This is a genomic window from Janibacter sp. UYMM211 (genome assembly GCF_040547045.1).
Taxonomy (GTDB): Bacteria; Actinomycetota; Actinomycetes; order Actinomycetales; family Dermatophilaceae; genus Marihabitans; species Marihabitans melonis.
Genome location: NZ_JBEPOY010000001.1, coordinates 850,177 through 1,075,114, shown reverse-complemented (window position 1 = coordinate 1,075,114; position 224,938 = coordinate 850,177). Strand labels below are relative to the sequence as shown.

General features: G+C 72.5%; 219 protein-coding genes, 6 tRNA genes and 1 riboswitch (2 of these 226 running past the window's edge). Of the genes, 153 read left to right on the top strand and 72 right to left on the bottom strand.

From position 1 onward, the window contains the following. From ABIB53_RS04970 to ABIB53_RS04950, 5 genes are all read right to left on the bottom strand, one after another. Window positions 1-34, bottom strand: the beginning of a protein-coding gene (locus ABIB53_RS04970; RefSeq protein WP_068269721.1) for a WXG100 family type VII secretion target. Its footprint begins 263 nt before the window's first position; 34 of the gene's 297 nt are visible here — the first part of the coding sequence; its start codon is at window positions 32-34; the stop codon falls past the left edge of the window. Between the two features lie 47 nt (window positions 35-81). After that, window positions 82-2,121 carry a DUF2339 domain-containing protein gene (locus ABIB53_RS04965; protein WP_354587337.1) on the bottom strand — a complete coding sequence of 680 codons (2,040 nt, stop codon included), beginning with the start codon at window positions 2,119-2,121 and terminating at the stop codon, window positions 82-84. Between the two features lie 255 nt (window positions 2,122-2,376). Continuing rightward, the gene (locus ABIB53_RS04960; RefSeq protein ID WP_354587336.1) at window positions 2,377-3,672 is read right to left on the bottom strand and encodes a S1C family serine protease; all 1,296 of its coding nucleotides are present in this window, start codon (window positions 3,670-3,672) and stop codon (window positions 2,377-2,379) included. Between the two features lie 245 nt (window positions 3,673-3,917). Beyond that, window positions 3,918-5,438, bottom strand: coding sequence for a sensor histidine kinase (locus ABIB53_RS04955; protein WP_354587334.1), 1,521 nt, complete (start codon window positions 5,436-5,438; stop codon window positions 3,918-3,920). Then, on the bottom strand, window positions 5,438-6,163 hold the full coding sequence (locus tag ABIB53_RS04950; RefSeq protein WP_123093719.1) for a response regulator transcription factor: 726 nt from the start codon (window positions 6,161-6,163) through the stop codon (window positions 5,438-5,440). Before ABIB53_RS04950 ends, ABIB53_RS04955 begins: the two co-directional genes overlap by 1 nt. A 133-nt stretch (window positions 6,164-6,296) precedes the next feature. Here ABIB53_RS04950 and ABIB53_RS04945 point away from each other — a divergent pair, with 133 nt between their 5' ends. Then, window positions 6,297-6,461 carry a hypothetical protein gene (locus ABIB53_RS04945; RefSeq protein WP_157089943.1) on the top strand — a complete coding sequence of 55 codons (165 nt, stop codon included), beginning with the start codon at window positions 6,297-6,299 and terminating at the stop codon, window positions 6,459-6,461. 66 nt (window positions 6,462-6,527) lie between these two features. On the opposite strand, the gene ABIB53_RS04940 is transcribed toward ABIB53_RS04945, so the two are convergent. The 4 genes from ABIB53_RS04940 to ABIB53_RS04925 all read right to left on the bottom strand — a co-directional run bounded on the left by ABIB53_RS04940 (window position 6,528) and on the right by ABIB53_RS04925 (window position 9,584). Next, entirely contained in the window at window positions 6,528-6,749 is a 222-nt protein-coding gene (locus ABIB53_RS04940) for a hypothetical protein (RefSeq protein ID WP_068269701.1), read from the bottom strand. Between the two features lie 48 nt (window positions 6,750-6,797). Beyond that, window positions 6,798-8,441, bottom strand: a complete 1,644-nt coding sequence (locus tag ABIB53_RS04935; protein ID WP_354587332.1) for a DNA repair helicase XPB — start codon at window positions 8,439-8,441, stop codon at window positions 6,798-6,800. Window positions 8,442-8,494: 53 nt separating this feature from the next. Then, complete coding sequence (locus ABIB53_RS04930) at window positions 8,495-8,983, bottom strand: hypothetical protein (protein WP_201467742.1); 489 nt, start codon at window positions 8,981-8,983, stop codon at window positions 8,495-8,497. A gap of 103 nt (window positions 8,984-9,086) precedes the next feature. Further along, the gene (locus ABIB53_RS04925; RefSeq protein ID WP_354587331.1) at window positions 9,087-9,584 is read right to left on the bottom strand and encodes an O-acetyl-ADP-ribose deacetylase; all 498 of its coding nucleotides are present in this window, start codon (window positions 9,582-9,584) and stop codon (window positions 9,087-9,089) included. Between the two features lie 33 nt (window positions 9,585-9,617). Between ABIB53_RS04925 and ABIB53_RS04920 the strand changes: the two genes are divergently transcribed. After that, window positions 9,618-10,556 (top strand): hydroxymethylglutaryl-CoA lyase, encoded by a 939-nt coding sequence (locus tag ABIB53_RS04920; protein WP_354587330.1) that lies wholly within the window; start codon window positions 9,618-9,620, stop codon window positions 10,554-10,556. A gap of 88 nt (window positions 10,557-10,644) precedes the next feature. Here ABIB53_RS04920 and ABIB53_RS04915 read toward each other — a convergent pair whose 3' ends face one another. Further along, window positions 10,645-12,867, bottom strand: coding sequence for a helicase-associated domain-containing protein (locus ABIB53_RS04915; RefSeq protein WP_354587329.1), 2,223 nt, complete (start codon window positions 12,865-12,867; stop codon window positions 10,645-10,647). A 109-nt stretch (window positions 12,868-12,976) separates the two neighbouring features. Between ABIB53_RS04915 and ABIB53_RS04910 the strand changes: the two genes are divergently transcribed. Next, window positions 12,977-13,885, top strand: coding sequence for an aldose 1-epimerase family protein (locus ABIB53_RS04910; protein WP_354587328.1), 909 nt, complete (start codon window positions 12,977-12,979; stop codon window positions 13,883-13,885). A 3-nt stretch (window positions 13,886-13,888) separates the two neighbouring features. On the opposite strand, the gene ABIB53_RS04905 is transcribed toward ABIB53_RS04910, so the two are convergent. Continuing rightward, the gene (locus tag ABIB53_RS04905) at window positions 13,889-15,223 is read right to left on the bottom strand and encodes an MFS transporter (protein WP_191564551.1); all 1,335 of its coding nucleotides are present in this window, start codon (window positions 15,221-15,223) and stop codon (window positions 13,889-13,891) included. Between the two features lie 206 nt (window positions 15,224-15,429). On the opposite strand from ABIB53_RS04905, the gene ABIB53_RS04900 reads away from it, so the two are divergent. Both ABIB53_RS04900 and ABIB53_RS04895 read left to right on the top strand, forming a co-directional pair. Further along, on the top strand, window positions 15,430-15,825 hold the full coding sequence (locus ABIB53_RS04900) for a cold-shock protein (RefSeq protein WP_354587327.1): 396 nt from the start codon (window positions 15,430-15,432) through the stop codon (window positions 15,823-15,825). Beyond that, a complete protein-coding gene (locus tag ABIB53_RS04895; RefSeq protein WP_201467737.1) occupies window positions 15,825-16,577 on the top strand; it encodes a DUF3027 domain-containing protein in 753 nt (250 codons plus the stop codon). The genes ABIB53_RS04900 and ABIB53_RS04895 overlap by 1 nt, the downstream gene beginning before the upstream one ends. A 16-nt stretch (window positions 16,578-16,593) precedes the next feature. On the opposite strand, the gene ABIB53_RS04890 is transcribed toward ABIB53_RS04895, so the two are convergent. Beyond that, the gene (locus ABIB53_RS04890; RefSeq protein WP_224766991.1) at window positions 16,594-16,887 is read right to left on the bottom strand and encodes a DUF2530 domain-containing protein; all 294 of its coding nucleotides are present in this window, start codon (window positions 16,885-16,887) and stop codon (window positions 16,594-16,596) included. Window positions 16,888-16,918: 31 nt separating this feature from the next. On the opposite strand from ABIB53_RS04890, the gene ABIB53_RS04885 reads away from it, so the two are divergent. The 3 genes from ABIB53_RS04885 to ABIB53_RS04875 all read left to right on the top strand — a co-directional run bounded on the left by ABIB53_RS04885 (window position 16,919) and on the right by ABIB53_RS04875 (window position 20,283). Further along, window positions 16,919-18,403, top strand: coding sequence for an NCS2 family permease (locus ABIB53_RS04885; RefSeq protein ID WP_123093711.1), 1,485 nt, complete (start codon window positions 16,919-16,921; stop codon window positions 18,401-18,403). Window positions 18,404-18,623: 220 nt separating this feature from the next. Next, window positions 18,624-18,995: a MarR family winged helix-turn-helix transcriptional regulator gene (locus ABIB53_RS04880; protein ID WP_083968156.1), complete on the top strand. Its 372-nt coding sequence runs from the start codon at window positions 18,624-18,626 to the stop codon at window positions 18,993-18,995. 4 nt (window positions 18,996-18,999) lie between these two features. Further along, complete coding sequence (locus ABIB53_RS04875; protein ID WP_251718292.1) at window positions 19,000-20,283, top strand: MFS transporter; 1,284 nt, start codon at window positions 19,000-19,002, stop codon at window positions 20,281-20,283. A 166-nt stretch (window positions 20,284-20,449) separates the two neighbouring features. Here ABIB53_RS04875 and ABIB53_RS04870 read toward each other — a convergent pair whose 3' ends face one another. From ABIB53_RS04870 to ABIB53_RS04855, 4 genes are all read right to left on the bottom strand, one after another. Beyond that, on the bottom strand, window positions 20,450-22,015 hold the full coding sequence (locus ABIB53_RS04870) for a glycosyltransferase family 39 protein (protein ID WP_354587325.1): 1,566 nt from the start codon (window positions 22,013-22,015) through the stop codon (window positions 20,450-20,452). A 4-nt stretch (window positions 22,016-22,019) separates the two neighbouring features. Continuing rightward, complete coding sequence (gene serC / locus ABIB53_RS04865) at window positions 22,020-23,144, bottom strand: phosphoserine transaminase (protein WP_354587324.1); 1,125 nt, start codon at window positions 23,142-23,144, stop codon at window positions 22,020-22,022. Beyond that, entirely contained in the window at window positions 23,141-24,064 is a 924-nt protein-coding gene (locus ABIB53_RS04860; RefSeq protein WP_354587323.1) for an LppX_LprAFG lipoprotein, read from the bottom strand. The genes serC and ABIB53_RS04860 overlap by 4 nt, the downstream gene beginning before the upstream one ends. A gap of 84 nt (window positions 24,065-24,148) precedes the next feature. Continuing rightward, window positions 24,149-26,152, bottom strand: a complete 2,004-nt coding sequence (locus ABIB53_RS04855) for an acyltransferase family protein (protein WP_354587322.1) — start codon at window positions 26,150-26,152, stop codon at window positions 24,149-24,151. Window positions 26,153-26,198: 46 nt separating this feature from the next. Here ABIB53_RS04855 and ABIB53_RS04850 point away from each other — a divergent pair, with 46 nt between their 5' ends. Next, window positions 26,199-28,190 (top strand): acyltransferase family protein, encoded by a 1,992-nt coding sequence (locus ABIB53_RS04850; RefSeq protein WP_354587320.1) that lies wholly within the window; start codon window positions 26,199-26,201, stop codon window positions 28,188-28,190. Between the two features lie 16 nt (window positions 28,191-28,206). On the opposite strand, the gene ABIB53_RS04845 is transcribed toward ABIB53_RS04850, so the two are convergent. Beyond that, complete coding sequence (locus ABIB53_RS04845; protein WP_354587319.1) at window positions 28,207-29,490, bottom strand: hydroxyacid-oxoacid transhydrogenase; 1,284 nt, start codon at window positions 29,488-29,490, stop codon at window positions 28,207-28,209. Beyond that, window positions 29,487-30,266, bottom strand: coding sequence for a hypothetical protein (locus tag ABIB53_RS04840; protein WP_354587318.1), 780 nt, complete (start codon window positions 30,264-30,266; stop codon window positions 29,487-29,489). The genes ABIB53_RS04845 and ABIB53_RS04840 overlap by 4 nt, the downstream gene beginning before the upstream one ends. A 64-nt stretch (window positions 30,267-30,330) precedes the next feature. Here ABIB53_RS04840 and ABIB53_RS04835 point away from each other — a divergent pair, with 64 nt between their 5' ends. From ABIB53_RS04835 to ABIB53_RS04820, 4 genes are all read left to right on the top strand, one after another. Then, entirely contained in the window at window positions 30,331-31,575 is a 1,245-nt protein-coding gene (locus ABIB53_RS04835; protein ID WP_354587317.1) for an MFS transporter, read from the top strand. After that, window positions 31,572-32,294, top strand: a complete 723-nt coding sequence (locus ABIB53_RS04830) for an iron-dependent transcriptional repressor DtxR (protein ID WP_123093701.1) — start codon at window positions 31,572-31,574, stop codon at window positions 32,292-32,294. The genes ABIB53_RS04835 and ABIB53_RS04830 overlap by 4 nt, the downstream gene beginning before the upstream one ends. Window positions 32,295-32,403: 109 nt before the next feature. Beyond that, window positions 32,404-32,568: riboswitch (cyclic di-AMP (ydaO/yuaA leader) on the top strand. Between the two features lie 8 nt (window positions 32,569-32,576). After that, a complete protein-coding gene (locus tag ABIB53_RS04825) occupies window positions 32,577-33,482 on the top strand; it encodes a C40 family peptidase (RefSeq protein ID WP_328796789.1) in 906 nt (301 codons plus the stop codon). 90 nt (window positions 33,483-33,572) lie between these two features. Next, window positions 33,573-35,018, top strand: a complete 1,446-nt coding sequence (locus ABIB53_RS04820) for a glycoside hydrolase family 15 protein (protein ID WP_354587316.1) — start codon at window positions 33,573-33,575, stop codon at window positions 35,016-35,018. Between the two features lie 19 nt (window positions 35,019-35,037). On the opposite strand, the gene ABIB53_RS04815 is transcribed toward ABIB53_RS04820, so the two are convergent. Beyond that, window positions 35,038-36,459 carry an HNH endonuclease signature motif containing protein gene (locus tag ABIB53_RS04815; protein WP_354587315.1) on the bottom strand — a complete coding sequence of 474 codons (1,422 nt, stop codon included), beginning with the start codon at window positions 36,457-36,459 and terminating at the stop codon, window positions 35,038-35,040. 95 nt (window positions 36,460-36,554) lie between these two features. Here ABIB53_RS04815 and ABIB53_RS04810 point away from each other — a divergent pair, with 95 nt between their 5' ends. Both ABIB53_RS04810 and ABIB53_RS04805 read left to right on the top strand, forming a co-directional pair. Further along, window positions 36,555-37,841, top strand: a complete 1,287-nt coding sequence (locus ABIB53_RS04810; RefSeq protein ID WP_354587314.1) for an alpha-hydroxy-acid oxidizing protein — start codon at window positions 36,555-36,557, stop codon at window positions 37,839-37,841. Next, the gene (locus tag ABIB53_RS04805; RefSeq protein ID WP_354587313.1) at window positions 37,838-38,347 is read left to right on the top strand and encodes a hypothetical protein; all 510 of its coding nucleotides are present in this window, start codon (window positions 37,838-37,840) and stop codon (window positions 38,345-38,347) included. The genes ABIB53_RS04810 and ABIB53_RS04805 overlap by 4 nt, the downstream gene beginning before the upstream one ends. 9 nt (window positions 38,348-38,356) lie before the next feature. Here ABIB53_RS04805 and ABIB53_RS04800 read toward each other — a convergent pair whose 3' ends face one another. The 4 genes from ABIB53_RS04800 to ABIB53_RS04780 form a co-directional block, all read right to left on the bottom strand. Then, entirely contained in the window at window positions 38,357-38,539 is a 183-nt protein-coding gene (locus ABIB53_RS04800) for a hypothetical protein (RefSeq protein ID WP_354587312.1), read from the bottom strand. Between the two features lie 142 nt (window positions 38,540-38,681). Next, complete coding sequence (locus ABIB53_RS16245) at window positions 38,682-39,206, bottom strand: hypothetical protein (protein WP_502914624.1); 525 nt, start codon at window positions 39,204-39,206, stop codon at window positions 38,682-38,684. 350 nt (window positions 39,207-39,556) lie between these two features. Next, window positions 39,557-40,108 (bottom strand): hypothetical protein, encoded by a 552-nt coding sequence (locus ABIB53_RS04785; RefSeq protein ID WP_354587309.1) that lies wholly within the window; start codon window positions 40,106-40,108, stop codon window positions 39,557-39,559. Window positions 40,109-40,376: 268 nt separating this feature from the next. Then, complete coding sequence (locus tag ABIB53_RS04780) at window positions 40,377-42,317, bottom strand: hypothetical protein (protein WP_354587308.1); 1,941 nt, start codon at window positions 42,315-42,317, stop codon at window positions 40,377-40,379. 182 nt (window positions 42,318-42,499) lie between these two features. Here ABIB53_RS04780 and ABIB53_RS04775 point away from each other — a divergent pair, with 182 nt between their 5' ends. Next, window positions 42,500-42,925, top strand: a complete 426-nt coding sequence (locus ABIB53_RS04775; RefSeq protein WP_354587306.1) for a hypothetical protein — start codon at window positions 42,500-42,502, stop codon at window positions 42,923-42,925. Then, window positions 42,903-43,493, top strand: a complete 591-nt coding sequence (locus ABIB53_RS04770; protein WP_354587305.1) for a DUF1349 domain-containing protein — start codon at window positions 42,903-42,905, stop codon at window positions 43,491-43,493. The genes ABIB53_RS04775 and ABIB53_RS04770 overlap by 23 nt, the downstream gene beginning before the upstream one ends. Window positions 43,494-44,316: 823 nt before the next feature. Here ABIB53_RS04770 and ABIB53_RS04765 read toward each other — a convergent pair. Beyond that, window positions 44,317-44,499: a hypothetical protein gene (locus ABIB53_RS04765; protein ID WP_354587304.1), complete on the bottom strand. Its 183-nt coding sequence runs from the start codon at window positions 44,497-44,499 to the stop codon at window positions 44,317-44,319. A gap of 85 nt (window positions 44,500-44,584) precedes the next feature. Between ABIB53_RS04765 and ABIB53_RS04760 the strand changes: the two genes are divergently transcribed. Continuing rightward, window positions 44,585-44,656: transfer RNA gene (locus ABIB53_RS04760), tRNA-Arg, on the top strand. A 260-nt stretch (window positions 44,657-44,916) separates the two neighbouring features. On the opposite strand, the gene ABIB53_RS04755 is transcribed toward ABIB53_RS04760, so the two are convergent. Next, window positions 44,917-45,180 (bottom strand): GlsB/YeaQ/YmgE family stress response membrane protein, encoded by a 264-nt coding sequence (locus ABIB53_RS04755; protein WP_068276707.1) that lies wholly within the window; start codon window positions 45,178-45,180, stop codon window positions 44,917-44,919. Window positions 45,181-45,691: 511 nt separating this feature from the next. On the opposite strand from ABIB53_RS04755, the gene ABIB53_RS04750 reads away from it, so the two are divergent. Together ABIB53_RS04750 and ABIB53_RS04745 are read left to right on the top strand one after the other, a co-directional pair. Then, window positions 45,692-46,240: a hypothetical protein gene (locus tag ABIB53_RS04750; protein WP_354587303.1), complete on the top strand. Its 549-nt coding sequence runs from the start codon at window positions 45,692-45,694 to the stop codon at window positions 46,238-46,240. A 15-nt stretch (window positions 46,241-46,255) separates the two neighbouring features. Further along, on the top strand, window positions 46,256-46,450 hold the full coding sequence (locus ABIB53_RS04745; protein WP_354587302.1) for a hypothetical protein: 195 nt from the start codon (window positions 46,256-46,258) through the stop codon (window positions 46,448-46,450). Here the strand turns inward: ABIB53_RS04745 and ABIB53_RS04740 are convergent. Beyond that, on the bottom strand, window positions 46,428-47,021 hold the full coding sequence (locus ABIB53_RS04740; RefSeq protein WP_354587301.1) for a 2'-5' RNA ligase family protein: 594 nt from the start codon (window positions 47,019-47,021) through the stop codon (window positions 46,428-46,430). The two genes, ABIB53_RS04745 and ABIB53_RS04740, sit on opposite strands and share 23 nt — an antisense overlap. Before the next feature lie 114 nt (window positions 47,022-47,135). Further along, on the bottom strand, window positions 47,136-49,406 hold the full coding sequence (gene katG / locus ABIB53_RS04735) for a catalase/peroxidase HPI (protein ID WP_354587300.1): 2,271 nt from the start codon (window positions 49,404-49,406) through the stop codon (window positions 47,136-47,138). A gap of 235 nt (window positions 49,407-49,641) precedes the next feature. On the opposite strand from katG, the gene ABIB53_RS04730 reads away from it, so the two are divergent. From ABIB53_RS04730 to ABIB53_RS04715, 4 genes are all read left to right on the top strand, one after another. Then, window positions 49,642-49,914, top strand: a complete 273-nt coding sequence (locus ABIB53_RS04730) for a hemerythrin domain-containing protein (protein WP_354587299.1) — start codon at window positions 49,642-49,644, stop codon at window positions 49,912-49,914. Between the two features lie 172 nt (window positions 49,915-50,086). Beyond that, window positions 50,087-50,296, top strand: coding sequence for a hypothetical protein (locus ABIB53_RS04725; protein WP_354587298.1), 210 nt, complete (start codon window positions 50,087-50,089; stop codon window positions 50,294-50,296). A 24-nt stretch (window positions 50,297-50,320) separates the two neighbouring features. Next, entirely contained in the window at window positions 50,321-53,926 is a 3,606-nt protein-coding gene (locus ABIB53_RS04720; RefSeq protein WP_354587297.1) for a PDDEXK-like endonuclease domain-containing protein, read from the top strand. Next, window positions 53,923-54,123 (top strand): hypothetical protein, encoded by a 201-nt coding sequence (locus tag ABIB53_RS04715; protein WP_191680467.1) that lies wholly within the window; start codon window positions 53,923-53,925, stop codon window positions 54,121-54,123. Before ABIB53_RS04720 ends, ABIB53_RS04715 begins: the two co-directional genes overlap by 4 nt. Before the next feature lie 79 nt (window positions 54,124-54,202). On the opposite strand, the gene ABIB53_RS04710 is transcribed toward ABIB53_RS04715, so the two are convergent. The 4 genes from ABIB53_RS04710 to ABIB53_RS04695 all read right to left on the bottom strand — a co-directional run bounded on the left by ABIB53_RS04710 (window position 54,203) and on the right by ABIB53_RS04695 (window position 57,455). Beyond that, window positions 54,203-54,571, bottom strand: a complete 369-nt coding sequence (locus ABIB53_RS04710) for an MscL family protein (RefSeq protein WP_354587296.1) — start codon at window positions 54,569-54,571, stop codon at window positions 54,203-54,205. A gap of 121 nt (window positions 54,572-54,692) precedes the next feature. Then, complete coding sequence (locus ABIB53_RS04705) at window positions 54,693-55,328, bottom strand: SAF domain-containing protein (protein WP_354587295.1); 636 nt, start codon at window positions 55,326-55,328, stop codon at window positions 54,693-54,695. Between the two features lie 40 nt (window positions 55,329-55,368). Further along, on the bottom strand, window positions 55,369-55,719 hold the full coding sequence (locus ABIB53_RS04700) for an FmdB family zinc ribbon protein (protein WP_354587293.1): 351 nt from the start codon (window positions 55,717-55,719) through the stop codon (window positions 55,369-55,371). Between the two features lie 209 nt (window positions 55,720-55,928). Further along, on the bottom strand, window positions 55,929-57,455 hold the full coding sequence (locus ABIB53_RS04695; RefSeq protein ID WP_354587291.1) for a potassium/proton antiporter: 1,527 nt from the start codon (window positions 57,453-57,455) through the stop codon (window positions 55,929-55,931). A 38-nt stretch (window positions 57,456-57,493) separates the two neighbouring features. On the opposite strand from ABIB53_RS04695, the gene ABIB53_RS04690 reads away from it, so the two are divergent. After that, on the top strand, window positions 57,494-60,154 hold the full coding sequence (locus tag ABIB53_RS04690; RefSeq protein WP_354587290.1) for a penicillin acylase family protein: 2,661 nt from the start codon (window positions 57,494-57,496) through the stop codon (window positions 60,152-60,154). On the opposite strand, the gene ABIB53_RS04685 is transcribed toward ABIB53_RS04690, so the two are convergent. Then, window positions 60,129-60,737: a 5-formyltetrahydrofolate cyclo-ligase gene (locus ABIB53_RS04685; RefSeq protein WP_354587289.1), complete on the bottom strand. Its 609-nt coding sequence runs from the start codon at window positions 60,735-60,737 to the stop codon at window positions 60,129-60,131. The genes ABIB53_RS04690 and ABIB53_RS04685 overlap by 26 nt on opposite strands. Window positions 60,738-60,761: 24 nt before the next feature. Between ABIB53_RS04685 and ABIB53_RS04680 the strand changes: the two genes are divergently transcribed. The 3 genes from ABIB53_RS04680 (at window position 60,762) to ABIB53_RS04670 (ending at window position 64,020) form a co-directional block, all read left to right on the top strand. Further along, complete coding sequence (locus ABIB53_RS04680; protein WP_201467701.1) at window positions 60,762-62,156, top strand: UTP--glucose-1-phosphate uridylyltransferase; 1,395 nt, start codon at window positions 60,762-60,764, stop codon at window positions 62,154-62,156. Continuing rightward, window positions 62,153-62,812 (top strand): GNAT family N-acetyltransferase, encoded by a 660-nt coding sequence (locus ABIB53_RS04675; protein WP_354587287.1) that lies wholly within the window; start codon window positions 62,153-62,155, stop codon window positions 62,810-62,812. The genes ABIB53_RS04680 and ABIB53_RS04675 overlap by 4 nt, the downstream gene beginning before the upstream one ends. A 290-nt stretch (window positions 62,813-63,102) precedes the next feature. Next, window positions 63,103-64,020 carry a SepX/GlpR family protein gene (locus ABIB53_RS04670; protein WP_354587286.1) on the top strand — a complete coding sequence of 306 codons (918 nt, stop codon included), beginning with the start codon at window positions 63,103-63,105 and terminating at the stop codon, window positions 64,018-64,020. Between the two features lie 102 nt (window positions 64,021-64,122). On the opposite strand, the gene ABIB53_RS04665 is transcribed toward ABIB53_RS04670, so the two are convergent. Next, window positions 64,123-65,445 carry an AI-2E family transporter gene (locus tag ABIB53_RS04665; RefSeq protein WP_354587285.1) on the bottom strand — a complete coding sequence of 441 codons (1,323 nt, stop codon included), beginning with the start codon at window positions 65,443-65,445 and terminating at the stop codon, window positions 64,123-64,125. Window positions 65,446-65,544: 99 nt separating this feature from the next. Between ABIB53_RS04665 and ABIB53_RS04660 the strand changes: the two genes are divergently transcribed. Beyond that, window positions 65,545-65,620 (top strand) — tRNA-Ala (locus tag ABIB53_RS04660). A gap of 72 nt (window positions 65,621-65,692) precedes the next feature. Here the strand turns inward: ABIB53_RS04660 and ABIB53_RS04655 are convergent. Then, window positions 65,693-66,253, bottom strand: coding sequence for a helix-turn-helix domain-containing protein (locus ABIB53_RS04655; protein WP_354587284.1), 561 nt, complete (start codon window positions 66,251-66,253; stop codon window positions 65,693-65,695). A 68-nt stretch (window positions 66,254-66,321) separates the two neighbouring features. Between ABIB53_RS04655 and ABIB53_RS04650 the strand changes: the two genes are divergently transcribed. Next, window positions 66,322-67,899, top strand: coding sequence for an FAD-dependent oxidoreductase (locus ABIB53_RS04650; RefSeq protein ID WP_354587283.1), 1,578 nt, complete (start codon window positions 66,322-66,324; stop codon window positions 67,897-67,899). Window positions 67,900-67,904: 5 nt separating this feature from the next. Here the strand turns inward: ABIB53_RS04650 and ABIB53_RS04645 are convergent, their stop codons facing one another. From ABIB53_RS04645 to ABIB53_RS04620, 6 genes are all read right to left on the bottom strand, one after another. Then, window positions 67,905-68,390 (bottom strand): cupin domain-containing protein, encoded by a 486-nt coding sequence (locus tag ABIB53_RS04645; RefSeq protein ID WP_354587282.1) that lies wholly within the window; start codon window positions 68,388-68,390, stop codon window positions 67,905-67,907. Between the two features lie 154 nt (window positions 68,391-68,544). Then, a complete protein-coding gene (locus tag ABIB53_RS04640) occupies window positions 68,545-69,585 on the bottom strand; it encodes an NAD(P)-dependent alcohol dehydrogenase (protein ID WP_354587281.1) in 1,041 nt (346 codons plus the stop codon). 47 nt (window positions 69,586-69,632) lie between these two features. Further along, window positions 69,633-70,088, bottom strand: a complete 456-nt coding sequence (locus tag ABIB53_RS04635; protein ID WP_354587280.1) for a MerR family transcriptional regulator — start codon at window positions 70,086-70,088, stop codon at window positions 69,633-69,635. A 92-nt stretch (window positions 70,089-70,180) separates the two neighbouring features. Further along, window positions 70,181-70,570 carry a DUF1304 domain-containing protein gene (locus ABIB53_RS04630; RefSeq protein WP_191563904.1) on the bottom strand — a complete coding sequence of 130 codons (390 nt, stop codon included), beginning with the start codon at window positions 70,568-70,570 and terminating at the stop codon, window positions 70,181-70,183. A 104-nt stretch (window positions 70,571-70,674) separates the two neighbouring features. Beyond that, window positions 70,675-74,256: a TM0106 family RecB-like putative nuclease gene (locus tag ABIB53_RS04625; protein WP_354587279.1), complete on the bottom strand. Its 3,582-nt coding sequence runs from the start codon at window positions 74,254-74,256 to the stop codon at window positions 70,675-70,677. A gap of 30 nt (window positions 74,257-74,286) precedes the next feature. Next, entirely contained in the window at window positions 74,287-75,921 is a 1,635-nt protein-coding gene (locus tag ABIB53_RS04620; RefSeq protein WP_354587278.1) for a dolichyl-phosphate-mannose--protein mannosyltransferase, read from the bottom strand. 28 nt (window positions 75,922-75,949) lie between these two features. Between ABIB53_RS04620 and rsmI the strand changes: the two genes are divergently transcribed. Next, complete coding sequence (rsmI, locus tag ABIB53_RS04615) at window positions 75,950-76,774, top strand: 16S rRNA (cytidine(1402)-2'-O)-methyltransferase (RefSeq protein ID WP_354587277.1); 825 nt, start codon at window positions 75,950-75,952, stop codon at window positions 76,772-76,774. Here rsmI and ABIB53_RS04610 read toward each other — a convergent pair. Beyond that, window positions 76,750-77,217 (bottom strand): VOC family protein, encoded by a 468-nt coding sequence (locus tag ABIB53_RS04610; protein WP_354587276.1) that lies wholly within the window; start codon window positions 77,215-77,217, stop codon window positions 76,750-76,752. The genes rsmI and ABIB53_RS04610 overlap by 25 nt on opposite strands. Window positions 77,218-77,415: 198 nt before the next feature. Here ABIB53_RS04610 and ABIB53_RS04605 point away from each other — a divergent pair, with 198 nt between their 5' ends. Genes ABIB53_RS04605 through ABIB53_RS04580 form a run of 6 tightly spaced genes read left to right on the top strand, consistent with a single transcriptional unit; the run spans window position 77,416 to window position 82,551 of the window. After that, complete coding sequence (locus ABIB53_RS04605; protein WP_354587275.1) at window positions 77,416-78,225, top strand: histidine phosphatase family protein; 810 nt, start codon at window positions 77,416-77,418, stop codon at window positions 78,223-78,225. Then, window positions 78,222-78,833 (top strand): TlpA family protein disulfide reductase, encoded by a 612-nt coding sequence (locus tag ABIB53_RS04600; RefSeq protein ID WP_354587273.1) that lies wholly within the window; start codon window positions 78,222-78,224, stop codon window positions 78,831-78,833. The genes ABIB53_RS04605 and ABIB53_RS04600 overlap by 4 nt, the downstream gene beginning before the upstream one ends. A gap of 7 nt (window positions 78,834-78,840) precedes the next feature. Further along, window positions 78,841-79,581: a cytochrome c biogenesis CcdA family protein gene (locus ABIB53_RS04595; protein ID WP_068276782.1), complete on the top strand. Its 741-nt coding sequence runs from the start codon at window positions 78,841-78,843 to the stop codon at window positions 79,579-79,581. Next, on the top strand, window positions 79,578-81,218 hold the full coding sequence (gene resB / locus ABIB53_RS04590; RefSeq protein ID WP_354587272.1) for a cytochrome c biogenesis protein ResB: 1,641 nt from the start codon (window positions 79,578-79,580) through the stop codon (window positions 81,216-81,218). The genes ABIB53_RS04595 and resB overlap by 4 nt, the downstream gene beginning before the upstream one ends. Continuing rightward, on the top strand, window positions 81,215-82,252 hold the full coding sequence (gene ccsB / locus ABIB53_RS04585; RefSeq protein ID WP_354587271.1) for a c-type cytochrome biogenesis protein CcsB: 1,038 nt from the start codon (window positions 81,215-81,217) through the stop codon (window positions 82,250-82,252). The genes resB and ccsB overlap by 4 nt, the downstream gene beginning before the upstream one ends. Next, complete coding sequence (locus ABIB53_RS04580) at window positions 82,252-82,551, top strand: DUF4229 domain-containing protein (protein ID WP_191563896.1); 300 nt, start codon at window positions 82,252-82,254, stop codon at window positions 82,549-82,551. Before ccsB ends, ABIB53_RS04580 begins: the two co-directional genes overlap by 1 nt. 355 nt (window positions 82,552-82,906) lie before the next feature. On the opposite strand, the gene ABIB53_RS04575 is transcribed toward ABIB53_RS04580, so the two are convergent. The 3 genes from ABIB53_RS04575 to menE are packed head-to-tail and all read right to left on the bottom strand — an operon-like array spanning window position 82,907 to window position 86,265. Further along, entirely contained in the window at window positions 82,907-84,154 is a 1,248-nt protein-coding gene (locus ABIB53_RS04575; protein ID WP_354587270.1) for a PQQ-dependent sugar dehydrogenase, read from the bottom strand. A gap of 18 nt (window positions 84,155-84,172) precedes the next feature. Then, window positions 84,173-85,042, bottom strand: a complete 870-nt coding sequence (locus tag ABIB53_RS04570) for a 1,4-dihydroxy-2-naphthoate polyprenyltransferase (RefSeq protein WP_123092314.1) — start codon at window positions 85,040-85,042, stop codon at window positions 84,173-84,175. 38 nt (window positions 85,043-85,080) lie between these two features. Beyond that, a complete protein-coding gene (gene menE / locus ABIB53_RS04565) occupies window positions 85,081-86,265 on the bottom strand; it encodes an o-succinylbenzoate--CoA ligase (protein WP_354587268.1) in 1,185 nt (394 codons plus the stop codon). 115 nt (window positions 86,266-86,380) lie between these two features. Between menE and ABIB53_RS04560 the strand changes: the two genes are divergently transcribed. Continuing rightward, complete coding sequence (locus ABIB53_RS04560) at window positions 86,381-86,821, top strand: DoxX family protein (RefSeq protein WP_354587267.1); 441 nt, start codon at window positions 86,381-86,383, stop codon at window positions 86,819-86,821. 65 nt (window positions 86,822-86,886) lie between these two features. Here the strand turns inward: ABIB53_RS04560 and ABIB53_RS04555 are convergent, their stop codons facing one another. The 3 genes from ABIB53_RS04555 to ABIB53_RS04545 form a co-directional block, all read right to left on the bottom strand. Further along, window positions 86,887-88,299 (bottom strand): GntP family permease, encoded by a 1,413-nt coding sequence (locus tag ABIB53_RS04555; protein ID WP_123092312.1) that lies wholly within the window; start codon window positions 88,297-88,299, stop codon window positions 86,887-86,889. 67 nt (window positions 88,300-88,366) lie between these two features. Then, on the bottom strand, window positions 88,367-88,948 hold the full coding sequence (locus ABIB53_RS04550; RefSeq protein WP_354587266.1) for a TMEM165/GDT1 family protein: 582 nt from the start codon (window positions 88,946-88,948) through the stop codon (window positions 88,367-88,369). A 285-nt stretch (window positions 88,949-89,233) separates the two neighbouring features. After that, a complete protein-coding gene (locus ABIB53_RS04545; protein WP_068276810.1) occupies window positions 89,234-90,181 on the bottom strand; it encodes a 1,4-dihydroxy-2-naphthoyl-CoA synthase in 948 nt (315 codons plus the stop codon). A gap of 143 nt (window positions 90,182-90,324) precedes the next feature. On the opposite strand from ABIB53_RS04545, the gene ABIB53_RS04540 reads away from it, so the two are divergent. Then, window positions 90,325-91,290, top strand: coding sequence for a hypothetical protein (locus ABIB53_RS04540; protein ID WP_354587265.1), 966 nt, complete (start codon window positions 90,325-90,327; stop codon window positions 91,288-91,290). Here the strand turns inward: ABIB53_RS04540 and ABIB53_RS04535 are convergent. Next, the gene (locus ABIB53_RS04535; RefSeq protein WP_354587264.1) at window positions 91,233-92,648 is read right to left on the bottom strand and encodes an MFS transporter; all 1,416 of its coding nucleotides are present in this window, start codon (window positions 92,646-92,648) and stop codon (window positions 91,233-91,235) included. The two genes, ABIB53_RS04540 and ABIB53_RS04535, sit on opposite strands and share 58 nt — an antisense overlap. A gap of 33 nt (window positions 92,649-92,681) precedes the next feature. On the opposite strand from ABIB53_RS04535, the gene ABIB53_RS04530 reads away from it, so the two are divergent. The 10 genes from ABIB53_RS04530 (at window position 92,682) to ABIB53_RS04485 (ending at window position 102,556) form a co-directional block, all read left to right on the top strand. Next, window positions 92,682-93,023, top strand: coding sequence for a DUF2200 domain-containing protein (locus ABIB53_RS04530; protein ID WP_354587263.1), 342 nt, complete (start codon window positions 92,682-92,684; stop codon window positions 93,021-93,023). A gap of 29 nt (window positions 93,024-93,052) precedes the next feature. Next, window positions 93,053-93,460 carry a VOC family protein gene (locus ABIB53_RS04525; protein WP_354587262.1) on the top strand — a complete coding sequence of 136 codons (408 nt, stop codon included), beginning with the start codon at window positions 93,053-93,055 and terminating at the stop codon, window positions 93,458-93,460. Beyond that, entirely contained in the window at window positions 93,457-94,446 is a 990-nt protein-coding gene (locus ABIB53_RS04520; protein ID WP_354587261.1) for an o-succinylbenzoate synthase, read from the top strand. Before ABIB53_RS04525 ends, ABIB53_RS04520 begins: the two co-directional genes overlap by 4 nt. 95 nt (window positions 94,447-94,541) lie before the next feature. Continuing rightward, the gene (locus ABIB53_RS04515; protein ID WP_123092306.1) at window positions 94,542-94,883 is read left to right on the top strand and encodes a hypothetical protein; all 342 of its coding nucleotides are present in this window, start codon (window positions 94,542-94,544) and stop codon (window positions 94,881-94,883) included. Further along, window positions 94,880-96,424, top strand: coding sequence for a hypothetical protein (locus ABIB53_RS04510; RefSeq protein ID WP_354587260.1), 1,545 nt, complete (start codon window positions 94,880-94,882; stop codon window positions 96,422-96,424). The genes ABIB53_RS04515 and ABIB53_RS04510 overlap by 4 nt, the downstream gene beginning before the upstream one ends. Window positions 96,425-96,480: 56 nt before the next feature. Beyond that, the gene (locus tag ABIB53_RS04505; protein ID WP_354587258.1) at window positions 96,481-97,326 is read left to right on the top strand and encodes a DNA-formamidopyrimidine glycosylase family protein; all 846 of its coding nucleotides are present in this window, start codon (window positions 96,481-96,483) and stop codon (window positions 97,324-97,326) included. A gap of 25 nt (window positions 97,327-97,351) precedes the next feature. Then, a complete protein-coding gene (gene menD / locus ABIB53_RS04500) occupies window positions 97,352-99,082 on the top strand; it encodes a 2-succinyl-5-enolpyruvyl-6-hydroxy-3-cyclohexene-1-carboxylic-acid synthase (RefSeq protein WP_354587257.1) in 1,731 nt (576 codons plus the stop codon). A 210-nt stretch (window positions 99,083-99,292) separates the two neighbouring features. Further along, window positions 99,293-100,624 carry an ABC transporter substrate-binding protein gene (locus ABIB53_RS04495; RefSeq protein WP_068276832.1) on the top strand — a complete coding sequence of 444 codons (1,332 nt, stop codon included), beginning with the start codon at window positions 99,293-99,295 and terminating at the stop codon, window positions 100,622-100,624. 88 nt (window positions 100,625-100,712) lie between these two features. Beyond that, window positions 100,713-101,633, top strand: a complete 921-nt coding sequence (locus tag ABIB53_RS04490) for a carbohydrate ABC transporter permease (RefSeq protein ID WP_354587256.1) — start codon at window positions 100,713-100,715, stop codon at window positions 101,631-101,633. Then, window positions 101,633-102,556: a carbohydrate ABC transporter permease gene (locus tag ABIB53_RS04485; protein WP_083968986.1), complete on the top strand. Its 924-nt coding sequence runs from the start codon at window positions 101,633-101,635 to the stop codon at window positions 102,554-102,556. The genes ABIB53_RS04490 and ABIB53_RS04485 overlap by 1 nt, the downstream gene beginning before the upstream one ends. 352 nt (window positions 102,557-102,908) lie before the next feature. Here ABIB53_RS04485 and ABIB53_RS04480 read toward each other — a convergent pair whose 3' ends face one another. Further along, window positions 102,909-104,168 (bottom strand): GNAT family N-acetyltransferase, encoded by a 1,260-nt coding sequence (locus tag ABIB53_RS04480; RefSeq protein WP_354587255.1) that lies wholly within the window; start codon window positions 104,166-104,168, stop codon window positions 102,909-102,911. Between the two features lie 47 nt (window positions 104,169-104,215). Further along, entirely contained in the window at window positions 104,216-105,541 is a 1,326-nt protein-coding gene (locus tag ABIB53_RS04475) for an isochorismate synthase (protein WP_354587254.1), read from the bottom strand. A 97-nt stretch (window positions 105,542-105,638) separates the two neighbouring features. On the opposite strand from ABIB53_RS04475, the gene ABIB53_RS04470 reads away from it, so the two are divergent. The 17 genes from ABIB53_RS04470 (at window position 105,639) to ABIB53_RS04390 (ending at window position 124,969) form a co-directional block, all read left to right on the top strand. Further along, window positions 105,639-106,334 carry a demethylmenaquinone methyltransferase gene (locus ABIB53_RS04470; protein ID WP_354587253.1) on the top strand — a complete coding sequence of 232 codons (696 nt, stop codon included), beginning with the start codon at window positions 105,639-105,641 and terminating at the stop codon, window positions 106,332-106,334. Window positions 106,335-106,445: 111 nt separating this feature from the next. Beyond that, window positions 106,446-107,771 (top strand): geranylgeranyl reductase family protein, encoded by a 1,326-nt coding sequence (locus ABIB53_RS04465; protein ID WP_201467674.1) that lies wholly within the window; start codon window positions 106,446-106,448, stop codon window positions 107,769-107,771. Window positions 107,772-107,846: 75 nt separating this feature from the next. Further along, window positions 107,847-108,206, top strand: coding sequence for an NADH-quinone oxidoreductase subunit A (locus tag ABIB53_RS04460; protein ID WP_068276849.1), 360 nt, complete (start codon window positions 107,847-107,849; stop codon window positions 108,204-108,206). Between the two features lie 19 nt (window positions 108,207-108,225). Next, complete coding sequence (locus tag ABIB53_RS04455; protein ID WP_123092298.1) at window positions 108,226-108,813, top strand: NuoB/complex I 20 kDa subunit family protein; 588 nt, start codon at window positions 108,226-108,228, stop codon at window positions 108,811-108,813. Further along, window positions 108,810-109,694 carry an NADH-quinone oxidoreductase subunit C gene (locus ABIB53_RS04450; RefSeq protein WP_354587252.1) on the top strand — a complete coding sequence of 295 codons (885 nt, stop codon included), beginning with the start codon at window positions 108,810-108,812 and terminating at the stop codon, window positions 109,692-109,694. Before ABIB53_RS04455 ends, ABIB53_RS04450 begins: the two co-directional genes overlap by 4 nt. Continuing rightward, a complete protein-coding gene (locus ABIB53_RS04445; RefSeq protein ID WP_201467672.1) occupies window positions 109,694-111,034 on the top strand; it encodes an NADH-quinone oxidoreductase subunit D in 1,341 nt (446 codons plus the stop codon). The genes ABIB53_RS04450 and ABIB53_RS04445 overlap by 1 nt, the downstream gene beginning before the upstream one ends. After that, entirely contained in the window at window positions 111,034-111,927 is an 894-nt protein-coding gene (gene nuoE / locus ABIB53_RS04440; protein WP_068276858.1) for an NADH-quinone oxidoreductase subunit NuoE, read from the top strand. The genes ABIB53_RS04445 and nuoE overlap by 1 nt, the downstream gene beginning before the upstream one ends. Window positions 111,928-111,930: 3 nt before the next feature. Next, window positions 111,931-113,256, top strand: coding sequence for an NADH-quinone oxidoreductase subunit NuoF (gene nuoF, locus ABIB53_RS04435; RefSeq protein WP_354587251.1), 1,326 nt, complete (start codon window positions 111,931-111,933; stop codon window positions 113,254-113,256). Next, complete coding sequence (locus tag ABIB53_RS04430) at window positions 113,253-115,727, top strand: NADH-quinone oxidoreductase subunit G (RefSeq protein ID WP_354587250.1); 2,475 nt, start codon at window positions 113,253-113,255, stop codon at window positions 115,725-115,727. The genes nuoF and ABIB53_RS04430 overlap by 4 nt, the downstream gene beginning before the upstream one ends. Continuing rightward, window positions 115,724-117,130: an NADH-quinone oxidoreductase subunit NuoH gene (gene nuoH, locus ABIB53_RS04425; RefSeq protein ID WP_354587249.1), complete on the top strand. Its 1,407-nt coding sequence runs from the start codon at window positions 115,724-115,726 to the stop codon at window positions 117,128-117,130. The genes ABIB53_RS04430 and nuoH (ABIB53_RS04425) overlap by 4 nt, the downstream gene beginning before the upstream one ends. Next, entirely contained in the window at window positions 117,123-117,731 is a 609-nt protein-coding gene (nuoI, locus tag ABIB53_RS04420) for an NADH-quinone oxidoreductase subunit NuoI (RefSeq protein ID WP_068276870.1), read from the top strand. The genes nuoH (ABIB53_RS04425) and nuoI overlap by 8 nt, the downstream gene beginning before the upstream one ends. Continuing rightward, window positions 117,728-118,501, top strand: coding sequence for an NADH-quinone oxidoreductase subunit J (locus ABIB53_RS04415; RefSeq protein ID WP_229300036.1), 774 nt, complete (start codon window positions 117,728-117,730; stop codon window positions 118,499-118,501). The genes nuoI and ABIB53_RS04415 overlap by 4 nt, the downstream gene beginning before the upstream one ends. Continuing rightward, window positions 118,498-118,797 (top strand): NADH-quinone oxidoreductase subunit NuoK, encoded by a 300-nt coding sequence (gene nuoK, locus ABIB53_RS04410; protein ID WP_068276877.1) that lies wholly within the window; start codon window positions 118,498-118,500, stop codon window positions 118,795-118,797. The genes ABIB53_RS04415 and nuoK (ABIB53_RS04410) overlap by 4 nt, the downstream gene beginning before the upstream one ends. A 106-nt stretch (window positions 118,798-118,903) precedes the next feature. Then, a complete protein-coding gene (gene nuoL / locus ABIB53_RS04405; RefSeq protein WP_502914626.1) occupies window positions 118,904-120,748 on the top strand; it encodes an NADH-quinone oxidoreductase subunit L in 1,845 nt (614 codons plus the stop codon). Then, the gene (locus tag ABIB53_RS04400) at window positions 120,748-122,379 is read left to right on the top strand and encodes an NADH-quinone oxidoreductase subunit M (protein ID WP_354587247.1); all 1,632 of its coding nucleotides are present in this window, start codon (window positions 120,748-120,750) and stop codon (window positions 122,377-122,379) included. Before nuoL ends, ABIB53_RS04400 begins: the two co-directional genes overlap by 1 nt. Then, window positions 122,379-123,959 carry an NADH-quinone oxidoreductase subunit NuoN gene (gene nuoN, locus ABIB53_RS04395; protein WP_354587246.1) on the top strand — a complete coding sequence of 527 codons (1,581 nt, stop codon included), beginning with the start codon at window positions 122,379-122,381 and terminating at the stop codon, window positions 123,957-123,959. Before ABIB53_RS04400 ends, nuoN begins: the two co-directional genes overlap by 1 nt. 5 nt (window positions 123,960-123,964) lie before the next feature. Further along, window positions 123,965-124,969, top strand: coding sequence for a polyprenyl synthetase family protein (locus ABIB53_RS04390; protein WP_123092388.1), 1,005 nt, complete (start codon window positions 123,965-123,967; stop codon window positions 124,967-124,969). Here the strand turns inward: ABIB53_RS04390 and rarD are convergent. From rarD to ABIB53_RS04370, 4 genes are all read right to left on the bottom strand, one after another. Continuing rightward, window positions 124,953-125,882 (bottom strand): EamA family transporter RarD, encoded by a 930-nt coding sequence (gene rarD, locus ABIB53_RS04385; RefSeq protein ID WP_068276890.1) that lies wholly within the window; start codon window positions 125,880-125,882, stop codon window positions 124,953-124,955. The genes ABIB53_RS04390 and rarD overlap by 17 nt on opposite strands. A gap of 77 nt (window positions 125,883-125,959) precedes the next feature. Further along, window positions 125,960-128,035 (bottom strand): PhoX family protein, encoded by a 2,076-nt coding sequence (locus ABIB53_RS04380; RefSeq protein WP_354587245.1) that lies wholly within the window; start codon window positions 128,033-128,035, stop codon window positions 125,960-125,962. Window positions 128,036-128,197: 162 nt separating this feature from the next. Then, on the bottom strand, window positions 128,198-129,349 hold the full coding sequence (locus ABIB53_RS04375; protein ID WP_354587244.1) for a 2-oxoacid:ferredoxin oxidoreductase subunit beta: 1,152 nt from the start codon (window positions 129,347-129,349) through the stop codon (window positions 128,198-128,200). Window positions 129,350-129,351: 2 nt separating this feature from the next. Then, window positions 129,352-131,220 carry a 2-oxoacid:acceptor oxidoreductase subunit alpha gene (locus ABIB53_RS04370; protein WP_354587243.1) on the bottom strand — a complete coding sequence of 623 codons (1,869 nt, stop codon included), beginning with the start codon at window positions 131,218-131,220 and terminating at the stop codon, window positions 129,352-129,354. A gap of 209 nt (window positions 131,221-131,429) precedes the next feature. On the opposite strand from ABIB53_RS04370, the gene ABIB53_RS04365 reads away from it, so the two are divergent. After that, window positions 131,430-132,248, top strand: a complete 819-nt coding sequence (locus tag ABIB53_RS04365; protein WP_354587242.1) for a crotonase/enoyl-CoA hydratase family protein — start codon at window positions 131,430-131,432, stop codon at window positions 132,246-132,248. A 65-nt stretch (window positions 132,249-132,313) separates the two neighbouring features. Here the strand turns inward: ABIB53_RS04365 and ABIB53_RS04360 are convergent, their stop codons facing one another. The 3 genes from ABIB53_RS04360 to ABIB53_RS04350 form a co-directional block, all read right to left on the bottom strand. Next, entirely contained in the window at window positions 132,314-133,954 is a 1,641-nt protein-coding gene (locus tag ABIB53_RS04360) for an HNH endonuclease signature motif containing protein (protein ID WP_354587241.1), read from the bottom strand. A 740-nt stretch (window positions 133,955-134,694) separates the two neighbouring features. Continuing rightward, entirely contained in the window at window positions 134,695-135,168 is a 474-nt protein-coding gene (locus ABIB53_RS04355) for a hypothetical protein (protein WP_354587239.1), read from the bottom strand. A 26-nt stretch (window positions 135,169-135,194) separates the two neighbouring features. Continuing rightward, window positions 135,195-135,749 carry a DUF4870 domain-containing protein gene (locus tag ABIB53_RS04350; protein WP_354587238.1) on the bottom strand — a complete coding sequence of 185 codons (555 nt, stop codon included), beginning with the start codon at window positions 135,747-135,749 and terminating at the stop codon, window positions 135,195-135,197. A 183-nt stretch (window positions 135,750-135,932) separates the two neighbouring features. Here ABIB53_RS04350 and ABIB53_RS04345 point away from each other — a divergent pair, with 183 nt between their 5' ends. Genes ABIB53_RS04345 through ABIB53_RS04300 form a run of 10 tightly spaced genes read left to right on the top strand, consistent with a single transcriptional unit; the run spans window position 135,933 to window position 144,512 of the window. Next, a complete protein-coding gene (locus ABIB53_RS04345) occupies window positions 135,933-136,289 on the top strand; it encodes an NADH-quinone oxidoreductase subunit A (RefSeq protein ID WP_068276916.1) in 357 nt (118 codons plus the stop codon). Then, window positions 136,289-136,906, top strand: a complete 618-nt coding sequence (locus ABIB53_RS04340; RefSeq protein WP_354587237.1) for an NADH-quinone oxidoreductase subunit B — start codon at window positions 136,289-136,291, stop codon at window positions 136,904-136,906. The genes ABIB53_RS04345 and ABIB53_RS04340 overlap by 1 nt, the downstream gene beginning before the upstream one ends. Further along, a complete protein-coding gene (locus tag ABIB53_RS04335) occupies window positions 136,899-137,429 on the top strand; it encodes an NADH-quinone oxidoreductase subunit C (RefSeq protein WP_354587236.1) in 531 nt (176 codons plus the stop codon). The genes ABIB53_RS04340 and ABIB53_RS04335 overlap by 8 nt, the downstream gene beginning before the upstream one ends. Next, complete coding sequence (gene nuoH / locus ABIB53_RS04330; RefSeq protein ID WP_123092284.1) at window positions 137,422-138,387, top strand: NADH-quinone oxidoreductase subunit NuoH; 966 nt, start codon at window positions 137,422-137,424, stop codon at window positions 138,385-138,387. Before ABIB53_RS04335 ends, nuoH (ABIB53_RS04330) begins: the two co-directional genes overlap by 8 nt. Beyond that, window positions 138,384-138,923 (top strand): 4Fe-4S binding protein, encoded by a 540-nt coding sequence (locus ABIB53_RS04325; RefSeq protein WP_123092283.1) that lies wholly within the window; start codon window positions 138,384-138,386, stop codon window positions 138,921-138,923. Before nuoH (ABIB53_RS04330) ends, ABIB53_RS04325 begins: the two co-directional genes overlap by 4 nt. Continuing rightward, complete coding sequence (locus tag ABIB53_RS04320) at window positions 138,916-139,431, top strand: NADH-quinone oxidoreductase subunit J (RefSeq protein WP_354587235.1); 516 nt, start codon at window positions 138,916-138,918, stop codon at window positions 139,429-139,431. Before ABIB53_RS04325 ends, ABIB53_RS04320 begins: the two co-directional genes overlap by 8 nt. Then, the gene (gene nuoK, locus ABIB53_RS04315; RefSeq protein WP_191562905.1) at window positions 139,428-139,736 is read left to right on the top strand and encodes an NADH-quinone oxidoreductase subunit NuoK; all 309 of its coding nucleotides are present in this window, start codon (window positions 139,428-139,430) and stop codon (window positions 139,734-139,736) included. Before ABIB53_RS04320 ends, nuoK (ABIB53_RS04315) begins: the two co-directional genes overlap by 4 nt. After that, entirely contained in the window at window positions 139,733-141,490 is a 1,758-nt protein-coding gene (locus tag ABIB53_RS04310) for an NADH-quinone oxidoreductase subunit 5 family protein (protein ID WP_354587234.1), read from the top strand. The genes nuoK (ABIB53_RS04315) and ABIB53_RS04310 overlap by 4 nt, the downstream gene beginning before the upstream one ends. Further along, window positions 141,487-143,001 carry a complex I subunit 4 family protein gene (locus ABIB53_RS04305; protein WP_354587233.1) on the top strand — a complete coding sequence of 505 codons (1,515 nt, stop codon included), beginning with the start codon at window positions 141,487-141,489 and terminating at the stop codon, window positions 142,999-143,001. Before ABIB53_RS04310 ends, ABIB53_RS04305 begins: the two co-directional genes overlap by 4 nt. Further along, the gene (locus ABIB53_RS04300) at window positions 142,998-144,512 is read left to right on the top strand and encodes a proton-conducting transporter transmembrane domain-containing protein (protein ID WP_354587231.1); all 1,515 of its coding nucleotides are present in this window, start codon (window positions 142,998-143,000) and stop codon (window positions 144,510-144,512) included. Before ABIB53_RS04305 ends, ABIB53_RS04300 begins: the two co-directional genes overlap by 4 nt. A 68-nt stretch (window positions 144,513-144,580) precedes the next feature. On the opposite strand, the gene ABIB53_RS04295 is transcribed toward ABIB53_RS04300, so the two are convergent. Next, on the bottom strand, window positions 144,581-146,104 hold the full coding sequence (locus ABIB53_RS04295; RefSeq protein ID WP_123092278.1) for a M28 family metallopeptidase: 1,524 nt from the start codon (window positions 146,102-146,104) through the stop codon (window positions 144,581-144,583). A 166-nt stretch (window positions 146,105-146,270) separates the two neighbouring features. Here ABIB53_RS04295 and htpX point away from each other — a divergent pair, with 166 nt between their 5' ends. Genes htpX through pepN form a run of 3 tightly spaced genes read left to right on the top strand, consistent with a single transcriptional unit; the run spans window position 146,271 to window position 150,259 of the window. Beyond that, window positions 146,271-147,137 (top strand): zinc metalloprotease HtpX, encoded by an 867-nt coding sequence (gene htpX, locus ABIB53_RS04290; RefSeq protein WP_068276942.1) that lies wholly within the window; start codon window positions 146,271-146,273, stop codon window positions 147,135-147,137. Next, window positions 147,137-147,766: a class I SAM-dependent DNA methyltransferase gene (locus ABIB53_RS04285; protein WP_354587230.1), complete on the top strand. Its 630-nt coding sequence runs from the start codon at window positions 147,137-147,139 to the stop codon at window positions 147,764-147,766. The genes htpX and ABIB53_RS04285 overlap by 1 nt, the downstream gene beginning before the upstream one ends. A gap of 27 nt (window positions 147,767-147,793) precedes the next feature. Beyond that, window positions 147,794-150,259, top strand: a complete 2,466-nt coding sequence (gene pepN / locus ABIB53_RS04280; RefSeq protein ID WP_354587229.1) for an aminopeptidase N — start codon at window positions 147,794-147,796, stop codon at window positions 150,257-150,259. Window positions 150,260-150,265: 6 nt separating this feature from the next. Here the strand turns inward: pepN and ABIB53_RS04275 are convergent, their stop codons facing one another. Beyond that, window positions 150,266-151,255: an NADPH:quinone oxidoreductase family protein gene (locus ABIB53_RS04275; protein ID WP_354587228.1), complete on the bottom strand. Its 990-nt coding sequence runs from the start codon at window positions 151,253-151,255 to the stop codon at window positions 150,266-150,268. Between the two features lie 99 nt (window positions 151,256-151,354). On the opposite strand from ABIB53_RS04275, the gene ABIB53_RS04270 reads away from it, so the two are divergent. The 3 genes from ABIB53_RS04270 to ABIB53_RS04260 are packed head-to-tail and all read left to right on the top strand — an operon-like array spanning window position 151,355 to window position 152,939. Beyond that, window positions 151,355-151,894 (top strand): methylated-DNA--[protein]-cysteine S-methyltransferase, encoded by a 540-nt coding sequence (locus ABIB53_RS04270; RefSeq protein WP_354587227.1) that lies wholly within the window; start codon window positions 151,355-151,357, stop codon window positions 151,892-151,894. 2 nt (window positions 151,895-151,896) lie between these two features. Further along, on the top strand, window positions 151,897-152,361 hold the full coding sequence (locus ABIB53_RS04265; RefSeq protein WP_123092274.1) for an RNA polymerase sigma factor: 465 nt from the start codon (window positions 151,897-151,899) through the stop codon (window positions 152,359-152,361). Beyond that, a complete protein-coding gene (locus ABIB53_RS04260; RefSeq protein ID WP_201467649.1) occupies window positions 152,358-152,939 on the top strand; it encodes a methylated-DNA--[protein]-cysteine S-methyltransferase in 582 nt (193 codons plus the stop codon). The genes ABIB53_RS04265 and ABIB53_RS04260 overlap by 4 nt, the downstream gene beginning before the upstream one ends. 3 nt (window positions 152,940-152,942) lie before the next feature. On the opposite strand, the gene ABIB53_RS04255 is transcribed toward ABIB53_RS04260, so the two are convergent. Continuing rightward, entirely contained in the window at window positions 152,943-153,758 is an 816-nt protein-coding gene (locus tag ABIB53_RS04255; RefSeq protein WP_354587226.1) for an enoyl-CoA hydratase-related protein, read from the bottom strand. Further along, window positions 153,755-155,143, bottom strand: coding sequence for an MFS transporter (locus tag ABIB53_RS04250; protein ID WP_354587225.1), 1,389 nt, complete (start codon window positions 155,141-155,143; stop codon window positions 153,755-153,757). Before ABIB53_RS04250 ends, ABIB53_RS04255 begins: the two co-directional genes overlap by 4 nt. Before the next feature lie 72 nt (window positions 155,144-155,215). On the opposite strand from ABIB53_RS04250, the gene ABIB53_RS04245 reads away from it, so the two are divergent. The 4 genes from ABIB53_RS04245 to ABIB53_RS04230 are packed head-to-tail and all read left to right on the top strand — an operon-like array spanning window position 155,216 to window position 158,912. Next, the gene (locus ABIB53_RS04245; RefSeq protein ID WP_354587224.1) at window positions 155,216-155,890 is read left to right on the top strand and encodes an HAD family hydrolase; all 675 of its coding nucleotides are present in this window, start codon (window positions 155,216-155,218) and stop codon (window positions 155,888-155,890) included. Between the two features lie 56 nt (window positions 155,891-155,946). Continuing rightward, on the top strand, window positions 155,947-157,170 hold the full coding sequence (locus tag ABIB53_RS04240; protein WP_068276973.1) for an acyl-CoA dehydrogenase family protein: 1,224 nt from the start codon (window positions 155,947-155,949) through the stop codon (window positions 157,168-157,170). Between the two features lie 22 nt (window positions 157,171-157,192). Beyond that, window positions 157,193-158,224: a phosphotransferase family protein gene (locus ABIB53_RS04235; RefSeq protein ID WP_251718390.1), complete on the top strand. Its 1,032-nt coding sequence runs from the start codon at window positions 157,193-157,195 to the stop codon at window positions 158,222-158,224. Window positions 158,225-158,234: 10 nt separating this feature from the next. Continuing rightward, a complete protein-coding gene (locus ABIB53_RS04230) occupies window positions 158,235-158,912 on the top strand; it encodes a TetR/AcrR family transcriptional regulator (protein WP_354587223.1) in 678 nt (225 codons plus the stop codon). A 153-nt stretch (window positions 158,913-159,065) separates the two neighbouring features. Here the strand turns inward: ABIB53_RS04230 and ABIB53_RS04225 are convergent, their stop codons facing one another. After that, window positions 159,066-159,848, bottom strand: coding sequence for an SDR family oxidoreductase (locus tag ABIB53_RS04225; protein WP_354587222.1), 783 nt, complete (start codon window positions 159,846-159,848; stop codon window positions 159,066-159,068). A 161-nt stretch (window positions 159,849-160,009) separates the two neighbouring features. Here ABIB53_RS04225 and ABIB53_RS04220 point away from each other — a divergent pair, with 161 nt between their 5' ends. From ABIB53_RS04220 to ABIB53_RS04210, 3 genes are read left to right on the top strand one after another with little or no spacing between them, the layout of a single operon-like run. Continuing rightward, on the top strand, window positions 160,010-161,011 hold the full coding sequence (locus ABIB53_RS04220) for an NADP-dependent oxidoreductase (RefSeq protein ID WP_068276979.1): 1,002 nt from the start codon (window positions 160,010-160,012) through the stop codon (window positions 161,009-161,011). Window positions 161,012-161,048: 37 nt separating this feature from the next. Next, a complete protein-coding gene (locus ABIB53_RS04215) occupies window positions 161,049-161,999 on the top strand; it encodes an NADPH:quinone oxidoreductase family protein (protein ID WP_354587221.1) in 951 nt (316 codons plus the stop codon). Continuing rightward, complete coding sequence (locus ABIB53_RS04210) at window positions 161,996-162,502, top strand: thioesterase family protein (RefSeq protein WP_354587220.1); 507 nt, start codon at window positions 161,996-161,998, stop codon at window positions 162,500-162,502. Before ABIB53_RS04215 ends, ABIB53_RS04210 begins: the two co-directional genes overlap by 4 nt. On the opposite strand, the gene ABIB53_RS04205 is transcribed toward ABIB53_RS04210, so the two are convergent. Further along, complete coding sequence (locus ABIB53_RS04205) at window positions 162,492-162,962, bottom strand: MaoC family dehydratase (RefSeq protein ID WP_068276990.1); 471 nt, start codon at window positions 162,960-162,962, stop codon at window positions 162,492-162,494. The two genes, ABIB53_RS04210 and ABIB53_RS04205, sit on opposite strands and share 11 nt — an antisense overlap. Window positions 162,963-163,076: 114 nt before the next feature. On the opposite strand from ABIB53_RS04205, the gene fabG reads away from it, so the two are divergent. From fabG to ABIB53_RS04150, 11 genes are all read left to right on the top strand, one after another. Beyond that, complete coding sequence (fabG, locus tag ABIB53_RS04200) at window positions 163,077-163,838, top strand: 3-oxoacyl-ACP reductase FabG (protein WP_354587219.1); 762 nt, start codon at window positions 163,077-163,079, stop codon at window positions 163,836-163,838. A gap of 14 nt (window positions 163,839-163,852) precedes the next feature. Then, window positions 163,853-164,671, top strand: coding sequence for an SDR family oxidoreductase (locus tag ABIB53_RS04195; RefSeq protein ID WP_354587218.1), 819 nt, complete (start codon window positions 163,853-163,855; stop codon window positions 164,669-164,671). Then, window positions 164,668-166,200, top strand: coding sequence for an AMP-binding protein (locus tag ABIB53_RS04190; RefSeq protein ID WP_354587217.1), 1,533 nt, complete (start codon window positions 164,668-164,670; stop codon window positions 166,198-166,200). The genes ABIB53_RS04195 and ABIB53_RS04190 overlap by 4 nt, the downstream gene beginning before the upstream one ends. Window positions 166,201-166,219: 19 nt before the next feature. After that, on the top strand, window positions 166,220-167,437 hold the full coding sequence (locus ABIB53_RS04185; protein ID WP_068276997.1) for an acyl-CoA dehydrogenase family protein: 1,218 nt from the start codon (window positions 166,220-166,222) through the stop codon (window positions 167,435-167,437). Then, window positions 167,430-168,599 (top strand): acyl-CoA dehydrogenase family protein, encoded by a 1,170-nt coding sequence (locus ABIB53_RS04180; RefSeq protein ID WP_354587216.1) that lies wholly within the window; start codon window positions 167,430-167,432, stop codon window positions 168,597-168,599. The genes ABIB53_RS04185 and ABIB53_RS04180 overlap by 8 nt, the downstream gene beginning before the upstream one ends. Continuing rightward, window positions 168,596-169,678 (top strand): acyl-CoA dehydrogenase family protein, encoded by a 1,083-nt coding sequence (locus tag ABIB53_RS04175; protein WP_354587215.1) that lies wholly within the window; start codon window positions 168,596-168,598, stop codon window positions 169,676-169,678. Before ABIB53_RS04180 ends, ABIB53_RS04175 begins: the two co-directional genes overlap by 4 nt. Window positions 169,679-169,723: 45 nt before the next feature. Continuing rightward, window positions 169,724-170,920, top strand: a complete 1,197-nt coding sequence (locus ABIB53_RS04170) for an acetyl-CoA C-acyltransferase (protein ID WP_191562924.1) — start codon at window positions 169,724-169,726, stop codon at window positions 170,918-170,920. Window positions 170,921-170,949: 29 nt separating this feature from the next. Then, window positions 170,950-174,141 (top strand): carboxyl transferase domain-containing protein, encoded by a 3,192-nt coding sequence (locus ABIB53_RS04165; RefSeq protein WP_354587214.1) that lies wholly within the window; start codon window positions 170,950-170,952, stop codon window positions 174,139-174,141. Between the two features lie 14 nt (window positions 174,142-174,155). Beyond that, a complete protein-coding gene (locus ABIB53_RS04160; protein WP_354587213.1) occupies window positions 174,156-175,826 on the top strand; it encodes an AMP-binding protein in 1,671 nt (556 codons plus the stop codon). 127 nt (window positions 175,827-175,953) lie between these two features. After that, entirely contained in the window at window positions 175,954-177,300 is a 1,347-nt protein-coding gene (locus ABIB53_RS04155) for an MFS transporter (RefSeq protein ID WP_354587212.1), read from the top strand. A 117-nt stretch (window positions 177,301-177,417) separates the two neighbouring features. Next, window positions 177,418-178,245, top strand: a complete 828-nt coding sequence (locus tag ABIB53_RS04150) for a hypothetical protein (RefSeq protein ID WP_354587210.1) — start codon at window positions 177,418-177,420, stop codon at window positions 178,243-178,245. Here the strand turns inward: ABIB53_RS04150 and ABIB53_RS04145 are convergent. Both ABIB53_RS04145 and gntA read right to left on the bottom strand, forming a co-directional pair. Beyond that, window positions 178,242-178,913, bottom strand: a complete 672-nt coding sequence (locus ABIB53_RS04145; protein ID WP_201467636.1) for a DUF1989 domain-containing protein — start codon at window positions 178,911-178,913, stop codon at window positions 178,242-178,244. The two genes, ABIB53_RS04150 and ABIB53_RS04145, sit on opposite strands and share 4 nt — an antisense overlap. Beyond that, window positions 178,913-179,638 (bottom strand): guanitoxin biosynthesis heme-dependent pre-guanitoxin N-hydroxylase GntA, encoded by a 726-nt coding sequence (gene gntA, locus ABIB53_RS04140; protein WP_191680336.1) that lies wholly within the window; start codon window positions 179,636-179,638, stop codon window positions 178,913-178,915. Before gntA ends, ABIB53_RS04145 begins: the two co-directional genes overlap by 1 nt. Window positions 179,639-179,737: 99 nt before the next feature. Between gntA and ABIB53_RS04135 the strand changes: the two genes are divergently transcribed. Next, window positions 179,738-180,403 carry a hypothetical protein gene (locus tag ABIB53_RS04135; protein WP_354587209.1) on the top strand — a complete coding sequence of 222 codons (666 nt, stop codon included), beginning with the start codon at window positions 179,738-179,740 and terminating at the stop codon, window positions 180,401-180,403. Here the strand turns inward: ABIB53_RS04135 and ABIB53_RS04130 are convergent. After that, a complete protein-coding gene (locus ABIB53_RS04130) occupies window positions 180,394-180,888 on the bottom strand; it encodes a YajQ family cyclic di-GMP-binding protein (protein WP_068277021.1) in 495 nt (164 codons plus the stop codon). The genes ABIB53_RS04135 and ABIB53_RS04130 overlap by 10 nt on opposite strands. Window positions 180,889-180,977: 89 nt before the next feature. Between ABIB53_RS04130 and ABIB53_RS04125 the strand changes: the two genes are divergently transcribed. The 10 genes from ABIB53_RS04125 to ABIB53_RS04080 all read left to right on the top strand — a co-directional run bounded on the left by ABIB53_RS04125 (window position 180,978) and on the right by ABIB53_RS04080 (window position 185,219). Beyond that, window positions 180,978-181,058, top strand: a tRNA-Tyr gene (locus ABIB53_RS04125). Window positions 181,059-181,139: 81 nt separating this feature from the next. Then, a complete protein-coding gene (locus ABIB53_RS04120) occupies window positions 181,140-181,571 on the top strand; it encodes a hypothetical protein (protein WP_354587208.1) in 432 nt (143 codons plus the stop codon). Further along, complete coding sequence (locus tag ABIB53_RS04115) at window positions 181,568-182,176, top strand: DNA-3-methyladenine glycosylase I (protein ID WP_308222096.1); 609 nt, start codon at window positions 181,568-181,570, stop codon at window positions 182,174-182,176. The genes ABIB53_RS04120 and ABIB53_RS04115 overlap by 4 nt, the downstream gene beginning before the upstream one ends. Next, window positions 182,169-182,585 carry an acyl-CoA thioesterase gene (locus ABIB53_RS04110; RefSeq protein WP_354587207.1) on the top strand — a complete coding sequence of 139 codons (417 nt, stop codon included), beginning with the start codon at window positions 182,169-182,171 and terminating at the stop codon, window positions 182,583-182,585. Before ABIB53_RS04115 ends, ABIB53_RS04110 begins: the two co-directional genes overlap by 8 nt. Window positions 182,586-182,680: 95 nt before the next feature. Beyond that, a tRNA-Thr gene (locus ABIB53_RS04105) sits at window positions 182,681-182,753 on the top strand. 43 nt (window positions 182,754-182,796) lie between these two features. Continuing rightward, a tRNA-Met gene (locus ABIB53_RS04100) sits at window positions 182,797-182,870 on the top strand. Window positions 182,871-183,012: 142 nt separating this feature from the next. Then, a complete protein-coding gene (gene rpmG, locus ABIB53_RS04095) occupies window positions 183,013-183,183 on the top strand; it encodes a 50S ribosomal protein L33 (protein ID WP_068277029.1) in 171 nt (56 codons plus the stop codon). Window positions 183,184-183,271: 88 nt separating this feature from the next. Beyond that, entirely contained in the window at window positions 183,272-183,724 is a 453-nt protein-coding gene (locus ABIB53_RS04090; RefSeq protein WP_123092249.1) for an FAS1-like dehydratase domain-containing protein, read from the top strand. Beyond that, window positions 183,721-184,146 carry a MaoC family dehydratase gene (locus ABIB53_RS04085; protein WP_068277035.1) on the top strand — a complete coding sequence of 142 codons (426 nt, stop codon included), beginning with the start codon at window positions 183,721-183,723 and terminating at the stop codon, window positions 184,144-184,146. Before ABIB53_RS04090 ends, ABIB53_RS04085 begins: the two co-directional genes overlap by 4 nt. Continuing rightward, window positions 184,146-185,219, top strand: a complete 1,074-nt coding sequence (locus tag ABIB53_RS04080; protein ID WP_354587206.1) for a UDP-N-acetylmuramate dehydrogenase — start codon at window positions 184,146-184,148, stop codon at window positions 185,217-185,219. Before ABIB53_RS04085 ends, ABIB53_RS04080 begins: the two co-directional genes overlap by 1 nt. A 72-nt stretch (window positions 185,220-185,291) precedes the next feature. Here ABIB53_RS04080 and ABIB53_RS04075 read toward each other — a convergent pair whose 3' ends face one another. The 5 genes from ABIB53_RS04075 to ABIB53_RS04055 all read right to left on the bottom strand — a co-directional run bounded on the left by ABIB53_RS04075 (window position 185,292) and on the right by ABIB53_RS04055 (window position 191,813). Beyond that, window positions 185,292-186,791 (bottom strand): S8 family peptidase, encoded by a 1,500-nt coding sequence (locus ABIB53_RS04075; protein WP_354587204.1) that lies wholly within the window; start codon window positions 186,789-186,791, stop codon window positions 185,292-185,294. Window positions 186,792-186,911: 120 nt separating this feature from the next. Continuing rightward, window positions 186,912-188,114: an amino acid deaminase/aldolase gene (locus ABIB53_RS04070; RefSeq protein WP_354587203.1), complete on the bottom strand. Its 1,203-nt coding sequence runs from the start codon at window positions 188,112-188,114 to the stop codon at window positions 186,912-186,914. Further along, entirely contained in the window at window positions 188,111-189,409 is a 1,299-nt protein-coding gene (locus ABIB53_RS04065; protein WP_354587202.1) for a D-arabinono-1,4-lactone oxidase, read from the bottom strand. Before ABIB53_RS04065 ends, ABIB53_RS04070 begins: the two co-directional genes overlap by 4 nt. After that, the gene (locus ABIB53_RS04060; protein WP_354587201.1) at window positions 189,406-190,467 is read right to left on the bottom strand and encodes an adenosine deaminase; all 1,062 of its coding nucleotides are present in this window, start codon (window positions 190,465-190,467) and stop codon (window positions 189,406-189,408) included. Before ABIB53_RS04060 ends, ABIB53_RS04065 begins: the two co-directional genes overlap by 4 nt. A gap of 5 nt (window positions 190,468-190,472) precedes the next feature. Beyond that, window positions 190,473-191,813 (bottom strand): aspartate aminotransferase type Ic, encoded by a 1,341-nt coding sequence (locus ABIB53_RS04055; RefSeq protein WP_354587200.1) that lies wholly within the window; start codon window positions 191,811-191,813, stop codon window positions 190,473-190,475. Between the two features lie 207 nt (window positions 191,814-192,020). Between ABIB53_RS04055 and ABIB53_RS04050 the strand changes: the two genes are divergently transcribed. The 7 genes from ABIB53_RS04050 to rplL all read left to right on the top strand — a co-directional run bounded on the left by ABIB53_RS04050 (window position 192,021) and on the right by rplL (window position 196,290). Further along, a tRNA-Trp gene (locus ABIB53_RS04050) sits at window positions 192,021-192,093 on the top strand. A 57-nt stretch (window positions 192,094-192,150) separates the two neighbouring features. Further along, a complete protein-coding gene (secE, locus tag ABIB53_RS04045; protein ID WP_068277056.1) occupies window positions 192,151-192,411 on the top strand; it encodes a preprotein translocase subunit SecE in 261 nt (86 codons plus the stop codon). A 76-nt stretch (window positions 192,412-192,487) separates the two neighbouring features. Beyond that, window positions 192,488-193,390, top strand: coding sequence for a transcription termination/antitermination protein NusG (nusG, locus tag ABIB53_RS04040; RefSeq protein ID WP_354587199.1), 903 nt, complete (start codon window positions 192,488-192,490; stop codon window positions 193,388-193,390). 92 nt (window positions 193,391-193,482) lie between these two features. Beyond that, window positions 193,483-193,920 carry a 50S ribosomal protein L11 gene (gene rplK / locus ABIB53_RS04035; RefSeq protein WP_123092242.1) on the top strand — a complete coding sequence of 146 codons (438 nt, stop codon included), beginning with the start codon at window positions 193,483-193,485 and terminating at the stop codon, window positions 193,918-193,920. 199 nt (window positions 193,921-194,119) lie between these two features. Then, window positions 194,120-194,860, top strand: coding sequence for a 50S ribosomal protein L1 (gene rplA / locus ABIB53_RS04030; protein ID WP_068277064.1), 741 nt, complete (start codon window positions 194,120-194,122; stop codon window positions 194,858-194,860). Window positions 194,861-195,195: 335 nt separating this feature from the next. Further along, entirely contained in the window at window positions 195,196-195,819 is a 624-nt protein-coding gene (rplJ, locus tag ABIB53_RS04025) for a 50S ribosomal protein L10 (RefSeq protein WP_068277066.1), read from the top strand. Between the two features lie 84 nt (window positions 195,820-195,903). Further along, window positions 195,904-196,290 carry a 50S ribosomal protein L7/L12 gene (gene rplL, locus ABIB53_RS04020; RefSeq protein ID WP_068277068.1) on the top strand — a complete coding sequence of 129 codons (387 nt, stop codon included), beginning with the start codon at window positions 195,904-195,906 and terminating at the stop codon, window positions 196,288-196,290. 125 nt (window positions 196,291-196,415) lie between these two features. Here the strand turns inward: rplL and ABIB53_RS04015 are convergent, their stop codons facing one another. Then, window positions 196,416-197,648: a phospholipase D-like domain-containing protein gene (locus ABIB53_RS04015; protein ID WP_123092241.1), complete on the bottom strand. Its 1,233-nt coding sequence runs from the start codon at window positions 197,646-197,648 to the stop codon at window positions 196,416-196,418. Window positions 197,649-197,977: 329 nt separating this feature from the next. On the opposite strand from ABIB53_RS04015, the gene rpoB reads away from it, so the two are divergent. The 34 genes from rpoB to map form a co-directional block, all read left to right on the top strand. Beyond that, entirely contained in the window at window positions 197,978-201,460 is a 3,483-nt protein-coding gene (gene rpoB, locus ABIB53_RS04010) for a DNA-directed RNA polymerase subunit beta (RefSeq protein ID WP_123092240.1), read from the top strand. Window positions 201,461-201,587: 127 nt separating this feature from the next. Then, window positions 201,588-205,487, top strand: a complete 3,900-nt coding sequence (locus ABIB53_RS04005) for a DNA-directed RNA polymerase subunit beta' (RefSeq protein ID WP_123092239.1) — start codon at window positions 201,588-201,590, stop codon at window positions 205,485-205,487. A 196-nt stretch (window positions 205,488-205,683) separates the two neighbouring features. Then, entirely contained in the window at window positions 205,684-205,959 is a 276-nt protein-coding gene (locus tag ABIB53_RS04000; protein WP_068277078.1) for an HU family DNA-binding protein, read from the top strand. A gap of 126 nt (window positions 205,960-206,085) precedes the next feature. Then, entirely contained in the window at window positions 206,086-206,379 is a 294-nt protein-coding gene (locus tag ABIB53_RS03995; protein ID WP_354587197.1) for a hypothetical protein, read from the top strand. Further along, on the top strand, window positions 206,376-206,924 hold the full coding sequence (locus ABIB53_RS03990) for a GNAT family N-acetyltransferase (protein ID WP_354587196.1): 549 nt from the start codon (window positions 206,376-206,378) through the stop codon (window positions 206,922-206,924). The genes ABIB53_RS03995 and ABIB53_RS03990 overlap by 4 nt, the downstream gene beginning before the upstream one ends. A 324-nt stretch (window positions 206,925-207,248) precedes the next feature. Next, entirely contained in the window at window positions 207,249-207,623 is a 375-nt protein-coding gene (rpsL, locus tag ABIB53_RS03985) for a 30S ribosomal protein S12 (protein WP_068277083.1), read from the top strand. Beyond that, window positions 207,623-208,093, top strand: coding sequence for a 30S ribosomal protein S7 (rpsG, locus tag ABIB53_RS03980; RefSeq protein WP_123092238.1), 471 nt, complete (start codon window positions 207,623-207,625; stop codon window positions 208,091-208,093). The genes rpsL and rpsG overlap by 1 nt, the downstream gene beginning before the upstream one ends. A gap of 101 nt (window positions 208,094-208,194) precedes the next feature. After that, a complete protein-coding gene (gene fusA / locus ABIB53_RS03975) occupies window positions 208,195-210,309 on the top strand; it encodes an elongation factor G (RefSeq protein WP_251720641.1) in 2,115 nt (704 codons plus the stop codon). A gap of 110 nt (window positions 210,310-210,419) precedes the next feature. After that, window positions 210,420-211,613, top strand: coding sequence for an elongation factor Tu (gene tuf / locus ABIB53_RS03970; protein ID WP_123092236.1), 1,194 nt, complete (start codon window positions 210,420-210,422; stop codon window positions 211,611-211,613). A 128-nt stretch (window positions 211,614-211,741) separates the two neighbouring features. Then, window positions 211,742-212,845 carry a YihY/virulence factor BrkB family protein gene (locus ABIB53_RS03965; protein ID WP_354587193.1) on the top strand — a complete coding sequence of 368 codons (1,104 nt, stop codon included), beginning with the start codon at window positions 211,742-211,744 and terminating at the stop codon, window positions 212,843-212,845. Window positions 212,846-213,215: 370 nt separating this feature from the next. Then, a complete protein-coding gene (gene rpsJ / locus ABIB53_RS03960; protein ID WP_012867945.1) occupies window positions 213,216-213,524 on the top strand; it encodes a 30S ribosomal protein S10 in 309 nt (102 codons plus the stop codon). A gap of 16 nt (window positions 213,525-213,540) precedes the next feature. Next, window positions 213,541-214,197 (top strand): 50S ribosomal protein L3, encoded by a 657-nt coding sequence (gene rplC, locus ABIB53_RS03955; protein WP_191562938.1) that lies wholly within the window; start codon window positions 213,541-213,543, stop codon window positions 214,195-214,197. Window position 214,198: 1 nt separating this feature from the next. Beyond that, window positions 214,199-214,849, top strand: a complete 651-nt coding sequence (gene rplD, locus ABIB53_RS03950) for a 50S ribosomal protein L4, sunset domain variant (RefSeq protein WP_068277100.1) — start codon at window positions 214,199-214,201, stop codon at window positions 214,847-214,849. Then, window positions 214,846-215,145: a 50S ribosomal protein L23 gene (rplW, locus tag ABIB53_RS03945; RefSeq protein ID WP_068277101.1), complete on the top strand. Its 300-nt coding sequence runs from the start codon at window positions 214,846-214,848 to the stop codon at window positions 215,143-215,145. Before rplD ends, rplW begins: the two co-directional genes overlap by 4 nt. Before the next feature lie 18 nt (window positions 215,146-215,163). Next, window positions 215,164-216,000: a 50S ribosomal protein L2 gene (gene rplB, locus ABIB53_RS03940; RefSeq protein WP_068277103.1), complete on the top strand. Its 837-nt coding sequence runs from the start codon at window positions 215,164-215,166 to the stop codon at window positions 215,998-216,000. 15 nt (window positions 216,001-216,015) lie between these two features. Then, a complete protein-coding gene (gene rpsS, locus ABIB53_RS03935) occupies window positions 216,016-216,297 on the top strand; it encodes a 30S ribosomal protein S19 (protein WP_068277107.1) in 282 nt (93 codons plus the stop codon). After that, the gene (rplV, locus tag ABIB53_RS03930) at window positions 216,297-216,704 is read left to right on the top strand and encodes a 50S ribosomal protein L22 (RefSeq protein WP_123092234.1); all 408 of its coding nucleotides are present in this window, start codon (window positions 216,297-216,299) and stop codon (window positions 216,702-216,704) included. The genes rpsS and rplV overlap by 1 nt, the downstream gene beginning before the upstream one ends. Further along, window positions 216,704-217,522, top strand: a complete 819-nt coding sequence (gene rpsC, locus ABIB53_RS03925) for a 30S ribosomal protein S3 (RefSeq protein ID WP_068277115.1) — start codon at window positions 216,704-216,706, stop codon at window positions 217,520-217,522. The genes rplV and rpsC overlap by 1 nt, the downstream gene beginning before the upstream one ends. Then, complete coding sequence (gene rplP, locus ABIB53_RS03920; RefSeq protein ID WP_068277117.1) at window positions 217,522-217,941, top strand: 50S ribosomal protein L16; 420 nt, start codon at window positions 217,522-217,524, stop codon at window positions 217,939-217,941. Before rpsC ends, rplP begins: the two co-directional genes overlap by 1 nt. Next, entirely contained in the window at window positions 217,941-218,198 is a 258-nt protein-coding gene (gene rpmC / locus ABIB53_RS03915) for a 50S ribosomal protein L29 (protein ID WP_068277123.1), read from the top strand. Before rplP ends, rpmC begins: the two co-directional genes overlap by 1 nt. After that, window positions 218,195-218,482, top strand: a complete 288-nt coding sequence (rpsQ, locus tag ABIB53_RS03910; protein ID WP_068277124.1) for a 30S ribosomal protein S17 — start codon at window positions 218,195-218,197, stop codon at window positions 218,480-218,482. The genes rpmC and rpsQ overlap by 4 nt, the downstream gene beginning before the upstream one ends. Then, entirely contained in the window at window positions 218,479-218,847 is a 369-nt protein-coding gene (gene rplN, locus ABIB53_RS03905; RefSeq protein WP_068277134.1) for a 50S ribosomal protein L14, read from the top strand. Before rpsQ ends, rplN begins: the two co-directional genes overlap by 4 nt. Before the next feature lie 3 nt (window positions 218,848-218,850). Continuing rightward, a complete protein-coding gene (gene rplX, locus ABIB53_RS03900) occupies window positions 218,851-219,189 on the top strand; it encodes a 50S ribosomal protein L24 (RefSeq protein ID WP_068277138.1) in 339 nt (112 codons plus the stop codon). A gap of 1 nt (window position 219,190) precedes the next feature. Next, window positions 219,191-219,769 (top strand): 50S ribosomal protein L5, encoded by a 579-nt coding sequence (gene rplE / locus ABIB53_RS03895; RefSeq protein WP_201467617.1) that lies wholly within the window; start codon window positions 219,191-219,193, stop codon window positions 219,767-219,769. A 1-nt stretch (window position 219,770) separates the two neighbouring features. Further along, complete coding sequence (locus ABIB53_RS03890; RefSeq protein WP_068277143.1) at window positions 219,771-219,956, top strand: type Z 30S ribosomal protein S14; 186 nt, start codon at window positions 219,771-219,773, stop codon at window positions 219,954-219,956. A gap of 145 nt (window positions 219,957-220,101) precedes the next feature. Then, the gene (gene rpsH / locus ABIB53_RS03885) at window positions 220,102-220,500 is read left to right on the top strand and encodes a 30S ribosomal protein S8 (RefSeq protein WP_068277152.1); all 399 of its coding nucleotides are present in this window, start codon (window positions 220,102-220,104) and stop codon (window positions 220,498-220,500) included. Window positions 220,501-220,511: 11 nt separating this feature from the next. Beyond that, complete coding sequence (gene rplF / locus ABIB53_RS03880; protein ID WP_068277153.1) at window positions 220,512-221,048, top strand: 50S ribosomal protein L6; 537 nt, start codon at window positions 220,512-220,514, stop codon at window positions 221,046-221,048. Window positions 221,049-221,051: 3 nt separating this feature from the next. Beyond that, complete coding sequence (gene rplR, locus ABIB53_RS03875; protein WP_068277158.1) at window positions 221,052-221,426, top strand: 50S ribosomal protein L18; 375 nt, start codon at window positions 221,052-221,054, stop codon at window positions 221,424-221,426. Between the two features lie 37 nt (window positions 221,427-221,463). Next, window positions 221,464-222,129: a 30S ribosomal protein S5 gene (rpsE, locus tag ABIB53_RS03870; protein ID WP_068277159.1), complete on the top strand. Its 666-nt coding sequence runs from the start codon at window positions 221,464-221,466 to the stop codon at window positions 222,127-222,129. Beyond that, on the top strand, window positions 222,129-222,311 hold the full coding sequence (gene rpmD / locus ABIB53_RS03865; protein WP_123092232.1) for a 50S ribosomal protein L30: 183 nt from the start codon (window positions 222,129-222,131) through the stop codon (window positions 222,309-222,311). The genes rpsE and rpmD overlap by 1 nt, the downstream gene beginning before the upstream one ends. A gap of 2 nt (window positions 222,312-222,313) precedes the next feature. Beyond that, the gene (gene rplO / locus ABIB53_RS03860; protein ID WP_354587190.1) at window positions 222,314-222,796 is read left to right on the top strand and encodes a 50S ribosomal protein L15; all 483 of its coding nucleotides are present in this window, start codon (window positions 222,314-222,316) and stop codon (window positions 222,794-222,796) included. A 204-nt stretch (window positions 222,797-223,000) separates the two neighbouring features. Beyond that, a complete protein-coding gene (gene secY, locus ABIB53_RS03855) occupies window positions 223,001-224,326 on the top strand; it encodes a preprotein translocase subunit SecY (protein ID WP_123092231.1) in 1,326 nt (441 codons plus the stop codon). 1 nt (window position 224,327) lies between these two features. Continuing rightward, window positions 224,328-224,891: an adenylate kinase gene (locus tag ABIB53_RS03850; protein ID WP_201467616.1), complete on the top strand. Its 564-nt coding sequence runs from the start codon at window positions 224,328-224,330 to the stop codon at window positions 224,889-224,891. 14 nt (window positions 224,892-224,905) lie between these two features. Beyond that, window positions 224,906-224,938 carry the beginning of a type I methionyl aminopeptidase gene (gene map / locus ABIB53_RS03845; RefSeq protein WP_354587188.1) on the top strand. It continues 816 nt past the right edge of the window, so the window shows 33 of its 849 coding nt (coding positions 1-33); it begins with the start codon at window positions 224,906-224,908; the stop codon falls past the right edge of the window.

Below are 224,938 nucleotides of genomic sequence, written 5' to 3'. Positions count from 1 at the left end.
GGGTCGCGGTGCTCACGGCGAAGGTGCTGCTCATGGTGGCTCTCCTGTCGGTGTGCTGCGGGGCCGGTGCGACCCCTGCCCTCAGACGGTAGGAGCCGGCGGCCCCTGCGCCGCGGGGTTCTCCACAGCCCCCCGGGCGCGACGCGCCCGCTCCAGCGCGCTGGCATAGCCGGCACCCATCGCGAGCAGCAGCACCCCGGCGACGATGAAGCTCAGCACGCGCGGCAGGCCGTCGAGCGCGGAGAGGTCGAAGAAGAGGAGCTTGACGACGGCCGTCGCCGCGAGACCGAGACCGGCGAGCACAGAGACGCCGGCGTCCTCGCTGCGGCCGAGGCCGCGCACGAGCAGACCGGCCGCCAGGGCCATCCACACGACGGTCGCCAGGGCGTGCCCGACGAGGAAGCCCGAGGCGGCGGGGTCGTCGCCGAGACCCGCGGCCCGGCCGAGGACGGATCCGCCGAGCACGAGGGGCAGAGGCAGGGCGAGCGCCGCGGCGCACACGGCGACCCGGGAGGCCTCCGGCGAGCCGGGCACGAGGGCGCGCAGGGCCAGGGCGACGAGGGCGAGGAGCACGACGACGCAGACCGCCTCGAGGACGTGCACCGCGTCGACCCGGTCGGCCTGGCTGCGAGAGACGAGCGCCGGCAGGTGCCGGGTCGCGGGGAGCAGGGCGAGCAGGGCGACGGGGAGGGCGACGACGCCGACCGAGGTCGAGCGCAGCCCGGCGGCGGCCGCCACCCAGCCGACGGCGACGACGAGCAGCGCGAGCGGCACGAAGGACTCGCCCGGTCCCCGGGTGGCCAGGAGGAGCAGCGCGAGCGCGGCGACGACGAGGCTCAGCTCGCGCAGCCGGGAGAGGGCCGGCACACCGGCGACGGGGCCGACCCATGCGGCGACGAGGTGGGCCGCGGCGAGCACGAGGAGCACGACGACGGCGACGGGCCGGTCCTCGGTGCCCCCGGCGAGCAGGGCGGGGAGCGCGGCGACGAGCGCGAGGGCGGCCAGCGGGGCGGGCAGGCCCGCTCGGGTGCCGAGACCGCGCACGAGCGGGGCGAGGGTCGTCGCGAGGACGAAGAGCGCGAGGACGAGCGCCATGAGCGTGCCCTCGTGGCCGTCGTCCTGGGCGGCGACGGCGACGACCGCGTAGAGGGTCGTGGGGACGACGCGCGCCACCTCGAGGGCCGGCCAGCTGCGGCCCACCTGCGCCGGGTAGCTGGCGATCGTCAGGGTGAGCAGGAAGGCGCCGACGAGGAGCACCTCGGAGCCGCCGACGACCGGGGCGAGCACCGCGACCCCGACGACGACGAGCACGGCGAGCAGCTGGCTGCGCCAGGCCCGGGCGATGACGAGGCCGCCCGCGGCGAGCAGACCGGCGACGACGAGGCCGAGGGCGGCGGGCACCCAGTCGTAGATCCGCGTGACGGCGAGGACGTCGAGGTAGGCGGCGGCGACACCGGTCGCCGCGAGCCCGAGCGCGCCGACCGGGCTCTCCTGACGACGGCGCACGACCGCCGCGGATCCGAGGAGAGCCGCCGAGAGGACCGCGCCGGACAGGACGCGGGCGAGCGGGCCGAAGATCCCGGCCTGGATCGCGATCGCGAGCAGGAAGGCGACGCCGATGAGCGTGATGCCCGCGCCGACGACGGCGAGCAGCCGGGCCACGACGCCGTCGCGCTGCCACCAGGGCTCGAGGGGCGCCGGGGCGAAGGGGGAGGCCGGCGGCGCGGGCGGGGCGGTGACCGGGCCGCGAGGGGGCGCGGCGGGCGCGGCTGTTGCGGGCGCGGCTGCGGCGGGCGCCGGCGCGGCCCCTGCGACGGGGGCCCCCACCCGGACGGGCTCGGGGGCCTGCGGCGGCGCGGGGACCGCGCCGGCGGGCGTGGTGCGCGGGGCGGGGGCAGGGCCTGCGGGAGCCGTGGTGACGACCGGTCCGCTCGACGGGACCGGGGCGGCGACGGGGGGCGGGGCGCTCACCCCTTCGGCCCCGGCGTCGCGCTCGAGGGCGACGCGCACGCGGGCGAGGTGGTTGCCGACGCGGTACAGCTGGCTCATCGCCTCGGCGAACTCGTCCTCGAGCGTGCTCAGCTCGTCACGGTAGCCGGAGGTGCGGGGCGGGATGCTCATGCCCCCAGCGTGCCGCCACAACACGCCGGGGGCATGAGTCTGGCTACTCACAGCCTCGACCAGACGCCACACCTGGTCGAGGGGGTAGCACCCCTCGTCAGGAAGCCCGGGGCCGGCTGGCCCGTCGGGGAGGAGACGGTGGGATCCGTTGCCGGCACCCGTGCTTCCTGACTCCTAGTGGACACCCGTGGCCTTGGACGACCCTGCTCTCCACCTGGGAAAAGGCTGATCTTCTCGGGCCACGGGGTCCGGGTCTCAGCCCTCGGTGCGCTCGCCGAGGGTCACGTCGACCTGCGTGCTCTTGCCGTCGCGGATGACGGTCAGCTTCACCGTCGAGCCGACCGCCTCCTCGCGCACGTGGGCGACGAGAGATTCGGCGGAGGTCACCGGCGTGTCGCCGACCGCGACGACGAGGTCGCCGACCTCCAAGCCGGCCTTCGCGGCGCCGGAGCCCTGCGAGACCTGCTCGATCCTCGCGCCCGAGCGGGTCGCCGACCCGCTCTTCGCGGTGCCGTCGCTCGGGGTGACGCCGAGGAAGGCGTGCTGGGCGGAGCCGTCCGTGATGAGCTGGTCGGCGATCACCCGGGCCTGGTCTACGGGGATGGCGAAGCCGATGCCGATCGAGCCGGACTGGCCCCCCGAGCTGCTGCCCGTGCTCGCGATCGAGGAGTTGATCCCGACGAGGCGGCCCGACGCGTCGACGAGAGCGCCGCCGCTGTTGCCGGGGTTGATCGCGGCCGAGGTCTGCACGGCATTGGTGACGACGGTCTCGCCCTGGCTCTGGCCCTGGGCGAAGGGGTCCTGGCTCGAGGAGTCGCTCGTCGAGACCGGGCGGTCGAGGGCGCTGACGACACCTGTGGTGACCGTGCCGGACAGGCCGAGCGGGTTGCCGATCGCCATGACCGGGTCGCCGACGGCGAGGGAGTCGCTCGCCCCGAAGGTGATGGGGGTCAGCTCCTTCGGCGGGTCGGTGATGGTGAGCACGGCGAGGTCGGTCGAGGGGTCGGTGCCGGCGATCGTCGCGGCGTAGGTGTTGCCGTCCGAGAGGGTGACGGTGATCTGCGAGCCCGCGCCCTCACCGGCACCGGTCGCGACGTGGTTGTTCGTGAGGACGTGCCCCTTGTCGTCCATGACGACGCCGGAGCCCTGGCCCTCGCCCTGCGCGCTCTTGACGGTGATCGACACGACGCTCGGGCCGACGGCCGAGGCGACGGACTGCCAGTCGGGGGCGGACTTCTGCGCGTCGGTCACCGGGACGACGCTGCTCTGCGGCAGCTGCGAGGAGGCCGAGGTCGTCGTGCCCGGGTCACCGTCGGCCAGGGTCGTCGCGGCGAAGGTGCCGCCGCTGGCCAGGGCCGCGGCGAGCACGGCCACCGCGGAGAGCTCGCCCACGCGGCGCAGCCCGCCGCGTCGGCGCGGCTGCTGGGGCGGGAGGGTGCCGACGGACGCCGGCGGGGGAGGCGGGTAGCCAGCGCCGCTCTGGGGGGTCTGGTGGGCGCCGAAGGGCTGCGTCTCATCAGGACGGGGGAGGGGGGAGGTGTCGTCGTGCATGGTGCTGCTCCTTCGGGTCGTGCGGTCCGCGTCGCGGATGCCTACGACTCCTATGAGACTCCTGCGAGTCGTGACGGCCCTGGTGATGGGCTGTGAGGACTCTGTGCCTCGCGAGCCGGGCGGGCGGGCTACAAGACCCTGCCAGCAGCCCTTCGTCGTACCAGGAGCCTCTCGAGAGGGTCCTGGTACGACGAAAGGCAGCCAGCAGGGTTTCGTAGCTGGTCGCGAGGTGGGCGAAGGGGGAGTCAGGCGGCCAGCGGGAGGGTGACGCGGAAGGTCGCGCCGCCACCGGGGGTCGGGCCGACCGAGACCTCCCCGTGGTGCTGCTCGACGAGCGCGGCGACGATCGCCAGGCCGAGGCCGGATCCCCCCTTCGCCCGCGACCGCGCCTTGTCCGCCCGGAAGAAGCGCTCGAAGACCCGTGCTGCGGTCTCGTCGTCCATGCCGACGCCGTGGTCGCGGACCTCGACGACCGCCCGGCCGTCCACGGTGCCGACGGCGACCTCGATGGGCACCCCGGAGCCGGCGTGCATGAGGGCGTTGGAGAGCAGGTTGCCGACGACCTGGCGCAGCCCGGCGTCGTCGCCGCGCACGACGACGGGGGAGAGCTCGCCGGTCAGCCCGACGAGGTGGATCGAGCGCTCGGGGTCGCGGGCGCGGGCGTCGTGCGCGGCCTCGGCGCACAGGACGAGCAGGTCGACCTCCGTGTGCTCGAGGGGGCGCTCGTCGTCGAGCCGGGCGAGGGTCAGCAGGTCGTCGACGAGCACGCTCATCCGCGAGGCCTCGCCCTCGATCCGCTGCATCGACGTGTCGAGCGCGACCTCGTCGGCGATGGCGCCCTGGCGGTAGAGCTCGGCGTACCCGCGGACCGTGGCCAGGGGCGTGCGCAGCTCGTGCGATGCGTCGGCGACGAACTGGCGCATGCGCGTCTCGGAGGCCTCCTGGGCGGAGAAGGAGCCCTCGATGCGACCGAGCATGACGTTGAGCGAGTCCGAGAGCGAGGCGACCTCGTCGTGGCTCGTGCGGACGGGGACGCGGCGGCTGAGGTCGCCGGCGGCGATGGCCGCGGCGACGTCCTCGATCTTGCGCAGCGGTCGCAGGGCGCGCTGGGTGGCGAACCAGCCGAGCACGCCGGAGATGATCGACACGACGACGCCGATGACGAAGGTGAGGGAGAGCAGCCGGGCGACGGTGTGCTGCTGCCCGCGAAGGGGGATCCCCACGGCGTAGGTCGTGCCCTGCGTGTCCACGGTGCCGGCGATGAAGCGCCACTCCGTCGTGCCGTCCGTCGAGGGGACGGTGAAGGGCCGGCCGGTGACGACCCGCGAGTCGTCGGGGGCGAGGTAGGGCAGCGCGGGCTGGCTCTGCTCCGCCGTCGGGTTGATGGCCTGGCGGCGGTCCTCGTCGACGGGCATGTACGCGAAGGCGTAGGCGTTGGGCAGCGTCCGGTCGTCGTCGCTGTAGTAGATGAGCTGCCGGGCCACGGGGTCCTTGACCGAGCGCAGCTGCTGGTCGGTGCTCGCGAGGAGGTCGCGGCGCATGAGGTAGGAGGTCGCGAAGCTCGACAGCGTGAGGGCTGCCATGAGGAGCACGAGGAGGATGACGACGAGCCGGTAGGTGAGCGGGATCGACTCGAGCCCGCGCACCACCCGCTCGCGGGTGCGCTCGCGGCGCGGGCCGACCGAGGCGGGTCTGCGCGGCGTGGGCTCCTCGTCTCCCGACGACGGGGTGAGGGTGTCCCCCTTCGCCGTGTGACGCAGGATCATCAGGCCTCCGGCGGCATCCGCAGGAGGTAGCCGAAGCCGCGCTTGGTGTGGATGAGCGGGGGCAGGCCCTCGGTGTCGATCTTGCGCCGCAGGTAGGAGATGTAGGACTCGACGATGCCCATCTCGCCGCGGAAGTCGTAGTCCCACACGTGGTCGAGGATCTGGGCCTTCGACAGCACGCGGTTGGGGTTGAGCATGAGGTAGCGCAGCAGCTTGAACTCCGTCGGGGAGACGTCGACGACCTTGCCCGCCCGGCGCACCTCGTGCGCGTCCTCGTCGAGCTCGAGGTCGGCGAAGCGCAGGACCGACTCGGCGTCGCCCTCCTCGAGCGTGCGGCGCAGGATGACGCGGATGCGCGCGACGACCTCCTCGAGGCTGAAGGGCTTCGTCACGTAGTCGTCGCCGCCGACGGTCAGGCCCTTGAGCTTGTCGTCGAGGCTGTCGCGCGCGGTGAGGAAGAGGACGGGCACGTGCTGACCGCGGCCGCGCAGCCGGTTGGTCACCTCGAAGCCGTCGAAGTCGGGGAGCATGACGTCGAGGACGACGAGATCGGGCTGCATCGTCGCGGCGAGGTCGAGAGCCGTGCGGCCGTCACCGGCCACCTCGACCTCGAAGCCGTTGAACTTCAGCGAGGTCGCGAGGAGCTCGCGGATGTTCGGCTCGTCCTCGACGACGAGCAGTCGCGCCTCGACCGGCGCCTGGCTTGACGTGGGGCTCGGGACCATGCTCCCAGTGTGGGCGCGGATCCTGGGAGAGGCCTGTGCGCCGGGTGGGTGATCTGCGGGTGCGCCCGGCGCCAGACCTGCGAGGATGGGGTGACTCGCCCGGCCCAGGGGGGCCGGCAGGACGGAGCCAGTCATGTTGTGGATCGCCGGCGGCATCGCCGCAGTCATCGCCGTGATCGCGGTCGCGTACGACCGCACGCACAAGGGGGCGTCGATGCAGTCCGACCCCTCGAACGTCGCCAAGGACGCCGGCACCTCGCTGCGCTACCACAACAACAGCGGCGGCACCTCGCTCTGACGCAGACCTCGACGGCGAAGGGCGAAGGGGGATCCCCCCTTCGCCCTCTCGCGTCACCTGGCCTCGTCAGCGGGGTGCGTCGCCCTCGTCGGGGACGTAGTCGGGGTTGGGGTGCTCGTCGGTCTCGTCGACGGTGGCACCCATGCCGCCGCCCTTGTTGACGTCCGGGGTCTCGGGGACGTTGTCGGCACCGCCGACGGAGGTCTCGGCGTTGAGGGCGCTCGAGCCGGCCTCGGAGACGGTGCCGCCCTCCTGGTCGTCGGGGCGGGAGTCGTCGTGTGTGCTCATGTCCTCAACGTAGTCGCAGATCAGGCGTCTGCGGCCGGGCCGAGAGGGTCAGCGCTCGAGCAGGTCCTCGGCGTCGATGATCCGGTAGGCGTAGCCCTGCTCGGCGAGGAAGCGCTGGCGGTGGGCGGCCATCTCGGCGTCGACGGTGTCCCGGGCGACGACGGTGTAGAAGTGCGCGGTGCGGCCGTCCTCCTTCGGGCGCAGGACGCGACCCAGCCGCTGGGCCTCCTCCTGGCGTGAGCCGAAGGTGCCGCTGATCTGGATCGCGACGGTCGCCTCGGGCAGGTCGACGGAGAAGTTGGCCACCTTGCTCACGACGAGCAGGCGGGTGCGCCCCTCGCGGAAGTCGGCGAAGAGCTGCTGGCGCTCCTTGACCGGGGTCTGGCCCGTGATGAGGTCGCAGCCCAGGCGCTCGACGACCTCGTCGAGCTGGTCGAGGTACTGGCCGATGACGAGGGTCGGCTCGTCGGCGTGCTTCGCGACGAGCGCCTCGACGACGTCGAGCTTCGCCGGGGTCGTCGAGGCCATCCGGTAGCGGTCCTCGGGCTCCGAGGTCGCGTAGGCCATCCGCATCGACTCCGACATCGACACCCGCACCTCGACGCAGTCGGCGGGAGCGATGTAGCCCTGCGACTCGATGTCCTTCCACGGCGCGTCGAAGCGCTTGGGGCCGATGAGGCTGAAGACGTCGCCCTCGCGGCCGTCCTCGCGCACGAGGGTCGCCGTGAGACCGAGCCGGCGCCGGGCCTGCAGGTCGGCGGTCATCCGGAAGATGGGGGCGGGCAGCAGGTGCACCTCGTCGTAGACGACGAGGCCCCAGTCGCGGGCGTCGAGCAGCTCGAGGTGGGGGTAGATGCCCTTCCGCTTGAGGGTGAGCACCTGGTAGGTCGCGATGGTCACCGGGCGGATCTCCTTGCGCGCCCCGGAGTACTCGCCGATCTCGTCCTCGGTGAGCGAGGTCCGGGCGATGAGCTCGTCCTTCCACTGCCGGGCCGAGACGGTGTTCGTCACGAGGATGAGGGTCGTCGCGCTCGCCTTGGCCATCGACGCGGCGCCGACGAGCGTCTTGCCCGCCCCGCACGGCAGGACGACGACGCCGGACCCGCCGTCCCAGAAGCCGTCGACCGCCTGCTCCTGGTAGGGCCGCAGCGTCCAGCCGTCCTGCGCGAGCGAGATGGGGTGCGCCTCGCCGTCGACGTACCCGGCCTCGTCCTCGGCCGGCCAGCCGACCTTGAGCAGCTCCTGCTTGAGCGTCCCGCGCTCGGAGGGGTGGACGAGGACGGTGTCCTCGTCGACGCGGTCGCCGAGGAGCGGCTTGATCTTCTTGTGGCGCAGGACCTCGGTGAGCACGGCGCGGTCGGTCGTCACGAGGACGAGCTGGCCCTCGTCGTCCTTGCGCAGGGTGAGCCGCCCGTAGCGGTCCATCGTCTCGGCGATGTCGACGAGCAGGCCCTGGGGCACCGGGTAGCGCGAGTGGGTGACGAGCGCGTGGACGACCTGCTCGGCGTCGTGCCCGGCCGCCCGCGCGTTCCACAGCCCGAGCGGGGTGACCCGGTAGGTGTGGATGTGCTCGGGGCTGCGCTCCAGCTCGGCGAAGGGGGCGATGGCGCGTCGCGCCTGCGCCGCCGCCGGGTGGTCGACCTCGAGCAGGAGGGTCTTGTCGGACTGGACGATGAGCGCGCCGTCAGGCATCGAGCCCCGTTCGGGAGGGTGCGGGTGTGGGGGTGAGGTCCGGCGGTGCCGGCTCAGTAGGTGTCGTAGTCGTAGCCGCTGCTGCTGTCCTGGCTGATCGCCCAGGCGAAGAAGGAGGCCACGGCGATGATCGCGAGGACGGACAGGACGGCGAAGACGATCCAGCCGATCTTCGTCAGCCTCGAGGCGGACGCCGGGTCGGAGGACTGCTTGACCAGACCCATGATGCCGAGGATCAGCGGGGCGATGCCGACGAGCGTGCAGTAGCACGACAGCGTGAGCAGCGCCGACAGGATCGTCAGCACGAGGGCCGAGACGTTGAGGTCGCTGCTGCCCCCGGCGGGCGGCGGGCCGTAGGGGTTCGGGGAGTAGGGGGTCTGGCCGTACTGGGGCTGCTGGCCGTACTGGGGCTGCTGGCCGTAGCCGGGCTGGCTCGCGCCGTACGGGCTCGGCTGCTGGCCCTGCGGGCCACCCGAGCTCTGGCCCCCGGGCTGCTGCGGGTCCTGGCCGGGCTGCTGCTGCGGGTAGGGGTCCATGCTCACGTGCGAGTCCTCGTCTGGCGTCGTCGGGAGGCGCGTCCCCCCGCTGGGTCGCCAGGGTACGCGGGCACGGCCTGCCCCACGACGGGGAGCGGTCCCCGGCCGCTCAGCGCAGGTGCAGCTGGACGAGCGCGAGCGTCGCGTCGTCGAAGGCGACGAGCGTCACCTCGTCGACGTCGGCGGTCGAGGCCGAGATGGTCTCGACCGCGCAGGCGACGGCGTCCCCCTTCGGCCACCCGTAGATCCCCGCGCTCACGAGCGGGAAGGCGAGCGTCCGCGCGCCGATCTCCTCGGCGACCTCGAGGCTGCGGCGGTAGCAGGACGCGAGGAGGTCGCGGTCGCGCTCGCCCGCCGAGTAGTTCGGCCCGACGGTGTGGATGACCCAGCGGGCGGGCATCTCGCCCGCGGTGGTCCAGCCCGCGTCGCCGGTCGCGAGCCCGTTCGGGAAGCGCTCGACGCAGTCGCGCAGGACTGCCGGCCCTCCCGCGCGGTGGATCGCGCCGTCGACGCCCCCGCCGCCGCGCATCGCGCGGTTCGCGGCGTTGACGACGGCGTCGACGCGGGCCTGGGTGATGTCGCCGCGGACGGCGTGCGGTGTCGGCATGCCCCCATGCTGCACCGGTGGGAGGATGACCGGGTGAGTGCGACGCTGCCCCAGGTGGTCCCCGGAGCCGACCTGCCCGACGCGGTGACGATCTACGAGGTCGGGCCGCGTGACGGGCTGCAGAACGAGTCGACGGTCGTGCCGACCGCGGTCAAGGCCGACTTCGTGCGGCGGCTCGTCGCCGCGGGGCTCGGCACGGTCGAGACGACCTCCTTCGTCAGTCCCCGGTGGGTGCCCCAGCTCGCCGATGCCGAGGACCTGCTCACCGAGCTCGGCGACGAGGGCCTCGGCCACTGCTGGCCGGTCCTCGTGCCCAACGAGCGCGGGCTCGACCGCGCGATGGAGCACGGGGTCGGCGCGATCGCGATCTTCGGCAGCGCGACGGAGACCTTCGCCCAGCGCAACCTCGGGCGCTCGCTCGCCGAGTCGGTGCAGATGTTCGCCCCCGTGGTGCGCCGCGCGCTCGACAGCGACCTGTGGGTGCGGGCGTACGTGTCGATGTGCTTCGGCGACCCGTGGGAGGGCCCGGTGCCGGTCACGCAGGTGGCCGACGCGTGCGAGTCCCTCATGGAGCTCGGCGCCCACCAGCTCTCGCTCGGAGACACCATCGGCACCGGCACCACCGGGCACGTCGAGGCGCTGCTCCTCGAGCTCGAGCGGCGCGGCATCGGTGCCGACGTCATCGGCGTGCACTTCCACGACACCTACGGGCAGGCGCTGGCCAACACCCTCACCGCCCTGCGGGCCGGTGTGCGGGTCGTCGACGCCTCCACCGGCGGGCTCGGCGGTTGTCCGTACGCGAGGTCGGCGACGGGCAACCTCGCGACCGAGGACCTCGTGTGGGCCCTCGACGGGCTGGGCATCCGCACCGGGGTCGACCTCGGCGCGCTCGTCGAGACGAGCGTGTGGATGGCCGAGCAGCTGGGTCGTCCGGCGCCCTCGCGGGTCGTCAAGGCGCTCTCCGGGGGCTGAGCGACGGGTCCGTCGGCGGCGCCAGGGGCGGTCAGGTGTGACCGCGGGGCGGTCAGGTGTGGCCGGGGGCGGCCGGTCTGCGGCCGCGTCAGCCGGCGACGGCGACGCCGGTGATCCGGTGGATCGAGTACGTCCGCTGCTCGTCCTTGACACTCCCGCGCACGCGTCCCCCTTCGACCGCCTCGGGCAGCAGGAGCACACGGCGCACGTCGCCGATCGCGTCGGCGACGCCGAGCCACACGTGCACCCGGTCGGCCGCCGCCTCGCGCAGCACACCGGCGACCCCCGCGGGGTCCATCGGGGGCAGCGGGGGCCCGGTCGGGCTGACGAGCGCGCGGGCCTGGGCGGCCTGCTCGCTGCGGCGCATCGCGGCGACGAGCGCCGGCGGGTCGGCCGCCACCGTCACCGGCGGCGGCACCTCACGGGGCGGGCTGACGCGGCGCACCGCGCCCGCCGCCGTGACGACCCCGCCCGAGCTCTCGCGCACGGGTGACGCACCGACCTCGCGCAGGCTCTCGAGCAGGACCGGGGCGGAGGCTGGGGAGACGAGCACCGTCGGGGCGAGCCGGCGCAGCTGGAGGTGCGAGAGGTCGCGCAGGGCGAGCAGGCGGTCGAGGTGCGCCTCGTCGTCGCTGCGCAGGTAGGAGCCGACGCTGCCGGCGCGCAGCTGCCCGTGCCGGCGGGCGACGTCGCGCACGAGGTACTCCAGCCCCTGCGGGAGGGGTGTGCGGCTGATCGCCGCGAGCTCGGCGAGGAGCTGCTCGCCGTCGAGACCGGCGTCGAGGGCCTGGCGCACCGAGGCATCGCTGAAGCGGTAGATCGAGGCGCCGCCGCGCGACTCGAGCGTGGCGCTGCGGCGCAGGGTGGTCGCGAGGGAGGGGCTCGGCGGACCGGGCACGACGGCGGTGAGGTCGGCCTGGACGAGCGCGTGGTCGACCGGCTCGGGCAGGTCGCCCTGGAGGATCTCGACCGCCTGGGGCGAGGCCCCCCGCACGACGGCGGTCGCCGCGGTGCCGATGCGGCCCTGGACGGTGACGCCCAGGCGCTCGGCCTCGGTGAGGACCGAGCCGACGACGCCCTCGGCGTCCTGGGGCATGCGGCGGGGACGGCGCTCGCGCAGCGCCGTCGTGACCTCGGCGGCGGGCACGCCCTGCGCGAGCACGTCGAGGACGTCGGCCCGCAGACCGCGGATCGGGGGCCAGACCATGTCGTCGGACAGGGCCCGCGGTGCGCTCTCGCCGATCTGCAGGGTGGTGCGCAGCGAGGTGGTCCACGGCACGACGAGGTCGACCCAGCGCTGGGCGGTGCTCGCCTCGCGCCAGGTCTCGACGAGGGTCGTGAGGCGCCAGGTCGGCTCGGCCCCCTCGTCGTCGGCGAGGAGCCGGGCGCCCAGGGCGAGGTCGAGCAGGAAGCGCAGGTCGTCGGGGTCGAGCTGGGTCTGGCGGGCCAGCGAGCGCAGGTCGACGACGGCCATGCCGCCGGACCGCAGCACGCGGGGCCGGGCCGACTCGAGGTGCTCGAGGACCTCGTCGAGGAGCGCGACGAGGTCGAGGACGACGGCCGCCGTCTGGGTGTCGACATCGGGGGAGGGGCCGCTCTCGGCCGGGGCCGTGAGGTCGGGGCGACGGCGGGTCGTCCCGCCGCGCAGGTGCAGGGCGACCTCGCGAGGGAGGGTGACGCGCAGTCGGGCGGTGTCGTCGGCGTCCTCGCGCACCGCCGCGAGGCCGTGCTCGCCGAGCCACCGCGCTGCCGTCGCCGCCTGGCTGTCGCTGCTCACCGTCGCGACGGGCCCGCCGTCGACGAGCCGGTCGAGGACGGTCCGCGCCGCGGGTGGGGCCTCCTCGCGCAACCGGTCGACGTCGTCGGGGTCGACGACGGGCAGGCGCAGGTCGGCGGCCCGGGGCCCGAGACCGGCGGGGGCGGGGCCGAGCACGTCGAGGACGGTGCGGGTGGGGGCCAGCCCGTCGGGCGCGCGCCACAGCAGGGCGGCGTCGCGCAGGGCGAGGACCGGCTCGGCCAGACCGGGCCCGTCGAGACCGGTGAGCTCGGCCAGTCCCTCGGGCACGGGCTCGGCCACCCCGTCGAGGGCTGCGCGCGGCGAGCCGTCGAGCAGCGCGGCGGCCTCGAGGACGGCGAGGTGGGTGGCGTCGAGGTGGTCGACGGCGCGGGTGGTGCTCGCGACGGTGGCGGCGCGGGCGGCGAGCGCGGTGAGGTCGGCGGGGGCGGGCCGGGTGAGGTCCGGGCGTCGCCGGAGGAGCTCAGCCAGCTCCTCCTCGGAGCGGGAGCGGATGTCCTCGGCCAGCGAACGCACCAGTGCACGCTACTCCGGGACCCAGCAGCACCTTGACGCACGAGCAGCACGACGAGATGCGGCTCGCGCTGCGAGGTGCTGCCTGCAGCACCTCGTCTAGGTTCGGGGGATGGCGCACCCGAGCGGAGAGCAGTGGCAGATCGAGCACGGCGACCTCGTCGCTGTGGTCACCGAGGTCGGCGGCGGGCTGCGGTCGTTGCGCCTGGGCGATCTCGACGTCGTCGCCGGCTACGAGGCCGACGAGATGGCCTCGTCGGGCCGCGGCCAGGTCCTCGTGCCGTGGCCGAACAGGCTGCGCGACGGGCGCTACGAGATGGACGGCACGACCCACGAGCTGCCGATCACCGAGCCGGAGACCGGCAACGCCAGCCACGGCCTCGCCCGCTGGGAGGGCTGGCGGCTGCGCGAGCGGCACGACGACGCCGTCGTCGTCAGCCACACGATCCACCCGCGGCCGGGCTGGCCCTTCCACGTCGAGGTCGTCGTCGCCTGGGTGCTCGACGGCTCGGGCCTGACGTGCACGACGCAGGCGACGAACGTCGGTGACGCCGTCGCCCCGTGGGGCTACGGCGCGCACCCCTACCTCGCGCTCGCCGGCACGCCCGCGGCGCAGGCCCGCGTGCGTGTGCCCGCCGCCCAGGTCCTCCTCGTCGACGACCGGATGCTCCCGGCCGACCTCGTCGAGGTGGGCGGGACCCCCTTCGACCTGCGTGACGGCGAGCCGCTCGGCGAGCGCGACGTCGACAACGCCTACACCGACCTCGAGCGGGGCGATGACCGCTGCTGGCAGGTCGAGATGGCCACGGACCGGCTCGTCAGCCGGGTGTGGGGCGGGCCGGGCCTGGACTGGGTGCAGGTCTTCACCGGCAAGGCGCGCGACGAAGGGGGAGCCCCCGGGGTCGCCGTCGAGCCGCTGTCGTGCCCGGCGGACGCCTACAACACCGGGACCGGCCTCGTGCGTCTCGAGCCCGGGCAGACGTGGACCGCCCAGTGGGGTCTCGAGGCGCAGCGGGTCTGAGGCTCAGCCGGCGCGCTGCGTGCGCGGCGAGGTCGAGGGGCTCGCGGCGGGCAGGCCGTTGACCTCGGGGCTGACGATGCGCTCGATGCGCAGCAGCATCCATGCGCTGACGACGAGGCCGAGGAGCATGCAGCCGATGAAGACGGCGGCCAGGCCACGCCCGAGCAGGACGCCCGCGAGGACCGGTCCGACGATCGCGCCGAGCATGAAGGCCGTCGAGCTCGCGGCGTTCATCCGGCCGCGCAGGTGGTCGGGGGCCGAGTCGTTGACCATCGCCGGGATCGAGGGCTGGAGCATCGTCTCGCCGAGACCGAAGACCGCGCCGTAGGCGACGACGAGCATCGCGGCGGCGAGGGTGCCCGGCAGCAGGCCGGACAGCCCGAGCAGGCCCCACGAGACGGCCCAGATCGCGAGGAGGGTCATCATGACGCGGGTGCGGCGGTGGCCCTCGATGCGGTGGAGGACGACGAACTGCAGCAGGACTATGACGGCGGTGTTGGCGGCGAAGAGCAGGCCGACCGCCTCGGTGCTCACCTGCGAGACGGTCCGGGCGAAGGCGGGGATGCCGGCCTCCATCTGCCCGTAGCCGACGGTGCTCGTCAGCGCGGTGACCGCGAGGATCCAGCCGAAGCCGGGGCGGCGCAGCACGGCGGCGTAGGACCGCGGCTCGGAGGCGTCCGTGTGCGCGGCCCGGCCGTGGACGTGGCGCAGCGGGCCGAGCAGCCACATGACGGGGATGAGGACGAGCACCGCGTCGAGGAGGAAGAGGGCCTCGAAGGTGATCGGCCGGTCGACGTCGACGACCGCACCGGCGAGGACCCCGCCGAGGCCGATGCCGAGGTTGAGCAGGGCGAAGTTCACGCCGAAGTAGCGCTGGCGCATCCGGCCCGCGACGATCGCGGAGATGAGGGAGTTCGACGCCGACCAGCCGGTGCCGTGCGCGAGCCCGAGGAAGAGGCAGGCGACGAGCGCGATCGGCAGGGTCGAGGAGAAGGCGAGCGCCACGGTCCCGATCGAGGCGAGCACACTGCCGCTCATGACGACGAGCCGGGCGCCGACCCGGTCGACGAAGGTGCCGGCGATCGGGCCGTAGATGGCGGCGATGACGGCCATGAGACCCATGAGGGTGCCGGACAGCTCGAGGCTGAAGCCGCGGACCTCGTGGAGGTAGATGACGGTGAAGGGCAGGGTCATGCCGCGCCCGAGGTGCTGCAGCGCGACCGTCGAGAGCAGGTAGCGGCCCTCGCGCGGGAGGGCGGCCCAGAAGCCGCGCACCCCGGGGCCGATCTCGTCGGCCGGGACGTCCACCGGGAGGGCGGAGGGCCGATGGGCAGTCACGAGGTGACACTGTGCCCCATCCGCGCACGGCCTGCATCTGGAGGCGCACCGGAGCACCGCCTCGACCAGGTCGGACGCCGGTGGGGCACGGCGAGGTGGGCGCGGGCGTTAGCCTTGAGGGTGGCCCACGGGCCGCACAGACATCGACGGCGACGCGACGCCCACGCGAGCGCGGCCGTGCACACGACAAGACCAAGGGGTTCACCGTGCCGACTGGCAAGGTCAAGTGGTACGACCAGGAGAAGGGCTTCGGCTTCATCTCCGGCGACGACGGCGAGGACGTCTTCCTCCACGCGAACGCTCTCCCGCAGGGCGTGAGCACGCTCGGCGGCGGGACGCGCGTCGAGTTCGGCATCGTCGAGGGGCGCCGCGGCGCCCAGGCGCTCTCCGTCACCGTCCTCGAGCCCGCTCCGAGCGTCGCGGCCAACCGCCGCGAGCGCGACCGCAAGCCGGCCGAGGACATGGAGGTCATCATCGAGGACCTCATCAAGCTGCTCGACGGGGTCGGTGCCGGCCTGCGCCGGGGCCGCTACCCCGAGAAGGGCCAGGGCAGGAAGATCGCCCAGGTCATGCGCCGCGTCGCCGACGACCTCGACGTCTGATGGCGGCGACCAGGACCCGGGCGGTCAAGAGCGACGCCGTCCTCGCGGCCGCGGTGGAGACCGCGCGCGAGGCCGTCGTCGCCGTCGCCGACCCCGGCACCGTCGGCGAGCACGAGTCCTTCGCGATGGACGAGGACCGGCTCGGCACCCACTACTTCACGTGCACCGCGCCGGGCTACCACGGCTGGCGCTGGGCGGTCTCGCTCGCCCGCGTGCCCCGCGCGAAGGTCGCGACGGTGTGCGAGACCCACCTCGTGCCCGGCGCCGAGGCGCTCCTGTCGCCGCAGTGGCTCCCGTGGGCCGAGCGGCTCCAGCCCGGTGACGTCGGCCCCGGTGACGTCACCCCGAAGATCGACGACGACCCCAACCTCGTCGCGGGCTTCGAGGCGACCGGTGACGAGGACGTCGACGAGGTCGGCTTCTTCGAGCTCGGCCTCGGTCGCCCCCGCGTCCTGTCGGGCGAGGGGCGCGAGGCCGCGGCCCAGCGCTGGTACGACGGCGAGCACGGCCCGACCGCCGCGGTCGCCGTCAAGGCGAGCGAGCACTGCTCGTCGTGCGGCTACTTCGTGCCGATGGCCGGCGCGCTGCGCCCCGTCTTCGGGGTGTGCGCCAACGAGTGGTCGCCGAGCGACGGCTCGGTCGTCAGCCTCGACCACGGGTGCGGTGCGCACTCCGAGGTCGACATGGACGCCCCGGAGCCCGAGCGCGTGTCCGCACCGGTGCTCGACGAGGAGACGCTCGAAGAGCTCTGAGCCGGTGGGCGCCCGGTCAGCGCTCGCCGACGCGTCGCACGGCGTCCGGCACGCGGATCGGCGCGTCCGCGTCGGCGGCGTTGCCGCGCCCGCGGCGCAGGTAGACCCACCCGAGCGCGCCGACGGCGAGGCCGCTGACGCAGGCCCACGGCCACCAGTCGCGATCTCCCGTGCGCAGGGGCGGCACGGCGAGGACGACGACGAGGGCGACGGCCCACAGGATCATGCCCGCGGCGGCGACCCGGTCGGCCCGCACGCGCACGAGGTCGGGGGCGTCGGTGCCCTGCTCGCCCTTCGACCCGCTCGTCACGGGGTCAGCGTAGGCGCACTACTCTGCGCGCATGTCCTCCACCCCTGACACGGCGCGCCTGGGCGCCCTCGACGGCTTCTTCCGCATCACCGAGCGCGGCTCGACCCTCGGCCGCGAGATCCGCGGTGGCCTGGCCACCTTCTTCACGATGGCCTACATCGTCGTCCTCAACCCGCTCATCATCGGGACCCAGGCCGACTCGACCGGTGGCTTCCTCGGTGGGGGAGACGTCGAGCAGGCCAAGCTCCTCGTCGCCGCCGGCACCGCCCTCGTCGCGGGCCTGCTGACCATCCTCATGGGCGTCGTCGCGAACTTCCCGCTCGCGCTCGCCGCCGGTCTCGGCCTCAACGCCTTCGTCGCCTTCGGCATCGCCAAGCTGCCGGGCATGACGTGGGCCGACGCGATGGGCCTCGTCGTCCTCGAGGGCATCATCATCTTGCTCCTCGTCCTCACCGGCTTCCGCCGGGCCGTGCTCCTCGCGGTGCCCGCCCAGCTGAAGACGGCGATCTCCGTCGGCATCGGCCTCTTCATCACCGTCGTCGGCCTCGTCGACGCGGGCTTCGTGCGCAAGGCGGCCGGCGGCCCCCTCGGCGAGCTCGGCGTCGGCGGCTTCCTCGCCGGCTGGCCGCTGCTCGTCTTCGTCATCGGCCTGCTGACGATCATCGGCCTGTACTCGCGCGGGGTGAACGGCGCGATCCTCTACGGCATCTTCGGCACGACCGTGCTCGCGCTCGTCGTCGAGGCCGTCGCCGACGTCGGCCCGCGCATCGTCGGTCCGGACGGTGTGGTGCAGAACCCCACCGGCTGGGGGCTCAACGTGCCCGCCCTGCCCGACACGCTCGTCTCCGTGCCCGACCTCGGGCTCATCGGCGACTTCAACCTCCTCGGCTCCTTCGACAAGATCGGCGTCGTCGCGGCCTTCCTGCTGATCTTCACGCTCATGCTCGCGGACTTCTTCGACACCATGGGCACGATGGTCGCCGTCGGCGCGGAGGGCGGTCTGCTCGACGAGGACGGCAACCCGCCGCACAGCCAGCGCATCCTCGTCGTCGACTCGATCGGCGCGATCGCCGGTGGCGCCGCGAGCGTCTCCTCGAACACCTCGTACATCGAGTCCGCCACGGGCGTCGGCGAAGGGGCCCGCACGGGTCTGTCGGCGGTCGTCACCGGCGTGCTCTTCCTGCTCGCGACCTTCCTCAGCCCGCTCGTCGCGGTCGTGCCCTACGAGGCGGCCACCCCGGCGCTCGTGCTCGTCGGCTTCCTCATGATGCAGCAGGTCGGCCAGATCAGCTGGGACGACCTCGAGATCGCGATCCCGTCCTTCCTCACGATCGTCCTCATGCCCTTCACCTACTCGATCACGGCGGGCATCGGGGCCGGCTTCGTCACCTACGTCTTCCTCAAGCTCGTCCGGGGCAAGGCGAGCCAGGTGCACCCGCTCATGTGGCTCGTCTCGGTGCTCTTCGTCCTCTACTTCGGCATCGACCCGATCAAGAGCCTCCTCGGCGTCCAGTAGCCGGTGAGCGAGGGGCGACTCCCCTCCACCCTTGAGTGAGCGCGAATCGCCGCTACGTCGCCGACGTAGCGGCGATTCGCGCTCACCCATCGGTGCGCCCCCGTCAGGAATGCTTAGCACAGGTAATGAGTTATGCTAAGTACCTGACGAAGGGAGCCCCGTGCCGACGAAGGAAGCAGCCGCCACCCGGCGGCTCTCGGAGGACCTTCGACTGGCCTGCATGAGGATCAGCCGACGCGTCCGCTTCGAGAGCGACCACGAGGTCGCACCCCACCAGTTCTCCGTCCTGTCCCGCATCGAGGACGGACCGCTCACCCCCCGAGCGCTCGCCGACATCGAGAAGGTGTCGGCCCCGAGCATGACCCGTACCGTCGGCTGCCTCGTCGAGGACGGCCTCGCCGAGCGGGCCGCGCACCCCGACGACGGCCGGCAGGTGCTCGTGACGATCACCGCCCAGGGCCGCGAGGTCCTGCGCGCGACCCGCGCCCGCCGTGACGCCTGGATGGTCGCCCGCGTCGCCGAGCTCAGCGCGCAGGAGCGCGCGACCCTCGCCGACGCCGCGAAGATCCTCGCCGAGATCGCGGCGAGGTGAGCCGGTGAGCCCCACCTTCGCCTCTCTGTCGATCCGCAACTACCGCATCTGGGCCGCCGGCGCCCTCGTGTCGAACGTCGGCACGTGGATGGGCCGCGTCGCCCAGGACTGGGTCGTGCTCACCGAGCTCACCGACCACTCCGCGACGGCCCTCGGCGTCGTCACCGGCCTGCAGTTCGCCCCGATGCTCCTCCTCGCGCCGTGGACCGGTGCGGTCACCGACCGCGTGCCGAAGCGCGCCCTCATCCTCGTCGCGCAGGCCACGCTCGGCCTCAGCGCGCTCATCGGTGGTCTGCTCGTCGTGAGCGGCACCGCGCAGCTGTGGCACTTCTACCTGCTCGCGCTGCTCACCGGGGTCGCGACCGCCTTCGACAACCCGGCGCGGCAGACCTTCGTCGGCGAGATGGTGCCCGCCGAGCGCCTCGCCAACGCCGTCGCGCTCAACAGCGCCTCCTTCAACCTCGGCCGGCTCGTCGGCCCCGGTGTCGCCGGTCTGACGATCGCCGCGATCGGCTCGGGCCCGACGATGCTCGCCAACGCGGTGACCTTCGCCGCCGTCATCGCCTCGCTGCTGCTCATGCGCCCCTCCGAGCTCACCCCCGCCCCGCGCTCGGCCCGCCGCGGGTCGGTCGTCGAGGGCCTGCGCTACGTGCGCAGCCGCCCCGACATCAAGCTCGTCATGGTGCTGATCTTCGTGCTCGGGACCTTCGGGATGAACTTCCAGCTGACGATCGCGCTCATGGCCACGCAGGTCTTCGACAAGGGCTCGCAGGAGTACGGCCTGCTCGGCTCGGTCATGGCGGTGGGCTCGTTGTCGGCCGCGCTGCTCGCCGCCCGCCGGGGTGAGCCCCGCCTGCGGGTGCTGCTCCTCGCGCTCGTCGGCTTCACCGTCGCCTCCGGCGCCGCCGCGGTGGCCCCGAGCTATCTCACCTTCGCCATCGCGCTCGCGGCCTGCGGGCTGAGCGCGCTCACGGCGATGACGACGGCCAACGCGATGGTGCAGATGCGCACCGAGCCCTCGATGCGCGGCCGCGTCATGGCGCTGTACATGGCGATCTTCTTCGGCGGCACCCCGCTCGGCGCGCCGCTCGTCGGCTGGATCGGCGACGTCCTCGGCCCGCGGTGGACGATCGGCATCGGCGCCGCCGCGGTCGGTCTCACCCTCGTCGCGGTGTCGGCCTGGCTCATCAGGCGAGAGGATGTCACCGTGAGCTACGAGTCGCAGCGGCGTCCCCACGTGCGCGTGACCGTCCGTCCGACCCAGATCATGCCGGAGGCAGCCAAGTGAGCCCCAAGGTCCGCCGCACGACGACGATCGTCGTCCTGCTCGCCCTCGTCCTCGCCGTCGCGGCGGGCGCCCTGCTCTGACGTGTGCGGCCCCTCCCCGTCCGCACGGGCGACGGGAGAGCCGGCCGCGCCGGCGACGGGAGCCAGCAGCGCAGGCGAAGGGGGAGTCAGCCGCCCTGGCGGGGCAGCGCCTCGCAGCCCTCTGGCAGGCCCCCGGACGGGTCGGCCTGCACCGAGTCGTCGCGGACGTACACGACGACCGCGCCGAGCGGCTGCCGGTCATACTGCGCCGAGCGGCAGCGCTCCCACAGCGCGAGGTCGAGCCCCTTGCGCTGCGCCCACTGCAGGTCGACGACGAGCACGGCGGGGTTGGCGTCGGCGGGCAACCGGGTGGACAGCTCCTGGGCGGGCAGACCGAGCCGCACCGCCCGCATCTGCGCCCACACCGTCACCGGGGTCTGCTCCGGCACCGAGCGCTCGACGAGCAGCGCGGCCGCCCGGTAGTCGTCGACCTCGAGCGTGAGCACCCCGCGCACGTGCTGGGCGGCGACGCCGGCGACCGGCACGGTGAGGGCGAGCGCGAGGGCCGAGGCGACCCGCGGCGCCCACGACGCGCGCCGGGGAGCGGTCGCGCCCGGCGCCGGGACCCAGGCCGCGGTCCCGAGGACGAGCAGGGTCGGCCACCACACGTACTGGTAGTGCGGCAGCTGCAGCGGTGACACGGCGAGGGCGAGGGCGCTCGCCGCGAGCGCGACGACGACCGGGGCGCTGCGCCGCCGGTGACGTACGGCGCCGGCGATCGCGAGCGCCCACAGCGCCGTCGTCGCGACCGGCCCGAGGTGCTGCGCCTGGTACCACCACCCCGACCACCACGGCGGGAAGAGCTGGTCTCGCCCGGCGACCGGGTGGGCGTGGCCCTGGGCGGCGTGCTCGGCCTGGAAGGTCACCGAGGTGCGCACGGCCTCGAGCGCGTCGCCGCCGAGCGGCAGGTAGCACGCGGCCCAGGTGGTGAGCGCGCCCACGGCCGCGACGGCGAGCGCGGTCACGGTCCGCCGCACCGGTCTCGTCGCGAGCCGGTCGAGGCGCCGGCGGGCGCGGGGGTCGAGCCGGCTGAGCTCGGCCGGGTCGCGCCGGTCGCGGACGCCGAGGAGCAGCACCGGCAGCAGCCCGGCGACGGCGAGCGCGCCCGTGAGCTTCGTCGCGACGGCGAGCCCGACGGCGGCGCCGCCGAGGAGGAACCACCACGACGACCAGCCCACGCGGGCGCGCAGCCAGGCCCAGGTCGCGAGCGTGACGAAGAGGGCGAGCGGCGCCTCGAGGGTCGCCATCCGTGCCGGCTCGAAGGGGAGCAGCCACCACAGCAGGGCCGCCCCGACGCCGGTGAGGACACCCCCCTTCGTCCGGCCGGTGACCTCCCACACGAGGCCCGCGACGACGAAGCCGGTGAGCCAGGCGCACGTCGCCGCCGGCAGCCGGCCGGGGATCGTCCCGTCGCCGAGCACCCCAATGGACAGCGCCATGAGCTCCTTGGCGAGCGGCGGGTGCTGCGCGTTGGCGAGCCAGTCGCCGGCGAGGTGGTCCAGCGCGGCGTCGCGGTAGTAGATCTCGTCGCCGCGGGTCGAGGCGACCCCGAGGCGCCACGTGGCCATGACGACCCCGGCGAGGCTCGCGAGGAGCAGCAGGAGGTGTCGCGGCCGGACGCCCCCGTGACCGCCCGCGTGCGGCAGGCTCACCGACTCAGCGGTCGAGCAGGTGGTCCAGGCACGCGACGAGCGCCGCGACGTCGTCGGGCTCGACGGCGGGGAAGGTCGCGACCCGCAGCTGGTTGCGCCCGAGCTTGCGGTACGGGTCGACGTCGACGACGCCGTGCTCGCGCAGGGTCGTCGCGATCGCGGCCGCGTCGACGTGCTCGGCGAGGTCGAGGGTCGTCACGACCTGCGAGCGGTGCGCCGGGTCGGTGACGAAGGGGGTGACCTCCTCGCGCCGGTGGGCCCACGCGTGGAGCAGCCCGGAGGACTCGCGGGTGCGGGCGTCGGCCCAGGCGAGCCCGCCCTGCTCGAGCAGCCAGCGCAGCTGGGCGTCGAGCATGACGAGGGTGGCGATCGCCGGGGTGTTGTACGTCTGGTCCTTGCGCGACTGCTCGACCGCCGTGACGAGGTCGAGGCTCGGCGGCACCCAGCGGCCCGATGCGCGGACCTGCTCGGCGCGCTCGAGGGCGGCCGGGCTGAGCACCGCGAGCCACAGGCCGCCGTCGGAGGCGAAGCACTTCTGCGGCGCGAAGTAGTAGACGTCGCTCTGCGCGAGGTCGACGGCGACGCCGCCCGCGGCCGAGGTCGCGTCGACGACGACGAGCGCGCCGTCGGTGCCCTCCGGCCGCTCGACGGGGGCCATCGCGCCGGTCGAGGTCTCGTTGTGCGGCCAGGCGTAGACGTCGATGCCGTCCTGCGCGACCGGCCGGGCGATCGACCCGGGCTCGGCGGAGACGACGCTCGGCTCGCCGACGAAGGGGGCGGAGCGCGTCACCTCGGCGAACTTCGAGGAGAACTCGCCGAAGACGCAGTGCTGGGCGCGCTCGTGGACGAGGCCGAAGGCGGCGACCTCCCAGAAGGCGGTGGACCCGCCGTTGCCGAGGACGACCTCGTAGCCGTCGGGGGCGCCGAGGAGCTCGGCGACGCCGGCCCGCACGGAGCCGACGAGCTCGCGGACCGGGGCCTGACGGTGCGAGGTGCCGAGCAGGGCCGGGCCGGGGCCGCCGGTGGCCCCGGCGGCGGCGAGCGCGTCGACCTGGGCCTGGCGGACCTTGCTCGGGCCGGAGCCGAAGCGGCCGTCACGGGGCAGGAGGTGGGCGGGGATGGTCGTCACTGCTGCACGATCTCCGAGGCGTCGGGGGTCTGGATGTCCACGGGCTCGCCCCAGCGGTCTGCCCGCAGGGTCACCGTGGTGCCGTCGAGGTCGACGACGAGCTTGCGGATGAGGTCGTCCTCGTCGAGCCACACGTCGTAGAGGAGCTGGTCGGAGGTCGTCGGCAGCGGGTCGCCGCCCACGGCGTCGCGGGCGCGCTCGGTGTCGACCACCGTCGTGTACCGGGTCGTCTCCTCGCCGTCGACGTCCTCGCTGCCCTGCTCGCCGACGCTCGTCACCCCGCCGAGGAAGCCGTCGAGCTGGCGCTGCAGCGAGAGCAGCTGGATCTGGTCGAGGGTGGCGCGCACCGTCGAGTCGGCGCTTTCGGGGTCGATCTCGACCCAGCGCGGCGGCTGGGCGAGGAAGTAGCGGTCGTCGACGGCGCGGTAGTCGAAGGTCAGGGTGTCGGCGCTCACCGTCATCTCGAGCGCGTCGGCGTCGAGGTCCTGGGCGCCGGTCGCCTCGACGGTCGTGCCTCCGAGCTCGACCTCGGCCTGCACCTCGGCGCTCGGGCTGTCGCGCAGCCCGCGCCGCACCCGCTCGACGAAGTCGTCGCGGTCGACGCTCTCGCCGGTGCTCGAGGGGGAGGGGAAGGTCGAGGTGCCGGTCCCGCCGCGCGAGGTGGGGGTCGCCCCCTTCGAGCTCGCGCGGCTCGAGGGGCTGCTCGTGCCGGACGAGCTGCCGCTCGACGAGCTGCTGCCCGACCCGGTGCTCGTCTCCCAGGGCACGGGGTCGGTCGGGGTCGAGCTGTCGCCCGCGGTGGGGGCGGGGTCGGTCGGCAGGGCGCAGCCCCCGAGCAGGCCGAGGACCGCCGCCCCGGCGAAGGCCGGGAGGGCGCGCCGGGCGGCGCGCCGGTGCCGGTGCGCGTGCTCGCGGGTCATCTCGCCTCCATCGGTGGTCGGCCCCACTGTGCCCGAGCGGGCGGGGGCGGGTCGATCTCGTCCCACATCATGCCCGGGGCTCGCTCAGCGCCCGCCGGCCGCCTCGACGACGGCCGGGGCGAGCCAGGACCACACGGCGCGCGCACCCTCGGGGGTGAAGTGCACGCCCTCCTCGTACAGCAGCGCCCCGCCGACGACCCGCTGGTGGCGCCCGCCGGGGCACAGCTGGGCGTCGAGGTCGAGCACGGTGACCCGCGGGTCGTCATCGCCCTGCCGCGCCGCCCAGTCGTCGATGACGCCGTTGACCCATGTCGGGTCGAGCACGAGCTCGCCGTCGGTGATGCCGAGCTGCGCGCGGATCTGCTCGAGCTGCTGACGCGGCTGGCTCGAGCCGTCGAGGACCCGGCAGGGGACGTTGAGGATGTCGAGCTGCGCAGCCCCGGAGCGCTCCGTCTGCTCTCGCATCGCGTCGAGATCGGCCTCGACGAGCCCGCGCAGCTGCTCCGAGCGCGGGGGCACGACCTCGCCGTCGACGACGGTCGGCAGGACGAAGCGCAGCCCGGCGGGTGCGAGGACGACGTCGGCGCCCTTCTCGCGGACCTCGCGCGGCCACAGCTGGCGCCACGACGCGCAGACCGGCGACTCGGGCACCTGCCGGTCGAGCACCTGCATCGTCACCGGGGTCGCGCTGCACCCGCCGTACTCGGCGTAGCGCAGCACCTCGAGCCCGCGGTAGCGACCGGGGTCCCACCCCGAGAGCAGGCTCGCCGGCACCGAGTCGCCGACGACGGCGACGCGCAACGGCTCGGCCGGCTCTCGCCAGGTGAGGGCGGCGTCGATCGGGCGGCCGTCCCACGGCTGGTCCTCCAGGGCCGGGGTGCGGGCGGCCATGACGAGGGCGACGGCGGCGACCGCCGCGACGGCTCCGGTCGTCACGGCGGTCGCGGAGAGCCCGCGACGGCGCAGGACCCGGCGCAGCCCGCCGGTGAGCACCGGCATCTCGACGAGGCGGTACGAGGCGACGGCGAGCACCCAGCTGAGGGCGAAGGCGGTGACGCCCGAGACGACCGGGTGGAGGTCGAGGCGCTGCCACCACAGCCCGATCGGCCAGTGGAAGAGGTAGAGCCCGTAGGACACCTGCCCGAGGTGGACGAGGGGCGGCACGGAGATGACCCGGTTGAGCAGCATCGGGCGGGGGTCGAGCGCCGAGACGCCCATGAGGGCCGCGGCGACGGCGAAGACGAGCATCCCGCCGCCGGCGAAGACCCCGATCGAGGTCTCGTCGAGCACGAAGAAGGCGGCGAGCGAGACGGCCGTGCCGATCCACCCGATGGCGTGCGAGACGGCCAGCGGCAGCTCGGGCCGTCGACCCCGCCGGTCCGGCGCGAAGTAGAAGGCGGCCGCGATGCCGATGACGAAGGCCTGCGCCCGCACGTCGGTGCCGTAGTAGAGCCGCGCGGCGTTGACGTCGGTGCCGACGAGGTGGTGGCTCCACCCGGCGAGGGCGACGGCGAGCGCCACCATGAGCCCAACCCGCTGGGCCCGGGTGCGCAGCACCCGCAGCGCGAGGAGGACGACGAAGGGGGCGAGGAGGTAGAACTGCTCCTCCACCCCGAGGGTCCACGCGTGGCGAAGGGGGGAGGGCTCGGCGAAGAGGTCGAAGTACTGGTCGTCGCGGGCCACGAGCCGCCAGTTGATCCACAGCGTCGCCGTCGCGGCCGCGTCGCCGGCGGTCTGGCGCCGGTCGCCCCAGCCGGTCGCCGTCGTCACCGCGAGCACGCCGACGACGAGCAGGAGCATCGCCGGCAGGACCCGTCGGGCCCGGCGGGCGTAGAAGCGCAGCACGTCGATGTCGCCGTAGCGCTGATGCTCGCGCAGGAGGATCCCGGCGATGAGGAAGCCGGAGAAGACGAAGAAGTGGTTGATGCCGATCCAGCCGCCGCCGAGCTGGCGCACGCCGAGGTGGTAGGCGACGACGAGGAGGACGAAGAGCCCGCGGTAGCCGTCGACGGGCGCGCTGTACGCCGAGCCGTGACGGTGCCGGTCGGTGCTCACCGCCGCCCTGATGACCCCCATCGCCCGCGACATGGAGGACAGACTAAGCAGCGCCTGACCCGCGGGTAGCATCGCTGCGATGTCCGGCCCGAGGAGCCCGCGGCGGTACCGGTCCGCCTACGGCCACACCCCAGCCCTCGACGGGTTCCGAGGGCTCTTCATGGCCCTCTTCCTCGTCGGGCACTTCGGGCTGCCGCACGCCGACGGGCTGTGGCTGGCGATCAACACCTTCTTCGTCCTCTCGGGCTTCTTCATCACCCGTCTGCTCGTCGAGGAGCGGGCGGTCACCGGCCGGGTCGACGCGTGGCGCTTCTACCAGCGCCGGGCCCGCCGGCTCCTGCCCGGGCTGCTCCTCGTCGTCTCCGCGATCACCGTGTGGGCCCTGGCCCTCGCGCCCGCCGGGCAGGCCCGGCGCATCGGCGGCGACGTCCTGGCCACCCTCGGCTTCGCGATGAACTGGCGTCTCGTCGTCCAGGGCGACCAGTACTTCGGCGACCAGGCCAACCCCTCACCCCTTCGCCACGCGTGGACGCTGGCGATCGAGGAGCAGTACTACCTGCTCATCCCCCTCGTGCTCCTGCTCCTCATGACCGTCCTGCGCTCGCGCAAGCGGCTCGGCATCGCCTTCGCCGTGCTCTCGCTGGTCGCGAGCGTGCACCTCGTGGTCGTCGCGTCGAGCGGCGCGAGCTTCCCCCGCCTGTACTACAGCACCGACACGCGGGTCTCGGCCCTGCTCATGGGCTCGGCGCTCGGCGCGTTCTTCTCCGCCGGGCGCGACGGGGTCGTGCCCCGCGTCCCGCGCCGCTGGGTCTCGCCGCTCGCGTGGGTCGGCGTGCTGAGCCTCGTCGCCGCCTTCTTCTCCATCGGGCCCTACTCGTCGTGGGTGTGGGAGCGCGGCGGGATGCTCCTGGCCAACCTCGGCACGGTGGCGATCATCATCGGGATCGCCGACCCGGCGCGGCCGCGGGCGATCGCCGCGGTCTTCGAGTGGCGGCCCGTGCGCGAGGTCGGCCGGCTGACCTACTCGCTGTACCTGTGGCACTGGCCGGTGCACGTCGCCCTGCTCGCATCGCCCATCGGCGACCAGGTGCTGCTCAGCGCGGTCGTCGGCCTGAGCCTGACCGCCCTGCTCGCCCACCTCAGCGACCGCTACGTCGAGGCGCCGGTGCTGCGCGGAGGCGTGCGTGCGCTGCTGCCGCGCACCCGTCGGCCGGTGCTGCTCACCGTCGCGGCCGTCGCGGTGCCCGCGCTCGTCGTCGGCGCGACCCTCATGCGCGCCCCGACCCAGGAGGCGCTCGCCGCGGAGCCGACGACGATGGACGCCGCGCCGCAGGTCGTGCAGGGCCAGCCCGAGTACGTGCCCGGCTCGCCGACCCGGATCGGCATGGTCGGCGACTCCGTGCCGTGGTACCTCGTCGAGCGCTTCCCCGAGCGGCTCTTCCCCGACGCGCAGCCGGTCAACCTCGCCCACGAGGGCTGCGACCTGCTCGACGCGCCGCTCGTCAACGCCTTCGAGACCAAGGCGACGACGCCGCAGTGCCAGGAGGCGAAGGACTCGTGGCCCCGGCGGGCGAAGGAGGCCGGCGTCGAGGCGGTCGCGGTGTGGGGGAGCACGCTGCTCTCGCTACCCCACGAGCAGCCCGACGGCACCGTCGTGCGTCTCGGCGACCCGGGGCACACCCAGATGGTCTTCAGCCAGCTCGACCGGATGCACGAGCGGGCGGGCGAGGCCGGCATCCGGGACTTCTACGTCGTCACCGTCACCTGCCGCAGCTTCCCCAAGGGGCCGGGCAACGACGAGTTCGACGCGATCCGCGAGGCCACGCCGGAGTACCTCGACGAGTACTCGGACCCGGTGCGCACCAACGCGCTGCTGCGCGACTGGGTCGAGGCGCACCCCGACACCCGCCTGCTCGACCTGCACGGGGCCGTGTGCGCCGACGGGTACACCGAGGAGGTGCAGGGCCTGCCCCTCTACGACGACGCGGTGCACTTCTCGCCCGAGGCCTCGCCGATGATCTGGCGCTGGCTGCTGGGTCAGGTCAGCCAGGCCTGGCGGACCCGGGGCTGACCCCCTTCGCCCGTCGTCACCACAGGTGGAGCGACGCCGTGAAGACCCCGCGCAGGTGCTCGCCGGTGACCTCGAGCGGCGCGGTGGCGAGCAGGCGCTGCTGCTGCAGGGCGCCCTCGACGAGCCCGTCGAGATCTGCCTCGCCGTACCCGACCTCGGCCAGCCCGGAGGGCATGCCGATGTCACGCATGAGCGCGGTGAGCACCGCGGGCAGCAGGGCAGAGGGCTCGTCGGCGGTGACCTCGCCGGTCGGGTCGAGCCAGTCGGCCGCGGCGAGATGGCGCTGCGGGTCGGCGTCGAAGGTCAGCGCGAAGGCCGCCGGCGCCGTGAGCGCGACCGCCATGCCGTGGGGGACCATCGCCTCGCCGACGTCGTACCCCGCGGGCCGGAAGTCCGAGCCGATGTCGTGGACCCGACCGGCGACCGGGTAGGCGTCGGCGTGCGGCACGTGGACCCCCGCGTTGCCGAAGCCCAGCCCGGCGAAGGTCGCCGCGAGCGCCATCTGGCCCCGGGCCTCGCGGTCCGAGCCGTCGGCGACCGCCCGGCGGAAGGACCCGGCGAGCAGCCGCAGCGAGCGCTCCGACCACATGTCGGCGATCGGGTTGGCGCCGCAGTACGGCACCCGCTCGTGGGCCTGCTTCGCCGCGAAGCCCGTGTACGGCCGCGCCGTCCAGCTCTCGAGGGCGTGGCACAGGATGTCCATGCCGGCCGCCGCGGTGACACCGGCGGGCTGGCTCAGGGTGAGGTCGGGGTCGACGACGGCGAGCACGGGGCGCAGCCGGGCGTGGCTGATGCCGGTCTTCACCTGGGCCTGGAGCACGTCGAGCACGCAGATCGTCGTCGACTCGCTGCCGGTGCCGGTCGTCGTCGGTACGGCGACGACCGGCAGGACGGGCCGGCTCGGTGCCTGCCCGCCGCCGACCGGGCGGTTGACGTAGTCCATGAGCTCGCCGGGGTTGGTGAGCATGAGCGAGACCGCCTTCGCGGTGTCGATGCTCGACCCTCCGCCGACGGCGACGACCGCGTCGACGGTGCCCTCGGCGCGGGCCCGCTCGACCGCGGCGAGGAGCGAGGCGTCGGTCGGCTCGACCCGGGCGCTGTCGTGGACGACCGCCTCGACCCCCGCGGCCCGCAGCGACTGCGCCGCCCGCTCGGGGTGACCGGTGGCGAGCACGCCGGCGTCGGTGACGACGAGCGCCCGGGCCGCGCCGAGACCCGCGACGTCGTGCCCGAGCTCGTCGAGCGCACCGGGGCCGTACTTGAGGGCGGGCGCGGCGTAGGTGAAGACGGTCTCGCTCATCGCGCGTCTCCCGCTGCCGGGGCCGTGCCGGGGATCCGTCGCCGCCCGACGTCGACCCAGGTCGCCGCCGCGCTCGCGAGCACGCGGTCGCCGTCGAGCAGGGCCGTGCCGCAGTGGCGGCGGCGCCCCTCGCGCCCCTCGCCCCACGACATGACGACGAGCTCGCGGCCGACCGGCACGGGCGAGCGCACCTCGGCGACGAAGGTCCCCAGCAGGAGCGCGTCGACCCCGAAGCCGACGGCGAAGGCTCCCGGGCAGTCCAGCGCGGCGAAGACGGTCGGCAGCTCGGCGTCGGGCAGGGTCACCGGCGCCGCGTGCACCCCCTCGCGCCCGGCCACCGCCCCGGCGTAGACGTGCAGCCCGGCGCTCGCGTCCGGCCCGCACACGTAGCACCCGGGGTAGGGGTGCCCGGTGAGGTCGTAGCCGTCGGCCGCGGCGCGGGCCTGCTCGAGCGAGACGGGGTCGGGGACGTGGAGCGACGGGGAGGGCGCCGGCCGGGCGACGCCGAGGACCGTGTGGGCGTCGAGGAGCCGCACCGCGACGTCGCGCTCACCAGCCCGTCCCTCGACCTCCCAGCGCAGCGGCTCGCCGACGGGCGTGGGCGCGACGAGGCGCACCTCGACGGCGGGCAGCTCCCCCGACCCCGGTGCGAGGGCCTCGAGACGGTCGGCGAGCAGGCCGCACACCCACCCCCCGTTGCCGCACCCGGGCGGACCCTGGTGGTCGGCGTCGACGACGGTGGGCGACGGGGGAGCCTGGGCGGACGACGGCGTCATGGTCACCGACCCTAGCGACGGACGACGCCGGTCCGTCGACCCCCGACCTGAGACGATGCCGGTGATGACCTCGACCCCCTTCGCCTGGCGCCGGATCGCGCTGCCGGCCTACGGCCCGACCCTCGCCACCGGGGCGGCCACGGGTGCCCTGCTCCCGGTCGCGGCGCTGCGGGCCCACGACGACCTCGGGGCCTCGCTCGCGACCGCCGGGCTCGTCGTGGCGCTCATCGGGGTCGGCCAGCTCTTCGGCGCCCTGCCCGGCGGCGCGCTCGTCGCCCGGCTCGGCGAGCGGCGCGCCCTCGTCCTCGCCGGAGTCGTCGACGTCGTCGCCATCGCGGTCGCGGGCTTCGCGCCGACGCTGTGGCTCATGGCGGTCGGGATGTTCGTCACCGGGCTGGCGAGCAGCGTCTTCTTCCTCGCCCGCCAGGGCTTCATGATCGACGTCCTGCCGCCGGACCGGCTCGCCCGGGGGATGTCGCTCCTCGGCGGCTCGCTGCGTGTCGGCATGCTCCTCGGCCCGGCGGTCGGCGGCGCGGTCGTCGCCGCGACGGGGCTGCAGGGCGCCTTCGGCGTGGCCGTCGCCTTCGCCGCGCTGTCGCTGGCGATCGTCGTGTCGACCCCCGACATCACCGGCTCGCACGAGCGCGCGATGGCCGCCCGCGAGCAGGCGGAGGGCACGCCGACGATGCTTCGGGTGCTGCGCGAGCACTCCCGCGTCCTGCTCACCCTCGGCCTCGGCGTGCTCGTCATCAGCGGGCTGCGCCAGGCGCGGCTGGTCATCCTGCCGTTGTGGGCGACGCAGATCGGGCTCGACGGCGCCCAGAGCTCGGCGGTCTTCGCCGTCGCCGGGGTCGTCGAGCTCTTCCTCGTCTACCCCGCCGGATGGGCGATGGACCGCTTCGGCCGCGCCGCGATCGCCGGCCCGATGAGCTTCTTGCTCGGCGCGACGATGATCGCGCTGCCGCTCGCCACCGACCTCGTCGGGCTCGTCGTCGTCGCGTGCGGCATGGCCGCGGCCAACGGTCTGGGCGCCGGCATCGTCATGACGATCGGCGCCGACAACGCCCCGGCTCTCGGCCGCGCGCAGTTCCTCGGCGGGTGGCGCTTCTGCGGCGAGATCGGCAACGCCGGCGGTGCGCTCGCCGTCGCCGCGCTCACCGGCCTCTTCTCGCTCACCGCCGCCGCCCTCACGCTCGGCCTCGCCGGTCTCGTCGGCTCCGGCTGGGTGACGTACTGGGTGCTCCGAGCGGACCGGCGCCGGCTGCGCGATAGGTCCAGAGCCGATGAGCGGGCACAATCGGTCTCGTGAAGGACCTGGTCGACACCACCGAGATGTACCTCCGCACGATCTTCGAGCTCGAGGAGGAGGGCATCCCTCCGATGCGCGCCCGGATCGCCGAGCGTCTGGGCCACTCCGGCCCGACGGTCTCGCAGACCGTCGCGCGGATGGAGCGCGACGACCTCGTGCACGTCGGGACCGACCGCCGCCTGGTCCTCACCGACCACGGCCGCGTCCTCGCGACCCGGGTCATGCGCAAGCACCGCCTCGCCGAGCTGCTGCTCACCGAGGTCGTCGGCCTCGAGTGGGAGTTCGTCCACGAGGAGGCCTGCCGCTGGGAGCACGTCATGTCCGACCGGGTCGAGCGCAAGATCGTCGGCCTCCTCGGCGAGCACCGCGAGTCGCCCTACGGCAACCCGATCCCCGGGCTCGACGAGCTCCTCGGCGAGACCGAGGTCGACGAGTTCCGCGAGGGTCTGAGCAGCCTCACCGAGGTCGTCGACGGGTCGATGGCCGGCCCCTTCGTCGTGCGCCGTCTCGGCGAGCCGGTCCAGGTCGACGAGGCCGCGCTGCCGCTGCTCACGCTGGCCAAGGTCCGCCCCGGCGCCCGGGTCGTCGTGCGCGACGACGAGGACGACCGTGTCGTCGTCGTCCTCGAGGGCGCCCAGGAGAGCGAAGGGGTGTCGCTGCCCCGCGACGTCGCGAGCCACGTCTTCGTCCAGCCGGCGGAGCCGCTGACCATCTCGTGACACTGCCGTGACCCGAACGTGACTTTCGCTCACGTCGTGTGTACGGTGCTGGAGTCCGTCCACCCCCTGAGGACGGACCGTCGACACGGACCGCCGAGTCCTGCCCCCGTGCCGACGTCCGGCTCCACCACCGGGCAGGAGCGGGGGACCCACCATCGGGGCGAGCGTGCTCGCTCCTCGGGGTGAAGTCCTCCAGGTCGTCGCTCGCGCGGCGTCCTGCTGGGCCGGGTGTCCTCCACCCGAACCCGACAGCTCACCTCGTAGGCATCGAGAGGCACCACTGTGACCGAGCGCAGCCACGGGCGTCACCGCGCCGCCGGACGGTACAACCCCGTCACCGAGCTGACCACCATCGTCTCCGACGCGACGACCCCCCTCGTCAAGGGCGCGGCCGTCGTCGCCGCGTCCGGCGGGCTCATCGCCGCCGTCGCCGTCCCGGCCTCGGCCGCTGACGCCCCCGTCGACCAGGGCCGTCAGGAGGTCGCCGCCGCCGACGTCAGCACCGTCGCGGCCGTGCCCGCCGTCGCCGCCCCGCAGACGACGACCCCCAGCGCCGGTCAGCAGACCTTCGGCGCCCTGACGGTCGGCGCCGTCGAGAAGCCCCAGGGCCCGCCGCCGTGGATGGTCCGCCTCGTGCAGGAGCGTCGCGCCGAGATCGCCGCGGAGCAGCAGGCCGCCCGCGAGCAGGCCGAGCGCGAGCGCGAGCAGGCAGCCGCCGCCGAGCAGGAGCGCCAGGAGGACGAGAGCGCCAGCCGCTCGCAGGAGCGCACCCCCGCCCCGACGCAGACGCCGACGCAGACCCCGACCGAGTCGGCCCCGACGCAGCAGACCGAGACCACGCAGGCCCCGGCCGCGTCGGGCGACGTCATCTCGATCGCCAAGCAGTACATCGGCGTCCCCTACGTCTACGGCGGCACCACCCCGTCCGGCTTCGACTGCTCGGGCTTCACCCAGTACGTCTTCGCCAAGGCCGGCAAGTCGCTGCCGCGCACGACGACCGAGCAGCAGGCCGCCACCACCCCGGTGAGCAACCCGCAGCCCGGTGACCTCGTCTTCTTCGGCTCTCCGGCGTACCACATGGGCATCTACGTCGGCGACGGCATGATGATCGACGCCCCGCGCACCGGGTCCTCGATCTCGGTCCGCCCGATCTTCGACGGGGTCTCCGGCTACGGCCGGGTGAGCTGACACCCCTTCGCTCGACGCCAGCGCGCTCGACACGCTCGAAGGCCCTCGCCACCGGCGGGGGCCTTCGGCGTGTCCTGGCACCATGGGCCGGTGCCCAGCCGTCGCAGCCTCCTCGCCGGGGGCGGCGGTCTGCTCGCGCTCGGTCTGACCGCCGCGGGCAACGACCACCGCGACGGTCAGCGACGCGCGCGCGAGCTGTCCTTCGGCGCGACCGTGGCCACGACGGGGGAGCAGCCGTGGCGTGCGTCGCGGCGCAACGTCTCGGTCGGCGAGCTCGGCCTGCTCGTCCGGGGCCGACGCACGATCGACGGCCCACTCGCCGCCGAGGCGGTCGACGCCCAGGACGCGCTGCTCGCCGGGGTCCCGCTCGACCTCGACGGCCCGCACGGCGGGCTGCTCACCCAGGCCGCACTCGACCTGTGGGTGCTCTCGTGGGGGCTGCCGGTCGCCGTTGCCGGCTGGGAGGGCCGCTGGCGATACGCCTGGCCCCGCGACACCGCTCACGTCGCGGTCGCGCTCCAGGCGCTCGGCGACGCCCCAGCGGCCGTCCGCCAGATGCACGCCCTCTCTCGGCTGGTCGTCGGCGACCACGTCGAGGCCCGGTACCTCCCCGACGGCGGCACCCCCGACGGCCGCCACCCGCAGTCCGACGGCATGGGCTGGGTCCTGTGGTCGGCCGGCCGCACCGTGGACGACTGGCTCGGGTCCTCGGCCCGCGACGACGTCGCCGCGCTCGTGCGCCGGTGCGCCCGGCTCGCCCTGGGCCAGGTCCGCGCGTCCGGCCTGCCCCGGCCGAGCCCGGACTACTGGGAGGTCGACGCCCCCCGTCTCACGCTGGGCACGGCCGCCCCGATCCTCGTCGGTCTCGAGCACGCCGAGCTCGTCCTCGCCCGTCTCGGCGGAGAGGGCGACCTCGAGCTCGCCGACCGGTGCGGTCAGGTCGCCGGGCGTCTCGAGACGGCGATGATCGAGGTCTTCGGGGCCGCCGGCTGGCCGCGGCAGCGGGGCCGCCTCTCGCGCGATGCGTCGATCGCCTTCATGCTCCCGCCCTACCGGGCCGCGGGCCGGGCCGAGGAGAGCCTGCGCTCGGCGCTCGAGTCGGCCAGCCGGCGCATGGCCCGCAGCAACGGCGGCTACGCCCCGGGCGAGGACTGGCGCGGCGACGGCGTCGCCTGGACCCCGGAGGTCGCCCTGCTCGCCGGCGCCTGGGCGAGCTCCGCGGACTCGCACGACCAGGCCCGCGACGCGCTCGGCTGGCTCGCCGTGCACCGGACCCGTGGCGGCTCCCTGCCCGAGAAGGTCCTCCACGACGGCGCCTCCGCCGGACCCGCACCCCTCGCCTGGACCGCGGCCGTCTCCGTGCTCGCGGTCGAGACCCTCGCCGCCACCACCCCCCAGGGCCAGCCCGGTGCCGCGCCGGCCCCGAGCTCGCCGCCCGCCCAGCCCGGTTCCGCGCCCGTCCCGGGCTCCCCGGCCTCGTCCCCCGCCCAGCCGGCACCTCCCGCCCAGCAGGTACCCCCCTTCGGCCCCGCCTGATCCCTGCCGCGCCATCGCTCTACGTCCGTCGGTAGAAGCGGATCGAGACGGATCTGTCCTGTCTGCGGGTGGTGGTGTGCTGCCAGTCGGGTCCGTGGAGCATGCGGTGGTGTCGTCCGCACAGGGGTGCTGCGTCGTCGAGGTCGGTGCTCCCACCCTGTGCCCAGGGGTCGAGGTGGTGGATCTCGCACCAGGCGAAGGGTCGGTCGCACCCGTCGGCGGCGCATTGGTCGTAGCGGGTGGTGAGGGCGAGGCGTTGTGCTTCGGTGTGGAGCCGGCGTTGGCGGCCGAGGTCGAGGGGCTGGGAGGCGCCGTCGAGGACGGCGGGGATGATGCCGGCGGCGCACGCCATGCGGCGGGTGGTGCCGGCGTCGAGGTGGTCGCCGGCGTCGGTGCGTCCGGCTCGGGTGAGCTGGCCGCGCAGGTCCTCGAGCCGGGTGGTGACCAGCAGGGTGGCGGCGATCTTGGTGGAGAGGTGGTCGGTGGGGATGCGGTGGAGGAGGTCGGCCAGGGCGAGTCCGCGGCGGTGCTGCCAGTCGAGCTGGTCGACCCGCGTGTCGCCGGTGAGGGCGGCGAGGTCGCTGGGTGCGGTGCCGACGGCGCCGCCGGTGGTGGTGGTGCGACGGGGTGCGGTCATGGCGTCGATGACCTTCTTGAGGATGATGCCGCTGGCCCAGGGGACGGTGAAGTGGCCGGTCATGGTGCCGTCGGAGTTGTCCTTGATCCAGAAGGCTGCGGCCTCGACCGCGCGGGCTTCTTCGTCGGCGAGCACGGACTCCTCGTGGGCGTCGACGACGTCCTCGTCGGGCTCGACGGTCTCGAGGACGCGTCTGGCGTGCCGTCTCAGCACCGCCGGGGCGTGGCTGGTGGCGAGGCTCAGCAGCTCCGTCTCGCACTGCCGCCGTGCGTCGGTGCCGAGCCCCTCGGGCAGCTCGGCCATCGCGCCGGTGATGACGCGGGCGTGCTCGGCGCTGATCCTCCCGTCGTCCAGAGCGGCCGCGGTCTGTGCGAGGTCTGGCTCGGGCGGGGGAGCGACGAGGCTCAGCACCCCGTCGCCCGCGGCGGCGGCGGTCGGGTCGTCCGCGCTGGGAGCCGTCGGCGCGCTGAGGGCGGCGGCCAGGCGGACGTCGCGCGAGGCGGGCCGCCTGTCGCCGTTCGTCGTCTGCGCGAGCCACGCCCCGGTGTCGGTGTGCCCGGTGCGCTCGGCCACGCGCACGGAGTCCGCCCGGGCGACGAGGCGCAGCCGCGCGGAGTCGACGCGCCGCGCCAGCCGCTCGACCTCGGCCACATCTGCTCGCAGCGTCCGACCCGCCGTGCGCTCGTCACGAGCGATCGCCTCGAGCAGCCGGTCCACCCCGGCGTGGACCTCGTCGAGAAGCGCCGGCACACCCCCTTCGCCCGGGTGGGACCCGGGATCTGGGAGCTGCGGCATCGTCGCCATGACTCCACGATATCGAACAGGTGTTCGAACAGGCCAGACCCTGTCGACGAACGGTCGACGGCCCTAGCCTGGGCGCACCCGACCCAGGAGGACCGATGAGCCCGAGCCCCGGACCCGGCCGTGAGCGGCAGAGCAAGATCTACCGTGACGGGGTGGTGGGCGACCGGCCGGCGGTGCCGACCCACGCGGCCGGGCTCGAGGAGGCGGCCGAGTCGGCGATGAGCCGCCGCGCCTGGGCCTACGTCGCCGGTGGCGCGGGCGAAGGGCGCACGATGCGCAACAACCGCGAGGCCTTCGACCGGTGGGCGATCGTCCCCCGGATGCTCGCCGGTGCGGCCGACCGCGACCTCTCCCGCACCGTCCTCGGGACGCGGCTGCCCGCCCCCTTCGCCCTCGCGCCCGTGGGTGCCGGTCAGCTCGTCCACCGCGACGCCGACCTCGTCACCGCGCGCGCGGCGGCCGCGACCGGGGTGCCCTACGTCTTCACCAACCAGGGCGGGACGCCGCTGGAGGAGACCGCTGCGGCGATGGGCGCGACCCCGCACTGGATGCAGCTGTACTGGAGCACCGACGAGGGGCTCGTCGACAGCATCATCGGCCGCGCGGAGGCAGCCGGCGCGAAGGCGCTCGTCGTCACGCTCGACACGACCGTGCTCGGGTGGCGACCGCAGGACCTCGACCTCGGCTCCCTCCCCTTCGCCCGAGGTCAGGGGCTCGGGCAGTACACGAGCGACGAGCACTTCATGGGTCTCGTCGACGAGCGGGTGGCCGTTGCGGCGAAGGGGGAGCCCGCCGAGCGCCCGAAGGTCACCCCGTCGGCGATCCGGTCGTTGCTGTCGATCACACGGCACCACCCGGGACGCCTCCGCGACAACCTGCGCTCACCGCGGCCGCGGGCGGCGGTCGAGACCTTCCTCGAGACGTACTCGAACCCGCGGCTGTCCTGGGACCACATCGCCACCCTGCGGGACCGGACCACGCTGCCGGTCGTGCTCAAGGGCATCCTGCACCCCGACGACGCGCGCCGCGCCCTCGGCCTCGGCGTCGACGGCATCGTCGTCTCCAACCACGGCGGGCGGCAGGTGGACAGCTCCGTCGCGTCGCTGGACGCCCTCGTGCGGGTGCGCGACGCCGTCGGGCCGGACGCGACGGTGCTCATGGACAGCGGGATCCGCACGGGCGCGGACGTCTTCGTCGCGCTCGCCCTCGGCGCCGATGCCGTGCTGCTCGGACGGCCGTACATGTACGGGATGGCGATCGCGGGTCAGCGCGGTGTCGAAGAGGTCATCGCCAACGTCGTCGCCGAGCTCGACCTGACGATGGCGCTCGCGGGGGTGGCGGACCTGGCGTCGATCACGCGAGACGTGCTGGTGGAGCGGTGAGGAGACTCATCGCGACCGCGGTGGTGGTCACGTGCTCGGGTGCCGCCGCGGCGTGCGGCGGGCCACCGGCGCTCGACGTCGGGCAGGGCGGCGAGTCCACGCTGTGCACGAGCGCCTCGCGCCCCGGCGACTGGACGGTCGCGAGCCACACGGCCGACGCGAGCACCGACCTCGAGATCGAGGAGCTCGAGCTGGTGGGCGCCGACGGGGTGCGGCTCGAGGAGTCGTCGCTGTCGACGCTGGACGGGCCGACGACGATCCCCGGGACCTCGCCGGGGTGGCCCGGTGAGCTCGTCGACGTGGACGGCCCGATCTGGCGGGACCGCCGGCAGGCGGAGGGGGAGACGATGGCGAAGGGGGAGAGCCGGGTCCTCGTCCTCCGCGTGGCCGTCGAGGAGGTCCCGGCGACGCTCGAGGGCATCCGCGTGCACTACCGGTCCGGGTGGCGCGGTCGCGCCGCGGACACGTCCATGAGGATCGAGTGGCGGGAGACCTGCGGGCCGTGAGGCGGCGTCTCACCTCTCGCGCTGGGTCCAGCGGAACCAGGAGAAGAGGGTGATCGCCCCGACGAGGAGCATGAGGGGTGCGATGACGATCATCGCGATGTCGGCGGCGTTCCCCTCGAGGGTGAGCCGAGCCGTCCAGTAGACGGCGATGATGACGAACATCGCGATGGACCACTTGCGGTAGGTCGGCATGGGCGCAGTCTGCCGGGTGCGCTGTGGGCTTCAGTCATGGGTGCGTCCACGACGCGGCCCCACGGGCCGCTCCGGGACGTCGAAGGGGGCAGTCGGACGACCCAGGGACCGCGGCGTCGATCGTGCTGGGCGCCCCGATGCGTCAGCGAGGCTTGGCCACGAGGAGGGACACGCAGGCCGCCGCGACGACGAGCAGCGGCAGCACCGAGATCCACAGTCCGAAGGTCATGAGCACACACAAGCCGGTCGGCTCAGAGACCGGCAACACGTTGTCCAGTCTTCGGGGTCGGTTCAACCTCGAGACGTGGGCGCGGCGCGACGCTGCGACGCGCCAGGGCGCAAGACCTGCTGCGCGCAGATCTGGCGTCAGGGCGCAAGACCTGCTGCGCGCAGATCTGGCGTCAGGGCGCAAGACCTGCTGCGCGCAGATCTGGGCGATCGCCAACGCCGTCAGTCGTCGTTCGGACTTACGCATGACGCCCACCGAGCCCGGCACTCCCGCTATCTGGCCGGTCACGCATCCTGCGTTCACCGTGCTCACCGGGGCCGGATCGGCGACCACGGTGTCCCCGCAGGGGAAGCCGCCTCCGAACGTGGTCGACATCTCGAGCCTGCCGTGGACGCACTTCACCAGGTCATGCTGCAGGTCGACGGCGGCACCCGCCATCCGCTGCCCACCTTCACCATCGGCTGGCACGTCGAACGCGACGGTCGCACGTACATGCCGCTGGCGATCCAGGTGCACCAGGCAGCCGCGGACGGGTCCACACCGCGCGACTCGTCGAGGACATCCGGGGAGCGCATGGCAGCGCCGGAATGGGCAGGAGAGGAGTCACCCCGTAGCCCTGACTGGATCCACCGGCCTTCGCGGGCGTGGGGGAGGAGGCTTCCCCGACCTGGTAGACGATTGATCATCGGCGTCATCGTAGAGATGCCTAGGATCATCGACGATCCTTCGGTGCAGCGCTCTGCCTGTCTGGGCACCGGTAGCCGAGTCGAGGGCGCGAGACCCGTCACTCACCCCACTCTGCTCGAGCAGGTCCCTGACAGGAACAGCGCACGGGTCCAGTTGATCAGCTCCATCACATCCGGCTCACTGATCCCCGCGACGCCCGGGACCCAGATCCAACGATGATGCCTGTTGCCGAGCACTCCGTAGCGAGGTGACAGCAGGGTGCGCAGCTCGTGCGGGAGGCGCTGGTTGACGGTCGTCATCCCAGACGGGGCCAGCGGCATGAGCGCTCGACGCTCGTAGGCGTTATTGCTCGAGGAGCGCACCATCGTGTAACGCGCTGGTTCGAAGTCCGACCAGGGGATCGGGCCGACGCCACGCAGTGTGAGCCCTCGGGCCTCGAGTCGAACAGGAAGCCCCTCGGCCTGCTTGTATCGCGCTTGTCTGCGCTTGGCCGAGACAAGACACAGGAAGACGACCGTGAGCAGCCCGAGGACGGTGATGAGGCCGATCAGGGTCGCGATCGTCAGGCGGACACCAGTCATGAATGCCGCCGCGGCGAACACGACGCCCCCGCATGCCAGCAGGGCCACAAGGATCATGAGGATCACGATCAAGACGCCCAGCACCTTGGTACGGAGCGCAGGCGCCCCGGGAAGTTGCACGTGGCCCGCCACCTGTATCGCGTGGGCCGCCTGGGCGACTGGGTGTCGCTGTTCGTGACCTGTCACGGTCTACTTCCTGCCGCGACTCCCGCCCTTGGCGGAAGGTCGCACGAGCACGACAACCCCTGATATCGAGGGCTGTCCACCACATCGAGATGGTCGGGGGGCCGCGTCAGACCTCCAGCGTCTTTGTCTTTCATCGGGCTGCGGGGTGGGTGCTCTAGCCCGATGAGCCGTGGCTGGTGACTTCCCCGACGGGGGTGATGCGTTGTCCGGTCTCGGAGTAGTGCGCGGTGCCGAGGTCGGAGTGCCATGCCACGACCCCTTGGGGGTTGTTCGAGATGGCTTGCATGATCTCGCGGTCGTTCTGAGCGGTGAGGACCTGCCCGGTGGCAGTGCCTGAGGACAGCGGGCTGATGACGTCGCCGGCGCGATCGGGGTTGGCCTCGATGTAGGCCAGGACCTGCTCACCGGTGACCGTCCCGCCCGCGTCGGGGAAATCGGGGAACTCGTCGGGGTAGGCGGTGATCCTGGCCGCAGCGGTGTCGGCGGCCTGGGAACGCATCGACTGCAGGTCGGCGTGGTCGTAGCTGATGACGACGTTCTGCTCGCCGGTCACCGTGGTGGGCTGCCCGGCATAGGCGTCGTTGAAGGTCGTGGCCACGCTCGGGTCGACGCTGTCGACGCGCACCTGGTAGGTCGAACCGGCCTCGTCGTAGTTGCCAGCGGCGTCGTACTGAGCGCTACCGCTGACGACCGAGCCGTTGTTGGCATCGCCCGACCAGTCCACGGTGGTGGTGCCGTCGGCGTGGGTGCGTTGCACGGCCGACATGCTGCGCTCGTCGCTGACCCCGGCCTCGAGGGCTCCGACCTCGATGGCGAGGTCGTTCGAGCGAGAGATGTCGAGGACCTGCACCTGCGCGACATCACTGACCCCGGAGGTGCTCGGCTCAGGCATCCGCCCCCCGAAGACCATGTCGTAGTAGGCCTGCTGTGCGGCCGGGTCGGACATGTCGAAGGTGACCTCGACACCCTCACCGGTCGACATCGAGGACGATGCCCCTGCCGAGACCGGGCCGTACCCCAGACGTGTCATCGCCTCGCGGTACTGCTCATCGGAGATGGTGACGATGACGGTGTCGCCCTCTCCGCGCACGATCTCCACCCCGTTCCCCACCCCGGTGGTCCCTCCGAGCTCGAGCTCGAGCCCTCGGAACGCGCTCTCCAGCCCCCAGGAGCCGTACGCCCGGGCGTCGAGGCTGATCGAGGCCCCTTCGGGCAACGCTGTCGGGTCCAGCGGGCTGTACTGCGTGGGGTCGAAGGACCCGTCGCTGGGTCCGGTGACCGAGTAGGAGCCCTCCGTGCCCACAGCAGTGCCGCCGCCGGCACCGGTGCCCTTGAGCTTCTTCTCGATCTCGACGGAAGCCTCGGTCGTCGTCGTCACCGTCGTGGTGCGCACGCTGCGGCCCTGCGCGTCGACCCCCTCGTCGGACACCGCGACCGTCGAGCCCTGAGTCACCGTGACCGGGCCGGCCTTCTTCTCCCCTGTCGTCGTCGCCGACACCGCCGGCCCATCACCGCCCTGACCGTTGGTCGCCCCGTCCTCGATGACGTGATCTCGCCCGGCTCCTCCACCGTCGTGGCTGTACGTCATGGCCTGCATGAGTGGGCCGGTCCCGCTCCTCGTCGGGCCACCGTCTCGGCGGTCGCTCAAGGGGCGGCCGCCTTGTGCGGCGAGCCTTCCGGAGGCAGAGCGCCCGGCGAACGCGGCACCACCGCCGGGCACCATCGACTCAGTGCTGCCACGCCGGCTGCTGCCCTCCCCAGAGGCCGCGCGCTGCTGTTGCGCCTGAGCGTCAAGCCGTCCAGCGAATCTGGTCAACCCATCCCCGGCGTCGGCGACCGTCGGGCGGAGATGGTCGGCCCGATGCAGCAGCACTTCGCTGTCCGGGCCTGCCCACGCCTCGCGCAGCACCGCGGCAGCGCTGGCCAGCTCGTCCCCGACAGCCGTGGTGCGTTGACCCTGCAGACGCAGTCCCTCGGCGATCGACTCCAGCTGCTGTGCATCAGCTCCATGGCTAACCCCAGACACGCGTGCAAGCCCTCCCTCGGTTACGTGCAATGCAGCACCATGCTGCCAGGTGTCCCGGAGGAGTGACATGGGCAGAGCTCCCCCGGTCGAGCTACATGATCTGACCATCGCCGTGAGCGGGTAAGCCCCACGGCCCGGTCGCAGCCGCTGCACGGATAGGTGCATCTGATCTGTGGCGCCGAGATGTGCCGCTGGAAGGATGTGCGCTGTGCCCAAGCCCTGCCCCACGGAGTTCCACGACGACGTGGTCCGTGTCGTCGCGAGATCGTGAGCCCGGCCAGCACCGCAGGCAGGTCGCCGCCGACTTCGGCATCAGCGAGTCGTGCCTGACGAACTGGCTGGCCAAGGCCGATGTCGAGGACGGTGTCAGGCCCGGGACCACCAGTGAGGACGACGCCGACCTGCGTGAGGCCGAGCGGCGGATCAGGTTGCCGGAGCAGGAGAACGAGGTCTTGCGCCGCGCCGCGGCGTATATCTCCCAGGGCGAACCTGCCGGAAGAATGATGTTCCTCCGCGAGCGGGAGGTGCCCCCACCGCTCGTCCGCGAGCTGGCCGCACCCCTCTCGCAGCTGCGCGAGAACAGAGCTGATTGCCGTGATGCGGGGCAGTACGCCGCAAGATGCTTGTCATCCCGATCGACTGGAAAGAGGCGAGATGCGAGAACTGGCTTGGTCTGAAGGGGTGTGGACGACGCCCCCTGCCCATGTGGTCCGTGGTGAAGATGGGTTGTTCGTGACTGCCTCGCAAGGCAGCGACGCATGGCGGGTGACCTCCTATGGCTTCGTGCACGACTCCGAGCATGCTCTTCTCGTCCCATTCCCGATCGATACAGCGGTCGAGGTCACCTTCCGGCTCGATTTCACCGAGCAGTTCGACCAAGCCGGCGTGTTCGTGAGAGTCGATGACGAGCACTGGACGAAAGCGGGGATCGAACGCAGTGACGGCGTTGACGGCCTCGGCGCCGTCGTCACCCGCGGAACATCAGACTGGTCCCTAGCTCCCGTCCCTGGCTGGAGCGGGCAACTCGTCACCATGCGAGTCAGTCGCACCGGCGACGCTCTGACGGTTCGTGCGCGCACCGAGATCTCGCCGTGGCAGCTCGTACGAGTCGCCCCCCTGGACCCTGCGGCGACAGCGGCTGCCGGCCCCTTCTGCTGTGCTCCGACACGGGCCGGTTTGACTGTGCACTTCACATCGTGGAGCGTCGGTGCCGCCGACTCTTCGCTGCACCAGGCCAGCCCATGATCCGTAGATACGGATCTCGTCGGGCACGTTGGTGAACATGCCCGCGTCGACCACTGCCCACCGGTGAGAACGACGAGATGTAGATGACCCTCGCCGAGGGCTACGAGACCGGCTCGGTCGCCCTCGGGATCCGAGAAGGCCGGACCTCAACTGCCGCGCCCTCAGCATCCACTGACGTCGCTTCTGTCTACCCCGACGGGCATGGCCACCGTCGCCGCGCGCGTGAAAAAAGGGGTCGGGAGTGGCGCCCGTGCTCGTCCTCGGCGGCTCCGCCAGGCCCACCATCAAGCCCCCCCAACCGCTGGGGGTCGAGGAGGCCAGCAGCGGCGCGCCTTCGTGCCGGGGGGGGGCCGACGGTTCAGCGACCTTCCTCGGCGGCGTCCCCGGGGAGCCCGTGGTAGCGAAGATTAGAACTGCCGAGTACGGCAGAGACAAGCCACCGCGCTCCCACGCCTGGATGATCGGCACCCAGGCGATCTCGGGGTCGCCGTGCTCGTCGAGGACGGCCCGGGCGGTGCCTCTACCGCCGGCCCCCTGCTGGAGGAGTACCTGCGCCAGGTCCAGCAGTGACCACCCCACCCGCCTTCGCTCCTCGGCTGGTCGAGGGGGTGGGGGTGCGACGAGTGGTGCTTGCTGCGATGATGCGGATCGACGCAGCCATCGGTGCGATCGCGCACACCGCCGCCCACCCATTGCGGTAATCGAAGAATCGCGCCGAGGCGTCAGTGACGGGGTGTGACCCCGAGGCCGAGGAGAGAGCAGAGCTCGAACAACCCGTCAGCGGGCGACACCCCATGCCGTGGGCGCCCGATCGCCGGGCGTCTCAGCGTTGGCGAGGACCCTCGCGGCGCCACGCGACGAAGGCGACCACCGCGCACACCAGCGTGAGGATGCCCAGAGCGACGCCGAAGATCGTCTCAGCGTCCCCGTCGAGCGTGGCCATGACGACCCAGCGCAGCACCGTGAAGGTGATGGCGACGAGCAACCACTTCTCGTGAGTCCGCATGGCGGCAGTCTGCCTCCTCCGGCGGTGGCGCCGGACCAGTCGCGGTGCACGTACCCTGGTCCGGTGCCGCTCCCGGGAGCGGCCGGCCCTCGTAGCTCAGGGGAAGAGCACTTCTCTCCTAAAGAAGGTGTCGCAAGTTCGAATCTTGCCGGGGGCACCGCCATTTACCGGGGATCTTCAGCCTCGCTGACCTCTTGAGACCGGCTTCGTGGCCGGGTTTTGGCCGTGTCATCCGCCATGAGTGCCCCGCCCAGCCCGCCGAGAGCCCTTCGACGCCGCGGACGCCGCCAGCAGCACCCGAGGCGTCGAGCGGCGTACTGAGGACGCTGTGACGCACGTCGCCCCCCGCACTCGCTCCACGCAGAACGAGAGGCGGGGGGCCAGGACCCTCGCGAGGACGGTCCGAGGGCGCTCACATCAGCGTCGGCCTGTGACCGCCTTGACGACGAAGAGCAGGATCACAGCGCCGAGGAGCGCGGTGAGGAAGCTGAAGATGATCCCAGCGCCTTCCACGTCGACGCCGATGAGGCTGAGCAGGAAGCCGCCGAGCAGACCGCCGACGATGCCGACGACGATGTTCAGCGGGATGCCCATCTGGGCGTCGGTGCCCATGAACTTGCTTGCGATCCAGCCAGCGAGGCCGCCGATCACGATCCAACCGATGAAGCCGAGTCCGAGCACAACAATCACACCTTTCACATCAGAAACACACACAACACTTGCGGGCCGACGATAGGCGGTGTAAGGGGTCTCCGAGGCTCTTGGGCCGGGGTCAATCTGCACGCGCCCCTGAGTTGGGGTCCTTTCCGCTGCCGGGGAGGGCTCCCCCTGGCTGGTCCGGATGCGTGATGGCAGCATCGGGCGTCAACCAGGTGACGCAGGGCATCGACGTCGTCGGCAGGGATCCGGCTGACTACCGCGGCGCTGCTTCTGTCCCGCACTGATCTCACAGGAAGGCGCCGTGATGGATCGAGGGTGGTCACGTCGCCGGACGGCGATCGCTGCATGCCTCGTGGTGGTCATGGCGCTCGGTGCGGCGGCCCTCGTCACGAACCGTCCGGGTTCGCGCGACCTGGTTGTGGCATATGTCGACGCGATCGCCAGAGGTGACGTGGCTACGGCCAACGAGCTCGCACCCGACGGGGTGCGAGGCGCCCTCCCCTCGGCGACCTCGACCCGGGGTGCGTCGCCGATGCAGGTGGTCTCCGTCGACGACGACGGGGTGGGCGTCGTGACCGACGAAGGGGGTGCAGGTCCCGACCTCCTCTCGTACGGCGTGCGTTACGCCGTCGATGACCGGACCTACCGCCGGGAGGTGCAGGTGACCAGGGACGGGGGGTGGGTGTCGGGGGAGTGGCGAATCCGCGGCTCGCTCGCCCAGCGCGCCGACGTGGCTCTCGACTCGGCGATCGACCACGTCGACATGAGACTCGGTGGCCTCACGACGAAGGTGACCCAGGAGGCCCCTCCCGTCGTGCTGTACCCGGGCGCCTACGAGGTGCGTCTGGGCGGCGGACGGATGATGACCTTCGGCACCCGCGAGGTGGTCGTCGCCGACGAGCCGGTCGACCTCGACGTCTACGCCACGAACGACGCGCTCGGCCCTGCCGCGATGACGGCGGCCCGTGACGCGGCCAAGGACGCTCTGACGAGCTGTCTGTCGGGCGGCGGCACGGTCGTCGCCTGCGACGGCGGCGCGATCTCTCAGAGCGGTGACGAGCTCGGGTCGTCGCCGACGTAGGAGCTGTCGGGCGCGGTGGTTGCCACGCCCGACCCGACGATCGACCTCCGGTACGAGGTCACGGCGACCGTCGTCGCCCGAGGTAGCGAGGGATCCGGCGCTGTCGCCGAGGAGCGCTTCACCTGGGACGGGGACGTGTACCTGAGCGACATCACCTCCGACGACGCCACGACGACGGCGCGATGGTTCAGCTCGACGTCACGGCGCTGAGCGCCGGAGCCCCGAGTTCCCACTCGGCCACGGTGCGGCAGCCGTGGTTGGCATACCGCTGCAGCGAGATCCGCTCGGCCCGGCATCGGGCCGGCAGGCTCGCACCGAGCGCGGCCCGGGTGGAGTCGACGGTGACGCCGACGGCGAGCTGGTCGACGGTGAGGTGCGGGACGGGCTCGTAGCGCCCGCCGTACGGCAGGCACCGCGGGAAGGCCGAGACCAGCTCGGCAGTCAGCGCGGCGAAGGGGGCCGCCGGGTCAGGCCTGAGGTAGACCGTGCCGTCCGGGAAGACCCCCAGCTCCTCGAGCACGAACTCGAACGACGACGTCCGCGACGCGATCTGCCCGACGGCCTCGATGTCAGCCCTCGTCGGCGTGACGACCCACGGCGCGAGCAGGGTGATGTGGGCGTGGACGAAGGTGGCGTCGGTGGACACGAAGGAGTCGTCGTACTGACGGGTCCGCTCGACGACGAAGTCCTCGAGCTGCGGCACCGGCACGACGAGCACGTGATGCCCGCGGGCCGCTCCAGGCGCCCCACCGCCCGGCCTCTGACCGTCGTCACCGCGCATGCCGCGACAGTAGGCGACGCGGCCCCTGGAGCAGCTCGAGACCTCCGTCGCCCCACCACGACAGACGAAGGCCCGGCCGTCACGAGACGACCGGGCCCTCACCTGCTCACGACGTCACACGAGGTCGAAGCGGTCCGCCTCCATGACCTTCGTCCACGCCGCGACGAAGTCCTGCGCGAGCTTCCCCTTCGCGTCCTCGCTCGCGTACACCTCCGAGAGGGCACGCAGCTGCGAGTTCGACCCGAAGACGAGGTCGACGCCGGTGGCCGTCCACTTCTTCTCGCCGCTCGCGGCGTCGCGGATCTCGTAGACCCCGTCGCCGGTCTTCACCCACTCGGCGCCGGGGGCCAGCAGGTTCGCGAAGAAGTCGCTGCTCAGCACGCCCGGCCGGTCGGTGAGCACGCCGTGCTCGGACCCGCCGTGGTTGGCGCCGAGGACGCGCAGACCGCCGACGAGCGCGGTCATCTCCGGCGCGCCGAGGCCGAGCATGTACGCCCGCTCGACGAGCAGCTTCTCCGCCGGCACCGGCAGGCCCTCGCGCAGGTAGTTGCGGAAGCCGTCGGCCCGGGGCTCGAGCACCGCGAAGGAGTCGACGTCGGTCTGCTCCTGCGTCGCATCGGTGCGACCGGGGTGGAAGGGGACCTCGACGGGCTGGCCGCCGTCGGCCGCCGCCTTCTCCACCGCGGCCGAGCCGGCGAGCACGATCAGGTCGGCGAGGGAGACCTGGGCTCCCCCCTTCGCGTTGAAGTCGCCGCGGATCGACTCGAGACGCTCGAGGACGCCGGAGAGCTGCTCGGGCTGGTTGACCTCCCAGCTGCGCTGCGGCTCGAGACGGATGCGGGCGCCGTTCGCCCCGCCGCGCTTGTCGGTGGTGCGGAAGCTCGCGGCCGCGGCCCACGCCGTCGAGACGAGCTCGGCGACGGACAGCCCGGAGTCGAGCACGGCCTTCTTCAGCTCCGCGACGTCCGCGTCGCCGACGAGCTCGCCCTCGACCGCGGGCACCGGGTCCTGCCACGGCTGCGCCTCCGGGACCCACGGGCCGAGGTAGCGCTCGACGGGACCCATGTCGCGGTGGAGCAGCTTGTACCAGGCCTTGGCGAAGGCGAGGCGGAACTCCTCGGGGTTCTCGAGGAAGCGCCGCGAGATGGCCTCGTACGTCGGGTCGACGCGCAGCGCGAGGTCGGAGGTGAGCATCGTCGGGCGGTGCTTCTTGTCAGGGTCGAAGGCGTCCGGGATGATCTCGTCGTCGGTCTTGGCGACCCACTGATTCGCGCCTGCGGGCGACTTCGTCAGCTCCCACTCGTAGCCGAAGAGGATCTCGAAGTACCGGTTGCTCCACTGCGTCGGCACGTCGGTCCACGTGACCTCGAGGCCCGAGGTGATCGCGTCACCAGCCTTGCCCGACCCGTACGAGCTCTTCCAGCCCAGGCCCTGCTGCTCGGTGGGCGCACCCTCCGGCTCCGGGCCGACGTGGTCGCCGTCGCCGGCGCCGTGGGTCTTGCCGAAGGTGTGACCGCCGGCGATGAGGGCGACGGTCTCCTCGTCGTTCATCGCCATCCGCGCGAAGGTCTCGCGGATGTCGCGGGCCGAGGCGGCCGGGTCGGGGTTGCCGTTGGGACCCTCGGGGTTGACGTAGATCAGGCCCATCTGGACCGCGCCGAGCGACTCCTCGAGGGTGCGCTCACCGCTGTACCGCTCGTCGCCGAGCCACGTGTCCTCAGGACCCCAGAAGACCTCCTCGGGCTCCCACACGTCCTCGCGCCCGAAGGCGAAGCCGAAGGTCTCGAAGCCCATGTCCTCGAGCGCGACGTTGCCGGCGAGGACGATGAGGTCGGCCCACGAGATCTGCTGGCCGTACTTCTGCTTGACCGGCCACAGCAGGCGGCGGGCCTTGTCGAGGTTGGCGTTGTCCGGCCAGGAGTTGAGCGGGGCGAAGCGCTGCCCGCCGTCACCGGCGCCGCCGCGGCCGTCGTAGATGCGGTAGGTGCCGGCGGAGTGCCAGCTCATCCGGATGAAGAGACCGCCGTAGTGACCGAAGTCAGCCGGCCACCAGTCCTGCGAGCTGTGGAGCACCTCGACGACATCGGCCTTGAGCGCCTCGACGTCGAGCCCGGCGAAGGCCTCGGCGTAGTCGAAGTCGGCGCCGAGCGGGTTGCCCTTCGGCGAGTGCGCGTGGAGCACCGACAGGTCGAGCGCGTCGGGCCACCAGTCCTGGATCGTGCGGGGGCGTCCGCCGGTCTTGGGCTCCGGCGAGTCGATGACGGGGTTCTCGCTCTCGGACCCCTGCGCGGTCGCGGAGTCGTGCATGACCGGGCAACCTGCCTCGGCCTTGCGGTCCACTCCCTGCGGGCTCTGGGCGACGTCGTTGTCCTGGTTGTCGGTCATGCGTCGATCATGGGGGCTTATCTGGAATCGGTCAAGACTGGCTTTCGGTCGTGGTGCCGTGCTAGGCGGGGCGGTGGCGGACGTCGCGAAGGGGGTGCAGGAGAGGGGGCGAAGGGGGTGTCGGGGCTGGGCCGGGCGGCCGGCTCGGTCCCCCTTCGCCCGGTTTGCCCGAACTGCCCACGCGATGTCGGTCCCCGGGTCTAGCGTGACGACCGGAACTCGGGGGAGGGACACGATGGGATCAGCTGACGCACGTGCGGGGGAGCAGGGAGCGGGCATGATGCTCGCGCTGCACGCGGCATTCCGGCGCGACCTGGGGCATCTCGCCCGGGCGGCCGAGGGGCTCACGAGACGGCCCGAGCGCCGGGCCGCGGTGGTGCGGGGGTGGGTCGCCTTCCGCGACGAGCTGCACCACCACCACACGGTCGAGGACACCTCGTTGTGGCCGGCGGTGCGCCGGCGCACGAGCGCCTGCGCCGACGCCGAGGTGCTCGAGGCGATGGAGTGAGCACGGCATCGTCGACCCGCTCGTCGAGGTCGTCGACGCCAGTCTCAGCGCGCCGGCGGGGGCCGGCCCGCTCGACGGCAGCGATCTCGCCGCGGCCGTCGACGAGCTGCACCAGCAGCTGAGCCACCACCTGCGGCACGAGGAGCAGGACGCCCTGCCGCTCGCGCTGCGGGTGCTCACCGCGCAGGACTGGCACGCCAACAGCGCCACCGCGCGCAAGACGAAGGGGCTGAGGACGATCCCCGCCTTCCTGCCCTGGCTCACGGACGGCAGGACCGCCGAGGAGAGCGCGTCGACCCTCGCGCTCTTCCCTGGGCCGCTGCTCGCGCTCAACGGCCGTTTCTTCGAGCCGCGCTACCGGCGCCAGGACCGCTGGCTGTGACCGCCACGCGTTAGCCTCTGGGGCGTGACCGCGACGCCCCCTGCACCGCCCCCGACACCGGGCCCGATGCGGCAGTGGCGCGAGGAGCTCATGGACCTCGGCGGGCCGAACACGCTCGTCTGGCCGCGCCGCGACACCTCCGAGGTCGTCACGCTCACGCGCGCCCACCCGGGCGGCGTCGCCATGCTGCTCGCCGGTCGCACGGTGCGGCTCGGCGACCTCGTCCGCGAGACCGAGTCACGTCTGGCGGCGCAGCGCGCAGCCGCCCGTCTGCGGGCCCGCGCCGACGTCATGGCCGAGGAGCACGGGCTGAGCACCTGCTTCCTCGCGATGGGGACCGCGACCTGGCACACCAAGGACGAGGCCCGCCGTCCAGCCGCCCCCGTGATCCTGCGCCGCGTCGACCTCGAGCCGACCGAGCTCGACGGCGACATGCGGCTGCACTTCGTCGCCGATGTCGAGCTCAACCCCGCGCTCGTCGCGGCGCTGCGCACCCGGATCGGCAACCCCGGCGCCCTCACCCGCACCCTCGACCGAGGACGCGACACCGGGCGTGGGGGCTTCAACCCCGAGCCGGTCTACGCCGCGCTCTCGGCGCTGTGCGCCCAGGTGCCGGGCTTCGAGATCACGCCGTCGCTCAGCCTCGGCGCCTACCCCTACGGCAAGGCGGAGGCGATCTCCGACCTCGCCGCCGTCGAGGAGGCCGTCACCGCGCACCCGGTCGTCACCCGGCTCGTCGGCGACGCGCCCGCAGAGCAGCCCACCCCGCCCGACCCGCGCGAGAGCCGCCGCGCGCCCGAAGGGGTCGACCGCAGCGTCTTCGACCTGCCGGAGGACCAGCAGGGCGCGCTCGACCGGGTCGCCGCGGGTGAGGACCTCTTCGTCGAGGCGCCCCCCGGTGTCGACGCCGCCCGCTTCGTCGCCGCGCTCGTCGCGCAGTGCGCGGGCGACCAGCGTCGCGTCCTCGTCGTCTGCGAGAAGACCGGCGCCCTGAGCGCGGTCCGCGAGCGCCTCGACGACGTCGGCCTGGCCGATCTCGCCCTGCACATCACCGACCCGACCGCGCCGGTCGACCCGCACGTCATCACGCAGCGGTGGCCCGAGCCGGACCCGCAGCGCGAAGGGGACGCCCGCGCCAGCCGTCGTGACGCCGCGCTCGCCGCCTCCGTCCTCGACGGGCACGCGCAGGCCGTGCACCTCGCCCGTGAGCCGTGGGGCGTGAGCATCGCCGACGCCCACGACCACGTCGTCGCGCTCTCCGCCGCGAAGTCGCCCCCGCGCTCGCGCGCGCGCCTGCCCCGCGCGGTGCTCGCCCGGCTCGACCTCGACGCCATGGAGGGCGCGGCCGAGACCGTCGAGCGGGTCGCCGCGGCCTTCGGCTGGGAGCGCCGCAGCGCGGCCTCGCCGTGGTGGCGGGGCCGGGTGGCGGGCGACGACGACGTGCGGCGCGTCGAGGACACGATCACCACCCTGCTCGAGCACGACCTCGCGGCGCTCGAGACGACGATGGCCGAGGTCTTCCGCGACATCACCGAGCCGGTCGCCCAGTCGCCGGGCGACCACGGGCGCTTCCTCTCCGCCGTCGAGCGGATCCGCGACACCCTCGACGTCTTCCGGCCCGAGCTCTTCGACGCGCCCATCGACCCGCTCATCGACGCGACCGGCGGGGCGCCCGGGCTCGGGATGCTCGAGCGGCGCCGTCTCGTGCGCCAGGCCCGCGCCCACCTTCGCCCTGGGCGTCCGCCCGAGGACCTGCATGCTGCGCTCCTCGCCGCGCAGGAGCAGCGCCAGGCCTGGGCCGCCCTCGTCGGCGGCGGCGGCCGGCCCCGCATCCCCGCGACCATCGACGACGCGCACCGCGCCTACGAGCGGGTGCACTCCGCTCTGGAGTCGGTCGAGGCCGCCGCGCCCCCGGCGGACGGGCACCTCGTCGACCTGCCGACCGACGAGCTGCGCTCGCGGCTGTCGGCCCTGCGGCGCGACCACGCCGGCGCGGTCGCCGCGTCGGGGACCCGGGCCGACCTCGACGCCCTCGACGACCTGGGTCTCGGTGAGGTCGTCGACGACCTCGCCACCCGCCGCGTGCCCCGCCCCGCTGTAGGCGACGAGCTGCGCTACGTGTGGTGGATGTCGGTGCTCGCGGAGATCGGCCAGGTCGACAAGCGGTACGGGGCGGTGGCCGGCTCCGACCTCGACGCCGCGCTCTCCGACTTCGTCGTCGCGGACGCCGCGACCGTGCGGGCGAACGCCTACGACCTGGCCGCCGAGCAGCGCCGCCGCTACCGCGAGACCGCCCGCGGGCACCGGCGCATGGCCCATGCCGTCGCCCACGCCGCGGCCGGACGCGGCCCGGGCGCCCCGCGCTGGTACGACGCGGTGAGCACGTGGGGCGACCTGCTGCGCGCGGCAGCACCCTGCTGGATGACGAGCCCGCTCGCCGTCGGCCTGCTCCTGCCCCCCGAGGAGCGCTTCGACGTCGTCGTCGTCGACGACGCGAGCCGGACCACCCTCGCCCGCACCGCCTCTGCGCTCGCCCGGGGCGGCCAGGTGGTCGTCGTCGGCGACACGACCCAGCAGCGACCGGGCACCTGGACGACCGACCCCGCCGTCGTGCCGCCGGCGCCGACCGCGCCCGGTCTGGCCGACGTCGCCGAGGACCGGCTGCCGGTGGTCCACCTTCGCACGAGCGGTGACCCACGGCCCTGGCTCCCGTCGGCCCGCGAGCGGGGCGTCGTCCACACCCCGTCGCCCACCGGCGACCCCACCCCGCGGCTGCGCCGCGTGGACTCCGACACCGCTGGTGCCGAGGTCGAGCTCGTCGCCGCCCTCGTCGCCGAGGCGCTCGCCGACCCGTCGAGCTCGCTCGGCGTCGTCACCTTCGACGAGGCGCACGCGGCCGCGATCCGATCCGCCGTCGCCGACCAGCTCCGCGCCCGTCCGGAGCTCGCCGCCGCGGCGGCCGCGCTGCCCGCCCCCTTCGTCGTCAAGCCGGTGCTGCGCTGGCAGCGCGAGCAGCGCGACCGCGTCGTCGTGAGCGTCGGACCGGTCTCCGCGCCGGGCTCCGGTGCGCCGTCGACCGGTGCGACCGCGGCGCTCATGGCCCCCGGGGGCGACCGTCTCGTCGCGACCGCGCTCACCCGTGGCCGCCACCAGGTCGACTGGGTCACCGGTCTGCGGGCCGCCGGTCTCGCGGGTGCGCCGACGACCTCCGGCGTCGAGGCGCTGCGCCACGTGCTCGTCGAGCTCGAGGACGACCCCACGCCGGTCGCGGGCACCCCGCGGGTGGAGCCCGGTCCGCTCGTCGTCGGCTTCGTCGAGCGGCTGCGCTCGGCCGGGCTCGAGGTCGAGCTCGGTGTCGGGCAGGCCGGTCACCGTGTCGACATCGCCGTGGGCGACCCCGACTACCCGGGCTACCAGCTCGCGGTGAGCATCGACGGCCCCGAGTACGCGACCCGGGCCGGAGCCCGGCAGCGCGACCGGATCCTGCCCAGCGAGCTCACGGCGCTGGGGTGGCGGCACGTGCGGCTGTGGGCGACCGACATCTTCGCCGACCCGGCCCGCCAGGAGGCGAAGGTCCTGCGCGCCCTGCACCAGGCCTGCCTCGAGATCGACCGGGAGCGCGGGCGATGAGCGAGCAGCCGACCCCGCGTCCTCGGCGCAACCGTCGCGCGACCCACCCCGGCACCTCGGAGGCGGCCCGGGCCGCCAGCGAGCAGGCTGACGAGCGCCCGCGTCGCCGTCCGGCGGCGACCTCCGGTGACGAGCCGACGGCCGGTGACGAGCGGGAGCGCTGGCTGCTCGAGCAGCGCCCGCCGCACTGGGGCTGACCCGGGCACGACGACGGGGTGAGGGCCGGCCGGCCCTCACCCCGTCGTCGTCGCGGCTGTGGCGGCCGCGGTGGTGCGATCAGATCTTGCCGCGACCGGCGCGCAGCTCGTCGCGGATCTCGCGGAGGAGCTCGATGTCCTCAGCGGTCGTCTCCGCCTCCTGGGCCACGAAGCGCTCGCGCATCCGCTGGTAGGGCTGGATGACGACGAAGTAGACGATCGCAGCGATCATGACGAAGGCGATGACGGCGTTGATGAAGGGGCCGACGGGGACCCCGCCGATGGTGATGTCACCGACGGTGGGCGGTCCGCCGAAGATCTTGCTGATGGTGGCCAGCAGCAGCTTGGTGAACTCGGTGACCACGAGCGCGAACGCACTGGCGATGATCAGACCGGTGGCGATCTCGACGAGATTGCCCCGCATGAGGAAGTCCTTGAAACCCTTCATGACGAGCCGTCCTTCACAGGGGTAGGGGTGACGGTGCGGGAGCGCACCTTCGGACCAAGGATGGAAGTTCCCCGGCCCCACCTGCAACATCAGCACCCCCTCGGCGTGGCGCGCTCCCAGATCACCCCCCTCGGGTCGTGAGGACGAAGCCCGTCGCGGCGTCTGCGCCGAGCGCGTCGACGACGTCACCGGCGGCGGCGACGGGGAGCGACACGACGGCGGTGGGCTCGGGGACGGCGGCGAGGTCGTCCGTCGTCGACGGGATGGCGACCACGGTGGCACCGGTCGCCACGGGCTCGCGGCGGCCGGGCCGGTAGACGTCCACCCGGTCACCGACGGTCAGCGATCGCGCCGCACCGAGGAGGGGGAGGGTGACGAGCCGGCGGCCGCGTCCTGCGGACGCGGGGTCCCGGCCGAGGATCCGGGCGGGGGTGATGACCTCGCCGGGGCCGATGGCGACGGTGGCCATCCGGCCCACGGCCTCGTCGGGTCTGGTCAGCGCACCGTCGGGGGCTGCGGACCGCGGCAGGTCGACGACGGCCACGGCCTCGGCGAGCACCTCGGTGCCGGGCGGGACGTGGGCGCTCGCGACGAGGACGGCGCGGGTGGGCTCGGGTGCCTGCTGACCGAGAGCCAGCGTGAGCGCTAGGCAGAGGGCGGCGGCCGCGACGAGGCGACGCGCGACCCGTCGTCGCCACGCGGGGCGGCGGCCCGGTCCGAAGAGCGAGGGCAGCTGGGTCGCGAGGAGGTCGGCCATGCCGGTGACGCTAGGCAGCGTCGCCGGTGCCGCCCAGGCGTCAGGCCGAGGGTGTGGAGGAGGTGCTCGTGCTCGAGGTGCTTGTGGACGACGCGCTCGAGGAGGAGGTCGACGACGTGCTCGACGAGTCCGAGCTGCTGCTCGTGGACTCGCTGCTCGTGCTGCTCGACGTCGCGCTGGAGGAGCTCGACGACCCCGAGCTCGAGCCGTTGGCCGCGCGGGAGTCGTTGCGGTAGAAGCCGCCGCCCTTGAAGACGACGCCGACCGAGCCGAACTTCTTGCGCAGGGTGCCACCGCACTCGGGGCACTGCGTCAGGGCGTCGTCGCTGAAGGACTGGACCGCGTCGAAGGCGTGGCCGCAGTCGGCGCACGCGTAGGCATAGGTAGGCACGAGTCCCAAGTATAAGAAGTGCGAAGGGGTGCCCCTTACCACGTCCACCACGGCCCCCCCTCGCCGAAGCCCGCTCGTGGTCCGCGAGACCCGGTCGTCGCCGGCCCGCGAGGAGCGGGCCTCACGGACGACGAGCGGTGCTCGGCGTGCTGGGGGTGCGGGGGCGGGGTGGGGCGGGCGGGGTGCGGGGGCTGGATGGGAGGAGCGGGTCAGGGGGAGGGGCGGTGCCAGCCGGCGAGGCGGCCGTCGCGGCTCACGGCGCGCAGGCGGCGCTCGACGTCGCGGCGCAGGCCTCGGCCGCACACGACGAGCAGCTGGTCGCCGGCGCGCACGAGGGTCTGCGACCCGGGCACGAAGGACTCGCCGTCGCGGACGACGAGGGAGACGTTCGCCCCCTTCGGCAGCCGCAGCTCGAAGACCCGGACGCCGTGCATCCGCGAGCCCTCGCCGACGCTCACCTCGACGAGGTCGGCGCCCAGCCTCTCCAGCGGCTCGGACTCGACCATGACGTCCGTCGCGAGCGCCACCTCGGTCACCCCCAGCCGGCGGGCCACCCACGGCAGGGTCGGTGCCTGGATGAGCGTGAAGAGCACGACGAGCACGAAGACGAGGTCGAAGACCCAGTCGACACCGCGCGCCCCGATCGTCACCGGCACGGTGGCGAGCACGACGGGGACGGCCCCGCGAAGCCCGGCCCACGACAAGAAGGCCTGGTCGCGCCAGGGGACGCCGAAGGGGGTGAGCGACACGATCACCGACAGCGGGCGGGCGACGAGGAGCAGTGCGAAGCCCAGGAGCAGCGCCGCGGGCACCTGCTCGAGCAGCGTGCTCGGCGAGGCGAGCAAGCCGAGCATGACGAAGAGCCCGATCTGCGCGAGCCAGCCCACCGACTCGGCGAAGCCGAGCATCGCCGCCCGGTGCGGCATCGTCATGTTGCCCATGACGAGCGAGGCGAGGTAGCAGGCGATGAAGCCAGAGGTGTGCGCGCTCACGGCGACCGAGTACGCGAGCACCGACACGGCGATGACCCCGATGGAGAAGAGCCCCGACGTCACCGAGGCGGTCCGCCGCACGAGCTGCCCGCCGAGGTAGCCGACGACGATCCCGACGATCCCGCCGCCGACGAGCTCGAGCGTCGCGGTGAGCCCGAGCAGCCACCACGGCTCGGCGTGCGCCGGGTCGGCGGCGCGCGCCGACAGCGCGACGACGAGGATGACGACCGGCGCGTCGTTGAAGCCCGACTCGGCCTCGAGCATCCCCGACAGCCGCCGGGGCAGCGGGACGCGCCGCAGCACGGAGAAGACGGCGGCGGCGTCGGTCGAGCTGACGACCGCCGCGATGAGCATCGCGATGTGCCAGTCGAGCCCGAGCAGCCAGTGCGCGCAGACGGCGGTGACGAGCACCGACACGACGACCCCGACCGTCGACAGCGCGGCCGCCGGGGCGACGGATCTGCGGATCGCCGACCACCTCGTCGTCAGCCCGCCCTCGGTGAGGATGAGCACGAGCGCGGCGTAGCCGAGCACCTGCCCGACCGCGTCGGACTCGAAGTCGATGCCGATGACCCCTTCGCCGAGGACGAGCCCGATGGCGAGGTAGATGAGCAGGGTCGGCAGTCCCGACCGGGCGGTGGCCCGCACGGCGGCGATGCACACGACGAGGACGCCGGAGGCGACGAGGAGCACACGTGCGAGGTCCTGAGGGTCCCAGCCCGTCCCACCTGCGCTCGCCAGCACCGCTCACCTCCGCCTCGTCCGGTCGTTAGTCTCGCAGGGTGCCATCGCTCGCCTCCCTCCGGCGCGGCCTGCTCATCGCAGCGGCCGTCGTCCTCGTCGTCGTCCTCGCGCTCTCCGTCCTCGCCTGGATGCAGGTGAGCCGGACCCAGCCGAAGACCTCCGGCACCCTGCAGATCAGCGGGCTCAGCGCGCCGGTCACCGTGGTCCGCGACGACCGCGGCGTGCCCGACATCTACGCCGACACGCTCGGCGACCTCATGCGGGCGCAGGGCTACGTCCATGCGCAGGACCGCTTCTTCGAGATGGACCTGCGTCGGCACATCACCGCCGGTCGCCTCGCCGAGATGGTCGGCGAGCCCGGCGTCGAGACCGACCGGGTCATCCGCACGATGGGCTGGCGCCGCGTCGCCGAGGCCGAGCTGCCGATGCTCGAGCCGAGCACCCGCCAGGCGCTGCAGGAGTACGCCGAGGGCGTCAACGCGTGGATCTCCGACCAGGGCGAGCCGGGCGACATGGCGCTCGAGTACACCGTGCTCGGCCAGCAGAACCCCGACTACCGCGTCGAGCAGTGGTCGGCCGTCGACTCCCTCGCGTGGCTCAAGGCGATGGCCTGGGACCTGCGCGGCAACTACGACGAGGAGCTCACCCGGGCCCGCCTGTCCGGCGTCGTCTCCGAGTCGATGCTCGCTGACCTCTTCCCGCCCTACGACTCCGAGAGCCACCAGCCGATCCTCTCGCCCGACGAGTGGCCGGCGACGAGCCGCAGCGGCGGCGCGACCTCCGCCGGCGGCGCCCAGAGCGTCGCCCCCGCGGCCACCCCTTCGTCCGGTCCGTCGTCCACCCCCTCGCCGAAGGGGGAGCCCGCCGGCTCCTCGACGCCGGAGCCCGAGCTCTCCGACGACGAGACCCGTCGGGTCCTCGCGTCGACCCAGCAGGCCGTCGACACCGTGCCCCAGCTGCTCGGCCAGGGCGAGGGGATCGGCTCGAACTCCTGGGTCGTCAGCGGCGAGCGCTCCTCGACGGGCAAGCCGCTGCTCGCCAACGACCCGCACCTCGGCATCTCGATGCCGGGCATCTGGTACCAGGTCGGGCTGCACTGCCGCGAGGTCACCGCCCAGTGCCCGCTCGAGGTGAGCGGTTACTCCTTCGCCGGTCTGCCCGGTGTCGTCATCGGGCACAACGCCGACATCGCGTGGGGCTTCACCAACCTCGGACCCGATGTCACCGACTTCTACCTCGAGCTCGTCGACGACGACTCCGGCCGCTACACCCGCGACGGCAAGCAGGTCCCGCTCACCACGCGCCGCGAGGTCATCAAGGTCGCCGGCGGCGACGACGTCGAGCTCACCGTGCGCTCGACGACGCACGGCCCGATCATGTCCGACGTCCTGCCCGGCGTCGCCGAGGCCGGCGAGCGGGGCGACGACGGGGGCGGCACGGGCGACCAGGCCGTCTCGCTCGCGTGGACCGCGCTCACCCCGAGCACGACGGCCGACGCGATCTTCGCGCTCAACACGGCGAAGGACTGGGACGAGTTCCGCGAGGCGGCCCGTGACTTCTCCGTGCCGAGCCAAAACCTCGTCTACGCGGACACCGAGGGCAACATCGGCTACCAGGCGCCCGGCGCGATCCCGATCCGCCGCGACCGCGGCACGGGCATCACCCCCGGCGAGCTGCCGGCGCCCGGGTGGGACAGCCGCTACGACTGGCAGGGCTTCGTCGACTTCGAGGACCTGCCGTGGGTGCTCAACCCCGACGACGGCGTCGTCGTCACGGCCAACCAGATGGTCACCGAGCGCCGCACGCCCTACCTCACCTCTGACTGGGACTACGGCTACCGGGCCCAGCGCATCCTCGACCTGCTGACGAGCGAGGAGGAGGTGACGCCCGAGAAGATGCTGCGCATCCAGGACGACAGCCGCAACGAGTTCGCCCCGACGCTCGTGCCGCACCTCATGCGGATCACGCTCGACGACCCCTTCGTCACCGAGGCCCGCGACCTGCTCGCCGAGTGGGACTACACCCAGCCGGCGGGGCCGGGCGAGGACAGCGCGGCGGCCGCGTACTTCAACGCCGTGTGGTCCAACGTCGTGCGCCTCACCTTCAACGACGACCTGCCGACCGACCTGCAGGCCAGCGGCGGCTCGACCCAGATGCAGTCCGTGACGGCCCTGCTCGACACGCCGCGCTCGGGCTGGTGGGACAACAAGCTCACCCCGGGCCTCGTCGAGGGGCGTGACGAGATCCTGCGCCAGGCGATGGTCGACGCGCGCCTCGAGCTGACGAAGCGGCTCGGCAAGGAGCCGGTCGACTGGCAGTGGGGCCAGCTGCACACCGCCGACTTCGAGCACCAGGTGCTCGGCGGCGAGGGCGTGCCCGGGCCGGTCCGCGCGCTCTTCAACCGCGGCGGCTACGAGGTCGCCGGCGGCAGCTCGATCGTCAACGCGACGTCGTGGGACGCGTCGAAGGGGTACGAGGTCACCGCCGCGCCGTCGATGCGGATGGTCGTCGACCTCGGTGACCTCGACGCGTCGCGCTGGGTCAACCAGACCGGGCAGAGCGGTCGCCCCTTCAGCGACCACTACACCGACCAGGCCGAGGCGTGGGCGCGCGGCGAGACCTACCCGTGGGGCTTCAGCGAGTCGGCCGTCCAGGACGCGAAGGACGACGAGCTCACCCTCGAGCCGAAGAAGGAGTGACCCCCTCGGCGGTGAGTACCGCGCTCACCGGCCGGTCGTGGGGCTCGGCGGGCAGGGGCTCGTCGGTGCGCTCACCAGGGTGGAGGAGCAGGACGACCGGGGCCTGCGGCGAGAGCCGGGCGAGCGCCCGGTCGTAGCTGCCCCCGCCCTGGCCGAGCCGGGTGCCGAAGGGGTCGGCCGCCAGCCCCGGGACGAGGGCGAGGTCGGCGTGCGACGGTGCGACCAGGCCGAGCGGGGTGCGCTCGGGGTCGGTGACGTCGCACCAGTCGAGGTCGAGGTCGGGCAGCGTGAGGGGCACGAGCACCCGCCAGCCCGCGGCGACGAGCGCGCGGTTGAGCTCACCGGTGGGCGGCTCGTGAGGCAGGGACTCGTACGACAGGGCGAGGGGTCCCCCTTCGCCGTCGGCACTCTGCTGGGAGGCGATGTCCTCGGCCAGGTCGAGGACGTGGCGGGCGAGCGCCGAGGCGTCCTCGGCGAGGTCCCGGGCGGCGACGACGGCCCGGCGGCGGGCGCGCAGAGCGGCCCTCAGCTCGCGCTTCGCGGCAACCGTGGACGGGCTCTGCCCGGGACCCTCCTGCGTCACCTGCCTCATCGTAGGGTGGGCGCCATGACCCCTGAGGCGCTGGAGCTGTCGCTGGAGAAGATGCGTGACCAGGGGGTCGACCGGCGGGCGATCGCGGTCTTCGAGGCGTACTGGCACCAGCTCGCCGAGGGCGCGCAGGGCGTCATCCCCGAGGACACGATCGAGCCGATGGGCGACCTGCCCGAGCTCGCCGACCTCGACGTCAGCGACGACGAGCGACGCGAGGCGCTGCAGCGCGTGGCCGTCGTCAAGCTCAACGGCGGGCTCGGCACGAGCATGGGCATGTCCGGGCCCAAGACCGCGCTCGTGGCGCTCGAGGGCCTGACCTTCCTCGACATCATCGCCCGGCAGATCATCGCCCTCGGCGAGCGCTACGGGGTGCGCCCGCCGCTGCTGCTCATGAACTCCTTCCGCACCCACGAGCAGTCCCTCGAGCTGCTCGAGCAGTACCCGCAGCTGCGCGAGCAGCCGCTGCCCCTCGACTTCATCCAGAGCCGCGAGCCGAAGCTGCGCGCCGACGACCTCGCCCCGGTGGAGTGGCCGGCCGACCCCTCCCTCGAGTGGTGCCCGCCCGGCCACGGCGACGTCTACGTCGCGCTCGCCGCGTCGGGGATCCTCGCCCAGATGCAGGAGCAGGGGATCAAGTACGTCTTCCTCTCCAACGCCGACAACCTCGGCGCGAGCTGCGACCCCGACATCGCCGCGTGGCTGCTGCGCGAGGACGTCCCCTACGCCGCCGAGGTGACGACCCGCACGGCGAACGACCGCAAGGGCGGCCACCTCGCGATCCGCAAGGAGGACGGGCGGCTCATCCTGCGCGACACCGCGATGGTCGCCGACGGCGAGGACCACTACTTCCAGGACAACCGTCGCCACCAGTGGTTCCACACGAACAACCTCTGGGTGAGCGTCGACGCGCTCGCCGAGCGGATGGAGGCCAGCGACGGCGTCCTCGGCCTGCCGATCGTCATCAACCGCAAGACCGTCGACCCCACCGACAAGACCTCGACGAAGGTCATCCAGGTCGAGTCGGCGATGGGCACGGCGATCGAGCGCTTCGAGGGCAGCCAGGCGATCCGCGTGCCGCGCAGCCGATTCCGGCCTGTCAAGACGACGAACGAGCTGCTCCTGCTGCGCAGCGACCTCTTCGAGCTCGACGACGACATGCTCGTGCGCGGTCTCAGCGACCAGCCCGACCCGGCGATCGACCTCGACGACCACTACAAGTACATCGCCGACTTCGACCGGCTGCTGCCGCACGGCTCGCCCTCGCTCGCGGGCTGCTCCTCCTTCGCCGTGCACGGCGAGGTGACCTTCGGGTCCGACGTCACCTGCGAGGGCGACGTCGAGGTCGTCGCCGACGGCGCGGCCGAGGTGCCCGACGGCACCCACCTGCAGGGTCGGCACGAGCTGACGTGACGCGGCTGGTCAGCCGGCTGCGCCGCCGCCCCGCCGAGCCGGTGCGCTGGCCGGTGCGGCTCGCCGCGCAGACCGCCGCGGGCGAGCGGGTGCTGCTGCGCCCCCTTCGCCCCGGTGACGAGGGCGAGTTCCTCGGCGCCCGCGCGGCCAACGCGACGTGGCTCGGCCCGTGGGACGCGACCTCGCCGCTGCCCTCGCCCCCGCGCGTCGCCTTCCGCGAGTACCTCGGCCGGCTCGAGGCGGACGCGCGACGGGGGACCGCCCTGCCCTTCGTGCTCGAGGTGGACCGTCAGATCGTCGGCCAGCTCAACGTCAGCTCGATCGTCCTGGGCTCTTTCCGCTCCTGCACGATGGGCTACTGGGTCATCCACGACGTCGCCGGGCGCGGGCTCATGCCGGCCGCGGTCGCGCTCGCCGGTGACCACGTGCTGCGCGACGTCGGCCTGCACCGCGTCGAGATCAACATCCGCCCGGAGAACTCCGCCTCGCTCGCCGTCGTGCGCAAGCTCGGGCTGCGCGACGAGGGCCTGCGCCGGCGCTACCTGCACATCGACGGCGACTGGCGCGACCACCGCAGCTTCGCCATCACGTCCGAGGAGCTCGAGCCCGCCGGCCTCCTCGGCCGCGTCGGCGCCCGCCGCGTCCCCGCCCGCTGAGGCGCTTGCTGGTTGAGGTGCAAGCGCCCGCGAGCCTCGAAACCGCCCCTCGCTGGTGGTCTCGAGGCTCCTTCGTCGCACCTCGACCAGCAAAGGCTCCATCGCTGGTCGAGGTGGTCTCGAGGCTCCTTCGTCGCACCTCGACCAGCCATGAAGTCCTTCGGTGGTTGAGGTGCGAGCGCCAGCGAGCCTCGAAACCACACACGCACCACGATTCACAGCAGGCAACATCCGCGACACACCGGATGGCCTGACCGACGAGCGCCCTTGCCCTCCATAGTGTTCGGATCGTGCAGTCGAGCAGCCTCATCTTCGTGGTCGTCGTCGCGATCTGGGCTGCGTATCTCGTGCAGTACTGGGTGCGCCGCCGTGATCACCTCGCGACCGTCCGTTCCGTCGACCGGTTCTCCGCCGCCATGCGTGTCCTCGACTCGCACCGGCTGAGCCAGACCGAGGAGCCCGCGCGCTCCTACGCGGTCTCGCCCGCCCGCGCGGCGCGACCCGAGGTCGTCGTCAAGCGCACCGTCACCGTCCCGGAGGCCCCCGTGCCCGAGCCCGAGCTCGAGGACGAGGGGTCAGGCCGTCTCGCGGTCGTCTCCGCCGTCGTCGACGCCCCCCGTCAGGTCCGCGGTCTGGCCTTCCTCGGGCACCTCGTCCTGCTGCCGATCGCCTTCCTCTTCTCCGCCTTCGGCTCGCTGCCGTGGCTCGTCACCGGTCTGCTGCTCGTCGGCCTGCTCGGCTCCTTCGGGTGGCTGCGCCAGGACGTCAAGGCCGCCGAGGCGCGTCGCCGCGAGGAGCACCTCGCCCGTCGCCGCTCCCGTGAGGCCGCCGCCCCCGTGCGTCGCCCGGCCCCCCGCCGCGCTCCCGTGCACGCCGAGACCACGACCGAGGTCGTCGTCGACGAGCCCGAGCGGGCCGTCGCCGAGGCCGCCGTGCCGCAGACCGTCGCGACGGACGCCCCCTTCGACGTCTCCGCGCCGGTCGAGGCCGCTCCCGCCGAGCCCGCCGATGTCGAGGCGCCCGCAGCGGTCGTCGACGACCGCGAGGGCACGTGGGAGCCGGTGCCGGTCCCGCGCCCGACCTACACGATGAAGGCCCGTGCGGGCGCCCGTCCGGTCGTCGAGGACGCCCCGGCCGAGGACACCCCGCAGGTCCTCGACGCGATCGACGACGACGTCGTCGCCCCGCAGCGAGCCGTCGGCAGCTGACCCCCCGCCGTCACGCACGAGTGGCCGCTACGCACCTCGCGTAGCGGCCACTCGTCTGTCTCCACCCTTCGTCCCCACCTGCGGGGGCGAAGGGGGCATCCCTCACGTGTCGTAGGGGCCGCGATCACCGGGCTCGATGCGGGCCATCTCCTCGCTCTCGTCGACGTCCTCCTCGACCTCCGCCTGCTCCGCGGGCGTGATGAGGTCCTCCGGCTCGTCGACGCCAGGCGGCTCCGGGTCGAGCAGGTGGTGCCCGACGGCGTTGAGCACCGCGATGAGCGGCACGGCGACGAGCGCGCCGAAGATGCCGCCGACGACGACACCGGCGGCGATGCCGAGGATGACGGCGAGCGGGTGCACGCGGACCGCGCGGCCGAGGAGCAGCGGCTGGAGCAGGTGCGCCTCGACCTGCTGCACGACGACGACCACGCCGAGCATGATGAGCGCGACGACGGGGCCCTTCGCGACGAGCGCGAGGACGACGGCGATGAAGCCGGAGAGCAGCGCCCCGATGACGGGGATGAAGGCGCCGAGGAAGACGAGCAGCCCGATGCCGGAGGCGAAGGGGACGCCGAGCACCAGCGCGCCGAGGCCGATGCCGAGCGCGTCGACGGCCGCGACGAGGATCGTCGCCCGGGTGAAGGCCTGCAGCTGGCCCCATGCGATGCGGCCGCCGGAGATGGCCTTCGCGCGCACGGTGCGGGGGAAGAGGCGCACGACCCAGCCCCAGATCTGCGGGCCGTCGTAGAGGAAGAAGAAGAGGGCGAACATCGTGATCGCCGCGCCGGCCAGCAGGTGCCCGACGGTGAGGCCGGCCTGCGCGGCCCGCGTCCCGATCTCGCTCTGACCGAGGCTCTCGCGGGCCCGGTCGAGGTAACCGGTGAGCTCGTTGTTGCTGAGGTTGAAGGTCGTGAGGACCCACGTGCGGATCTGGTCGACACCCTGGCCGACCTGCCCGACGAGGTCCGGCAGCTGGGCGGCGAACTGGTTGACGACGAAGCTGAAGAGCCCGACGATCACGGCCAGCGTGCCGAGGACGGTGATGATCGCGGCGAGCCCGCGCGGCATGAAGGAGGCGAGCCGGCGGAAGAGCGGCTCGAGCAGCGCCGCGAGGAGGATCGCGACGATGATCGGGTAGGTCACCTCGGAGAGGAAGCCGACGAGGTAGATCAGCGCGGCGATGCCGGCGGCGATGAGCAGCAGACGCCACGTCCACTCGCTCGCGGCACGCACGAGCGGAGGCACGTGGCTGCGGTCGGCCTCGGCCGTCGCGTCTGCGGGGACCTCGACGACGAGCGGTCGCGGGGGAGGTCCGGCCTGGCGCTCACGGGCCGTGACGACGGCCTCGGTGATGCGGTCGCGCAGCGAGCGGGTGGCGTCGGTCTCGTCCGTCTGGGCGGGATCCGGCTCGTGGTCCGTGGGCATGGACGTCCTTGCCGAAGGGGGAGGCGCGAGCGCCCTGACCGACGGAGCCTAGCCGTTTGGACCGGGCCCGGACGCTGGGTTATCGTTGCCGCTGCACCTGGGGCTGTGGCGCAGTTGGTAGCGCGTCTCGTTCGCAATGAGAAGGTCAGGGGTTCGAATCCCCTCAGCTCCACCAGCGTGAGACCCCGGCCGGGATCGGCCGGGGTCTTCGTCGTCTCCGGGGCGCTGACTTGGCGGACGGGCAGCCCTACGACCGGACGTGCATCCGCTCGCCCTGGGGTCCGAAGATCGCGAGCACCTCGGCGGGCGCAGGCCCGGGGTTGCCGATCCAGTGCGGGGTGCGGGTGTCGAACTCCACCACCTCGCCCGGCTCGAGCATCAGGTCTCGCGTGCCGAGCAGCAGGCGGATCCGGCCGTTGAGGACGTAGAGCCACTCGTAGCCCTCGTGGGTCTGCAGCGTCGGGGCCGGGTCGGTCTCGACGGGCATGACCATCTTGAAGGACTGCAGCCCGCCCGGCCGCCGGGTCAGCGAGATGAAGGTCCGGCCGTGCCGGACGACCGGCTTGGAGCGGATGCGCGGGTCGCCGGTCTCGGGGGCGTCGACGAGCTCGTCGAGGGCGACCCGGTGGGCGCGGGCCAGGGGCAGCAGCAGCTCGAGGGTGGGCTTGCGCTGACCTGACTCCAGCCTCGACAGCGTGCTCACCGAGACGCCGGTCTCCTCGGCGAGATCGGTGAGGGTCGCCTCGCGCTCGAGGCGCAGCTGGCGCAGGCGGGGGCCGACCCCGCGGAGCACGTCGTCGTCGGTCATGCGGACTAGTTTGCCAGGACGGCAAGAATGTTTGTCAAAAGTGCGAGAGGGGTCGCACCATCGTCGACATGGACGAGAACCCCACCCCCCAGACCTACGACGTCGTCGTCATCGGCGGCGGTGCCGCCGGCCTCAGCGGCGCGATGGCGCTCGGCCGCTCGAAGCGCTCGGTCCTCGTGATCGACGCCGGCGAGCCCCGCAACGCCCCCGCCGCCCACGCCCACAACTACCTCGGACGCGAGGGGGTCTCCCCCTTCGAGCTGCTCGAGATCGGCCGTGCCGAGGTCGCCCAGTACGGGGTCGAGATCCTCTCCGACCGCGTCGTCGCCGTCTCCGGCGAGGTCGACGCCTTCCTCGTGACGACCGCGGGCGGCCGTCGGGTCATGGCCCGCCGTGTCCTCGTCACCGGCGGCGTCGTCGACGAGCTGCCCGACGTGCCCGGGCTCGCGCAGCGCTGGGGCGTCGACGTCCTGCACTGCCCGTACTGCCACGGCTGGGAGGTCCGCGACCGGCGGATCGCCGTGCTCGCGACCTCGCCCATGGCCGGCCACCAGGCACTGCTCTTCCGCCAGCTGAGCGACGACGTGGTCGTCGTCGTGCACGACGGCGTCGAGATCCCCGACGAGGAGCTCGAGCGCGTCGGCGCGATCGGGGTGCGGGTCCTCCACGGCACCCCTCAGGAGATCGTCTCCGAGGGTGACCGCCTCGTCGGCCTTCGCCTCGCCGACGGCACGCTCCTCGAGTGCGACGCGGTCGTCGTCGCCAGCAGGCCCCACGTGCGCACCGACTACCTGCGCCCTCTCGGCATCGAGGCGACCCCCTTCGAGATGCACGGGACCGAGCTCGGCTCGGTCATCGCCGTCGAGCCCACCGGCGCGACGAGCGTCCCCGGCGTCTTCGCCGCGGGCAACGCCACCGACATCGCGATGATCCTCGTCGCCTCCGCCGCCCACGGCGTCCGCGTCGGAGCCTGGATCAACGCCGAGCTCGCCACGGCGGACGCGACCCGGGCCGCGGCGCAGCGCCGGGAGGGCTTCTTCGAGCGGGATGCGTGGGAGGAGCGCTACTCGGGCGACCGCGTGTGGAGCGGCCGGGTCAACGCCCAGCTCGCCGCGGAGGCGCCGTCGCTCGCGCCCGGTCGCGCGCTCGAGATCGGCTGCGGCGAAGGGGGAGATGCCATCTGGCTCGCCGAGCAGGGCTGGCAGGTGACGGCCGTCGACTTCGCCGACGCCGCGCTCGCCCGCACCTCTGAGCACGCCGCCCAGGTCGGGGTCGGCGACCGCGTCGAGACCCGTCGCGTCGACGTGCGCACCTTCGAGCCGGACGGCGAGACGTGGGACCTCGTCACCTCGCACTTCTTCCACCTGCCCGACGGCGGCATGCCCGATGTCGTCCGTCGGCTGGCCTCGGCCGTCGCCCCCGGCGGCACCCTGCTCGTCGTCGGCCACCACCCCGGCGACCTCAGCACCGGTCTGCGCCACGGGCACGCGACCTTCATGTTCACCGCCGAGGAGCTGGCGCCCGCGCTGCCCGAGGGCTTCGAGGTCGAGGTGTGCGCGGCGCGACCGCGCACCCAGGCGCACCCCGAGACCGGCGAGGAGATCGCCGTGACCGACGCGGTGCTGCGCGCCCGCCGGGTGGGCTGACCCGCTCAGACCCAGAAGGTGTCGTGCCGGTCCATGAAGTCGGCGCGCTCCTGATCGCTCATCGGCTCGCCCCGCGCGAGGGTCTCGAAGTAGTCCTCGCGCGGGCCGCCGGGCGCGAACATGAGGAGCATCGAGGCCGGCCCCACCCCACGGAAGCCGTGGATGCCCCCTTCGGGCACGTAGAGGAAGTCACCCGGCCGGGCGGTCACCCATGCCCGCCCGTCGTAGAGGCGCACCTCGCCCGAGAGCACGTAGAACTGCTCGGAGATCGAGCGGTGGAAGTGCGGGTCGGGCCCGGACTCCTTCTCGCCGAAGGTCCACCGGTAGAGCCCGAAGCGGTGATCTGTCTGGTCGCCGGTGGCGAGGTACTCGCACGTCCCGCCGTTGCCGTAGCTGATCTCCGGCGGGGTGCTCGAGCGTCGCAGCCACGCGCTCGCCTCGCCCTCGGCTGCCTCGTAGGTGGGCGGCGGGTAGGGGCGCGGGAGCGACATCGGCTCGACCTCTCTGTCGGGATGTCGATGTCTACCGCTGACGTCACGCCTGCACAAGGGGAGCCGGTGGCGGTGGGGAGGGACACCCCTTCGTCCCCGACGCAGACCAGCGCCCCGCCCGACAGGTGTCGGACGGGGCGCTCGGGGGCCTGGGTCAGGCGAGGGTCTTCGCGTCGATGACGAAGCGGTAGCGCACGTCCGAGGCGAGGACGCGCTCGTAGGCCTCGTTGACCTTCGCGGCCTCGATGACCTCGATCTCGGAGCCGATGTTGTGCTCGGCGCAGAAGTCGAGCATCTCCTGGGTCAGGGCGATGCCGCCGATCATCGAGCCGGCGAAGGAGCGACGGCCGCCGATGAGCGAGAAGACGTTGACCTCGAGAGGCTCCGGCGGGGCGCCGACGTTGACCATCGTGCCGTCGACGGCGAGCAGGCCGAGGTAGGAGTCGATGGCGATCTTCGCGCTCACCGTGTTGATGATGAGGTCGAAGCGGCCGGCGAGGTCCTCGAAGGCCGTCTTGTCGGAGGTCGCGTAGTACTCGTCGGCGCCGAGACGCAGGCCGTCCTCCTGCTTCTTCAGCGACTGCGAGAGCACGGTGACGTGCGCGCCGAGGGCGTGCGCGATCTTCACGGCCATGTGGCCGAGACCGCCGAGGCCGACGACGGCGACCTTCGAGCCGGGGCCGACGCCCCACTTGCGCAGCGGCGCGTAGGTGGTGATGCCGGCGCACAGCAGCGGGGTAGCGGCGGCGGGGTCGAGGCCCTCGGGCACGCGCAGGACGAAGTCGGCGTCGACGACGACGTGGGTGGAGTAGCCACCCTGGGTGATCGTGCCGTCGCGGTCGGTCGCCCCGTACGTGGCGACGTTGCCCTCGACGCAGTACTGCTCGTCGCCGTTGGTGCAGTTCTCGCAGCGGCCGCAGGAGTTGACCATGCAGCCGACGCCGACACGGTCGCCGACTGCGTGGGTGCTCACGTCGGAGCCGACCTCGCGGACGATGCCGACGATCTCGTGGCCCGGCACGAGCGGGAAGGCCTGCGGGCCCCAGTCACCGTTGACCGTGTGGATGTCGGAGTGGCAGATGCCGGCGTACTCGATGTCGATGAGCACGTCGTTCGCGCCGACCTCACGGCGCTCGACGGTCGTGGGGACGAGCGGCTCGCCGGCGGCGGGCGCGGCGTAGGCGTTGACCTGCATGGGTGTGTCCTCGGTTCTCGGGGTGGGGATGGGGGTGACGAAGGGGGTCAGGACCGGCCGACGGTCTTGAGGTCGTCGGCGAGAGCCCTGGCCCGGGTCGAGAGCTCTGCGGCCCGGGCGTCGTCGCCCGCCTGGACCGCACGCCAGTAGTCGACCTTGAGGGCGACGTAGCGCTGGCGAATGGCGATGGCCTCCGCCTCGCGGACGAGACGCTGCTGCTGCTCGGCGAGCAGCTCGGCCTGCTCCGCGGCTGCGGAGGGGCCGAGGCGCCCGTTGGCGACGTAGGTCTTCATGTCCGCGACGGACAGACCCGTCGCCGCGAGGCAGGCGACCCAGGTGAGCTGGTCGAGGTCGGCGTCGTCGTAGACCCGATGACCGCTGCTCTCGCCGCGGCGCACGGGGTCGATGACGCCGATGGACTCGTAGTACCGCAAGGTGCTGGCGGGCAGACCGGTGAGGGCCGCCGCCTCCTTGATCGTGTACTCGCGCTCGGTCGTGCTCACGAATGACGACGCTAAGAACTTCGAGTACTTGAAGTCAAAGCGCTCGACGGGGCTGTCCAGGGTCGCTCAGAGGGCGTCCTCCGGGCTACGGGTCAGGCGAGCTGGGCGACGACGATCGCCAGGATCGCGAGGAAGGGCGGCAGGAGCTGCTTGAGAGCGGCGGAGGTCTTCGAGCGGTCCGAGAGCATGAGCACCAGACCGGCGGCGACCATCGAGCCGGTGCCGACGAGCACGAGGGTCAGGCCGACGGCGCGCTGGTCGGCGACGACGAGCACGATGCCCAGAGCGATCTCGATGGCGAGGAAGAGGTTGTAGAAGCCCTGGTTGTAGGCCAGCGGCTTGGTGATCTCGGCGACCTGCGGGCTCTCGATGCCGAAGGTGCGTCGCGCTGCCTCACCGGTCCACTGCAGGGACTCGAGGACGAAGATGTAGACGTGGATGAGGGCGGCGACCGCCGCGAGCACGAGTCCGATGGCGAGCACGGGGCATCCCTTCGTCGACGGCCCGGCCGGCCCGGGTCCGCTCGAAGCGTCCCACGACCGTCGGCGGACCGCTCCCGGACGCGCGGGCGGCCGGAGCCCTGCGCTCAGACGGCGAGCGCTCGGCGGCTGCCGGCCTGCACGAGACCCATGAAGGCACCGAGCGAGCGGAGCTCGCCGGGGGTGCGCGGCGCGGCGTCGATCAGGCGCGGCGACAGCACGACGTACGCGGCGTGCTGCCCGCGCGAGATCGCGACGTTGAGGCGGTGCCGGTCGAGCACGAAGCGCAGGCCGCGGCTCACGTCGTGCGCTGACGACGCCGCCATCGACAGCACCGCGACCGGGGCCTCCTGGCCTTGGAACTTGTCGACCGTCCCGACCTCGACCTCGGCCATGCCGGCCGTCTCGAGGGCGCCGCGCAGGGTGCGCACCTGGTGGTTGTAGGGCGTGACGACGATGACGTCGCGCGCGGTGAGCGCACGGGTGCCGTGCTCGTCGGTCCAGGCCCGCCCGGCGAGGGAGCGGACGAGGTCGACGACCGCCGCGGCCTCCTCGGGCGAGCTCGTGCGGCGCGCGAGGTGGTCGACCTCGACGACGTGGAGACCGGGCTCCACGCCCTCGAGCGAGCGGGCCGTCGTCACCGCCTCGTGGGAGCCGAGCTGGTCGTCGTAGGCGAGCCGCGAGACGTGCTCGGTGAGCTCGGGATGCATCCGCCAGGTCGTCGCGAGGAAGTACCCGTGCTCAGCGGGGATCGTCGCGCGGTCGCCGAGGAGCCAGCCCAGGGCGGAGCGGTCGACCGGCTCGGGGTGCGAGCCCTGGCTGACCTGACCGAGCTGCTGCGGGTCGCCGAGGAGCAGCAGCCGCGCACCGGCTGCCGAGCACGCGATGGTCGGCGCGAGCGCGAACTGCCCGGCCTCGTCGACGACGACGAGGTCGAGCTGGCCGCGCTCGACGCGCTTGATGTTCGTGAGGTCCCACGTCGTCCCGCCGATGACGTAGCCCCGCCCGGCGGCTGCGTGAGCGGCGGCGAAGGCCGCGTGCCCGTCCTTGGGCAGCGCGGTGTGGCTCGGCTCCTCGCCCTGGGCGGCCCTGCCCCCCTGCGCAGCCTTGCCCACCTGGTCGCGGGGCACCCCCGCGGCGACGACGCAGCCGAGCAGGTGCTCGACCGCGGCATGGCTCTGGGCGACGACCCCGACGCGCCATCCGTGCTCGAGCACGAGGTCGCGCACGACGCGGCTGCCGACGTAGGTCTTGCCGGTGCCGGGAGGCCCCTGGACGGCGAGGTAGGAGTCGTCCATCGCGAGCAGGGCGTCGCGGATGTCGGTGATCGGGGTGCCGCCGGCGGGCAGGGCCGAGCCGGCGCGCAGACGCGGCGGGCGCCGCAGCAGCAGGTCGAGGGCCGAGCGCCCGAGGGTCGGCGTCGTCGTGTCGTCACCCGCGCCCGTCCCGACGCCGCCGGCGGCGAGCACGCCCTGGCCCACCTCGGCGATCGCCGCGGCGATGGTGGCCGTGCCGGGAGGCGCGGACGGGCCGAGACCGATCGGCAGGTCGTCGTAGGGGTCGGCGTCCTTGGGCAGGACCTCGACGAGGACGAGCTCGAGGAGCACCTCGCCGGTCTCGGGGTCGACCCGCTCGTCCTGGGCGAGCACCGTCATGTCGCGACACCCGTGCGGCAGGTCCTCCCTGGCGAGGCACTCGGGACGGTCCGGCCCGTAGACGGCGAGGACCTTGCTGCCGACCCCGGCGCGCATGCCGCTGCCCTCGCCGAGCACGCGGACCGTGCGCCGCGGGTTGCCGCTCGTGCCCTGGGCCCAGCCGGTGACCGTCTCGGCCTCGCGGACGACGACGACGTCGGTCCCACGTGCCCACTGCTCCGGCGGGGACTCGAGCCGGTCGAAGTGGCCCCACCAGTAGGGCTTGTCCTCGCGGCGGTGGTACTGGACGGCGGCCGAGAGCATGGCGACGGCCTGCTGCTGCGGCGTGCGCTGCTCGGGCGGGGTGTCGCCGGCGAGCTCGCGGAGCGCGACCTCGAGCGGGTTGACGGGCTGGACCGCGGTGTCCGGGTCGGGCTTCGCACGCCCGGGCTGGGGCTCGACGCGGTGCTCCCGCGCCTGCCGGAGCAGCCAGTCGCGCAGCCGCAGGGTCGAGAGGCAGTCGTACTCGTTGTACTGGCGGATGTCCTCGAGCCGGCTCGCGGCGAGCGCGGTGTCGCCGTCGCGCACGGCCTGGGTGTAGCGGTGGTACTCGACGATCGAGTCCGCACCCCCGGTCACGCCCTCGCGGTCGCGGTCCTCGCCGCGCTCCATGTAGAGCGGCTCGAGACGCTTGATCGAGTAGGACGAGGAGCCGACCCGCACCGCGGCCCGCACGACCGGGTAGAGGTCGACGAGCACCCCGTCGGCGAGCAGACCGTCGACGACCTCCTGGCCGACGGCGTGCCGGGCGGACAGACGCAGCAGGGCTGCCCGCTCGTAGTCGGCGTAGTGGTAGACGTGGAGCTCCGGCCAGGTCCGGCGACGCTCCTGCAGCCAGTCGAGGAAGTCGAGCAGCGCCTGGCGCTCGCTGACGCGGTCGTGGGCCCAGAAGCCGCGGTAGCGCTCGACCCCGTCCTCGACCCACAGGCACCCGAAGAGGTACTCGAGCCCCCAGTCGCCCGACCCGGGGACGTGCCACATCGGGTCGCCCTCGAAGTCGAAGAAGACATCGCCGGCGCTCTCCGGGCGCAGGGCGGCCAGGCCCTGCGGGTGGTGCACCGCGAAGGGGAGGTCGCCCCCTTCGGCCGCCGCCCGCTGCAGCCGCGCCTGCTCGCGCAGGGCGTCGAGACGGTCGGGTCGCATGCCCGGCACGACGGTGCCCACGGGCAGGTCGGCGAGGTCGGCGACGGTGCGCACGCCGGCCGCGAGGAGCTGGCCGTGCTGCTCGACGTGGACCCCGGCGACGAGGAGCACGTCGTCGCGGGCCTCGAGCTCGGCGGTGCAGTGCTCGCAGCGCAGGCAGGCCTCCCACCGCTCGTCGCCCCACCGCACCGGGCCGTCGTCGCGCAGGTGGGCGCCGACGACGTCCGCGAGTCGCTCGCGCCGTGCACGGACGACGGGGAGCAGGTCGGCGAGCCGGGTGTCGCTCACCTCGTCGTCGCCGAGGACGAGCCGGACGAAGGGGGTCAGCCGCACCCCGTCGAGCGCGGCGACGGCCGCGCCGAGGACCTCGGCGTAGGCGCCGGTCTGGAGCAGGGCGGTGACGGACTCGCTGCGGGCGAGCTTCGCGTCGACGACGACCCAGGACCCGTCGTCCTCACGGACGAGGAAGTCGGCGAAGCCGAGGAAGTCGCCGTCGTAGACGCAGGCCTGGTGGATGACGCGCACGGCGGGGTCGGCCATGAGCTGGAGGGTCTGCTGCATCCCGGCGGCGTAGCCGGCGGGGGTGCGCTCGGGGGCGGTCGCACCCCGCACCGCGCCGGGGTGGGCCCGGCTCAGCGCGGCGAGGTGGCGCTGCTCGTGGGCGGTGCCGAGCTCGGCCGCTCGCTCGATGATCGGGTCGACCTCGTGGGAGACCTCGGGGGAGCGGCCGGCGCGCACGTCGAGCTCGGCGAGCAGGGCGTGCTCGCAGGCCGTCGCGGCGCGCAGGTCCGAGGCCGAGAGCACGACGTGCGGGGCGTCGGTGCCGGTGGCGTCACGGTCGATGAGGAGCATGCCGCCAGGCTACGAGCGAGGTCTGACACCTCAGACCCAGCTGGGGAACCACATCCGCCACTGCCAGTGCTCGTAGGGGATGACCTGGGCGGTCCACACCGGCCAGTAGAAGGCGAAGTTCGCGAGCACCAGCAGGGCGTAGGCGCCGACGAGGGCGTACCCGACCTGCCGGCGCCGCTCGCTCGCCCCGGCGGGCGGCACGAGCATCGCGAGCAGGTAGACGACCGCGAGCACGACGAAGGGCTCGAAGGAGATCGTGTAGAAGGTGAAGATCGTGCGGTGCTGGATGAAGAACCACGGCAGCCAGCCCCCGACGAAGCCCGCGAGGATCGCGCCGGCCCGCCAGTCCCTGCGCATCGCCCAGGCGACGACGAGCACGAGGAGCGCGGCGGTCGCGACCCACCAGATCGAGATGGAGCCGAGTGAGGTGATCGCCTTCGAGCACTTCTCGACCTCGCAGCCGATGTCTCCCGCCCCCTTCGACTCGTAGAAGAAGGAGGTGGGGCGCGACTGCACCATCCACGACCACGGGTTGCTCTCGTACGTGTGCGGCGAGGTGAGGCCGTTGTGGAAGGTGAGGATCTCGTGGTGGTAGTGCAGGAGGGAGCGCAGCGACTCCGGCAGCCAGGTCACGCCCTGGCCGGGGTTGTCGGCCGCCCAGTGCCGCCCGTAGCTGACGTCGCTGCGGAACCACCCGACGAAGCTCGCGAGGTAGGTCGCGAGGACGACGAGCGTCATCGAGACGCCGGCGAGCACGCCGTCCTTGAGCACCCCGCCGGCCATCCAGTGCCGCACGCCGACGGTGCGGCGGGCGCCGATGTCCCAGAAGAGCGTCATGAGGCCGAAGGCGGCGAAGACGTACAGGCCCGACCACTTCGTGCCGGTCGCCAGGCCGAGCATGACCGCCGCGACGAGGCGCCACGGGCGCCACCACAGCATCGGGCCGAGCCGCCACCGGGTGCCCGGTGGGGCGGAGGCGACGACGCGCGCGAGTCTCTCGCGGTACCAGTCACGGTCGAGCAGCAGCGCCCCGAAGGCCGCGAGCACGAAGAACATGAGGACGATGTCGAGCAGCGCGGTGCGGCTGTGGACGAAGTGGTGCCCCTCGAAGGCGGTGAGGAAGGCCGCCGCCGTCCCGAGGAAGCTGCTTGCGAAGAGGCGCCGCGCGATCCGTCCGATCATGACGATCGAGATGGTGCCGAGCAGGGCGACTGAGAAGCGCCAGCCCCACGAGCTCGTCGACCCGAAGATCCACTCGCCGAAGGCGATGACCCACTTGCCCACCGGCGGGTGGACGACCATGTCGCCCTCGGTCGAGCGGAAGACGTCGAGCGTGCCGGCAGTGAAGAGCGGGTCGACGACGTCGCCCTCGCCCTTCCAGCGCATCTCGGTGCCGTACTGCAGCATCGAGACGCCCTGCTTGACGTAGTACGTCTCGTCGAAGACGAGCTGGTGGGGACGGTCGAGCCGCCAGAAGCGCAGGATGCCGCCGAGGACGGCGAAGGTCAGCGGCCCCCACCAGCCGAGCAGCCGCTCGCGGCGCGAGTCCCAGGTGGGCAGCCGGCCGAGCAGCCGGGTGCGCAGGTCCTGCAGGCGGGCCGCGTCAGGCCCGGGTCGACCCGCGGAGGAGGCGCGTCGACCCGCGACAGAGCCGACGCGATCCATGGGCCGCATCGTAGGCGAGACTGCTGCTATGCCCCTGATCCTCGCTGCGACCCCGATCGGCGACCCGCGCGACGCCGCGCCCCGTCTCGCCGAGGAGCTCGCGGGTGCCGATGTCGTCGCCGCGGAGGACACCCGCCGGCTGCGCCGTCTGTGCGCCGCCCTCGACGTCACCCCGCGCGGCCGGGTCGTCAGCTATCACGAGCACAACGAGGCGTCGCGGACCCAGGACCTGCTCGACGCGGTGGCGAAGGGGGAGCGCGTCGTCCTCGTCACGGACGCGGGCATGCCCTCGGTCTCCGACCCCGGATATCGAGTCGTCGCGGCGTGCGCCGCCGCCGACCTGCCGGTCACCTGCGTCCCCGGGCCGAGCGCGGTCCTCATGGCGCTCGCCGTGTCGGGGCTGCCGGTCGACCGCTTCTGCTTCGAGGGCTTCCTCCCGCGCAAGGAGGGCGAGCGGCGCCGCACGCTCTCCGAGCTGCAGACCGAACGCCGCACGATGGTCTTCTTCGAGGCGCCCCACCGGCTCGCCGCGACCCTGACGACGATGGCCGAGGTGCTCGGGGCGGACCGCCCGGCCGCCGTCTGCCGCGAGCTGACGAAGACCTACGAGGAGGTGCGACGGGGTGGCCTCGCCGACCTCGCGCAGTGGGCGGTCGATGGCGCCCGCGGCGAGATCACCGTCGTCGTCCAGGGCGTCGACCCCGCGGCGGTGGCGGCGACGATCGAGGACGGCGCAGCCCGGGTCGCCGAGCTCGTCGCCCAGGGGGTGCGCCGCAAGGAGGCCGCCGCCCAGGTCGCCTCCGAGACCGGTCTGAGCAAGAAGGCCCTCTACGACTCGACCCTCGGCGCCTGAGGCGGGTCCCCCTTCGTGAGGTCCTGGGCGAGCATGACGATGATGCCGCTCGGGCCGCGGAGGTAGGTGAGCCGGAAGGCGTCCTCGTAGGTCGCGACACCGCGCAGCGGGTGGCACCCGTGCCGGGCCGCGACCGCCAGGGACTCGTCGATGTCGTCGACGGTGAATGCGACGCGGTGCATGCCGATCTCGTGCGGCTGCGTCGGCCCGGTCTCGACCGGCTCGGGATAGATGTGCTCGAAGAGCTCGAGCCGCCCGTGGCCGTCGGGCGTCTGGAGCATCGCGATCCGGGCGTGGTTGCCGTCGAGGCCAACCGCGGTGTCGGCCCACTCGCCGCTCACCTCGTCGCGCCCGAGCAGGATCAGACCGAGGTCGGTGAAGAAGGCGATCGCCTCCTCGAGGTCCCGGACGGCGATCCCGACGTTCTCCAGCGCGATGGGCATGTGACCCACGCTACTGAGCCTGGCGTGCCCCGAAGGGGTCGAAGGTTCGGTGCTCAGCAAGACTTTCGTCGGGTTCGCCCGAGTTCCTTACTCCTGCAAAGGCGGGGTTTATCGGGTGACCCGAGAAACCTGGGGCGGGTGAGACGTCGGACCCGGGGGCTCACCGAGCACCCAGGTGCGCCTGCGACAATCCAGGTCATGACCACGCCGCAGGACCCCCGGCCGGCCGGGGGCGCCCCCTTCGACGACCCGGAGGCGACCCCGGAGTCCGGGACCGACGTCCCCGTCCTGCGCGAGAGCGAGCAGGCCGCCGAGCAGGCCGCCGCCGAGGCGGCCGCCGGTGTCGCCGCCGCGCACCGCACCGGCACCGGTGGCACCGAGCGCACCGTCGTCCACCTCCTGCGCCACGGCGAGGTCTTCAACCCGCAGAAGATCCTCTACGGACGCCTGCCGGACTTCCACCTCTCCGAGCTCGGCCACGAGATGGCCCGCGTCGTCGCCGACCACCTCGCGGACGCCGACATCGGCCTCGTCGTGCACTCCCCGCTCGTGCGCACCGCGGAGACCGCCGCGCCGACCCTCGAGCGCCACGGCCTCACGGCGGTCGTCGACCCCCGGGTCATCGAGGCCGGCAACAAGTTCGAGGGACGCCGCTTCCGCAAGCGTCTGCTCCTCGACCCGCGCCGCTGGTGGTGGATGCGCGACCCCACGAAGCCGACCTGGGGCGAGTCCTACAAGGCGATCGCGAAGCGGATGACCGAGGCCATCGAGGACGCGCGTGACCACGCCCGCGGCCGCGAGGTGCTCGTCGTCAGCCACCAGCTGCCGATCTGGACCATCCGCAGCGCGATGCGCGGCGAACGCCTGTGGCACGACCCGCGACGCCGCGAGTGCAACCTCGCCTCGCTGACGACCCTCACCTACGTCGGTGACGAGCTGGAGTCCGTCGAGTACTCCGAGCCCGCCGCCCACCTCTACGTCCACGCCGAGAAGCTGCCCGGAGCATGATGTCCCGCACGACCCGCCGCCTCACCGCGGCCCTGGCCGCCGGCGCCCTCGCCGTGGGCCTGGGCGCCTGCTCCGACGCCGACTCGGTGGCCGAGCAGGCCAAGGCCAACCCCGACGCGGGCTACATCGCCGGCGACGGCTCGATCGTCGTGCGCGCCGAGGACCAGCGCAAGGAGCCCGTCGAGCTCGAGGGCGACACCCTCGACGGCAAGCCCTTCGCCATGGCCGACCACCGCGGCAAGGTCGTCGTCGTCAACCTCTGGGCGAGCTGGTGCGGGCCGTGCGAGCGCGAGGCACCGCACCTCGTCGCCGTCGCCGAGCGCTACAAGAAGGCGAACAAGCCCGTCCAGATGGTCGGCATCGACTACCGCGAGCCCTCCGTCGAGACGGGCCGGGCTCAGGCCGAGGTCTGGGGCTTCACCTGGCCGTCGGTCTTCGACAAGAGCGGCCGCTCCTCCATCGACATGCAGGGAGTGCTGTCGACCCAGCCCTCGACCGCAGTCCTCGACCGCGAGGGCCGCGTCGCGGCCGTGGTCCAGGGGGTCGTCACCGAGTCGACCCTCATCGGTCTCGTCGACGACGTCCTCGCCGAGGGCGCGAAGGGGTGACCCCGGCATGAATCCGTCCGGCGCCGTCGAGAGCGGCGCGCTCCCGCTCGCCGCGCTCGTCGCGGCGCTCGCCGGGCTCGTCTCCTTCGCCAGCCCGTGCGTGCTCCCGCTCGTGCCCGGCTACCTCGGCTACGTCACGGGCCTGTCCGACGTCTCCCTCGAGCGGCGCTCCACCCGCCGGATGATGCTCGGCGCGGTCCTCTTCGTCGCCGGCTTCACCGTCGTCTTCGTGCTCACCGCGATGTTCGTCGCGACCGCGGGTCGCGCGCTCGTCGAGAACCGCGAGCTGCTCACCCGCATCGGCGGGGTGGTCGTCATCGTCATGGCGCTCGTCTTCCTCGGCGCGGGCAGCCAGCGCACCGTGCGCCTGCCGATCAAGCCGGCCACGGGCCTGGCCGGCGCCCCGCTCCTCGGCGCGATCTTCGGTCTCGGGTGGGCGCCCTGCGTCGGGCCGACCCTGGCCGCCGTGCTCACCCTCTCGCTGACCGGCGACGCGGGCACCAGCCGCGCCGTCGTCCTCGCCATCGCCTACTGCGTCGGGCTCGGGCTCCCCTTCGTCCTCGTCGCCGGCGCCTACGAGCGCTGGGGCTCGGTCTCCGCGTGGCTGCGACCGCGGCTGCGCGCCATCCAGGTCGTCGGCGGGCTGCTGCTGCTCGCCGTCGGTGTCCTGCTCGTCACCGGCTGGTGGACGACGATCACCGTGTGGCTCCAGTCCCGGTGGATCAGTGGCTTCGAGGTGATCCTGTGACGACGACCGACCCCACGACCCGCGGCGCGAAGAAGACGCCCGGGCAGCCCGTCACCCAGCCCCGGCTGGGACCGGTCGGCTGGGCCCGATGGGCCTGGCGGCAGCTGACGAGCATGAAGACCGCGCTCTTCCTGCTCCTCTTGCTCGCCATCGGCGCCGTGCCCGGCTCGATGTTCCCGCAGCGCTCGCTCGACCCGTCGCAGACCGCGGCGTGGATCCAGCGCCACCCCGATGCAGGGCCGGTCCTCGACCGCTTCTACGCCTTCGACGTGTACTCCTCGCCGTGGTTCTCGGCGATCTACCTGCTCCTCTTCACCTCGCTCGTCGGCTGCATCGTGCCGCGCACGCTCACCCTCGCCCGGCAGCTGCGCGGCCGCCCGCCGCGCACCCCGCGGCGGCTCGAGCGGCTCGACGCCCACGACGCGCTCGTCGTGCGCGACGAGGACGTGCCCGCCGCGCTCGACGCGGCCGCGAGCGCCCTTCGCCGCCGTCGCTACCGCGTGGCCCGGCACGACGACCAGACGATCTCGGCGGAGTCCGGGTACGTCAAGGAGATCGGCAACCTCGCCTTCCACGGCTCCCTGCTCACCCTCATCGTCGGGCTGGCGATCGGTCACCTCTACGGCTGGCGCGCCGACATCGTCGTGCCCGAGGGCGAGTCCTTCGTCAGCACGGTGACCCGCTACGACACCTGGGCCCCGGGCCCGCTCGTCGACGAGTCCTCGCTCACCCCCTTCGAGCTCACCGTCGACACGATGTCGGCGCGCTTCGAGGAGGACCACCAGAGCCAGATCGGCATGCCGCGCGCCTTCTCGGCCGAGGTGACCTACGCCGACCGGCTCGGCGGGGCGACGAAGAAGGACACCGTCCAGGTCAACCACCCGCTCGAGCTCGACGAGTCGACGGTCTTCCTCCTCGGCAACGGCTACGCGCCCGTCGTCACGGTCAAGGACGACGCCGGCAGGGTCATCTACCGGGGCGCGACGCCCTTCCTCGCGCAGGACGGCAGCTATCGCTCGACCGGTGCGATCAAGGTCGGCGCGGCCCAGCCTGAGCAGCTCGGCTTCGTCGGGCTCTTCCTGCCGACCGCGGTCGTCGACGACACGAACGGCCCGATCTCGATCTTCCCCGACCTGCGCAACCCGGCGCTCGCGATGAGCCTCTACGAGGGCGAGCTCTTCCCGCAGGGCGGGGCGCAGTCGGTCTTCAGCATCGACACCGAGGCGATGACGCCGGTCGCGCCCGACGACGACAGCGAGGACATCGCGCGGCTGTGGCTGCAGCCCGGCGAGACCGCCCAGCTGCCCGGCGACCGCGGCTCGATCACCTTCGACCGGGTGGACCGCTTCGCGGGCTTCGCCGTGCGGCACGACCCCGGCAAGGGGCTCGTGCTCGGCAGCTCGGTCGTCGCGCTGCTCGGTCTCATCACCTCGCTCACGCTGCGGCGCCGCCGCGTCTTCGCGCGGGTCGTGCCCGCCGGTGACGGGCGCAGCGTGCTCCATCTCGGCGCGATGACGAAGGGGGACGACGACCGGCTGGCCCGGGTCGTCTCCGACCTGGCCGACCAGCTCGGCAGCAGCTTCGACGACGAGGGTGACCGCACCCCGGCGTCGGTGGGAGAATCGAGGACGTCATGACGAACGAAGTGCTGGCCACCTACGCCAACTACGCGCTGTACTCGGCCGTCGGGGTGCTGTCCCTGGCGATGATCGCGTACGCCGTCTACCTCGCCGGGGCGGTCCCCGCCTCCGAGCGCGAGGCCGAGGTCCTCGACGCCGACGAGCAGGCCGCCGCCGAGCGGGCGCGTGCGCGCGCCGAGCGCGTCGCCGCGGTCTCCGGCGGGTCGGTCGCGACGAGCCCGGTGACCGGGCCCGTGGGTGCGGGCGAAGGGACCACGGTCGACGACCCCGCGGCTCCCGTGGGCGACCCGGAGCGGGCCCGCAAGGGTGCCGGCATCGGCGGCACCCTGTCCTACCTCGGCACCGCCCTGCTCCTCGTCTCGCTCGTGCTGCGCGGCATGTCCGTCGACCGGGCGCCGCTGGGCAACCTCTTCGAGTTCTCCGTCGCCGGCGCCTTCTTCGCGATGCTCGTCTACTGCATCGGCCCGCTGCGTCGGGGTATGCACTGGCTGGGGCTCTTCGTCCTCGCCCCGGTGACGCTGCTGCTGTGGCTCGCCGGCACGATCTGGTACACCGAGGCCGCCGAGCTCGTCCCGAGCCTCGACTCGTACTGGCTCGTCATCCACGTCTCCATCGCGACCCTCGCGACCGGCCTGTCCATCGTCGGCGCCGTGCTCGCCGCGCTCTACCTCGTGCGCGACAAGGCCGGCCCCGGCTCCTTCTGGACCAAGCTGCCGGCCGCCGCGCGGCTCGAGCGCCTGTCCTACGGCATGCACGTCGTCGCCTTCCCGATGTGGACCTTCACCCTCATCGCCGGCGCGATCTGGGCCCGCCAGGCGTGGAGCTCGTACTGGAACTGGGACCCCAAGGAGGTGTGGACCTTCGTCATCTGGATCGTCTACGCCGCCTACCTGCACGCCCGGGTGACGAAGGGGTCGAACCGCCGCACCGCCGCGTGGATCGCGCTCGCCGGCTTCGCCTGCATCGTCATCAACTACACGATCGTCAACTTCTACTTCATCGGTCAGCACAGCTACGCGGGCACCAGCTGATGGTCCGCTACACCCTGCTGCGCGCGCTCGTCTTCCTCGCCTGCCTGGCCGCCCTGTGGCTGGCCGGGCTGCGCGACCGCTCCGAGCAGCCCTGGCTCGTCGTCGGCGCCGCCCTGCTGTCGATGGTCGTGAGCTTCTTCGTCCTGCGCCCCTTCCGCGAGGACGCGGTGCGCTCCATCGAGGCCCGTCGGGCCGCGAAGGAGACGGGCGAAGGGGAGCCCCGCCCCACCCGCTCCCGCCGCCGACCCGCGGTGAGCGACGAGGACGCCGAGGACGCCGACAGCGACACCTTCCGCTGATCCCCCTTCGGACGAGCTTCTGCATGCAGCAGCTCGTCGCGCTTACCGCAGTACGTGCTGCTGCTGACGCGTCCAGGTGCTGCTGAGTCCCGCGCCGCCGGTCTCCCCTTCGCCCGAGCACACTCGTGGTCCGCGGGGGGCCGCGAAACCCATCCATGGCCGGGAAACCCGTCCTTCGCCGGGATGCCCGCCGGCGACCGAGACACGTCCCGGTCCTGCCCGGGTTTCCCGGCCCGTGTCGATCAAGCCGGGCATGAGAGCCCCGCATGCCCTGCGACCCGCTCTCGGGCGTCATGGGGGCGGGGGTCTCGCGGCTCGGGCGCTGAGCGCCCGTCGCACCTCGACCAGCGAGCCCTCAGGACTCCGGGGTGATGCGCAGGACCTTGTCGTCCTCTCCGTTGCTCGTCGTCACGTACAGCGCGCCGTCGGGGGCGGTGCGCGCGGCTCGAAGTCTCCCGAAGTCGTCGACGAGGTCCTGCGGGATCTCGACCTCGTCGACCGAGCCGTCGTCGCCGATGCTCAGCAGGAGCAGCTTCGCGCCCCGCAGCGCGGTGATCGCGAGCAGGCCCTCGCGCTCGCCCCACTGCTCGCCCTCGAGGAAGGCGGCGCCGCAGATCGCCTCGGTCGTCTCGCCCGAGCTCCATGCGGCGGCGACGGCGTCGGGGTAGCGCTCGGTGTCGGTCATCGGCACGGACTCGTCGTAGGTGTCGACGGAGCCGCCCTGCGCCGGGTCCCACCCGAAGTTCGCCCCCGCCTCGATGCGGTTGACCTCGTCGTCGAAGGACGGCCCGTGCTCCGCCGTCCAGATCTCCTCGGTGCCGGGCCGCTGCGCGACGCCCTGCACGTTGCGGTGCCCGTAGGAGTAGACGTAGCGCTCGGCCTCGTCGGCGGCGTCGGCGAAGGGGTTGCCCTGCGCCGGCTCGCCCGTCGCCGGGTCGAGCCGAAGGATCTTGCCGCCGAGGTTCGTGCGGTCCTGGGGGGCCGCGGGGTCGGCGGTGTCGCCCGTCCCGACGTAGAGCAGGCCGTCCTCGCCCATGGTCGGGCGGCAGCCGGAGTGGCGCCCGCCGTCGGCCACCGGGAGCCCGGTGAGCAGGTCGCGGTCACGGGTCGCGCGCGAGTTCTCGACGTCGACGGTGAGCTCGACGAGGCGGACGTCGACCGGCTCGCCGTCCTCGGCGTGCGCGAGGCAGGCGACGAGCTTCGGCTGGTCCCAGCCCTGCGCGGGCTCGGGCAGCAGGGCCAGGCCCATGAGGCCCCCTTCGCCCTGCGCGTAGACGTCGTCGAGCGGCGCGGAGATCGCGACCGGCTCGGTGCCCGGCTCGAGGCTCGGCAGATAGCTCAGCTCGCCGGAGCGCTGGGTGACGACCGCGCCCCCGTCGGGCAGGAAGGCGATGTCCCACGGGTTGGCCAGGCCCTCGGCGACGACGTCGACCTGCAGACCTCCGCCGCCCCCTTCGGACCCCGACCCGCCCGAGCCCGACGAGGCAGTCGGGACGGTCGTCGAGCCCGACCCGCCCCGCGACGGCGTGTCCGAGGAGCAGCCCGCGAGGCCGGCGGAGGCGAGCAGGGCGGCGGCGGCCAGGGCGGCGGGGCGAGGGGACATGCCCCTAGCCTGCCGTCCTCAGCGCGCCAGCGGGTAGGCGAGCAGCACCGACCACGCGAGGAGCGCGAGCCCGGTCGTGCCGATGGCGGGCACGAGCGCGCGGCCCGTCGCCCCGCCGGTGATCGCCCGGATGCCGGGCAGCAGGACGAGGAAGCCGAGCAGCGCGACCGGCGCGAAGACGTGCCAGATCGCCATCGCCAGCGTGCAGACCGCCGCGACCCCGACGAGGGCGAGGTAGAGCACGCGGGTGCCGTCGTCGCCGAGGCGCACGGCGAGCGTGCGCTTGCCCGACTCGATGTCGGTGGGGATGTCGCGCAGGTTGTTCGCCACGAGGATCGCGCTCGACAGCGAGCCCGCCGCGACGGCGCCGAGCACCCCGACGACGGTGATCTCGTGGGCCTGCGTGTACTGCGTGCCGAGCGTGGCCATGAGCCCGAAGAAGACGAAGACGTAGATCTCGCCGAGCCCGCGGTACCCGTACGGGTTGTCGCCCCCGGTGTACCGCCACGCGGCGAGGATCGCGAGCGCGCCGAGCGGGATGAGGACCCACGTCTGGGCGAGCGCCACGAGCGCCAGCCCGGCCAGCGCCCCGCAGCCGAAGAAGGCGAAGGCCATGAGCTTGACGTTCTCCGGGTCCGCCAGGCGTTGCCCGACGAGCCGCACCGGCCCGACCCGCTCCTCGTCCGTGCCGCGGATCCCGTCGCTGTAGTCGTTGGCGTAGTTGACGCCGATCTGCAGGCTGAGCGCGACGACGAGCGCGAGGACGGCCAGCGCGAGGTCGCTCTCGCCGATGGCGGCAGCGGCCGCCGTGCCGACGATCACGGGGGCGGTGGCGGCGGGCAGGGTGCGCGGGCGGGCGCCAGCGACCCACTGTGCGAGGGAGGCCATCGAGCTCGATTCAGCGAAGGGGAGTGTGCCTCCCCATCCTACGAAGGCCCCGGGGCACCGCCGAGCAGGTCCCTCGCCGCGGCGCGGTCGGGCTTGCCCGGTCCGCGGGTGGGCAGCTCGGCGACGACGCGCACCCGGTGGGGCAGCGCGGGCGCGGGCAGGTGGGGGCGCAGCATCTCGCGGATCTGCCCGACCCCCTCGTGCGGCACCTCGCCGACCGGCGGGCCTCCGGGCGAGGTGACGACGAGGAGGGCCACCCCTTCGCCCCACCGCTCGTGCGGCACGCCGACCGCGAGGGCGGCGGTGACCGCCGGGACGTGCGCGAGGACGCCCTCCTCGACGACGCGCGGGGCGACCTTGAGGCCGCCGGAGTTGATGAGGTCGTCGGCGCGACCGAGCACGCTGACGACGCCGCGCTCGTCGACCGAGCCGAGGTCGCTCGTGACGAACCACCGCATGCCGTCGCGCTGGACGAAGTGCTCGGCGGTGAGCTCGGGCATCCCGAGGTAGCCGTGGGCGACGACCGGCCCGCCGAGCAGGAGCGTGCCGCTCGGGCCGACGTCGACGGCGACCCCGCGGAGGGCACGCCCGTCGTAGACGCAGCCGCCGCACGTCTCGCTCATGCCGTAGGTGAGCACGACGCGCACCCCGTCCTCGCGGGCCCGGGCGACGACCTGGGGGTCGGCGGCGGCCCCACCGACGAGCACGGCGTCGAGCCGGCGCAGCCCTTCGATGCCGACCGGGTCGGTGGCCATGGCCGTCAGCTGGGCAGGGACGAGCGAGGCGTAGCGACGCTCGCCGCTCATCGCGGCGACGGCCTGGACGAGGGCGAAGGGGGTGAGTGCCGGGTCCGTGAGGACGGGCCGCGTGCCGGCGTGGACGGAGCGCAGGAGGACCTGCAGACCGGCGACGTGGTGCGGGGGGAGGGCGAGGAGCCACTGGCCGGGCCCGCCGAGCCGGTCGTGGGTGGCGGCGGCGCTCGCGGCGAGGGCCTGGGTCCCGAGCATCGCGGGCTTCGGGGTGCCGGTGGAGCCCGACGTGCTCACGACGACGGCGAGGTCCTCGGGGAGGGGGCCGTCGTGCGCGGGGAGCGGCGCCGGGGGCGCGTCGGGGGCGTGCGGCCGGACGGGGGACCCGCCGGCGAGGGCGCGCTCGAGCGCGGGCAACGCCTCGAGGGCCCCGTCCCCGGGAGGGATCGGCAGGTCGGTGATCGCGGTGGGCACCGGTCCATCCTGGCCGACGGCGGCCCAGGCCCAGCACGTGGACCGTCCAGGGGATGCTCAGGTGGGGGTGCGACGGCCTCGGTTGTCCTTACAACTGACAAGAAGGAGCGTCTCCATGAACCGCGTCCTGCTCGACCCCGCGCTGCTCGTCCTGCGCGCCGTCCTCGGCGTGACGATGTTCGCCCACGGCTGGCAGAAGCTCACCGGCCCCGGCCTCGAGGGTGTCGGCGGCATGTTCGACCAGATGGGTGTGCCGCTGGCGCAGGTCGCCGGCCCGGCGACGATGCTCGTCGAGCTCGTCGGCGGGGTGCTGCTCGTCCTCGGCCTGGCCACCCGGGTGGCTGCCGCCGCGGTCGTCGTCGTGAGCGTCGGCGCCATCGCGATCGTCCACTGGTCGGCCGGCTTCTACGCCGCCGACGGAGGGTACGAGCTCGTCCTCGTGCTCGCCGCCATGGCGCTCACCCTCGTCCTCACCGGACCGGGCGGATGGTCGCTCGACGCCCCCTTCGCCCGTCGTCGCTCCCCGGAGCGGGCCCGGGAGATGGTCTCGGCCTGACCGGCACGACGACGCCCCCTGCTCCGGATGGGGAGCAGGGGGCGTCGGTGCGTCCGGGGCGGTCCTTACAGGACGAGGCCGAGGACGAGGACGACCGGCAACGAGACGACCGCGCCGAGCGATGTCGCCATCGTCAGGGTCTTCAGCGCCCCCTTCGTCGACAGGCCGAGCAGCGACTTGAACATCCAGAAGAAGTTGCTGTTGACGTGCAGCGCGAACATCGCGCCCGAGGCGATCGCCAGGGCGATGACCACCGGGTCGACCCCGGTGCTCGCGACGACCGGGCCGATGATGCCGGCCGCCGTGATCGCGCCGACCGACACCGAGCCGATGGCGAAGTGGAGCACCGCGGCGACGAACCACGCGAGCAGGATGCTCACGAGGGCCGGGGCGCCGGAGTCGGCGGAGAAGAGCTCCTTGAGCGTGTCGCCGAGGCCGGTCTCGGTGATGATCGCGCCGAGCGAGCCGCCGATGCCGGTGATGAGCAGGATCTCTCCGGTGGTGCGGAAGCCGGAGGACAGCGCCTCGCCGGTGCTGTCGGTGCCCAGGGCCCAGCGGGCGAGGACGAAGGCGATGACGAGCCCGATGAAGAGGGCGATGTTCGCGTCGCCGAGGAAGGCGATGACGCCGTTGGAGAACTCGAGCAGGTCCGCGAAGGCGCCGAAGGCGATGAGGACGAGGGGGACGAGGATCGGCAGGAGCCGGACCCCGAGCGGCAGCCCGGCGGCACGGGCGGGGATGGCGTGCTCGTCGCCCTCGGCGCTCGCCGCCTGACGGTCGTCCACCGTGCGGCTGGTGAGGAACTCCTCGTGCCGCGGGTGGTCCGGGTGCTCCAGCTCGTCCTCGTCGATGTCGGTGTAGGGGTCCCAATAGCGGGTGCGCGTCAGCAGCTGGCGGAAGAGCCACGCGGTGACGAGCGCCGTGAGGATGCCCAGCGGCAGGCCGAAGACGAGGTAGCGGCCCAGCGGCAGCTTGAGCAGGCCGGCGACGGCGACCGCGGCGAGGCCGGGGACGACGAAGACGTAGCCGGCGAAGATGCCGATGCCGATCGACCCGGCGAGCCAGGGCAGGCCCTTCGTCCGGTCGACGACGGGGGCGGCCTGGCGCGCCATCGGCGAGGCGAGGACGACCTGAACGTCGACGTAGATGCTCGGGAAGATCGTCGACAGCACGCCCGCCATGGCGTACGGCAGCTTGCCGCCGACCCGGCGCGCGATGATCTCGACGAGGGTGCGGAAGGTGCCGGTCGCCGAGAGCAACGACCCGATGAGGACGCCGAAGCCGATGAGCAGTCCGACCTCGGCCATGATCTCGCCGAAGCCCCCGGTGATGCCGGCGACCGTCCCCTCGAGCCCGACCCCGGCCGCGAGGCCGAGGTAGAGCGAGGACAGCACCAGCGAGATCACCGGGTCGACCTTGAATCGGATGATGAGGAGGATCGCCAGCGCGATGGCGATGGCTGCGTGCAGGACGTCCATCCGTGCAGCCTAGAGGGGCGTGACCGCGATCACGCGGCGGCACCCGCGGCGACGGGGCGGGCCGGGCTCACCCGATCCAGCCCAGGCCCTCGGCGATGAGGATCGCGCCGAAGAGGAAGAAGAGGACGGCCGCGCCGATCTTGATGGTGCGCTCGGGCAGCTTGCGGCCGAGGACCGCGCCGACGCCGATGGCCAGGGCGTCCGCCGCGACCATGCCGAGGGTCGAGCCGACCCACGTGCCGAACCAGCCGTGCTGGGTGGCCAGGGTGATCGTCGCGAGCATCGTCTTGTCGCCGAGCTCGGCGAGGAAGAAGGCCATGCCGACGGCAAGGATCGCCGCGCCCTTGGCCTTGCGGGCCTTCGCGGCCTCCTCGTCGGTGAGCTCGTCACCGCGCAGGGTCCACAGGCCGAAGATCACGAAGGCGATGCCGGCGATGATCGCGATCCAGTCCTGGTAGTCGGCGAAAGCGGTGCCGACCCAGAAGCCGATGGCGACGGAGGCGAGGTGGACGACCGCCGTCGCGGCGGTGATGGCGAGGATGACGTCGCGGGCGCGGTAGCGGGTGGCGAAGGTCATCGCCATGAGCTGGGACTTGTCACCGAGCTCGGCGACGAAGATCACCGCGGTGGAGAGGAGGAAGGCGTACACGGGGGAAGGACCTGTCTGGCTCAGGTGCCCGGACGACCGGCTCGGGGGAGGACGGCTCGACCAGGCACGGTGGCGGCGCGCACCCGGGGCGGGCGCACGACTCGTGCTGGTCGAAAGTCTCGTCCGCCACGGTGACCCGTGGCCTGCCGTGCCGGTCGCTCAGCGGTGAGGCTGGGCGGCAGTGTGTCGACACGACCGTTGAGGACTACTCCCTCTCGATGGCTCCCAGTGTAGACGGGACGACAGACAGCCCCGACCGACCGTCTCGCTCGGTGGTCCTTCGGCTCAGAAGTACCAGGGGAAGGGCGACCAGTCGGGCTCGCGCTTCTGCAGGAACTGGTCGCGACCCTCGACGGCCTCGTCGGTCATGTACGCCAGGCGCGTCGTCTCGCCGGCGAAGACCTGCTGACCCATGAGCCCGTCGTCGGGCAGGTTGAAGGCGAACTTGAGCATCCGGATCGCCTGCGGGCTCTTGCCCATGATCGTCCGGGCGACGCCGAGCGCCTCGCGCTCGAGCTCGGCGTGGTCGTAGACGCGGTTGACCGCGCCCATCTCGTGCATCTCCTGCGCGGTGTACGCCTCACCGAGGAAGAAGACCTCGCGGGCCCGCTTCTGCCCGATCTGGCGCGCGAGGTAGGCGCTGCCGTAGCCGCCGTCGAAGGAGCCGACGTCGGCGTCGGTCTGCTTGAAGCGCGCGTGCTCGCGGCTGGCCAGGGTCATGTCGCACACGACGTGCAGCGAGTGCCCGCCGCCGGCGGCCCACCCGTTGACCAGCGCGATGACGACCTTCGGCATCGTGCGGATGAGGCGCTGCACCTCGAGGATGTGCAGGCGTCCCCCTTCGGCCTTGACCCGGCGCTCGTCGACGCTCTCGGCGCTCTCGCCGTCGGCGTACTGGTATCCCGACCGCCCGCGGATGCGCTGGTCGCCCCCGGTGCAGAAGGACCAGCCCTGCGTCGTCGAGCTGCTGCCCTCGCGCGGGGTGGGGCCGTTGCCGGTGAGCAGGACGACGCCGACGTCGGCGGAGCGGCGCGCGTGGTCGAGGGTGCGGTAGAGCTCGTCGACGGTGTGCGGGCGGAAGGCGTTGAGCACCTCGGGCCGGTCGAAGGCGATGCGCACGCACCCGAGGTCGCGGGCCCGGTGGTACGTGACGTCGGTGAGGTCCTCGAAGCCCTCGACCTCCTGCCACGCCTGCGGGTCGAAGGTCTGACTCACGCCGTCCAGTGCACTCACGGGGGTGAGCCTACGTGCGTCGTCCACACCCCCGGCGTCGCCTCGGCCCGCGTCCACACCCCCGGCGAAGGGGGTGCCGCCCCCTCCTCGTCCGCGGTGTCCTGGGTCGGCGGGGACGGACCCCGGGGGAGCGAGGAGGAGAGATGGGACAGCGGTGGTTGCGGGCCGTGGGCGGCGACGAGGGCGACGGGGGCGAGGTGCGGGCGAGCGACGGCTGGCTGGGTGACGGGTGGGGCGGGCCGCCGGGTGGGGTCGGAGGAGAGGGCGGGGGCGGTGACCGGTGCCTGTGCGACGACTGCCTCTCCGGGATCGTCGGCTACCCGCTCGCCGAGCAGTACGGCGGCGGGGGAGGCTTCGGCGACGACCGCGGCATGATCACCGAGGTCGTCCTGCTCGACGGCCACCTGATCGACGTGCGCAAGGGGCCGGTCGGGGGCAGCGGCTACGAGTGCGCGGCGCACGAGCTGCAGGCCCGAGGGGTGCTGCGTCGCGAGCCGCCGCGCACAGTCGTGGTCCGGGAGGAGCCCGAGCAGGCGATGCTCGACTGGCTCGCCCGGGTCGTCGGCGGCGAGGCCGCGCTCGCCGCTCTCGACGACGAGCCGCTGCCCGTCGAGGACCTCGACCTCGGCGCCGTGCCCGGCTGGGCGCGCGAGCGGGCACGTCTCGTCGACGAGCACGTGCAGGGCGCCTACGGCCACCAGCTCGTCGGGCCGGAGCTGCTCACGGCCTGCCGCCGGCTGCTCGTGCGGTCGGCAGGAGCGGGAGCCTTCGAGGCGTGGCACGGCGTGCTGCCCGAGCAGGTCGCCGCGGCGGTCGTGCACTGCGCGGCGAAGGCGAGCGCGCTCGGCGCGCCGACGCTCGGCCACCCGATGCGCAGCATCCTGCGCGGTATCGGCGTCTCCGGCTACCCCTCCGACCGGTCACGCCGGCTGGCGACGCTCGTCGGCGGGTCGGGGTGGCCGCACGGCCGACGACCGATGGAGGTGCCGGACGTGTACGTCCTCGGCGACCCCGCGCTGCTGCTGTCCTGCTTCCGCAGCGATCTCGTCGTCTACCGCGACCGGGCGGTGCGGCTCGCCGCGGGGTCGGGCGCGAGCGGTGCGCGGTAGCCGGTCCGGCGGGCGACGACGGCCGCTCCCACGGCGAGGAGGACCGCGAGGGCGAAGACCGCCGAGAAGGGGTCGCTGTCGCCGCGCTCCGCCGCGGCGAAGATCGCGCCGCTGATCGACAGCGCGACGGCCCCGCCGAGCGAGTCCGAGATCGTCAGCGCGGAGGAGTTGAAGCCGCGGTCGGCGTCGGAGGACGCCGCGAGCGTGGCGACACCGGTGCGGGGGTAGGCGAAGCCCATGCCCGCCCCGCCGAGCGCGTAGCCCGCGGCCGCGAGCACGGGGTGCACGTCGAGGACGACGGCGAGGAGGAGGACGAGCACGCCCGCGAGGAGCACTGCCGAGCCGATCGACATGACCGTCGTGTCGTCGAGCCGCGCCCGCAGCCGGGCCTGCACCTGGCTGGCCGTCGCCCACACGACCCCGACGACCGTGAGCGCGAGGCCCGCGCGCACGGCCGTGACCTGCCACTGCTCCTGCAGGACGAAGACGATGTAGGACTCGGCGCAGAAGAAGGAGGCCGACAGCAGCCCGCGGACGGCGATGACCGACGGCAGCCCACGGCGTCCGGTGAGGGAGCCGCCCGGCAGGAGCGGGCGCAGGGCGAGGACGAGGACGACGAGGGGCACCGCCGCCAGCGCCGCGCGCAGCCCCGGCAGCGAGCCGAGCAGCTCGAGCGCCAGCGCGGCGACGGCAGCGACCGTCGCCCACAGCAGCAGGCCGCGCCGGGCCGGCGCGGCGGCAGCGGCCTCGACCTCGGTGGCCGAGCGGGGTCGCAGCATGCGCAGCGCGGGCACGACGAAGACGGTCGCGAGCGCGACGAGGACGATGACGGACAAGAAGACCCACCGCCACCCCGCGAGGTCGGCGACGACCGCGGCCAGGGCCGGGCCGAAGAGCGCGGGCAGCACCCACGCGGCGGCGAAGCTCGCGAAGAGCGAGGGCTGCAGGTCGGCGGGGTAGACCTCGCCGACGACGACGTACAGCGCGGCGATGAGCGCCCCGCTGCCCAGCCCCTGCAGCAGCCGCCCGACGACGAAGAGCTCCATCGCCGGCGCCAGACCGCACACGAGCAGACCGAGCGAGAAGGTGACGATCGCGACCTCGAGCGCCCGGCGGGGCCCGTGCCGGTCGCTCCACTGCCCGGCGGCGACCATGCCGATGACTCCGGACGCCAGGGGCGCCGAGAAGGCGAGGGCGTACAGCGAGAGGCCGTCGAGCTCGCGGGCGAGGGTCGGCATCACCGTGGTGACGGCGAGGGCCTCGAAGGCGGCGATGGCGATGAGCGCGAAGGCGCCGATGCTGCTCGTGCGGTACGTGGTGCCGAAGATCCCCTCGGCAGGAGCGGGAGAGACGGGCACGACAGACAGTGTGCGCCGTCCTACTCTGGAGGTGTGCACCGGATCTACACGACGAGCGTGGCGTCGGTCTACCCGCACTACGTGACGAAGGTCGAGCGCAAGGGCCGCACCCAGGCCGAGGTCGACGAGGTCATCTGCTGGTTGACCGGCTTCGACGACGCCCAGCTGCGCGCGCACCTCGAGGCCGGCACGACCTTCGAGGACTTCTTCGCCCAGGCCGAGCTCAACCCGGGCGTCTCCCTCATCACCGGCTCGGTCTGCGGGGTCAAGGTCCAGGAGGTCGAGGACCCGCTCATGCGCCAGGTCCGCTACCTCGACAAGCTCGTCGACGAGCTCGCCAAGGGACGCCCGATGGAGAAGGTCCTGCGGAGCTGAGGCGCCTCGGCCGCCGCTAGCGTGCTGGCATGACCCTCGCCTGGTACACCCTCGTCGTCGACGCCACCGACATCGCCGCGCTCTCGCGCTGGTGGGCGCAGACCCTCGACTGGCACGTCGTCTACGAGGACGAGCACGAGGTCGCGATCGCCGCGGACCCCGAGGAGGAGGAGCACCCGGTCGAGGACCTCGACGCGTGGCTGGCCCAGCGTCCCTCCCTCGTCTTCGTGCCCGTGCCGGAGGCGAAGACGGTGAAGAACCGCCTGCACATCGACCTCGCGCCGCACCTCAGCCAGGACCGTGACGCCGAGATCGCGGCACTCGTCGAGCGGGGCGCGACCCAGGTCGACGTCGGCCAGAGCGGCGACGTCACGTGGACCGTCCTCGCCGACCCCGAGGGCAACGAGTTCTGCGTCCTCTCCCGCCGCGACCGGTGACCCCGCAGGCCCCTGGGGTCGACGAGCTCCTCGAGGGGATGCGCGTCGTCTCGATCCCGATGCGCGTGCGCTTCCGGGGCGTCGACGTGCGCGAGGCCGCGCTGCTGCGGGGTCCGAAGGGGTGGGCCGAGCTCTCCCCCTTCGTCGAGTACGGCCCCCAGGAGACGTCACGCTGGCTGGCCGCCGCGATCGAGGCGGGCTGGCGGGGCTGGCCCCCGCCGGTCCGTGACGAGGTGCCGTGCAACGCGACCGTGCCCGCCGTCGGGCCCGAGCGGGTGCCCGAGGTGCTCGCCCGCTTCGACGGGTGCACCACCGCGAAGATCAAGGTCGCCGAGCGCGGGCAGACCCTCGCCGACGACGTCGACCGGGTCGCCGCGGTCCGCGACGCGATGGGCCCGGCCGCCGCCGTGCGGGTCGACGCCAACGGCGGGTGGTCGGTGGACCAGGCGCTCGAGGCGATCACCGCGCTCGCCCCCTTCGGTCTCGAGTACGTCGAGCAGCCGTGCGCCGACGTCGAGGGCCTGCGGGCCGTCCGTCTCGGGCTCGCCCGCGCCGGGGTCGACGTCCGGGTCGCCGCCGACGAGTCCATCCGCAAGGCCGAGGACCCCCTGCGGGTCGCGCGCGAGGAGGCCGCCGACGTCGTCGTCGTCAAGGTCGCCCCCCTGGGCGGTGTCGCCCGCGCGCTCGAGGTCGTCGACGCGTGCGGCCTGCCCGCGGTCGTCTCCTCTGCCCTCGACACGAGCGTCGGGATCCGCGCGGGCGTCGCCCTCGCGGCAGCGCTGCCCGATCTGCCCCACGCCTGCGGGCTCGGCACCGTCGGCCTGCTCGCCGGCGACGTCACGCGAGACCCGCTCGTCCCGGTCGGGGGCGACGTGCCGGTGCGCCCCGTCGAGGTCGACGAGGCCCTGCTCGACGAGCACGAGGCTCCTCCGGAGCGGGTGCGGTGGTGGCGCGAGCGGCTGCTCGCCGCGCACGCCCACCTCTGACCCGCCCGTCCACACCCGGGCCCCGGACCGGGCCCGCCTCCACAACCGGCTCGTCGCCACCTCGCTCGCCCGCCGCACCGGATGTGCTGGGCTGCATGCAGATCGACCTGCCTCATCTCGACGACGGCGCGCTCGCCGGGCTGCTCGGTGCCGACGTGCCCGGTGCCCTCCTGGGCCTCGCGCGCCGGGTCGCCGACGCGGGCACCGGTCTCGAGGCGGCGGTCCTCGTGGTGCACCGGTGCGGCGAGCTCGAGTGGCGCTCCGGCGCCGCGGACCTCTACGAGCGCGAGATGGACGAGGTCCTCGCCGAGCTCGCGGTCGTCGGGCAGGACCTCAGCGCGCTCGCCCGCGACCTCGAGACGCTGTCGACCACGGTCTCGCACCGGCTCGACCTCGTCCGCGCGGCCCGCCTGCCCGTCATCGGCCTGCTGCCATGAGCGAGCCGGGGATCGAGGTCTCCGGCGGCGCGGGCGGCATCGCCGTGGCCCTCGACGCGCTCGACGTCGCCGCCCCGGCCCTGCGTGCCGTCGCCGCAGACCTCGCCGACAGCGCCGCCGACCTCGCCCTGGTCCTCGCCGACCCCGCGCTCGTCGCGGCGGCGCTCGTCGCGCCCGGCCGCACCGCGCGCGCAGGAGCGGACCTGCTGGCGGCCGCCGGCCCGAGCGGTCTGCTCGGCACCTCGCTGCACCTGCGGGTGCTCGCCGGCACCGTGGCCGCGGCCGCGGAGCTCTACCGCGCGGGCGAGGGCGGGGCGCGCCAGGCGGTCGAAGGGGTCGACCGCACCGCCGGCCTCGTCCTCGGCATCGCGGTGCCCACCGTCGTCCTGCCCGTCTCGGCCGCGGCGGTGCTCGGTGCCGCCGCCCTGCGCACCCGGCCGTCGCCGGTCTGGCTCGGTGCCTACGTCGGCTCGGTCATCGGTGTGGTGCGCGAGCTCCCGTCCCGAGCCGGGCCGCGCGTGGACCGCGTCCTCGGCGAGCACCCCTGGCTCCTCGAGCACTCCGTCGCCGGCGCGGAGGGGCTCGTCGTCGGTCTCGGGCTCGGCTTCCCGCCGCTGGGCCTCTACCTCGCCGACCGGGCAGATCGTGCCGGGCTGCGCTACCCGCCCCGGACGCAGGCCGAGGCGGTCGCCGTCGTCACCGCCGCCGGGGGCGGGCACGTGCTCGACGAGTCGGGCTTCGAGGTCGAGGTGCGGGCGCACCCCGTGAGCACGGCCGGCTGGCGCCCGCCCCGTGGGGTGTCCGACCTCGTCGCCGCGGACGGCCCCGTCTCGGGCGGTGACCACGTGCGGGTCACCGGCATCCCGCTGACGGACGGCCGGTACGCCTGGGTCGTCGACGTGCCCGGCACCCAGACCTTCTCGCCGCGACCCGGCACGAACCCGTGGGACCAGACGAGCAACCAGCTGCTCGAGGCTCACGAGCGCACCCTGACGATGACCGCGGTGACCGCCGCCCTGAGCGACGCGCGGGCGCGCACCGGTCGAGGGGCGAAGGGGGTGGCCGACCCGGTCCTGCTCGGCGGGCACAGCCAGGGCGGGATCACGGCGGCGGCGCTCGCCGCCGACCCGGTCTTCCGCGCGCAGCACCCCGGGCTGAGCCACGTCGTGACGACCGGGGCGCCGATCGGCGGCGTGTCCGTGCCGGAGGGGGTCTCGGTCCTCTCGCTCGAGCACGTGCAGGACCTCGTCCCCGCGCTCGACGGGACGCGCAACCCCGACCGGGCCGGCTGGGTCACGGTGCGCCGCGACCTGCGCGGCGTCTCGGACGCCGCGCCCACCGCGACGGGGGCGCACTCCGCTCGTCTCTACGAGAGCACGAGTGCCCTCGTCGACGAGCGCACCGCCACCGACCCGTCGCTGCTCCGGTGGCGGGAGGTCGCCGGTGACTTCCTCGACGCCCCGGTCGACGCCCTGCCCGCCGCCGGGGCGCGTCCGGTCGTCGTCGACTACGAGGTGCGCCGGGTGCGACCGGGTGGGTGAGGTCGGCGTCCTCTCTCGGTCCGGGCGCTGTCGGTCGTGCCTGCGAGGCTGGTCGCGTGCCCGAGGGAGACAGCGTCTTCAGGCTCGCCCGGCGGCTGGACCGCCAGCTGGTGGGCAGCACGGTGGTGCGCTCCGACTTCCGCACGCCCGCCCTCGCGACCCGCGACCTGTCCGGGCGCGAGGTGCTCGAGCACGTCACCCACGGCAAGCACCTGCTGACCCGCTTCTCCGGTCTCGACGGCTCCCCGGCGGCGACCCTGCACAGCCACCTGCGGATGGACGGGTCGTGGTCGACGCTGCGCCCGGGCAAGCACGTGCCCCGTGACGTGAGGCCTCACGTCCGGCTGGTCCTCGGGCTCGACGACGGCCGAGCAGTCCACGGCATCCGGCTGCACGACCTCGCCCTCGTGCCCACCGCACGCGAGCACGACGTCGTCGGGCATCTCGGCCCGGACCCGCTGCGTGACGACTGGGACCCTGCCGAGGCGGTCCGTCGGCTGGGCGCCCGGCCGGGCACGCCGCTCGTCAGCGCCCTGCTCGACCAGCGCGCCATGGCGGGCCTGGGCAACCTGTGGGCCAACGAGCTCGCCTTCCTCACCGGCGTCAGCCCGTGGACGGCGGTCGGCGAGGTCGACCTGCCCCGGCTCGTCGACCGGGCTGCGCGGATGCTGCGACAATCGGCGACGGTCGAGGGCGCCTACCAGGTGACGACCGGCTCGCGCGCCAGGGGAGACACCCACTGGGTGACCGGCCGGCAGCGTCAGGGCTGCCGGCGCTGCCGCGGCCCGGTGAGCGTCAGCGCCGAGATCCCCGGCGACGCCGCGAACCGGCGCACGTGGTGGTGCCGGTCTTGCCAGCCGGGGCCGGGCCCCGAGGCGAGGGTGCGGGCCGCCGTGCCCTGACCCACCGGGATGGCACCATCGACCCGTGCAGCCGACACCTCCCGCGACCGTCGCCGCCCGGGCACTGCTCGACGAGCTCGTCCGGCTCGGGCTGCGTCACCTCGTCCTGTCGCCGGGGTCCCGGTCGGCTCCGCTGGCCTACGCCGCGCAGCAGCTCGACCGCGAAGGACGCCTGCGGCTGCACGTCCGGGTCGACGAGCGGGCCGCGGGGTTCCTCGCCCTCGGGCTGGCGAAGGTCAGCCGGGTGCCGGCCGCTGTCGTCACGACGAGCGGCACGGCGGTGGCCAACCTCCACCCCGCGGTGCTCGAGGCCCACCACGGCGAGGTGCCCCTCCTCGTCTTCAGCGCCGACCGGCCGCCCGAGCTGCGCGGGGTCGGGGCCAACCAGGCGACCGACCAGCCCGGTCTGCTCGACCACCGTCACTGCCGGCTCGTCGTCGACGTCGAGACCCCGTCCGCCGACCGGCTCGCCGCCCAGGTCCGCGAGCTGCGCTCGACCGCCGCCCGAGCCGTCGCCGCCGCCACCGGGGCTCTCGGGGGAGACCCCGGGCCGGTCCACCTCGACCTGCCCTACCGCGACCCGCTCGCCCCGCCGGTGGGTGGGCCGTGGCTGCCCGACGACTGCGCCGGGCGCCCGGACGGACGACCGTGGGTCGTCCTGCCGACCGCGACCGCACCTGGGGGTGCAGAGGGGGGCACCGCCGACCTCGTCGCGCCCCGCACCCTCGCCGTCGTCGGCGACCTCGCCACCCGTGGCCAGCGCGACGCGGCGCTCGCCTGGGCCGGGGCGCACGACGTGCCGGTGCTCGCCGAGACCGGGCCCGGCGCCGCAGACGCCCCGACCCTCCTGCCGCACGGCGCGCTCGCCCTGGCTGCCGCCGAGTGGGTCGAGGCGCACCGTCCCGAGCGTCTCGTGCTCGTCGGGCGGACGACGCTCGGCCGGTCCGTCGCGGCCCTGGCCCGCGACCCCCGCACCGAGGTGCACGTCGTCTCGACCGGCCCGCGGTGGGCGGACCCGACGCACGAGGCGGCGGGGGTCCACCCCTTCGCCGCCCTCGCCGAGCGCTCCGGTCCTCGCGCCGACCCCACGTGGGCCCGCGACTGGGCCGATCTCGGCCGTCGCGTCGAGGAGGCCCTCGTCGAGCTGCCCGGCGGGTCGCACGACCGCCTCACCACGGGCGCCGAGGTCGTCCGCGTCGTCGACGAGGCCCTCCCGACCGGTGCCCGGCTCTTCCTCGGCAGCAGCTCGGTCGCCCGCGACCACCAGCTCGTCGCCCGCCCCCGCGTCGACGTCGACGTCGTCGTCAGCCGCGGGCTGGCCGGCATCGACGGGTGCGTCTCGACCGCGGCCGGTCTCGCCCTGGCCGACCCGGGCGTCCCGACCTACGCGGCCGTCGGCGATCTCACCTTCCTCCACGACTCCGGCGCGCTCCTCGTCGGGCCGAGCGAGCCGGTGCCCGACCTCACGGTCGTCGTGCTCGACGACCGCGGGGGCAGCATCTTCGCCACGCTCGAGTACGGCGCGAAGGAGCTCGAGGACGACTTCGAGCGGGTCTTCGCCACACCGACGGGCACGGACGTCGCCGCGCTCGCCCGGGCCCACGGGTGGCCGGCGACGACCGTCACGACCCCCGACGAGCTGCGCGCCGCGCTCGCCCCCGCCCCGGGGCTGCGGGTCGTCGTCGTGCCGCTCGACCTCGGTGACCGACGGGCCACCGGTCTGGCGGTCGCAGAGCGCCTGCGCGCGCTCGGCTGACCTCTGGCGCGGACGGGCGGTCGGCGTCCCGGGACGAGCGGTCGGCTGGGAGCGCCGAGTGGTCACGCGGGTACCGGCATGGTCACGGATACGTGACGACCTGCCCAGATCCTCGACACCGCGGGTCCATACTTCTCGGGCCGCGCCGCCCTCGGGCCGCGCTGCTCCAGCGTCGGGGCGACCGCTCCGACCCCCGCGGGAAGGAACGACATGCAACGCACCACCTCCAGGGCCGCCGCCCTGCTCGCCGTGGGGGCGCTGGGCCTGAGCGCCTGCGCGACCGGCGGCGGCGAGACCACAGAGGGCTCGAGCAGCGGCTCGGGCAGCAGCAGCTCGGCCGCCGAGGCCTACCAGCCGAAGGAGGGGGGCGCGGGCGGTGACGTCGGCGTCTTCACCTGGTGGGCGGCCGGCTCGGAGAAGAAGGGCCTCGACGCCCTCGTCGCCGAGTACAAGAAGCAGTACCCGAACGACACCTTCGTCAACCTCGCCGTCGCCGGTGGCGCCGGCTCGAACGCGAAGGCCAAGCTCGCCTCCGACCTCAAGAACGACCAGCCCCCGGGCTCCTTCCAGGGTCACGCCGGTGCCGAGCTCACCGACTACATCGCCGCCGGCCAGATCGAGCCGGTCAACGACGTCGTCGACGCACTCGGCGGGGACGAGGTCTTCCCGAAGGACCTCCTCGACCGGCTGAGCGTCGAGGGCAGCATCTACTCGGTGCCGAGCAACATCCACCGCGCGAACGTCGTGTGGGCCAACCCGCAGGTGCTCAAGAAGGCCGGCATCAACGAGACGCCGAAGGACATGAAGGCGTGGATCGCCGACATGGAGAAGGTCAAGAAGTCCGGCGTCGAGAACCCGCTGTCCATCGGCGGCACGTGGACCCAGGTCCAGCTCTTCGAGACCGTGCTCCTGTCCGACCTCGGCGCCGACGGCTACTCCGGTCTCTTCGACGGCACGACGAAGTGGGACTCCGACGAGGTCAAGACCGCGGTCTCCGACTTCAAGACCCTGCTGTCTTACGCGAACACCGCCTCGGACGGCGACGACTGGCCGCCGGCCACCGACGCCGTCGTCGACGGCAAGGCCGCCTACAACGTCATGGGCGACTGGGCGGTCGCGCAGTTCGACGACCGCGGCGCGAAGGAGGGCGAGGACTACACCTACTTCCCCGTCCCCGGGACCGACGGCGTCTTCGACTTCCTCGCGGACTCCTTCACCCTGCCCCGCGGCACGGAGAACCCCGACGGCACCAAGGACTGGCTGATGACGGTCGGCTCCGCCGACGGCCAGAAGGCCTTCAACCTCGCCAAGGGCTCCATCCCCGCACGCACCGACGTGGCCATGGACGACTTCCCGGCCTACCAGCAGAGCGCGATGGAGGACTTCACCTCCGACACCATCGTCAGCTCGATCGCGCACGGCGCCGCCGTGCCGCTGGCGTGGAGCACCGACATCTCCACCGCGGTCGCGAAGTTCTCCTCCAGCAAGGACGAGGCGACCCTCGTCAAGGAGCTCTCGGCCGCGGCCGAGAAGAACGCCTGAGCCGACCGGCTCATCGCCCCGCGGCCGGGACGCACCCGTCCCGGCCGTGGGGCCCCCCTTCGCCATCTCCCTCACCCCTGGAGGACCCGTGCGCCGCGCCAAGAACTGGCTGCCCGGACTGCTCATGGTCTCGCCGTCGATCCTGCTCATCGGCGTCTTCGTCTACTGGCTCCTCGCGCAGAACGTGTGGACCTCGCTCAACGTCTCGACCAAGCGGGCCGTCGTCGGCGGGAAGTTCGTCGAGAAGGTCCAGCACGCCGGCGGGTACAGCAACTACACCGAGCTGCTCGGCAGCGACGGCTACCAGCACGCGCTGTGGAACCTCCTCGTCCTCACCGTCGTCTTCATGGTCGGCACGATGCTCATGGGTCTGCTGTGGGCCGTGCTCCTCGAGAAGGGCGTCTCCGCCGAGGGCTTCTTCCGCTCGACCTACCTCTTCCCGATGGCCGTGAGCTTCATCGCCGCCGGTGTCGTGTGGCGCTGGCTGCTCAGCCCGGCGAAGGGGGAGGGGGCCGTCGGCCTCAACCAGCTCTTCGCCAAGCTGGGGCTGGACTCCCTGCAGTCGAGCTGGTGGTCCGGTGACGGCCGCTTCACCATGGCCGCCATGGCCCTGCCCGCGATCTGGCAGCTCTCCGGCTACGTCATGGCGCTCTTCCTCGCCGGCTTCCGCGGGATCTCCGAGGACCAGCGCGAGGCGGCCCGGATCGACGGCGCGAGCGAGTGGCAGGTCTACCGCCACGTGCTCTTCCCGCAGCTCTCGCCGATCGCGTTGTCCGCCCTGATCATCCTCGGGCACATGTCGATGAAGATGTTCGACCTCATCTACGTCATCGCCGGGCCGAGCTCGTACACGGCCTCGGTCCCCGCGACGCTCATGTGGACGCAGCTCTTCGCGCAGGACGACCCGGTCGCCGCCGCGGTCAACGCGACGATCCTGCTCGTCATCGTCGCGGTGGTCGTCGTCCCCTATCTCGTGTACACCGTCAAGGCAGAGAGCGAGCGCGACTGATGGCCGCCGACGTCACCGTCCCCGCCGAGAGCGTCAGCACCTCCGGCGTCGTCCGCGGCGGCCCCCGCCGCGACCTCGGCGCGCCGGGCACCCGCAGCACCGGCCGGGCCAAGGCCGTGCGCATCGGGCTGCTCGTGCTCTTCGCCGTGCTCGTCCTCGTGCCGCTCTACGTCGTCGTCGTCACGAGCCTCAAGGGCCGCGGCGCGGTCAACCCCTCCTCCGCGTGGTCGTTGCCGACCGACCTCTCCCTCGAGGGGTGGCGCGGCGCGATCGAGCGGCTCGCCCCGGCGATGGGCCGCACCGCCGTCATGGCCGTCGTCGCCGCGGTGCTGTCCTCGGCGCTGGGTTCGATGAACGGCTTCGTCTTCGCGCGCTGGCGCTTCCCGGGCGCGCAGACCGTCTTCACCCTCTTCCTCTTCGGGATGTTCATCCCCTACCAGGCGGTGATGATCCCGCTCCAGGCGATGCTCCTCGACGTCCAGGCGGTCGCGCCGTGGTTCGACGGCATCGTCAAGCTCATCGCGGTGCACACGATCTTTGGCATCCCGATCTGCACGCTGATCTTCCGCAACTACTACGCGACGGCCGTGCCCAAGGAGATCCTCGAGGCGGCGAAGATCGACGGCGCGGGCATGTGGCGGATCTTCCGCTCGGTCGTCCTGCCCGTCTCGGCGCCGGCCTTCGTCGTCACGCTCATCTGGCAGTTCACGAGCGCGTGGAACGACTTCCTCTTCGCGCTCTTCCTCACCAACCGCAACAACGGGCCGGTCACCTACGCGCTCAACGAGCTCGCCGGCGGCCAGAACCCCGACTACGCGCAGATCATGGCCGGCGTCCTGCTCGCCTCGCTGCCCACCCTGCTCGTCTACGTCCTGCTCGGCCGCTACTTCATCGGCGGTCTGATGTCGGGCTCGGTGAAGTAGACCCGACCACGCGCGAAGGGGGCGTCCCACCCACCGGTGGGGCGCCCCCTTCGTCGTCGGGCGGCTCGGCGAGACAAACCCCCGCTTCGCACGAGTCTCTTACCCATGCTGAGCCGGGGTTTATCGGGTCACCCGAGAAACATGGGGCGGCTGAAGCGCTGCGGGACGCAGACACCTCACGAAGGGGGTCACCCACGTGCGGAAGGGCCGCCCCCTTCGTCGTCGAGCGGCTCAGCAAGACAAACCCCCGCTCAGCACGAGTCTCTTACTCATGCTGAGCCGGGGTTTATCGGGTGACCCGAGAAACTTGGGGCAGGTGAGGTTCGGGGCAGGTGAGGTCCGAGGCGCGGGGTCAGAAGCTCACGGGTGGGACGGGGAGGGTGGGGGTGGCCAGGGCTGCGTCGAGGGCTCGCAGGGCGGCGGGGTCGTGGACCTCGACGAGGCCCTGGCGGGCGAGGGCGGCGAGGCGGCGGCCGCCGAGGTAGGTCGTCCCGAGGACCCCGACGTCGAGCCCGAGGTCGGCGGGGTCGTCGGTGCGCGTCACCTCGGCGTGCCCGTCGCGGGCGACGACCCGCCAGCGGCCGGCCTGGTCCTCGACGAGCCCGTCCCGCACCTCGAGCACGACGTCGCACTCGGCCGACCAGCCCCGGGCGGAGAGCGCGGCGGGCAGGTCGAGCACACGCAGCCACAGCTCGTCGCCGGTCTTGTGCACGACGGTGCGCGGGCCGCCGCACCACCACAGCAGGGCGTCGTCGGCGGTGACCCGCACGCTCGTGCGCGTCACGAGGTCGACGGAGGTGAGCCGACGAGCGAGGGCGAGCTGGGCCGCGCTGTCCGCCCAGGCCCACTCGTCGCAGTCGAGCGTGGCGGCGCTGCGGCCGTCCTCCCACTTGGGGCGGCGCCGCAGGATCGCGTAGCCGACGTCCCGCCCGTCGCGCGCGGCGATGACGACGCGGCGCCGCTCCGTGCCTCGCAGCCGTGACGCGGGGTCGGTGTAGACGCGGGTGGCCAGCTCGAGGGTGCGGGTGACCGAGCCGACACGGCCGGCGGCGAGGGCCCGGTGCGCGGCGTGCACCCGGGCGAGCACGTGCTCGTCGGAGAGGTCGTGCATCGAGGTCGTGATGCCCTCGGTGCTCACCCCCGGTGCGTCGAAGGTCGCGCCATGGCCGAGCGAGATCTCGCCCGCGGTCGAGGCGACGGCGTAGCCGAAACGGCCGTAGATCGCCACGTCCGAGGCGTGCAGCGCGGCGAGGGCCAGGCCCTGCTCGCGGCACCAGCTCAGGTGGGCGTCCATGAGGGCGGTGAGCACGCCGGTGCGCCGGTGGTCGGGGTGCACCCCGACCCAGGTAAGGCCCGACACCGGCAGCTGCGAGGGCCGGCCGACGGGAGCCCCGGGCACGGTCAGCTCCATCTCGAAGGCTCCCGCGATGCCGCGGTACGGCGACCCGTCGTCGCCACCGGCGGCGGTGACGGCCCACCGGTGGGGGACCGCCCGCGCGTACGACACGGCCTCGTCGAAGCCGATGTCGTCGAACCACACGAGGTCGTCGATCGCGGCGAAGCGCTCGACGTCGGGGTCGGCGGTGACGGCGTGCTGCGGGTGGGTGCTCACCCGTCCACCCTGCCCGCGCCGGGCACGGGTGTCACGCGAGTTACGGCTCAGGCGGGAGGGGTGAGCGCCTGGCGCATCGGGAGGAACTTCGCGTCCGACTCCGCTACCTCGCTCGCGGCGTCGGACCCGGCGACGATCCCGCAGCCCGCGTAGAGGCGCAGCGAGGTCGGCGAGGTCTGCGCGCCGCAGCGCAGCGCGATGCCCCACTCGCCGTCGCCGGTCGCGTCCATCCAGCCCACCGGCCCGGCGTAGCGGCCGCGGTCCATCTGCTCGAGCTCGCCGATGAGCCCGTCGGCGACGGGGGTCGGCGTGCCGCACACAGCGGCGGAGGGGTGCAGCGAGGCCGCGAGCGCGAGCGAGGTCGACGTGTCGTCGACGACCCCGGCGACATCGGTCGCGAGGTGCATGACGTTGGTGAGGTGCAGGACGAAGGGGGACTCCGGCACGTTGATCGAGGAGGTGTGCGCGGCGAGGGCGTCGGCGACCGAGCGCACGGCGTACTCGTGCTCCTCGAGATCCTTGCTGCTGCGCGCGAGCGAGCCCGCGAGCGCGAGGTCGTGGCTGTCGTCGCCGGTGCGCCGGATCGTGCCGGCGAGCACCCGCGAGGTGACGAGGCCGCGCTCGAGACGCACGAGCATCTCCGGGGTCGCGCCGACGAGACCGGCGACGGAGAAGACCCACGTCGTGTCGTAGTCCTGCGCGAGGCGCTGCAGCACCCAGCGCGGGTCGATCCGCGAGTCGGCCTCGACGTCGAGGCTGCGGGCGAGGACGACCTTGTCGAGCTCGCCGGCGCTGATCCGCGCGACGGCCTGCTCGACGATCCCGGCCCACGAGCCGGCCGAGAGGTCGCCGTCGCTGAAGCGGATCGACTCCGGCGCGCGCGGCGCGGGGGAGGGACGAAGGGAGGTCTCGACCGCGTCGTCCACGGGGGAGGGCTCCTCCCCGGCGAGCCAGGTCGTCGTCACCCAGGCGTCGCGGCCCCGGCGGCCGACGACGACGGCGGGCACGACGAGCCGCGAGGGGGTCTGCGAGCGGGCCGAGTAGGCCATCGAGCCGAAGCAGATCGGGCCGGTGCCGGGCACCTCGACCTCGTCCTCGACCTCGGCGACCGCGGTGATCTCGCGCCACCAGTCCTGCGCCCGCCCGAAGCGGTCCTCGCCGGTGACCGACAGCCCGGCCACCTCGCCCCAGCCGACGAGACCCTCGCCGCGTCGCACCCACGAGAGCACCTGCGAGGTGTCGTCGGGCAGGAGGGCCAGGAGGTCGCCGACCCGGGTCGCGGGCACCCGCACGGTCCGGCAGACCAGGCGCGGGGACGACGAGGGGGAGGTGCGGGCGTCGAGGCGCGCCAGGGCGGGGTCGAGGGTGGTCATCGCCCGATCAGCGTACGCCTGCCCCCGGGCGTGGCCGTCCTCGTGCCGGCGCTCGTGCCCGTCCGCGCCGCGAGGTGCCGGGTGCGAGGATGGGCCCATGATCCGCGCCTCCCTCGAGAAGGACCCCAAGGACGTCGCGTCGATGTTCGACGACGTCGCGAAGCGCTACGACCTCACCAACGACGTCCTCTCCCTCGGCCAGGACCGCGCGTGGCGCACGGCCGTCGTGGAGGCCGTCGACGCGCAGACCGGCGAGCGGGTCCTCGACATCGCGGCGGGCACCGCCACCTCGAGCGAGCCCTTCGCGGCCCGCGGGGTCGACGTCGTCCCCGCCGACTTCTCCCTCGGGATGCTGCGCGAGGGTCGCCGGCGCAACCCCGCGCTCGCCCTCACCGCGGCCGACGCGATGCGCCTCCCCTTCGCCGACGACACCTTCGACGCCGTGACGATGTCCTTCGGCCTGCGCAACGTCGCCGACCGGCACGTCGCGCTCGCGGAGTTCCGCCGGGTCACCCGTCCGGGGGGCCGGCTCGTCGTCTGCGAGTTCAGCGACCCCGTCGTCCCGGGCTTCCGCACGATCTACAAGCGCTACCTCATGGGCGCGCTGCCCGCCGTGGCCCGCCGGATCTCCTCCAACCCCGACTCCTACGTCTACCTCGCCGAGTCGATCCAGGCCTGGCCCGGCCAGCGCGAGCTGGCGAGCGACCTCGCCACCGCCGGCTGGCGGGACGTCGAGTGGACCAACCTCTCGGCCGGGATCGTCGCCCTGCACCGCGGCGTCAACCCGGCCTGACCCGACCAGGCCCCGACGGGCCAGGTTAGGACAACCTCACTGCACCCCTTCGCGACCGGCACGTACCCTGTCGTAGTTCGTGAATCCCTTCACAAGCACCCGAGGACGAGCGTGACCACCCCTGCTGACGCCCCCACCCCGCGGCTCGACGGCGACGTCGTGCACGCGGACGTCGTCGTCGTCGGTGCCGGCCCGGGGGGCAGCGCGACCGCCGCCTGGCTGGCCAAGGCCGGCCGCCGCGTCGTCCTGCTCGAGAAGACCTCCTTCCCCCGCGACAAGATCTGCGGCGACGGGCTCACCCCGCGCGCGGTCCGCCAGCTCATCCACCTCGAGGTCCCCACCGCCGAGACCGACGGCTGGGCCCACAACAAGGGCCTGCGGATCATCGGCGGCGGCATGCGCCTCCAGCTCGACTGGCCCGAGGTCGACTCCTTCCCCTCCTTCGGCATGGCCCGCGGCCGCGAGGACCTCGACGAGTACCTCGCCCGGCACGCCGAGCGCTGCGGCGCCGAGCTCATCGAGCGGCGCAACGTCACCGAGCCCGTCCTCGACGACGACGGCCGCGTCGTCGGCGTCGTCGCGAAGGTCATGTCCGAGACCGGCCGCGCGACGGGGGAGCGGGTCACCTACCGGGCGCCCGTCGTCGTCGCCGCCGACGGCGTGAGCTCGCGCCTGGCCGTGGCCCTCGGCCGGGAGAAGCGCGAGGACCGCCCGATGGGCGTCGCGGTGCGCGCCTACTACGAGACGCCGCGCCACACGGACGACTACATGGAGTCCCACCTCGAGCTGTGGACGAAGGGGGAGGACGGCCGCGACATCCTCATGCCCGGCTACGGCTGGCTCTTCGGTCTCGGCGACGGGCGCAGCAACATCGGCCTGGGCATCCTCAACACCTCCGAGGCCTTCGGGCGCACGGACTACAAGGACGTCATGCGCCGCTGGGTGGCCTCGATGCCCGACGAGTGGGGCATCTCCGAGGCGACGATCACCGGCCCGATCAAGTCCGCGGCCCTGCCGATGGCCTTCAACCGCCAGCCGCTGTACGACCGGGGCCTGCTCCTCGTCGGCGACTCCGGCGGCATGGTCAACCCCTTCAACGGGGAGGGCATCGACTACGCCCTCGAGGCCGCCTTCGTCGCCGCCGAGGTCATCGACGAGGCGCTGCGCGCGAGCAGCCTGGCCGCCCGCGAGGCCGTCCTGCAGCGCTACGTCCTGCGGATGAAGCAGATGCACGGCGGCTACTTCCGGATCGGTGCCGAGTTCGCCAAGCTCATCGGCAAGCCGGAGATCATGCGCCTGGCGACGAAGTACGGTCTTCCCCGGACGACCCTCATGCGCTTCATGCTCAAGCTCATGGCCAACCTGCCGCAGGAGAGCGGCGGAGGCCTCGACGACCGCGTCATCCAGGCGATGACGCGCCTGGCGCCGAGCGCCTGAGGAGGCTTCGATGACGACCCCTAGGATGAATGACATGCGTCACAGCGTGCTGACGGAAAGCGAGGTCATGACGCGATGAACCCCTACATCCCGCTCGGCATCCTGCTGGCCCTGGGTCTGGGCTTCGCCCTCCTGTCGGTGGGCACCAGCCTGGTCGTCGGCCCGGCCCGGTACAACTCCGCCAAGGCCCAGGCCTACGAGTGCGGCATCCAGCCCACCCCCCAGGCCGCCGAGGGCGGCCGCTTCCCGGTGAAGTACTACCTCACCGCGATGCTCTTCATCATCTTCGACGTCGAGACGCTCTTCCTGCTGCCTTTCGCCGTCGCCTTCGACAACCTCGGTCTCTTCGCACTCGTCGAGATGGTGCTCTTCATGATCACCATCTTCGTCGCCTACGCCTACGTGTGGCGTCGCGGCGGCCTCGAGTGGGACTGACGCGAAAGGGAGCACACTGATGGGACTTGAGGAGAAGCTGCCGGCAGGGATCGCCCTGACGACGCTCGAGAACGTCGCCGGCTACATGCGCAAGGCCTCGATCTGGCCTGCGACCTTCGGCCTGGCCTGCTGCGCCATCGAGATGATGGCTGTCGGCACCCCGCACTACGACCTCGCCCGCTTCGGCATGGAGCGCTTCGCCGCGACCCCGCGCCAGGCCGACCTCATGATCGTCGCCGGCCGGGTGAGCCAGAAGATGGCCCCCGTCGTACGCCAGGTCTACGACCAGATGGCCAACCCGAAGTGGGTCATCTCGATGGGCGTCTGCGCGAGCTCGGGCGGGATGTTCAACAACTACGCCATCGTCCAGGGCGTCGACCACATCATCCCCGTCGACATCTACCTGCCCGGCTGCCCGCCGCGCCCGGAGATGCTGCTCAACGCGATCATCGAGCTGCACGGCCAGATCCAGGGCAGCAAGCTCGGCGTCAACCGCGTCGCCGCCGCCCGCGCGGCCGAGCAGGCCGCGCTCGGCGCGACCCCGACCGAGCTGCTCGCGCCCACGCACGACCACGAGGGCCTCGTCGGAAGGAATCTCCTCGCATGAGCGAGCAGGACAAGGACACCCCGGGCACGACGGGCGACCCCGTGCGCCCCGAGGGCGCGGGCCTGACCGGCACCGGCAACCCCGACCTGCCGCCCGTCGGCGGGCTGCAGGGCGAGCAGCGTCCCGTCGAGCGGACCAACGTCGTCGCCGACGCGCCGTCGGCCACCCCGCAGCAGAGCTCGGGCCAGGGCCCCGGCGACGGCACGACCCGCTCGACCGCGGGCGACCCCGCCGGCGCGGTCGTCGTCGGCGAGCGCACCGGCATGTTCGGCGCGGCGAAGGGGGGAGACACCTCCGGCTACGGCGGCCTGCGCTCCCCGATCCTCTTCCCCGGTACCGCCGAGCGGCCCTACGGCAGCTACTTCGACGAGGTCGTCGACCACCTGCAGGACGCGACCGGCGGCACGCCGGTGCGCAGCGTCGTCGTCGACCGCGGCGAGCTGACCCTCCATGTCGCGCCGGCCGAGCTGCCGTCGGTCATGCAGGCGCTGCGCGACGACCCCCGGCTGCGCTTCGAGATGTGCGTGTCGGTCTCCGGCGTGCACCACCCCCAGCAGGTCGGCGAGGAGCTCCACGCCGTCTACCACCTGCTCTCCATCACCCACGGCGGTCGCCGGGTGCGCGTCGAGGTGGCCGTGCCCGACGCCGACCCGCGGATCCCGAGCATCGTCCACGTCTACCCCGCCGCCGACTGGCACGAGCGCGAGACGTGGGACATGTTCGGCATCCTCTTCGAGGGCCGACCGGACCTCACCCGGATCCTCATGCCGGACGACTGGCCCGGTCACCCCCAGCGCAAGGACTACCCGCTCGGCGGCGTGCCCGTCGAGTACAAGGGCGGCACCGTGCCGCCGCCGGACCAGCGGAGGTCGTACAGCTGATGAGCGCTCAAACCTTCCACGCGACCGGCGCCGCCGACGAGGCGACGCAGGGCTACGTCGTCGACGTCTCCGGCGGAGACTGGGACGAGCAGATCGGCGAGCTCGGGATGCACCCCGAGGAGCGGATCGTCGTCAACATGGGCCCGCAGCACCCGTCGACCCACGGCGTGCTCCGGCTCATCCTCGAGCTCGACGGCGAGACGGTGACCGAGACCCGCGCGGGCATCGGCTACCTCCACACGGGCATCGAGAAGAACATGGAGTTCCGCACCTGGACCCAGGGCGTGACCTTCTGCACCCGCATGGACTACCTCACCCCGATGTTCCAGGAGGCGGCCTACTGCCTGGCCATCGAGCGCCTCCTCGGCATCGAGGAGCAGGTCCCCGAGCGCGCGAGCGCGATCCGGGTGCTCATGATGGAGCTCACCCGCATCTCCTCCCACCTCATCGCCATGGGCACCGGCGGCATGGAGATGGGCGCGACGACGGTCATGACGATCGGCTTCCGCGAGCGCGAGCGGATCCTGTCGATCATCGAGAACATCACCGGCCTGCGGATGAACAACGCCTACATCCGTCCCGGTGGCGTCGCCCAGGACCTGCCGCACGGCGCGATCGACAAGATCCGCGAGAACGTGCCGCTCATCCGGCAGGGCGTCCACGAGCTGGAGAAGCTCCTCCTCGAGGCCCCGATCCTCAAGGGCCGCACGAAGGGGGTCGGCTACCTCAGCCTCACCGGCTGCATGGCGCTCGGCATCACCGGTCCCGTGCTGCGCTCGGCGGGCCTGCCGCACGACCTGCGCAAGCTCAGCCCCTACTGCGGGTACGAGAAGTACGACTTCGACGTCATCACCCGCACCGGCGCCGACTCCTACGACCGGCTGTGCATCCGTCTCGACGAGATCCACCAGAGCCTGCGGATCATCGAGCAGGTCACCGACGAGCTCCAGGCCAACCCCGGCCCGGTCATGGTCGAGGACAAGAAGATCGCGTGGCCCTCGCAGCTCGCGGTCGGCGGCGACGGCATGGGCAACAGCCTCGAGCACATCCGCACGATCATGGGCACCTCGATGGAGGCGCTCATCCACCACTTCAAGCTCGTCACCGAGGGCTTCCGCGTCCCGCCGGGCCAGGCGTACGTCGCCGTCGAGTCGCCGAAGGGCGAGCTCGGCTGCCACCTCGTCTCCGACGGCGGCACCCGCCCCTACCGGGCGCACTTCCGCGACCCGAGCTTCAACAACCTGCAGGCCACCGCGGCGATGTGCGAGGGCGGCAACCTCGCCGACGTCATCGTCGCCGTCGCCTCGCTCGACCCCGTCATGGGAGGCGTGGACCGCTGATGTCCGGCAACTTCGCAGAGCAGACCGCCTCGGGGCACCTCCACGTCCCGAGCGAGAGCAAGGAGCCCTACCCGGCCGAGGTGCTCGAGCAGCTGGCCGCCGAGGCCGAGCTCGTCGTCGCGCGCTACCCGCAGAAGCGCTCCGCGCTGCTGCCGCTGCTCCACCTCGTCCAGTCCGTCGACGGCTACATCACCGGTCGGGGCATCGAGTTCTGCGCCGAGACCCTCGAGCTCACCACGGCCGAGGTCTCCGGCGTCGCGACCTTCTACACCCAGTACAAGCGCCACCCCAACGGCGAGTACACCGTCGGCGTCTGCACGAACACCCTGTGCGCGATCATGGGCGGCGACCAGATCTGGGACGAGGTCTCAGAGCACCTCGGCATCGGCCACGACGAGACGACCGCCGACGGCAAGATCACCCTCGAGCGCGTCGAGTGCAACGCGGCATGCGACTACGCGCCCGTCGTCATGGCGAACTGGGAGTTCTTCGACAACCAGACCCCCGCCTCGACCGTCGAGCTCGTCGACGCCCTGCGCGCCGGCGAGAGCGTCGCCCCGAGCCGCGGGCCCTCGCGCGTGTGCACCTTCAAGCAGGTCTCCCGCGTCCTCGCCGGCTTCTCCGACGGTCTCGCCGACGAGGGCGTCGGGGCCGGGCCGGCCTCCCTTCGCGGTGTCGAGATCGCCCGGCGCGAGGGCTGGACCGCCCCCGGCGGGTCCGACGCCACGAGCACCTCCGCCAGCGCGGACGCGCCGGGCGGCGTGGCGCAGGGCGCCTACGGCTCGGTCAACGCGCCGGCCAACGAGCCCGACGAGAAGCCGGGCGGCGAGGACGCTCGCTCGGCGGAGGCGACGAAGATCGCCGACGACGACAACAAGGCCGAGGGGGAGTAGACGATGAGCACTCAGCTGACCCCGATCCTCACGAAGTTCTGGGACGAGCCGCAGTCCTGGACGCTGGAGACCTACGAGCGCAACGAGGGCTACCAGGCCCTGCGCACCGCGCTCACCATGGACCCGGCCGACCTCGTGCAGATGACGAAGGACTCCGGTCTGCGCGGCCGTGGCGGCGCCGGCTTCCCCACGGGCATGAAGTGGGGCTTCCTGCCCCCGCCGGACGGCGGCCCCCGCTACCTCGTCGTCAACGCCGACGAGTCCGAGCCGGGCACGTGCAAGGACATCCCGCTCATGATGGCGGCGCCGCAGTTCCTCGTCGAAGGGGTGGCCATCACCTCCTTCGCCATCGGCTGCAACCACGCCTTCATCTACCTGCGCGGCGAGGTCGTCCACGTCTACCGCCGACTGCTGCGCGCGGTCGAGGAGGCGTACGCCGCGGGCTACCTCGGCAAGGACATCCTCGGCTCGGGCTTCGACCTCGACGTCACCGTGCACGCCGGCGCCGGCGCGTACATCTGCGGCGAGGAGACCGCGCTGCTCGACAGCCTCGAGGGCCGTCGCGGGCAGCCGCGCCTCAAGCCCCCCTTCCCGGCCGTCGCGGGCCTCTACGCCCGCCCGACGGTCGTCAACAACGTCGAGTCCATCGCCTCCGTGCCGCCGATCCTGCTCCACGGCGCCGAGTGGTTCTCCGACATGGGCACCGAGAAGTCCCAGGGCTTCGGCATCTTCAGCCTCTCCGGGCACGTGAAGAACCCCGGCCAGTACGAGGCCCCGCTGGGCATCACCCTGCGCGAGCTCATCGACATGGCCGGCGGCATGCGCGACCCGAGCAAGAAGCTGAAGTTCTGGACCCCGGGCGGGTCCTCGACGCCGATCTTCACCGACGAGCACCTCGACGTGCCGCTGGACTTCGAGTCCGTCGCCGCGGCCGGCTCGATGCTCGGCACGCGCGCGCTGCAGATCTTCGACGAGACGGTCTCCGTCGTGCGCGCGGTCTCGCGCTGGATCGACTTCTACCGGCACGAGTCCTGCGGCAAGTGCACCCCGTGCCGTGAGGGCACGTGGTGGCTCGCCCAGATCCTCGAGCGCATCGAGCACGGCCAGGGCACCCCGGAGGACATCGACAAGCTCGTCGACATCTGCGACAACATCCTCGGCCGCAGCTTCTGCGCGCTCGGGGACGGCGCGACGAGCCCGGTGACCTCGGCGGTCCAGTACTTCCGCGAGGAGTTCGAGGCCGGCTGCCACACGCCGGCCGCCGAGCTCTTCCCCCCGGCCGCGTCCGTGCTCTTCTCCCAGAACGACACTGCGAAGGTGACCGCATGACCGTCACGAGCGACAAGAGCTCGGCCGCCGCGAAGCCGGCGGTCGAGACCGTCGAGCTCACCATCGACGGGGTCGAGGTCTCTGTCCCCAAGGACACCCTCATCATCCGTGCCGCCGAGCAGGTCGGCATCGAGATCCCGCGCTTCTGCGACCACCCGGGCCTGGACCCGGTCGGGGCCTGCCGGCAGTGCCTCGTCGAGGTCGCGATGCCCGACCGCGAGGGCAACGTCAAGCCGATGCCCAAGCCGCAGGCGTCGTGCACGATGACCGTCGCGCCGGGCATGGAGGTCAAGACCCAGCTCACCTCGCCCGTCGCCGACAAGGCGCAGCAGGGCGTCATGGAGCTGCTCCTCGTCAACCACCCGCTCGACTGCCCGGTGTGCGACAAGGGCGGCGAGTGCCCCCTGCAGAACCAGGCGATGAGCCACGGCCGGGCGACGTCTCGCTTCGAGGACGTCAAGCGCACCTACCCCAAGCCGATCAACATCTCCAGCCAGGTGCTGCTCGACCGCGAGCGCTGCGTCCTGTGCGCCCGGTGCACCCGCTTCTCCGACCAGGTCGCCGGTGACCCCTTCATCGCCCTCGTCGAGCGCGGCGCGCTGCAGCAGGTCGGCATCTACGAGGAGCAGCCCTTCGAGAGCTACTTCTCGGGCAACACCGTGCAGATCTGCCCGGTCGGCGCGCTCACCGGGGCGGCCTACCGCTTCCGCTCGCGCCCCTTCGACCTCGTCTCCACCCCGACGACCTGCGAGCACTGCGCCAGCGGCTGCTCGCTGCGCACCGACCACCGCCGCGGCACCGTGCTGCGCCGGATGGCGGCCGCGGACCCGGCCGTCAACGAGGAGTGGAACTGCGACAAGGGTCGCTGGGCCTTCACCTACGCCACGACCGGCGACCGCATCGAGCTGCCGATGATCCGCGAGGACGGCGAGCTGCGGGTCGCGTCGTGGCGCGAGGCCCTCGCGGCCGCGGCCGACGGCCTGCGTGCCGCCCGCGGCGCCGGCGTCCTCGTCGGTGGTCGTGTGAGCACCGAGGACGCCTACTCGTACGCGAAGTTCGCCCGGGTCGTCCTCGGCACGAACGACGTCGACTTCCGCGCCCGGCCGCACTCGGCCGAGGAGGCCGACTTCCTCGCCGCGCACGTCATCGGCTCCACGCCGCAGACCGGCGGGGTCACCTACGACGACCTCGGCTCGGCCTCCTCGGTCGTCCTCGTCGGGCTCGAGCCCGAGGAGGAGAGCCCCATCGTCTTCCTGCGGCTGCGCCGCGGGTACCGCAAGGCCAAGACGTCGGTCTACTCCGTCGCGCCCCTGGCCACCCGCGGTCTCGACAAGCTCGGCGGCACGCTCATCCCGAGCGCCCCGGGCACCGAGACCGAGGTGCTGCGCGCCCTCGCGGGCGAGGGCACGACCGAGCAGATGGGCGGGGACGCGTTCGCCGCGGCCCGCACGGCGCTGCGCGAGCCGGGGACGGTCGTCCTCGTCGGCGAGCGCCTGGCCACCGTGCCCGGTGCCCTCTCCGCCGCGGCCGAGCTGGCCGAGGCCTCCGGCGCCCGTCTGGCCTGGGTGCCGCGTCGCGCCGGTGAGCGCGGTGCGCTCGAGGCCGGTGCTCTCCCGGGCCTGCTGCCCGGTGGCCGCGCCGCCACCTCCGCCGCCGACCGCGCCGAGGTCGCCGCCGCCTGGCAGACCGAGCGCGAGCTGCCCGACACCTCCGGCCGCGACACCGGCGGCATGCTCGAGGCCGCCGCGATCGGCCGTCTCGACGCGCTGCTCGTCGCGGGCGTCGACGTCGACGACATCGGTCACGCCGACGGCCGGGCCGCGCTGGAGCGCGCCTTCGTCGTCTCGCTCGAGATGCGTCCGAGCACGGTGACCGAGCACGCCGACGTCGTCCTGCCGATCGCGCCCCACGCCGAGAGCGAGGGGACCTTCCTGGACTGGGAGGGCCGCGAGCGCCCCTTCGCCGCCGCGCTGGACACGACCGCGATGGGCGACCACCGCGTGCTGTCGATGCTCGCCGACGAGATGGGCGTCTTCCTCGGCACCCGCACCGTGGGCGAGGTGCGCCGCGAGCTCGCGACGCTGCCGGCCCGCACGACGGCCCCGACCTCGGCGCCCGCACCGGCCGCGCCGGTCTCCGTCCCGCAGCCGGGCCCGGGCCAGTTCGTCCTCGCGACCTGGCACCACCTGCTCGACCGCGGCTCGATGCAGGACGGGGAGCCCTTCCTCGCCGGCACCGCGCCGACGCCGCGAGCCCTCATGTCGCCGGTGAGCGCGCAGTCCCTCGGCGTCGTGCCGGGCGACCTCGTCACCGTCACCGGTGACGGCGTGCGGGTCACCGCACCGGTCCACGTCACGGAGATGGTCGACCACGTCGTGTGGCTGCCGACCCGCTCCGAGGGCTGCGACCTCCGATCCCTGGCTGCCCGCTCGGGCGCCGTCGTCACCGTGACCCCAGGTGGTGCCGCATGATCGACCTCGCCTACCTCGTCACCGAGGTCAACCCCTCGGTGCCGCGGGCCGACTTCAGCGACACCCCGGTGTGGCTCTCGCTCGTCAAGGCGCTCTTTCTCTTCGTCTACCTCCTGCTCTCGGTGCTGCTCGTCATCTGGTTCGAGCGCCGCGTCATCGGCCGGATGCAGCAGCGTCCCGGCCCGAACCGCAACGGCCCCTTCGGCCTGCTGCAGACGCTGGCCGACGGCATGAAGTCGATGCTCAAGGAGGACGTGCGGCCCAAGGCCGCCGACGCCCTGATCTTCACGATCGCGCCGATCATCTTCGCGACGATGGCCTTCGTCTCCTTCGCGATCATGCCCATGGGCGGCGACGTGAGCCTCTTCGACCACCGCACCCCGCTGCAGCTGACCGACCTGCCGGTCGCGAGCCTGCTCGTCCTCGCCGTCGCCGGCGTCGCCGCGTACGGCATCGTCCTCGCGGGCTGGTCCTCCGGCTCGACGTACCCGCTCCTCGGCGGGCTGCGCGCGACGGCGCAGATCATCTCCTACGAGATCGCCATGGGCCTCTCGCTCGTCGCCGTCTTCCTCTACGCGGGGTCGATGAGCACGAGCCAGATCGTCTACGCGCAGCGCGACCTGTGGTTCATCATCCCGGCGTGCGTCTCCTTCGTCATCTACGTCATCACGATGGTCGGCGAGACCAACCGTCTGCCGGTCGACCTCGCCGAGGGCGAGGGCGAGATCGTCGGCGGCTACTTCACCGAGTACTCGGGCATGCGCTTCGCGATGTTCTTCCTCGGCGAGTACATCAACATGTTCACCGTCTCCGCGCTGGCGACGACGCTCTTCCTCGGCGGCCCCGCGGCCCCTCCCGGCATCGCGGCGATCGGCGACGGCATGCTCGACCAGGGCTGGTGGGGCGTGCTGTGGTTCACCGCCAAGCTGTGGGTCTTCATGTTCTTCTTCGTCTGGCTGCGCGGCTCGCTGCCCCGCACCCGGTACGACCAGTTCATGCGCTTCGGCTGGAAGTTCCTCATCCCCGTCGCGCTCGTCTGGGTCATCGCGGTCGCCTTCATGCGTGCCGCGAGCCCCGAGCTGGGCTACTTCGGCGACGGGACCGTGAGCCTGCTCGGCCGCGAGATCTCCATCGCCTCGCTCGTCGTCGTCGGCTTCATCGCCGTCCTCGTCCTCGGCGGGACCTGGCTGTGGGAGACCCGCGTCGAGAAGCGCACGGCCGCGGAGCAGGAGGCGGCGCACGTCCCCGACGAGGTCGACCCCTTCGCCGGCGGCTACCCCGTGCCGCCGCTGCCCGGTCAGCGGCTCGTCGAGCCCGACCGTCGCGGCGCGACGGCCCTGGCCGACGCCCCCGCGAGCACCGACACCACCACGAGCACCGAGAAGGAGCAGCACCGTGGCTGACGAGAGCAAGGGCGGGTTCTTCTCGGACCTCTTCGCACCGGTCGCCGGCTTCGGCGTGACCTTCGCGACGATGTTCCGCAAGGTCGCCACCCAGGAGTACCCCGAGGTCAAGTGGCCCACCCAGCCGCGCTTCCACGGCCGTCACCAGCTCAACCGTCACCCCGACGGTCTCGAGAAGTGCGTCGGCTGTGAGCTGTGCGCGTGGGCCTGCCCGGCCGACGCGATCATGGTCGAGGGCGAGAGCAACGACGACGCGTCGGGCCTGCGCTTCAGCCCCGGCGAGCGCTACGGGCGGATCTACCAGATCAACTACCTGCGCTGCATCTTCTGCGGGCTGTGCATCGAGGCCTGCCCGACGCGCGCGCTGACGATGACCAACGAGTACGAGCTCGCGGACAACAACCGCGCCGACCTCATCTTCACCAAGGAGCAGCTGCTCGCCCCGATCCAGCAGGGGATGGTGCCCGCACCGCACCCCATGGTCGAGGGCCTCGAGGAGCGCGACTACTACCAGGGCAAGGTCACGGCGGCCACGCCGGAGCAGACCCGGTGGGCGCAGGAGCACCACGCCGCCGCGACGGCGCAGGAGGGCCAGTCATGATGTCCACGGGCGAAGGGGTGACCTTCTGGGTCCTCGCCGTCATCGCCACCGTCGCCGCGTGCGGGCTGCTCTTCGCCCGCAAGGCCGTCCACGCCGCTCTCGGCATGGTCGTGACGATGATCTGCCTCGGCATGCTCTACCTCGTCACCCTCGAGGCGCCGCTCCTCGGCGTCGTGCACATCTTCGTGTACACGGGCGCGGTGATGATGCTCTTCCTCTTCGTCGTCATGCTCGTCGGCGTCGACCACTCCGACAGCGTCGTCGAGACGCTCAAGGGCCACCGCCTGGCGACCGTCGTGCTCACCCTCGGCATCGTCGGCCTGCTCGTCTCCGCCGTGCGCCGCGTCAGCTACACCGCGACGCCGAGCCTGGCCGAGGTCAACGCCGACCCGGGCAACGTCAACGCCATGGCGAACTACATCTTCGGCCGGTACGTGTGGGTCTTCGAGACCACCTCCGCGCTGCTCATCACCGCCGCGCTCGGCGCGATGGTCCTCGCCTACCGCGAGCGCCTCGCACCCAAGCCGACGCAGCGCGCGTGGAGCGAGCGTCGCTTCAAGGAGGGCAAGCACCTCGCCGGTCTGCCCGTGCCCGGCGTCTACGCCCGGCACAACGCCGTCGACACCCCGGCGCTGCTGCCCGACGGCAGCATCTCCGAGCTGTCCATCAACAAGGTCCTCGCGGCCCGCGACCAGGTCACCGTGCCCACCCGGTACACCGAGCTCGCGGCGCGCACCGAGGACGAGATCGAGGAGGGCGGCCGCCGATGACCTACATGGCCTACATCTACCTCGCGTCGGTCCTCTTCGCCATCGGCGGGGCCACGGTGCTGCTGCGCCGCAACGCGATCATCGTCTTCATGGGCGTCGAGCTCATGCTCAACGCTGCCAACCTCGTCTTCGTCACCTTCGCGCGCATGCACGGGACGGTCGAGGGGCAGGCCATCGCCCTCTTCGTCATGGTCGTCGCCGCCTGCGAGGTCGTCGTCGGCCTGGCGATCATCATGGCGATCTTCCGTGCCCGCCGGTCGGCCTCGGTCGACGACGCCAACCTGCTGAAGCTGTAAGGAGCCCTTGGTGCCCAACCAGATCCTGGTCTCCCTCACGACCGAAGGGTCGGCCGCTGCCCACGCAGCGACCGGTCTGACGGCCTGGGGCTGGCTGCTCGTCGCGATGCCGCTCGCCGGCGCAGCCCTGCTGCTGCTCGGCGGACGCGCGACGGACGCCTTCGGCCCCTACCTGGCCACCGCCCTGTCCTGGGCGTCCTTCCTCCTCGGTGCCGCGCTGCTCGTCGCGATGCTCGGCGTCGACGCGGGGGAGCGGGCCTCTCACCTCGACCTCTACGAGTGGATCCCCGCCGGGGCCTTCCAGCTCTCGGCCGGCATGCTCGTCGACCCGCTGTCGATCAGCTTCGTCCTGCTCATCACCTTCGTCGGGTCGCTCATCCACGTGTACTCGCTCGGGTACATGGAGCACGACCCCGACCGCCGGCGCTTCTTCGCCTACCTCAACCTCTTCGTCGCCTCGATGCTGCTGCTCGTCCTCGCGGACAGCTACCTGCTGCTCTTCGTCGGCTGGGAGGGCGTGGGTCTGGCGTCCTGGCTGCTCATCGGCTTCTGGAACCACCGCGCCGCCTACGCGACCGCCGCGAACAAGGCCTTCGTCGCCAACCGCGTCGGCGACCTCGGCATGGCCCTGGCCATCGCGCTGATGTTCGCCACCTTCGGCGCGGTCGACTTCGCCAGCGTCGACTCCGCGGTCGGGGGCGCCTCGACCGGTGCGCTCACCGCGATCGGCCTGCTGCTCCTCCTCGGCGCCTGCGGCAAGTCCGCGCAGTTCCCGCTGCAGAGCTGGCTCGGCGACGCGATGGCCGGCCCGACGCCGGTCTCGGCGCTCATCCACGCCGCGACGATGGTCACCGCCGGTGTCTACCTCGTCGTGCGCAGCCACACGATCTTCGACGCGGCGCCGGACGCGCAGCTCGTCGTCGCGATCGTCGGTGCGATCACGCTCGTCTACGGCGCGGTCGTCGGCTGCGCGAAGGACGACATCAAGAAGGCCCTCGCGGCCTCGACGATGAGCCAGATCGGCTACATGATGCTCGCCGCGGGTCTGGGCCCGGTCGGCTACGCCTTCGCGATCTTCCACCTCATCACCCACGGCTTCTTCAAGGCCGGGATGTTCCTCGGCGCCGGCTCGGTCATGCACGGCATGGGCGACCAGGTCGACATGCGCCGCTTCGGCGGGCTGTCCCGCGCCATGAAGATCACCTGGGTCACCTTCGCCCTGGGCTGGCTGGCGATCCTCGGTCTGCCGCCCTTCTCCGGCTTCTGGAGCAAGGACAAGATCATCGAGGCCGCCTTCGTCGGCGAGGGTTGGCGCCCGTGGGTCTTCGGGCTCGTCGCGCTCCTCGGCGCCGGCGTCACCGCCTTCTACATGTCGCGCCTGTTCTTCATGACCTTCCACGGCAAGCGCCGGTGGACCGACGACGTGCACCCGCACGAGTCGCCCGCGGTGATGACGATCCCGATGATGGTCCTCGCCGTCGGCTCCGCCGCATTGGGTGGCGCGATGGTCCTCTTCGACTTCCCGACCTTCCTCGAGCCGGTCTTCGGCCACCACGAGCACGAGGACCCGGTCCTGCCGATCCCCGTCCTCATGGCCGCGACGATCGTCCTCGTCCTCGCCGGGGCCGCGCTGGCCTACCTGCGCTACGTGCGCGAGGAGGTGCCGCAGGTCGCACCGCGGGGCTCCGTCGCCACGCGCGCCGCCCGCGACGACCTCTACCAGGACCAGCTCAACGCGAACTTCCTGCAGTGGCCCGGGATCCACCTGACCCGCAGCCTCGCCTTCACCGACAAGGCCGGTGTCGACGGGGTCTTCAGCGGGCTCGCCGCCGCCGTCGGCGGCTCCTCGTCTCGCCTGCGTCGCGTGCAGTCCGGCTACGCGCGCAGCTATGCCCTGACGATGCTCACGGGCGTCGTCGTCCTCCTCGGTGCACTGTGGGTGATGAACTGATGACCGACCTCCCCTGGCTGTCGCTGCTCGTGGCGCTGCCCCTCGTCGGGGCCGCGATCACGGCTGCCCTGCCGGCCGCCCTCGCCAAGCGCTTCGCGCTCGGCACCTCGCTGCTCACGCTCGCCGTGGGCAGCGCGGCGGCCTCGCAGTTCGTCATCGGGTCCTCGGAGCAGTTCCAGCTCACCGAGCAGTACTCGTGGATCCCCCAGCTCGGCGTCTCGTGGGCCCTCGGGGTCGACGGCATCTCGCTGGCCCTCATCCTCATGGCCCTCGTGCTCGCGCCCGTGTGCATGGTGGCCGCCTGGGACGACGTGCCCGGCGGGCGCTCGGAGAGCACGTACTTCGCGCTGCTGCTCTCGCTCGTGCCCTTCATGGTCGGCGTCTTCGCCGCCACGGACGTCTTCCTCTTCTACGTCTTCTTCGAGGCGATGCTCATCCCGGTGTACTTCCTCATCGGGATGTACGGCGGTGAGCGGCGCCAGTACGCGGCCGTGAAGTTCCTCCTGTACTCGCTGGCCGGCGGGCTCATCATGCTCGTCGCGGTCATCGGCCTGTACGTCGTCGGCCCCGGCGGCACGGACGGCTTCATGATCGAGCGCCTCACCGGTCTCGACATCGCGCAGGACACGGAGCGCTGGCTCTTCCTCGGCTTCTTCATCGCCTTCGCGATCAAGGCGCCGATGTGGCCGCTGCACACGTGGCTGCCCGACGCCGCGGCCGAGTCGCGGCCCGCGGTCGCGACCCTGCTCGTCGGCGTGCTCGACAAGGTCGGCACCTACGGGATGATCCGCTTCTGCCTCCAGCTCTTCCCGGAGGCCAGCCAGTGGGCGACGCCGGTCGTCGTCGTGCTCGCGCTCGTCTCGATCGTCTACGGCGCGATCCTCGCGATCGGCCAGTCCGACATGATGCGCCTCATCGCCTTCACGTCGGTGAGCCACTTCGGCTTCATCGTCCTGGGCATCTTCGCCTTCACCTCGACGGCCCACGCCGGGTCGAACCTCTACATGATCAACCACGGCTTCTCGACGGCGGCGCTCTTCCTCGTCGCGGGCATGCTCATCGCCCGCCGGGGCAGCCGTCGCATCGACGCCTACGGCGGCTGGCAGCGGGTGACCCCGGCCCTGGCCGGCGTCTTCCTCGTCGCCGGTCTGTCCGCGCTGTCGCTGCCGGGCCTGTCGACCTTCGTCTCGGAGTTCCTCGTCATCACCGGCACCTTCCAGCGCTACCCGGCAGCCGGTGTCGTCGCCTCGCTCGGCCTCGTCCTGTCTGCGCTGTACGTGCTGCTCATGTACAAGCGCGTCATGACCGGCCCCGCGCCGGTCGTCGTCGTGGGCGCGGTCACGCGTCTCGAGGGCCCGGACACGGGCGGCCAGGACCTGCCCTACGTGCGTGCCGACCTCGACGAAGGGGTGACCCCGACCCAGATCGGCCCGGTGCGCGACCTCGGGCTGCGCGAGAAGGTCGTCGTCGCACCGCTGCTCGCCGCCCTCCTCGTCATCGGCTTCTTCCCCAAGCCCGTGCTCGACGTCCTCGACCCGGCGGTGCAGCGCACGCTGCAGGTCGTCGGGGTCAGCGACCCGGCACACGACGCCCCGGCGGACACCGCCTCGACCCACGGGAGTGACCACTGATGCCCGCCGTGCTCACCAGCCTGCCGATGGCAGGCGACTTCGAGATGGCCGACATCGCGTACGCCGCGGTCGCGCCGATGGTCGTCGTCTTCGCCGGCGCCATCCTCGGGGTGCTCGTCGAGGCCTTCGCGCCCCGGCGGCTGCGCTACCCGCTCCAGCTGGGCATCTCCGTCGTCGCCCTCCTCGGCGCGCTCGTCGCGCTCGTCGTGCCCTCGGGCGACGACGTCACCGGGGCCACCGTCGACGGCACCCTCGCGATCGACGGGCCGAGCCGCTACCTCATGGGGGCGCTGCTCGTCCTCGGTCTCGTCGGGCTGCTCGCCATGGCCGAGCGCTTCGGCGGCGACGGCCCGGACGCCTTCACCCCGATGGGCTCGGCGACCCCGGGCTCGCAGATGGAGAGCGCCGCGGCGCGCGCCGGCTGGGCGACCACCGAGGTCTTCCCGCTGACGCTCTTCTCTCTCGCCGGCATGATGATGTTCACCGCCGCGAACGACCTGCTGTCGATGTTCATCGCCCTCGAGGTCCTCTCGCTGCCCCTCTACCTCATCACCGGGCTGGGTCGCCGTCGCCGGCTGCTCTCCCAGGAGGCGGCGCTGAAGTACTTCCTCCTCGGCGCCTTCAGCTCGGCCTTCTTCCTCTTCGGCGCGGGCCTGCTCTACGGCTACGCCGGCTCGGTGCGCCTCAGCACCATCGCGCAGGCCGCGAGCACCTCGACCGGTGAGATGGAGGGCCTGCTCCTGCCGGGCGTCGTCTTCCTCCTCGTCGGCCTGCTCTTCAAGGTCGGCGCCGTGCCCTTCCACTCGTGGACGCCGGACGTCTACCAGGGCGCCCCGACCGCCGTCACGGGCTTCATGGCCGCGTGCACGAAGATCGCGGCCTTCGGCGCCCTGCTGCGCCTCGTCTACGTCGGTCTCGAGACCACCCGCTGGGAGTGGCACATCGGGGTCGTCGCGATCGCCGCGCTGACGATGGTCGTCGGCGCCGTGCTTTCGGTCACCCAGACCGACATCAAGCGCCTCCTGGCCTACAGCTCGGTCGCGCACGCGGGCTTCATCCTCGTCGGCGTCCTCGCCTTCGACCAGACCGCGATCTCCGGCGTGCTCTTCTACCTCGTCGCCTACGGCGCCTCGACGATCGCCGCCTTCGCCCTCGTGGCCATGGTGCGCGAGCGCGGCGCCGAGGCCACCCACCTCTCCCAGTGGGCGGGGCTCGGGCGCAGCCACCCCTTCGTCGCCGCGGCGATGACGCTCATGCTGCTCGCCTTCGCGGGCATCCCGCTGACGTCGGGCTTCACGGCCAAGGTCGCGGCCTTCGTGCCCGCGGTCCAGCACGGCGGCCTGTCGGGCATCGTGCTCGTCGTCATCGGCGTGCTCGCCAGCGCGGTCACCGCCTTCGTCTACGTGCGGATCATCGTCCTCATGTACTTCACCGAGCCCGCGGGCGAGGTCACGCTGGCTCAGCCGGCGCTGCTCTCCGTCGTCGCGATCGCCGTCGGCGTCGTCCTCACGGTCCTGCTCGGCGTCTTCCCCGGCCCGCTCCTCGACCTTGCGGCGTCCTCGAGCGTCTTCGTCCGGTGACCTCGGTGACGAGCTCGACGCCTGGCATCATCGCGGTCCCCGGGGCCAGCGACGACCTCACCGCACGGCTGCTCGACGGTCTCGAGCGGGTCGAGCGGGTCATCCTCGAGCGCACGCGCCACGAGGACGACTTCATCAGCGAGGCCAACCTCCACCTCGCGCAGGCGGGCGGCAAGCGCTTCCGCCCGATGCTCACGATGCTCGTCGCCGAGCTCGGCGACGGCATCACCGACGAGGTCGTCGCCGCAGCGGCGGGGGTCGAGCTGACGCATCTCGCGAGCCTGTACCACGACGACGTCATGGACGAGGCGGACATGCGGCGCGGGGCGCCGAGCGCCAACGCGAAGTACGACAACTCCACGGCGATCCTCGTCGGCGACCTGCTCTTCGGCAGCGCGTCGGACATCATCGCCGACCTCGGCCCGCAGGCCGTGAAGATCCAGGCGCAGACCTTCATCCGGCTGTGCACGGGTCAGATCCGGGACGACCGGCCCTGCCCCGAGGGGGAGGACCCGCAGGCGTACTACCGCAGCGTGCTCGCCGACAAGACGGGCGTCCTCGTCGCGACGGCGGCCCGCTACGGCGCAATGTTCAGCGGGGCGACCCCCGAGGTCGTCGCCATGGCCACGGAGTACGGCGAGCGCCTCGGCGTCGCCTTCCAGCTCGCCGACGACCTCATCGACGTCGCGTCGCTCTCGGGCGAGAGCGGCAAGACGCCGGGCACCGACCTGCGCGAGGGCAAGCGCACCCTCCCGGTGCTCCACGCGCTCGCGTCGGACGACCCGGCCGACGCCGAGCTGCAGCGCCTCCTGCTCTCCGACCTCGACGACGACGCCGACCTCGCCCGCGCCCTGGAGCTGCTGCGCGCCCACCGCGCGATGGACCTGGCCCGCGAGGAGACCCTCGCGGTCGGTCGCGGTGCGAGCGAGGTGCTCGCCCCGCTGCCGGACAGCGACGCGAAGGCTGCGCTCCTCGCGCTCGCCGAGAGCGTCGTCACCCGCGCCGGCTGACCCGGCTGCGCCTCGCGGCGAGCACCGAGTCGACCGACAGGACGACGAGGGCGACCCAGACGATCCCGAAGCCGACCCACCGGCTGCTCGGCATGTGCTCGCCGAGCAGCGCCAGCCCGATGACGAGCTGGGCCACCGGGGTGATGAACTGGATGAGCCCGATCGTCACGAGCGGGATCCGCCGGGCCGACTCCGCGAAGAGGACGAGCGGCACGGCGGTGACGACGCCGGACAGGACGAGCAGGGCCGGGTGGAGCGGCGCGTCGAGGGTGAAGGTCGAGACCCCCGTCAGCCCGAGCCACAGCAGCACGCCCGCGGCTAGCGGGGCGAGGGCCACGGTCTCGGCGCTCAACGACTGCAGGGCGGGCAGCGAGGCGCCGAGGCGCTTCTTGATGAGGCCGTAGGTGGCGAAGGACGCCGCGAGGACGAGCGAGATCCACGGCACCGTGCCGGCGACGACGGCGAGGTAGATCCCCGCGCTGGCGCCGATGGCCACGGCGACCCACTGGAGCGGCCGCAGCGTCTCGCGCAGCACGAGGACGCCGAGCGCGATGGTGACGATGGGGTTGAGGAAGTAGCCCAGCGCCGCCTCGTGGGTGCGGCCCTGGGTCACCGCGTAGACGTACACGCCCCAGTTGACGGCGATGACGTAGGCGGCGAGCGCGACGGCGAGCGCCAGCCGTGGGCGGCTGCGCAGCAGCCGCGCCAGCCCGACGAGCTCGCCGCGCACGAGCAGGACCCCGAGGCACACGACGAGGGTCCACACGATGCGGTGGGCGAGGATCTCCCACGCGCCCGAGGGCTCGAGCGCGTGGAAGTACAGCGGGAAGAGCCCCCAGATGAGGTAGGCCGACCAGGCGGCCAGCAGACCGAGTCGGTGCGATCGCTGCTGGTCGGGGGAGGGTGGCGTCACGACGTGAGGATACGACCGCACGCGACGGGGGACCGACCCGCCTGGTGCGGGTCGGTCCCCCCTCGTGGTGGTCAGGCTCAGCGCTTGGGGTGCCCGTGGCCCTCGCCGTGCTGCGGGCCCTTGCCGCGGTTCTTCGGCCACACCATGATCACCGCGGGGCGCGGCTGCGTGTTGCCCTGGTAGGGGAAGGTCGAGAGCACGTTCGTCGTGCTCGCGCCGGTGTCCTCGCCCGGGTGCTGCACGGCAGCGAAGACCACCCGGTCGTCCCACTGGATGAGGGGGCCGCAGCACTCGGAGTACGCGGGCACCGAGAGCAGCTGCTGGAGGTGACCGGCCTCGCGGCCCTCGAGCGGGTAGAGGTACATCCCGTCGCAGTGGCCGAGCGCGTTGCCGTCGGTGGAGATCCACAGGTTCCCGTCGCCGTCGAAGGCGAGGTTGTCCGGGCACGAGATCGGGCTGACCTCGCTCTTGCAGTAGCCCAGGAAGTACGTCTGCGGGTCCTGCGGGTCGCCGCACACGAGCACGAGCCGCCACGCGAAGCGGGTGCCCGTGTGGTCGCCGCGCCGCTCGGTGATCTCGAGGACCTGGCCGTGCTTGTTGCTCGGGCGGGGGTTGGGGCCGTCGACCTCGGCGGCCGTGCGGCGGCTGTTGTTCGTCAGCGCGGCGTAGATCTTGCCGGTGACGAGGTTGGGCTCGACGTCCTCGGGGCGGTCCATCTTCGTCGCGCCGACGGCGTCGGCCGCGAGGCGCGTGTAGACGAGGACCTCCTCGTGGGTGAAGCCGGGGACGGCAGAGCGCCCGCCCTGGGTGAGCGGGACCCAGCGGCCCTGGCCGTCGTGGGTGCCGTCGGCCTCGGCGTCGAAGGTCGCGACGTAGAGGTCGCCCTCGTGGAGCAGGGTCGCGTTGTGACGGCGGTCGCCCTTGCGGTAGCGCTTCGCGCTGACGAACTTGTACATGTAGTCGTAGCGCTCGTCGTCACCCATGTACGCGACGACATGGCCGCTGTCGCTGATGATGACGTTCGCGCCCTCGTGCTTCATCCGGCCGAGCGCGGTGAGCTTCTTCGGCGTCGACGTGGGGTCGAGCGGGTCGACCTCGATGATCCACCCGAAGCGGTTGGCCTCCTGCGGCTCGTGGGTGAGGTCGAAGCGGGGCTCGACCCGGTCCCACGCGTGCTGGGCGCTGCTGCCCGAGGCGAGGCCGTAGCGCGTGAGGGCCTGACCGGCGCGGTCCGAGCCGGCGCTCGCGGGCTGGGTGAAGTAGCCGTTGAAGTTCTCCTCGCCCGACAGGACGGTGTCCCACGGGGTCGTGCCGCCGGCGCAGTTGCCGAAGGTGCCGAGCGCGCGGACGCCGCGGGGGTCGGCGGAGGTGCGCACGAGCTCGCTGCCGCGGACCGGGCCGACGATGTCGAAGGGGGTGACCGCGGTGATCCGGCGGTTGAGCGGGGCGGCCTTGCGGTAGGTCCAGCGGGAGTGCTTGTCGCGACGGCGCATCTCGACCACGGACATGCCGTGGGCCATCATCGTGATGCGCACCTGGTCGTCGGTGAGCGAGGACGCGCCCGCGTACCCGGCGAACATCAGCTCGTTGTTCGTGTACTCGTTGTTCGCGACGAGCACGGCCTCCTTGCCGTTGCGGTTCGTCGGGATGACCCCCACGTAGTCGCAGTTGTAGCCGAACTGGCCGGCCTGGGCGGCGGAGGTCTGCGAGTCGAAGTCGAAGGCCGGCGCGCCGGGGAGGATCGGGTCGCCCCACGCGATGATCGGCGCCCACTGGAAGCCCTTGGGGACGACGACCTCGTCGGTGCCCGCGGGGACGGGGTCGATGCCCTCGAAGCCGAAGGGGGAGGTCGGGCGGGGGAGGTGCGGACGCCCCTTCGTCCCGGGGCCGGGGGCCGCGGCAGCGGGCTGCGCCCCCGCGACCCCGGCGAGGCCGCCGAGGGTGGCGGCGGTGGCGCTCAGCGCGCCGGCGCGCAGCACGGAGCGGCGCGAGGAGGCGACGACGTCGCCGAAGTAGGCGTTCTCGCTCGTGTTCGGGACCGGCTGCGAGCACGCGTCGGCGCACTTCCACGTGCAGGTCATCGGGGAGCGGCTGCCGTCGCGGTGGGCGACGGCGAGGGGGAGCTGGGTGCGCGGTCCGGCATGCGGGCTCATGGCTGTCCTAGGTCTCGGCGAGGGGGTGCTCTCGCAACCTAGGGACGGCTCGCGCACACGGGGTGTCGACCGGATGAGCAGGAGGCAAACGTCGGGCGACCCCCGCCGGTCGGGCCGGCAGGGGTCGCCCTGGGGTGTCGGGTGGTCCCGAAGGGGGGAGCCTCAGCTCTCCTCCGGGTCACCGTCCTCGGCCTCGGTGACGGAGGGGTCGACGAGGACCGACCACGTGTCGTGGCCGTGGAGCAGCTCGGTGAGCGCGGCGTCGTCCGCCGGGCCGCCGGCGACCTCGACGGCCGAGGAGACCTGGGCACGGACCTGGTCGTCGTACGTCGGGCGCTCGACGTCGCGGAAGATGCCCATGGGCACGTGGGTCATCGCCGTCGAGTCGAGGCGGCTGATGGCGAAGGCCTGGCTCGGGTCCGACGCGGCGGGGTCGTGGACGACGACGCGGTCGGCCCACCCCTTCGCGCTGATCTCGCCCTCCGGCACGAACTCGACGCCGCCGGACTCGCCGCGCACGAGGACCTGGCGGGCCTCGGCGTCGCCGGCCGTCACGGGCTCGCCGTCGACGAGGTGGACCAGACGCGCCTGCTGCTGGTCGCGGTCCTTGATGAGCTCGAAGGCGCCGTCGTTGAAGATCGGGCAGTTCTGGTAGATCTCGACGAGCGAGGTGCCACGGTGCTGCGCGGCGGCCTTGAGCACCGAGGTGAGGTGCTTGCGGTCGCTGTCCATCGTGCGCGCGACGAAGGTCGCCTCGGCGCCGAGCGCGAGCGAGACGGGGTTGAAGGGCGCGTCGAGGCTGCCCATCGGGCTCGACTTCGTCACCGTGCCCGGGTCGGAGGTGGGGGAGTACTGGCCCTTGGTCAGCCCATAGATCTTGTTGTTGAAGAGCAGGATCGTCATGTTGACGTTGCGGCGCAGCGCGTGGATGAGGTGGTTGCCGCCGATGGACAGCGCGTCGCCGTCACCGGTGACGACCCACACCGACAGGTCCTCGCGGCTCGTCGCCAGACCCGTCGCGATCGCCGGCGCGCGGCCGTGGATCGAGTGCATGCCGTACGTGTCGAGGTAGTACGGGAAGCGCGAGGAGCAGCCGATGCCCGAGACGAAGACGATGTTCTCGCGGCGCAGGCCGAGCTCGGGCAGGAAGCCCTGGACGGCCGCGAGGATCGCGTAGTCGCCGCAGCCGGGGCACCAGCGCACCTCCTGGTCGGAGGTGAAGTCGCGCTTGGTCTGGCGCGCGTCGTCCTCGCCGAGGGCGGGGACGCCGTCGGTGCCGCGGGCCGTGGTGGGGATGCCGAGATCGATCGACATGGTCAGACCTCCTTCGCCGCGGAGGTGATGACCTCTGCGAGCTCGGTCGTGGTGAAGGGCAGCCCGCGCACCGAGGTGTGGGAGCGGACGTCGACGAGGTACTCCGCGCGCAGCAGCATCGCGAGCTGGCCGAGGTTCATCTCGGGCACGACGACGCGGTCGTAGGCGCGCAGCACGTCCCCGGTGTTGGCGGGGAAGGGGTTGAGGTGACGCAGGTGGGCGTGGGCGACGGGGGTGCCCGCGTCGCGGACCTGGCGCACGGCGGCCGCGCAGGGGCCGTAGGTCGAGCCCCAGCCGAGGACGAGGACCTTCGCCTCGCCGCTGGGGTCGTCGACCTCGAGCTGCGGGCTCGTCGCGGCGACGCCGGCGACCTTGGCCGCACGGGTGCGGACCATGAAGTCGTGGTTGTCCGGGTCGTAGCTGATGTTGCCCGTGCCGTCGGCCTTCTCGATGCCGCCGATGCGGTGCTCGAGACCGGGCGTGCCGGGCACGGCCCACGGGCGGGCGAGGGTCTCGGGGTCGCGCAGGTAGGGCAGGAAGACCTCTTCGCCCGACTCGTCGGTGGAGTTCGGGCCGGTCGCGAGCTCGACGGTGAGGTCGGGCAGGTCGGCGACCTCGGGGATCCGCCACGGCTCCGAGCCGTTGGCGAGGTAGCCGTCGGACAGGAGCATGACGGGCGTGCGGTAGGTCGTCGCGATGCGCACGGCCTCGACGGCGGCGTCGAAGCAGTCGGCCGGGGTCTGCGGCGCGATGACGGGCACGGGCGACTCGCCGTTGCGCCCGTAGAGCGCCTGGAGGAGGTCGGACTGCTCGGTCTTCGTCGGCAGGCCGGTGCTCGGGCCGCCGCGCTGGACGTCGATGACGACGAGCGGCAGCTCCAGGCTCACGGCCAGGCCGATGGTCTCGGCCTTGAGCGCGACGCCCGGGCCGGAGGTCGTCGTCACGCCGATGGCCCCGCCGAAGGAGGCGCCGAGCGCGATGCCGATGCCGGCGATCTCGTCCTCGGCCTGGATCGTCGTCACGCCGTGGCGCTTGTAGCCCGACAGCGCGTGGAGGATGTCGCTCGCCGGGGTGATCGGGTAGGACCCGAGGACGAGCGGGCGGCCGGCGCGGTGCGAGGCCGCGACGAGACCCAGGGCGAGCGCGGCGTTGCCGGTGATGTTGCGGTAGGTGCCGTGCGCGGCGGTCGCCGGGGCGACCTCGTAGGAGACGGCGAAGTCCTCGGTCGTCTCGCCGTAGTTCCAGCCCGCCTTGAGCGCGGCGAGGTTGGCCGCGAGGATGTCGGGCTTCGCGCCGAACTTGCGGGCGAGGAAGTCCTCGGTGCCCTTCGTGGGCCGCGAGTACATCCACGACAGCAGGCCGAGGGCGAACATGTTCTTCGCCCGCTCCTTCTCCTTGCGGGTGAGGGAGTCGTGCTCGGCGAGGGCCTCGACGGTGATGCTCGTCAGCGGGACGGCGTGCACGTGCCAGGACTCAAGGGTGTCGTCCTCGAGCGGAGAGGTCTCGTAGCCGACCTTCTTGAGGTTGCGCTTGGAGAACTCGTCGGTGTCGACGATGATCGTCGCCCCGCGGGGCACGTCGCGCAGGTTGGCCTTGAGCGCCGCCGGGTTCATCGCGACGAGCACGTCGGGCGCGTCACCGGGGGTGAGCACCGCGTGGTCGGCGAAGTGGAGCTGGAAGGAGCTCACGCCGGGGAGCGTGCCCTGGGGCGCGCGGATCTCGGCGGGGAAGTTCGGCAGGGTCGAGAGGTCGTTGCCGAGCAGGGCGGTGTCCGCGGTGAAGCGGTCTCCCGTCAGCTGCATCCCGTCGCCGGAGTCGCCGGCGAAGCGGATGATGACCTGGCTCTTGGTCTCGACGGTCTTGGTGCTCATGGTTGGCGCTGCTGCCCCTGACGTGTCCGGGTCGAGCCCCCGACGGAGATGACCGAGAGCCATCTTCGATGGTAAGTCTGACCTCACCTCTGCACCGAATCGTCTGCCTTATGAGATGCATAACGTCGTGTTATGCATCCTTCGGGGTGGGGGGAGGGCGAAGGGGGAGGTGCGGGCATCATGTGCGCACCCGAGCGAAGGAGCCCGAGATGAGCGAGACGACCGCCCCGCTGCGGGTCGAGGACGACGGCCACGTGCGGCTGTGGACCCTCGACCGGCCCGATCAGCGCAACCCCGTGACCGGCGCCGACATGATCGCGGCGATCGAGGCCGCGGTCGACGCGGCGAACGACGACGCCCAGGACGGCTCGCTGCGTGTCGTCCTCCTCACCGGCGCCGGCTCGGCCTTCAGCAGCGGTGGCGACGTCAAGGCGATGCGGCGCGGCGATCCCCCCTTCGGCGGCCCGGTGAGCGGGAGCCGCGAGGGCTACCGGCGCGGGGTGCAGCGCATCCCGACGGCGATGGCGCGGCTCGACGTGCCCGTGGTCGCCGCTGTCAACGGCCCGGCGGTCGGGGCCGGCTGCGACCTCGCGCTCATGTGCGACCTGCGCGTGGCCTCGACCTCGGCCTTCTTCGCCGAGTCCTTCGTCCAGCTCGGGATCGTCCCCGGCGACGGGGGTGCGTGGCTGCTCAGCCGTCTGCTCGGCCCGACGCGGGCGTCGGAGATGGTGCTCACCGGCGACCGGGTCGACGCGCGGCAGGCGCTCGACTGGGGGCTCGTCAACGCCGTCGCCGAGCCCGACGAGCTGCTCGACGTCGCCCGCGCGCTCGCCGGGCGGGTCGCGAAGAACCCTCCGTCCGCCGTGCGGATGGCGAAGTCCCTGCTGCGTGACGCGCCCGAGGTCTCGCTGCGCGCGTCTCTTGAGACGGCGGCGGCGATGCAGGCGGTCGCCCACACGACAGCTGACCACCGCGAGGCGGTCGACGCCCTGCTCGAACGACGTCCTGGGACCTACACGGGCCGCTGACCGCGCGCGTCGGCGGCGTTGCACCACACGTCGACCGCACCGCGTCACGGGTCGACGGCACCGCATCAGAAGGGTGGGGCGGTCGCGACGGCGCCGTGGTCGACGGTGTCGTGGCGGGCAACGGCGCCGGACGTCGTGGGCTGCGTCGGTGTCGACGGATCGGGTGCGCCCGTGGTGTCGTGCGAGGCCGCCTCTGCAGGTGCCTGAGCGAGTGCCTCCGCGGGTGCGTACGCGGTCGGCCAGGTGAGCCGCTGGGTACCGGCTGGTGAGACCCACTCCGCGCTCCCGTCGGCGTGCAGGACGTAGCTCCACGCGGGTGCGTGCTTGACGCGGTGGTGGTGCCGGCACAGGGCCGACAGGTTGGCGCCGCAGGTCGGCCCGCCGGGCCAGACCGTCGCGTGGTCGAGGTCGCACGCGACCGCCGGTCGGTCGCAGCCCCACATGCGGCACCGGGTGTCGCGCAGCTCGACGAGTCGCCTCACCGAGGGCGGGGGGACGTATCCCGTCGTCGAGGTCTCGAGCACGGTGCCGGTCTCCGGGTCGAGCAGGGCGCGAGTGACGCGGCTGTCGAGGCGCTCGACGACCTGCTGGACGACGAAGCCCGGCACCCAGCCGATGCGGGGGATCTCGACTCCACCGACCCAGGGCTCCACGGTCGCGCCGACGTCGATCAGCCGGCCCTCCGCGGCGCTGGCGGCCCGTGCACCACCCGCGGTCCTCGTCTCGCCGGCAGTCCTCGTCTCACCCGCAGTCCTCGTCTCACCCGCAGTCCTCGTCTCACCCGCAGTCCTCGTCTCACCCGCAGTCCTCGTCTCACCCGCAGTCTTGACGTCGCCCGGGACCTCCGCCTCGCCGGCCTCGCTCGGCCCGCGCACGAGCGCCAGCCCGAGCGTGACGTGGGTGCTCACCTCGACCCCGCGCAGGGCGAGGTCGGCGAGCGCCAGCGCGCGTGCGGGCCCCACGCGCAGCTCGGGGTCCTCGCGCTGGCGCTCGCGAGCGATCTCGCAGACCCCGGCCATGAGGACGTGAGCGGTCTCGCTCGGGAGGCACGCGACGAGCTCGGTGGTGCCCAGCGGGCCGGGATAGGTGCGCACATCCGTCCGCTCGCGACGGTTGACCTCGGCCCGGGACTCGCGCCAGCCGGGGTCGGTGCGGTCCAGCACGCGCCGGCAGGCCTGGGCGAGGTCGTGCCGGTCGAGGGCCTCGATCCGGGGCACGTCGGTGCCGCGCATCGGCGCGAGCATGTGGGCCACGACGGCCGCCGCCGCGTCGCGGGAGGCGTCCTGCGTCTCGTCGGCGACGAGGCGCAGGGTGCGTTCGGTGACCGCACCGTCCATGAGCGGGCGGATGAGGGGGTCGAGGTCGTCGCCGAGGCGCACGGCCAGCCGGCTGCGCGTCCGGGCGTCGTGATCGCTGCAGCCGAGCGCGAGGGCGATCGTGTCGCACGCCAGCTCGGCCACCTCGCCCGCCGGGGCACGCGTCTCCAGCGTCGAGCCGTCCGGTCCGGTCTCGAACCCGCGCCGGGCGAGCTCGGCGAGGATCGCCAGCTGCGCGGCGTCGGCCGAGCGCCGGACGCGCTCGACCGCGACGGCAGCGGCGGTCAGCATGGCGACGTCCTGAGACGGCGCCAGGGTGGCGGCGGTCATCGTCGTCACCTGCATCCCGGTGACGACCTTGTCGCAGAGGCCCTCGATCTCGTCGAACATGTGTTCGATAATGGTCGAGGGGTCTGACAACGTCCTCTGGGGCAAGGGAGAGATAGGAGACGGGGCCAGGAGCCAGGCAGGGGGAGGTGACGAGGTAGGAGGACGGGGAGAGCGAGGCGGGAGGCTGGACCCAGGAGCGCGCAGCAGGGTGCGGCCCCACGGCCGAGGTGCCCGAGGAGGGCCGCCGTCGGCCGGCCCCGGCCGTCGCGCTCCTGCCGGTTCCCGCGCCGTTCGTCAGGTAAGCCAGGGTGTGGTCCCCGTGGATGGGAACGAGTGCCGTCCGCCCGCTCGCCGCGCGGTCGCGGGGTGAGACCGGCCAGGGACCTGTCGTCCCCGGGCCGGGACGCGTCCGGACGAGGAGTCGTCCGAGGGTTCGACCGGCCGGACCGGCGGGGAGGCGCGTTCGTCCCCCCTGGCGGGGACGAGCAAGGGCGAGGGTGTGGCGAAGGGGTCCGATCGGCCGGACCGGCGGGGAGGCGCGTTCGTCCCCCTGGGCGGGGACGAGCAGGAGCGAGGGTGTGCCGAAGGGGTCCGATCGGCCAGGTCGGCGGGAAGGTGCGTCCGTCCCCCTGGGCAGGAGCGACCACTGACGGGGACTCGAGCGAGGGCCCGATCGGGCCGGTCTGCGGGATGTGGGCTCGTTCCCCTCGGCGGGGGCGAGGCCGCTGGCCGTCGGCCGGGGCGGTCGGCGTCCGCCCGACCATCAGCGTCCGACCGACCCTCAGCGTCCGACCGGCCGCCTACGCCGGCTGACCCTCGACCAGCTCGGCCTGGCCGCGAGCGGGCGCGAAGCCCAGCCTGTCGCCGTACCCGAGCCCGGGCAGCAGAGGCGCGAGCAGCTCGACGACGGTCGCGGGCTGGTGGTGCATCGGCTTGGTCTCGGGGTGCGGGTGGTAGACCAGCGCGGCGACCTCACGCCTCTCGTGCGTCACCGTGCACTCGACGAAGGAGAAGGTCTCAGCCCCGTGCACGTCGGTCCACTCGACCCCCTCGACGGTCCACCGCGGCGCGAGGAGGTGCAGCGCGAAGGGGGAGATGTCGAGGTTGATCGTCGCGGTGTGGAAGCCGGACAGGTCGACCCCGCGGGCGGCGAGATGGGGAGCCTGCAGCTCGATCGTCCCCGCGGCGAAGGGGGAGGCCGCCCCGGTCCCCGAGGCGACCCCGTGGCCGCGGACGACGACCCCTTCGACCCGCTCGACGCTGCTCGTGCTCATCGCCCCAGTGTGGAGGGAGCGGGCATTCAGCGCACGAAGGCGGGGGTGAGCGGCGGGCTCCACAGCTCGCCGTTGCGTGCCTTCGAGGCGCCGATGACGTGGATGACGACCGCGACGACGCAGATGAGCGGGTACATGATGAACCCGATGAGGATCACCATGAGCAGCGTCGAGAGGATGAGCCCGATCGCCGTGACGATCTGGACGTTGAGGCTGTTCACGGCGTGCGCCCGCACGAAGTCGCCGCGGTCCTTGTACATGAGGTAGACGACGAGGCTCGCGACGAAGCCGAGCGTGCCGGCCGACAGCGGGATCGCGATCGCCGGGGCGAGGTGGGCGAGCATCCCGTAGTTGCGCTGGTCCTGGGGAGAGAGCACCTGCTGCTGCTGCCACGGCTGGGGCACGCCCTGCTGCGGCACGCCCTGGTAGCCCTGGTGCGGAGCGCCCTGGTAGCCCTGCTGGCCGGTGCCCTGGTAGCCCTGCCCGTCGCCGCCACCCGGGGGCGGGGGCGCCTGGCCGTGCGGGTCCCGGGGGTCCTGCGGCTGCGCGTCGTGCTGGTCGTGGTCGTGGGGCTGCGTCATCGTGAGCTCCTTCGTCGTGCCTGCGTCGAGGCTCCAACCTCCCATCCTCACCGCTCCTCGCACCATGGCGGGCCCACCCCGACGTGCGGTGGGGCTGTCCCCACCCCCGTCGCTCTCCTGTCCCCGCCCGTGCCCCCACGTGTCGACCCAGGAGGCGGCGGACCGGTGACTAGGGTGTGGCAGGTGGAGGGCTATGTCGTCGTCGCCGGGACGCTGATCGCGGGCATCGCGCTCGTGGTCGCGGCGTGGACCGCGCGCCGTCTCCTCGCCCCCTCGGCCCCCACGCCGGCGAAGACCACCACCTACGAGTCCGGCGTCGACCCCCTCGGCGACGGGTGGACCCAGGGGCAGGTGCGCTATCTCGCCTATGCCTACCTCTACGTGATCTTTGCCGTCGACGCCGTCTACCTCTTCCCGTGGGCGCTCGTCCTGCGCACCGACCTCGGGGTCGCGAGCCTGATCGAGGTCGCGATCTTCATCGGGGTCGTCCTCGTCGGCCTGCTCCACGCCGCCCGCCGGGGTCTGCTGAGGTGGGCGTGATGACGACCGACCTGCCCATGCCCCGCCCCCGCGAGCACGAGCCGCGCGTCGGTGTCGTCGGCGGCCACGCGCCCCGCCCGATGAAGGTCGTCCTCTCGTGGGGACGCCGGTACAGCCTGTGGGTCTTCAACTTCGGGCTCGCCTGCTGCGCGATCGAGTTCATCGCCGCGTCGATGTCCCGGCACGACTTCATGCGGCTCGGCGTCATCCCCTTCGCCCCCGGCCCCCGTCAGGCCGACCTCATGGTCGTCTCCGGCACGGTGACCGACAAGATGGCGCCGGCCGTGCGCCGGCTCTACGACCAGATGCCCGAGCCGAAGTACGTCATCTCCTTCGGCGCGTGCAGCAACTCCGGCGGGCCGTACTGGGACAGCTACTCGGTGACGAAGGGGGTCGACCAGCTCGTGCCCGTCGACGTCTACGTGCCCGGCTGCCCGCCGCGCCCCGAGGCGCTGCTCCACGGCATCATGCGGCTGCAGGAGCGGATCGCCGCCGAGGAGCTGAGCACCCAGGGGCTGCGCCGCAAGTACGCCGGCCACCGTCTCGCCGACGCCGCCGAGGTGCAGCGCGGGCTCGTCGCGCCGCCGGCCCGACCGGGCGGGGCGAGCGATGCCTGAGGTGCGTCTCACCGCCGCCCTCGAGGAGTGGGTGCGCGCCGTCGGCGACGCCCGCGACCAGGGCTACGTCTTCTTCGACTGGCTGAGCGCCGTCGACCAGCACGACGACGCCGAGCAGCCCGGCCTCGACGTCCTGTGCCACCTGCTCGACCCGACCCCGTCGCCCGAGCGCGACCAGCGCACCCTCCTGCTGCGCACCCGCGTCGCCGAGGGTGCGGCGCTGCCGAGCATCACCGGCGTCTTCGCCGGCGCGGCCTGGCACGAGCGCGAGACCCACGAGATGTTCGGCGTCGAGGTCGAGGGCTTCGACGACGGGTCCGGCCTCGGGATGCGGCCGCTGCTCCTGCCCAGCGGCTTCGAGGGGCACCCCCTGCGCAAGTCCTTCGTCCTCGCCTCCCGCGCGACGAAGCCCTGGCCCGGCGGCAAGGAGCCCGGCGAGGGTCACTCGACGCGCTCGCCGTCGCGGCGCCGCGTCCAGGCTCCCGGGGTGCCCGGGCCCGAGTGGGGGAGCGAGGATGAGTGAGCTCGAGGTGCTCGCGCGCAGCCTCGGCGCGCTGCTCGCCGTCCTCGTCCTGCCGCTCGTCGTCGGCTACGGCGAGCACAAGGTCATGGCGCACATGCAGGGCCGGCTCGGCCCGATGTACGCCGGTGGCTTCCACGGCTGGGCCCAGCTCGTCGCCGACGGGGTGAAGTTCGTCCAGAAGGAAGACATCACCCCCGCCGCCGCCGACCGCCGTGTCTTCCGGCTCGCCCCCGCCGTCGCCCTCGTCCCCTACGTCCTCGCGATCGCCCTGCTCCCCATGCACCCCGCCGGCGCGCTCGCCGAGGTGCCCGGCTCGGTCCTCGCCGTCCTCGCCGTCACCGGTGTCGGCGCGCTCGGGACGCTCATGGCCGGCTGGGCCTCGGCGAACAAGTACGCCCTCATCGGCGCGATGCGCTCGGCCGCCCAGCTCATCTCCTACGAGCTGCCGATCGTCCTCGCCGTCGCCTCCGTCGCCATGGCGGCGGGCAGCCTCTCGCTGAGCGGGGTCGTCCTCGCGTGGCACCCGGCGTGGCTGCTCTGGCAGGTCGTCGGCGCGGTCGTCTTCCTCGTCGCCGCGGTCGCCGAGCTGCAGCGACCCCCCTTCGACGCCCCGATCGCCGACTCCGAGGTCGTCATGGGGCCGTGGACCGAGTACTCCGGGCTGCGCTTCGCCTTCTTCATGCTCGCCGAGTACGCCGGCATCGTCGTCATGTCCGTGCTCTTCGCCGTGCTCTACCTCGGCGGCTGGCGCGGCGTCGGCGTCGACGCGGTGCCCGCGCTCGGCGTCCTGTGGGTGCTCGCGAAGGCCGGCGTCGTCGCCTTCGTGCTCATCTGGGTCCGCGTCAGCTGGCCGCGCCTGCGCGAGGACCAGCTGCAGCACCTCGCCTGGGCGCGCCTCGTCCCGCTCGCCCTGCTCCAGCTCGCCGTGACGGCCGTCGGGGTGGTGGTCACCGCATGAGCCCGAAGGGAGACCGCAGCATCGTGCCCGGCCTCGTCACCGGCATGGTGACGACGGCCAAGCAGATGCTCGCGCCCGTGCGCACGGCCGAGTACCCCGACGTCGCGCCGGACCTGCCGGCCCGCTCGCGCGGGGTCATCGCGCTCGTCGAGCAGAACTGCACCTCGTGCATGCTCTGCGCCCGAGAGTGCCCCGACTGGTGCATCTACATCGACTCGCACAAGGAGACCGTCGAGGCCCCGGCCGGCGGCGGTCGCGCCCGTCAGCGCAACGTCCTCGACCGCTTCGCCATCGACTTCTCGCTGTGCATGTACTGCGGCATCTGCGTCGAGGTCTGCCCCTTCGACGCGCTGCTGTGGAGCCCGGCCTTCGAGTACGCCGAGGGCGACATCCGCGACCTGCTCCACGAGAAGGAGCGGCTCGGCCAGTGGGTCGAGACCGCCCCCGCGCCGCCGCCGCTCGACCCCGGCGCCGAGCCCGCGTCCGAGGTGAGCGCCGCGAGCAAGCCCGCGCGGGGAGGTCGCGCACGTGGCTGAGAGCGTCCTCGTCGTCCTCGGTCTTGTCACCGTGCTCGCCGCCGTCCGCGCCGTCACCTCGGCCCGGCTGCTGCGCGCCGTCCTCTGGCTCGTCGTCGCCCTCCTCGGCGGCGCGGGCATCTACCTCGCGCTCGGTGCCGAGCTCGTCGCGCTCGTGCAGGTCCTCGTCTACGTCGGGGCCGTCGTCGTCCTCTTCGTCCTCGCGCTCATGGTGACGCGCTCACCCCTTCGCCCCCTCGCCGAGCACAGCGGCCCGCCCGCGCGGCGGGTCGTCGCCGCCCTCGCCGGGCTCGGGACCACCGGTCTGCTCCTCCTCGTCCTGCTGCCGCTCGCCCGGTCGTGGGAGGAGGGCGAGCCGCGGGCCGCCTCGAGCGAAGGGATCGCCAGCCAGGTCTTCGGGACGTGGGTGTGGCCCTTCGAGCTGCTCTCGCTGCTCCTGCTCGTCGCCCTCGTCGCCGCGCTCGCGATCACCCGGGAGCGCGGCACCTCGACGCGTGGTCGGCGATGAGCGCGCAGATCGCCGTCGTCGTCGCGTCCGTCCTCGCCGGGGTCGGGGTCTACGGGGTGCTCGCCCGGCGCAACGCGATGCTCGTCCTCGTCGCCCTCGAGCTCGTGCTCCTCGCCGCCGGGGTCCTCCTCGTCACCGCCGGCGCCCACGGGCCGGACACGACCGCGAGCGGCAACGTCCTCACCCTCTTCGTCATCACCGTCGCGGCGGCCGAGGTCGTCCTCGCGCTCGCCGTCCTCGTCGCCGCCTACCGCGCCCGCGGCCACGTCGACCTCGACCGTCCCGCCGACGAGGACGCCCGGTGAGGGCCGCGCTCGCGGGACGCGAGATCCCCCTGCCCGGCGCCGAGATCGGCAGCGTCTCCTTCGACCCCGCGCTCTCGCTCACGGCGACGACGCTGACCATCGCGGCCGTCGTCCTGCTCGTCACGCTCTGCGTCCAGGTGTACTCGCTGTGGTACCTGCGCGACGACCCCCGACGCCGCTCCTTCCAGAGCACGGTCACGCTCTTCGGCGCGGCGATGCTCCTCCTCGTGCTCTCCGGGGACCTCGTCCTCAGCCTCGTCGGCTGGGAGGTCATGGGCTGGTGCTCGTACCTGCTCGTCGGGCACGACTCCGGGCGGGCCGCCGCCCGCCGGGCGGCGCACAAGGCCTACCTCGTCACCCGCGCCGCCGACATCGCGCTCGTCAGCGGTGTCGCCCTGCTCGTCGCCGGCGCCGGCACGACCTCGCTGGCGGGCATCACCGAGCACTGGCAGAGCACGGGCGCACGTCTGCTCGGCGCCCCGCTCGTCACCTGGGCGCTGCTCATGGTCGTCGTCGGCGTGCTCGGCAAGGCCGCGCAGCTGCCCTTCTCCGACTGGTTGCCCGACGCGATGGAGGGCCCGACCCCGGCCTCGGCCCTCATCCACGCCGCGACGATGGTGGCCGCCGGCACCGTGCTCCTCGCCCAGCTCGCCCCGCTGCTCGCGTCGGCCACCGGCGCGCGGGTCCTGCTCGGCCTCAGCGTGTCGGCGACGATGGTCCTCGGCGCGCTCCTCGCGGCCCTGCAGGCCGACGTCAAGCGCCTCCTCGCGTGGTCGACCGTGAGCCAGGTCGCGATCATGCTCTCCCCCTTCGCCCTCGTCGGCGCCGGTCCGCAGGACCACGGCGCGGTCGGCGCGGGCCTGGCCCACATGTACGGCCACGCGCTCTTCAAGGCGCTGCTCTTCCTCACCCTCGGCTGGCTCGCGACGACGGCCGGCGGGACCGCGGCGACGCGTCTGACCGGGGCGGCGCGACGCCACCCCGTCGCGCTCGTGTCGTGGGCCCTCGGGCTCGCCGCCCTCGCCGGGGTGCCCGTGCTCGTCGGCGGGGTGAGTAAGGAGCACGTGGTCGCCGTCGCCCTCGCCTCCACCCGTGACGCGGGACGGTCCGGCGAGCCCGCGTGGCTGCCGGTCCTCGTCCTCGGCGCGCTCCTGCTCACCGTCGTGCTCACCGCCGCCTACAGCGCGCGGGCGCTCGTCGTCCTCGCGGTCGGCCGGCGCGACGAGGTGGCGCGCACCCGGGCGGTCATGCCGCCGGCGATCGTCGTCGTCCTCGTCGTCCTCGCCGCCGGCACGACGCTGGGCGCGATCGCCATCTGGCTCGGCGCCTTCGACCCCGCGGGGCACGCGTCGCTGCTCCTGCTCCTCCTCGTCACCCTGCTCGTCCTGCTCGGCGGGGCCGCCGGCGCGTGGGCCTGCCTCGACCGTGACCCCGTCGGCGACGGCACGGGCCGCGCCGCCCGCCTCGCCGCCGCCGGTCTGCACGCCGACCGGGCCTACGTCGCGGGGGTCGTCGCACCGGTGCTCGCGCTCGCCCGGCTCGTGCGCTTCGTCGACGACGCCGTCATCGGCACCTACGTGCGCGGCGCCGGGTGGCTCGTCGCCGGGCTCGGCGGGGCCGGAGAGGTCGCGCACCGGCGCAGCCGACCCGGCAGCGCCACCCTGCTCGTCGCGCTGGCGCTCCTGCTCCTCCTCGGGGCCACCCTCGTCGTCCTCCTCACCGAGCCCGCCGCGTCGCCGGGGGTGCTCGGATGAGCCTCGTCCTCGCCCTGGCGCTCGCCCTGCCCGTCGTCGCCGCCGTCGCCCTCATCGGTGGTGCGGGCCGCGGCCGGTCTGCCCAGGTCGTCGTCGTCAGCTCGCTCGTCTCGCTCGTGCTCCTCGTCATGGCGTGGGCCGGCGGCGGTGCCGTCGACCTGCCGTGGCTGCCGGCCCTCGGGCTGCGCCTCGCGCTCGCGGTCGACGGGCTCTCCGGGCCGCTCATGGCGCTCACGCTGCTCGTCACGGCGCTCGCCGCGCTCGTGCACCGCTCGAGCCCGGCGGACGCGGGCGACGGCAGCGAGGTCGAGGAGGCCAGCGAGGGGACCTTCGCCGCCTGCCTGCTGCTCACCGCGGCCGCCGCGCTGCTCACCTTCGCCGCGCGCGACGCGATCCTCTTCGTCGTCGGGCTCGAGTGCGTGCTCGTGCCGATGTGGGTGCTCATCACCCGCTACGGCGACCCCCGCTCGCGCCGCGAGGCGGGCTGGCTCTTCGTGCTCGCCACCGGGCTCGGCTCGGTCGTGCTGCTGCTCGGCGTGCTCCTGCTCGTCCGGCTGTCCGGCACCTCCGACCTCGAGATGCTCGCGGCGACGGCCGGCAGCGGGCTGACGAGCGGTCAGCAGCTGCTCGTCGCCGGTCTGCTCACTGCGGGGCTGGCGATCAAGGTGCCCGTCTGGCCGCTGCACTCCTGGCTGCCCGTCGCCCACTCGAGCGCACCGACCGCCGGGTCGATGCTGCTCGCGGCGGTGCTGCTCAAGCTCGGCACCTACGGGCTCGTCCGGCTGCCCCTGGCGAGCGTGCCCGACGGCTTCGCGCAGATCGCCCCGGTGCTCGGGGTCCTCGGCGTCGTCGGCATCCTCTGGGGCGGTCTCGTCTGCCTCGTCGAGCTCGAGCTCAAGCGGCTCGTCGCCTGGTCCTCCGTCGCGCACATGGGCTTCGTCGTCCTCGCGCTGTCGACCGGCACCCGCACGGGCGTCGTCGCCGCGGTGCTCGGCAACCTCGCGCACGGGGTGGTCTCGGCGCTCCTCTTCGCCGTCGTGGGGGTGCTGCGCTCGGGGTGGGGGAGCGGCCTGCTGCGCGACCGGGCCGCCCTGCGCGACACCCACCCCCGGCTCGGGGTGCTCCTCCTCGTCGGGCTCGCCGCCGGTGCCGGCCTGCCGGGGCTCGCGCCCTTCTGGGGCGAGCTCGGGGCACTCGTCTCCGCGTGGCAGCCCGCGACCGACCGGCCCCAGGCCGCCTACGACGTGCTCGCCGTCCTCGCCGCTGCGGGGGCCGCCCTCGGCGGCGCCTACGCCGTGCGCGTCGTGCGCGCCGTGTGGCTCGGCGACGCGAGCCACGGCGCGAGCGCGACCGGGAGCGACCCGGAGGGCGCGGGCGTCGTCGTGCCGCGCGCCGACCTGCTCGTGCTCGTCGTCCTCGCCGTGCTCACCGTCGTGCTCGGCGTGGCGCCCGGCGTCGTCACCTCGCTCACCACGCCCGTCCTCGACGCGCTGCCCGGGGTGGTCCGATGAGCGTCGAGATCTCCTGGCTGCCCCTCCTGCCGGTCCTCGGGCCGGCGCTGGCCGCCGTCCTCGTCCTCGTCGTCGACCTCCTCCTGCCCGGCCGGCGCGGCCCGCTCGGCGCGGTCGCGGGCCTCGGTCTGCTCGTCGGGGTCGCGGGTGCCGTCGTGGGCCGGCTCGCCGACGACGCCCGCAGCCTCTGCCCGCCACCGGGCGCGGGCGCTGCAGGCAGCATGTGCCTCGTCGACGTCAGCCCGGCGGGGAGCACCCTCCAGGCGGTGACCCTGCTCGCCGCGGGAGCCGCGCTCGCGCTCCTGCTGGCAGCGCGGGGAGCGGGGGACAGCCTGAGCGACGACGCGAACGACGACGCGAGCGACGACGTCGCGGTCGTCGCCGGGGTGCTCGCCGGCGCCGCCGGTGCGGCCGTCACCCTCGGGGCCCGCGACCTCGGCAGCTGGCTCGTCGGTCTCGAGCTCGCCACCCTCCCCTTCGTCGCCGTCCTCGCCCTGCGCTCCGTGCGAGCGCGCGGCTCGGCGGCGCTCGACCTGCTCGTCACCGCTGTCCTGTCCTTCGCCCTCGCGGCGCTGGGTGCCGGTCTGTGGGTCGTGAGCACCGGCACCCTGCTCCTCGACGGCACGACCTCCGACGGGACGTCGCTCGGCGCTCTCGCCGAGCCCGAGCGCGCTGCGCTCACGGCGGCGAGCGTGCTGCTCGTCCTCGCCGCCGGCTTCAAGCTCGCGCTCGTGCCCGTGCACCTCTGGGCGCCGCTGTCCTACGAGCGGGGCGGACCCGCGGTCGCGACCGCGCTCACCGGGGTCTCCGTGACCGGTGGTCTCGGCGCGATCCTCGTCGTCGTCGAGGCGGTCGGACGGGCGGGCCTGCCGGGCCCGCGCCTGGCCCTCTGCGTGCTCGCCGCGGTGAGCCTCGTGCTCGGCGCCGTCATGGCGTGGCGGCAGGACGACCTCCTGCGCCTCGTCGCGTGGTCCGGCGTCACCCAGGGCGGGTGGGTCGCCGCCGCCGCGTCGGTCGGCGGGAGCGCCCCGGCGGCGGGGTACCTCGCCGTCTACGTCGTCGCGGTCGTCGCCGTGCTCGCCGCGGTCGCCGCCACGGGCACCCGTCTCGTCGACCACACGGGCCTGCTGCGCCGTGACCCTCTCGTCGGTCTCTCCCTCGCCGCCGGGCTGCTCGCCCTCGCCGGTCTGCCGCCCGCGCTCGTCGGCCTGCTCGCGAAGGTCGTCGTCCTCGACGCCGTCGTCACCGCCGGGTCCTGGTGGCTCGCGGGCGCAGCCGTCGTCGGTGCCGTGGTCGCCCTGGCCGTCTACCTGCGCTGGCTCGCGGTCGCCCTTCGTCCGGTGCCGACCTCTCTCGTGCGGCCCGACGGCGCAGAGAGCGACCTCGCCGACGACCTCGGTGACGACGCGGTCGAGGTCGTCACCGGTCGGCGCGGTGCCGCGCCGGTCGTCGCGCTCGTCGCGGCGGCGCTCGTCGTCGTCACCTCGCTCGCCCCCGGGCTGCTCCTCTAGCCGCCCCACGCACGACGACGCCCCGGACCACCTGGCCCGGGGCGTCGCGTGTGCTGGGTCGTGCGCGGTCAGGCCGCGGTGCGACCCTCCGGCAGGACGCTCGGCGCCGGCTTCGCGGGCTTGCCCGACTTGCCGTTGCTGCGCTTGCCGTTGATCTTCTCCGTCGACTGGGCGAGCGTGATCGCGGAGTGCGCGATCGCGTCGCTCATGATGTCGAGCGCGCGCCGGTTGACGTTGGTGATGTCGTCGGCGGGCGTGTGGTAGTTCGGGTCGTAGATGACGCCGGCCGTGCCGCCGAACTTCTCGACCTCGGCCGGGGTCTTCGTGCCGTCGGCACCGGTGAAGAGGCCCGAGGCGGGGATGCCCGCGTCGATGAAGGCCTTGTAGTCGCTGCGGCCCGAGAACTCGGTGTCCACCCACGGCTGCTTGACGCTGTCGAAGTAGTCGGTGAGGACGTCCTCGGTCTCGATCGAGCCCGGAGGCACGACGCCCGGCGCGGGGTAGGTCGACTGGTCCGCGTCGTACACGCCGATGATGTAGTTCGGCGAGCCGATCATGTCGAAGTTGAGGTACGTCGCGATGTTCTTCAGCTCCGCGGGGTCGTTCTCCTGCAGGTCGGCGACGTACTCCGTCGAGCCGAGCAGCCCGAGCTCCTCCGCGCCCCAGAAGGCGACGCGCACCTTGTTGTTGAGCTTGTTGACCTTGCCGAGCTGGATGGCGGTCTCGAGGACGCCGGCCGTGCCGGAGCCGTTGTCGTTGATGCCCGGGCCGTCCTCGACGCTGTCGAGGTGCGCGCCCATCATGACGACGTTGTCGTCGCGACCGGTCGGGGTCTCGGCGATGACGTTGAAGGTCTGACGCTCCTCGATCGTCTTGTCGAGGACGAAGCGCATGGTCACCGGACCGCGCGCCATCTTCGCCAGGATCGCCTGGCCCTCGGCCTGGGTGACACCGGTCGCCGGGGCCGTCGTCGGGTCGATCCCGCCGAGCGTGCCGTTGAGCGCGCCCGTCGTGTTGTTGTAGATGATGATCGCGCTCGCGTTGACGCTCTTGGCGACCTGGGCCTTCTGGGCGAAGGAGCACCCGGCGCCACGGCTGACGACCGCGATCTTGCCCGTGAGGTCGGCCCCGGCGTAGTCGCCGACGACGCACCCGGTGGCCACCGAGGGAGCCGCGAGCTGACCGGTGACGCCGCCGACCGGGGTGGGCTGGCTGTACGACATCGGGATGTTCTCGACGGTGCGGGCGTCGGGCGAGATCTCCGTCAGGCTCGTGCTGCGGGTCTGCTCGTAGACGAAGGGGAAGTACTGGCGCTCGGTGGTCCAGCCGGCCGCGCGGAGCTTCTGCTCCACGTACCGACCGCTCGCCTCGTAGCCCGACGTGCCGGCGCCGCGGTTGCCGCCGTTGGCGTCTGCGATGTCCTGGAAGGCTTGGAGATGACGCATCACGCCGTCGACGGTGACGGCCTGGCGCATCTTCGCGGAGTTGTTCGGGTTCGCCGCGCCCTGGGCCGGTGAGGCCGCGAAGCTCGAGACGGCGAGTGCTGCAGTCGCGGCGGCCGCGGTGACGGCTGCCTGTCGTGCTGATCTCACGATGATCTACCTCTCGGTGGGTCGACCGGGCCACGCTGACCTGTCGTGGCTCGGAAGGTAGTGGCGCACGAGGGGGGCCACCACACCGGTCGGCGATCGTGACCTCCTCGTGACCTGACGACGGGGACCGGGGAACTTTACGCCGGTCGAGCGGCGTTGACCGGGTATGCACAAGCACTACAACGGGCTGAAGACCGCCGCCCTCTTCGGCGTGATCTGGGCGCTGCTGCTGCTCATGGGCGGGCTCGTCGGGGGCGGCCGCTTCATCTGGCTCTTCGCGATGGTCGGCGTCGTCATGACCTTCGTCGGGTACTGGAACTCCGACAAGATCGCCATCCGCTCCATGCGCGCCCGGCAGGTCTCGCCGCAGGAGGCCCCCGAGATGCACCGCATCGTCGCCGAGCTCTCGCAGCGCGCGAATCAGCCGATGCCGCGTCTGTACATCTCGCCGACGGCCGCGCCGAACGCCTTCGCCACCGGCCGCAACCCCAAGAACGCCGCCGTGTGCTGCACCGAGGGGATCCTGCACCTCCTCGACGAGCGCGAGCTGCGCGGCGTCCTCGGCCACGAGCTCATGCACGTGTACAACCGCGACATCCTCACCGGCTCGGTCGCCGCGGCGCTCGCCGGGGTCATCTCCTCGGTCGCGCAGTTCGCCCTCTTCTTCGGCGGTGGCGGCAGCGACGAGGACCGGCCCAACCCGATCGCGATGATCGCGATGGCGCTGCTCGCCCCCTTCGCCGCGATGCTCATCCAGATGGCGATCACCCGCACCCGCGAGTACGACGCCGACGAGGACGGGGCGCGCCTCACCGGCGACCCGCTGGCGCTCGCCTCGGCGCTGCGCAAGCTCGAGTCCGGCGTCGCCCAGGCCCCGCTGCAGCCCACCCCGCAGCTGCAGAGCAGCTCGCACCTCATGATCGCCAACCCCTTCCGCGCCGGCGACGTCTCGCGCTTCTTCGCGACCCACCCCCCGATGAAGGACCGCATCGCGCGGCTCGAGGCCATGGCCTACGGGCACGACATCCGCTGATGGGCTACGACAGCGCGTACTTCGACGAGCAGGCCGCGCAGTGGGACCAGCCCGACAAGGTGGCCCGCGCGCAGCGGGTCGCCGAGGCCGTCGTCACGGCGGTGCCGCTGCGCGGGGACGAACGGCTGCTCGACTACGGCGCCGGCACCGGGCTGCTCGGCCGCGCCCTGGCCGACCGGGTCGCCTCGATCACCCTCGCCGACGCCTCCGAGGGCATGACGCGGCTCACCCAGGAGCGGGTCGCGACGGGCGAGATCACCGGTGACGTCCGCGCCGTGCGGCTCGACCTGCTCACCGACCCCGTGCCGCACGAGCGCTACGACGTCGTGGTCAGCCTCCAGGCCCTGCACCACGTGAGCGACGTGCCGGCCGTGCTCCGCGCGCTGCGCGAGCTCACCGTGCCCGGCGGGTGGCTCGCCGTGTCCGACCTCGACCGCGAGGACGGCAGCTTCCACGGCGAGGGCTTCGCCGGTCACACCGGCTTCGAGCGCGCCGAGCTCGAGGCGACGGTCCGCGAGGCCGGCTTCGTCGAGGTCTCGACGAGCACCGCGACGACGATGACGAAGGGGGAGCCGGGCCACGAGCGCGAGTACCCGCTCTTCCTCCTCGTGGCGCGCGCGCCCGCCTGACCCGCGCCCGCCTGACACGATGGGCCCGTGCCCTCGCTGACCCTCGCCGAAGCCCGAGACCGCGCCGACCTGCTGCAGGTCACCGACATGGAGGTCGACCTCGACCTCGACCAGGGAGCCGAGCACTTCGGGTCGGTCACCCGGCTGCACCTGCGGGCGAGCGGCGACGGGCAGACCTTCGTCGACGTCGACCCGGTGAGCCTGCACGCGATCCGGCTCGACGGCGTCGAGCTCGACGTCGCGCTCCAGGGCGAGCGCCGCTACCCGCTGACCCTCACCGCCGGCGACCACGTCGTCGAGGTCAAGGCGACGATGGCCTTCAGCCACGACGGCGAGGGGCTGCACCGCGCGACCGACCCGGCGGACGGGCAGGACTACGTCTACGGACACCTCTTCCTCGACGCGGCGCCGACGGTCTTCGCGTGCGTGGACCAGCCCGACCTCAAGGCTCCGTACACGATGACGGTGCGCGCCCCGCACGGCTGGAGCGTCATCGGCAACGGCCGGGCGACGCTCGTCGAGGGGGTGTGGCACCTGCGTCGCACCCAGCCGCTCGCGACGTACTTCGTCTCCGTGTGCGCCGGGCCCTACGCCAGCGTCACGGCCGAGCACGACGGCATCCGGCTCGGCCTGCACGGCCGCGCCTCGCTGCGCGCCGAGCTCGAGCGGCACGCCCCGCAGATGCTCGAGGTGACCCGCGCGAGCTTCGACTACTTCCACTCGATCTTCGGCATCCGCTACCCCTTCGACGACTACGACCAGGTCTTCGCGCCCGAGTTCAACGCCGGGGCGATGGAGAACCCGGGGTGCGTCGTCTTCCGCGACTCCTACCTCTTCCGGGGCGCCGCGAGCCGCAGCGAGGTCCTCACCCGCTCGAACACCATCAGCCACGAGATGGCGCACATGTGGTTCGGCGACCTCGTGACGATGCGGTGGTGGGACGACCTGTGGCTCAACGAGTCCTTCGCCGAGTACATGGCGCACCGCTGCCTCGTCGCCGCGACCGACTTCGAGGACGCCTGGGTCGACTCGACCGCCACCCGCAAGGCGTGGGGCTACGCCGCCGAGCGCTCCCCGTCGACCCACCCGGTCGCCGGGTCGCCCGCCCCCGACGCCCGCTCCGCGCTCGCCAACTTCGACGGCATCTCCTACGCGAAGGGGGCCGCCGTCATCCGTCAGCTCATCGCCTACATCGGCGACGACGCCTTCCTCGCGGGGATCCGTGACTACCTCGGTGCCCACGCCTTCGGCAACGGCGAGCTCGCCGACTTCCTCGCCGCGATGGAGCGCGCGTCGGGCCGCTCGCTCGCCGACTGGGCGCAGGCCTGGCTGAGCACCGCCGGGGTCGACGCGCTCGCCGTCGACAGGGCCACCGCGCAGCTCGTGCGCACGCCGCCCGCCGAGCAGCCGGCGCAGCGCCCGCACGCCCTCGACGTCGCGACGTGGAGCGGTGGGTCGCTCACCTCGCGGGTCGAGCTCACGGCGACCGACGACGCGACCCCGCTGCCCGGTCTCGACACGCCGGCGCCGCTCGTCGTGCCCAACGCCGCCGACCTCACCTGGGCGACCGGGCTGCTCGACGAGCGCAGCCTGGCGGCGCTGACGAGCGAGCTGCCGGCCGTCACCGACGCGCAGACCCGCGCGGTCGTCTGGGTCGGGCTGCGCGACCAGCTCGCGCTCGGCCTCGTCGACCCGCGCCTGCTCGTCGACCTCGCCGAGGTCGCCCTGCCGCACGAGAGCGACGACTCGGTCCTCGCCTCGGTGGGCATGCACCTCACCGGCACGGTCGTGCGCTCCTACCTGCCGCCGGCCGAGGAGGCCCCGGCCCGTGCCCGCATGGCCGCTCTCGGCGAGCGCATCCTCGCCGACGCCGAGCCGGGCAGCAGCCGCGCCCTGCACGCGGCCCGGCTCGTCGCCCGCACCACCGACGACGTCGAGGGCCGGCTGCGCCCGTGGGCCGACGGCGAGGGCCTGCCGCAGGGGCTCGAGGACGACGCCGACCTGCGCTGGGTGGTCCTCGGCCAGCTCGCCCGCCGAGGCCTGCTGGACGCCGACGGCGTCGCGGCAGCCCGGGAGCAGGACCGCACGATGTCGGGCAACCTCGGTGCCCTCACGGCGCGTGCGGCGATCCCGACCCCGGAGGCGAAGGCGCAGGCCTGGGCGTCCCTGACGACCGACCGCTCGCTGAGCAACTACGAGCTCGTCGCGGTCGCGTCCGGCTTCTGGGGGCCGGCGGACCGCTCCCTCGTCGAGCCCTACGTCGCGCGGTACTTCGAGGACGTGCCGGCGATGGCCGGCCACCTCGGCGACAGCGCGCTCGCCCGGGTCGCCTCGATCGCCTACCCCTCGCGCTTCGGCACGCCCGAGACCCTCGCCCTCTCGCAGGCCTGCCTCGCGCGCGACGACCTCGACCCGACGGTGCGGCGCGCGGTCGTCGACCAGCAGTCGCAGCTCGAGGAGGTCGTGCGCTCCCGGGCGCGCTACGGCGCCTGACCCGGCTCAGGGCACGACGACGGGGCGCCCGCTCGTCGTGCCGCCGGCGATCGCGGCGAGCGCCTGCGGCACCTCGGCGAAGGGGTGAGCCGTCCCGACGAGCGGGTCGAGGTGGCCGGCGTCGGCGATCTCGACGAGCGCGGCGTGGCATGAGCGCACGACGTCGGGCAGCTCCTCGCGGTAGCGACCGATGTTGAGCCCGAGGACCGAGTACCCCTTGACGAGGGCGTGGTCGAGCCGTGCCCGCTGACGCGTGCCGGAGGCGAAGCCCACGACGAGGATCCTGCCCTCGAGCGCCACGCAGTGCGTGCTCGCCTCGAAGGCCGGCCCGCCGACCGGGTCGTAGACGACGTCCGCGCCGTGCCCGCCGGTCGCCTCGAGCACGGCGGCCGCGACGTCCTCGCTGCGCCGGTCGACGACGACGTCGCACCCGACCTGGCGGGCGAGGTCGGCCTTCTGCGGCCCGCCGACGACCCCGATGACGTGCGCGCCGGCCGCCCGACCGAGCTGGACCGCGGCCGACCCGACGCCCCCGGTCGCGGCGTGCACGAGCAGGTGCTCGCCGGGTCGGATCGCCGCGCGCCGGTGCAGCGCGAGCCACCCGGTGTGATGGCTGATGACGAAGGCTGCCGCCTGGGCGTCGGTGAGCGAGGCCGGGGCCGGGTAGGCCGTCGACGCGTCCATGAGCGCCTCGTCGGCGAAGCCCCCGTGCGGCAGCGCGGTCATGCCGAGGACGCGGTCCCCGACGGCGGGGGTGCTCACCCCTTCGCCCACCGCCGTGACGACGCCGCACACCTCGAGGCCCGGCACGAAGGGCAGCTCGGGGCGCACCTGGTACTCGCCCGAGCACAGGAGGGTGTCGGCGAAGTTCACCGCCGCGGCGCGCACCGCGACCCGCACCTGACCCGGCCCGGGGTCGGGCACGGCCACCTCTCCGAGGTGTAGCGCCTCCGCCGGGGTGCCGTGCCGGACGACCTGCCACGCGCGCATGCTCATGGGCCGCGACGCTAGCCGCGGCGACCCCGCCGACGCCCCCGGGCGCGGTCGATCTCACACATCCGGGCCGGCGGACGTCCTGGGGGCATGATCACCACCATGACCACGACGGGGCAGGTGCGCCACGAGCTCGTCCGGACCGGTCTCGGCGAGCTGACCGTCGTCGTCGACACGGTCGCCGACGGCACCGCGGGCGAGCACGACGTGCTGCTCGGCATCTACTTCCCGGGGCACTGGACCCTGCCCGACGTCGCGACCTTCGGGCCGCGCCGCACGGGCGAGCCGCTCGTCGCCGAGACGGCGCGCCAGCTGCAGGAGTACCTCGCCGGGGAGCGGCGCGACTTCGACCTGCCGGTCGAGCTGCGCGGCGGCGACTTCTCCCAGCGGGTCTGGGCGGTGCTGCGCGAGATCGGCTACGGCGAGCGGACGACCTACGGGCAGATCGCCGCCCGGCTGGGCACCTCGGCTCAACCGGTCGGCCGGGCCGTCGGGGCCAACCCGGTCTCCGTCGTCGTCCCGTGCCATCGCGTCGTCGGCAGCGACGGCAGCCTCACCGGGTACGCGGGCGGCATCGAGCGCAAGCGGGCGCTCCTCGAGCTCGAGGAGCCGGGACCGGCGTCGCGTGGGGCACTCTTCTGACCATGGCGACCACCCCCTTCGAGGCCGTCGTGCGCGAGCACGGCCCCCACGTCCTGCACGTCTGCGCCGCGATCGTCGGCGGCAGCGAGGCCGAGGACGCGTGGAGCGAGACCTTCCTCGCGGCCCTGCGGGCCTGGCCCGACCTGCCCGACGACCTCGACCCCCGGGCCTGGCTCACCGTCGTCGCCCGCCGCAAGTGCCTCGACCAGCTGCGCGCCCGGGCCCGCCGGGCGGCGCCCTCCGAGCGGCTGCCCGAGATCGCGCTGCCGCCCGTGGAGCCGCGGGACGAAGGGGTGTGGCGTCACGTCGCCGAGCTGCCGACCAAGCAGCGCCAGGTCATCACCTACCGCTACCTCGGCGGTCTCGCCTTCGCGCAGATCGCCTCTCTCACCGGCGGCACCGAGGCCGCGGCCCGGCGGGCCGCCTCCGACGGGCTGCGCTCGCTGCGAGCCAAGGAGATCCGATGAGCACCACCCCGCACGTCGACGACGAGACGATGGACCGTCTCCACTCGCGTCTGGTCACCCGCGCCGGTCGCACGGGCGACCTCGACGTCGCCTACCGCGTCGTCGACAGCCGGCTCGGCCCGCTCGTCCTCGCCGCCACCCCGCGCGGGCTCGTGCGGATCGGCTTCGGTGCGACCGAGGGCGAGGAGGCCGTGCTCGTCGACGTCGCGACACGGGTCAGCCCCCGGGTGCTGCGCAGCCCGGGGCGTCTCGACATCGCCGCCCAGCAGGTCGAGGAGTACCTCGACGGGCGGCGCGAGGTCTTCGAGCTCGCGCTCGACCTCTCGCTCGCGACCGGCTTCCGCGGCGAGGTCGTCTCGGCCCTGCCCCGGATCGGCTACGGCCGGACCGCGTCGTACGGCGAGGTCGCCGGCCTCGTCGGCCGGCCGCGGGCGGTGCGGGCGGTCGGCACGGCGTGCGCGACGAACCCGCTGCCGCTCGTCCTGCCCTGCCACCGGGTGGTGCGCTCCGACGGAGGCATCGGTCGCTACCGCGGCGGCGAGCAGGCCAAGCGCGACCTGCTCGCCCTCGAGGCCTGAGGCTCAGCGCCCGAAGACCGGGGGACGCTTCTCGACGAAGGCGCGTGCCGCCTCGACGTGGTCGGCGGTCAGCCCCGTCTCCTTGTGCCGACGCACCTCGGTGCGCATGGCCTCGGTGAGGGTCTGGGTCGGCACCTCGCGCAGGTTGCTGCGGATGTGGGCGAGGGCGAGCGTCGGCCCGTCGGCGAGACGCCGGGCGAGCTGCGCCGTCGCGGCCTCGAGCTCGTCCTCGGGCACGACCTGAGTGAGCAGCCCGAGGTCGGAGCAGGCCTGGGCGTCCAGGCGCGGGTTGAGCAGCATGAGCTCGCGGGCGTGCGCCGGGCCGACGAGCCGGTCGAGCAGCCACGCGACCCCGAAGTCGCCCGAGAGCGCGACGGTGGCGAAGGCGGTCGCCATGACGGTGCGCGGGGTGCCGATGCGCAGGTCGGCGGCCAGCGCCAGACCCAGTCCCGCGCCGGCGGCCGCGCCCGGCAGCGAGGCGATGACCGGCTTCGCGTAGGCGTGGATGCGCCCGACCGTGGCCTCCTGGTGGCGGATCTGCGCCGCGACGGCCTCCTCGTCGACCTCGCTCGCGCCGCCCCCTTCGCCGCCGTCCTCGTCGAACTGCTGGACGTCGCCGCCCGCGCAGAAGGCGCGCCCGGCGCCGGTGAGGACGACGACGCGGACCGCGGGGTCGGACTCGGCCTGCTCGAGCAGCTCGCCGAGCCGCTCGATCATCGCCGTCGACATCGCGTTGCGCCGGTCGGGCCGGTTGAGGGTGATCGTCGCGACCCCGTCGGCGAGGTCGAGCAGGACGTGGTCGGTGTCGGTCTGGGTCACGAGATCTCCTGGGTCGGGGAGGGGTCGGCGCGCGGCGGGTCCGCGGGCCGGTCGGGTCGGGCGGTGGGCAGGGTGGCGAAGGCGAGGGCGGCGCTCAGCGGCAGGACGGTGACGACGAGCAGGGCCCAGGTGAGCCCGATCGCGTCGCCGAGCCCGCCGACGGCGGCCGCGCCGAGGCTGCCGCCCATGAGGAAGACGAGGGTGAGCAGCCCGAGGGCGCCGCCGCGCGAGGCGAGCGGGACGGCGTCGGCGACGAGCGTCGTCATCGCGGGCTGGCCCAGGCCGAAGGAGACGATGAGCACGACGGTCGCGGCGACGAGCGGGGCGGGGGAGACGAGGCCGACGCCGAGCGTGGCGAGGAGCAGCGCGAGGGCGGTGCCGAGGGTCGCGACGAGCTGGGCCCGGGCCGGGCCGAGACGCACGAGCGCCGGCCCGGTGATCCGCGGGGCGACGAGGCCGGCCGCCGCGCACGGCACGAGGAGCAGCCCGACGGAGACGCCGGACCACCCCTCGCCGACGAGCGTCGTCGGGACCGCGACGAGCATGCCGAACCACGCCGACGACAGGCTCATCGCGGTGATGAGGCTGCGCCGCGAGGCGGGGTCGGCGATCATCACGGCCGGGACGATGCCGTCCGGGCGTCGCCGTGAGCGCAGGACGACGACGGGCAGCGCGACGACGAGGCAGACCAGCCCGACGAGGGCGACGACGACGCCGAGGGTCGCGGCCTGGAGCGCGAGCACGGCCCCGACGGCGGCGACGGCGACGAGCGCGGCCCCTGCGGCGTCGAGGGTGGCGCCGGGCTGGCGGCGGGTCGGCAGGTCGCGCCAGACGACGGGGAGCAGGAGCAGGGTGGCGACGGGGATCGCGACGACCGGCCGCCAGCCGAGCGGCTCGACGAGCATCGCGCCGACGACCGGACCGAGGGCGTTGACCGTCGCCCCGACGGCTGCGTAGGTCGCCATCGCGCGGGCCCGCGAGTCCCCCTCGAAGACCGCCTGCACCGCGGCGAGCGTCAGCGCCGGGACCGCGGCGGCGCCCAGGCCCTGCAGCGCCCGGGCCGCGACGAGGGCGGGCAGCGAGTCGGTGAGGGCCCCGGCGCACGCGGCGGTGACCATGATCGCGATGCCGACGACGAGCGGCCCGCGGATGCCGAGGATGTCGCCGAGGCGGCCGTACACGGCGCTGCCCACGGCGAGGGCGAGGGAGTAGCAGCTGACGACGAGGGTCGCCCGGCCCGGGGTGAGGTCGAGGTCCGCGGCGAGGACCGGCAGGACGACGGCGACGGCCGCGCTGCCCAGACCGGTGACGCCGAAGAGCACGGCGAGGGCCGTCGCCAGGCCGTCACGGCGCGCCGGCACCGACGTCGAGGGCTCGACGCTCACCGCACCTCCCGCAGTTGAATCTGAATCAGAGTTCAAGTATACCTTGAGTCACCTCACCGCGAAGGAGACACGATGACGAGCGCCGCGACCACCCCAGGCGTCCTCGACGAGGGCGTGACCCGTACCGCCCTGCTCGTCGACTTCGGCGGCGTGCTCACCAGCCCCGTCCTCGACGCCTTCGCCGCGCTCAGCCAGGAGTGCGGGCTGGCGGAGGGGGAGGCCCTGCGCCTGCTCACGCAGGACGAGCAGGCGCGCAGCGCGCTCGTCGAGCACGAGGAGGGCCGGCTCGACGACGCCGGCTTCGAGGAGGCGCTCGGCGCCGCGGTCGTGCGCGCCGGCGGGCACCTGCCCGACCGCAGCCTGCTCGCCACCCTCGACGCCCACATGGAGCTCGACACCGCGATGATCGACCTCGTCCGCGAGGTCCGGGCCGCCGGCATCCCCGTCGCGCTCGTGTCGAACTCGCTGGGCAGCGGCTGCTACGACCGCGTCGACCTCGACGAGCTCTTCGACGTCGCCGTGATCTCCGGCCGGGTCGGTGTGCGCAAGCCCTCGCGGCGGATCTACACCATCGCCTGCGAGCGGCTCGGCGTCACGCCCGAGGAGTGCGTGCTCGTCGACGACCTCGAGCACAACCTCGCCGGCGCGGCCCGCCTCGGCGTCCTCGGCGTGCACCACCGCGACGCCGCGCTCTCCGCCCCGCAGGTGCGGCGCAGCCTCGGGCTGCCCGTCCCGGCGACCCCCTGACCACGCGACACCCCTTCGACGCCCCCTTCGACCCACCACACCCAAGGACGGTCACGATGTTCGAACTCAGCGAGCGCGGCCAGGAGTACCGCGACAAGCTGCTCGCCTTCATGGACGAGCACGTCTACCCGGCCGAGCCGGTCTACCGCGAGCAGATGGCCGCGTCCGGCGACGCCAACCACCACCCGCAGGTCCTCGAGGACCTCAAGGCCGAGGCGCGCAGCCGGGGGCTGTGGAACCTCTTCCACCCCCACCCCGAGTGGGGCCCAGGCCTGACCAACCTCGAGTACGCCCACCTCGCCGAGATCACCGGCCGCAGCCTCGAGATCGCGCCCGAGGCGATCAACTGCAACGCGCCCGACACGGGCAACATGGAGGTGCTCACCCTCTTCGGCACCGACGAGCACAAGGAGCGCTGGCTGCGCCCCCTCCTCGACGGCAAGATCGCCTCGGCCTTCGCGATGACCGAGCCGGCCGTCGCGAGCTCGGACGCGACGAACATCGAGACCTCGATGGTCCGCGACGGCGACGAGTACGTCATCAACGGGCGCAAGTGGTGGACCTCGAACGCCCTGCACAAGAACTGCAAGGTGCTCATCGTCATGGGCAAGACCGACCCGGACGCCCCGACGCACCGCCAGCAGTCGATGATGGTCGTCCCCCTCGACACCCCCGGCGTGCGCGTCGTGCGCGGGCTGCCCGTCTTCGGCTACATGGACCGCGAGGGTCACGCCGAGGTCGTCTTCGAGGACGTCCGCGTGCCCCGCGAGGCGCTGCTCGCCGGCGAGGGCGACGGCTTCATGATCAGCCAGGCCCGTCTGGGCCCCGGCCGGATCCACCACTGCATGCGCGCCATTGGCGTCGCCGAGCGGGCGCTCGACATGATGATCGACCGGGCCCAGTCGCGCGTCACCTTCGGCCAGCCGGTCGCCGACCGCGGCAACGTCCAGGACTGGGTCGCCGAGTCGCGCATCGACATCGAGATGGTCCGTCTGCTGACGCTCAAGACGGCCTACCTCATGGACACCGTGGGCAACCAGCAGGCCCGCACCGAGATCGCCGCGATCAAGGTCGCCGCCCCCAACGTCGCCCTCAAGGTCCTCGACCGGGCGATCCAGGTGCACGGCGGCGGTGGCGTGAGCGACGACTTCCCGCTGGCCATGTGGTACGCCCACATGCGTACGCTGCGTCTGGCCGACGGGCCGGACGAGGTGCACAAGATGACCATCGCGCGGCGCGAGTACCGCCGGCGCAGCCCCGAGTGGGGTCGGAAGCGCTGAGGCGCAGGACGAGAGGGACGCGATGAGCGAGCACGCCGAGGTCGAGGGTCTCGACGCCGAGGCCGTCGGACGGTGGCTGCAGGAGCGGGCGGGGGTGACCCCGCCGCTGGAGGTGGCGCGGGTCGGTCTCGGCCAGTCCAACCTCACCTTCCTCGTCACCGACGCGACGGGGGAGCGGGTCGTCCTGCGGCGCCCGCCCCTCGGCGAGCTGCTCGCCTCGGCCCACGACGTGGCCCGTGAGCACCGGATCCTCTCGGCGCTGCAGGGCACCGACGTGCCCGTGCCCGTCGTGCACGGGCTGTGCGAGGACCCGGCCGTCGCCGACGTGCCGGTGCTCGCCGTGTCCTTCGTCGACGGGGCGGTCCTCGACGACCGCTCCGACGCCGAGCTGCTCTCGCCGCAGGCGCGTCACCGGGTCGGTCTCAGCCTCGTCGAGACCCTCGTGAGCATCCACGAGGTCGACCTCGAGGCCGTCGGCCTGGCCGACCTGGCCAGCCACAAGCCGTACGGCGCGCGTCAGCTGCGCCGCTGGTCGCAGCAGTGGGAGCTCTCGCGCACCCGCGAGCTGCCCGAGCTCGAGTCGCTCACGCAGCGGCTGGTCGAGCGCGACCCCGGCCCGGGCGAGGTGGCGCTCGTCCACGGCGACAGCCACCTGCGCAACGTCATCATCGACCCGCAGGACGCCGCCGTCCGCGCGATCCTCGACTGGGAGCTGTGCACGCTCGGCGACCCGCTCGCCGACCTCGGCACGCTGCTCGCGTACTGGCCGATGCCGGGCGACCCGCCGACGATGCGTTTCGACGCCTCGACGGTGCCGGGCTTCGCCACCCGTGACGAGCTCGTCGAGCACTACGCGGCGCGCAGCGGGCGCGACGTGAGCGCGGTGACCTTCTGGCACGGGCTCGGGCTGTGGAAGCTCGCGATCATCCTCGAGGGCGTGCGCCGCCGTCAGCAGGACGACCCGCGCAACCTCACCGCGGCCGGGGCGATCCCCGCCCAGACCGTCGACGAGCTCGTGAGCTACGCCCACCTCGTGCTCGACGAGGAGCACTAGGGTGGTCGCCATGCCCGGCGACAGCGACACCGGCACCGAGGTGCCCGACCTCGTCGACCCGCAGCGCCTGGGCACCCAGCCGCAGACCGCGCGTGGGCAACGCACCCGCGACAACCTCGTGCGGGCGGCGCGCACGGTCTTCGAGCGCGACGGCTACGTCGACTCGCGCCTCGTCGACATCGTCGCCGAGGCGAAGTGCTCGATCGGCAGCTTCTACACGTGGTTCGACAGCAAGGACGAGGTCTTCGCGGCGGTCCTGCACGAGGCGCAGAGCGACATGCTCCACCCGGGCACCGGCCGGATCGAGATGAGCGACGACCCGGTGGCGATCATCGGGGCGAGCAACCGCGCCTACTTCGAGGCCTACCGCCGCAACGCCCGGCTCAACCAGCTGCTCCAGCAGGTCTCGGCCGTCGACCCCCGCTTCCGCGAGATGCGCCGGGCGCGGTCCGCGGCCTTCGTCACCCGCAACGCCCGCGCCATCTCCGACCTCCAAGCCCGCGGCCTCGCCGACCGCCAGGTCGACCCGGAGATGGCAGCCAAGGCCCTCTCGGGCATGATCGCCCGCCTCGCCTACGACGTCTTCGTCATCGACGACGAGGAGCGGGTCGACGACCTCGTCGAGACCGCCACCCGCCTGTGGACCAACGCCCTCGGTCTCACCTCCCCCGAGCTGCGCGCCGACTGAGACCTCACCTGTCTCAAGTTTCTCGGGCCACCCGATAAACCCCGGGTCCGCATGAGAAAGAAACCCTTGCGGAGCCGGGGTTTCTTGTGCTGAGCGGCCACCCGGACGCACGAAGGGGGTCCGCCGAGCCGGCGGACCCCCTTCGTCTCGTCGTCAGCGGTTGATCGTCACGCCGCCGTCGACGGTGAGGGTCTCGCCGACGACGTAGTCGCCGGCGTCGGAGGCGAGGTAGACCGCGGCGGCGGCCATGTCCTCGGGGCGGCCGATGCGGCCCGAGGGGATCTGGCCGGCGACCTCGTCGCCGTGGTCGCGCGCCTCCTTGTTCATCGAGGACGCGAAGGCGCCGGGCGCGATGGCGCTGACGACGATGCCCTCGGGGGCGAGGCGTACGGCCATCCGGCGGGTGAGGTGGATGAGGCCGGCCTTGCTCGCGTGGTACGAGTACGTCTCGAGCGGGTTGAGCGACTGGCCGTCGATCGAGGCGATGTTGATGACCTTCGCGAGGTGGCCGCGGGCGTGCCCGGCGAGGAGCAGCTCCTTGGCCGCCTGGGTGAGGAAGAAGGGCGTGCGGACGTTGAGGTCCATGACCTTGTCCCAGCCGCTCTCGGGGAACTCGTCGAAGGGCTCGGCCCAGGCCGCCCCGGCGTTGTTGACGAGGACGTCGAGGTGGTCCTCGTGCTCGCGCAGCTGCGCGAGCAGACCGGCGATGCCCTCGGTCGTCGAGACGTCGGCGGGCAGCGCGACGCACCGGCCGTCGCCGTGCTCGGCGCTCAGCTCCTGCGCGGCGGCCTGCGCCGCCTCGGCCTTGCGTGCGGTGATGTAGACGGTCGCCCCCTGCGAGAGCAGGCCCTGGGTGATCATCAGGCCGATGCCGCGCGAGCCGCCGGTGACGAGGGCGACGCGACCGTCGAGGGAGAAGAGCGAGGAGAGGTCCATGGGCGTCCTTGGGGCTGGGCAGGTGCGCGTGCGCGCCGGTCACGGGGACCGTAACCCAACCTGAATCGGGGTTCAAGGATCAGTTGAACTCGGGTTCAGATTCTGCGAGGGTGAGCGCGGGCCGCCGTCCGGCGCCCGTCCGACGCATCGCAGGAGCCGACATGACCTGGTCCTCGCAGGAGGTCCGCCTCGCCCAGCGCCCCGCCGGGCGGCCCGACGACAGCACGTGGGAGATCGCGACCACCGAGGTCCCCGACCCCGGCCCCGGCGAGCTCGTCGTGCGTCTCGAGCTCATCTCGCTCGACCCGGCGATGCGCGGCTGGCTCAACGACGTGCGCTCCTACATCCCGCCCGTCGGCATCGGCGAGGTCATGCGGGCCTTCGCCGGGGGCACGGTCGTCGCCAGCCAGCACGAGGACTTCGCCGTCGGCGACACGGTGACGGGCACCTTCGGCGTGCGCGAGCACGCGCTCTCCGACGGCCGCGGGGTGACGAAGGTCGACCTCGACGTCGCGCCGCTCGCCACCTGGCTCGGCGCGCTCGGCATGCCGGGCATGACCGCCTACTTCGGGCTCGAGGACGTCGGCCGGGCCCAGCCCGGCGAGACCGTCCTCGTCTCGGCCGCCGCGGGAGCGGTCGGCAGCGTCGTCGCCCAGCTCGCCCTGGCGAAGGGGTGCCGCGTCATCGGCGTCGCCGGCGGACCGGACAAGGTCGCCTGGCTGCGCGAGCTCGGCCTGCACGAGGTCATCGACCGTCGTGACGGCGACCTGCTGCGCCAGGTGCGCCGGGCCGCCCCGGACGGGGTCGACGTCTACTTCGACAACGTCGGCGGGGAGCTGCTCGACGCCGCCCTGGCCAACCTCGCCCGCGGCGCCCGCATCGCGATCTGCGGCGCGATCTCGACGTACAACGAGGAGCGCCTGCCCGAGGGCCCGCGGCGCTACATGTCGCTGCTCGTCTTCCGCGCGACGATGCAGGGCTTCCTCGTCATGGACTACCTCGACCGTTACCCCGAGGGTGTCGCCGCGATCTCGGAGCTCATCCGCGAGGGTCGGCTCGTCGCGACGGAGACCACCCTCGACGGTGGAGTGGCCGGCTTCCCGCAGGCCCTCCTCGGCCTCTTCGACGGGGTCAACACCGGCAAGCTGCTGCTCGCCGTCTGACACCCGCCCGACCGACCGACCGACGACAGGACACCCCATGCGCGCGATCCACATCTCCACCCTCGAGGGCCCCGACGCGATCGAGGTCGTCGAGCTGCCCGAGCCGCACGACGAGTCGATGGTGCGCATCCGCGTCCACGCGGCCGGCGTCGCCTTCCCCGAGCTGCTCCAGACCCGAGGTCTCTACCAGGTCAAGCCCGACCTCCCCTTCGTCCCCGGGGCAGAGGTCTCCGGCACGGTGATCTCCGCCCCCGAGGGCAGCGGGCTGCGCGAGGGCGACCGGGTCGCCGCGCTCACCCTGCTCGGTGGCTTCGCGCAGGAGGTGCTCGCCCGCCCCGACCTCACCTTCGTCCTGCCCGACGAGGTCGGGCTCGACGCCGGGGCGGCCTTCCTCTTCAACTACTGCACGGCCTACTTCGCGCTCGTCGAGCGCGGACGCCTGGCGAAGGGGGAGAGCGTGCTCGTCCACGGCGCCGCCGGGGGCATCGGCACCGCGGCGATCCAGGTCGCCAAGGCCTTCGGGGCCGGCCGCGTCGTCGCCGTCGTCTCCACCCCCGAGAAGGGCGAGGTCGCGACCCGTGCCGGCGCCGACGAGGTCGTCCTCGCCGACGGCTTCCGCGAGGCGGTCGGCCGCACCGTCGACGTCGTCGTCGACCCGGTGGGCGGCGACCGCTTCACCGACTCGCTGCGGGTGCTGCGCGAGCAGGGTCGCCTGCTCGTCATCGGCTTCACCGCCGGCGAGATCCCCACCGTCAAGGTCAACCGCCTGCTGCTCAACAACGTCGACACCGTCGGCGTCGGCTGGGGCGCCTACGCCCTGGCCCGCCCCGGCCACGTCGCGACGGAGTGGGAGGCGATGCTCCCGCACCTGCGCAGCGGCGCCCTCGCCCCGCTCGTCGGCTCGACCCACCCGCTCGACGACGCCTGCGCCGCGCTGCGCTCGCTCGAGACGCGCCAGGTCGTCGGCAAGGTCCTCCTGCGGCCATGAGCGTCGTCGCCCGCCCCGCCGTCGAGGACGTCCTCGCCCTGCCGGCCGCCCTCGTCGAGGTCGCGCCGCCGGAGTGGCAGGACGGCAACGGCCACGTCAACGTGCGCCGCTTCTACGACCTGCACATGCGCGGCGCCCACGCAGCGCTCACCGCCATCGGTCTCGACGACGACTACCGGTCCTCGACCGGCCAGAGCGTCTTCAGCGTCGAGCAGCACATCCGCTACCTCGACGAGGTCCACGTCGGCGACGAGGTGAGCGTGCACCTGCGCTGGGTCGCCCGCGGCGACAAGGTGCTCCACGCGATGTCCTTCGTCGTCGACCGCACGGCCGGCCGGGTCGTCAACGTCCTCGAGATGCTCGAGGCCCACGTCGACCTCACGACCCGCCGGGCGTGCTCGTGGGCCCCCACCCTCGCCGTCAGGATCGACGACGCGGTGAGGGCCCACGAGGAGCTGCCCTGGCCGGCCCCGACGAGCGGGGCCGTCGGGGTCAGGCGCTGAAGCGACCGATCGACTCGGCGACGAGGATCGGCTTGTCGATGCCCTCGGCCTCGACGGTCAGCGTCGTCACGACGTTGACCTGACCGGGCTTGGTCTCCTCCACCTTCGTCAGCTCGGCGTGCAGCCGGATCCGCGAGCCGACGGGCAGCGGGTGGATGAAGCGCACCCGGTCGTAGCCGTAGTTGAGGCTGTGCGCGAAGCCGTCGAAGGCCATGAGCTCCTCGAGGAAGGCCGGGGTGCGCGACAGGCTGTAGAGCCCGTGCGCGATCGTCGAGCCGAAGGGGCTGTCGGCCGCGCGCTCGGGGTCCACGTGGATCCACTGGTGGTCGCCGGTGAGCTCGGCGAAGGCGTCGATCTTCGCCTGGTCGACCGTGTGCCACTGCGTCGGGCCGAGGGTGACGCCGAGGAGGTCCTTGAGGTCCTGCACGGACGTCGGGCGGCGCTGGGCGATGTCGGTCATGTGTGCTCCTGGAGGGGGTCGAGATGCCGATGGATGATGACGCCAACGTAATTGAACATGAAGACGGGTTCAAGTATGCTGCGAGAGCAGCAGTCGTCGATCGAAGGAGCTCGTATGACCACCCCGCAGCAGCGCGTCGCCGTCGTCACCGGTGCGGCGCGAGGCATCGGCGCCGGCATCGCCCGCCGCCTGGCCTCCGACGGCCTGGCCGTCGCCGTCCTCGACCTCGACGAGTCCGCCTGCCAGGGCGTCGTCGAGCAGATCGAGGCCGACAGGGGACGGGCCCTGGCCGTCGGTGCCGACGTCAGCGACCCCGAGCAGGTCGAGGTCGCCGTGCGCCGCGTCGCCGAGGAGCTCGGCGCCCCGACGGTGCTCGTCAACAACGCGGGCATCATCCGCGACAACCTCATCTTCAAGATGGAGCTCTCCGACTGGGACTCCGTCATGGCGGTCCACCTGCGCGGCGCCTTCCTCATGACCAAGGCCTGCCAGGGCTACATGACCCAGGCGAGATTCGGCCGCGTCGTCAACCTCTCCTCGACCTCCGCCCAGGGCAACCGCGGCCAGGTCAACTACTCCGCGGCGAAGGCGGGTCTGCAGGGCTTCACCAAGACCCTCGCCATCGAGCTCGGCAAGTTCGGCGTCACCGCCAACGCGATCGCCCCCGGCTTCATCGAGACCGAGATGACCGCCGAGACCGCGGCGCGCATCGGCATGGACTTCGAGGACCTCAAGAAGGCCGCCGCCTCGCAGGCCGCCGTGGCCCGCACCGGCCGTCCCGAGGACATCGCCCACGCCGCCTCCTTCTTCGTCAGCGAGGGCGCCGGCTTCACGACCGGTCAGGTGCTCTACGTCGCCGGCGGACCCTGCGACTGAGGGGAGAGGACGACATGGAGATCTCCGGCACGAGCGCCGTCGTCACCGGCGCCGCGGGCGGCATCGGTGCCGCCCTCGCGCAGCGCCTCCTCGAAGGGGGAGCCGCCGTCACCATCACCGACCTCGACGCGAGCCGTCTCGAGGCGAGCGCGCAGCGCCTGCGCGACCTCGGCCACGAGCAGGTGATCGCCGTCGCCGGCGACGCCTCGTCCGAGGACGACATCACGGCGAGCATCGCCGCCGCCGAGGAGGCCCACGGGCCCGTCGACATCTACGCGGCGAACGCCGGGGTCGGCGACGGCTCCGGCCTGTCGGCCACCGAGGCGCAGTGGGACCTCGCCCTCGACGTCAACGTCCGCGCGCACGTGCGCGCCGCCCGCCAGCTCGTGCCCGGGTGGGTCGAGCGCGGGCAGGGCTGCTTCGTGAGCACCGCCTCGGCCGCCGGCCTGCTCACCCAGCTCGGGTCGGCGACGTACTCCGTGAGCAAGCACGGAGCCGTCGCCTTCGCCGAGTGGCTCGCCATCACGTACGGCGACCAGGGCGTGCACGTCAGCTGCCTGTGCCCGATGGGCGTCGACACCGAGATGCTGCGCACCGGCATGTCGCCCGACGCCGGCGACGGGGGAGCCCTCGCCGCCGCGGCCGTCACCGGTGCCGGCGACGTGCTCGACCCGCTCGTCGTCGCCGACGCGGTCGTCGCCGCGCTCGCGGACGAGACCTTCTTCGTCCTCCCGCACGCGGAGGTCGCCGAGTACCAGCGGCGCAAGGTCGACGACCACGACCGCTGGATCCGTGGCATGCAGCGCTACAACCGCACCCTGGAGGGCCGATGAGCACGCAGAACGCCGCCTCGCTCGTGTGGGCCGGGGCGCAGGAGCGCCCCGACGCCGTCGCCCTGCGCGAGGGCGAGCGGTCGTGGACCTTCGCCCAGCTGCGCGAAGGGGTCCGCGGCGCCGCCGCCGAGCTCGCCCGCCGCGGGGTCCGGCCCGGGGACCGGGTCCTCGTCGTCGTGCCGACGAGCGCCGAGTTCGTCCTCACCTACCACGCGCTCCTCGCGCTCGGCGCGACCGCGGTGACGGTCAACCCGCTGTGCACGCCGCGCGAGCTCGAGCACTTCGTGCGCGACGCCGGGTGCACCTACGCCCTCGGCTGGCACGAGGGCGCCGAGGCCGTGACGCGCACCGCCGCCGACACCGACATCCCGCTGTGGGTCCTCGAGCCGGGCGCCGTGCCCGGCGAGGGCCCGGAGCTCGACCCGGCCGCCGTCGGCGTCGACGACGCCGCGGTGCTGCTCTACACCTCGGGCACGACCGGCACGCCGAAGGGCGCCGTCCTCACCCACGGCAACCTCCTGTCGTGCGGTGCCGCGCTCGCGGAGGCGCTCGACCTCACGGCCGAGGACCGGATGGGCACGGCGCTGCCGCTCTTCCACGTCTTCGGCCAGGCCGCGGTGATGTTCACGACGTGGACCGCCGGCGGCAGCCTGTCGCTGCTGCGCCCCTTCGAGCCGAGAGCCCTGCTGCGGATGGCCGCCGACCAGCGCCTCACCGGGGTGGCCGGGGTGCCGACGATGTGGAACGCGATGCTCCACGCCGACACCGACGTCACCGCGGACGACCTCGCCGACCTGCGCCTGGCCTGCTCCGGCGGTGCCGCCCTGCCGCTCGAGGTCGCCAAGGCCTTCCGCGACCGCTTCGGCGCGATGGTCCTCGACGGCTACGGGCTGAGCGAGACGACGGGCGCGGCCACCTTCAACCGGGCCGAGCACCCGCGCAAGGAGATGAGCGTCGGCCGGGCCCTGCCCGGGTGCGCGCTCGCGGTCCTCGACGACGACCGTCGCCCGTTGCCCCCCGGCGAGACCGGCGAGGTCGCCATCAGCGGCCCGGTCGTCATGCGCGAGTACTGGGGCCGGCCCGAGGCGACCGACGAGGTGCGCTCGGGCGAGTGGTTCCTCACCGGAGACATCGGCCGGATGGACGAGGACGGCGACCTGTGGATCGTCGACCGCAAGAAGGACCTCGTCATCCGCGGCGGCTACAACGTCTACCCGCGCGAGGTCGAGGAGGTCCTCTACGGCCACCCCGGCATCCGCGAGGCCACCGTCATCGGGGTGCCCGACGAGCGGCTCGGCGAGGAGCTGGCCGCCGTCATCTCCCCGCAGGACGGCACGACCCTCGACCCCGCCGAGCTGCGGGCCTGGCTCGAGGAGCGGCTCGCCGCCTACAAGGTGCCGCGCATCTACCAGCTCGTCGAGGAGCTCCCGAAGGGGGCCACCGGCAAGATCCTCAAGCGCGACATCGACCGGACCGACATCGCCCGGAGCGGCCAGCGCCCCTCCCGCGCGAGCACACCCACCGCCTGACCGACCGAAGGGAGCCGTCGTGGACTTCGCCCTCGACGAGACCACCACGAGCCTGCGCGAGCGGCTCGTCGACTTCATGGACGAGCACGTCTACCCGTCCGAGGCCACCTACCAGGAGCAGCTCGACGCGGCCCCGGACCGGTGGTCGCCCCCGCCGGTCGTCGACGGGCTCAAGGAGGAGGCGCGCAGCCGAGGGCTGTGGAACCTCTTCCTGCCCGGGCAGGAGGGAGCGGGGCTGACCAACCTCCAGTACGCCCCGCTGTGCGAGGTGCTCGGCCGCAGCCTGCACATCGCGCCGGTCGCGACGAACTGCGCCGCGCCCGACACGGGCAACATGGAGGTGCTGCACATGTTCGGCACCGACGAGCAGAAGGAGCAGTGGCTGCGTCCGCTGCTCGACGGGCAGATCCGCTCCGCCTTCGCGATGACCGAGCCGCGGGTCGCCAGCTCGGACGCGACGAACGTCGAGACCTCGATCGTGCGCGACGGCGACGAGTACGTCATCACCGGGCGCAAGTGGTACATCTCCGGCGCGATGAACCCCGACGCCAAGGTCTTCATCCTCATGGGCAAGACCGACCCGGACGCCGACCGGCACCGCCAGCAGTCGATGATCCTCGTCCCGCGCGATACCCCCGGGGTCGACGTCCGGCGTGGCATGAAGGTCTTCGGCTACGACGACCGCGACCACGGCGGCCACGCCGAGATCGACTTCGCCGAGGTGCGCGTGCCGGCGAGCAACCTCATCGGCGGCGAGGGCGAGGGCTTCGCCATCGCGCAGGCCCGCCTCGGCCCCGGCCGCATCCACCACTGCATGCGCCTCATCGGCATCGCCGAGCGCTCGCTGGAGCTGATGATCGACCGCGCCGCCGAGCGGGTCGCCTTCGGCAAGCCGCTCTCCGACCAGGGCGTCATCCGCGAGTGGATCGCCGAGTCCCGGGTGCGCATCGAGCAGCTGCGCCTGCTCACGCTCAAGGCCGCGTGGCTCATGGACACCGTGGGCAACAAGGGCGCGCACACCGAGATCCAGGCGATCAAGATCGCCGCGCCCAGCACCGTCGAGTGGATCGTCGACAAGGCGGTCCAGGTGCACGGCGCCGGCGGGCTGAGCCAGGACTTCCCCGTCGCCGAGTGGTTCGCCCAGGTGCGCACGCTGCGCTTCGCCGACGGGCCCGACGAGGTCCACAAGAACGCCCTGGCCCGTCACGAGATCCGTCGCAGGAGCGCCCGTGCCTGATCTGCAGCAGCGCGTCGAGGAGCTCCTCGCCGCGCACGACCCGGGCACGACCGACACCACGACCTTCCTCGGCGCGCGCTTCGACGCCGGGCTGGCGTGGGTGCACTTCCCCGAGGGGCTCGGCGGTCTCGGGCTCCCGCGCGGCCGGCAGGTCGAGGTCGACGCGATGCTCTCCGCCGCCGGCGCCCCCGAGCCCGACCTCGGCCGCAACAGCATCGGGCTGGGCATGGCCGCGCCGACGATCCTCGCCTTCGGCACGCAGGAGATGCAGCAGCGCTACCTGCGCCCGCTCTTCACCTGCGAGGAGATCTGGTGCCAGCTCTTCAGCGAGCCCGGCGCCGGCTCCGACCTCGCCGCGGTCGCCACCCGGGCGGTCCGTGACGGCGACGGCTGGGTCGTCGACGGGCAGAAGGTGTGGACGTCGGGCGCGCACAACGCCCAGCACGCCATCCTCCTCGCGCGCACCGACACCTCCGTGCCCAAGCACGCGGGCATGACGTACTTCGTGCTCGACATGAGCGACCCGGGCGTCGACGTGCGACCGCTGCGCCAGATCACCGGCGAGGCGGAGTTCAACGAGGTCTTCCTCACCGGGGTCCGGGTGCCCGACCACGACCGCGTCGGCGCGGTCGGCGAGGGCTGGCGGGTCGCGACGACGACGCTCAACAACGAGCGCGTCGCCATCGGCGCCGGCGCCGAGCGAGAGGCCGGGCAGATCGGCGTCGTCACCCGCCGCTGGCGCGATGACCCCGAGGTCCGCACGCCCGAGGCGCAGAGCGAGCTGCTGCACTGGTGGGTCGAGTGCGAGGTGACCCGCCTGGCCGGCGAGCGCCTGCGCCAGCAGCTCGAGGCCGGTCAGCCCGGCCCGGAGAGCTCGGCGATGAAGCTCGCCTTCGCCCAGCAGGCGCAGCAGGTGAGCGGGCTCGCCCTCGAGATCGCCCCGGAGGAGGGGCTGACCTACGACGACTGGACGATGCGCCGGTCCGGCTCGGCCTCCTTCCTCGGCCGCGGCCCGGGCTTCCGGTACCTGCGTGCGAAGGGCAACTCCATCGAGGGCGGCACGAGCGAGGTCATGCGCAACGTCGTCGCCGAGCGCGTCCTCGGCCTGCCCCCGGACCACCGCCCCGACAAGGGCATCCCCTTCAAGGACGTGCCGCGATGACCGACCTGCTCTACACCGACGTCGAGGAGTCGCTGCGCGACAGCCTGCGCTCGACGCTGCGCCGGGCGCTGCCCGACGACCTGCCCGCCCGGGTCTACGACGAGCCCGGCACCGACGTGTCGGCGCTGTGGCGGGCCGTCGCCTCCGACCTCGGTCTCGCCGGCCTGCTCGTCCCCGAGGAGCACGGCGGTCTCGGCGCCGGGCCCCGCGAGGTCGCCGTCGTGCTCGAGGAGCTCGGCCGCACCGTCGCCCCGCTGCCCTACCTCACGAGCGCCGTCGTCGCGACGACCGCGCTCGTGCGCGTCGGCGACACCGAGAGCCTGCCGGCCCTGGCCGACGGCGAGCAGGTGGCCGCCCTCGTCCTGCCGTGGACCGCCCGCCGCGGTGCGTGGCACGCGGTCGACCCGAGCACCCCCGTCGAGCCGGTCGCGGGCGCCCTCGTCGGCGGGCGGACGGCCGACCTCTTCGTCGTCCCCGTGCTGCGCGACGGGGCGACCTCCCTTCGCCTGCTCTCCCGCGACGACGTCGAGGTCGAGGCGATCACCTCGCTCGACATGACCCGTCCGCTCGCCCGCGTCCGTGCCACCGGCGAGGGCCGCGAGATCGCTCGCGGCGTCGAGGCGGACGCCGCCGTCGACGCCGCGCTCGGCGCCGGGCAGGCGCTGCTCGCCTCCGAGCAGCTCGGGCTGGCCCAGTGGTGCCTCGAGACGACCGTCGAGTACGCGAAGACCCGCGTGCAGTTCGCCCGTCCGATCGGCTCCTTCCAGGCGATCAAGCACCGCCTCGCCGACCTCTACCTCGTCGTCGTCGGCGCCCAGGCCGCGGCCCGCTACGCCGCCGCGACGCTCGCGCAGGACGACCCGGACGAGCACGTCGCCCAGGCCCTCGCCCAGGTGAGCTGCTCCGACGCCGCGGTCCGCGCGGCAGAGGAGGCGCTGCAGCTGCACGGCGGCATCGGCATGACGTGGGAGCACCCCGTGCACACCCGCCTCAAGCGGGCGAAGTCCGACCAGCTCGCCCTGGGCACCCCGCAGCGCCACCGCGCCGACCTCGCGGTGCTGCTCGACCTCACCCTCTGACGACCCGACCACCCCGACATCCCGCACAGACCAGGAGATCCACCCATGCGCGAAGCCGTCATCGTCTCCACCGCCCGCACGCCCATCGGGCGTGCGTACCGCGGAGCCTTCAACGACACCCAGCCCCAGGAGCTCGTCGGCCACGCCGTGCGCCACGCGGTCGAGCGGGCCGGTGTCGAGGGGGCCCAGGTCGAGGACGTCGTCATCGGCGCCGCCCTCCAGCAGGGCGCGGGCTCGATGAACATCGGCCGCCAGGCAGCCCTGCGCGCCGGCCTGCCCGTGAGCGTCGCCGGCATGTCCGTCGACCGCCAGTGCGCGAGCGGGCTCATGGCCATCGCGACCGCCGCGCGCCAGGTCGTCCACGACGGCATGGACGTCGCCGTCGGCGGCGGCGTCGACTCGATCTCGCTCGTGCAGAACGAGCACATGAACACCTACCGGATGAAGGACCCGTGGCTCGTCGAGCACGTGCCGGCCACGTACATGTCGATGCTCGAGACCGCCGAGGTCGTCGCGAACCGCTACGGCGTCTCGCGCGAGGCGCAGGACGAGTACGCCCTGGAGTCGCAGCGCCGCACCGCGGCCGCGCAGGAGGCCGGCCGCCTCGACGAGGAGATCGTCGCGCTGCCCTCGGTGATGAAGGTCGCCGACAAGGCCACCGGTGAGGTGAGCTCGCGCGAGACGACCCTCACCCGCGACGAGGGCAACCGCCCCGGCACGGCCATCGAGGACCTCCAGCGGCTGCGCCCGGTGCTCGCCGGCGAGGCGACCGAGGGCTTCTCGATCACCGCGGGCAACGCCTCGCAGCTCTCCGACGGCGCCTCCGCGGTCGTCGTCATGGAGGCCGCCGAGGCCTCGCGCCGCGGGCTCACCCCGCTCGGCGCCTTCCGCGGCATGGCGGTCGCCGGCTGCGAGCCCGACGAGATGGGCATCGGCCCGGTCTTCGCGGTGCCGAAGCTGCTCGAGCAGCACGGGCTCACCGTCGACGACATCGACCTGTGGGAGCTCAACGAGGCCTTCGCCGTGCAGGCGCTGTACTGCCGTGACCGCCTCGGCATCGACCCCGAGCGCTACAACGTCGACGGAGGCGCGATCTCCATCGGCCACCCGTACGGCATGAGCGGGGCCCGCATGACCGGTCACGTCCTGCTCGAGGGTCGTCGTCGCGGCGCCCGCTACGGCGTCGTGACGATGTGCGTCGGCGGCGGCATGGGGGCGGCCGGCCTCTTCGAGATCTACTGACCCGTATCGACGAAGGGAGGGCGAGCCCGATGTCGGTCCTCGTCGCCAACCGTGGGGAGATCGCGGTCCGTGTCGTGCGGGCCGCCCAGGAGGCCGGCCTGCCCGCCGTCGTCGCGGTGACCCGCGACGAGACGGACTCGCTCGCCGCGCGCCTGGCCGGCACCGTGCACGTCCTGCCCGGAGAGGGGCCCGGGGCCTACCTCGACGCCGCCGCGCTCGTCGCGGCGGCGCGCGAGCACGGCTGCACGCTGCTCCACCCGGGCTACGGCTTCCTCAGCGAGCACCCCGACCTGGCCCGCGCGTGCGAGGAGGCCGGGGTGACCTTCGTCGGCCCGGCGTCGCACCTACTCGCCCTCTTCGGCGACAAGGGCGCCGCGCGCCGCGCGGCCCAGGAGGTCGGCGTGCCGGTCCTGCCCGCCACCGCGGTGGGGATCGGGCAGGACGAGGCCGTCGCCTTCGCCGCCGCGCAGCACCCCGCGGGCGTCATGGTCAAGGCGGCCGCGGGCGGCGGCGGGCGCGGCATGCGGGCCGTGCCCGCGGGCGAGGACGTCGCCGAGGCCTGGCGGCGGGCGGGGTCCGAGGCCGAGCGCAGCTCGGGCTCCTCGGCCCTCTTCGCCGAGCTCTACCTCGAGCGGGCCCGGCACGTCGAGGTGCAGGTCGTCGGCGACGGCACCGGCGCCGTGACCACCCTCGGCGAGCGCGACTGCACCCTGCAGCGGCGCTTCCAGAAGGTGCTCGAGGTCGCCCCCGCCCCGGATCTGCCCGAGCAGGTGCGCACCCATCTCGCCGAGGCCTCCGCGGCGCTGCTGCGCGGCCGCGGCTACCGGGGGCTCGCGACCGTCGAGCTCCTCCTCGACGCCGACGACCCGACCCGCTGGTGGTTCATCGAGGTCAACCCCCGCCTGCAGGTCGAGCACCCCGTGACCGAGATGGTCACGGGGGTCGACCTGGTCCTCGCCCAGCTGCGCCTCGCGCAGGGCGCGAGCCTGGCCGACCTCGGCCTGCAGACCCCGCCCGTCGTGCGTGGCAGCGCCGTCGAGCTGCGCGTCGCGGCCGAGCGCGTCGGCGCCGCCGGCGAGTCCTTCGCCGCGCAGGGCGTCGTCGACGAGCTCGTCCTGCCCGCCGGGCCGGGCACGCGCGTCGACACCCACCTCCTGCCCGGGACCCGTCTCGAGGGCACCTTCGACTCCCTCGTGGCGAAGGTCGTCACCCACAGCCAGGTCGACCTCGCCGCCGCGCTGGGCAAGGCCCGGCAGGCCGCCGAGCAGATGGTCGTCGGCGGGGTCGAGACCAACCTGCCCGTCCTGCGGGCCGTGCTCGACCACGACGACCTCGCCGCGTGGCGGGTGACGACCCGCTGGATCGAGGGCAGCGGGGTCCTCGACGGCCTCGGCGGCACGCACGAGTCCGGGGACGGCCGGGTGCTCGCGGAGACGACCGGCACGGTCGTCGACCTCCTCGTCGCCCCCGGCGACCGCGTCGAGCCGGGAGCCCCCCTCCTCGTGCTCGAGGCGATGAAGATGGAGCACGTCGTGACCGCGCCCGCCGGCGGCGTCGTCACCGCGATCCGCCCCGAGCGCGGGACGACGACCGCGGCCGGCGACCTGCTCGTCGAGATCGCCGTCGACGACCTCGGGGGTGGGGAGCGCGCCGAGCAGGAGGTGCTCGACCTCGACGCCGAGCGCGACGACTTGCGCCGGCTGCGCGAGCGCGCCGAGCGCCGTCTCGACGCGGCCCGGCCCGACGCCGTCGCCCGACGGCACGAGCGCGGTCAGCGCACCGCGCGCGAGAACGTCGCCGACCTGTGCGACGAGGACAGCTTCGTCGAGTACGGCGGGCTGGCCCGCGCCGCCCAGCGCGCGCGCCGCAGCGAGGAGGACCTCATCGCCTCGACGCCCGCCGACGGCATCGTCACTGGCATCGGCCGGGTGAGCGCGTCCTCCGGGGCGCAGGACACCCGCTGCGCCGTCCTGGCCTACGACTACACCGTGCTCGCCGGCACCCAGGGCTACCTCAACCACAAGAAGACCGACCGCGTCCTCGAGATCGCCCGGGCGCAGCGCCTGCCGGTCGTCCTCTTCGCCGAAGGGGGAGGCGGTCGCCCCGGCGACACCGACACGACCGTCGCGAGCGGTCTCGACGTCGGCACCTTCGCGACGATGGGCAGCCTCAGCGGGCTCGTCCCGACGGTCGGCATCGCCGCCGGACGCTGCTTCGCCGGCAACGCCGCGCTGCTCGGGTGCTGCGACGTCGTCATCGCCACCCGTGACTCGACGATCGGCATGGGCGGGCCGGCGATGATCGAGGGCGGCGGCCTCGGCGTGCACCGCCCCGAGGACGTCGGCCCGATCGAGGTGCAGGGCAGCAACGGCGTCGTCGACGTCGTCGTCGAGGACGAGGAGGAGGCCGTCGACGTCGCCCGGCGCTACCTCGGGTACTTCCAGGGCACCCACGACACGTGGTCCGCCCCCGACCAGCGCCTGCTGCGCCACGTCGTGCCCGAGAACCGCGTGCGCGTGTACGACGTGCGCCGGGCCGTCGAGGCGCTCGCCGACGAGGGCTCGGTGCTCGAGCTGCGAGCCGGCTTCGCGCCCGGCATGGTCACCGCGCTCGTGCGCGTCGAGGGCCGGCCGATGGGGCTCGTCGCCAACAACCCGGCGCACCTCGGCGGGGCGATCGACACCCCGGCGGCGGACAAGCTCGCGCGCTTCCTCCAGCTGTGCGACGCCCACGGCCTGCCGGTCGTCTCGTTGTGCGACACCCCGGGCTTCATGGTCGGGCCGGAGCACGAGCGCACGGCGGCGGTCCGGCACTTCGCGCGCCTCTTCGTCATCGGCGCCCACCTGCGGGTCCCGATGATCACCGTCGTCCTGCGCAAGGGCTACGGGCTCGGCGCCCAGGCGATGGCAGCCGGCGGCTTCCACCGCCCCGCGGCGACGATCGCCTGGCCGACCGGCGAGATCGGGGGCATGGGGCTCGAGGGGGCCGTGCGCCTGGGCTACCGGCGCGAGCTCGAGGCGATCGCTGACCCGGCCGAGCGGGCCGCCCGTGAGCAGGCCCTCCTCGACGACCTCTACGAGCGTGGGCGGGCCGTCGCGGCGGCCTCCGTCGTCGAGCTCGACGACGTCGTCGACCCCGCGGACACGAGGCGGTGGGTCCTCACCGCCCTCGCGTCCGCACCCGTCCCCGACGTGCCGGGCCGGTACGTCGACACCTGGTGAGCGAAGGAGCCGTCGTGGACTACGACGAGGCACTGGTCGAGATCCGTCGTCGGCAGGAGAGGGTGCGCCCCCCGGGCGTGCCCCGTGACGTCGTGCACCCCCTCGGCGAGCTCACCGTCCCCGAGCACGTCGACGCCTGGGCGAGGACGAAGGGGGAGCAGCCCGCCGTCGTCCTCGACGGGCGCGTCCTCACCTACGCCGAGCTCGCCGACGAGCACGCGCGGTGGGCCGGCTGGCTGCGCTCGGCCGGGGTGGACCCCGGCGAGCGCGTGGCGGTGCACCTGGGCAACGTGCCGGACTTCGTCGTCGCGATGCTCGGCACGCTGCGCGCCGGGTGCGTGCACGTGCCGGTCAACCCGATGTTCCAGCACGCCGAGCTCGTCCACGAGCTCGGCGACTCCGGCGCGGCGGTCGTCGTGACGAGCGCCGACCTCGCGCAGCGGGCCGCGACGGCAGCGGCGGAGTCCGGCGTCGGCGCGCTCGTCGTCGTCGGCGACGGCCCGCTGCCGCAGGAGCCGGGCCTGAGGGTCCTGCGCTGGTCCGAGGCGGTGGCGGCGGACCCCCTTCGCGACCCGGCCCGTGATCTCGACGCGCTCGCCGCCCTCAACTACACCGGGGGCACGACCGGGGTGCCGAAGGGGTGCGAGCACACCCAGCGGCACATGGTCTACACGGCGGTGAGCGCGGCGGGGGCCAACGGCTTCCTCGGGACCCACGTCGTGTCGTTGTGCTTCATCCCCGTCTTCTGGATCGCGGGGGAGGACCTCGGCATCCTCATCCCGCTCGTCATGGGCGGGACGTCGGTGCTCCTGCAGCGGTGGGACGCCGCGCGCGTCGTCGACCTCGTCGAGCGGCACGGCGTGACGACGACGGCCGCCACGGTCGAGAGCTATCTGGAGATCCTCGAGGTGCCCGGGGTGGCCGAGCGCGACCTCAGCAGCCTCACCGCCCCGATGACGATGTCCTTCATCCGCAAGCTGACGCCCGAGGTGCGCCGGCGGTGGGCCGAGGTCGTCGGTGCCGGGTCGGTGCTGCGCGAGGGCTCCTACGGCATGACGGAGAGCCACACCGTCGACGTCGTGCCGTTCGGCTTCCACGAGGGCGACCACGACCTGCTCGCCGAGCCGGTCTTCTGCGGGCTGCCCGTGCCCGGCACCGACGTCCTCGTCGTCGACCCCGTGAGCGCACGGCCCCTCGACGTCGGCGAGCACGGCGAGATCCTCCTGCGCAGCCCCTCGATCATGACCGGCTACTGGCGCAACCCGCAGGCGAGCGCCGAGCAGCTGCGCGACGGCTGGCTGCACACGGGGGACACCGGCTATCTCGACGAGGACGGCTGCCTGCACTACCTCGCGCGCACGAAGGACATGATCAAGGTCAAGGGGATGAGCGTCTTCCCCGCCGAGGTCGAGATGCTCCTCGTGCGCCACCCCGACCTCGCCTCGGTGGCCGTCGTGCCCGCCGACGACCCGCGGACCGGCCAGCGTCCGGTCGCCTTCGTCACGGCGCGCGAGGGGTGCTCCGTCGACGCCGAGGACCTCCAGCGCTGGGCGGGGGAGCAGATGTCGTCCTACAAGGTCCCCGTGGTCCACGTGCTCGACACCTTCCCCCTCACCGACACCGGCAAGATCCGCAAGGGCGAGCTGCTGGGCCGCGCCCAGGACCTGCTCGACGCCCGCGGCTGACCGCCTTCGCCGGGGTCACCGCCCACAGGTCGGGCCGGCGACGTCCACGGCGGTGCCCGAGGTGTTGACAAGACCTGAACCTGGGTTCAACATGAACTCGAATGTTCATTCACCTAAGGAGCGGGCAATGACATCACCAACAGCGTCGTCGGACCTGATCCACGAGCGGGCCACGAGGAAGGCGCTCACGCGCCTCGTGCCGCTGCTCATGGCGGCGTACTTCATGGCCTTCGTCGACCGGACGAACGTCGGCCTGGCCAAGACCTCGCTCGAGGTGGACGCCGGCATCGACGCCGCCGCGTACGGGCTCGGCGCCGGGCTGTTCTTCATCACCTACGCCTTCCTCGAGGTGCCGAGCAACCTCATCCTCCACCGGGTCGGGGCGAAGGTCTGGATCAGCCGGATCGCGGTGACGTGGGGCCTGCTGACGATGTCGATGATGTTCATCTCCAACCCGACCGTCTTCTACGTCCTGCGCCTCCTGCTCGGCGCCGCCGAGGCCGGTCTCTACCCCGGGATCATGTACCTCATCACGATGTGGTTCGCGCAGAAGGACCGCGCGAAGGTCGTCGGCCTCATCCTCACCGCGTCCTCGGTCGCCTTCATCGTCGCCAACCCCATCGGCGGCGCGATCATGACGCTCGACGGTCTCGGCGGTCTGCACGGCTGGCAGTGGCTCTTCGTCCTCGAGGGCATCCCGACGGTCCTGCTCGGCGTCTACATCTTCTTCCGCCTGCCGAACTCGCCGCAGACGGCGACCTGGCTCGAGCCGGAGGAGGCCGCCGAGCTCACCCGGCGCGCCGTCGGCGACGAGGGCCACGTCGTGGAGACCCCCGGCGCGATCATCCGCAACGCGATGTCCAAGCCCTTCCTGCTCACCATCGCGGCGATCTACTTCATGAACCAGATCGCGACCTACGGCGTCGTCTTCTTCGTCCCCTCGATCGTCGAGTCGATGAACGTCTCCGACCCCTTCATGATCGGTCTCATCGCCGGCTCGGTCGGGATCGGTGCCGTCGTCGGCGTCATCGCGATCCCCCGGGTGCTGGCCCGCACCGGCAACGAGGTCGTGCTCATCGCGATCGCGACCGCCGCGGCGATCGTCATGGCTCTCATCTTCGTCGCGGTCGACCAGCCGGTCGCCCGCATGGTCATCCTCAGCGCGACCATGCTCTTCATCGTCGGCGTGCAGCCGCTCTACTGGTCGGTCCTCATGGCCCGGCTCGGCGGCGTCGCCGCGGCGGCCGGTCTGGCCTTCGTCAACACCATCGGTCTCACCGGCGCCTTCGTCGGGCCGTACGCCTTCGGTCTCACCGAGAAGGCGACCGGCTCGCCGTCCTCGGGGCTGTGGGTCCTCATCGCCGCGACCTGCGTCGGCCTGCTGTGCGTGCCGCTGCTGCGCGTCCTGCTCACCCGCCACGACCGCACCCACGCGGTGCGCCCGGTCGAGGAGTCGGTCCCGAGCGCGATCTGACCACCCGCGCCGGACGCGACGGCCACGACCCCACCGGGTCGTGGCCGTCGTGCGTGCCGGGGTGCCGGGCCGGCCGTGACCTGCGATGCTGCTCGCTCAGCAGCAGGGGAGCACGTCATGAGCATCGAGACCCGGGACTCGCACGTCCCGCAGCCCGCCACGCCCGAGGGCGACGGGGTGTCGCCGGACCGCGCACGTCGGTCGGCCCGAGTCGTCGGGCACGCGATCATCGGCATGTGGCTCGTCCTCGCTGCGCTCGCATGGGCCGGCGGGGCGAGAGTCGTCACCCTCGACCAGCTCGAGCGCGACGTCTCCCACGACACGGTGTCCGCGCTCGGGGACGAGCGCTACGTGCCCGGCTCCGCCTGGTGGAGCTGGTTCCCGATCGACGCGAGCGGAGGGGTCGACCCGGCAGAGCTCAGCGGCCAGCCCGGTGCCGTCGTGTACCAACGTGACGACAGCCTGGTGCGACGCACCTACGTCGTCCTGCCCTCGTCGCGCGGGGAGGGCGACCAGGCCTGGGACGGGCTGTCGGTCGCGAGGGACGAGTGGCGAGGTGCCGAGCGCGAGCGGCTGGAAGCCGTCATGGTCCAGCTCGACGACCAGCGTCCCCAGGCGCGTGCGGGTGACCTGCCGTCGCGGTGGCTCACCGAGGGGGGCTTCGTCGCCGTCATGGTGGTCGGGTCGTTGGCCGTGCTCTCGGTCCTGCTGCGCCTGCGCCCGACGCACGGCAACCGGTGGTACTGGTTCTGGGTCCTCCTCGCCCTGCCCGGCGGTGTCGGTTGGCTGCTCTACGCCCGGCGTGAGCACCTCGACCCCAGCCCACGGGTGCGCCGGTACGGCGGGTGGTCAGGTGTTGCCTCGGGCATCGCCTACAGCTTCCTGCTCGCGGTCGGGATGCTCGTGCTCGTGAGCGCGACCGGCATGACCGTCATCCCGCGCTAGGCGTCGACGCGCAGGTCGATCGGGGTGCACCGCCCGTTGTTCGACTTCTCCGCGGAGCAGGCGGTGACGCCGACGAGCAGGTCCATCTCGGCGCGCACGACGAAGCGGTCGCCGGGCACCGTCGGCGGCGGGTCGATGTGCAGCTCGCCGTCGAGATCGGTCCACACGTCCATGAAGACGTTGAGCGTCGTCGAGATCCGGTCCGGCGAGATGCCGTGCGGCGCGAAGGCCCCGGCGAGGTTGGCGAAGCAGCTCGGGTGCTCGGCCCCGCCGAGGTCGGGGTAGAGGATGTCGAAGGTGTCCTGGCTGCACGGCGTGAGCGTGAGGTCGTGCACCCCGACGCTGTCCTCGACGACGGTCGCCATGACGCGCGAGCGGTTGCTGTAGAGGCTGCTGCCCGGCCCGACGTAGATCGTGTTCGCGTAGTCGGTCGTGCGCCCGCTGGAGAACCACTCGTCGTGGTCCTCGGCGGCGAAGAGGAAGAGGTCGCTCACCTGCTCCCCGCACGGGTCGACGACGGTGAGGGTCGCCCCCTTCGGCAGCCGCACGGCGGTGCCCGTCTGCGGCGCGAGACGGGTGAAGCCCTCGGCCGGTGCGTCCTCGCTGCCGACGTAGGCGCGGCGGGCGTCGGGCGCGGGCGTGCGGGGGTGCTGCGAAGGGGGAGTCATCACGGCTCTCTCGGGGTGAAGGGGGCGTGCCAGTCGTCGTCGACCCTACGGCCGGAGTACTGGCGCGCCTCCGAGGACGACCCGTGGTCGGCGACCATCGGGTTGGTCGTGCCCTGCACGGCGGTGTCCCGGCGGCGGATCGTGTCGCGCATGCGCTCGTAGGAGCCCTGGCTGCGCAGGGTCTCGAACTGCTCGTGGAGGTTGAAGACGAGCATCGGCAGCGGCGCACGGCGGGCGACGCGCGAGGCCTGCGGGTGCAGCCCGACGATGAAGTACGCGACCCCCGCCTGGCTGAAGGCGAAGTGCGCCTGGTCGGGCTCCTGGTCCACGCCCGACGCCCACGGCACCTCGTCCTCGTCGTGCAGCGTCTGCAGCACCTGCCACAGCATCTGCTCGAAGTGGCGCTCGTCCTCGACGTCCGGGCCGCGGAAGACGGCGACGAAGGAGACGAAGGGCCCCGCGGGGTCGGCGCTGCGGCCGTACTCCGCCAGCGCCCGGGCGAGCTCGCGGACGTCGTGCGGCGAGGACATGTCGTCGAGGACGACGACGGTCGCGTCGTCGCGGCGGAAGACCGAGCGCGCGCCGAGGCACGGGTACTCCGGGTGGGCGATCATCGCGCCGACCGCCGCGACGACGTCATCGCTGCCGGCCTCGGCCAGGCCGGCGTCGGCCTGCTCCTGGAGGTGGTGCTCGAGAGAGCGGGGAGCGGTCTCGGGCACAGTCATGGCCTCGACGCTAGGTCGGCGGGGAGGCCGACGATGCCTCCTTGCGGGTGTGAGCCCCATCTGCCCCACGAGCCCCGGCAGGCCCTAGGATCGCCCGCCGTGAGCGATCGATCCCAGACGCAGCCCGCCGTCACGGTCAACCCCGAGGCCGGGGAGCACCGCGTCGTCGCCGACCCCGAGCTGCTCGCCGCGTGCGAGCGCGCCATCGAGGTGACCTACGAGCGCCACCCGTACTACACGGCGCGGTACTCCGAGCGGGGCCGACGCTTCTCCTCCAGCGACTCGGGCTGGCTCGCCCGGCTCGGCACGGCCGACCCCGACCACGCGTGGGGCCAGGTGTCGTGGCTGGCGCAGGTCCTCGCGGCGCGGGGGATGCCCACGGTCCTGCTCGAGGAGCACCTCGCGCTGCTCGCGGACCAGATCCGGACGGTCGAGGGAGAGCAGGTCCGCGCGGACGGGCTCGCCGGCCTCTCGCGGCGGCTGCGCCGGGCGCGGCTCGGTTCGCTCGACCACGACACCTTCGTCGAGCTCGAGCGCGACCTCGAGGTGCGGACGGCGGGGGAGAGCACCCAGCTGCCCCGGGCCGGTCTGCTCGTCGTGTCCGCCGTCGCGGACGAGCTGCGCGGGCTCGAAGGGGTGGAGTCCTCGCTCCTCCAGTGGCTGGCCGACCCCGAGGTCTTCTCACCCACGTGGGCCCGCGCGGTGCGGACCACCGCAGACCGAGCCCGCGCGGCGGCGAGCCCGGTCGGAGTCGGTCAGCGGTAGTTCGTGTACTGCAGCGCGACCTCGAGGTCCTTGCCCTTGAGCAGCTGCTGCACCGCCTGGAGGTCGTCGCGCGACTTGCCCGAGACGCGCAGCTCGTCACCCTGGATCTGGGCCTTGATCCCCTTCGGGCCCTCGTCGCGGATGATCTTGGAGATCTTCTTCGCGTTCTCCTGGTCGATGCCCTCCTTGAGCGGGCCGGCGAGGACGTGCTCCTTGCCCGAGGGCTTGGGCTCCTTGTCGCCGAAGTCGATGTTCTTCAGCGAGACGCCGCGCCGCACGAGCTTGGTCTCGAAGACGTCGAGCACCGCGAGGACGCGCTCGGCGGTGTTCGCCTTGATCGTCACCGACTCGCCGCTCCACTCGATGGAGGCGCCGACGCCCTTGAAGTCGTAGCGCTGGGCGACCTCCTTGGCGGCCTGGTTGAGGGCGTTGTCGACCTCCTGCTTGTCGACCTTGCTGACGATGTCGAAGCTGCTGTCGGCCATGCTGGGTGCTCCTGGGGTGCGGGTCGGGGACGGGGTGCACGCGCACGATTTAGCCTGCGTGCCGCGGCTTGCTATCCTTCCACGCGCACGGCGGGTTGCCCGAGCGGCCAATGGGAGCGGACTGTAAATCCGTCGCGAAAGCTTCGAAGGTTCGAATCCTTCACCCGCCACCCGTGCAGCGAAGGCCTCGGACCAACACCGGTCCGAGGCCTTCGTCGTCCGGCCGTGACCGCCTCCTGGAGGGACCGCTGATGACCGACCGACCGATGATCACCCGGGGCGGGGTCGCGCTCGCGGCCGCGTCCGGCCTGGTCACCGCCGCCCTGAGCGCGCAGGAGCACCCCCGTCTGCTGCGCGGGGTCACCCTCGTCGTCGCGGCCGGCGCCGGGGTCGCCGTCGCGACCGGTGCGGCGGCCGGGTGGCGCGAGGGCAGCCCCGAGCCCGCCGACGGGCCCCGGCAGCGCGTGCCCCTCCCCGTCTCGCTCGGCCTCGGGACCTTCGCCGCGGTGACCTTCGCCGCCGGCGGCGAGCTCGGGCTGCGCGGTCAGGCTGCCGTCGAGCGCTGGGCGCAGCGCACGACCCGGCACCCCCGGCTCGTCCTCGGCCTCGGCGGCGCCGCGATCTCGCTGCTCGCCACGGCGCTCGACCCCACCCCGCAGGACGAGGGCGAGGACCCCCGGTGAGCGACCTCGTCGTCGGCGAGGACGGGCTGGCCCGCCCGCCCTGGGCGAGCACCGACCCACTGCTGCGTGCCTACTACGACACCGAGTGGGGCATGCCGGTGCGCGACGAGCGCGGCCTCTTCGAGCGGCTGAGCCTCGAGGCCTTCCAGTCCGGGCTGTCGTGGGCGACGATCCTGCGCAAGCGGCCCGCCTTCCGGGCGGCCTTCGACGACTTCGACCCCGAGCGCGTCGCCCGCTACGGCGACGCCGACGTCGCGCGCCTCATGGCCGACGCCGGCATCGTGCGCAACGCGCGCAAGGTCGCCGCGACGATCATCAACGCCCGCGCCACCCTCGAGCTGCGCGCCGACGGCGGGCTCCCCGGGCTCGTGTGGTCGCACCAGCCGCAGACCACCCCCGTGCCGACCACCCAGGCCGAGGTGCCGACGACCTCGCCGCAGTCCGTCGCCCTCGCCCGAGAGCTCAAGGCACGCGGCTTCGCCTTCGTCGGCCCGACGACGATGCACGCGCTCATGGAGGCGGTCGGCGTCGTCGACACCCACCTCGTCGGCAGCCACCGGCGCGGGACGTCCGGTCTGTGGCGAGAGGATGGCACCCGTGCCTGACCACCCCTTCGTCACCGAGGTCCCGACCCGCTGGCTCGACAACGACCAGTTCGGCCACGTCAACAACGCCGTGCACTACCAGGTGATGGACACGGTCATCAACGACTGGCTCCAGGCCCAGGGCTTCGACCCCTCCGGCGACGTCGTCGACCTCGTGCCCGAGAGCGGCTGCCGCTACCACGCCGAGATCTCCTACCCCGACCGCTTCGTCGTCGCGCTGTCCGTGGCCCGTCTCGGGCGCACCTCGGTGACCTGGTCGCTCGAGCTCTCCCGGGCGAGCGACGGCGTCGCCGTCGCGACCGGTCACGTCGTCCACGTCTTCGTCGACCGGGCGACCCGCACCCCGGTGCCGCTCGAGGGCTCCCTGCGCGCCGCGATGACCTCGATCGCGCGGTCCGAGCAGGCCTAGGAGCGGGGCGAAGGGGGAGCCTGCGGGCCCCGATTTCCGCCCCGACCGCCTCGCCGTGTAATCTCTGCGAGGCGCCGCGCACACGTGTGCGGCACGCCCCCTTAGCTCAGTCGGCAGAGCGTTTCCATGGTAAGGAAAAGGTCGTCGGTTCGATTCCGACAGGGGGCTCGGTATGGCATCGCCGGCTCGTCCGGTCGGTGCCGCACCGCACGGCGGGGTAGCTCAGCTGGTTAGAGCGCACGACTCATAATCGTGAGGTCGCGGGATCGAGTCCCGCTCCCGCTACGAGCACCGGTGCCGGTGGCATCCGCAGCGCGGATTTCGCCGTCCTCGGTGCGTGCCCTATCCTGGTATGTCGATGGCCGCCGCCCAGGGCGCGTGTGCCGACCAGATCGTCTCCACCCCCGTTCCGAGAGCAGGTTGTCCCGTGGCTAGCAAGAGCGCCGACGTCCGTCCCAAGATCACGCTGGCGTGCACGGAGTGCAAGGAGCGCAACTACATCACCAAGAAGAACCGTCGCAACAACCCCGACCGCATGGAGCTGTCGAAGTACTGCCGTCGCGACGGGCGCCACACGCTGCACCGCGAGACCCGCTGAGCGTCCCGCACCGCGCACCTCGACGCCGCCCCGGCCACCGGCCTGGGGCGGCGTCGCGCTGTCCCGGCGCGGCACTAGGGTGAGGCCCATGGCTGTCAACGAGTCCTTCGTCGGGCGCACGTACCCCCCGACCGAGCCCTACCAGGTCGGCCGCGAGGCGATCCGCGACTTCGCCGACGCCGTCGGCGCGAGCTCGCCGCTGCACCGCGACCTCGAGGCCGCCCGGGCGGCCGGCTACCGCGACCTCGTCGCGCCGCCGACCTTCGCGGTCATCGCCGGTCAGCGCACCGACCGCCAGTTCGTCACCGACCCCGAGGCGGGGGTCGACTACTCCCGCGTCGTCCACGGCGAGCAGCGCTTCGTCCACCACCGCCCGATCGTCGCCGGCGACGAGCTGCGCGGCGTGCTGACGATCGACTCCGTGCGCGCCGCCGGCGGCCACACGATGGTCGTCATGCGCAGCGACCTGCTCGACCCCGAGGACCAGCCGGTCGCGACGTCGCTGTCCACGATCGTCATCCGCGGGGAGGAGTCGGCATGAGCGTGCGCACCCACGACCAGGTGAGCGTCGGCGAGGAGCTGCCGGGCCTGACCCTCCACGTCGACAGGGCCACCCTCGTCGGCTACGCGGGCGCCTCCGGCGACCGCAACGTCATCCACTGGGACGAGCGCTTCGCGCGCTCCGTCGGCCTGCCAGACGTCATCGCCCACGGCATGTGGACCATGGGTGCGGCCGTCGAGGTCGTCACCTCGTGGGTCGGCGACCCCGGCCGGGTCGTCGACTACGGCACCCGCTTCACCCGTCCGGTCGTCGTCCCCTACGAGGAGGGCGCCGACGTCGAGGTGAGCGCGAAGGTCACGAGCCTGGACGAGCAGACCCGCCGGGCCGTCGTCGACGTCACCGCGACGTGCGCCGGCGAGAAGGTGCTCGGCCGCTGCCGGGTCACCGTCCAGCTCGACTGATGCGCACCGACCACGACGCCCCGATCGCCCCGCTGACGACGATGCGGGTCGGCGGCCCCGCCGCCACCCTCGTCACCGTCGAGTCGGCCGACGAGGCCGTGGCCGTCGTGCGCGAGGTCGACGCCGCCGGGCGCGACCTGCTCGTCGTCTCCGGGGGCTCCAACCTCGTCGTCGCCGACGAGGGCTTCGACGGCGTCGTCCTGCGCATGGCCAGCCGCGGCATCACCGTCGAGTCGCAGGACCTGTGCTCGGGGGCCTTCGTCACCGTCGCCGCCGGCGAGCCGTGGGACGACCTCGTCGCCCACGCGGTCGCCTCCGGGTGGTCGGGCATCGAGGCGCTCAGCGGGATCCCCGGGCTCACCGGGGCGACACCGGTGCAGAACGTCGGCGCCTACGGCCAGGAGGTCGCCCAGACCCTCGCCCGGGTCCGGGTGCTCGACCGCACGACCGGCCAGGTGCGCACGATGGCGGCGGCCGACTGCGGCTTCACCTACCGGCACTCGGTCTTCAAGGGCACCGACCGCTTCGTCGTCCTCGACGTGAGCTTCCAGCTCGCCCTCGCCGACCTCTCCGCACCGGTCGCCTACGCAGATCTCGCCCAGCAGCTCGGCGTCGAGCTGGGGGAGCGGGTCCCGCTCGCCGACGCCCGCGAGGCCGTCCTCGCCCAGCGCCGCCGCCGCGGGATGGTGCTCGACGAGGCCGACCACGACACGTGGAGCTGCGGGTCCTTCTTCACCAACCCCGTCCTGCCCGCCGCCGACCACGACGTCCTCGTCGCCCGGGCGGCGGAGCGGCTCGGGCCGGACGCACCGCCGCCGCCCCGCTTCGACGCCCCCGGCGGCCAGGCGAAGACGAGCGCCGCGTGGCTCATCGAGCGGGCCGGCTTCGGCAAGGGCTACGGCATGCCGGGCCCGGCCGCGCTGTCGACGAAGCACACGCTCGCGGTGACCAACCGCGGGTCCGCGAGCGCCGCCGACGTCGCCGCGCTGGCCCGCGAGGTGCGCGACGGCGTGCGCGAGGCCTTCGGCGTGACCCTCGTCAACGAGCCGGTCTTCGTCGGGCACGCGCTCTAGCCGCTCCCCTCGCACGCAGCAGGGCCCGGCACCCCTTCGGGTGCCGGGCCCTGCCGCTGCTGCTGCGGTGGGTCAGCGCACGGCCGCGGCCGCGTCGACCACACCCTGGCCGTAGTAGCTGTTCTCCGAGGCGTCACCGACGCACGGCGCACCGGCCGCGGTCGTTGAGCACGGGGTGTCGGTCGCCTGGGCGCGGATGCGCTCGACGACCTGCGAGGCGCTCAGCTCGGGGTGAGCCGAGCGCATGAGGGCGACGACACCGGCGACGTGCGGGGACGCCATCGAGGTGCCGCTCTTGTAGCCCCAGCCGTTGTTCGTGACGATCGTCGACAGGATCCGGCTGCCCGGCGCCGCGACGTCGATCGAGCCGAGGCCCCGGTTGCTGAAGGACGACAGCTTGCCGGCCTGGTCGATCGAGGAGACGGTGAGCACGTCGTCGAGCTCGGTCGGGATGTCCTTGCACGAGGAGTTGATCGTGCGGTTGACCGCCGTGCCGTCGTTCGGGCTCGAGGCGTTCGTCGTCTTGTTCGACAGGTCGTAGGAGCTGTTGCCCGCCGCGGCGACGTGCACGGTGCCCTCGTCCTGCGACCACTTCACCGCGCGGCGCACGGCCTCGAGGGCCGGGGCCTGCTCGGGCTGGTCACCGCACCAGAACTCGAAGGGGTCCACGTAGTAGCTGTTGTTCGTGACCTCCATGCCCTTCTCGCCGGCCCACATGAAGCCGCAGATCGCGTACTCGGGGTAGATGTACCCCTCGTCGCTGACGACCTTGACCGAGGCCATCTTCACGCCCGGGGCGACGCCGACGATGCCGACGCCGTTGCGGGCGGCACCGATGGTGCCGGCCACGTGGGTGCCGTGGTCGCTCGTCGTCGGGGCCCAGCCGGTGGCCGAGGTGTCGGGACGACCGCCGGCTGTGCAGTTGACGGACTGCGCGACGTCGATCTGGCTGGCGAGGTCCGGGTGGTCGGGGTCGATGCCGCTGTCGAGGACGCCGACGGTGACCTTCGAGGAGCCGGTCGTCGTCTTGTGGGCCTCGGGGACGCCGATGTTCTTCATGTCCCACTGGAGCGACTCGTACTGCTCCGGGACGCCGGTCGCCGGGGTGGTCGGGCCCTCGACGGGGTCCTCGGCGCGGGGGATCGCCTTGATCTGGCCCTTGCCCGGGCCCCAGGGGGCCTGGACGCCCTCGGGGGTGCCCTCGAGGACGGCGGCGGTGCGGGTCGGGCCGGCCGACGCGACGGCGCCCTTGGCCTTGGTGACGACCTCGGTGCGGAAGTCGCCGTTCTTCGAGTGGGCGACGACGACGCCGATCTGGGGCCAGGACTGCACGACGACGCCGCCGGCGGCCTCCACGGCCTTCTCGACCTTGCGGACCTGACCGGGGTTGACGATCTTGGCGTTGACGACGTAGCTCGCGAGCTGACCGTCCGGCGTGCTCACGGGGACCGGGGTCGACGGCGGCTCGGCCGCGCTGCTCGAGCCGGCCGCGGACTGCGAGCCGACGAGGGTGAGACCGATCGCGGCGGTCGCCACGATCCAGGGGGTGGTGCGCTTCCTCGTTGAAGCCATGGGGGAGTTTCTCCTTCGGGCTGCCCCGCCGACAGGGTGCGCGGCGGGCTCCGGCGATCCTGGCAGGCGGGGCTCCCCCGCGCCAGACCCCTGCGGGTCACGCCTTCGTGACGGACCGCGTCACAAGAAGGCCCGGCCCTCCCCGCGGTAGGTCGGCACGCTCTGCACGACCTCGTCGCCCTCGACGAGGTGCAGGACGTCGACGTGCTCGCTCAGCTCGCCGGCCTTCGTGTGGCGGAACCACACCCGGTCGCCGATGCGCAGGTCGTCGACACCCCGACCGGTGAGCGGCGTCTGCACCTCGCCGGCGCCCTCGGCCCCGATGAGCCGCAGGCCGGGTGGGTGCACCGGGAGCGGGAGCCGGTCGCGACCGGTCGCGCCGGAGGCGACCCAGCCGCCGCCGAGCACCGTCGCGTGCCGGGGGGAGGGGCGGCGAACGACCGGCAGGACGAAGTGGGCGGCCGGGCGGGGCCGGAAGCGGGTGTAGTGGTCGAAGAGGTGCGGGCCGAGCAGCCCGGACCCCGCCGCGACCTCGGTGACGGCGGCCTCGGCGGACGTCGTCTCGAGGCTGCCGGTGCCGCCACCGTTGACGAAGTCGAGCGGGGCCACCTCGCGCACCGCGGCGACGGCCTCGGCGCGACGCTGCGCGAGCTCGGCCACCGAGCGCCGCTGCACCGCGCGGACGGCGAGGCGACGCAGCCCGGGCTGGTCGTCGCCGACACCGGCGACCTGGCCCTCGTAGGCCATGAGCCCGACGAGGCGGAGCCGTGGGTGGTCGTGGACCGCCCGGGCCAGGGCGGCGACCTCCTGCGGGGTGTGCGCGGGCGAGCGGCGCGCCCCGAGGTGCACCCGGCCCCCGGCCAGCCGCAGCGACGCGTCGAGCTCGACGCACACCCGCACCGGTGGGCCGTCGGCCCCGACGTGGGCGGCGGTGAGGTCGAGGTGCTCCGGGCTGTCGACCATGAGGGTCACCCGGGCGGCCAGGCGCTCGTCGGCGCCGAGCCGGGCGAGGGCCGCGCGGTCGACACTGGGGTACCCGACGACGACGTCCTCGACCTCCTCGGCGAGCCACAGGGCCTCGGGCAGGGTGTAGGCGAGGACCCCGGCGTACCCGGGGGTCACCAAGGTGCGCCGCACGATCTCGCGGCACCGCACCGACTTGCTCGCGACCCGGATCGGGGTGCCACCGGCCCGCCGGACGAGGTCGGCGGTGTTCGCGCGCAGCGCGGCGAGGTCGACGACGGCGAAGGGGGGCTCGAGGTGCGCGGTGGCGCGGGCGAGGGCGTCGTGGTCGACGGGGCGGGCGCGGGGGCCGCCGCTCATGGTCCGAGCACCCGCTCGAGGTAGGGGTTGGCGAAGACCCGTCCGGGGTCGACCTCGTCGCGCACCGCGAGGACGTCGTCGAAGCGGGGGTAGAGCGGGCGCAGGGCGCTCGCGTCGAGGCGGTGAATCTTGCCCCAGTGCGGCCGCCCGCCGGCCGCGCCGAGCACGTCCTCGCACACCGAGAACCACCGCTCGTGCGGCATGCGGTGGTACTGGTGGAAGGCGACGACCGCGCTCTCGCGCTCGTGCGCCGGCGAGAGCCAGATGTCGTCGCTGCGCACGAAGCGGATCTCGAAGGGGAAGGACACCGGCTCGTCGTGCTCCTCGACCCACCGCCACAGCTCGCGCAGGGCCGGCACGAGGGCGTCGCGGGGCACGAAGTACTCGCCCTCGCGGAAGCGCACGTCGCGTCGGGACGCGAAGACCTGCGGCGCGAGGTCGGTGAACTCGCGGGCCGAGATCGCCCGGGTGACGAGCGAGGTGATGCCCGGCACGAGGCGTGGCACCCGGGTGCCGACCCGCAGCAGCGCCTCGAGCCCGACGTTCGTCGCGATCTCGTCGTCGAGCAGCCGGGCGAGGGTGCTCATCGGCCGCAGCGGGGCGTCCCCCGGCAGCCGCTCGAAGCGTCGGGTGAGCGCGGTCGAGGTGTGCGGGAACCAGAAGAGCTCGAAGTGGTCGTTCGTCGCGGCGAGCTCGTCGACCTCCTCGAGCAGCTGCTCCATCGGCATCTTCGCGTCGACGGCGTGCAGCGCGTAGAGCGGCACGCACTGGAGGGTCACGCTCGTCACGACGCCGAGGGCGCCGATGCCGACCCGGGCCGCCGCGAAGAGCTCGGGGCGCTGCGTCGGCGAGCAGGTGACGACGCTCCCGTCGCCGAGGACGAGCTCGAGCGCGCGCACCTGCGTCGAGATGCTCCCGAACCTCTCGCCGCTGCCGTGGGTGCCCGTGCTCACCGCACCGCCGACGGTCTGCCGGTCGATGTCACCGAGGATCTCCAGGGCCAGCCCGTGCTCGGCGAGCAGGGGGGTGAGCCGGTGCAACGGCATCCCCGCCCCGACACGCACCAGGCCCGAGGCGCGGTCGACCTCGTGCACCGCGTCCAGCCGGTCGGGCAGCAGCTGCACGCCCGGGGCGACGGCCGCGCCGGAGAAGGAGTGACCGGCACCGACCGCCTTGACCCCGAGCCCGTCGCGCACGGCCGCACGGACGGCGTCGCAGACCTCCTGGGTCGACGACGGCGAGACGACCCGGGCCGGGTCGGCCCGCTCGGTGCCCGCCCAGTTCTGCCAGGTCACGAGCCCGACCCGTCGCCGGGGTCCTGCGCGAGCCACGCGTCGACATCGGCCTCGGCCTGCCGGCGCACCTCCTGCGGCGCACGGCTCATGGCGAAGGAGGCGCGGGCGAGGTCGGCCAGCGCGGCGTCGTCGAGCCCGAGATCACGGGCGGTCTCGTACTGGTCGACGAGCCGGGAGCCGAAGAGGAGGGGGTCGTCGGCGCCGAGGGCGACCTGGGCGCCGGCGTCGACGAGCCGGCGAAGGGGGACCGCCCCCGCCTCGGGGTAGACCCCGAGCGAGACGTTGCTCCCCGGGCAGACCTCGAGGCCGATGCCGCGCTCGACGACGAGGTCGAGGACGCGGGGGTCCTCGACGGAGCGCACGCCGTGACCGAGTCGCTGCGGGCCGATGGCCTCGACGGTCGTCTCGACGGCGGTCGGCCCGAGCAGCTCGCCGGCGTGCGGCGTGAGGAGCAGACCGGCCCGCTCGGCGATGCGGAAGGCGGGGGCGAAGTCGGCGGTGTCACCGCGCCGCTCGTCGTTGGACAGCCCGAAGCCGACGACCTCGCCGGGTCCGTCGCCGGCGTGGTGGGCGGCCAGACGGGCGAGCGCGCGGGCCTCGAGCGGGTGGCGCACCCGGCTCGCCGCGACGACGATCGCGACCTGGGCCGAGCCGGTGCGCCGCGCGTCGCGCGAGACCGCCCGGGCCTCGTCGAGGACGATCTCGATGGCCGGGGTGATCCCGCCGACGAAGGGGGCGTACGACGTCGGGTCGACCTGCAGCTCGAGCCAGCGCGAGCCCTCCGCGCCGTCGTCGGCCGCAGCCTCGCGCACGATCCGCCGCATCTCGGCCTCCCCGCGCACGCAGTGCCGCGCCGCGTCGTAGAGCCGCTGGAAGCGGAACCACCCGCGCTCGTCGGCGGCCGAGAGCTCGGGCGGGTAGGAGCCCGGGGCGAGCGCGCTCGGCAGCCGCAGCCGGTGCTCGACGGCCATCTCGCGCACGGTCTCGACCCGCATCGACCCGGTGAAGTGCAGGTGGAGGTGCGCCTTGGGCAGGGTGGCGAGGTCGCGCCGGGGCACCGCCCCTACCCCTGGTCGCCCGGGTCGGAGACGCCGCTGGGTCGGTCGCGACCGCTGCCGGCGGTCGCGTGCTCCACGGCGGCGAGCAGGACGCAGGTCGCGACGACCTCCATCGCCTCGCGCACCTCGTCCAGGGGCGGCATCGTCGGGGCGAGGCGGATGTTCTCGTCCTGCGGGTCTCGGCCGTAGGGGAAGGACGCCCCGGCCGGGGTGAGGGCGACGCCGACCCCCTTCGCCAGCTCGACGACCCGGCTCGCGGTGCCCGGCACGACGTCGAGGCTGACGAAGTAGCCGCCGGTGGGGGAGTTCCACCGGGCGATCCCGAGCCCCCCGAGGCGCTCGCCGAGGACCCGCTCGACCTCGGCGAACTTCGGCGCGATGATCGCGGCGTGCTCGCGCATGTGCGCCCGCACGCCCTCGGCGTCGCCGAAGAGCTCGGCGTGGCGCAGGTGGTTGACCTTGTCCGGGCCGATCGAGCCCTTGCCGAGGTGCTGGAGGTACCACGCCACCTGCTCGGTCGAGCTCGCGAGGAAGGCGACGCCGGCCCCGGCGTAGGTGATCTTGCTCGTCGACGCGAACATGACCGGCCGGTGCGGGTGGCCCGAGGCCGCGGCGAGGCCGAGGAGGTCGGCGCTCTTGGCCTCGTCCGGCCCGAGGTGGTGCACGGCGTAGGCGTTGTCCCAGAAGATCTTGAAGTCCGGCGCGGCCGTCGGCATCGCGGCGAGCTCGGCGGCCACCTCCTGGCTGCACACGGCCCCCGTCGGGTTGGCGTACGTGGGCACGAGCCACATGCCCTTGACGCCCGGGTCGTCGGCGACGAGCGCGGCGACCGCAGCCGCGTCGGGCCCGTCCTCGCGCATCGGCACCGTGACCATCGAGATGCCGAGCTCCTCGAGGAGGGCGAAGTGGCGGTCGTAGCCCGGCACGGGGCACACGAAGGTGATCGACTCCTCGTCCTTCCACGGCCTGGGGGAGTCCACGCCGCCGAAGAGCAGGAGGTCGACGAGGCACTCGCGCATGAGGGTGAGCGACGAGCTGCCCCCGGCGACGAGCTGGGGGACGTCGACGCCGAGCAGCTCGGCGAAGATCTCGCGGATCTCGACGAGCCCGGCCAGGCCCCCGTAGTTGCGCACGTCGGTGCCGGAGCGGTCGGTCGTCGTCGTCGGCAGGCGGAGCAGCGCGTCGGAGAGGTCGAGCTGGGCGGCGCTCGGCTTGCCGCGGGTGACGTCGAGGGCCAGGCCCTTCGCGCGCAGCGCCTCGTAGTCCTCGCGCGTGCTCGTCAGGAGGTCGTCGAGCTCGTCGGGGGCGAGGTCGGGCAGGGGGCGAGGGCTGCGCTGGGCGGTCACGAGCGCCAGTCTGGCACCGCCGTGGTCGGCGCGGGCGGGGGCGTCCCGCCGGCTGCGGGGCGGCCGCCTCGGCGCCGGTTCGCGCCCGGGCCGCCGGCTCACGTATGGTGGTCCCTTGGTTGACCTCGACCAGAGTCTCCGCCATGCCCCCGGGCAGGCCTGACGAAGGGGGTCGACCGCGGGACCCGGACCCAGCCCGGGGCCCGTAGGGCAGTGGCTCAATTGGTAGAGCACCGGTCTCCAAAACCGGCGGTTGGGGGTTCGAGTCCCTCCTGCCCTGCGTTACGCGGTACCCACCGCGCAGCATGGTGTCCCCGACGACGAGAGAAGTGACGACGTGACCGAGCTCGGTGCGCAGCCGTCGAAGGCTCGACGTCAGGAGCCCAAGGGCGGCAACCCGGTGTCCCGGTTCTTCGGGTCGATCGGGCTCTTCATCACCCAGGTGCTCGACGAGCTCCGCAAAGTCGTCCGCCCGACGCGCTCGGAGCTGGTCAACTACACGCTCGTCGTCATCGTCTTCGTCACGGTGATGATGCTCTTCGTGTCGCTGGTCGACTTCGGCTTCACCAGGCTCGTGATGTGGGTCTTCGGCGGCTGACCCCGCCCCCGCACGACCCGTACGTCCTGCGGCGCCCCGCGCCGCCCGTCCACAACACGTGAGGTAGCACCAGGCCATGTCCGACCAGCCGACCAGCCCCTTCGCCGGCTCCGACGACGAGCTGACGCCTGCCCAGGCCGAGGCCGCCGCCAGCGGCCTCGCCACGCCCGACCTGCCCAGCGCCGACGAGGTCGAGGCAGAGCGCGCGCTCGACGCCGACGCCGACCTCGCCCTCGACGCATCCTCCGACGAGGACGGCGCGAGCGAGGACGACGCCACCGAGGACGTCGACGTCGAGGTGAGCGACGAGAGCGCCCCCACGACGGACGAGGACGGCGACCTGCTCCCTGAGGACCAGGCCGACCCGGTCCAGGCCTTCAAGGACGACCTCGCGAGCAAGTTCGGCGACTGGTACGTCATCCACAGCTACGCGGGCTACGAGAACCGCGTCAAGCACAACCTCGAGACGCGCGTCGCGAACCTCAACATGGAGGACTACATCTTCGAGGTGGCCGTCACGATCGACGAGGTCACCGAGATCAAGTCCGGCCAGAAGAAGACGCGCAAGCAGCCGCGCATGCCCGGCTACGTCCTCGTGCGCATGGACCTCACCGACGAGTCGTGGGGTGCCGTGCGGCACACCCCGGGCGTCACCGGCTTCGTCGGCAACGCCCACGACCCGGTCCCGCTGAGCCTCGACGAGGTCTACACGATGCTCAAGCCCGCCGACCTGGAGAAGTCCGCCGCCGGCGCGACCTCCGGCGGGGGAGCGAGCAAGGGCGCCGACGGCTCCGGCCAGGGCGCGACCCTCGACTTCGAGGTCGGCGAGTCGGTCACCGTCACCGACGGCCCCTTCGAGACCATGCCGGCGAGCATCGCCGAGGTCCACCCGGACACCCAGAAGCTCAAGGTGTTCGTCTCCATCTTCGGCCGGGAGACCCCGGTCGAGCTGTCCTACAGCCAGGTCGCCAAGATCTGAGCGCAGGACGGCGGCCGGTCTGACACCTCGGACCGGCATGCAACCGGGTCATCGCCCATGGCGTCGGCCCACGATCATGTGAGGAGCTTGGGATGCCTCCCAAGAGCAAGAAGGTCTCCGGCCTCATCAAGCTGCAGATCCAGGCCGGTCAGGCCACCCCCGCGCCCCCCGTCGGCCCCGCGCTGGGTCAGCACGGCGTCAACATCATGGAGTTCGTCAAGGCGTACAACGACGCCACGGCGGACAAGCGCGGCAACGTCATCCCCGTCGAGATCACGGTCTACGAGGACCGCTCGTTCACCTTCATCACCAAGACCCCGCCGGCCTCCGAGCTCATCAAGAAGGCCGCCGGCGTCCAGAAGGGCTCGGGCGAGCCGCACAAGACGAAGGTCGCCAAGCTCAGCGTCGACCAGCTGCGCGAGATCGCCGAGACGAAGATGCCCGACCTCAACGCCAACGACGTCGAGGCCGCGATGAAGATCATCGCCGGCACGGCGCGTCAGATGGGCATCGAGACCGAGCAGGTCTGATGCAGACGAAGGCGAGGTCGGCGGTGAGGTACGAGCCGCCGGCCGAGCCGGAGTCGAATCAGATCCGCGGCAGGCAGACCGAGCAGGTCTGATCCCACCCGCGGGACCCGGGCCTGACGGCCCGGGTGCCGCACCCCCTCGTGGGAGGGCCGGCGCTGGCCCGCACCACACCTCCACCATCACCACCAAGGAGAGATCCATGAAGCGCAGCAAGAGCTACCGCGCAGCGGCCGAGGCCGTCGACCGCGACGCCATGTACGCCCCGCTCGAGGCCATCCGCCTGGCCAAGCAGGGCGCGAAGGGCACCTACGACGAGACCGTCGAGGTCGCCTTCCGCCTGGGCATCGACCCCCGCAAGGCCGACCAGATGGTCCGCGGCACGGTCAACCTGCCCCACGGCACCGGTAAGACCGCCCGTGTCCTCGTCATCGCCAACGGCGACAAGGCCGAGGCCGCCCGCGAGGCCGGCGCCGACCACGTCGGCTCCGACGACATGATCGAGAAGATCCAGGGCGGCTGGATGGACTTCGACGCCGTCGTCGCCACCCCGGACCTCATGGGCAAGGTCGGTCGTCTCGGCAAGGTGCTCGGCCCCCGCGGCCTCATGCCGAACCCGAAGACCGGCACCGTCACGATGGACACGGCCAAGGCCGTCACGGACATCAAGGGCGGCAAGATCGAGTTCCGCAACGACAAGCACGCGAACCTCCACTTCATCATCGGCAAGGTCTCCTTCGACGAGAAGAACCTCGTCGAGAACTACGCCGCCGCGCTCGAGGAGATCACCCGCCTCAAGCCGTCCGCGAGCAAGGGCCGCTACATCACCAAGGCCGTGCTCAGCACGACCATGGGCCCCGGCATCCCGCTCGACTTCACGCGCACGAAGGACCTCCTCGAGGAGTCCGCGCCGGCCAGCTCGGCCGACGTCGCCGCGCAGTGACCTCACGCGCCCGGTGATCCGAGGCGCACCGCACGACGGGGGACCGGGCCAGCCCGGTCCCCCGTCGTCGTCCCCCGGGACGATTTGGTCGTGCGGGCGAGCGCCCGTACGCTGGTCCCGACCGATGACCGCCGGTTTGCCGGCCGACCCACCCGGGTCGACCAGCCGAAGGTCCTGCCACGAGCAGGGCGACCAGCGCAGGACGAACCGATCGACCACTCGCCTCAGGGCGATGCTGTGCGAGCCCCGGTGCGCCCTGCGCCGGGGCTCTTCTCGTGACCGGGGCCGGACGCCGGGGGTGATCGCCCCACAGAAATCACGAGAAGGAGGCCCGCATGGCGAACGCTGAGAAGACTGCCGCCATCGCCGAGCTGACGGACAAGTTCCGCAGCTCCAGCGCGGCCGTTCTCACGGAGTACCGCGGTCTGACCGTGGCCCAGCTCGCCGAGCTGCGCACCAACCTCCGTGGCAACGCCACCTACTCCGTGGTGAAGAACACGCTGACCGAGCTCGCCGCGAAGGAGGCGGGCGTCGAGTCCGCCTTCGAGGGCCAGCTCGTCGGGCCGAACGCCATCGCCTTCGTCGAGGGCGACCCGGTCGAGGCCGCGAAGGCTCTGCGCAACTTCGCCAAGGATCACCCGCTCCTCGTCATCAAGGGTGGTGTGCTCGACGGCAACACCCTGAGCGCCGAGGACATCAACAAGCTCGCGCTGCTCGAGTCGCGCGAGGTGCTCCTGGCCAAGCTGGCTGGCGCCATGAAGGCCCAGCTGACCCAGGCCGCCTACCTCTTCAACGCGCCGCTGGCACAGACGGCTCGCGTCGTCGACGCCCTGCGCGCCAAGGTCGAGGAGCAGGGTCCGGCCGACACGGCCGCCCCCGCTGCCGAGGCCGAGGAGGCCCCGTCCGAGGCTGCCGCCGAGGACACCCAGACCGTCGCCGAGGGTGGCGACGAGAGCTGAGGCCCGCCCCCTCGGGGGAGAGCCCGGCTCGACTACACACACACGCCACTCACGGCTGAAACATCTGTAGAAAGGACGCCCATCATGGCGAAGCTCAGCACCGACGAGCTCCTTGAGGCCTTCAAGGAGATGACCCTCATCGAGCTCTCCGAGTTCGTGAAGCAGTTCGAGGAGACCTTCGAGGTCACCGCTGCGGCCCCCGTGGCCGTCGCGGGCGCCGCCCCGGCCGGTGGCGGCGACGCCCCCGCCGCGGAGGAGCAGGACGAGTTCGACGTCGTCCTCACCGCTGCTGGTGACAAGAAGATCCAGGTCATCAAGGAGGTCCGCGCGCTGACCTCCCTCGGCCTCAAGGAGGCCAAGGACCTCGTCGACGGCGCCCCCAAGCCCGTCCTCGAGAAGGTCGACAAGGCTGCCGCGGAGAAGGCCAAGGAGGCCCTCGAGGGCGCCGGCGCCACCGTCGAGCTCAAGTGATCTCGACCCCTTCGGGGGTCATCTGATCCACGCAAGGGCGGGTCGCACCTCACGGTGCGGCCCGCCCTTCGCCTGTCCTCAGGTGCGACGCACGAGCCTCGGAGGGCGCCGCCCGGGCCTCAGGGCTACAGGAGGGGGCGGTAGGGGGAGAGCAGACCCTCGGCGAGGCGGGAGACGAAGGGGCGCTCGACCCACTGCGCGAGGGTGATCTCGGTGCTGTTGAGGGCGTCGGCGGCGAAGACCTCCTCCATCTGCGCGGCGACGTCGGCGTCGAGGATCTCGAGGTTGATCTCGTAGTTGCCGGCCAGGCTCAGCCGGTCGATGTTCGCCGTGCCGAGCGTCGTCCACCGCCCGTCGATCGTCGCGGTCTTCGCGTGGACCATGGCGTTCTCGTAGCGCAGGATCCGCACGCCCCCGCTCAGCAGCTCGGTGTAGCTGCGCCGGCTCAGCCAGTCGGCGACGACGTGGTTGCTGAAGTGCGGCACGAGGATGCGCACGTCGACCCCGCGGCGGGCGGCCTCGACGAGGGCACGGGTGAGCACGTCGTCGGGGATGAAGTACGCCGCGGTGAGCAGGATCCGCTCGTCGGCCCGGTCGATCGCCTCGAGGTACATGTTGCGGATCGGGTAGACCATGTCGGTCGGGATGTTGCGGTGCACGCGCATGGTGGTCGACCAGGTGCGCGAGTCGGGGTGCTCCAGGTGCGGCGAGCAGCGCCCCGGGGCGACGTTCCAGTAGTCGACGAAGGCGTTCGCCAGCTCGACGACCATCTCGCCGCTCACCCGCGCGTGCGTGTCCCGCCAGCGGTCGGCGTAGAGGCTGCCGACGTTGTAGCCGCCGAGGTAGGCGGCGCGGGAGTCGACGACGAGGAGCTTGCGGTGGTTGCGCCCGCTCTGGCGCGGGGTGACGAAGGGGAAGCGGCCGAGCAGGGGGTGGCGCTTGACGTGGATGCCGTCGGGCAGGCCGGCGAAGAAGGACCGGGGCACGACGAGGTTGGCGAACTCGTCGAAGGCGACGAAGACCTCGACACCCCGCTCGTGGGCGCGCACGAGGGCGTCGCGGAAGGCGTGCCCGATCTCGTCGCCCTTCCAGATGTAGGACTCGAAGAAGACGCGGTGCGTCGCGGCGTCGATGTCGGCGAGCATGTCGTCGAAGAGGGACTCGCCGGAGGTGTAGATCCGCAGGTCGCCGCCGGGCACCGGCACGTCGTGCGGCTCGACGCGGGGCAGACGGCGCGAGGGGCGGTCGCGCTTGCGCCGCGAGTCGACGAAGAGCAGGGCCGCGACGGTGGTCGCCTGGGCCGCGAGCGTCGCGGCCAGACCCTGGCGGATCGTGCGACGCGGCGAGAAGCGGGACATGGCCGTCACCCTAGGGGAGCCGAACCCCGGACACGCGGGGCTGCTGCCTTGACGTCGCCGTGGGCGATGGCGCACCATCATGGCGTCGCTTCGCCACGGCCTGGCTCACGTCAGGAGAGCGCGAGACCACCGTCAGGTCGTCGCACTTGACCGGGCTGGACAGTCATGCCCTTTATCGACTAACGTAGCCGTTTGCGCTGCCCTTTCTCCTCCGTCCCCAGCTCGCACGTCCTTCGCTCCCACCGCTGTGGGTGACGACGACGAGCCGAAGGACGGGTCGACGGGGACCCGCGCCGCCCGACCAACACGGCCCGTGGAAGGACCCATCCTTGGCTGCCTCGCGCACCGCTTCCCCGATGTCCACCGCTCGGACGGCTTCTGGCCGTCTGTCCTTCGCGAAGATTCGCGAGCCCCTGGAGGTCCCCGACCTCCTCGCCCTGCAGACCGAGAGCTTCGACTGGCTGCTGGGCAACCAGCGCTGGCAGGAGCGGGTCGCCGCATCTGAGGCGTCCGGGCGCGGTGAGCTGTCACGCAAGTCCGGCCTCGACGAGATCTTCGAGGAGATCTCCCCGATCGAGGACTTCTCCGGCTCGATGTCCCTCTCCTTCTCGGAGGGTCGCTTCGAGGACCCCAAGTACTCCACGGACGACTGCAAGGAGCGCGACCAGACCTACTCGGCGCCGCTCTTCGTCACCGCGGAGTTCATGAACGCCGAGACCGGCGAGATCAAGAGCCAGACCGTCTTCATGGGCGACTTCCCGCTCATGACCGACCGCGGCACCTTCATCATCAACGGCACCGAGCGTGTCGTCGTCTCCCAGCTCGTGCGCAGCCCCGGCGTGTACTTCGAGCGCAGCGCCGACAAGACCTCCGACAAGGACATCTACTCGGCGAAGGTCATCCCCAGCCGCGGTGCGTGGCTCGAGTTCGAGATCGACAAGCGCGACATGGTCGGCGTGCGCGTCGACCGCAAGCGCAAGCAGCCGGTGACCACCCTGCTCAAGGCGCTCGGGATGAGCGAGGCCGAGATCCGCGAGGAGTTCGGCCAGTACGAGTCGATGAACCTCACCCTCGAGAAGGACCACCTCGAGAGCCAGGACCAGGCGCTGCTCGACCTCTACCGCAAGCTGCGCCCGGGCGAGCCGCCGACCCGTGAGGCCGCCCAGAACCTCCTGGACAACCTCTACTTCAACGGCAAGCGCTACGACCTGGCCAAGGTCGGTCGCTACAAGATGAACCGCAAGCTGGGTGTCGAGGTCGGTCTGGACGCCTCGGTCCTCACGCTCGACGACATCGTCGCGACGCTCAAGTACCTCGTCGCCCTCCACGCCGGCTCCGCGACCCTGCCCGGGACGCGCAACGGCGAGGCCGTCGAGGTCCCCGTCGAGACCGACGACATCGACCACTTCGGCAACCGTCGCGTCCGCAGCGTCGGCGAGCTCATCCAGAACCAGGTCCGCACCGGCCTGTCCCGGATGGAGCGCGTCGTGCGCGAGCGCATGACGACCCAGGACGTCGAGGCGATCACCCCGCAGACCCTGATCAACATCCGCCCCGTCGTGGCGTCGATCAAGGAGTTCTTCGGGACCAGCCAGCTCTCGCAGTTCATGGACCAGAACAACCCGCTGTCGGGCCTGACGCACAAGCGTCGCCTCTCGGCGCTGGGCCCCGGCGGCATCTCGCGTGACCGCGCCCAGATGGAGGTCCGTGACGTCCACCCGTCGCACTACGGCCGCATGTGCCCGATCGAGACCCCTGAGGGCCCGAACATCGGTCTCATCGGCTCGCTCGCCAGCTACGGGCGGATCAACTCCTTCGGCTTCATCGAGACGCCGTACCGCAAGGTCGAGGACGGGGTCGTCTCCGACGACGTCGTCTACATCTCCGCGGACGAGGAGGACAAGTTCGTCGTCGCCCAGGCCAACGCCGAGCTCGACGACAAGGGCCGCTTCGTCGGTGACCGCGTCCTCGCCCGCACCAAGGGCGGCGAGGTCGACCAGATCCCGGCCGAGGACGTCGACTACATGGACGTCTCCCCGCGCCAGATGGTCTCTGCGGCCACCGCGATGATCCCCTTCCTCGAGCACGACGACGCGAACCGCGCGCTCATGGGCGCCAACATGCAGCGTCAGGCCGTCCCGCTCGTGCGGGCCGAGGCCCCCTTCGTCGGCACCGGCATGGAGTACCGGGCGGCGCTCGACTCCGGTGACGTCGTGCGCTCCGAGAAGGCCGGTGTCGTCACCGAGGTCTCCGCCGACCTCGTGACCGTCACCCACGACGAGGGCGGCAGCCGCTCGTACAAGATCATGAAGTTCTCCCGCTCCAACCAGGGCAACAGCTACAACCAGCGCGTCATGGTCGCCGAGGGCGACCGCGTCGAGGCCGGCCAGCTCATCGCCGACGGTCCCGCGACCGACGGCGGCGAGATGGCGCTGGGTCGCAACCTGCTCGTGGCCTTCATGCCCTGGGAGGGCTACAACTACGAGGACGCGATCATCCTCAGCCAGCGTCTCGTGCAGGACGACGTCCTGTCCTCGATCCACATCGAGGAGCACGAGGTCGACGCGCGCGACACCAAGCTCGGCCCCGAGGAGATCACCCGGGACATCCCGAACGTCTCCGAGGAGGTCCTCGCCGACCTCGACGAGCGCGGCATCATCCGCATCGGCGCCGAGGTCCGCGACGGCGACCTGCTCGTCGGCAAGGTCACGCCGAAGGGCGAGACCGAGCTCACCCCGGAGGAGCGCCTGCTCCGCGCGATCTTCGGCGAGAAGGCGCGCGAGGTCCGCGACACCTCGATGAAGGTCCCCCACGGCGAGACCGGCACGGTCATCGGCGTCAAGGTCTTCGACAAGGACGAGGGCGACGAGCTCCCCCCGGGCGTCAACCAGCTCGTGCGGGTCTACGTGGCGAACAAGCGCAAGATCACCGACGGCGACAAGCTCGCCGGTCGCCACGGCAACAAGGGCGTCATCTCCAAGATCCTCCCGGTCGAGGACATGCCCTTCCTCGAGGACGGCACCCCCGTGGACGTCGTGCTCAACCCGCTCGGCGTGCCCGGTCGTATGAACATCGGCCAGATCCTCGAGCTGCACCTCGGCTGGGCGGCCAGCCGCGGCTGGGAGATCGAGGGCAACCCCGACTGGGCCCGGATGATCCCGCAGGACGCGCGAGCGGCCGAGCCGAACACCCGTGTCGCCAGCCCCGTCTTCGACGGTGCGGGCGAGGACGAGATCCGCGGTCTGCTCGACTCGACGCGGCCCACCCGTGACGGCGTGCGCCTCATCGACTCCAGCGGCAAGGCGAGCCTGTTCGACGGTCGCTCCGGCGAGCCGTACCCGGACCCGGTGTCCGTGGGCTACATGTACATCCTCAAGCTGCACCACCTCGTGGACGACAAGATCCACGCGCGCAGCACGGGTCCGTACTCGATGATCACCCAGCAGCCGCTCGGTGGTAAGGCCCAGTTCGGTGGCCAGCGCTTCGGCGAGATGGAGGTGTGGGCCCTCGAGGCCTACGGCGCCTCCTACGCGCTGCAGGAGCTGCTCACCATCAAGTCCGACGACGTCAACGGCCGCGTGAAGGTCTACGAGGCCATCGTCAAGGGGGACAACATCCCCGAGCCGGGCATCCCCGAGTCCTTCAAGGTGCTCATCAAGGAGATGCAGTCCCTCTGCCTCAACGTCGAGGTGCTCAACTCCGAGGGCGGCACCATCGAGATGCGCGACTCCGAGGACGACGTCTTCCGCGCTGCCGAGGAGCTCGGGATCGACCTGTCCCGCCGCGAGCCCGCCTCGGTCGAAGAGGTCTGAGCCGATCGGCCGAAGGGGTGAGATCTCACCCCTTCGGCCGGCCGGACGGCCCCACCACCCCCACAGACCTCTACGACCCACACGACTTCTCGACACCACCATCGAGAGAGACGAGAGAAGGACACACGTGCTCGACGTCAACTTCTTCGACGAGCTGCGCATCGGCCTCGCCAGCGCCAACGACATCCGTACCTGGAGCCACGGCGAGGTCAAGAAGCCGGAGACCATCAACTACCGCACCCTCAAGCCCGAGAAGGAGGGTCTGTTCTGCGAGCGCATCTTCGGACCCACCCGGGACTGGGAGTGCTCCTGCGGCAAGTACAAGCGCGTCCGCTTCAAGGGCATCATCTGCGAGCGCTGCGGCGTCGAGGTGACCCGCGCCGGTGTGCGCCGTGAGCGGATGGGCCACATCGAGCTCGCCGCCCCCGTCACCCACATCTGGTACTTCAAGGGCGTCCCGAGCCGTCTCGGGTACCTCCTCGACCTCGCCCCGAAGGACCTCGAGAAGGTCATCTACTTCGCGGCCTACATGATCACCAGCGTCGACGAGGACGCCCGCCACGAGCAGCTGCCCTCGCTCGAGGCCGGCATCGAGACCGAGCGCAAGGCGATGGAGAACCGTCGCGACGCCGACGTCGACGCCCGGGCCAAGAAGCTCGAGCAGGACATCGCGGCCCTCGAGGCCGAGGGTGCCAAGTCCGACGCGAAGCGCAAGGTCCGCGACTCGGCCGAGCGCGAGATGAACCAGATCCGCAAGCGCGCCGACCAGCAGATCGAGCGTCTCAACCAGGTCTGGGACCGCTTCAAGAACCTCAAGGTCCAGGACCTCGAGGGCGACGAGGTCCTCTACCGCGAGATGCGTGACCGCTTCGGCATGTTCTTCGAGGGCGGGATGGGCGCCGCGGCGATCCAGAAGCGTCTCGAGACCTTCGACCTGCAGGCCGAGCAGCTCGCGCTGCGCGAGATCATCGCGACCGGCAAGGGCCAGAAGAAGACCCGCGCCCTCAAGCGCCTCAAGGTCGTCACGGCCTTCCTCATCACCGACAACGAGCCGGCCGGCATGGTCCTCGACGTGGTCCCGGTCATCCCCCCGGACCTGCGCCCGATGGTCCAGCTCGACGGCGGTCGCTTCGCGACCTCGGACCTCAACGACCTGTACCGCCGGGTCATCAACCGCAACAACCGCCTCAAGCGACTGCTCGACCTCGGCGCGCCCGAGATCATCGTCAACAACGAGAAGCGGATGCTGCAGGAGGCCGTCGACAACCTCTTCGACAACGGCCGTCGCGGTCGCGCCGTCACCGGCCCGGGCAACCGGCCGCTGAAGTCGCTCTCCGACATGCTCAAGGGCAAGCAGGGGCGCTTCCGTCAGAACCTGCTCGGCAAGCGCGTCGACTACTCGGCCCGTTCGGTCATCGTCGTCGGCCCGCAGCTCAAGCTCCACCAGTGCGGTCTGCCGAAGGTCATGGCGCTCGAGCTCTTCAAGCCCTTCGTCATGAAGCGGCTCGTCGACCTCGACCACGCGCAGAACATCAAGTCCGCCAAGCGGATGGTCGAGCGTCAGCGCTCGGTCGTGTGGGACGTCCTCGAAGAGGTCATCACCGAGCACCCCGTGCTGCTCAACCGTGCGCCCACGCTGCACCGTCTGGGCATCCAGGCCTTCGAGCCGCAGCTCGTCGAGGGCAAGGCCATCCAGATCCACCCGCTCGTCTGCACCGCCTTCAACGCGGACTTCGACGGTGACCAGATGGCCGTGCACCTCCCGCTCTCCGCGGAGGCCCAGGCCGAGGCCCGCATCCTCATGCTGTCCTCGAACAACATCCTCAAGCCGGCGGACGGCCGTCCCGTGACCATGCCCACCCAGGACATGATCATCGGCCTCTTCCACCTCACCTCCGCCCTCGCGGTCGAGGACGAGGAGGCGCCGCTGCGCTCCTTCTCGACGGTCGCCGAGGCGCGGATGGCCTACGACGCCGGTCAGATCCAGGTCGGCACGCCGATCCGGGTCCGCCTCGGTGACGTCGTGCCGCCGCTCACCGCCGAGCTGCCCGAGGGCGTCGAGCGCGACGAGGACGGCGCGGTCGCCGTCTGGACCGCCCCGACCACCCTGGGTCGCGCCCTCTTCAACGAGGCGCTGCCGGTGCACTACCCCTTCGTCGACGAGCCGGTCGACAAGAAGCGCCTGTCGACGATCGTCAACGACCTCGCCGAGCGCTACTCCAAGGGTCAGGTCGCGGCGTCCCTCGACGCGCTCAAGGAGGCCGGCTACTACTGGGCCTCCCGCTCCGGCACGACGGTCGCGCTGAGCGACGTCGTCACCCCGTCGCGCAAGCCCGAGATCCTCGAGGGCTACGAGACGAAGGCGACGAAGGTCCAGACGCAGTACGAGCGCGGTCTCATCACCGACGACGAGCGCCGTCAGGAGCTCATCGAGATCTGGACGCAGGCGACCAACGAGGTCGCGGCGGAGATGCAGCAGAACTTCCCCAAGGACAACCCGATCTACCGCATGGTGAGCTCGGGCGCCCGTGGTAACTGGTTCCAGCTGCGCCAGATCGCCGGCATGCGTGGCCTCATGGCCAACCCGAAGGGCGAGATCATCCCCCGCCCGATCCGCACGAACTTCCGTGAGGGTCTGTCGGTCGTCGAGTTCTTCATCTCCACGCACGGCGCCCGCAAGGGTCTGGCCGACACCGCGCTGCGGACGGCCGACTCGGGCTACCTCACCCGTCGTCTCGTCGACGTCTCCCAGGACGTCATCGTCCGCGAGGACGACTGCGGCACCGAGCGCGGCCTGCCGATGCTCGTCGCCGCGTACGACGAGACCACCGGCACCCGCCGGCTGCACGACGACGTCGAGTTCACCGCGTACGCCCGCTGCCTGGCCAGCGAGGTCACCGGCGAGGACGGCTCCGTCCTGGCCGCCGCGGGCTCCGACCTCGGCGACGTCGTCATCGGCCAGCTCTACGAGGCCGGCGTCGACGAGGTGAAGGTCCGCTCGGTCCTCACCTGCGAGTCGAAGGTCGGCACGTGCGCGAAGTGCTACGGCCGCTCGCTGGCCACCGGTCAGCTCGTCGACATCGGCGAGGCCGTCGGCATCATCGCGGCGCAGTCGATCGGCGAGCCCGGCACCCAGCTGACGATGCGCACCTTCCACACCGGTGGTGTGGCCGGTGACGACATCACGCAGGGTCTGCCGCGCGTCGTCGAGCTCTTCGAGGCACGCACGCCCAAGGGTGTCGCCCCGATCGCGGAGGCCAACGGCCGCATCACGATCGAGGACACCGACAAGGCACGCCGTCTGCTGCTCACGACGGACGCCGACGGCGAGGAGCACGCCTACCCGGTGAGCAAGCGCGCGCGCCTGCTCGTCGAGGACGGCCAGCACGTCGAGGTGGGCACCCAGCTCGTCGTCGGTGCGATCGACCCGAAGCAGGTCCTGCGCATCCTCGGCCCGCGGGCGACGCAGAAGCACCTCGTCGACGAGGTGCAGCACGTCTACCGCCAGCAGGGCGTGTCGATCCACGACAAGCACATCGAGGTCATCGTGCGCCAGATGCTGCGTCGGATCACCGTCCTCGAGTCGGGCGAGACGGGTCTGCTCCCGGGCATGCTCGCCGAGCGCGCCCGCTTCGAGGAGGCCAACCGCCGCACCGTCGCCGAGGGCGGTCGTCCCGCCGCGGGTCGTCCCGAGCTCATGGGCATCACCAAGGCCTCGCTCGCGACCGACTCCTGGCTCTCCGCCGCCTCCTTCCAGGAGACGACCCGCGTCCTCACCGAGGCCGCGATGGAGGGCAAGAGCGACCCGCTGCTCGGCCTCAAGGAGAACGTCATCCTCGGCAAGCTCATCCCCGCCGGTACGGGCCTGGCCCGCTACAACAACACGACGGTGGAGCCGACCGAGGAGGCCCGCGCGGCGATGTACACGCTGCCGAGCTACGACGAGTACGCCTACCCGGTCTTCGGCCCGGGCAGCGGCGAGGCCGTCCGCCTCGACGACGCAGAGCTCGGTCTCGACCGCCTCTGAGTCACCGCGTCGCCTCGAAGGGGGACCTCCCGCGCACGTCGCGGGGGGTCCCCCTTCGTCGTCCGCAGACCCTCCGGGGGAGCAGAAGCCCGAGAAATGGGGGGACACGCCCTGCGTGCTGGTTCGCCAAACCCGCACCGACGTGGTGGAGTAAGAGGGTTCGCGACGCACCACCGCACAGAACGGGAGATCCCACATGAACAAGTCCGAGCTCGCCAGCGCCGTCGCCGAGAAGGCCGGCGTCTCCGCCTCCTCGGCGGCAGAGGTCATCACCGCCCTGCAGGAGGTCCTCTCCACGCAGGTCGCCAAGGGCGAGAAGGTCACGGTCCCCGGCTTCTTCAGCCTCGAGCGCGTCGAGCGCGCCGAGCGCAAGGGCCGCAACCCGCAGACCGGCGCCGAGATGACCATCCCCGGTGGCTACGCCGCCAAGCTCTCGGCCGGCTCCGCCCTCAAGGCTGCCGCCAAGGGCTGATCGCCACCGCGACCGCGCAGGGCGCGTGCCCGGGCTCACCGCCCGGCACGCGCCCTGCGGCGTCCCCGGGTGGCGCGCGGGGGAGCCGGGTGGCGCCGGGGGAGCGCCGCGGGCGAGGATGAGGGCGTGGTCGACGAGCGCAGGCGCGAGGAGGTGGCGATGAGCGTGCGCGCCAGCGCCGCCCGATGGGCTCTCGGCGCCGTCCTCGCGGTGGGGGCGCTCGTCCTGCTCCTCAAGCCCGGTGGCATCTCCAAGCTGCTCGGGCTGGCCCTCGGCGTGGCGGCCGTGAGCGTGCTCGTGCGGCGCGACCGCAGCAGCGCGACGATCCTCGCCGTCGCCCTCGGCCTCATCGCCGCCTTCTTCGTCCTCGCCTTCCTCACGGGCAACTCCGCATGGATCACAGACAGGTACACCCGATGACCCTCGACCAGCGTGCCCTGCGCGACCGGCTCGTGCTGCGCCAGGCGACGCCCGGCGACGACGACGCGATCGGCGCCCTCACCGACGCCGCCTTCGTCGCGGTGGGGGAGGAGAGCGTCGAGCGCCGGCTGCTGCGCGAGCTCGCCGCCGACGGGGACCTCGTGCCCGAGCTGACCGTCGTCGCCGAGGTCGACGCCGAGCTCGTCGGGCACGTCGCCTGCTCGTGGGGCACACTCGGCGAGCAGCGCGCGATCGGTCTGGGCCCGATCAGCGTGCGCCCCGACCTCCAGCGCCGCGGCATCGGCGGCACGCTCATGAGCGCGGTCGTCGCCACCGCCGACCAGCGCGGCGACGCCGTCGTCGTCCTGCTCGGCGACCCGGCCTACTACGGCTACTTCGGCTTCGTGCCGGCGAGCACGCTGGGCATCACCTCGCCCGGGCCCTGGCGCGACGCCTACTTCCAGGCCAAGCCGCTGCGGGCCTGGCGACCCGAGATGGCCGGCGCCTTCCGGTACGCCCCGGCCTTCGAGCGCATCGAGGGCTAGCACGAGCAGGCGCGTCCGCGGGGGACCTCGACGGGGCGATTTGTGACGGTGTGCACCCCGCCGGTATCGTGGGTCTTCGTGTGCATGCGCCGCCGTGAGGTGGCAGGTGCCACCGCCGGTGCGGCGAAGGTCCTCAGACCCGGACCGCACCACCCCTCTCGCCGGGCGCCTCGCACGGCCTCCTGCTCGCAGGTGAGCCGCCGGGGAGTGCAGGGGAGAGCACCGCTCGACACTCCCGACCTCGGGGGCTGGGCGGTAGTCCAAGGAGCGTGACGTGGCCCCGGCCGCCCACGCAAGAACATCAACCCGTACGGAGACATCAGGTTGCCTACCATCAACCAGCTGGTGCGCAAGGGCCGGCAGGACAAGGTCACGAAGACGACCACGCCTGCCCTCAAGGGCTCGCCGCAGCGCCGTGGTGTGTGCACGCGCGTGTACACCACCACCCCCAAGAAGCCGAACTCCGCCCTTCGTAAGGTCGCCCGCGTGCGCCTCACGTCCGGCATCGAGGTCACCGCCTACATCCCGGGCGTCGGTCACAACCTCCAGGAGCACTCGATCGTGCTCGTGCGTGGCGGCCGTGTGAAGGACCTCCCCGGTGTCCGCTACAAGATCGTCCGCGGCTCCCTCGACACCCAGGGTGTCAAGGGTCGCCAGCAGGCTCGTAGCCGCTACGGCGCCAAGAAGGAGAAGAAGTAATGCCTCGCAAGGGTCCCGCCCCGAAGCGCCCCCTGGTCATCGACCCGGTCTACAGCAGCCCGCTCGTCACCCAGCTCGTCAACAAGATCCTCCTCGACGGCAAGAAGTCCATCGCCGAGTCGATCGTGTACGACGCGCTCGAGGGCGTGCGTGAGAAGACCGGCACCGACCCCGTCCAGACGCTCAAGCGCGCTCTCGACAACGTCAAGCCGAGCCTCGAGGTCAAGTCCCGCCGCGTCGGCGGTGCGACCTACCAGGTCCCGATCGAGGTCAAGCCGAACCGCGCGACGACCCTGTCGCTGCGCTGGCTCGTCGGCTACGCCCGTCAGCGTCGCGAGAAGACGATGACCGACCGCCTCATGAACGAGATCCTCGACGCGAGCAACGGTCTCGGCGCCGCGGTGAAGCGTCGCGAGGACACCCACAAGATGGCCGAGTCGAACAAGGCCTTCGCGCACTACCGCTGGTAATCAGCGCCCCTGCGAAGGGGGACCGGACCGGTCCCCCTTCGCCTCCGGGCCGACCGGCCCACCCCAGAGCTTGACCCCCCGCACGAGCGAGAGAGACATACGTGGCACAGGACGTCCTGACGGATCTGAACAAGGTCCGCAACATCGGCATCATGGCGCACATCGACGCCGGCAAGACGACGACGACTGAGCGCATCCTCTTCTACACCGGTGTCAACCACAAGATCGGTGAGACCCACGACGGTGCGAGCACCACCGACTGGATGGAGCAGGAGAAGGAGCGCGGCATCACGATCACGTCCGCCGCGGTCACCTCGTTCTGGGAGGGCACCCAGATCAACATCATCGACACCCCCGGGCACGTCGACTTCACCGTCGAGGTCGAGCGCTCGCTGCGCGTCCTCGACGGCGCCGTCGCCGTCTTCGACGGCAAGGAGGGTGTCGAGCCCCAGTCCGAGACGGTCTGGCGCCAGGCGGACAAGTACGACGTCCCCCGCATCGCCTTCGTCAACAAGATGGACAAGCTGGGCGCCGACTTCTACTTCACCGTCGACACCATCAAGGACCGCCTCGGCGCGGAGCCGCTCGTCATGCAGCTCCCCATCGGTGCCGAGAACGACTTCGTCGGTGTCGTCGACCTCATCTACATGCGCGCTCTCGTGTGGCCCGGCGACGCCAAGGGCGACGTGACCATGGGCGCGGCCTACGAGGTCCAGGAGATCCCCGCGGACCTGCTCGAGAAGGCCGAGGAGTACCGCAACCACCTCGTCGAGCGCGTCGCCGAGGCCGACGACGAGCTCATGGAGAAGTACCTCGGTGGCGAGGAGCTCACCGTCGAGGAGCTCAAGGCCGGCATCCGCCAGCTGACGATCACCTCGCAGCTCTACCCGATCTTCTGCGGCTCCGCCTTCAAGAACCGCGGTGTGCAGCCGGTCCTCGACGCCGTCAAGGACTACCTCCCCAGCCCGCTGGACGTGCCCCCCATGCACGGTCACGCCATGGGCAAGGAGGACGTCGAGGTCGTGCGCAAGCCGAGCAAGGACGAGCCCTTCTCGGCGCTCGCCTTCAAGGTCGCGTCGCACCCCTTCTTCGGCACGCTCACCTTCATCCGGGTCTACTCCGGGCACATCTCCTCCGGCACCGGGGTCATCAACTCGACCAAGGGCAAGAAGGAGCGCATCGGCAAGCTCTTCCAGATGCACGCCAACAAGGAGAACCCGGTCGACGAGGCGATGGCGGGCCACATCTACGCCGCCATCGGTCTCAAGAGCACGACGACCGGTGACACCCTGAGCGACGTCGACAACCCCGTCGTCCTCGAGTCGATGACCTTCCCCGAGCCGGTCATCCAGGTCGCCATCGAGCCCAAGACGAAGAGCGACCAGGAGAAGCTGGGCACCGCGATCCAGAAGCTCGCCGAGGAGGACCCGACCTTCCAGGTCTCGCTCGACGAGGAGACCGGTCAGACGATCATCGCGGGCATGGGCGAGCTCCACCTCGACATCCTCGTCGACCGCATGAAGCGCGAGTTCAAGGTCGAGGCGAACGTCGGCAAGCCGCAGGTCGCCTACCGCGAGACCATCCGTCGCGCGGTCGAGAAGTACGACTACACGCACAAGAAGCAGACCGGTGGCTCGGGCCAGTTCGCGAAGGTCCAGGTGACCATCGAGCCGCTCGACACGACTGAGGGCGAGCTCTACGAGTTCAAGAACGCCGTCACCGGTGGTCGCGTGCCCAAGGAGTACATCCCCAGCGTCGACAACGGCATCCAGGACGCCATGCAGTACGGCGTGCTCGCGGGCTACCCGCTCGTCGGCATCAAGGCCACGCTGCTCGACGGCGCCTACCACGACGTCGACTCCTCGGAGATGGCGTTCAAGATCGCCGGCTCGATGGTCCTCAAGGAGGCCGTCCGCAAGGCCGACCCGGTCCTGCTCGAGCCGATGATGGCCGTCGAGGTGCGCACGCCCGAGGACTACATGGGCGACGTCATCGGCGACATCAACTCCCGCCGTGGCCAGATCCAGGGCATGGAGGACATCTCGGGCGCGAAGATCGTCCGCGGTCTCGTCCCGCTGTCGGAGATGTTCGGCTACGTCGGCGACCTGCGCTCCAAGACGCAGGGCCGGGCGAACTTCTCCATGGAGTTCGACTCCTACGCGGAGGTCCCCAAGGCCGTCGCCGAGGAGATCATCAAGAAGACCCGCGGCGAGTGACGGGTAGCATTACCCGAAACCCGGCGCTCACCAGCACCACCACGTACGACGCCATGTCCTGCCGGACCAAGGCGTAACCCGAAGAAGAAAGTCCTGAGGAGGACAAGCAAGTGGCGAAGGCAAAGTTCGAGCGGTCCAAGCCGCACGTCAACATCGGCACCATCGGTCACATCGACCACGGCAAGACGACGCTGACGGCCGCGATCTCCAAGGTCCTGCACGACAAGTACCCGGACCTGAACGAGGCGTCCCCGTTCGACTCGATCGACAAGGCGCCCGAGGAGAAGCAGCGCGGCATCACGATCTCCATCGCGCACATCGAGTACCAGACGGAGAAGCGTCACTACGCGCACGTCGACTGCCCCGGGCACGCCGACTACGTGAAGAACATGATCACCGGTGCCGCTCAGATGGACGGCGCGATCCTCGTGGTCGCCGCCACCGACGGCCCGATGCCGCAGACGAAGGAGCACGTCCTCCTGGCCCGCCAGGTCGGCGTCCCCTACATCGTCGTGGCCCTCAACAAGGCCGACATGGTCGACGACGAGGAGATCATGGAGCTCGTCGAGATGGAGGTCCGCGAGCTGCTGTCCTCCTACGAGTTCCCCGGCGACGACGTCCCGGTGGTCAAGGTCTCCGCTCTCAAGGCCCTCGAGGGTGACGAGAAGTGGGGCAACTCGGTCGCCGAGCTCATGGACGCGGTGGACGAGTACATCCCCGAGCCCGAGCGCGACATCGACAAGCCGTTCCTCATGCCCGTCGAGGACGTCTTCACGATCACCGGTCGTGGCACCGTCGTCACCGGTCGTATCGAGCGCGGCATCCTCAACGTCAACGAGGAGATCGAGATCGTCGGCATCAAGGACGAGAAGACCACCACCACGGTCACCGGCATCGAGATGTTCCGCAAGCTCCTCGACGAGGGTCGTGCGGGCGAGAACGTCGGCCTCCTGCTGCGCGGCACCAAGCGCGAGGACGTCGAGCGCGGCCAGGTCATCTGCAAGCCGGGCTCGATCACCCCGCACACGCAGTTCGAGGGCCAGGTCTACATCCTCGGCAAGGAGGAGGGCGGCCGTCACACGCCGTTCTACGACAACTACCGTCCGCAGTTCTACTTCCGCACCACGGACGTCACCGGTGTCGTGGACCTGCCCGAGGGCACCGAGATGGTCATGCCCGGCGACAACACCGACATGAAGGTCGAGCTCATCCAGCCGATCGCCATGGAGGAGGGCCTGAAGTTCGCCATCCGCGAGGGTGGTCGTACGGTCGGCGCCGGTCGCGTCACCAAGATCATCAAGTGATCTCCCGCTGACCTCGGTCAGCACACCGAAGGGGCCCTGCCGCACGGCAGGGCCCCTTCGTCGTCCCCGCAGGTGGGGGGCTCGCGCCTAGGCTGACGGGCAGCCCATCTCAACCTAGGAGCACCCTCATGGCCACCGCAGGCGAAGCCGCCGCCAAGGAGTCGACCGCACCCGAGCCGGACGCCCCGAGCAAGCCGTCCTCGCCGGCCCGGTTGACGAAGCAGACCTGGCGCTACTCGCTGAAGAACGCCCTCGCGGAGTTCCAGCGCGACAAGTGCACCGACCTCGCGGCGGCGCTCACCTACTACGCCGTCCTCTCGCTCTTCCCGGGGCTGCTCGCGCTCATCTCGCTGCTCGGCGTCGTCGGGCAGGGGGAGTCGACGGTGCAGACCCTGCTCGACCTCCTGCGCGGCATGGGTCAGGGGGATGCCGCCGAGCAGCTCGAGCCGGTCATCACGAGCATGGTCACCGCCTCCGGGGCGGGCCTGGGTCTCGTCGTCGGCATCGCCGGCGCCCTGTGGTCGGCCTCGGGCTACGTCGGCGCCTTCGGGCGGGCGATGAACACCGTCTACGACGTCGACGAGGGCCGCCCGGTGTGGAAGCTGCGCCCCCAGATGCTCCTGCTCACCGCGGGCCTGGTCGTCCTCGCCGCGATCGTGCTGCTCGGCCTGGTCGTCTCCGGTGGAGTCGCCGAGGCGATCGGCTCGGCCATCGGGCTGGGCGACACCGCCGTCCTCGTGTGGGGCGTGCTCAAGTGGCCCGTCATCCTCGCCATCGTCGTCGTCATGGTGAGCCTGCTGTACTACTTCACCCCGAACGTGCGCCAGCCGAGCTACAAGTGGATGAGCCTCGGGGCGGCGATCGCCATCGGCGTCGCGGTGCTCGCCTCCGTCGGCTTCGGCTTCTACGTCGCGAACTTCGGCTCGTACAACAAGACCTACGGCTCGCTCGCCGGCGTCATCGTCTTCCTGCTGTGGCTGTGGATCATCAACAACGTCCTGCTGCTCGGTGCGCAGGTCGACGCCGAGGTCGAGCGCGGCCGCCAGCTGCAGGCCGGGATCGAGGCCGAGGAGACCCTCCAGCTGCCGCCGCGCGACAGCTCGGGGTCGCAGAAGGCCGCCGAGAAGCTCGAGGAGCAGGTCGAGGAGGGACGGGCGCTGCGCTACGAGGGCGTGCGCACCCGCGGCGGGTCGCTCGCCGACGAGGCCCCGCCGCGCGACGAGCGCGGCTGAGCGGTCCCCCTTCGCCCCGGGCGCGACGCGCCACGCACGACGTGGTGCGGGCGCCGGCGAAGGGGGAGTGCTAGGTCGATTTGGCCGCCTCGCCCCGCCTCTGGCACACTGGGTGGGTTGCTTGATGCACGCCGGGTACTCACGTGCCCGTCGTGGACCCTGGTGAAACGCATCGAACCGCTGCACGACGGCGGGGCGACACACCGGATGGATCAAGTTCCGGCTCGACCGGACTGCCGACTCGGACGTCATACCTATGGGATGACGTGCGCCGCGGAACGGGTGCGACACACCCGACCGCGTGGGTCGGACGCCCGGGCGAGACGAACCACAGACCACTGCACGACGGCGAGAAAGAGACAAGGCTCAGATGGCCGGACAGAAGATCCGCATCCGACTGAAGTCGTATGACCACGAGGTCATCGACAGCTCGGCGCGCAAGATCGTCGACACGGTGACCCGTGCCGGCGCCACCGTTGTTGGCCCTGTGCCGCTGCCCACGGAGAAGAACGTCTTCTGCGTGATCCGGTCGCCGCACAAGTACAAGGACAGCCGCGAGCACTTCGAGATGCGTACCCACAAGCGCCTCATCGACATCATCGACCCGACGCCGAAGGCCGTCGACTCGCTCATGCGACTCGACCTGCCGGCGGACGTCAACATCGAGATCAAGCTCTGATCGCAGGGACGACGTTATGACTACTGTTATCGACAAGACCGTCAAGGGTGTCCTCGGCGAGAAGCTCGGTATGACCCAGGTCTGGGACGACGAGAACCGCCTCGTCCCGGTGACCGTCATCCAGGCTGGCCCGTGTGTCGTCACCCAGGTCCGCACCACCGGCACCGACGGCTACGACGCCGTCCAGATCGCCTACGGGTCCATCGACCCGCGCAAGGTGAACAAGCCGGAGGCCGGGCACTTCGCCAAGGCCGGGGTCACCCCGCGCCGCTACAGCATCGAGATGCGCACGGCTGACGCCTCGCAGTACTCGCTCGGCCAGGAGCTGACCGCCGAGACCTTCGCCGGTGGCGAGAAGATCGACGTCACCGCGACGACCAAGGGCAAGGGCTTCGCCGGCGTCATGAAGCGTCACGGCTTCCACGGCGTGAGCTCCTCGCACGGTGCGCACAAGAACCACCGCAAGCCGGGCTCCATCGGTGGCTGCGCCACCCCGGGCCGTGTCTTCAAGGGCATGCGCATGGCCGGCCGCATGGGTGGCGTGCGCCAGACCACCCAGAACCTGACGATCCACGCCGTCGACGCCGAGAAGGGTCTGCTGCTCGTCAAGGGCGCCGTCCCCGGCCCCCGCGGCAGCGTCGTCCTCGTCCGCAACGCGGTGAAGGGAGCCTGACGTGCCGACCATCGACATCCTCAGCCCGGCCGGCCAGAAGTCCGGCACGGTGGACCTGCCCGCCGAGATCTTCGACGTGCAGACCAACGTCCCCCTGATCCACCAGGTGGTCGTCGCCCAGCTCGCCGCGGCGCGCCAGGGCACGCACTCGACGAAGACCCGCGGCGAGGTCCGCGGCGGTGGGCGCAAGCCGTACCGCCAGAAGGGCACCGGCCGCGCCCGTCAGGGCTCGACCCGCGCGCCGCAGTTCGCCGGTGGTGGCGTCGTCCACGGCCCGCAGCCGCGTGACTACAGCCAGCGCACGCCCAAGAAGATGAAGGCCGCCGCCCTGCGCGGGGCCCTGTCGGACCGGGCCCGCCACGGCCGCATCCACGTGATGTCCGCCCTCGTCGAGGGCGACGCCCCGTCGACGAAGTCGGTCGCCGGCGTCCTCGGCTCGCTCTCGGAGCGCAAGAACCTCCTCGTGGTCCTCGACCGCTCGGACGTCCTGTCGACCAAGAGCGTGCGCAACCTCGCCGACGTCCACGTCCTGTGGGCCGACCAGCTCAACACCTACGACGTGCTCTGCGCGGACGACGTGGTCTTCACCCAGGCCGCGCTCGACGCCTTCGTCGCCGGTCCCGCCACGAAGACCGAGGAGGTCGCCAAGTGAGCACCACCGTCAAGGACCCCCGCGACATCCTCATCCGTCCGGTCGTCTCGGAGAAGTCGTACGCGCTGCTCGACGAGGGCAAGTACACCTTCCTCGTCGACCCGCGGGCCAACAAGACCGAGATCAAGATCGCCGTCGAGCAGATCTTCGAGGTCAAGGTCGACTCGGTCCACACCATGAACCGCCCGGGCAAGACGCGCCGTACCCGCTTCGGGATCGGCAAGCGCAAGGACACCAAGCGTGCGATCGTCACCCTCCGCGAGGGCTCGATCGACATCTTCGGTGGCCAGGGCTGAAGGTAGAGGAACGTAACCATGGGTATCCGTAAGTACAAGCCGACCACGCCCGGTCGCCGCGGCAGCTCCGTCGCCGACTTCGTCGAGGTGACCCGGTCCACGCCGGAGAAGTCCCTCGTCCGTCCGCTGAGCAAGTCCGGTGGCCGCAACGCCAGCGGTCGTATCACGACCCGTCACATCGGTGGTGGCCACAAGCGCGCCTACCGTGTCATCGACTTCCGTCGTCACGACAAGGACGGGGTGCCGGCCAAGGTCGCGCACATCGAGTACGACCCCAACCGCACCGCGCGCATCGCGCTGCTGCACTACGCCGACGGCGAGAAGCGCTACATCCTCGCGCCGAACAAGCTCAAGCAGCACGACCCGATCGAGGCCGGCCCTGGTGCCGACATCAAGCCGGGCAACAACCTGCCGCTGCGCAACATCCCGACCGGTACGACGATCCACGCGGTCGAGCTGCGTCCGGGCGGCGGCGCCAAGCTGGCCCGCTCGGCCGGCACGAGCATCCAGCTCCTCGGCAAGGAGGGCCCCTACGCCACGCTGCGCATGCCCTCCGGTGAGATCCGTCGCGTCGACGTGCGCTGCCGCGCCACCGTCGGCGAGGTCGGCAACGCCGAGCAGAGCAACATCAACTGGGGCAAGGCAGGCCGCATGCGCTGGAAGGGCAAGCGCCCGACCGTCCGTGGTGTCGTCATGAACCCCGTGGACCACCCGCACGGCGGTGGCGAGGGACGCACCTCTGGTGGCCGTCACCCCGTCTCCCCGTGGGGCCAGCCGGAGGGCCGGACCCGACGTCCGGGCAAGGCGAGCGACAAGCTCATCGTCCGCCGCCGTCGTACTGGCAAGAAGCGCTGAGTAGGAGCCTGAGACATGCCTCGTAGTTTGAAGAAGGGCCCCTTCATCGACGACCACCTTCAGAAGAAGGTGGACGCTCAGAACGAAGCGGGCAGCAAGAACGTCATCAAGACCTGGTCTCGCCGATCGGTCATCAGCCCCGACATGCTCGGGCACACCTTCGCCGTGCACGACGGCCGCAAGCACGTCCCGGTGTTCGTCACCGAGGCGATGGTCGGTCACAAGCTCGGCGAGTTCGCACCGACCCGCACCTTCCGCGGTCACGTGAAGGACGACAAGAAGGGACGGCGTCGCTGATGGCTACCGACACCACCCAGACCCCCGCCCTCGAGGCCCGGGCTGTCGCGCGTCACACGCGCATCACCCCGATGAAGGCCCGACGGGTCGTCGACCTCATCCGTGGCAAGGACACCCAGACCGCCATCGCGACGCTCATGTACGCGCCGCAGGCTGCCTCGGAGCAGACCCTCAAGGTCCTGCAGTCCGCCATCGCGAACCTGCGCGTCCGCTCGGACGAGCTCGGTGAGCCCTTCGACGAGCGCAACCTCGTCGTCTCGGCCGCCTTCGTGGACGAGGGCCCGACGATGAAGCGGTTCCGTCCGCGTGCGCAGGGTCGCGCCGGCCGGATCAACAAGCGCACGAGCCACATCACCGTGGTCGTCACCGCGAAGCCTGAGAAGGCCGCGAAGGGAGGGACCCGCTGATGGGTCAGAAGATCAACCCGCACGGCTTCCGCCTGGGTATCACCACCGACCACAAGAGCCGCTGGTTCGCCGACTCCAACAAGGAGGGGCAGCGCTACCGCGACTACGTCAAGGAAGACGTCGCGATCCGCAAGCTGCTCTCGACGGGCATGGAGCGCGCCGGCATCGCCCGCGTGGAGATCGAGCGCACGCGTGACCGCGTCCGCGTCGACATCCACACCGCGCGTCCGGGCATCGTCATCGGTCGCCGCGGCGCCGAGGCCGACCGCATCCGCGGCGAGCTCGAGAAGCTCACCGGCAAGCAGGTCCAGCTGAACATCCTCGAGGTCAAGAACCCCGAGATCGAGGCTCAGCTCGTCGCCCAGGGCATCGCCGAGCAGCTCGCTGCTCGCGTGACCTTCCGTCGCGCCATGCGCAAGGGCATCCAGTCCTCGCAGCGCGCCGGTGCCAAGGGCATCCGGATCCAGTGCTCCGGTCGTCTCGGCGGCGCCGAGATGTCCCGCAGCGAGTTCTACCGCGAGGGTCGCGTGCCGCTGCACACCCTCCGCGCGAACATCGACTACGGCTTCTACGAGGCCCGCACGACCTTCGGCCGCATCGGCGTCAAGGTCTGGATCTACAAGGGCGACATGACGGAGAAGGAGTTCGCCGCGCAGCAGGCGTCCGCCGCCCCGCGTGGCCGCGGCCCCCGCCGTGACCGCGACGACCGTCCCGCCCGTGCCCGTCGCAACGACCAGGGCTCCGCCCCGCAGGCCACCGAGGCTCCCGCCGAGGCCCCGGCCGCGTCCGCCCCGAGCACCGAGGGAGAGAACCGCTGATGCTCATTCCTCGTCGAGTGAAGCACCGCAAGCAGCACCACCCGAAGCGTTCGGGGATGGCCAAGGGCGGCACGACGATCGCCTTCGGTGACTACGGCCTCCAGGCTCTCGAGCCGGCCTACGTCACCAACCGCCAGATCGAGTCTGCTCGTATCGCCATGACCCGCTACATGAAGCGTGGCGGCAAGGTGTGGATCAACATCTACCCCGACCGTCCGCTCACGAAGAAGCCTGCTGAGACCCGCATGGGTTCCGGCAAGGGTTCGCCCGAGTGGTGGGTCGCCAACGTCAAGCCCGGCCGCGTCATGTTCGAGCTCTCCGGCGTCTCGGAAGAGGTCGCCCGCGAGGCCATGCGTCTGGCCATGCACAAGCTGCCGATGAAGTGCCGCTTCATCGCGCGTGAAGGTGGTGACATCTGATGGCAGTCGGATCCAAGGACCTGACTCCCTCGGACCTGCGTGAGCTGGCCGACGACCGTCTGGTCGACGAGCTGCGCAAGGCCAAGGAGGAGCTCTTCAACCTCCGTTTCCAGTCGGCCACCGGCCAGCTGGAGTCCCACGGTCGGCTGCGCGCCGTCCGCAAGGACATCGCCCGGATCTACACCGAGATGCGTGAGCGCGAGCTGCGCATCGGTCAGGGCCCCAGCACGACGGACGGGACCGGTGAGAGCAAGTGAGCGAGAACGTGAAGGATGAGACCGTGACCGAGGCGCGCAACTACCGCAAGGCCCGCCGTGGCTACGTCGTCAGCGACAAGATGGACAAGACCGTCGTCGTCGAGGTCGAGGACCGCGTCAAGCACGCGCTCTACGGCAAGGTCATGCGCAAGAGCCACAAGGTGAAGGCGCACGACGAGGCGAACGCCGCCGGTATCGGCGACCATGTCCTCATCATGGAGACCCGCCCGCTGTCGGCGACGAAGCGCTGGCGCCTCGTCGAGATTCTGGAGAAGGCCAAGTGATCCAGCAAGAGTCCCGTCTCCGGGTGGCCGACAACACCGGCGCCAAGGAGATCCTGTGCATCCGCGTGCTCGGCGGCTCCGGCCGTCGCTACGCCGGCATCGGCGACACCATCGTGGCGACCGTCAAGGACGCGATCCCTGGCGGCAACGTCAAGAAGGGTGACGTCGTCAAGGCCGTCATCGTGCGCACGACCAAGGAGCGTCGCCGCGTCGACGGCTCCTACATCAAGTTCGACGAGAACGCCGCCGTGATCCTCAAGAACGACGGTGACCCCCGTGGCACCCGCATCTTCGGCCCTGTCGGCCGCGAGCTGCGCGACAAGAAGTTCATGAAGATCGTGTCGCTGGCGCCGGAGGTGCTCTGAGCCATGGCGAAGATGAAGATCAAGAAGGGTGACCTCGTGCAGGTCCTGTCCGGCAAGGACAAGACCAAGCAGGGCAAGGTCATCGCCGTCCACACCGAGACGCAGCGCGTCGTCGTCGAGGGCGTCAACCGCGTCACCCGCCACACCAAGGCGGGCGTGGGTGGCCAGGCCGGCGGCCTCGTCGTCCAGGAGGCGCCGATCCACGTGAGCAACGTGGCGGTCGTCGACCCGGAGGACAACAAGCCGACCCGGATCAAGACCCGCGTCGAGAGCGTCGAGCGTGACGGCAAGACGAAGACGAGCCGGACCCGCGTCGCGGGCCGCTCGGGCAAGGACCTCTGAGATGACTGAGACCATCGAGACCCCCGCGACCTCGGTCGCCCCGCGCCTCAAGACGCGCTACCAGGACGAGATCAAGGGCGCCCTGCAGGAGCAGTTCGGCTACCCGAACGTCATGCAGATCCCCGGTCTGGTCAAGGTCGTCGTCAACATGGGTGTCGGCGACGCGGCCAAGGACAGCAAGCTCATCGAGGGCGCGATCCGCGACCTCACCGCCATCACCGGCCAGAAGCCGCAGGTGACCAAGGCCCGCAAGTCCATCGCGCAGTTCAAGCTGCGCGAGGGCATGCCGATCGGTGCGCACACGACGCTGCGCAATGACCGCATGTGGGAGTTCCTGGACCGCCTCGTCTCCGTCGCCCTGCCGCGCATCCGCGACTTCCGTGGTCTGTCGCCCAAGCAGTTCGACGGTCGTGGCAACTACACCTTCGGCCTCACCGAGCAGTCGATGTTCCACGAGATCGACCAGGACAAGATCGACCGGGTCCGCGGCATGGACATCACCGTGGTCACCACGGCGACCAACGATGACGAGGGCCGCGCCCTGCTCAAGCAGCTCGGCTTCCCCTTCAAGGAGAACTGACATGGCGAAGACTGCCCTGGTCAACCAGGCCAACAAGAAGCCGAAGTTCAAGGTGCGGGGCTACACCCGCTGCCAGCGCTGCGGCCGTCCCCACTCGGTCTACCGCAAGTTCGGCCTGTGCCGGATCTGCCTGCGCGAGATGGCGCACCGCGGCGAGCTGCCCGGTGTCACCAAGTCGAGCTGGTGACCACCCCGGCCGGAGGGCCGAGGTGAGACACCTCGGCCCGCCGGCCACCGCGGCACCCGCCGCAACCCCCGACGTTCTACATCGCAGGTCGCCCGGAGATCCCCTCCGACCGTGAAACCGCGATGAGGAAGGGCAAGAGAAGCCCATGACCATGACCGACCCGATTGCGGACATGCTGACCCGCGTGCGGAACGCCAACTCGGCGCACCACGACGACGTCTCCATGCCGTACTCCAAGCTCAAGTCGCACATCGCGGAGATCCTCCAGGCCGAGGGCTACATCGCGGGCTGGACCGTCGCCGACGCGACCGTCGGCAAGACGCTGACGATCAACCTCAAGTACGGCCCGAACCGCGAGCGCTCCATCGCCGGGGTGCGCCGGGTGTCCAAGCCCGGTCTGCGCGTGTACGCCAAGTCGACCAACCTGCCGAAGGTCCTCGGTGGCCTGGGCGTCGCGATCATCTCGACGTCCTCCGGTCTCCTCACGGACAAGCAGGCCGCTAGCAAGGGTGTGGGTGGGGAAGTCCTCGCCTACGTCTGGTAAGGGAGAGCAACATGTCGCGTATCGGACGACTCCCGGTCGCCATCCCCAGCGGTGTCGACGTGACCATCGACGGCCCGACGGTGACCGTCAAGGGCCCCAAGGGCGAGCTGAGCCACGTCGTGGCCCAGCCCATCTCCGTCGAGAAGGGTGAGGACGGGGTCGCCGTCACCCGCCCCGACGACGCTCGCGAGTCCCGCAGCCTGCACGGGCTGACCCGCTCGCTCATCAACAACATGGTGGTCGGCGTGACCGAGGGCTACACGAAGAAGCTCGAGATCCACGGCACCGGTTACCGCGTGCAGAACAAGGGCGGTTCGCTCGAGTTCGCGCTCGGCTACAGCCACTCGATCACGGTCGACGCGCCGGAGGGCATCACCTTCGCCGTCGAGAACCCCACCCGCTTCTCGGTGCAGGGCATCGACAAGCAGCTCGTCGGTGAGGTCGCCGCCAACATCCGCAAGCTCCGCAAGCCCGACCCGTACAAGGGCAAGGGTGTCCGCTACGAGGGCGAGCACATCCGCCGCAAGGTCGGAAAGGCTGGTAAGTAAGCCATGGCTATGACTGTCAAGCGCGCCAAGGGCAAGGTTGCCGCGCGAGGCCGCCGCCACCTGCGCGTGCGCAAGAAGATCACCGGTACCGCGGTCCGTCCGCGCCTGGTCGTCAGCCGCTCGAGCCGGCACGTCTTCGTCCAGGTCGTCGACGACACCGTGGGCAAGACCGTCGCCTCCGCGTCGACGATGGAGGCCGACGTCCGCACCGTCACCGGTGGCAAGACCGAGCAGGCCAAGAAGGTCGGTGAGCTCGTCGCCGAGCGCGCCAAGGCTGCCGGTGTCGAGGCCGTCGTCTTCGACCGTGGTGGCAACAAGTACCACGGCCGCGTCGCCGCGATCGCCGACGGTGCCCGCGAAGGTGGGCTGGCCCTGTGATGTCGCAGAAGCAGACTGTCGAGAAGAGGAACATCTGATGCCCGGACCCCAGCGTCGAGGCGCCGGTGCCGCAGGCACCAACGAGCGCTCCAACAGCCGCGGTGACAACCGCGGGGGCCGCCGCGACGGCGGCCGCGACAACCGCGCCGCCGAGAGCCAGTACCTCGAGCGCGTCGTGACCATCAACCGCGTCTCCAAGGTCGTCAAGGGTGGTCGTCGCTTCAGCTTCACCGCTCTCGTCATCGTCGGTGACGGCGACGGCACGGTGGGCGTGGGCTACGGCAAGGCCAAGGAGGTGCCCGCGGCGATCGCCAAGGGTGTCGAGGAGGCCAAGAAGTCGTTCTTCAAGGTGCCCCGCATCCAGGGCACCATCCCTCACCCCATCCAGGGTGAGGCCGCCGCGGGTGTCGTCCTGCTCCGTCCCGCCTCGCCCGGTACCGGTGTCATCGCCGGTGGCCCGGTGCGTGCGGTGCTCGAGTGCGCCGGCATCCACGACGTCCTGAGCAAGTCGCTCGGGTCGGACAACGCGATCAACATCGTCCACGCGACGGTCGCGGCCCTCAAGGGTCTCGAGCGTCCGGAGGCCGTGGCCGCCCGCCGCGGTCTGCCGCTGGACGAGGTCGCCCCGGCCGCGATGCTGCGCGCCCAGGCCGCCGGTCGCCAGGAGGCCCGTGAGGCCGCCGACGCGAAGGCAGGTGCCTGATGCCGCGGCTGAAGGTCACCCAGACCCGTTCCGAGATCGGTGGCAAGAGCAACCAGCGTGACACGCTGCGCAGCCTCGGTCTGAAGCGCATCGGCGACGTCGTCGTCAAGGAGGACCGCCCGGAGATCCGGGGCATGGTCCGTACGGTCGCGCACCTCGTGGCCGTCGAGGAGGTTGACTGATCATGGCTGACGCCAAGAAGACCACCGAGAACGAGGCCTCGAGCCACGCTCTCAAGGTCCACCACCTGCGTCCCGCCCCGGGCGCCAAGACCGCGAAGACCCGTGTCGGTCGCGGTGAGGGCTCCAAGGGCAAGACGGCCGGTCGCGGTACGAAGGGCACGAAGGCCCGCTACCAGGTCCCGGCCGGCTTCGAGGGCGGGCAGACGCCGCTGCACATGCGTCTGCCGAAGCTCCGCGGCTTCAAGAACCCCTTCAAGACGGAGTACCAGGTCGTCAACCTCGACCGCGTCTCCGCTCTCTTCCCCGAGGGTGGTTCCGTGACGGTCGACGACCTCGTCGCCAAGGGCGCGGTCCGCAAGGGCCAGCTCGTCAAGGTCCTCGGCTCCGGCGAGATCAGGGTCGCGGTCGACATGACCGTGGACGCGTTCTCCACGAGCGCCAAGGAGAAGATCGAGGCTGCCGGCGGTTCCATCACCGGCGCCTGATCCACCACGGCCACTGACGAAGGGGTCCGACGGGCACAGCCTGGCGGACCCCTTCGCCGTCGGTCACGACGTGTGACGCGTCACCCCTCACGCCCACCCCGTTCGCCCACCCCGGGTGCGCCGGGTATCGTGCTTCAGTCTTCGCCCCCCGCCACCGGAGCACCCGTCGATCACGGGTGGACCCGGTGAAACCTGGAGGATCAGGTGCTCTCCGCCTTCACCCGTGCGTTCCGTACGCCGGACCTGCGTCGCAAGCTGCTCTTCACGCTGGGCATCGTCGTGCTCTTCCGCCTCGGGTCGCACGTGCCGACCCCGAACGTCGACGCGGCCGCCGTGCGCGCCTGCGTCGCGGGTGCCCGTGACGACGCGAGCTCGACCTTCCTCGGGATGGCCAACCTCTTCAGCGGGGGAGCGCTGCTCCAGCTGTCGATCTTCGCGCTCGGGATCATGCCGTACATCACGGCGAGCATCATCGTGCAGCTGCTGACGGTCGTCATCCCGCGCTTCGAGGCGCTGAAGAAGGAGGGCCAGCAGGGTCAGGCGAAGATGACCCAGTACACGCGCTACCTGACGATCGCGCTGGCCGTGCTGCAGTCGGCGACCTTCATCACCTTCGCCCGCAACCCCAGCCAGCTCTTCGGCAACGCGAACTGCACGAACATCCTCTACCGCGAGTCGATGCCGAGCATCCTCATCATGGTGCTGACGATGACCGCCGGCACGGGCCTGATCATGTGGCTCGGCGAGCTCATCACGGACAAGGGCGTCGGCAACGGCATGTCCCTGCTGATCTTCACCTCGATCACCGCGACCTTCCCCGGCTCGCTGTGGGCGATCCAGCAGCGCGAGGGCCGCTGGGACATCTTCTTCCTCGTCATCGGCATCGGGCTGCTCATCATCGCGGCCGTCGTCTTCGTCGAGCAGAGCCAGCGCCGCATCCCGGTGCAGTACGCGAAGCGGATGGTCGGGCGCCAGATGTACGGCGGGACCTCGACGTACATCCCCATCAAGGTCAACATGGCCAACGTCATCCCGGTGATCTTCGCCAGCTCGATGCTCTCGCTGCCGCTGATGATCTCGCAGTTCCGTCAGGACCCCGGCGGCAACACCGCCGGCTGGGTGACCTGGCTGCAGACGCATTTCAACCCCTCGCAGCCGACGTGGGTCTACATCGCCGTCTTCACCGGGCTGATCTTCTTCTTCACCTTCTTCTACGTCTCGATCACGTTCAACCCCACCGAGGTCGCGGACAACATGAAGAAGTACGGTGGCTTCATCCCAGGGATCCGGGCCGGGCGACCCACGGCCGAGTACCTGAGCTACGTGCTGACCCGGATCACCGTCCCGGGCGCCATCTACCTGTCGTTGGTCTCGCTCATCCCGCTCATCGCCCTCGTCCTCGTCGGCGCCAACCAGAACTTCCCCTTCGGCGGCACCTCGATCCTCATCATGGTCGGTGTCGGTCTGGAGACGGTGAAGCAGATCGAGTCCCAGCTCCAGCAACGTGAATACGAAGGGTTCCTCCGCTGACATGCGACTGATCATCTTCGGCCCGCCCGGGGCCGGCAAGGGCACGCAGGCGACCCGGATCGCCGAGCGCTACGGCATCCCCGCCATCTCCACCGGTGACATCTTCCGCGCCAACATCAAGGCCGAGACCCCTCTCGGCCTGCAGGTCAAGGAGATCACCGCGGCGGGCGGCTACGTGCCCGACGACGTGACGAACGCGATCGTCGAGTCCCGTCTCGACGAGGCCGACTGCGAGCCGGGCTTCCTGCTCGACGGGTACCCCCGCACGACCGGTCAGGTGAGCGCGCTCGACGCGATGCTCGCCAAGCACGACCGGGCCGTCGACAAGGTGCTCATGCTCACCGTCGAGACCGACGAGGTCGTCGCGCGGCTGCTCAAGCGCGCGCAGACCGAGGGTCGCGCCGACGACACCGAGGACGTCATCCGCGAGCGTCAGGCGATCTACACCCGCGAGACCGAGCCCCTCGCCGCGGTCTTCCGCGAGCGCGGCCTGCTCGTCGAGGTCGACGGCATGGGCGAGGTCGACGAGGTCAGCGAGCGCATCGCCGCGGCCCTGCAGGCCTGAGCGCAGGTCGTCGGATGGGCTGGATGGGGCGCGAGCGCGTCGTCGCG

Bases quoted from the DNA above. Each gene is read 5' to 3' on its own strand.
- rplA (WP_068277064.1), top strand. From the start codon at position 194,120: ATGAAGCGCAGCAAGAGCTACCGCGCAGCGGCCGAGGCCGTCGACCGC.
- ABIB53_RS04770 (WP_354587305.1), top strand. From the start codon at position 42,903: ATGCGAGAACTGGCTTGGTCTGAAGGGGTGTGGACGACGCCCCCTGCC.
- ABIB53_RS04370 (WP_354587243.1), bottom strand. From the start codon at position 131,220: ATGAGCACCAAGACCGTCGAGACCAAGAGCCAGGTCATCATCCGCTTC.
- katG (WP_354587300.1), bottom strand. From the start codon at position 49,406: ATGACCGACAACCAGGACAACGACGTCGCCCAGAGCCCGCAGGGAGTG.
- ABIB53_RS04235 (WP_251718390.1), top strand. From the start codon at position 157,193: ATGAGCGAGCACGCCGAGGTCGAGGGTCTCGACGCCGAGGCCGTCGGA.
- rpsH (WP_068277152.1), top strand. From the start codon at position 220,102: ATGACCATGACCGACCCGATTGCGGACATGCTGACCCGCGTGCGGAAC.
- ABIB53_RS04845 (WP_354587319.1), bottom strand. From the start codon at position 29,490: ATGAGCGAGACCGTCTTCACCTACGCCGCGCCCGCCCTCAAGTACGGC.
- ABIB53_RS16245 (WP_502914624.1), bottom strand. From the start codon at position 39,206: ATGGCGGGTGCCGCCGTCGACCTGCAGCATGACCTGGTGAAGTGCGTC.
- rplF (WP_068277153.1), top strand. From the start codon at position 220,512: ATGTCGCGTATCGGACGACTCCCGGTCGCCATCCCCAGCGGTGTCGAC.
- ABIB53_RS04595 (WP_068276782.1), top strand. From the start codon at position 78,841: ATGAATCCGTCCGGCGCCGTCGAGAGCGGCGCGCTCCCGCTCGCCGCG.
- ABIB53_RS04245 (WP_354587224.1), top strand. From the start codon at position 155,216: ATGACGAGCGCCGCGACCACCCCAGGCGTCCTCGACGAGGGCGTGACC.
- ABIB53_RS04575 (WP_354587270.1), bottom strand. From the start codon at position 84,154: ATGTCCCCTCGCCCCGCCGCCCTGGCCGCCGCCGCCCTGCTCGCCTCC.
- ABIB53_RS04340 (WP_354587237.1), top strand. From the start codon at position 136,289: ATGACGACCGACCTGCCCATGCCCCGCCCCCGCGAGCACGAGCCGCGC.
- ABIB53_RS04270 (WP_354587227.1), top strand. From the start codon at position 151,355: ATGACCACGACGGGGCAGGTGCGCCACGAGCTCGTCCGGACCGGTCTC.
- ABIB53_RS04285 (WP_354587230.1), top strand. From the start codon at position 147,137: ATGGGCTACGACAGCGCGTACTTCGACGAGCAGGCCGCGCAGTGGGAC.
- ABIB53_RS04075 (WP_354587204.1), bottom strand. From the start codon at position 186,791: ATGGCTTCAACGAGGAAGCGCACCACCCCCTGGATCGTGGCGACCGCC.
- nuoE (WP_068276858.1), top strand. From the start codon at position 111,034: ATGTCCGGCAACTTCGCAGAGCAGACCGCCTCGGGGCACCTCCACGTC.
- ABIB53_RS04665 (WP_354587285.1), bottom strand. From the start codon at position 65,445: ATGCCCACGGACCACGAGCCGGATCCCGCCCAGACGGACGAGACCGAC.
- nuoK (WP_191562905.1), top strand. From the start codon at position 139,428: ATGAGCGCGCAGATCGCCGTCGTCGTCGCGTCCGTCCTCGCCGGGGTC.
- ABIB53_RS04715 (WP_191680467.1), top strand. From the start codon at position 53,923: ATGAGCGAGCAGCCGACCCCGCGTCCTCGGCGCAACCGTCGCGCGACC.
- fabG (WP_354587219.1), top strand. From the start codon at position 163,077: ATGACCACCCCGCAGCAGCGCGTCGCCGTCGTCACCGGTGCGGCGCGA.
- ABIB53_RS04350 (WP_354587238.1), bottom strand. From the start codon at position 135,749: ATGACGCAGCCCCACGACCACGACCAGCACGACGCGCAGCCGCAGGAC.
- ABIB53_RS03965 (WP_354587193.1), top strand. From the start codon at position 211,742: ATGGCCACCGCAGGCGAAGCCGCCGCCAAGGAGTCGACCGCACCCGAG.
- ABIB53_RS03990 (WP_354587196.1), top strand. From the start codon at position 206,376: ATGACCCTCGACCAGCGTGCCCTGCGCGACCGGCTCGTGCTGCGCCAG.
- ABIB53_RS04620 (WP_354587278.1), bottom strand. From the start codon at position 75,921: ATGGATCGCGTCGGCTCTGTCGCGGGTCGACGCGCCTCCTCCGCGGGT.
- ABIB53_RS04540 (WP_354587265.1), top strand. From the start codon at position 90,325: ATGGGACAGCGGTGGTTGCGGGCCGTGGGCGGCGACGAGGGCGACGGG.
- nusG (WP_354587199.1), top strand. From the start codon at position 192,488: ATGTCCGACCAGCCGACCAGCCCCTTCGCCGGCTCCGACGACGAGCTG.
- ABIB53_RS04430 (WP_354587250.1), top strand. From the start codon at position 113,253: ATGACCGTCACGAGCGACAAGAGCTCGGCCGCCGCGAAGCCGGCGGTC.
- ABIB53_RS04130 (WP_068277021.1), bottom strand. From the start codon at position 180,888: ATGGCCGACAGCAGCTTCGACATCGTCAGCAAGGTCGACAAGCAGGAG.
- ABIB53_RS04850 (WP_354587320.1), top strand. From the start codon at position 26,199: ATGTCCGGCCCGAGGAGCCCGCGGCGGTACCGGTCCGCCTACGGCCAC.
- rpsG (WP_123092238.1), top strand. From the start codon at position 207,623: ATGCCTCGCAAGGGTCCCGCCCCGAAGCGCCCCCTGGTCATCGACCCG.
- rplC (WP_191562938.1), top strand. From the start codon at position 213,541: ATGACTACTGTTATCGACAAGACCGTCAAGGGTGTCCTCGGCGAGAAG.
- ABIB53_RS03850 (WP_201467616.1), top strand. From the start codon at position 224,328: ATGCGACTGATCATCTTCGGCCCGCCCGGGGCCGGCAAGGGCACGCAG.
- ABIB53_RS04495 (WP_068276832.1), top strand. From the start codon at position 99,293: ATGCAACGCACCACCTCCAGGGCCGCCGCCCTGCTCGCCGTGGGGGCG.
- ABIB53_RS04220 (WP_068276979.1), top strand. From the start codon at position 160,010: ATGACCTGGTCCTCGCAGGAGGTCCGCCTCGCCCAGCGCCCCGCCGGG.
- nuoH (WP_354587249.1), top strand. From the start codon at position 115,724: ATGATCGACCTCGCCTACCTCGTCACCGAGGTCAACCCCTCGGTGCCG.
- ABIB53_RS04710 (WP_354587296.1), bottom strand. From the start codon at position 54,571: ATGAAGGGTTTCAAGGACTTCCTCATGCGGGGCAATCTCGTCGAGATC.
- ABIB53_RS04355 (WP_354587239.1), bottom strand. From the start codon at position 135,168: ATGAGCACGAGCAGCGTCGAGCGGGTCGAAGGGGTCGTCGTCCGCGGC.
- ABIB53_RS04305 (WP_354587233.1), top strand. From the start codon at position 141,487: ATGAGCCTCGTCCTCGCCCTGGCGCTCGCCCTGCCCGTCGTCGCCGCC.
- nuoH (WP_123092284.1), top strand. From the start codon at position 137,422: ATGAGTGAGCTCGAGGTGCTCGCGCGCAGCCTCGGCGCGCTGCTCGCC.
- rpmC (WP_068277123.1), top strand. From the start codon at position 217,941: ATGGCAGTCGGATCCAAGGACCTGACTCCCTCGGACCTGCGTGAGCTG.
- ABIB53_RS04210 (WP_354587220.1), top strand. From the start codon at position 161,996: ATGAGCGTCGTCGCCCGCCCCGCCGTCGAGGACGTCCTCGCCCTGCCG.
- ABIB53_RS04215 (WP_354587221.1), top strand. From the start codon at position 161,049: ATGCGCGCGATCCACATCTCCACCCTCGAGGGCCCCGACGCGATCGAG.
- ABIB53_RS04655 (WP_354587284.1), bottom strand. From the start codon at position 66,253: ATGACCGACGACGACGTGCTCCGCGGGGTCGGCCCCCGCCTGCGCCAG.
- ABIB53_RS04885 (WP_123093711.1), top strand. From the start codon at position 16,919: ATGTCCTCCACCCCTGACACGGCGCGCCTGGGCGCCCTCGACGGCTTC.
- ABIB53_RS04380 (WP_354587245.1), bottom strand. From the start codon at position 128,035: ATGAGCCCGCATGCCGGACCGCGCACCCAGCTCCCCCTCGCCGTCGCC.
- rplL (WP_068277068.1), top strand. From the start codon at position 195,904: ATGGCGAAGCTCAGCACCGACGAGCTCCTTGAGGCCTTCAAGGAGATG.
- ABIB53_RS04780 (WP_354587308.1), bottom strand. From the start codon at position 42,317: ATGTCACTCCTCCGGGACACCTGGCAGCATGGTGCTGCATTGCACGTA.
- ABIB53_RS04165 (WP_354587214.1), top strand. From the start codon at position 170,950: ATGTCGGTCCTCGTCGCCAACCGTGGGGAGATCGCGGTCCGTGTCGTG.
- ABIB53_RS04300 (WP_354587231.1), top strand. From the start codon at position 142,998: ATGAGCGTCGAGATCTCCTGGCTGCCCCTCCTGCCGGTCCTCGGGCCG.
- ABIB53_RS04445 (WP_201467672.1), top strand. From the start codon at position 109,694: ATGAGCGCTCAAACCTTCCACGCGACCGGCGCCGCCGACGAGGCGACG.
- rpsE (WP_068277159.1), top strand. From the start codon at position 221,464: ATGCCCGGACCCCAGCGTCGAGGCGCCGGTGCCGCAGGCACCAACGAG.
- ABIB53_RS04455 (WP_123092298.1), top strand. From the start codon at position 108,226: ATGGGACTTGAGGAGAAGCTGCCGGCAGGGATCGCCCTGACGACGCTC.
- ABIB53_RS04730 (WP_354587299.1), top strand. From the start codon at position 49,642: ATGGGATCAGCTGACGCACGTGCGGGGGAGCAGGGAGCGGGCATGATG.
- rplB (WP_068277103.1), top strand. From the start codon at position 215,164: ATGGGTATCCGTAAGTACAAGCCGACCACGCCCGGTCGCCGCGGCAGC.
- ABIB53_RS04275 (WP_354587228.1), bottom strand. From the start codon at position 151,255: ATGAGCATGCGCGCGTGGCAGGTCGTCCGGCACGGCACCCCGGCGGAG.
- gntA (WP_191680336.1), bottom strand. From the start codon at position 179,638: ATGACTGTGCCCGAGACCGCTCCCCGCTCTCTCGAGCACCACCTCCAG.
- ABIB53_RS04525 (WP_354587262.1), top strand. From the start codon at position 93,053: ATGACCCTCGCCTGGTACACCCTCGTCGTCGACGCCACCGACATCGCC.
- ABIB53_RS04910 (WP_354587328.1), top strand. From the start codon at position 12,977: ATGGCGCACCCGAGCGGAGAGCAGTGGCAGATCGAGCACGGCGACCTC.
- ABIB53_RS04015 (WP_123092241.1), bottom strand. From the start codon at position 197,648: ATGTCCCGCTTCTCGCCGCGTCGCACGATCCGCCAGGGTCTGGCCGCG.
- rpsJ (WP_012867945.1), top strand. From the start codon at position 213,216: ATGGCCGGACAGAAGATCCGCATCCGACTGAAGTCGTATGACCACGAG.
- nuoF (WP_354587251.1), top strand. From the start codon at position 111,931: ATGAGCACTCAGCTGACCCCGATCCTCACGAAGTTCTGGGACGAGCCG.
- ABIB53_RS04225 (WP_354587222.1), bottom strand. From the start codon at position 159,848: ATGGACCTCTCCTCGCTCTTCTCCCTCGACGGTCGCGTCGCCCTCGTC.
- ABIB53_RS04965 (WP_354587337.1), bottom strand. From the start codon at position 2,121: ATGAGCATCCCGCCCCGCACCTCCGGCTACCGTGACGAGCTGAGCACG.
- ABIB53_RS04470 (WP_354587253.1), top strand. From the start codon at position 105,639: ATGATCCGCGCCTCCCTCGAGAAGGACCCCAAGGACGTCGCGTCGATG.
- rpsS (WP_068277107.1), top strand. From the start codon at position 216,016: ATGCCTCGTAGTTTGAAGAAGGGCCCCTTCATCGACGACCACCTTCAG.
- rplP (WP_068277117.1), top strand. From the start codon at position 217,522: ATGCTCATTCCTCGTCGAGTGAAGCACCGCAAGCAGCACCACCCGAAG.
- ABIB53_RS04510 (WP_354587260.1), top strand. From the start codon at position 94,880: ATGAGCGAGCCGGGGATCGAGGTCTCCGGCGGCGCGGGCGGCATCGCC.
- ABIB53_RS04960 (WP_354587336.1), bottom strand. From the start codon at position 3,672: ATGCACGACGACACCTCCCCCCTCCCCCGTCCTGATGAGACGCAGCCC.
- ABIB53_RS04240 (WP_068276973.1), top strand. From the start codon at position 155,947: ATGTTCGAACTCAGCGAGCGCGGCCAGGAGTACCGCGACAAGCTGCTC.
- ABIB53_RS04190 (WP_354587217.1), top strand. From the start codon at position 164,668: ATGAGCACGCAGAACGCCGCCTCGCTCGTGTGGGCCGGGGCGCAGGAG.
- ABIB53_RS04765 (WP_354587304.1), bottom strand. From the start codon at position 44,499: ATGCGGACTCACGAGAAGTGGTTGCTCGTCGCCATCACCTTCACGGTG.
- ABIB53_RS04400 (WP_354587247.1), top strand. From the start codon at position 120,748: ATGACCGACCTCCCCTGGCTGTCGCTGCTCGTGGCGCTGCCCCTCGTC.
- ABIB53_RS04090 (WP_123092249.1), top strand. From the start codon at position 183,272: ATGGCTGTCAACGAGTCCTTCGTCGGGCGCACGTACCCCCCGACCGAG.
- ABIB53_RS04265 (WP_123092274.1), top strand. From the start codon at position 151,897: ATGGCGACCACCCCCTTCGAGGCCGTCGTGCGCGAGCACGGCCCCCAC.
- ABIB53_RS04120 (WP_354587208.1), top strand. From the start codon at position 181,140: ATGACCGACCGACCGATGATCACCCGGGGCGGGGTCGCGCTCGCGGCC.
- ccsB (WP_354587271.1), top strand. From the start codon at position 81,215: ATGACGAACGAAGTGCTGGCCACCTACGCCAACTACGCGCTGTACTCG.
- ABIB53_RS04155 (WP_354587212.1), top strand. From the start codon at position 175,954: ATGACATCACCAACAGCGTCGTCGGACCTGATCCACGAGCGGGCCACG.
- ABIB53_RS04855 (WP_354587322.1), bottom strand. From the start codon at position 26,152: ATGTCGCGGGCGATGGGGGTCATCAGGGCGGCGGTGAGCACCGACCGG.
- nuoK (WP_068276877.1), top strand. From the start codon at position 118,498: ATGACCTACATGGCCTACATCTACCTCGCGTCGGTCCTCTTCGCCATC.
- ABIB53_RS04375 (WP_354587244.1), bottom strand. From the start codon at position 129,349: ATGTCGATCGATCTCGGCATCCCCACCACGGCCCGCGGCACCGACGGC.
- ABIB53_RS04955 (WP_354587334.1), bottom strand. From the start codon at position 5,438: ATGATCCTGCGTCACACGGCGAAGGGGGACACCCTCACCCCGTCGTCG.
- ABIB53_RS04605 (WP_354587275.1), top strand. From the start codon at position 77,416: ATGACCACGCCGCAGGACCCCCGGCCGGCCGGGGGCGCCCCCTTCGAC.
- ABIB53_RS04195 (WP_354587218.1), top strand. From the start codon at position 163,853: ATGGAGATCTCCGGCACGAGCGCCGTCGTCACCGGCGCCGCGGGCGGC.
- ABIB53_RS04610 (WP_354587276.1), bottom strand. From the start codon at position 77,217: ATGCCCATCGCGCTGGAGAACGTCGGGATCGCCGTCCGGGACCTCGAG.
- ABIB53_RS04950 (WP_123093719.1), bottom strand. From the start codon at position 6,163: ATGGTCCCGAGCCCCACGTCAAGCCAGGCGCCGGTCGAGGCGCGACTG.
- ABIB53_RS04800 (WP_354587312.1), bottom strand. From the start codon at position 38,539: ATGCCGACCTACCGCAAGTGGTCCATCGCGATGTTCGTCATCATCGCC.
- ABIB53_RS04145 (WP_201467636.1), bottom strand. From the start codon at position 178,913: ATGACTCCCCCTTCGCAGCACCCCCGCACGCCCGCGCCCGACGCCCGC.
- ABIB53_RS04640 (WP_354587281.1), bottom strand. From the start codon at position 69,585: ATGCAGGTCAACGCCTACGCCGCGCCCGCCGCCGGCGAGCCGCTCGTC.
- ABIB53_RS04560 (WP_354587267.1), top strand. From the start codon at position 86,381: ATGAACCGCGTCCTGCTCGACCCCGCGCTGCTCGTCCTGCGCGCCGTC.
- ABIB53_RS04450 (WP_354587252.1), top strand. From the start codon at position 108,810: ATGAGCGAGCAGGACAAGGACACCCCGGGCACGACGGGCGACCCCGTG.
- ABIB53_RS04205 (WP_068276990.1), bottom strand. From the start codon at position 162,962: ATGACCGACATCGCCCAGCGCCGCCCGACGTCCGTGCAGGACCTCAAG.
- ABIB53_RS04230 (WP_354587223.1), top strand. From the start codon at position 158,235: ATGCCCGGCGACAGCGACACCGGCACCGAGGTGCCCGACCTCGTCGAC.
- ABIB53_RS04085 (WP_068277035.1), top strand. From the start codon at position 183,721: ATGAGCGTGCGCACCCACGACCAGGTGAGCGTCGGCGAGGAGCTGCCG.
- ABIB53_RS04740 (WP_354587301.1), bottom strand. From the start codon at position 47,021: ATGCGCGGTGACGACGGTCAGAGGCCGGGCGGTGGGGCGCCTGGAGCG.
- ABIB53_RS04000 (WP_068277078.1), top strand. From the start codon at position 205,684: ATGAACAAGTCCGAGCTCGCCAGCGCCGTCGCCGAGAAGGCCGGCGTC.
- rplO (WP_354587190.1), top strand. From the start codon at position 222,314: ATGGCTGACGCCAAGAAGACCACCGAGAACGAGGCCTCGAGCCACGCT.
- ABIB53_RS04925 (WP_354587331.1), bottom strand. From the start codon at position 9,584: ATGCCGACACCGCACGCCGTCCGCGGCGACATCACCCAGGCCCGCGTC.
- ABIB53_RS04485 (WP_083968986.1), top strand. From the start codon at position 101,633: ATGGCCGCCGACGTCACCGTCCCCGCCGAGAGCGTCAGCACCTCCGGC.
- rplR (WP_068277158.1), top strand. From the start codon at position 221,052: ATGGCTATGACTGTCAAGCGCGCCAAGGGCAAGGTTGCCGCGCGAGGC.
- ABIB53_RS04335 (WP_354587236.1), top strand. From the start codon at position 136,899: ATGCCTGAGGTGCGTCTCACCGCCGCCCTCGAGGAGTGGGTGCGCGCC.
- ABIB53_RS04705 (WP_354587295.1), bottom strand. From the start codon at position 55,328: ATGGCCGACCTCCTCGCGACCCAGCTGCCCTCGCTCTTCGGACCGGGC.
- rsmI (WP_354587277.1), top strand. From the start codon at position 75,950: ATGCCCCTGATCCTCGCTGCGACCCCGATCGGCGACCCGCGCGACGCC.
- rplE (WP_201467617.1), top strand. From the start codon at position 219,191: ATGACTGAGACCATCGAGACCCCCGCGACCTCGGTCGCCCCGCGCCTC.
- ABIB53_RS04750 (WP_354587303.1), top strand. From the start codon at position 45,692: ATGCAGGTGGTCTCCGTCGACGACGACGGGGTGGGCGTCGTGACCGAC.
- ABIB53_RS04570 (WP_123092314.1), bottom strand. From the start codon at position 85,042: ATGGCCTCCCTCGCACAGTGGGTCGCTGGCGCCCGCCCGCGCACCCTG.
- ABIB53_RS04835 (WP_354587317.1), top strand. From the start codon at position 30,331: ATGACCTCGACCCCCTTCGCCTGGCGCCGGATCGCGCTGCCGGCCTAC.
- ABIB53_RS04460 (WP_068276849.1), top strand. From the start codon at position 107,847: ATGAACCCCTACATCCCGCTCGGCATCCTGCTGGCCCTGGGTCTGGGC.
- rplJ (WP_068277066.1), top strand. From the start codon at position 195,196: ATGGCGAACGCTGAGAAGACTGCCGCCATCGCCGAGCTGACGGACAAG.
- ABIB53_RS04475 (WP_354587254.1), bottom strand. From the start codon at position 105,541: ATGACCACCCTCGACCCCGCCCTGGCGCGCCTCGACGCCCGCACCTCC.
- ABIB53_RS04070 (WP_354587203.1), bottom strand. From the start codon at position 188,114: ATGAGCGGCGGCCCCCGCGCCCGCCCCGTCGACCACGACGCCCTCGCC.
- ABIB53_RS04860 (WP_354587323.1), bottom strand. From the start codon at position 24,064: ATGACCCGCGAGCACGCGCACCGGCACCGGCGCGCCGCCCGGCGCGCC.
- nuoN (WP_354587246.1), top strand. From the start codon at position 122,379: ATGCCCGCCGTGCTCACCAGCCTGCCGATGGCAGGCGACTTCGAGATG.
- ABIB53_RS04680 (WP_201467701.1), top strand. From the start codon at position 60,762: ATGACCCCTGAGGCGCTGGAGCTGTCGCTGGAGAAGATGCGTGACCAG.
- ABIB53_RS04150 (WP_354587210.1), top strand. From the start codon at position 177,418: ATGAGCATCGAGACCCGGGACTCGCACGTCCCGCAGCCCGCCACGCCC.
- ABIB53_RS04325 (WP_123092283.1), top strand. From the start codon at position 138,384: ATGAGCCCGAAGGGAGACCGCAGCATCGTGCCCGGCCTCGTCACCGGC.
- ABIB53_RS04625 (WP_354587279.1), bottom strand. From the start codon at position 74,256: ATGCTCCTCATCGACCGTGACGCCACCGGCACCGACGCCCCGCACGTC.
- nuoL (WP_502914626.1), top strand. From the start codon at position 118,904: ATGCCGCTCGCCGGCGCAGCCCTGCTGCTGCTCGGCGGACGCGCGACG.
- ABIB53_RS04940 (WP_068269701.1), bottom strand. From the start codon at position 6,749: ATGAGCACACACGACGACTCCCGCCCCGACGACCAGGAGGGCGGCACC.
- ABIB53_RS04815 (WP_354587315.1), bottom strand. From the start codon at position 36,459: ATGGCGACGATGCCGCAGCTCCCAGATCCCGGGTCCCACCCGGGCGAA.
- ABIB53_RS04810 (WP_354587314.1), top strand. From the start codon at position 36,555: ATGAGCCCGAGCCCCGGACCCGGCCGTGAGCGGCAGAGCAAGATCTAC.
- ABIB53_RS04365 (WP_354587242.1), top strand. From the start codon at position 131,430: ATGAGCGAGACGACCGCCCCGCTGCGGGTCGAGGACGACGGCCACGTG.
- rplV (WP_123092234.1), top strand. From the start codon at position 216,297: ATGGCTACCGACACCACCCAGACCCCCGCCCTCGAGGCCCGGGCTGTC.
- ABIB53_RS04360 (WP_354587241.1), bottom strand. From the start codon at position 133,954: ATGTTCGACGAGATCGAGGGCCTCTGCGACAAGGTCGTCACCGGGATG.
- ABIB53_RS04515 (WP_123092306.1), top strand. From the start codon at position 94,542: ATGCAGATCGACCTGCCTCATCTCGACGACGGCGCGCTCGCCGGGCTG.
- ABIB53_RS04170 (WP_191562924.1), top strand. From the start codon at position 169,724: ATGCGCGAAGCCGTCATCGTCTCCACCGCCCGCACGCCCATCGGGCGT.
- ABIB53_RS04935 (WP_354587332.1), bottom strand. From the start codon at position 8,441: ATGCCTGACGGCGCGCTCATCGTCCAGTCCGACAAGACCCTCCTGCTC.
- rplX (WP_068277138.1), top strand. From the start codon at position 218,851: ATGGCGAAGATGAAGATCAAGAAGGGTGACCTCGTGCAGGTCCTGTCC.
- rplK (WP_123092242.1), top strand. From the start codon at position 193,483: ATGCCTCCCAAGAGCAAGAAGGTCTCCGGCCTCATCAAGCTGCAGATC.
- ABIB53_RS04175 (WP_354587215.1), top strand. From the start codon at position 168,596: ATGACCGACCTGCTCTACACCGACGTCGAGGAGTCGCTGCGCGACAGC.
- ABIB53_RS04840 (WP_354587318.1), bottom strand. From the start codon at position 30,266: ATGACGCCGTCGTCCGCCCAGGCTCCCCCGTCGCCCACCGTCGTCGAC.
- ABIB53_RS04600 (WP_354587273.1), top strand. From the start codon at position 78,222: ATGATGTCCCGCACGACCCGCCGCCTCACCGCGGCCCTGGCCGCCGGC.
- ABIB53_RS04645 (WP_354587282.1), bottom strand. From the start codon at position 68,390: ATGTCGCTCCCGCGCCCCTACCCGCCGCCCACCTACGAGGCAGCCGAG.
- rpmD (WP_123092232.1), top strand. From the start codon at position 222,129: ATGCCGCGGCTGAAGGTCACCCAGACCCGTTCCGAGATCGGTGGCAAG.
- ABIB53_RS04945 (WP_157089943.1), top strand. From the start codon at position 6,297: ATGTTGTGGATCGCCGGCGGCATCGCCGCAGTCATCGCCGTGATCGCG.
- ABIB53_RS04880 (WP_083968156.1), top strand. From the start codon at position 18,624: ATGAGGATCAGCCGACGCGTCCGCTTCGAGAGCGACCACGAGGTCGCA.
- ABIB53_RS04650 (WP_354587283.1), top strand. From the start codon at position 66,322: ATGGACGAGAACCCCACCCCCCAGACCTACGACGTCGTCGTCATCGGC.
- ABIB53_RS03890 (WP_068277143.1), top strand. From the start codon at position 219,771: ATGGCGAAGACTGCCCTGGTCAACCAGGCCAACAAGAAGCCGAAGTTC.
- ABIB53_RS04895 (WP_201467737.1), top strand. From the start codon at position 15,825: ATGGCGGCGACCAGGACCCGGGCGGTCAAGAGCGACGCCGTCCTCGCG.
- ABIB53_RS04415 (WP_229300036.1), top strand. From the start codon at position 117,728: ATGATGTCCACGGGCGAAGGGGTGACCTTCTGGGTCCTCGCCGTCATC.
- ABIB53_RS04555 (WP_123092312.1), bottom strand. From the start codon at position 88,299: ATGGACGTCCTGCACGCAGCCATCGCCATCGCGCTGGCGATCCTCCTC.
- ABIB53_RS04580 (WP_191563896.1), top strand. From the start codon at position 82,252: ATGGTCCGCTACACCCTGCTGCGCGCGCTCGTCTTCCTCGCCTGCCTG.
- ABIB53_RS04260 (WP_201467649.1), top strand. From the start codon at position 152,358: ATGAGCACCACCCCGCACGTCGACGACGAGACGATGGACCGTCTCCAC.
- ABIB53_RS04080 (WP_354587206.1), top strand. From the start codon at position 184,146: ATGCGCACCGACCACGACGCCCCGATCGCCCCGCTGACGACGATGCGG.
- rpsC (WP_068277115.1), top strand. From the start codon at position 216,704: ATGGGTCAGAAGATCAACCCGCACGGCTTCCGCCTGGGTATCACCACC.
- htpX (WP_068276942.1), top strand. From the start codon at position 146,271: ATGCACAAGCACTACAACGGGCTGAAGACCGCCGCCCTCTTCGGCGTG.